At 64.9% G+C, this 230686-nt stretch carries 196 protein-coding genes, 5 tRNA genes, 4 rRNA genes, 14 pseudogenes and 3 riboswitches (2 of these 222 cut by a window edge); of the genes and pseudogenes, 75 read left to right on the forward strand and 144 right to left on the reverse strand.

The window, feature by feature from the left end; all coding sequences use genetic code 11:
* Positions 1–199 carry the beginning of a hypothetical protein gene (locus KY499_RS08455; RefSeq protein WP_219886813.1) on the reverse strand. Its footprint begins 671 nt before the window's first position, so the window shows 199 of its 870 coding nt (coding positions 1–199); its start codon is at positions 197–199; its stop codon lies beyond the left edge, outside the window.
* Between the two features lie 22 nt (positions 200–221).
* Positions 222–353 (reverse strand): hypothetical protein, encoded by a 132-nt coding sequence (locus KY499_RS18185; protein WP_258191035.1) that lies wholly within the window; start codon positions 351–353, stop codon positions 222–224.
* Positions 354–549: 196 nt separating this feature from the next.
* Between KY499_RS18185 and KY499_RS08460 the strand changes: the two genes are divergently transcribed.
* Positions 550–699, forward strand: coding sequence for a hypothetical protein (locus tag KY499_RS08460; RefSeq protein ID WP_183164524.1), 150 nt, complete (start codon positions 550–552; stop codon positions 697–699).
* A 160-nt stretch (positions 700–859) separates the two neighbouring features.
* On the opposite strand, the gene KY499_RS08465 is transcribed toward KY499_RS08460, so the two are convergent.
* From KY499_RS08465 to KY499_RS08475, 3 genes are read right to left on the reverse strand one after another with little or no spacing between them, the layout of a single operon-like run.
* Entirely contained in the window at positions 860–2395 is a 1536-nt protein-coding gene (locus KY499_RS08465; protein ID WP_219886814.1) for a bifunctional diguanylate cyclase/phosphodiesterase, read from the reverse strand.
* Positions 2385–2837, reverse strand: a complete 453-nt coding sequence (locus KY499_RS08470) for a hypothetical protein (protein ID WP_219886815.1) — start codon at positions 2835–2837, stop codon at positions 2385–2387. The genes KY499_RS08465 and KY499_RS08470 overlap by 11 nt, the downstream gene beginning before the upstream one ends.
* A complete protein-coding gene (locus KY499_RS08475) occupies positions 2834–5224 on the reverse strand; it encodes a glycosyltransferase family 2 protein (protein WP_219886816.1) in 2391 nt (796 codons plus the stop codon). The genes KY499_RS08470 and KY499_RS08475 overlap by 4 nt, the downstream gene beginning before the upstream one ends.
* 204 nt (positions 5225–5428) lie before the next feature.
* Between KY499_RS08475 and KY499_RS18560 the strand changes: the two genes are divergently transcribed.
* Complete coding sequence (locus KY499_RS18560) at positions 5429–7036, forward strand: carbohydrate-binding protein (RefSeq protein ID WP_308813090.1); 1608 nt, start codon at positions 5429–5431, stop codon at positions 7034–7036.
* 37 nt (positions 7037–7073) lie between these two features.
* Here the strand turns inward: KY499_RS18560 and KY499_RS08485 are convergent, their stop codons facing one another.
* The gene (locus tag KY499_RS08485; protein WP_219886817.1) at positions 7074–7856 is read right to left on the reverse strand and encodes a DUF998 domain-containing protein; all 783 of its coding nucleotides are present in this window, start codon (positions 7854–7856) and stop codon (positions 7074–7076) included.
* Positions 7857–7949: 93 nt separating this feature from the next.
* On the opposite strand from KY499_RS08485, the gene KY499_RS08490 reads away from it, so the two are divergent.
* From KY499_RS08490 to KY499_RS08500, 3 genes and pseudogenes are all read left to right on the forward strand, one after another.
* Positions 7950–8022: transfer RNA gene (locus KY499_RS08490), tRNA-Arg, on the forward strand.
* Position 8023: 1 nt separating this feature from the next.
* Positions 8024–8545 (forward strand): DUF6314 family protein, encoded by a 522-nt coding sequence (locus KY499_RS08495; protein WP_258191036.1) that lies wholly within the window; start codon positions 8024–8026, stop codon positions 8543–8545.
* Positions 8542–8940 (forward strand): annotated as a pseudogene (locus KY499_RS08500) (NUDIX domain-containing protein); the annotation flags it as partial. The gene KY499_RS08495 and the pseudogene KY499_RS08500, both read left to right, overlap by 4 nt.
* Positions 8941–8946: 6 nt before the next feature.
* On the opposite strand, the gene KY499_RS08505 reads toward KY499_RS08500, so the two are convergent.
* From KY499_RS08505 to KY499_RS08520, 4 genes are all read right to left on the reverse strand, one after another.
* Positions 8947–10767 carry a glycoside hydrolase family 15 protein gene (locus KY499_RS08505; protein WP_219886819.1) on the reverse strand — a complete coding sequence of 607 codons (1821 nt, stop codon included), beginning with the start codon at positions 10765–10767 and terminating at the stop codon, positions 8947–8949.
* A 123-nt stretch (positions 10768–10890) separates the two neighbouring features.
* Entirely contained in the window at positions 10891–11514 is a 624-nt protein-coding gene (locus KY499_RS08510) for a TetR/AcrR family transcriptional regulator (RefSeq protein ID WP_183164523.1), read from the reverse strand.
* Positions 11515–12207: 693 nt separating this feature from the next.
* A complete protein-coding gene (locus KY499_RS08515; protein WP_219886820.1) occupies positions 12208–14121 on the reverse strand; it encodes an ABC transporter ATP-binding protein in 1914 nt (637 codons plus the stop codon).
* The gene (locus KY499_RS08520) at positions 14118–15812 is read right to left on the reverse strand and encodes an ABC-F family ATP-binding cassette domain-containing protein (RefSeq protein ID WP_123255542.1); all 1695 of its coding nucleotides are present in this window, start codon (positions 15810–15812) and stop codon (positions 14118–14120) included. The genes KY499_RS08515 and KY499_RS08520 overlap by 4 nt, the downstream gene beginning before the upstream one ends.
* Positions 15813–16033: 221 nt before the next feature.
* Here KY499_RS08520 and KY499_RS08525 point away from each other — a divergent pair, with 221 nt between their 5' ends.
* From KY499_RS08525 to KY499_RS08550, 6 genes are all read left to right on the forward strand, one after another.
* Positions 16034–16780, forward strand: a complete 747-nt coding sequence (locus KY499_RS08525; RefSeq protein WP_219886821.1) for a hypothetical protein — start codon at positions 16034–16036, stop codon at positions 16778–16780.
* On the forward strand, positions 16762–17514 hold the full coding sequence (locus KY499_RS08530) for a hypothetical protein (protein ID WP_308813091.1): 753 nt from the start codon (positions 16762–16764) through the stop codon (positions 17512–17514). Before KY499_RS08525 ends, KY499_RS08530 begins: the two co-directional genes overlap by 19 nt.
* 126 nt (positions 17515–17640) lie before the next feature.
* On the forward strand, positions 17641–18276 hold the full coding sequence (locus KY499_RS08535; protein WP_219886822.1) for a hypothetical protein: 636 nt from the start codon (positions 17641–17643) through the stop codon (positions 18274–18276).
* Positions 18277–18618: 342 nt separating this feature from the next.
* Positions 18619–19440 (forward strand): amino acid ABC transporter substrate-binding protein, encoded by an 822-nt coding sequence (locus KY499_RS08540; RefSeq protein WP_219886823.1) that lies wholly within the window; start codon positions 18619–18621, stop codon positions 19438–19440.
* Positions 19441–20106: an amino acid ABC transporter permease gene (locus KY499_RS08545; protein ID WP_123255537.1), complete on the forward strand. Its 666-nt coding sequence runs from the start codon at positions 19441–19443 to the stop codon at positions 20104–20106.
* Positions 20093–20890 carry an amino acid ABC transporter ATP-binding protein gene (locus KY499_RS08550; protein WP_308813092.1) on the forward strand — a complete coding sequence of 266 codons (798 nt, stop codon included), beginning with the start codon at positions 20093–20095 and terminating at the stop codon, positions 20888–20890. The genes KY499_RS08545 and KY499_RS08550 overlap by 14 nt, the downstream gene beginning before the upstream one ends.
* Positions 20891–20982: 92 nt before the next feature.
* Here KY499_RS08550 and KY499_RS08555 read toward each other — a convergent pair whose 3' ends face one another.
* From KY499_RS08555 to KY499_RS08595, 10 genes and pseudogenes are all read right to left on the reverse strand, one after another.
* Positions 20983–24009 (reverse strand): glycoside hydrolase family 38 C-terminal domain-containing protein, encoded by a 3027-nt coding sequence (locus KY499_RS08555; protein ID WP_219886824.1) that lies wholly within the window; start codon positions 24007–24009, stop codon positions 20983–20985.
* Between the two features lie 111 nt (positions 24010–24120).
* Positions 24121–25002, reverse strand: coding sequence for a formate dehydrogenase accessory sulfurtransferase FdhD (gene fdhD, locus KY499_RS08560; RefSeq protein ID WP_219886825.1), 882 nt, complete (start codon positions 25000–25002; stop codon positions 24121–24123).
* Positions 25003–25174: 172 nt separating this feature from the next.
* On the reverse strand, positions 25175–26632 hold the full coding sequence (locus KY499_RS08565) for a molybdopterin molybdotransferase MoeA (RefSeq protein WP_219886826.1): 1458 nt from the start codon (positions 26630–26632) through the stop codon (positions 25175–25177).
* Positions 26629–26916 (reverse strand): DUF6457 domain-containing protein, encoded by a 288-nt coding sequence (locus KY499_RS08570; RefSeq protein ID WP_183164522.1) that lies wholly within the window; start codon positions 26914–26916, stop codon positions 26629–26631. Before KY499_RS08570 ends, KY499_RS08565 begins: the two co-directional genes overlap by 4 nt.
* 2 nt (positions 26917–26918) lie before the next feature.
* Positions 26919–27317 (reverse strand): hypothetical protein, encoded by a 399-nt coding sequence (locus KY499_RS18565; RefSeq protein ID WP_308813093.1) that lies wholly within the window; start codon positions 27315–27317, stop codon positions 26919–26921.
* 20 nt (positions 27318–27337) lie between these two features.
* The gene (locus tag KY499_RS18570; RefSeq protein ID WP_308813095.1) at positions 27338–27682 is read right to left on the reverse strand and encodes an NTP transferase domain-containing protein; all 345 of its coding nucleotides are present in this window, start codon (positions 27680–27682) and stop codon (positions 27338–27340) included.
* Positions 27683–27761: 79 nt separating this feature from the next.
* Complete coding sequence (locus tag KY499_RS08580) at positions 27762–28262, reverse strand: HNH endonuclease (protein ID WP_219886827.1); 501 nt, start codon at positions 28260–28262, stop codon at positions 27762–27764.
* A 223-nt stretch (positions 28263–28485) separates the two neighbouring features.
* Positions 28486–29244 (reverse strand): NlpC/P60 family protein, encoded by a 759-nt coding sequence (locus KY499_RS08585; protein WP_123255532.1) that lies wholly within the window; start codon positions 29242–29244, stop codon positions 28486–28488.
* Between the two features lie 261 nt (positions 29245–29505).
* Positions 29506–29665, reverse strand: a riboswitch (cyclic di-AMP (ydaO/yuaA leader).
* Between the two features lie 149 nt (positions 29666–29814).
* Positions 29815–30627: a M23 family metallopeptidase gene (locus KY499_RS08590; protein ID WP_123255531.1), complete on the reverse strand. Its 813-nt coding sequence runs from the start codon at positions 30625–30627 to the stop codon at positions 29815–29817.
* A gap of 4 nt (positions 30628–30631) precedes the next feature.
* A riboswitch (cyclic di-AMP (ydaO/yuaA leader) is annotated at positions 30632–30869 on the reverse strand.
* Between the two features lie 119 nt (positions 30870–30988).
* A pseudogene (locus KY499_RS08595) lies at positions 30989–31685 on the reverse strand (metal-dependent transcriptional regulator).
* A 310-nt stretch (positions 31686–31995) separates the two neighbouring features.
* Between KY499_RS08595 and serC the strand changes: the two are divergent.
* The gene (gene serC / locus KY499_RS08600) at positions 31996–33126 is read left to right on the forward strand and encodes a phosphoserine transaminase (RefSeq protein WP_219886828.1); all 1131 of its coding nucleotides are present in this window, start codon (positions 31996–31998) and stop codon (positions 33124–33126) included.
* Between the two features lie 21 nt (positions 33127–33147).
* Here the strand turns inward: serC and KY499_RS08605 are convergent, their stop codons facing one another.
* The 3 genes from KY499_RS08605 to KY499_RS08615 are packed head-to-tail and all read right to left on the reverse strand — an operon-like array spanning position 33148 to position 35511.
* Positions 33148–34479: an MFS transporter gene (locus KY499_RS08605; protein WP_219886964.1), complete on the reverse strand. Its 1332-nt coding sequence runs from the start codon at positions 34477–34479 to the stop codon at positions 33148–33150.
* Between the two features lie 43 nt (positions 34480–34522).
* Entirely contained in the window at positions 34523–35119 is a 597-nt protein-coding gene (locus KY499_RS08610) for a DUF3027 domain-containing protein (protein WP_219886829.1), read from the reverse strand.
* Between the two features lie 8 nt (positions 35120–35127).
* The gene (locus KY499_RS08615; protein WP_056347308.1) at positions 35128–35511 is read right to left on the reverse strand and encodes a cold-shock protein; all 384 of its coding nucleotides are present in this window, start codon (positions 35509–35511) and stop codon (positions 35128–35130) included.
* 177 nt (positions 35512–35688) lie between these two features.
* Between KY499_RS08615 and KY499_RS08620 the strand changes: the two genes are divergently transcribed.
* The 3 genes from KY499_RS08620 to KY499_RS08630 are packed head-to-tail and all read left to right on the forward strand — an operon-like array spanning position 35689 to position 40075.
* Positions 35689–35922 carry a hypothetical protein gene (locus KY499_RS08620; protein ID WP_123255527.1) on the forward strand — a complete coding sequence of 78 codons (234 nt, stop codon included), beginning with the start codon at positions 35689–35691 and terminating at the stop codon, positions 35920–35922.
* Between the two features lie 11 nt (positions 35923–35933).
* Complete coding sequence (locus tag KY499_RS08625) at positions 35934–38432, forward strand: helicase-associated domain-containing protein (protein ID WP_219886830.1); 2499 nt, start codon at positions 35934–35936, stop codon at positions 38430–38432.
* Positions 38429–40075, forward strand: a complete 1647-nt coding sequence (locus KY499_RS08630) for a DNA repair helicase XPB (RefSeq protein ID WP_123255525.1) — start codon at positions 38429–38431, stop codon at positions 40073–40075. Before KY499_RS08625 ends, KY499_RS08630 begins: the two co-directional genes overlap by 4 nt.
* A gap of 52 nt (positions 40076–40127) precedes the next feature.
* Here the strand turns inward: KY499_RS08630 and KY499_RS08635 are convergent, their stop codons facing one another.
* Together KY499_RS08635 and KY499_RS08640 are read right to left on the reverse strand one after the other, a co-directional pair.
* A complete protein-coding gene (locus tag KY499_RS08635) occupies positions 40128–41003 on the reverse strand; it encodes an FHA domain-containing protein (protein ID WP_219886831.1) in 876 nt (291 codons plus the stop codon).
* Positions 41004–41006: 3 nt separating this feature from the next.
* A complete protein-coding gene (locus KY499_RS08640; RefSeq protein WP_183164520.1) occupies positions 41007–41267 on the reverse strand; it encodes a hypothetical protein in 261 nt (86 codons plus the stop codon).
* 178 nt (positions 41268–41445) lie between these two features.
* On the opposite strand from KY499_RS08640, the gene KY499_RS08645 reads away from it, so the two are divergent.
* The 3 genes from KY499_RS08645 to KY499_RS08655 all read left to right on the forward strand — a co-directional run bounded on the left by KY499_RS08645 (position 41446) and on the right by KY499_RS08655 (position 44156).
* Entirely contained in the window at positions 41446–42156 is a 711-nt protein-coding gene (locus tag KY499_RS08645) for a response regulator transcription factor (RefSeq protein WP_123255522.1), read from the forward strand.
* 2 nt (positions 42157–42158) lie between these two features.
* Positions 42159–43685: an ATP-binding protein gene (locus tag KY499_RS08650; RefSeq protein WP_219886832.1), complete on the forward strand. Its 1527-nt coding sequence runs from the start codon at positions 42159–42161 to the stop codon at positions 43683–43685.
* Between the two features lie 183 nt (positions 43686–43868).
* Complete coding sequence (locus KY499_RS08655; protein WP_123255520.1) at positions 43869–44156, forward strand: WXG100 family type VII secretion target; 288 nt, start codon at positions 43869–43871, stop codon at positions 44154–44156.
* A gap of 17 nt (positions 44157–44173) precedes the next feature.
* On the opposite strand, the gene KY499_RS08660 is transcribed toward KY499_RS08655, so the two are convergent.
* The 5 genes from KY499_RS08660 to KY499_RS08680 form a co-directional block, all read right to left on the reverse strand.
* Positions 44174–45226, reverse strand: a complete 1053-nt coding sequence (locus KY499_RS08660) for a ribonuclease HI family protein (RefSeq protein ID WP_219886833.1) — start codon at positions 45224–45226, stop codon at positions 44174–44176.
* Between the two features lie 256 nt (positions 45227–45482).
* On the reverse strand, positions 45483–47120 hold the full coding sequence (gene groL, locus KY499_RS08665; protein ID WP_123255518.1) for a chaperonin GroEL: 1638 nt from the start codon (positions 47118–47120) through the stop codon (positions 45483–45485).
* Positions 47121–47436: 316 nt separating this feature from the next.
* On the reverse strand, positions 47437–47643 hold the full coding sequence (locus tag KY499_RS08670) for a cold-shock protein (protein ID WP_123255576.1): 207 nt from the start codon (positions 47641–47643) through the stop codon (positions 47437–47439).
* 170 nt (positions 47644–47813) lie between these two features.
* On the reverse strand, positions 47814–48437 hold the full coding sequence (locus KY499_RS08675) for a LytR C-terminal domain-containing protein (protein ID WP_123255517.1): 624 nt from the start codon (positions 48435–48437) through the stop codon (positions 47814–47816).
* A gap of 84 nt (positions 48438–48521) precedes the next feature.
* Positions 48522–48803, reverse strand: a complete 282-nt coding sequence (locus KY499_RS08680) for a DUF3263 domain-containing protein (RefSeq protein WP_375141141.1) — start codon at positions 48801–48803, stop codon at positions 48522–48524.
* A 189-nt stretch (positions 48804–48992) separates the two neighbouring features.
* Here KY499_RS08680 and KY499_RS08685 point away from each other — a divergent pair, with 189 nt between their 5' ends.
* Together KY499_RS08685 and KY499_RS08690 are read left to right on the forward strand one after the other, a co-directional pair.
* Positions 48993–49772 carry a uracil-DNA glycosylase gene (locus KY499_RS08685; protein WP_258191037.1) on the forward strand — a complete coding sequence of 260 codons (780 nt, stop codon included), beginning with the start codon at positions 48993–48995 and terminating at the stop codon, positions 49770–49772.
* A gap of 26 nt (positions 49773–49798) precedes the next feature.
* Positions 49799–50638: a siderophore-interacting protein gene (locus KY499_RS08690; protein WP_219886835.1), complete on the forward strand. Its 840-nt coding sequence runs from the start codon at positions 49799–49801 to the stop codon at positions 50636–50638.
* 32 nt (positions 50639–50670) lie between these two features.
* On the opposite strand, the gene KY499_RS08695 is transcribed toward KY499_RS08690, so the two are convergent.
* Both KY499_RS08695 and KY499_RS08700 read right to left on the reverse strand, forming a co-directional pair.
* A complete protein-coding gene (locus KY499_RS08695) occupies positions 50671–52167 on the reverse strand; it encodes a threonine/serine exporter ThrE family protein (RefSeq protein WP_219886836.1) in 1497 nt (498 codons plus the stop codon).
* A 31-nt stretch (positions 52168–52198) separates the two neighbouring features.
* Complete coding sequence (locus tag KY499_RS08700) at positions 52199–53272, reverse strand: peptidoglycan bridge formation glycyltransferase FemA/FemB family protein (protein ID WP_219886837.1); 1074 nt, start codon at positions 53270–53272, stop codon at positions 52199–52201.
* Between the two features lie 121 nt (positions 53273–53393).
* Between KY499_RS08700 and KY499_RS08705 the strand changes: the two genes are divergently transcribed.
* The gene (locus KY499_RS08705; RefSeq protein WP_219886838.1) at positions 53394–53948 is read left to right on the forward strand and encodes a TspO/MBR family protein; all 555 of its coding nucleotides are present in this window, start codon (positions 53394–53396) and stop codon (positions 53946–53948) included.
* A 54-nt stretch (positions 53949–54002) separates the two neighbouring features.
* Here KY499_RS08705 and KY499_RS08710 read toward each other — a convergent pair whose 3' ends face one another.
* The 6 genes from KY499_RS08710 to KY499_RS08735 all read right to left on the reverse strand — a co-directional run bounded on the left by KY499_RS08710 (position 54003) and on the right by KY499_RS08735 (position 62352).
* Positions 54003–55415, reverse strand: a complete 1413-nt coding sequence (locus KY499_RS08710) for an L-serine ammonia-lyase (protein WP_219886839.1) — start codon at positions 55413–55415, stop codon at positions 54003–54005.
* Between the two features lie 160 nt (positions 55416–55575).
* A complete protein-coding gene (glyA, locus tag KY499_RS08715) occupies positions 55576–56895 on the reverse strand; it encodes a serine hydroxymethyltransferase (protein ID WP_308813096.1) in 1320 nt (439 codons plus the stop codon).
* A complete protein-coding gene (gene gcvH / locus KY499_RS08720) occupies positions 56892–57275 on the reverse strand; it encodes a glycine cleavage system protein GcvH (RefSeq protein WP_123255508.1) in 384 nt (127 codons plus the stop codon). The genes glyA and gcvH overlap by 4 nt, the downstream gene beginning before the upstream one ends.
* A gap of 130 nt (positions 57276–57405) precedes the next feature.
* A complete protein-coding gene (gene gcvT / locus KY499_RS08725; protein ID WP_219886840.1) occupies positions 57406–58569 on the reverse strand; it encodes a glycine cleavage system aminomethyltransferase GcvT in 1164 nt (387 codons plus the stop codon).
* A gap of 11 nt (positions 58570–58580) precedes the next feature.
* The gene (gcvP, locus tag KY499_RS08730) at positions 58581–61463 is read right to left on the reverse strand and encodes an aminomethyl-transferring glycine dehydrogenase (RefSeq protein ID WP_375141128.1); all 2883 of its coding nucleotides are present in this window, start codon (positions 61461–61463) and stop codon (positions 58581–58583) included.
* 156 nt (positions 61464–61619) lie between these two features.
* Positions 61620–61719, reverse strand: a riboswitch (glycine riboswitch).
* Between the two features lie 93 nt (positions 61720–61812).
* Positions 61813–62352: a TetR/AcrR family transcriptional regulator gene (locus tag KY499_RS08735; protein ID WP_219886842.1), complete on the reverse strand. Its 540-nt coding sequence runs from the start codon at positions 62350–62352 to the stop codon at positions 61813–61815.
* Positions 62353–62420: 68 nt separating this feature from the next.
* Here KY499_RS08735 and KY499_RS08740 point away from each other — a divergent pair, with 68 nt between their 5' ends.
* Positions 62421–63992, forward strand: coding sequence for an MFS transporter (locus tag KY499_RS08740; protein ID WP_219886843.1), 1572 nt, complete (start codon positions 62421–62423; stop codon positions 63990–63992).
* A 74-nt stretch (positions 63993–64066) separates the two neighbouring features.
* Here the strand turns inward: KY499_RS08740 and KY499_RS08745 are convergent, their stop codons facing one another.
* Together KY499_RS08745 and KY499_RS08750 are read right to left on the reverse strand one after the other, a co-directional pair.
* Complete coding sequence (locus tag KY499_RS08745) at positions 64067–64546, reverse strand: Dps family protein (protein ID WP_123253686.1); 480 nt, start codon at positions 64544–64546, stop codon at positions 64067–64069.
* Between the two features lie 132 nt (positions 64547–64678).
* Positions 64679–65488 (reverse strand): sigma-70 family RNA polymerase sigma factor, encoded by an 810-nt coding sequence (locus KY499_RS08750; protein WP_219886844.1) that lies wholly within the window; start codon positions 65486–65488, stop codon positions 64679–64681.
* 240 nt (positions 65489–65728) lie between these two features.
* Between KY499_RS08750 and KY499_RS08755 the strand changes: the two genes are divergently transcribed.
* Positions 65729–66250 (forward strand): flagellar protein FlgN, encoded by a 522-nt coding sequence (locus KY499_RS08755; RefSeq protein ID WP_219886845.1) that lies wholly within the window; start codon positions 65729–65731, stop codon positions 66248–66250.
* A gap of 29 nt (positions 66251–66279) precedes the next feature.
* Here KY499_RS08755 and KY499_RS08760 read toward each other — a convergent pair whose 3' ends face one another.
* The 30 genes and pseudogenes from KY499_RS08760 to KY499_RS08905 all read right to left on the reverse strand — a co-directional run bounded on the left by KY499_RS08760 (position 66280) and on the right by KY499_RS08905 (position 92749).
* Positions 66280–66525 carry a carbon storage regulator gene (locus tag KY499_RS08760; protein WP_219886846.1) on the reverse strand — a complete coding sequence of 82 codons (246 nt, stop codon included), beginning with the start codon at positions 66523–66525 and terminating at the stop codon, positions 66280–66282.
* A gap of 59 nt (positions 66526–66584) precedes the next feature.
* Positions 66585–67838 carry a hypothetical protein gene (locus tag KY499_RS08765; protein WP_219886847.1) on the reverse strand — a complete coding sequence of 418 codons (1254 nt, stop codon included), beginning with the start codon at positions 67836–67838 and terminating at the stop codon, positions 66585–66587.
* Complete coding sequence (locus tag KY499_RS08770) at positions 67816–69864, reverse strand: flagellar biosynthesis protein FlhA (RefSeq protein ID WP_123253691.1); 2049 nt, start codon at positions 69862–69864, stop codon at positions 67816–67818. The genes KY499_RS08765 and KY499_RS08770 overlap by 23 nt, the downstream gene beginning before the upstream one ends.
* A gap of 79 nt (positions 69865–69943) precedes the next feature.
* Complete coding sequence (locus KY499_RS08775) at positions 69944–71026, reverse strand: flagellar biosynthesis protein FlhB (protein WP_123253692.1); 1083 nt, start codon at positions 71024–71026, stop codon at positions 69944–69946.
* A pseudogene (locus KY499_RS08780) lies at positions 71026–71785 on the reverse strand (flagellar biosynthetic protein FliR). Before KY499_RS08780 ends, KY499_RS08775 begins: the two are co-directional and overlap by 1 nt.
* Before the next feature lies 1 nt (position 71786).
* Entirely contained in the window at positions 71787–72062 is a 276-nt protein-coding gene (gene fliQ / locus KY499_RS08785; protein WP_123253694.1) for a flagellar biosynthesis protein FliQ, read from the reverse strand.
* A complete protein-coding gene (gene fliP, locus KY499_RS08790) occupies positions 72059–72907 on the reverse strand; it encodes a flagellar type III secretion system pore protein FliP (protein ID WP_219886848.1) in 849 nt (282 codons plus the stop codon). The genes fliQ and fliP overlap by 4 nt, the downstream gene beginning before the upstream one ends.
* Positions 72904–73533: a flagellar biosynthetic protein FliO gene (gene fliO / locus KY499_RS08795; protein ID WP_219886849.1), complete on the reverse strand. Its 630-nt coding sequence runs from the start codon at positions 73531–73533 to the stop codon at positions 72904–72906. The genes fliP and fliO overlap by 4 nt, the downstream gene beginning before the upstream one ends.
* Positions 73534–74256, reverse strand: a complete 723-nt coding sequence (gene fliN / locus KY499_RS08800) for a flagellar motor switch protein FliN (RefSeq protein WP_219886850.1) — start codon at positions 74254–74256, stop codon at positions 73534–73536. It lies immediately after the preceding gene.
* Positions 74253–75149: a flagellar motor switch protein FliM gene (locus KY499_RS08805; RefSeq protein ID WP_258191039.1), complete on the reverse strand. Its 897-nt coding sequence runs from the start codon at positions 75147–75149 to the stop codon at positions 74253–74255. Before KY499_RS08805 ends, fliN begins: the two co-directional genes overlap by 4 nt.
* A 47-nt stretch (positions 75150–75196) precedes the next feature.
* Positions 75197–76075, reverse strand: coding sequence for a flagellar motor protein MotB (locus KY499_RS08810; RefSeq protein WP_219886851.1), 879 nt, complete (start codon positions 76073–76075; stop codon positions 75197–75199).
* The gene (locus KY499_RS08815) at positions 76072–76902 is read right to left on the reverse strand and encodes a motility protein A (protein ID WP_219886852.1); all 831 of its coding nucleotides are present in this window, start codon (positions 76900–76902) and stop codon (positions 76072–76074) included. The genes KY499_RS08810 and KY499_RS08815 overlap by 4 nt, the downstream gene beginning before the upstream one ends.
* 43 nt (positions 76903–76945) lie before the next feature.
* Positions 76946–77218, reverse strand: coding sequence for a flagellar FlbD family protein (locus KY499_RS08820; RefSeq protein ID WP_123253700.1), 273 nt, complete (start codon positions 77216–77218; stop codon positions 76946–76948).
* A gap of 197 nt (positions 77219–77415) precedes the next feature.
* Complete coding sequence (locus tag KY499_RS08825; protein WP_219886853.1) at positions 77416–78606, reverse strand: flagellar hook protein FlgE; 1191 nt, start codon at positions 78604–78606, stop codon at positions 77416–77418.
* A gap of 31 nt (positions 78607–78637) precedes the next feature.
* Complete coding sequence (locus tag KY499_RS08830; RefSeq protein WP_219886854.1) at positions 78638–79087, reverse strand: flagellar hook assembly protein FlgD; 450 nt, start codon at positions 79085–79087, stop codon at positions 78638–78640.
* A gap of 18 nt (positions 79088–79105) precedes the next feature.
* Positions 79106–81211: a flagellar hook-length control protein FliK gene (locus tag KY499_RS08835; protein WP_219886855.1), complete on the reverse strand. Its 2106-nt coding sequence runs from the start codon at positions 81209–81211 to the stop codon at positions 79106–79108.
* On the reverse strand, positions 81208–81885 hold the full coding sequence (locus KY499_RS08840; RefSeq protein WP_219886856.1) for a C40 family peptidase: 678 nt from the start codon (positions 81883–81885) through the stop codon (positions 81208–81210). Before KY499_RS08840 ends, KY499_RS08835 begins: the two co-directional genes overlap by 4 nt.
* Positions 81882–82316 carry a flagellar export protein FliJ gene (locus KY499_RS08845; protein ID WP_123253706.1) on the reverse strand — a complete coding sequence of 145 codons (435 nt, stop codon included), beginning with the start codon at positions 82314–82316 and terminating at the stop codon, positions 81882–81884. The genes KY499_RS08840 and KY499_RS08845 overlap by 4 nt, the downstream gene beginning before the upstream one ends.
* Positions 82313–83641: a FliI/YscN family ATPase gene (locus KY499_RS08850; RefSeq protein ID WP_123253707.1), complete on the reverse strand. Its 1329-nt coding sequence runs from the start codon at positions 83639–83641 to the stop codon at positions 82313–82315. Before KY499_RS08850 ends, KY499_RS08845 begins: the two co-directional genes overlap by 4 nt.
* Complete coding sequence (locus KY499_RS08855) at positions 83638–84276, reverse strand: FliH/SctL family protein (protein ID WP_219886857.1); 639 nt, start codon at positions 84274–84276, stop codon at positions 83638–83640. Before KY499_RS08855 ends, KY499_RS08850 begins: the two co-directional genes overlap by 4 nt.
* On the reverse strand, positions 84266–85282 hold the full coding sequence (gene fliG / locus KY499_RS08860) for a flagellar motor switch protein FliG (protein WP_123253709.1): 1017 nt from the start codon (positions 85280–85282) through the stop codon (positions 84266–84268). The genes KY499_RS08855 and fliG overlap by 11 nt, the downstream gene beginning before the upstream one ends.
* A complete protein-coding gene (fliF, locus tag KY499_RS08865; RefSeq protein WP_219886858.1) occupies positions 85279–86886 on the reverse strand; it encodes a flagellar basal-body MS-ring/collar protein FliF in 1608 nt (535 codons plus the stop codon). The genes fliG and fliF overlap by 4 nt, the downstream gene beginning before the upstream one ends.
* Positions 86886–87191 carry a flagellar hook-basal body complex protein FliE gene (gene fliE, locus KY499_RS08870; protein WP_123253711.1) on the reverse strand — a complete coding sequence of 102 codons (306 nt, stop codon included), beginning with the start codon at positions 87189–87191 and terminating at the stop codon, positions 86886–86888. Before fliE ends, fliF begins: the two co-directional genes overlap by 1 nt.
* Positions 87191–87583 carry a flagellar basal body rod protein FlgC gene (locus KY499_RS08875; protein WP_219886859.1) on the reverse strand — a complete coding sequence of 131 codons (393 nt, stop codon included), beginning with the start codon at positions 87581–87583 and terminating at the stop codon, positions 87191–87193. The genes fliE and KY499_RS08875 overlap by 1 nt, the downstream gene beginning before the upstream one ends.
* A complete protein-coding gene (locus KY499_RS08880; RefSeq protein ID WP_123253713.1) occupies positions 87583–87924 on the reverse strand; it encodes a flagellar basal body protein in 342 nt (113 codons plus the stop codon). The genes KY499_RS08875 and KY499_RS08880 overlap by 1 nt, the downstream gene beginning before the upstream one ends.
* 145 nt (positions 87925–88069) lie before the next feature.
* Positions 88070–88405 carry a hypothetical protein gene (locus tag KY499_RS08885; protein WP_219886860.1) on the reverse strand — a complete coding sequence of 112 codons (336 nt, stop codon included), beginning with the start codon at positions 88403–88405 and terminating at the stop codon, positions 88070–88072.
* A gap of 25 nt (positions 88406–88430) precedes the next feature.
* Complete coding sequence (fliS, locus tag KY499_RS08890) at positions 88431–88940, reverse strand: flagellar export chaperone FliS (RefSeq protein ID WP_219886861.1); 510 nt, start codon at positions 88938–88940, stop codon at positions 88431–88433.
* Positions 88937–90262 carry a flagellar filament capping protein FliD gene (gene fliD, locus KY499_RS08895; protein ID WP_219886862.1) on the reverse strand — a complete coding sequence of 442 codons (1326 nt, stop codon included), beginning with the start codon at positions 90260–90262 and terminating at the stop codon, positions 88937–88939. Before fliD ends, fliS begins: the two co-directional genes overlap by 4 nt.
* Positions 90263–90413: 151 nt before the next feature.
* Complete coding sequence (locus KY499_RS08900; protein ID WP_219886863.1) at positions 90414–91643, reverse strand: flagellin; 1230 nt, start codon at positions 91641–91643, stop codon at positions 90414–90416.
* A 139-nt stretch (positions 91644–91782) separates the two neighbouring features.
* Positions 91783–92749: pseudogene (locus tag KY499_RS08905) on the reverse strand (FAD-dependent oxidoreductase).
* Positions 92750–92949: 200 nt separating this feature from the next.
* On the opposite strand from KY499_RS08905, the gene KY499_RS08910 reads away from it, so the two are divergent.
* Genes KY499_RS08910 through KY499_RS08925 form a run of 4 tightly spaced genes read left to right on the forward strand, consistent with a single transcriptional unit; the run spans position 92950 to position 96164 of the window.
* Entirely contained in the window at positions 92950–93435 is a 486-nt protein-coding gene (locus KY499_RS08910) for a flagellar protein FlgN (protein ID WP_219886864.1), read from the forward strand.
* A 10-nt stretch (positions 93436–93445) separates the two neighbouring features.
* The gene (flgK, locus tag KY499_RS08915) at positions 93446–94849 is read left to right on the forward strand and encodes a flagellar hook-associated protein FlgK (protein ID WP_219886865.1); all 1404 of its coding nucleotides are present in this window, start codon (positions 93446–93448) and stop codon (positions 94847–94849) included.
* A 2-nt stretch (positions 94850–94851) separates the two neighbouring features.
* On the forward strand, positions 94852–95775 hold the full coding sequence (flgL, locus tag KY499_RS08920; RefSeq protein ID WP_123253720.1) for a flagellar hook-associated protein FlgL: 924 nt from the start codon (positions 94852–94854) through the stop codon (positions 95773–95775).
* A gap of 11 nt (positions 95776–95786) precedes the next feature.
* The gene (locus KY499_RS08925) at positions 95787–96164 is read left to right on the forward strand and encodes a flagellar assembly protein FliW (RefSeq protein WP_258191040.1); all 378 of its coding nucleotides are present in this window, start codon (positions 95787–95789) and stop codon (positions 96162–96164) included.
* A 73-nt stretch (positions 96165–96237) separates the two neighbouring features.
* On the opposite strand, the gene KY499_RS08930 is transcribed toward KY499_RS08925, so the two are convergent.
* Positions 96238–96804, reverse strand: a complete 567-nt coding sequence (locus KY499_RS08930; RefSeq protein WP_219886866.1) for a hypothetical protein — start codon at positions 96802–96804, stop codon at positions 96238–96240.
* A gap of 140 nt (positions 96805–96944) precedes the next feature.
* Positions 96945–97247: a DUF4193 domain-containing protein gene (locus tag KY499_RS08935; RefSeq protein ID WP_219886867.1), complete on the reverse strand. Its 303-nt coding sequence runs from the start codon at positions 97245–97247 to the stop codon at positions 96945–96947.
* A 279-nt stretch (positions 97248–97526) separates the two neighbouring features.
* On the opposite strand from KY499_RS08935, the gene KY499_RS08940 reads away from it, so the two are divergent.
* The gene (locus KY499_RS08940; protein WP_219886868.1) at positions 97527–97904 is read left to right on the forward strand and encodes a hypothetical protein; all 378 of its coding nucleotides are present in this window, start codon (positions 97527–97529) and stop codon (positions 97902–97904) included.
* Between the two features lie 101 nt (positions 97905–98005).
* Here the strand turns inward: KY499_RS08940 and KY499_RS08945 are convergent.
* Together KY499_RS08945 and KY499_RS08950 are read right to left on the reverse strand one after the other, a co-directional pair.
* Positions 98006–98079 (reverse strand) — tRNA-Thr (locus KY499_RS08945).
* Between the two features lie 172 nt (positions 98080–98251).
* Positions 98252–99142 (reverse strand): DsbA family protein, encoded by an 891-nt coding sequence (locus KY499_RS08950; RefSeq protein ID WP_123256880.1) that lies wholly within the window; start codon positions 99140–99142, stop codon positions 98252–98254.
* Positions 99143–99321: 179 nt separating this feature from the next.
* Between KY499_RS08950 and KY499_RS08955 the strand changes: the two genes are divergently transcribed.
* From KY499_RS08955 to KY499_RS08970, 4 genes and pseudogenes are all read left to right on the forward strand, one after another.
* A complete protein-coding gene (locus KY499_RS08955) occupies positions 99322–100800 on the forward strand; it encodes a trehalose-6-phosphate synthase (protein WP_123256881.1) in 1479 nt (492 codons plus the stop codon).
* A gap of 142 nt (positions 100801–100942) precedes the next feature.
* A pseudogene (otsB, locus tag KY499_RS08960) lies at positions 100943–101705 on the forward strand (trehalose-phosphatase).
* Between the two features lie 237 nt (positions 101706–101942).
* Positions 101943–103025, forward strand: a complete 1083-nt coding sequence (locus tag KY499_RS08965; RefSeq protein WP_123256883.1) for an ABC transporter ATP-binding protein — start codon at positions 101943–101945, stop codon at positions 103023–103025.
* Positions 103026–103160: 135 nt separating this feature from the next.
* Positions 103161–104576, forward strand: coding sequence for a DUF4032 domain-containing protein (locus tag KY499_RS08970; protein WP_123256884.1), 1416 nt, complete (start codon positions 103161–103163; stop codon positions 104574–104576).
* 54 nt (positions 104577–104630) lie between these two features.
* Here the strand turns inward: KY499_RS08970 and KY499_RS08975 are convergent, their stop codons facing one another.
* Positions 104631–105998: an FAD-binding oxidoreductase gene (locus KY499_RS08975; protein ID WP_219886869.1), complete on the reverse strand. Its 1368-nt coding sequence runs from the start codon at positions 105996–105998 to the stop codon at positions 104631–104633.
* Positions 105999–106267: 269 nt separating this feature from the next.
* Here KY499_RS08975 and KY499_RS08980 point away from each other — a divergent pair.
* Positions 106268–108050 (forward strand): annotated as a pseudogene (locus tag KY499_RS08980) (glycoside hydrolase family 13 protein).
* Positions 108050–109081 (forward strand): LacI family DNA-binding transcriptional regulator, encoded by a 1032-nt coding sequence (locus KY499_RS08985; RefSeq protein ID WP_219885198.1) that lies wholly within the window; start codon positions 108050–108052, stop codon positions 109079–109081. The pseudogene KY499_RS08980 and the gene KY499_RS08985 overlap by 1 nt, the downstream one beginning before the upstream one ends.
* A 27-nt stretch (positions 109082–109108) precedes the next feature.
* Here the strand turns inward: KY499_RS08985 and KY499_RS08990 are convergent, their stop codons facing one another.
* The 8 genes and pseudogenes from KY499_RS08990 to KY499_RS09025 all read right to left on the reverse strand — a co-directional run bounded on the left by KY499_RS08990 (position 109109) and on the right by KY499_RS09025 (position 123803).
* Entirely contained in the window at positions 109109–109600 is a 492-nt protein-coding gene (locus KY499_RS08990; protein WP_219885199.1) for an SRPBCC domain-containing protein, read from the reverse strand.
* A gap of 218 nt (positions 109601–109818) precedes the next feature.
* Positions 109819–109935, reverse strand: a 5S ribosomal RNA gene (rrf, locus tag KY499_RS08995).
* Positions 109936–110047: 112 nt separating this feature from the next.
* Positions 110048–110164 (reverse strand): 5S ribosomal RNA (rrf, locus tag KY499_RS09000).
* Between the two features lie 242 nt (positions 110165–110406).
* Positions 110407–113543: ribosomal RNA gene (locus tag KY499_RS09005) — 23S ribosomal RNA — on the reverse strand.
* 541 nt (positions 113544–114084) lie between these two features.
* A 16S ribosomal RNA gene (locus tag KY499_RS09010) occupies positions 114085–115611 on the reverse strand.
* Together the 16S, 23S and 5S rRNA genes form the textbook arrangement of a ribosomal RNA operon.
* Positions 115612–116088: 477 nt before the next feature.
* Positions 116089–119930: pseudogene (locus KY499_RS09015) on the reverse strand (1,4-alpha-glucan branching enzyme).
* A gap of 1 nt (position 119931) precedes the next feature.
* A complete protein-coding gene (treS, locus tag KY499_RS09020; protein ID WP_219885201.1) occupies positions 119932–121725 on the reverse strand; it encodes a maltose alpha-D-glucosyltransferase in 1794 nt (597 codons plus the stop codon).
* A 5-nt stretch (positions 121726–121730) separates the two neighbouring features.
* Positions 121731–123803, reverse strand: a complete 2073-nt coding sequence (locus KY499_RS09025; RefSeq protein ID WP_308813028.1) for an alpha-1,4-glucan--maltose-1-phosphate maltosyltransferase — start codon at positions 123801–123803, stop codon at positions 121731–121733.
* Positions 123804–123943: 140 nt separating this feature from the next.
* Between KY499_RS09025 and glgP the strand changes: the two are divergent.
* A pseudogene (gene glgP, locus KY499_RS09030) lies at positions 123944–126563 on the forward strand (alpha-glucan family phosphorylase).
* A 116-nt stretch (positions 126564–126679) separates the two neighbouring features.
* On the opposite strand, the gene KY499_RS09035 reads toward glgP, so the two are convergent.
* Both KY499_RS09035 and glgX read right to left on the reverse strand, forming a co-directional pair.
* The gene (locus tag KY499_RS09035; RefSeq protein ID WP_123256841.1) at positions 126680–127036 is read right to left on the reverse strand and encodes a barnase inhibitor; all 357 of its coding nucleotides are present in this window, start codon (positions 127034–127036) and stop codon (positions 126680–126682) included.
* Positions 127037–127067: 31 nt separating this feature from the next.
* Positions 127068–129201 (reverse strand): annotated as a pseudogene (gene glgX / locus KY499_RS09040) (glycogen debranching protein GlgX).
* Positions 129202–129331: 130 nt separating this feature from the next.
* Here glgX and KY499_RS09045 point away from each other — a divergent pair.
* A complete protein-coding gene (locus tag KY499_RS09045) occupies positions 129332–130147 on the forward strand; it encodes a carbon-nitrogen hydrolase family protein (RefSeq protein WP_219885202.1) in 816 nt (271 codons plus the stop codon).
* Between the two features lie 247 nt (positions 130148–130394).
* Here KY499_RS09045 and rlmB read toward each other — a convergent pair whose 3' ends face one another.
* From rlmB to KY499_RS09075, 6 genes are all read right to left on the reverse strand, one after another.
* Positions 130395–131387 (reverse strand): 23S rRNA (guanosine(2251)-2'-O)-methyltransferase RlmB, encoded by a 993-nt coding sequence (rlmB, locus tag KY499_RS09050; protein WP_123256875.1) that lies wholly within the window; start codon positions 131385–131387, stop codon positions 130395–130397.
* Positions 131388–131520: 133 nt separating this feature from the next.
* Entirely contained in the window at positions 131521–132978 is a 1458-nt protein-coding gene (gene cysS, locus KY499_RS09055; RefSeq protein ID WP_219885203.1) for a cysteine--tRNA ligase, read from the reverse strand.
* 99 nt (positions 132979–133077) lie between these two features.
* On the reverse strand, positions 133078–133413 hold the full coding sequence (locus KY499_RS09060) for a hypothetical protein (protein WP_123256837.1): 336 nt from the start codon (positions 133411–133413) through the stop codon (positions 133078–133080).
* 48 nt (positions 133414–133461) lie between these two features.
* A complete protein-coding gene (ispF, locus tag KY499_RS09065) occupies positions 133462–134034 on the reverse strand; it encodes a 2-C-methyl-D-erythritol 2,4-cyclodiphosphate synthase (RefSeq protein WP_258190678.1) in 573 nt (190 codons plus the stop codon).
* A 2-nt stretch (positions 134035–134036) separates the two neighbouring features.
* The gene (gene ispD / locus KY499_RS09070; protein ID WP_219885205.1) at positions 134037–134849 is read right to left on the reverse strand and encodes a 2-C-methyl-D-erythritol 4-phosphate cytidylyltransferase; all 813 of its coding nucleotides are present in this window, start codon (positions 134847–134849) and stop codon (positions 134037–134039) included.
* Positions 134850–134956: 107 nt separating this feature from the next.
* The gene (locus KY499_RS09075) at positions 134957–135439 is read right to left on the reverse strand and encodes a CarD family transcriptional regulator (RefSeq protein ID WP_024367191.1); all 483 of its coding nucleotides are present in this window, start codon (positions 135437–135439) and stop codon (positions 134957–134959) included.
* Positions 135440–135739: 300 nt separating this feature from the next.
* Here KY499_RS09075 and KY499_RS09080 point away from each other — a divergent pair, with 300 nt between their 5' ends.
* Positions 135740–136291: a hypothetical protein gene (locus KY499_RS09080; protein ID WP_375141084.1), complete on the forward strand. Its 552-nt coding sequence runs from the start codon at positions 135740–135742 to the stop codon at positions 136289–136291.
* A 75-nt stretch (positions 136292–136366) separates the two neighbouring features.
* Here KY499_RS09080 and KY499_RS09085 read toward each other — a convergent pair whose 3' ends face one another.
* Entirely contained in the window at positions 136367–137047 is a 681-nt protein-coding gene (locus KY499_RS09085; protein WP_123256834.1) for a response regulator transcription factor, read from the reverse strand.
* Positions 137044–138265: pseudogene (locus KY499_RS09090) on the reverse strand (sensor histidine kinase). The gene KY499_RS09085 and the pseudogene KY499_RS09090 overlap by 4 nt, the downstream one beginning before the upstream one ends.
* 205 nt (positions 138266–138470) lie before the next feature.
* On the opposite strand from KY499_RS09090, the gene phoU reads away from it, so the two are divergent.
* A complete protein-coding gene (phoU, locus tag KY499_RS09095) occupies positions 138471–139133 on the forward strand; it encodes a phosphate signaling complex protein PhoU (protein WP_123256832.1) in 663 nt (220 codons plus the stop codon).
* Between the two features lie 100 nt (positions 139134–139233).
* On the opposite strand, the gene KY499_RS09100 is transcribed toward phoU, so the two are convergent.
* Positions 139234–139980 (reverse strand): phosphoglyceromutase, encoded by a 747-nt coding sequence (locus KY499_RS09100; protein WP_123256831.1) that lies wholly within the window; start codon positions 139978–139980, stop codon positions 139234–139236.
* Between the two features lie 137 nt (positions 139981–140117).
* On the opposite strand from KY499_RS09100, the gene KY499_RS09105 reads away from it, so the two are divergent.
* The gene (locus tag KY499_RS09105) at positions 140118–140942 is read left to right on the forward strand and encodes a class I SAM-dependent methyltransferase (RefSeq protein ID WP_219885207.1); all 825 of its coding nucleotides are present in this window, start codon (positions 140118–140120) and stop codon (positions 140940–140942) included.
* Positions 140943–140967: 25 nt separating this feature from the next.
* On the opposite strand, the gene KY499_RS09110 is transcribed toward KY499_RS09105, so the two are convergent.
* Positions 140968–141324 carry a DUF2516 family protein gene (locus KY499_RS09110; protein WP_123256829.1) on the reverse strand — a complete coding sequence of 119 codons (357 nt, stop codon included), beginning with the start codon at positions 141322–141324 and terminating at the stop codon, positions 140968–140970.
* Between the two features lie 9 nt (positions 141325–141333).
* Complete coding sequence (locus tag KY499_RS09115) at positions 141334–142518, reverse strand: PLP-dependent aspartate aminotransferase family protein (RefSeq protein WP_123256828.1); 1185 nt, start codon at positions 142516–142518, stop codon at positions 141334–141336.
* An 88-nt stretch (positions 142519–142606) separates the two neighbouring features.
* Here KY499_RS09115 and tmk point away from each other — a divergent pair, with 88 nt between their 5' ends.
* The 4 genes from tmk to KY499_RS09135 all read left to right on the forward strand — a co-directional run bounded on the left by tmk (position 142607) and on the right by KY499_RS09135 (position 146214).
* Positions 142607–143290: a dTMP kinase gene (gene tmk / locus KY499_RS09120; protein ID WP_219885208.1), complete on the forward strand. Its 684-nt coding sequence runs from the start codon at positions 142607–142609 to the stop codon at positions 143288–143290.
* Positions 143287–144429 (forward strand): DNA polymerase III subunit delta', encoded by a 1143-nt coding sequence (locus KY499_RS09125; protein WP_123256826.1) that lies wholly within the window; start codon positions 143287–143289, stop codon positions 144427–144429. The genes tmk and KY499_RS09125 overlap by 4 nt, the downstream gene beginning before the upstream one ends.
* Before the next feature lie 51 nt (positions 144430–144480).
* Positions 144481–146061 carry an alpha/beta hydrolase gene (locus KY499_RS09130; protein WP_123256825.1) on the forward strand — a complete coding sequence of 527 codons (1581 nt, stop codon included), beginning with the start codon at positions 144481–144483 and terminating at the stop codon, positions 146059–146061.
* Positions 146062–146141: 80 nt separating this feature from the next.
* A tRNA-Thr gene (locus KY499_RS09135) sits at positions 146142–146214 on the forward strand.
* Positions 146215–146976: 762 nt separating this feature from the next.
* Here the strand turns inward: KY499_RS09135 and KY499_RS09140 are convergent.
* Positions 146977–147594, reverse strand: a complete 618-nt coding sequence (locus KY499_RS09140) for a hypothetical protein (protein WP_219885209.1) — start codon at positions 147592–147594, stop codon at positions 146977–146979.
* A gap of 379 nt (positions 147595–147973) precedes the next feature.
* Positions 147974–148189, reverse strand: coding sequence for a hypothetical protein (locus tag KY499_RS09145; RefSeq protein ID WP_219885211.1), 216 nt, complete (start codon positions 148187–148189; stop codon positions 147974–147976).
* A gap of 85 nt (positions 148190–148274) precedes the next feature.
* On the opposite strand from KY499_RS09145, the gene KY499_RS09150 reads away from it, so the two are divergent.
* Complete coding sequence (locus tag KY499_RS09150) at positions 148275–148466, forward strand: SHOCT domain-containing protein (RefSeq protein ID WP_219885213.1); 192 nt, start codon at positions 148275–148277, stop codon at positions 148464–148466.
* A gap of 134 nt (positions 148467–148600) precedes the next feature.
* On the opposite strand, the gene KY499_RS09155 is transcribed toward KY499_RS09150, so the two are convergent.
* The 3 genes from KY499_RS09155 to KY499_RS09165 all read right to left on the reverse strand — a co-directional run bounded on the left by KY499_RS09155 (position 148601) and on the right by KY499_RS09165 (position 151653).
* Entirely contained in the window at positions 148601–149866 is a 1266-nt protein-coding gene (locus tag KY499_RS09155) for a hypothetical protein (RefSeq protein WP_219885214.1), read from the reverse strand.
* A 16-nt stretch (positions 149867–149882) separates the two neighbouring features.
* Positions 149883–150653, reverse strand: coding sequence for a hypothetical protein (locus KY499_RS09160; protein WP_219885216.1), 771 nt, complete (start codon positions 150651–150653; stop codon positions 149883–149885).
* 430 nt (positions 150654–151083) lie between these two features.
* Positions 151084–151653: a hypothetical protein gene (locus tag KY499_RS09165; protein WP_219885217.1), complete on the reverse strand. Its 570-nt coding sequence runs from the start codon at positions 151651–151653 to the stop codon at positions 151084–151086.
* A 644-nt stretch (positions 151654–152297) separates the two neighbouring features.
* On the opposite strand from KY499_RS09165, the gene KY499_RS09170 reads away from it, so the two are divergent.
* The 3 genes from KY499_RS09170 (at position 152298) to KY499_RS09180 (ending at position 154543) form a co-directional block, all read left to right on the forward strand.
* Positions 152298–153005, forward strand: coding sequence for a hypothetical protein (locus KY499_RS09170; protein WP_219885219.1), 708 nt, complete (start codon positions 152298–152300; stop codon positions 153003–153005).
* 672 nt (positions 153006–153677) lie between these two features.
* Positions 153678–154106: a hypothetical protein gene (locus KY499_RS09175; protein WP_219885221.1), complete on the forward strand. Its 429-nt coding sequence runs from the start codon at positions 153678–153680 to the stop codon at positions 154104–154106.
* A 68-nt stretch (positions 154107–154174) separates the two neighbouring features.
* Positions 154175–154543, forward strand: a complete 369-nt coding sequence (locus KY499_RS09180; protein ID WP_219885222.1) for a cytotoxic translational repressor of toxin-antitoxin stability system — start codon at positions 154175–154177, stop codon at positions 154541–154543.
* A gap of 178 nt (positions 154544–154721) precedes the next feature.
* Here KY499_RS09180 and KY499_RS09185 read toward each other — a convergent pair whose 3' ends face one another.
* On the reverse strand, positions 154722–155354 hold the full coding sequence (locus tag KY499_RS09185; RefSeq protein ID WP_219885223.1) for an Ltp family lipoprotein: 633 nt from the start codon (positions 155352–155354) through the stop codon (positions 154722–154724).
* A 198-nt stretch (positions 155355–155552) separates the two neighbouring features.
* Here KY499_RS09185 and KY499_RS09190 point away from each other — a divergent pair, with 198 nt between their 5' ends.
* Positions 155553–155876 carry a hypothetical protein gene (locus KY499_RS09190; RefSeq protein ID WP_219885224.1) on the forward strand — a complete coding sequence of 108 codons (324 nt, stop codon included), beginning with the start codon at positions 155553–155555 and terminating at the stop codon, positions 155874–155876.
* Here KY499_RS09190 and KY499_RS18195 read toward each other — a convergent pair.
* The 4 genes from KY499_RS18195 to KY499_RS09210 are packed head-to-tail and all read right to left on the reverse strand — an operon-like array spanning position 155873 to position 157015.
* On the reverse strand, positions 155873–156082 hold the full coding sequence (locus KY499_RS18195) for a Txe/YoeB family addiction module toxin (protein WP_375141142.1): 210 nt from the start codon (positions 156080–156082) through the stop codon (positions 155873–155875). The genes KY499_RS09190 and KY499_RS18195 overlap by 4 nt on opposite strands.
* The gene (locus KY499_RS09200) at positions 156075–156320 is read right to left on the reverse strand and encodes a type II toxin-antitoxin system Phd/YefM family antitoxin (protein WP_219885226.1); all 246 of its coding nucleotides are present in this window, start codon (positions 156318–156320) and stop codon (positions 156075–156077) included. The genes KY499_RS18195 and KY499_RS09200 overlap by 8 nt, the downstream gene beginning before the upstream one ends.
* Positions 156321–156356: 36 nt before the next feature.
* A complete protein-coding gene (locus tag KY499_RS09205) occupies positions 156357–156563 on the reverse strand; it encodes a hypothetical protein (protein WP_219885228.1) in 207 nt (68 codons plus the stop codon).
* Positions 156551–157015 carry a DUF6884 domain-containing protein gene (locus tag KY499_RS09210; protein ID WP_219885229.1) on the reverse strand — a complete coding sequence of 155 codons (465 nt, stop codon included), beginning with the start codon at positions 157013–157015 and terminating at the stop codon, positions 156551–156553. The genes KY499_RS09205 and KY499_RS09210 overlap by 13 nt, the downstream gene beginning before the upstream one ends.
* 195 nt (positions 157016–157210) lie before the next feature.
* Between KY499_RS09210 and KY499_RS09215 the strand changes: the two genes are divergently transcribed.
* A complete protein-coding gene (locus tag KY499_RS09215; RefSeq protein WP_219885231.1) occupies positions 157211–157618 on the forward strand; it encodes a hypothetical protein in 408 nt (135 codons plus the stop codon).
* 98 nt (positions 157619–157716) lie between these two features.
* On the opposite strand, the gene KY499_RS09220 is transcribed toward KY499_RS09215, so the two are convergent.
* Positions 157717–158865 carry a hypothetical protein gene (locus tag KY499_RS09220; protein ID WP_219885233.1) on the reverse strand — a complete coding sequence of 383 codons (1149 nt, stop codon included), beginning with the start codon at positions 158863–158865 and terminating at the stop codon, positions 157717–157719.
* A 397-nt stretch (positions 158866–159262) separates the two neighbouring features.
* Between KY499_RS09220 and KY499_RS09225 the strand changes: the two genes are divergently transcribed.
* Complete coding sequence (locus KY499_RS09225) at positions 159263–159484, forward strand: hypothetical protein (protein ID WP_219885234.1); 222 nt, start codon at positions 159263–159265, stop codon at positions 159482–159484.
* A 7-nt stretch (positions 159485–159491) separates the two neighbouring features.
* On the opposite strand, the gene KY499_RS09230 is transcribed toward KY499_RS09225, so the two are convergent.
* On the reverse strand, positions 159492–159911 hold the full coding sequence (locus KY499_RS09230) for a hypothetical protein (protein WP_219885236.1): 420 nt from the start codon (positions 159909–159911) through the stop codon (positions 159492–159494).
* 188 nt (positions 159912–160099) lie between these two features.
* Here KY499_RS09230 and KY499_RS09235 point away from each other — a divergent pair, with 188 nt between their 5' ends.
* The 4 genes from KY499_RS09235 (at position 160100) to KY499_RS09250 (ending at position 164899) form a co-directional block, all read left to right on the forward strand.
* Entirely contained in the window at positions 160100–161155 is a 1056-nt protein-coding gene (locus KY499_RS09235) for a DNA methyltransferase (protein WP_219885237.1), read from the forward strand.
* Positions 161156–161327: 172 nt separating this feature from the next.
* Positions 161328–161570 (forward strand): hypothetical protein, encoded by a 243-nt coding sequence (locus tag KY499_RS09240; protein ID WP_219885238.1) that lies wholly within the window; start codon positions 161328–161330, stop codon positions 161568–161570.
* 828 nt (positions 161571–162398) lie between these two features.
* Positions 162399–162584, forward strand: a complete 186-nt coding sequence (locus KY499_RS09245; RefSeq protein WP_219885240.1) for a hypothetical protein — start codon at positions 162399–162401, stop codon at positions 162582–162584.
* Between the two features lie 785 nt (positions 162585–163369).
* On the forward strand, positions 163370–164899 hold the full coding sequence (locus KY499_RS09250) for a hypothetical protein (RefSeq protein ID WP_258190680.1): 1530 nt from the start codon (positions 163370–163372) through the stop codon (positions 164897–164899).
* Between the two features lie 118 nt (positions 164900–165017).
* Here the strand turns inward: KY499_RS09250 and KY499_RS09255 are convergent, their stop codons facing one another.
* Together KY499_RS09255 and KY499_RS09260 are read right to left on the reverse strand one after the other, a co-directional pair.
* A complete protein-coding gene (locus KY499_RS09255) occupies positions 165018–165551 on the reverse strand; it encodes an HAD domain-containing protein (protein ID WP_219885242.1) in 534 nt (177 codons plus the stop codon).
* A complete protein-coding gene (locus KY499_RS09260) occupies positions 165548–166015 on the reverse strand; it encodes a hypothetical protein (RefSeq protein WP_219885243.1) in 468 nt (155 codons plus the stop codon). Before KY499_RS09260 ends, KY499_RS09255 begins: the two co-directional genes overlap by 4 nt.
* A 102-nt stretch (positions 166016–166117) precedes the next feature.
* Here KY499_RS09260 and KY499_RS09265 point away from each other — a divergent pair, with 102 nt between their 5' ends.
* Positions 166118–166909 (forward strand): metallophosphoesterase, encoded by a 792-nt coding sequence (locus tag KY499_RS09265; protein WP_219885244.1) that lies wholly within the window; start codon positions 166118–166120, stop codon positions 166907–166909.
* 58 nt (positions 166910–166967) lie between these two features.
* Positions 166968–167255, forward strand: a complete 288-nt coding sequence (locus tag KY499_RS09270) for a hypothetical protein (protein ID WP_219885246.1) — start codon at positions 166968–166970, stop codon at positions 167253–167255.
* Positions 167256–167339: 84 nt separating this feature from the next.
* On the opposite strand, the gene KY499_RS09275 is transcribed toward KY499_RS09270, so the two are convergent.
* Both KY499_RS09275 and KY499_RS09280 read right to left on the reverse strand, forming a co-directional pair.
* Positions 167340–167927, reverse strand: a complete 588-nt coding sequence (locus tag KY499_RS09275; protein WP_258190681.1) for a DNA-binding protein — start codon at positions 167925–167927, stop codon at positions 167340–167342.
* A gap of 103 nt (positions 167928–168030) precedes the next feature.
* Positions 168031–168345: a hypothetical protein gene (locus tag KY499_RS09280; RefSeq protein WP_219885248.1), complete on the reverse strand. Its 315-nt coding sequence runs from the start codon at positions 168343–168345 to the stop codon at positions 168031–168033.
* Between the two features lie 727 nt (positions 168346–169072).
* Between KY499_RS09280 and KY499_RS09285 the strand changes: the two genes are divergently transcribed.
* The 4 genes from KY499_RS09285 to KY499_RS09300 all read left to right on the forward strand — a co-directional run bounded on the left by KY499_RS09285 (position 169073) and on the right by KY499_RS09300 (position 171840).
* On the forward strand, positions 169073–169315 hold the full coding sequence (locus KY499_RS09285; RefSeq protein ID WP_219885250.1) for a hypothetical protein: 243 nt from the start codon (positions 169073–169075) through the stop codon (positions 169313–169315).
* A gap of 349 nt (positions 169316–169664) precedes the next feature.
* Positions 169665–170336 carry a DUF4839 domain-containing protein gene (locus KY499_RS09290; protein ID WP_219885252.1) on the forward strand — a complete coding sequence of 224 codons (672 nt, stop codon included), beginning with the start codon at positions 169665–169667 and terminating at the stop codon, positions 170334–170336.
* A complete protein-coding gene (locus tag KY499_RS18760; RefSeq protein ID WP_375141085.1) occupies positions 170308–170454 on the forward strand; it encodes a DUF4839 domain-containing protein in 147 nt (48 codons plus the stop codon). The genes KY499_RS09290 and KY499_RS18760 overlap by 29 nt, the downstream gene beginning before the upstream one ends.
* Positions 170455–170692: 238 nt before the next feature.
* Positions 170693–171840 (forward strand): IS3 family transposase gene (locus KY499_RS09300; protein WP_219885253.1). Its coding sequence is split into 2 segments (ribosomal slippage): positions 170693–170957 and positions 170957–171840, totalling 1149 coding nucleotides; the frame shifts between segments, so codons are not numbered across the junction.
* Between the two features lie 201 nt (positions 171841–172041).
* On the opposite strand, the gene brxL is transcribed toward KY499_RS09300, so the two are convergent.
* From brxL to KY499_RS09345, 8 genes are all read right to left on the reverse strand, one after another.
* Positions 172042–174156, reverse strand: coding sequence for a BREX system Lon protease-like protein BrxL (gene brxL / locus KY499_RS09305; protein ID WP_258191087.1), 2115 nt, complete (start codon positions 174154–174156; stop codon positions 172042–172044).
* Positions 174157–174201: 45 nt separating this feature from the next.
* Positions 174202–176694 (reverse strand): BREX-1 system phosphatase PglZ type A, encoded by a 2493-nt coding sequence (gene pglZ, locus KY499_RS09310; RefSeq protein ID WP_258190682.1) that lies wholly within the window; start codon positions 176692–176694, stop codon positions 174202–174204.
* A gap of 2 nt (positions 176695–176696) precedes the next feature.
* The gene (pglX, locus tag KY499_RS09315) at positions 176697–180137 is read right to left on the reverse strand and encodes a BREX-1 system adenine-specific DNA-methyltransferase PglX (protein ID WP_219885257.1); all 3441 of its coding nucleotides are present in this window, start codon (positions 180135–180137) and stop codon (positions 176697–176699) included.
* A 12-nt stretch (positions 180138–180149) separates the two neighbouring features.
* Positions 180150–183662 carry a BREX system P-loop protein BrxC gene (brxC, locus tag KY499_RS09320; RefSeq protein WP_258190683.1) on the reverse strand — a complete coding sequence of 1171 codons (3513 nt, stop codon included), beginning with the start codon at positions 183660–183662 and terminating at the stop codon, positions 180150–180152.
* Between the two features lie 2 nt (positions 183663–183664).
* Positions 183665–184894, reverse strand: a complete 1230-nt coding sequence (locus KY499_RS18200) for a BrxA family protein (protein WP_258190684.1) — start codon at positions 184892–184894, stop codon at positions 183665–183667.
* Between the two features lie 74 nt (positions 184895–184968).
* Positions 184969–185169, reverse strand: coding sequence for a helix-turn-helix domain-containing protein (locus tag KY499_RS09335; RefSeq protein WP_219885261.1), 201 nt, complete (start codon positions 185167–185169; stop codon positions 184969–184971).
* 270 nt (positions 185170–185439) lie between these two features.
* A complete protein-coding gene (locus KY499_RS09340; protein WP_219885262.1) occupies positions 185440–187641 on the reverse strand; it encodes a hypothetical protein in 2202 nt (733 codons plus the stop codon).
* Between the two features lie 1039 nt (positions 187642–188680).
* Complete coding sequence (locus KY499_RS09345; RefSeq protein ID WP_219885263.1) at positions 188681–189028, reverse strand: hypothetical protein; 348 nt, start codon at positions 189026–189028, stop codon at positions 188681–188683.
* 130 nt (positions 189029–189158) lie between these two features.
* Here KY499_RS09345 and KY499_RS18765 point away from each other — a divergent pair, with 130 nt between their 5' ends.
* The 5 genes from KY499_RS18765 to KY499_RS09370 all read left to right on the forward strand — a co-directional run bounded on the left by KY499_RS18765 (position 189159) and on the right by KY499_RS09370 (position 194152).
* Positions 189159–189401, forward strand: coding sequence for a helix-turn-helix domain-containing protein (locus tag KY499_RS18765; protein ID WP_375141143.1), 243 nt, complete (start codon positions 189159–189161; stop codon positions 189399–189401).
* Positions 189398–189787 (forward strand): hypothetical protein, encoded by a 390-nt coding sequence (locus KY499_RS09355; protein ID WP_219885265.1) that lies wholly within the window; start codon positions 189398–189400, stop codon positions 189785–189787. Before KY499_RS18765 ends, KY499_RS09355 begins: the two co-directional genes overlap by 4 nt.
* Positions 189788–190301: 514 nt before the next feature.
* Positions 190302–190796, forward strand: coding sequence for an HNH endonuclease (locus tag KY499_RS09360; protein WP_219885266.1), 495 nt, complete (start codon positions 190302–190304; stop codon positions 190794–190796).
* A gap of 322 nt (positions 190797–191118) precedes the next feature.
* Positions 191119–192990, forward strand: a complete 1872-nt coding sequence (locus tag KY499_RS09365; RefSeq protein ID WP_219885267.1) for a hypothetical protein — start codon at positions 191119–191121, stop codon at positions 192988–192990.
* Between the two features lie 505 nt (positions 192991–193495).
* On the forward strand, positions 193496–194152 hold the full coding sequence (locus KY499_RS09370; protein ID WP_219885268.1) for a helicase associated domain-containing protein: 657 nt from the start codon (positions 193496–193498) through the stop codon (positions 194150–194152).
* 1308 nt (positions 194153–195460) lie between these two features.
* Here the strand turns inward: KY499_RS09370 and KY499_RS09375 are convergent.
* Both KY499_RS09375 and KY499_RS09380 read right to left on the reverse strand, forming a co-directional pair.
* Positions 195461–195712 carry a hypothetical protein gene (locus tag KY499_RS09375; protein WP_219885269.1) on the reverse strand — a complete coding sequence of 84 codons (252 nt, stop codon included), beginning with the start codon at positions 195710–195712 and terminating at the stop codon, positions 195461–195463.
* A 162-nt stretch (positions 195713–195874) separates the two neighbouring features.
* A complete protein-coding gene (locus KY499_RS09380) occupies positions 195875–196237 on the reverse strand; it encodes a DUF4190 domain-containing protein (protein ID WP_219885270.1) in 363 nt (120 codons plus the stop codon).
* Positions 196238–196713: 476 nt separating this feature from the next.
* Here KY499_RS09380 and KY499_RS09385 point away from each other — a divergent pair, with 476 nt between their 5' ends.
* Positions 196714–197157 carry an SHOCT domain-containing protein gene (locus tag KY499_RS09385; RefSeq protein WP_219885271.1) on the forward strand — a complete coding sequence of 148 codons (444 nt, stop codon included), beginning with the start codon at positions 196714–196716 and terminating at the stop codon, positions 197155–197157.
* Positions 197158–197217: 60 nt separating this feature from the next.
* On the opposite strand, the gene KY499_RS09390 is transcribed toward KY499_RS09385, so the two are convergent.
* The 12 genes and pseudogenes from KY499_RS09390 to KY499_RS09440 form a co-directional block, all read right to left on the reverse strand.
* Positions 197218–197793, reverse strand: coding sequence for a hypothetical protein (locus KY499_RS09390; RefSeq protein WP_219885272.1), 576 nt, complete (start codon positions 197791–197793; stop codon positions 197218–197220).
* 69 nt (positions 197794–197862) lie between these two features.
* A complete protein-coding gene (locus KY499_RS09395; RefSeq protein WP_219885273.1) occupies positions 197863–198159 on the reverse strand; it encodes a hypothetical protein in 297 nt (98 codons plus the stop codon).
* A gap of 75 nt (positions 198160–198234) precedes the next feature.
* On the reverse strand, positions 198235–198735 hold the full coding sequence (locus tag KY499_RS09400) for a hypothetical protein (RefSeq protein WP_219885274.1): 501 nt from the start codon (positions 198733–198735) through the stop codon (positions 198235–198237).
* Positions 198728–199273 (reverse strand): site-specific integrase, encoded by a 546-nt coding sequence (locus tag KY499_RS09405; protein ID WP_219885275.1) that lies wholly within the window; start codon positions 199271–199273, stop codon positions 198728–198730. The genes KY499_RS09400 and KY499_RS09405 overlap by 8 nt, the downstream gene beginning before the upstream one ends.
* A gap of 186 nt (positions 199274–199459) precedes the next feature.
* Positions 199460–199987 (reverse strand): annotated as a pseudogene (locus KY499_RS18770) (hypothetical protein); the annotation flags it as partial.
* Positions 199987–200187: an AlpA family transcriptional regulator gene (locus KY499_RS09410; RefSeq protein ID WP_219887065.1), complete on the reverse strand. Its 201-nt coding sequence runs from the start codon at positions 200185–200187 to the stop codon at positions 199987–199989. The pseudogene KY499_RS18770 and the gene KY499_RS09410, both read right to left, overlap by 1 nt.
* Before the next feature lie 983 nt (positions 200188–201170).
* The gene (locus KY499_RS09415) at positions 201171–201629 is read right to left on the reverse strand and encodes a hypothetical protein (protein WP_219885276.1); all 459 of its coding nucleotides are present in this window, start codon (positions 201627–201629) and stop codon (positions 201171–201173) included.
* A gap of 23 nt (positions 201630–201652) precedes the next feature.
* Entirely contained in the window at positions 201653–201979 is a 327-nt protein-coding gene (locus tag KY499_RS09420; protein WP_219885277.1) for a hypothetical protein, read from the reverse strand.
* 137 nt (positions 201980–202116) lie between these two features.
* Positions 202117–202563: a hypothetical protein gene (locus tag KY499_RS09425; RefSeq protein ID WP_219885278.1), complete on the reverse strand. Its 447-nt coding sequence runs from the start codon at positions 202561–202563 to the stop codon at positions 202117–202119.
* 1 nt (position 202564) lies between these two features.
* On the reverse strand, positions 202565–202726 hold the full coding sequence (locus tag KY499_RS09430; RefSeq protein ID WP_219885279.1) for a hypothetical protein: 162 nt from the start codon (positions 202724–202726) through the stop codon (positions 202565–202567).
* Positions 202727–202804: 78 nt separating this feature from the next.
* A complete protein-coding gene (locus KY499_RS09435; RefSeq protein WP_219886971.1) occupies positions 202805–203161 on the reverse strand; it encodes an N-6 DNA methylase in 357 nt (118 codons plus the stop codon).
* Positions 203162–203291: 130 nt separating this feature from the next.
* Positions 203292–204944: a cellulase family glycosylhydrolase gene (locus KY499_RS09440; RefSeq protein ID WP_258190685.1), complete on the reverse strand. Its 1653-nt coding sequence runs from the start codon at positions 204942–204944 to the stop codon at positions 203292–203294.
* Positions 204945–205311: 367 nt separating this feature from the next.
* On the opposite strand from KY499_RS09440, the gene KY499_RS09445 reads away from it, so the two are divergent.
* The 3 genes from KY499_RS09445 (at position 205312) to KY499_RS09455 (ending at position 207878) form a co-directional block, all read left to right on the forward strand.
* On the forward strand, positions 205312–206535 hold the full coding sequence (locus KY499_RS09445) for an MFS transporter (protein ID WP_258190686.1): 1224 nt from the start codon (positions 205312–205314) through the stop codon (positions 206533–206535).
* 125 nt (positions 206536–206660) lie between these two features.
* Positions 206661–207587: a hypothetical protein gene (locus KY499_RS09450; RefSeq protein ID WP_219885281.1), complete on the forward strand. Its 927-nt coding sequence runs from the start codon at positions 206661–206663 to the stop codon at positions 207585–207587.
* A gap of 36 nt (positions 207588–207623) precedes the next feature.
* The gene (locus tag KY499_RS09455) at positions 207624–207878 is read left to right on the forward strand and encodes a hypothetical protein (protein ID WP_219887066.1); all 255 of its coding nucleotides are present in this window, start codon (positions 207624–207626) and stop codon (positions 207876–207878) included.
* 148 nt (positions 207879–208026) lie between these two features.
* On the opposite strand, the pseudogene KY499_RS09460 reads toward KY499_RS09455, so the two are convergent.
* The 7 genes and pseudogenes from KY499_RS09460 to KY499_RS09490 form a co-directional block, all read right to left on the reverse strand.
* Positions 208027–208873, reverse strand: a pseudogene (locus KY499_RS09460) (aldo/keto reductase).
* Positions 208874–208998: 125 nt separating this feature from the next.
* Positions 208999–209466 carry a hypothetical protein gene (locus KY499_RS09465; RefSeq protein WP_123256809.1) on the reverse strand — a complete coding sequence of 156 codons (468 nt, stop codon included), beginning with the start codon at positions 209464–209466 and terminating at the stop codon, positions 208999–209001.
* A 7-nt stretch (positions 209467–209473) separates the two neighbouring features.
* Complete coding sequence (locus KY499_RS09470; protein ID WP_123256808.1) at positions 209474–210115, reverse strand: bacterial proteasome activator family protein; 642 nt, start codon at positions 210113–210115, stop codon at positions 209474–209476.
* Positions 210116–210285: 170 nt separating this feature from the next.
* Positions 210286–210477 (reverse strand): YbdD/YjiX family protein, encoded by a 192-nt coding sequence (locus tag KY499_RS09475; RefSeq protein WP_123256807.1) that lies wholly within the window; start codon positions 210475–210477, stop codon positions 210286–210288.
* Positions 210477–212777: a carbon starvation CstA family protein gene (locus tag KY499_RS09480; protein WP_123256806.1), complete on the reverse strand. Its 2301-nt coding sequence runs from the start codon at positions 212775–212777 to the stop codon at positions 210477–210479. Before KY499_RS09480 ends, KY499_RS09475 begins: the two co-directional genes overlap by 1 nt.
* Positions 212778–212944: 167 nt before the next feature.
* Positions 212945–213481, reverse strand: a complete 537-nt coding sequence (locus KY499_RS09485) for a PadR family transcriptional regulator (protein ID WP_219885282.1) — start codon at positions 213479–213481, stop codon at positions 212945–212947.
* A 113-nt stretch (positions 213482–213594) separates the two neighbouring features.
* Positions 213595–214578 carry an NAD(P)H-quinone oxidoreductase gene (locus tag KY499_RS09490; protein WP_123256804.1) on the reverse strand — a complete coding sequence of 328 codons (984 nt, stop codon included), beginning with the start codon at positions 214576–214578 and terminating at the stop codon, positions 213595–213597.
* A 166-nt stretch (positions 214579–214744) separates the two neighbouring features.
* Between KY499_RS09490 and KY499_RS09495 the strand changes: the two genes are divergently transcribed.
* Positions 214745–214832, forward strand: a tRNA-Ser gene (locus KY499_RS09495).
* Positions 214833–215008: 176 nt separating this feature from the next.
* Here KY499_RS09495 and KY499_RS18205 read toward each other — a convergent pair.
* Positions 215009–215956, reverse strand: a complete 948-nt coding sequence (locus KY499_RS18205) for an endonuclease domain-containing protein (RefSeq protein WP_258190688.1) — start codon at positions 215954–215956, stop codon at positions 215009–215011.
* A 327-nt stretch (positions 215957–216283) separates the two neighbouring features.
* Between KY499_RS18205 and KY499_RS09505 the strand changes: the two genes are divergently transcribed.
* A complete protein-coding gene (locus KY499_RS09505; protein WP_219885283.1) occupies positions 216284–217051 on the forward strand; it encodes a VOC family protein in 768 nt (255 codons plus the stop codon).
* Positions 217052–217363: 312 nt separating this feature from the next.
* On the forward strand, positions 217364–221902 hold the full coding sequence (locus KY499_RS09510; RefSeq protein ID WP_219885284.1) for an ExeM/NucH family extracellular endonuclease: 4539 nt from the start codon (positions 217364–217366) through the stop codon (positions 221900–221902).
* A gap of 124 nt (positions 221903–222026) precedes the next feature.
* Here KY499_RS09510 and KY499_RS09515 read toward each other — a convergent pair whose 3' ends face one another.
* Positions 222027–224102, reverse strand: coding sequence for an FAD/NAD(P)-binding domain-containing protein (locus tag KY499_RS09515; protein ID WP_123256802.1), 2076 nt, complete (start codon positions 224100–224102; stop codon positions 222027–222029).
* Between the two features lie 85 nt (positions 224103–224187).
* Here KY499_RS09515 and KY499_RS09520 point away from each other — a divergent pair.
* The 3 genes and pseudogenes from KY499_RS09520 to KY499_RS09530 all read left to right on the forward strand — a co-directional run bounded on the left by KY499_RS09520 (position 224188) and on the right by KY499_RS09530 (position 228520).
* Positions 224188–226501, forward strand: a pseudogene (locus KY499_RS09520) (prolyl oligopeptidase family protein).
* A 138-nt stretch (positions 226502–226639) separates the two neighbouring features.
* Positions 226640–226727, forward strand: a tRNA-Ser gene (locus tag KY499_RS09525).
* Positions 226728–227037: 310 nt separating this feature from the next.
* A pseudogene (locus KY499_RS09530) lies at positions 227038–228520 on the forward strand (MFS transporter).
* Here KY499_RS09530 and KY499_RS09535 read toward each other — a convergent pair.
* Positions 228465–230686 carry the 3' portion of an ATP-dependent DNA helicase RecQ gene (locus KY499_RS09535; RefSeq protein WP_219885285.1) on the reverse strand. It continues 13 nt past the right edge of the window, so 2222 of the gene's 2235 nt are visible here — the last part of the coding sequence; the start codon falls outside the window, past its right edge — the gene reads right to left on this strand; it ends in the stop codon at positions 228465–228467. The pseudogene KY499_RS09530 and the gene KY499_RS09535 sit on opposite strands and share 56 nt — an antisense overlap.

The following is a 230686-nucleotide window of genomic DNA, read 5'->3' on the forward strand; positions in this document are numbered from 1 at the left end:
GCTCAGCCGCTGCCCGGGCCTCGTCTGCCGACTCGTCAAGCAGCCCCGACCCTTGCAGCGCCTTGGCCATCAGAATGTGTGCCTGCGCGCGCAGTTGCGGTGCCAGGATGCCGTCCCCGCCAAGGAGATCGCGGACGACGGCGGCGCACCCCTCGAAATCGCCCGCTGCCAGCAGGCTTTCGGCCTGGAGGATCGTCATGCTACGCCATGAGTCGCAATCCTCATCCTGCCGTGCGATGTCCGCCGCAGCCCGGGGCCTTGTTCGCAGCCTCGCCGAATTCGTGATTGGACCAGCGCCGGCGCGCTTCCAATTCAGCGGCGACGTAGAGCGGCGAAACTGCCATTTGCTGCATACCTCAAATATCCGGTGTTTTATTAGTGAACTTTAACCGGATGTTCAAGAAAGATCCGGTCAGGGTTCGGCGAAGGTTCCCGCAGTCGCCGCAATTATCCCATGCTCAGGACAATTCCCCCTAAAGGCATCTGATCTGCACATATACTAATTTTGCACATGTGTCACATCAGCCCCCCGATTATCAGGAGTCACCCATGAAGAAGACCCTCGCAACCCTCCTCGTCGCCGGCGCCCTTGCGGCTGCCGGACTCTCGGCTTCCGCTGCCATCTCCGCAAGCAGCGACAACTCAGGCCAGAGCTCCGTGGCCGTCGGCTGGTGGCCGAACGACACGAAGAAGAAGTAACTTCCTCGGAAGCAACGCGGCGGGCACCGGTCTTCGGTGCCCGCCGTCGCGGTTTCCGGAGGACATTCCGTCGAACGTCGGGACGAACGTCCCGGCGGAGACCGGGCCGTCGCGCCGCTGACACACCGGAGGACCGTACGCCAGGCGCCCGGCCCTCCTGCTACCGGCCTCTCGGTTTCCAGTTGCCAACCATGGCTGCAATCGCGTCCGGCGGCGAAGGCCGGCCGAAATAGTAGCCCTGGCCGCTGGTACAGCCCATCCGGGTCAGGATCTCCGCCTGCTCCGCAGTCTCGATCCCTTCGGCCAGGGCTTTGAGGCCGCACGCATGGATCAGGTGCAGCACAGCTTCGACAAAGTTGGTGTCTTTTTCATCGCCGCCAAGGTCGCTGATCAGGCTCCGGTCAATCTTCACCACATTGACGGGCAGCGTGCGCAAATAGCTGATCGAGGAGTAGCCGGTGCCGAAATCGTCGATCTCGAGCTGGATACCGAGTCGCCGCAGACCGGTCATCGAATACTGGTCAAGGTCTCCGCCGTTTACCGCCATCGACTCTGTCAGCTCAATGATCAGGTTGGCGGCATCCACGCCTGTCTCCCTCAGGATGTCCCGGACGTGTTCGATGAGCTCGAGGTTCTGGAGTTCCGTCGATGAGATGTTGACGCGGACGTTGAAGGAGTCGTCGACCTGCGATGCAAGCTGCCAGTTCCTCAGCTGGCGCACTGCATGACGCAGCACCCAGTGGCCTAAATCGACAATCATGCCGGTTTCTTCGGCCAGCTGGATGAACTGGTCCGGGTAAAGGAGACCGCGTTCGGGATGGTTCCAGCGCACCAGCGCCTCCACGCCCTCGATCCTGCCGTTGGTCAGTTCGATGATGGGCTGGTAGTGCAGGACCAGCTGGTCCTGCCGGATGGCTTCGCGCAGTTCCGTTACGAGGACGCTCTGCAGCCTGCGTGCATACAAAAGCGCCGGTTCGAACACCTTGATGCTGCCATGCGGCTGGGCCTTGGCTGCATACATGGCGGTATCGGCTTCCATCACGAGGTCCTCAACGGACTGCCCGGCATCCGCGATCCGCAGGCCGATGCTGGCGCCGCAGGTGATCCGCAGATCTCCGACTTCCAGGCTCTCGGTGAGCGCCTTGAGGATCCGGTTGGCAACCCGGCGGGCGCGGACGAGGTTGGTCTTCGGCAGCAAGACCGCGAACTCGTCGCCGCCCAGGCGCGCCACGGTATCGTTCTCGCGGACTGCCTCCTGCAATCGCTGGGCGATCAGCCGCAGCACGTCATCACCGGCGCTGTGCCCTAGGGAGTCGTTGATGCCCTTAAAGGAGTCCAGATCGAGGAGCAGGAGGGCCGGCGGCATCTCGCCACGGGCCGACTCATCGAGCTCATGGCCCAGGACCGCGTTCAGCGCGGTCCGGTTCGCCAACTGGGTCAGCGGGTCCGTCAGGGCCGTCCGTTCGAGCTCAACCTGCGCTGCGCGCAGCATGGCCGTGCGGCTCTCAACCCGTTCCTCGAGTTCCTGGTAGATCGTCTGCAGGTCATCGGCCATCAAGTTGATGCCCGCGATGACCGCCGCGACGTCGTCGCGGTCCATCGAGGGCGGAATCCTGGTCGACAGGTCTCCCCCGGCGATCCGGACGATGCCCTCTACGAGGGCGTGAAGCCGGGGGTCCTGGGGTTCAGTCGTCATTGGCGCACTGCCCCAACCACTCAGCGGCTTCGGACCAGGCGGTGAAGAACCGAGCGGGCACCATCCCGGTTTTCGGCCGCAGCACGTAGTGGGCGATTACCCGGTCGACCGGGCTTTCGCCGACGACGGCGAACGCCGATGCCACTGCCGTAACCGAGCCCGTCAGGATCTGGCGTGCCTCGCCGCTGAGGCTGGGCACCCCGCGGATGACCAGCAGCACGGGAAGGCGCCGCCCGCCGGCCAATGTAAGGGCCGTGGCACCTGCCGTCCGGGCTTCGTCGCCGTCAATTTCCCGGTTGGGCGGCAACTGGATCTCAAGAATGCCGTTGCTGTTCAGGCGCACGTCAATGGGGCGTTGACGTCCCGCAGCGGGAGCGCCCGCACCGGGCAAGTCGCCACTGGGCAAGTCGTCGCAGGCCAAGACCACGGCTTCGGTGCTCACCGGACGGCGACCCGGCGTCGGCGGTCGGTTGATCCGCGGAGGTCGCGGTTCAACCGGCGGTCGCCATGATAGAGTATCGTCTCCCAGTCGACCTCGTCGACTGTTTTCTCCACCACAGGGCTTTCCTTCACGGCCTTTGACCGGGGAGCCACGTAAAGCCAGCTGAGCATCCCAAGGAACATGTCGACTGCGGAGTTGATTACCCCGATGTAGGCCCTGATCGCGCCGGCGGCCAGGATCGCATTGACCGAGGCGAACGCCACGTTCCCCCAGTTCCCCAGCTGGGCATCACGCCAGACGGTCACGAGTGAGAAGACCACGATTGCGTAGGGCGTCAGCACGTAGATGGCCGGGGCCGCCGTGCGGTCCTTCACCTTGGGGGTCCGGGCGAAGGGGATCTTATCCCCCGTCAGGGCCTGCTGGAGCGATTTCAGCACACCGGCCAGGTTGACCGGCAACAGCACAAGGTTGAAGCCGTAGATCCGCAGGATATCGCTGAAGCGGTGTCCGCAGTCCCGCAGGTCGCTGCCCATGGCCAGAAAGTACGGCAAGGCGGCCAGAAACACAATGGGACTCAGCAGCCGGCTGTCGTACGGGTAGGCGAGCAGAAAAAGGAGCCCGAAACTGGCCCAGGCGATGGAGGCCATGTAGTTCACCCGGAGCAGTACTTCGCGGAACAGGATCGCCCGCCGGTCGGCACGGCGCCGACGGAGCTGGACCCACAGCTTGGGCAGGATCAGCAGTCCGCCGTTGGCCCAGCGGCGGCGCTGGACCACGAGCGAGCCGAAGTCCGGCGGCGTGGCGCTGTAGCTAAGGCGCTCCGGATAGTTGACCAGGGTCCAGCCATGCTGGCCGAGGTCGATGCTGGATTCGGTGTCTTCGATAACGGTGCGGTCCTGGATGTAGGTCCGGATCTCAAAGCCGCCGCTATTTTCGACTTCCACAATGTCCTCAAGGGCACGTTTGCGGATCACCGCGTTGGCGCCGACCCAGAACGTCGCCCCGTAGTACGTCATGCCCTGGTGCAGGATGTGCTGAATGTCCGTCGTGGCCCCGGCCACGCGTTCGATCCGGGTGGGGGCGCCGCGGAAGGAGGAATAGGGTGTCTGGGTGACGGCGACACGCTCGTTGCCGGCGGACTCGAGGAAATACACGAGCCGGAGGCAGTAATCGCGCAGCAGCAGCGAATCGGCGTCGAGGGTCAGCAAGTATTCGGTGTCGCGAACGGACAGCACGGCGTCCGGTTCACCGGCAGGCTCCGGGACGTCAGTCGCATCCACGACGCCGGGCCCGCCCCCGTCGCTTACCTTCCGCAGGATCACGCCGTCGGCGGTGGTCTCCTTGCGCCAGGAGTGCCCCATCAGGCCGATGTAGGCGTTGAGGTTCATCGCCTTGTTGGCCTCGTGGGAAAGGCTCGCGTATTTCTTCCGCTCAAAGGTTTCCGTAGATGCATTGAAAATCCAGGTCAGACGAAGATACAGCTCTTCGATCCGGTCCAGCGGCGGGGACGCGTGCTGCGCCGCTGCTGCGTCGAGTCCGAGCAAAACCAGCCGCAGTTCGCGGGCCAGGCCCATCAGGACCAGGTCAACAAAGAACTCATCCACATGGTCATCGACTTGTTCACCGGCGGCCATCGTCTCGAGCCAGCGGGCGGCAGCCTCATACTCGGCAATCAGGGTGGACAGCTCGTCTTTACTGCCGGAGCCGGTGCGTTTGCCGCGGCGGAACCGTTCCAGTGCGGCATTAAACCGCGCCGCGGGCACACTGAGTGCGGCGGCGATTTCGGAGGTCAGTGCCCGGGTGGCGTCCAGCCTGGCACGGTCCGCGGGGTCCGCGGGATGGGGCGGGTCGTCCAGCAACAACACGACCTTCAGGTCCGGAAACTCCTGCAGAGCCGCGGACCACAGCGTGGCGCGCACCACCTGCGGCTCCTCGGCGTAGGACGGCACCAGGACCGTGATTCCCTCGGAGTGCCCGGCGAAGTGACGGTCCAGTTCGCCCCGGGGCACCCGGGAGTGGTCGCGGAAACGGTAGAGCGCGCCTTGCCGGGCCAGCAGGTACATCAGCGCCGAAAACGTCAGAAATGTTACGACGACAAGGTACGAGATCGTCTCGATCTGGAAGCGGAACCCTGCATTCGGGTTATTCGCCAGCTCGCGCAGGATGGTCGAAATGACGTAACTCGTCCACGCCGCCACCGTGACAAGAATGGCCACCCGGCCAAGAATGATCTTCCGCCTCGACGGCCTCGGATGGACGATCGAAAGGGGTTCGGAACGTTTCTCGGCGCCCCATTGCCGGCGTCGCACCGCGCCCTTCTGGTCACCGGAGACGTCGCCGGAGACACTGTCCGCATCCGAACGTGGCAAGACAAGCTGATCAGACATGAGTCCCTAGGGCTGCGGGCGGCGTTTCGGCATGCGCTAATGTCGGATTTGCGCACGATGCACCGGAACGATTTGGTGAGTGCCCTTATGATAATCCAAGCTCAGGCTATTTCCGGACACCAAACACCCCGGATGTCACTTGCGCTGATTCCAACGGCTGACGTATGAACGGCAGTCCCATTCAATGACCCAAAGGGGGCCCCTGTGTCCGCAAGATTCCCAGGCCGCAAGTTATCGCTGGTTCGACTGGGCCTGCTCACCGGCGTCGTCGTGGCCATCAGCGCCGGTGGCGTGGCCGCATGGGGGAACTTCCAGGACGTCCGGACCGCCGGGGCCATCCCTTCGATCTTCTCCGGGTACGTCGACGTTACCGCGACGCCCCGGCACGCCTTCGAGGCCCCGGTGTCCAAGGAAGCGGCAAACGTCGCACTGTCCTTCATTGTCGCGGACCCGCAGGAGCCCTGCACTCCGTCATGGGGCGCCGCCTACGGGTTGTCCGAGGCGTCCTCGGACCTGGACCTGGACCGGCGCGTGGCGCGGCTCCAGCAGCTTGGCGGCACCGTGTCGGTCTCCTTCGGCGGGCAAGCCAACAAGGAACTCGCCACCACCTGCCTGGATCAGGAGAAGCTGACCGCTGCCTACCGGACGGTCATCGACCGCTACAACGTGGACAGCATCGATCTGGACATCGAGGGTGACGCCCTCTCCGACGTCGCCGCTCTGGACCGGCGCTCCGTCGCCATCGCCGCGATTCAGCAGGACCGCCAGAAAGAGGGCAAGTCCCTGAGTACCTGGCTGACGCTGCCGGTTGACCCGAACGGACTTACTGCGGTGGGTACTGAGGCGGTGCGCCGGACGGTCGCGGCCGGAACCGACCTTGCGGGGGTGAACATCATGACGATGGACTACGGCGGGAGCAGGCTGACGGACCTTTCCATGGCGCAAAACGCCGTGTCCGCAGCCGAAGCCACGCACCGTCAACTCTCTGAGATCTACCGCGCCGCCGGGAACGAGCTCGGCACCGAAACGGTGTGGCGGAAGATCGGGCTGACCCCGATGATCGGCCAGAACGACATCATCGGAGAAATTTTCACACTCAAGGACGCACAGGAACTCAGTACCTACGCCCGGGAGAAGGGAATTGGCCGCGTCTCCATGTGGTCCCTCAACCGGGACCGGACGTGCAGCCCGAACTACCCGGATGTCAAGCAGGTTTCGGACAGTTGCAGCGGCGTCGACCAGGCCGGATCGAGCTTCGCCGCGATCCTCGCTGCCGGTGTCGCCGGCAGCCCCGTCCCGGACGCAACCGCCCCGGCCCAACGCGACGGGAATGCCGCAGGCGGCCAGCAGAGCCCTGCTCCGGCCGTGACCGATGATCCGGCCACGAGCCCTTACCCGGTGTGGTCCGAAGGCTCCGCCTATGCGGCTAATGACCGGGTCGTCTGGCACGCGAATGTGTACGAAGCTAAATGGTGGACCCGCGGCGAGACCCCGGACAACCCGATCCTGCAGGGCTCCGCCACGCCGTGGCGCATCCTCGGACCGGTGCTCCCGGGCGACCGGCCCGCCCCTCAGCTCACGGCACCGGCAGGCACGGCACCGGCCTGGGATCCGGCCACGACTTACCGGAAGGGAGACCGGGTGCTCTTTGACGGCAGGGTCTTCGAAGCCAAGTGGTGGACGCAGACGGACAGCCCGGAGGCCCGGTTGCAGGGCGCTCCGGATTCCCCGTGGACGAAGTTGAGCGACGCGCAACTGCTGGAGCTGATGCCGGCTGTCCCGGCAACGCCGGCAACGACGGCGGCGCCCTAGAACGAATTCCCTGACGGTCCGCGCCGCTTCGGAGCGCCTAGGCTTTTGCCGCGGCACCCCGGGCCCGGGCAAGCTTCCGGGCCGTCCGTTCCTGCCGGACCCGCTGGGCCAGCACGAGTCCGGCGGCGGCAAAGCCGATCGTGATGGGGTAGCCCATCAGCCGTTCGAGCGTGCCGGGCTCGGGCACCTCCATCCCGGTCACACCCCCGGCGACAAGGGCCGTCAGGGACACCGCTCCGCCGAGCAGAATGAACGCGCCCAGCGGTGACTGCCGGAGCCAGAGCCCGCCCAGCAGCACCAACGACGCCCCACCGGCTGCGAAGTACAGCACCGCACCCGCGAGGTGCAGGCCCGATCCGGCGTCCTCCGGCACCAGCCCGACGATGACCGTGCCGGAACCGGCCGCGAAGGCCAGCAACCGCGACGTGTCGGCGACGGCCCGGGGCAGCCGGCGTCCAGGCGACCGGACCAGCAGCGCCCCCGGCCGCGCCGCCGTGCCCAGCAGCGCCGTACTCAAGAGCAACGCGCCAACCATCATCCCCAGTCCCTGCACCACAAACGAGGCGTTCATCAGCAGCCGGGCGGGCGAACACACGTCCCGGCCGTTGAAGACCCCGCAATACAGCGCCCCGAGATCGCTGATGTACCCGGTGCGGCGGCTGTAGGGCTCAGGCCCGGCCCAGGCGCCAATCACGGCCGACTCGGCGATGAAATACTGCAGGACGCTCAGCAGCGCGAGGGCCCCGAGATAGAACCTGGTGGAAGCCACGTCCGGCAGATAGACGAGCCTGTCCGTGTCGTTCATTGCAGATGCGGTCATGCCAAGAGCGTAGTACGCGCCCTGACCTTGTATGCTTGTATCCGTGTCCGGACGGACGGACCGGCCTTCGCGCCGGCCGCGGCCCGGACGCCCGCCCTCGTAGCTCAGTGGATAGAGCACGGCTCTCCTAAAGCCGGTGTCGTTGGTTCGATTCCAATCGAGGGCACTTGAATCCCGCAGCCCCGGGCGCCGGCCCGCTCACCGATCTCCGTGCCTTCCTGCTGGGGTCCTGGAGCGTGCACCGGACCATGCTGGACCGCAGCACCGGCAGCCTCGGACACTTCACCGGCGTCGCCCTCTACACCGGAACCAGCGACACCGGAACCAACGACGGCGGCCTCCACTACCGCGAACACGGCACCGTATCCTGGGCTACCGCCGGCGCCCGGCCCTTCACCGGCTCCGCGAGCCGGGAGTACGTGCTCCGGCCTGCGGCCGAGCCAGCGGACGAACCGGGGATGATGGACATGTTCTTCCCCGACGGCCGCCCCTTCCACCGGATGGGCTTCGCCGACCTCAGCCACCAGGACAGGCACTGGTGCGACCCGGATACCTACCGGGTGGACTACACGCTGATTGGGCCGGACGAGTTCCGCTACAGCTGGGATGTCACCGGACCGGCCAAAAACTTGTTGCTCGAATCTGTGGTCCGCCGCTTTCCGGTATCTTCCGAAGGACTGCCTGCTTGAACCCGCGCATTGTGGTCTCCGCTGTCTGCGTCTTCGACGCTGCCGGACGGCTGCTGACTGTCCGGAAGCGCGGCACAGACAAATTCATGCACCCCGGAGGAAAGCCCGAGGCCGGCGAATCCGCGGCGGAGACCGCGGCCCGCGAGCTCGAGGAAGAGGTTGGGATCGTTGTGGCACCGGGCCGGCTCGAACTGCTGGGCGTCTGGCTCGCTGCAGCCGCCAACGAGACCGCGACCCAGATTGAGGCCACGGTCTTCACTGCCCCCGGGGTGTGGAGCGCGCGGCCGGCGGCCGAAATCGCCGAGATCCGGTGGCTGGATCTGTCCGAAGCGCTGCCAGGCGACCTGGCCCCGCTGCTCACGGACCATGTCCTGCCGGCCCTGGCCAACGCGCCCCGCGCTCTATGCGGCAGAGTCGACAGCCAGACTGAGGCGGTCGACCCCATGCATGGCGTCGGCGGCCCTGACCAGGGTCAAGTGTGAGAATGCTTGGGGAAAGTTGCCGGCCATCCGTCGTTCGTCCGTTGCGTACTCTTCGCTAAGCAGACCGAGCTCGTTGCTAAGCCCAACGAGTTTGTCCATCAGGACCCTTGCCTCGGCCAGTCGACCTGTCCGCGCATATTGCTCCACGAGCCAGAATGAGCATGCGAGGAAGGGGTGTTCACCCGGCGCCAGGCCGTCAACGCCGCTCTCTGTTCGATAGCGCAGCAATAGGCCGTCGTCGGTGAGGAGCTCTTCTTCCAGCCGGGCGACTGTGCCGAGCATGTGCTCGTCGTCGTAGGCGAGAAAACCGACCTGTGGCATGACCAGTAACGCTGCGTCTGTTTGACCTCCGCCATAGGTCTGCGTAAAGGAGTCAATCTTCCGGTCGAATCCCTCGCGCATTATCTCTTCACGCAACCGCTCTCGGAGATGCTCCCACTTCTTGGTGTCTCCGGGTAATCCGTGGATCCGTACCGCCCGGATCCCGCTGTTGAAGGCGGCCCACATCATCACTCGGGAATGGGTGAAGTACTGCGCCTCGCCGCGCATCTCCCAAAGGCCGAAGTCCCTGTCATCGAAGTGTTTTTCGACGAATCCCAAGAGCGCCCGCTGAAGGGCCCAGGAGAAATGGTCTTCCTTGCCTCCGGCCATACGCAGTCTTTCCAATGCCACCATCACTTCGCCGACGACATCCGCCTGGAACTGCGAAACGGCCGCATTTCCAATGCGCACAGGCTTGGAGTCCGCATAACCAGCGAGGTGGTTGAGCTCGCGTTCAGGGAGTTCCCGTTCTCCCCCAACGCCGTACATGATCTGCATTTGCTCAGGATCGCCGGCCAGCGCCCGAAGGAGCCAGTTGCGCCATTGAAGTGCCTCTGTTTCATAGCCGTGGGTCAGCATCGACTCCAGTGTCAGGGCTGCATCGCGCAGCCAGCAGTATCGGTAGTCCCAGTTCCGGGGTCCGCCGAAATCCTCAGGGAGGGAAGTCGTGGGCGCTGCGACAATGCCGCCCGTTTCAAAATGCGTGAGGGCCCGCAGTACTAACAATGAACGCTTTACCGCGCCTCCATAGGCGCCGTCCTGCCGGCAGTGGCTTCCCCAGCGGCTCCAATACTCAGTGGCTTGTTCAAGGGCGACTTCGACGTCAACCGCTGGTGGCAAGGGGCGGTGCGAGGGGAACCAGTTTAGCTCAAAATCCACCTTCTCGCCCTTTGAAATGAGGAATTTTCCCTCGTGCCCGTGTGCATGGGCTTGTGGAAGATGAGGTCCTCGCAGTGCGAGAGCATCCGGACCGGCCATGGCCAACAGGACCGGTGCCGCCGTCGGCGCATTGTCGCGGATACGACGCATCCAAGGCAAGACTGTTGAATATCCTGGGCGGATCCGAAGTTCCTGGCGCATTTCGACGCTGCCGTCCAACCCGGTAACGCGGCGGACGAGGGACGAACCGTTATCGCCCACCGGCATGAAATCGGTAACCAGGACGTTTCCGCCACTGGTCTTCCAGATGGTTTGGAGCACGAATGTCGAGTCAATATAGTGTCGATCGACAACGACAGCGCCTGGGTCGCTGGGAGCTAACAACCAGCGGCCGTTCTCTTCGGTGCCTACGATTCGGCTAAACACGGACGGTGAGTCAAAGCGCGGGAAACAGAGCCAGTCCACGCTGCCGTCCCGGGATATGAGCGGCCCGGTCTGGAGATCCGATAACAACGCATAGTCCTCTATGGGTGCATCCATGCTCCACTAAATCACACCTTTTTCACATTAGGTTAGCCCCGCAGTATGTCCCGGTCGGCGCAGAACCGCCAGGCGTTACATGCTTCATCCGCGTTCCGGTTGAGCCCGGAAGCGGAGAAGGAACTACCTCCGGGCGGCCAGGCCGGGTGAGTATTTCATCGTCGGGAGGGCGCTCTGCAGCATTCTTACCGACTCTTCCGCCAAGATGCCTTCTGGTGAATCATCCAGCGACAGCCACTGCAGCATGAGACCGTCCAAGATGCCAATGAGCAGGCGGGAAAGGGTCTCAATATCAAAATCAAACTCCTCTCCTGTCCTGACTTCGCGAAGGAGCTGCGTGCAACCATCCAGGTACCGGCGGTAGACGCGCCTGGCCAGGTGTTGGGAGTCTGAACTTCGCATAGACCACAGCATGAGCTCGTAGGTGGCGAGCTGCATTTCGCGACTGCTCTCAAACCACTTCGCGAAGGATCGCGTGATGTCGGCGAGGCCCTGATGGAGTCCCACTCCCTGCCTTACCCCGACACTGACCTCCGCCAGGCCTGTCGCCGTAATGGCCTCGTAGACGGCATGGAAGAGATCCTCCTTCGTCGCGAAGCAATAGTGAAGACTCGCGGTGGGCAGCTGAGCCATTTCGGCGATTCTGCGGGTAGTCGCTCTAGCCACACCTTCCCGGCTGATCACGGCAATTGCCGCGTCCACGAATTGTGTCCGGCGATAACTGACGGGCTGATGATCCTGCGACACACTGCCTCCTCGCCGTTGGCTTCGTCGTGAAGGCCAGCGTCCCGGGTACGTCCTTTGATTCTTCAACCTTACTTGGCCACCTGGCTATTTGGGCGGGCAACCAAGTACGAACCGAAAACTGGATCTGTCCATGTCACCCGCATGCTGCCCAACCCAGCTGCTCGTAGCGTCGTTTCAGACTCTTGACCACTTGGCCAAGTTGTCCGTAGACTTGGCCATGTGATCAACTTCACTACGTAGCCAGAAAGGCAGGTCGACATGACACGGGAAGAAGCCTACGCAGGATGCCCCTCGGATTCGTACGTGGAATTTTATGGCGGCCAATGGCTCGTAGTCCCATTTGCGCCCGTCGAGCAGCCTGCCTTTTTTACGTGTCTGCCCGGCAACCGCCGGGTCGCCGGGCATTGATCGCTTAGTCGACGAACCGCGATCCCGCCGTCACCTGATGAGCCCCCTGGGCCATCCGGCCAGGGTTTCGCTCGCTCCGGTACTGCGGATCGCTTCCATCAGGGTCCGTCTGCGGGCTCCCGTTATCCGGGTCTGCGTGTCGCCCTGACCGGCCTCAACCTTCGGACAGCTTTCCGCCTTCCCGGCGGTGTTTCCCGAAGCCACCTCGCAGGCGGGAGTGCCCGGATGGGCGGTTGTGGTGCCCACAACCGCCCCAATTCGCCCGGCTTAGCCTCAACTGCGCGCCTACAACTCCGGCACGGCTTCCTCAGCCACGGCACTGGCCTCGGCGAACTGGGTCCGGTACAGCTCGGCATAGCGTCCGTCGGCGGCCAGGAGTTCGTTGTGCGTGCCGCGTTCGACAATCGCTCCGTCCTCCACCACCAGGATGGCGTCGGCTGCACGGATCGTGGAGAGCCGGTGGGCGATCACGACGGCGGTGCGGCCCTCGAGCGCGGCGCCAAGGGCCTCCTGCACTGCCGCTTCATTGGTGGAGTCCAGGGCCGCCGTCGCCTCATCGAGGATCACGACGCGCGGTCCGGCGATGAGCAGCCTGGCGATGGTGAGCCGCTGGCGTTCGCCGCCGGAGAGCCGGTAGCCGCGCTCCCCCACGACTGTGTCCAGTCCGTCCGGCAGGGACCGGATCATCTCTTCGAGCCGGGCCTGCCGCAGCACGTCCCACATCTGCTCCGCAGTGGCACCGGGGCGGGCCAGACGCAGGTTGGAGGCGATGCTCTCGTGGAACAGGTGCCCGTCCTGGGTCACCATCCCAAGGGTTTCCCGCATCGAATCGAACGTGAGGTCACGGACGTCAACGCCGGTGCCCGGCCCGGTTCCACCGAACCGGACGGCACCTGAATCGACGTCGTACAGCCGCGAAATCAACTGGGCAATTGTGGACTTGCCGGCGCCGGATGAGCCCACGAGGGCCACCGTCTGGCCGGGCTCGACCCGGAAGCTGAGGCCGTGGAGAACTTCTTCACCGCCACGGGTGTCGAGGGTGGAGACGTCCTCCAGCGAGGCGAGCGAGACCTTGTCCGCTGCCGGGTAGGCGAAGCGGACATCGTCGAACTCCACCGCGAGCGGGCCGGCCGGGGAAGTGACGGCGTCGGGCTTCTGGGCAATGAGAGGTTTGAGGTCGAGGATTTCAAAGACCCGTTCGAAGCTGACGAGCGCGCTCATAATCTCGACGCGGGCGTTGGAGAGCGCCGTAAGCGGTGCATAGAGACGGGTGAGCAGCAGCGCCAGGACAACGACGTCGCCCGCCGCGAGCTGCCCGGAGAGAGCCAGCACCCCGCCGAGGCCGTAGACCAGGGCGAGGGCCAGTGCGGAGACGAGCGTCAGAGCCGTGACGAAAGTGAACTGCAGCATCGCGGTGCGCACGCCGATGTCCCGGACCCTGCCGGCCCGCACAGCGAACTCCCGGGACTCCTCGTCCGGGCGGCCGAAAAGTTTCACCAGGGTGGCGCCGGGGGCGGAGAAACGCTCGGTCATCTGGGTGCCCATAGCGGCGTTGTGTTCGGCGGCTTCGCGGCGCAGATCGGCGAGTTTCGAGCCCATCCGGCGGGCTGGAATCAGGAAGATCGGCAGCAGGACCATGGAGAGCACGGTGACGAGCCAGGACTTGTCGAGCATCACCACGAGGGTCAGCGCCAGCGCCACGACGTTGCTGACCACCCCGGAGAGCGTTCCCGCGAACGCCGACTGGGCGCCGATGACGTCGTTGTTCAGCCGGCTGACCAGCGCACCGGTCCGGGTGCGGGTAAAGAAGGCGATCGGCATTTTCTGGACATGGTCGAAGACCTTGGTGCGCAGGTCAACGATCACGCCTTCGCCGATGGTGGAGGACATCCACCGGGTGACGAGGCCGATCCCGGCTTCGGCGACGGCCACGATGGCAATCAGCACGGCCAGCCAGATCACGACGCTCGGGGCGGAACTGGCGATGATCTCATCGACTACCTGGCCGGCGAGAACCGGGGTCGCCACGGCCAGGACGGCCATCACGATCGAGAGCAGCACAAAGGCGATCAGCCGGGTGCGGTACGGCCGGGCGAAGCCAAACACCCGCTTGAGGGTCTCCTTCGAGAACGGTTTGGAACCGCTGGAGGCGCGGGTGATGTTGTACAGGGAGCTCCAGGCGACCCGGTCCATGCTCATTTTTTGTTGCCTTTCGTGGCGTGTCCGCCGGCTGATGACGCACCGGCGCCGCCGGCGAGTTCGGTCACGATGCCGTTCTCCACGTTCCAGCGCACGTCCAGCCGCACATTTTCCAGGAGACGGCGGTCGTGGGTAACGAGCAGCAGCGCGCCGTCGTAGCCCTCGAGGGCTTCCTCCAGCTGTTCGATCGCGGGCAGGTCCAGGTGGTTGGTGGGTTCGTCGAGCACCAGCAGGTTAACCCCGCGGGCCTGCAACAGGGCCAGGGCGGCCCGGGTCCGCTCTCCGGGGGAGAGGGAGTCCACCGAGCGGCCCGTGTGGTCTGCTTTGAGGCCGAATTTGGCCAGCAGGGTCCGCACTTCGGCCGGTGTCTGCTCCGTCAGCACGGCTTCGACGGCGTCCCCGAGCATCAGGTGCCCGGCCAGCAGTCCGCGGGCCTGGTCGATTTCCCCGACTGCCACCGAAGCGCCCATGGAGGCGTCCCCCGCGTCGGGCGCCTGCACACCGAGCAGGAGCCGCAGCAGGGTCGATTTGCCGGCACCGTTGGGGCCGGTGATGCCAATCCGCTCACCCGCGTTGAGCTGGAGGTTTACCGGCCCGAGGGTGAAATCGCCTTGGCGGACGACGGCGTCGCGGAGGGTGGCGACGACGGCGCTGGAGCGCGGCGCCGTGCCGATGCTGAATTGGAGTTGCCATTCCTTGCGGGGTTCCTCGACGACGTCCAGGCGCGCGATCCGGGATTCCATCTGGCGGACCTTTTGGGCTTGTTTTTCCGAAGACTCGGTGCTCGCGGCCCGGCGGATCTTGTCATTGTCCGGGCTCTTCTTCATAGCGTTCCGCACCCCCTGGGAACTCCATTCGCGCTGGGTGCGGGCGCGCGAGACAAGGTCCGCCTTGGTGGACGCGAAGTCTTCGTACCGCTCGCGGGCGTGGCGCCGGGCGACGGCGCGTTCCTCGAGGAAGGCCTCGTAGCCGCCGTCGTACACGGCCACGGAGTTCTGTGCGAGGTCGAGCTCCACAATGGTGGTCACGCAGCGGGCCAGGAACTCCCGGTCATGCGAGACCAGGACCACGCCGCCGCGCAGGCCCTGAACGAACGCCTCGAGCCGGGCGAGCCCGTTCAGGTCCAGATCGTTCGTTGGCTCGTCCAGCAGGACGATGTCGAAGCGGCTCAGCAGCAGCGCCGCGAGCGCGGCACGGGCCGCCTGCCCACCGGAAAGCCCCGTCATGTGCGCGTCCGGACCGATTTCCAGGCCGAGGTCGGCCAGAACCGGCGGAATCCGCTCTTCAAGGTCCGCGGCGCCGGAGGCCATCCAGCGGTCGAACGCCAAGGAGTAGGCATCGTCGGAGCCGGCGGCACCGGATCCCAGCGCCTCGGCCGTGGCTTCCATCTCCGCGGTGGCCTGGGCGCAGCCGGTCCGGCGGGCGATGTAGCCGGCGACGCTCTCGCCGTGGACCCGATCGTGTTCCTGCGGCAGCCAGCCGACGAAGGCGTCTGACGGGGCGAGGCTGACGGTGCCCTCCTGCGGGGCGTCGACGCCGGCCAGGAGTCGCAGCAGGGTGGATTTTCCGGCGCCGTTGGCACCCACCACTCCCACGACGTCGCCGGGGGCGACGGTCAGGGAGAGCTTGGAGAAGAGTGTGCGGTGGTCGTGGCCACCGGAAAGATCTTTGGCAACAAGGGTTGCAGTCATTGGTTAATCCTCTCACCATGGCCCAAACCCGCGGCCCGCGGGGCCTGCGGCGGCAACCGGAATCTGCCGGGCGCAAGAGAACCCGCCGGTCCGGACTTGGGGGGTGTACGGACCAACGGGTTCAAGGATCTAGCATAGTCTGAGTCAGACTTAGTCGTGAAATCGCCGCCAGGCCAAACACCGCGGCTCCCCGCCCCAATCGACGCTCCAGGAAGCCCTCGATGCCGTTACCCGCCAAGGCGTTCCAGCACTGGCTCAACCGCGCCGCGCCGGGATTCAGCACGGCCGAGATCTGCCGGGTCTCCGGGATCAAGCGAAGCACGTTGGCACAGCAGCTGGTCCGGGGAAAAGTCGCCGCAGCAACCGTGGTGGGCATCAGCCGCGGCCTCGGCCGGAGCCCGCTGGACGATCTGGCCTCGTTCGAGAAGTATGCCGACCTCAAAGGGAAGCGCCCCCCGACCCCGGCGGAGCTGGTCAGCCAGGTCGCCACCATGGATCTGCTGCGCGCGGTCGTGGCGCGGTCCGGCCCGGCGCACCGCAGCAGCCGCGCCGTTGACGCGCCCGAGGCACCGGATGTGTTCAGTCCGGCCCCGCATCCCACGTCGGTCCGGAACTGGGTGGACGCGGTCGACGACGGCGAACTGCGGCACCGCGTCGCCGCTGCCACCGGGATCGCACCGCAGAATTTTTCCGCGCAACTCACGGCCAACAGGTTGTCACCGGAGCTCACCCTCGCAACCGCGCGCGCCGCCGGCGTGGGCTTCACCGGCGGCCTCGTCGCCACCGGACTTATTACTGAGGCCGAGGCCGGCTGGGATCCGGCGGCGAAACAGTCCGCGGTGGCTTCGCTGTCCGACGGGGAGCTGGTGACGCTGGCCGGCGAACGGCTGCAAACCCTGGGCAAGGCGCTCCATCGGCAGGAGCAGGAACTCGCGCAAACACAGAAGATATGGGAAAACCTGGGATGATCGCGATTCTGCAATGGACCACCCTGGCGGTGGGCGGCGGCCTGGCCCTTGCCCGCATTCCCAGCGTGCTGCGGGGCGAGAACAGGTCGCTGTTCTCCCTCTACGCGCTGATGACCCTGGCAGTCCTGCTCAGCATCGATGGCCCATACCTGGCCATCGACCAGGCCCTGGGCGGCCTGAACATCGCCAATCTGATACTCCGCTTCCTGATCTTCGGCACCGTCTTCTTCCTTGGTATCAGGATCGCCCGGGGCTTCGGCGCCGGGGATGCCCTGCGGCGCATCACGGGACCGGTCGGGATCGCGGTGGCGGCAGCCGCGTCACTGGCCGTGATAGTGCTCTTCGCCATGATGGATACCGCCGGCTCGTCGGCGGGACTCGTCGCCGTCTTCGCCAAGGACCCCGGCCATGCAGCCCTTGTCGAGTACTACGGGGCGGCCGGACGCCTGTACCCCGCCTACGTCATGCTGGCCCTGCTGCCCGCCATGTTGCAGACCCTCCCCAGCCGGCTGCCCATCCTGGTGCGCTCGAGCGCGGCGCTTCTTGCCGCCGCTTCCGTGGCAATCACCCTGAGCCTGCTGTCCCCCGTCATTCCGCAGTCGCTGGAATTCCTGAGGTATCTCCTCAATTACTCCGCCATCTTGTGCCTCCTGACCGGGCTTGCCCTGATCTGGCTCTCGAAGTCCCTGGCGAAGCGGCTCAAGCAGACTGAACCCGCCGAGCTACCAGCATGAACGCGGCGGAGCACACTCCCGGCGGAGAAGCCCGGCGATGATCATCATGCTGCAGTGGGCTGTTTTGGCCGTGTGCGGGCGGTCGTCCTGCTGCGTGTTCCGGACGTTCTTAGGGGCCGCAACCGGATGACCTTCGGGATACTGGTCCTGGCCGCGCTGTGCATTCTGCTCACCATTCAGGGTCCTTATGTAGGCATTGACCGCCTCCTCGGGGGCTGGAATGTCACGAATTTGATCCTGCGCTACCTGATCACTGCCACTGTCCTGCTGGTCGGGATCCGGACCGCCAAGGGTCTGGGCAGCGCCCGGACGTATGCGCTGATCACCGGCCGGACGGGGCGCTGGGTACTCCTGGCCACCTGTGTGGCACAGACAGTGATCTTCGGGTTGCTGGACACCAGGGGGTCATCGGCGGGGCTGATGACCCTCGCAGACCAGGGCGGACGCAACGCCGCGCTGGGCCCGTTCTACGCCGCGGCCGGGCGGGTCTACCCTGCCTTCGTCTCGATATGCCTCATGCCTGCGCTCCTGAAGACCGCGCGCAGCCGGCTGCCCCGGCTCGTTCGGGCCGGGGCAGCGCTTGTGCTCATCGGTGCGCTCGGCGCCGCGGTGAGCGTCCCGTTTTCCTTCCTGCCCGCCGATGACTCACCGGGCAGATATCTGGTCATCTACACGGCCGTGCTCGGGTTCGTTTTGGGCCTGATGTTCTTCTGGCTGTCAGGAATGAGGGCAAAGGGTCCACGTAATGTTTCGCATCAATAAAACTAAACAATGGACAAATGTTCACAAAATCATTAGACCGTGCGATAATCATGATTGTGTGAAAACGGCCGCCGCACTGCGACGGGGAATCAATTCTTAGCCGTCGAAGCGCCATTGGGGGGATGAGTGGTAACGGTTGCTGGGACCGTTCCCACTCATCTGATTTAAGGCCGGGCCCGTACATCGGGCTCTTCGGCCAGTGGCCGCAATCACGATGGCCAAGGCTTTCGTTACTTGGCGAAATATTTGCTCGTCAGTTTGGCGTTGTGCAGAGTAACGTCACGGGGTACTTCGCGCCGCAGGCGTGACCTGCCCACCGCCATCTGACAAAGGAATGCCCCCATGTACCGCAGCCCCCTCCGCCGCTCAGTCCTCGCCGCCGCCGTCGCGGCAGCCGCTTTGGCCTTGTCAGCCTGCGGTACTTCCCCCTCCGCATCGCCGTCCGGTTCCGCGGCGGACACGTCGCTCAGCAAGGTTGTGAGCAAGGGCGAACTGATCATTGCCACGGAGGGCACCTACAAGCCCTTCAGCTTCCACGAGGACGGAACGGGCGCGCTCACGGGATTCGACGTTGAGATCGCGGACGCAGTGGCGAAGAAACTCGGAGTGAAGGCCAACTTCCAGGAAACCCAGTGGGATGGCATCTTCGCCGGACTCGAGGCCGGGCGCTTCGATGCCATCGCCAACCAGGTTTCCATTAATCCCGAGCGCCAGGCGAAATACGATTTCTCGGCTCCGTACACTGTCTCCCAAGGTGTCATTGTCACCAAGTCGGACAACAACGACATCACCAGCTTCGAAAGCCTCAAGGGCAAGACCGCGGCGCAGTCCCTCACCAGCAACTGGTACAAGCTGGCAACCGAGAGTGGCGCCAATGTGGAAGCAGTGGAGGGCTGGGCCCAGGGAGTCGCCCTCGTCCGTCAGGGGCGGGTGGACGCGATTGTCAATGACAAGCTGACCTATCTCGACTACGCAAAGTCCACCCCTGACGCCGGGCTGAAGATTGCTGCCGAAACGACGGAGGACTCCCAGAGCGCCTTTGCCTTCCGCAAGGGCTCGACGGAACTGAGCACCGCGGTCGACAAGGCCCTGGCCGAACTGCGCGCCGACGGAACGCTGGCCGGCATCTCCGACAAGTACTTCGGCGCAGACGTCACCAAGTAGATGCCGTTCAACTGGGACCTGGTCTGGAGCTCCCTGGGGCCCCTGCTGGTCGGTGCCGTCGCCGGCACCATTCCGCTGGCGCTGTCCTCCTTTGTGCTCGGACTGGCCCTGGCGCTGCTGGTCGCGCTGATGCGGCTGGGCAAGAACCGGCTGGTCTCGGGGGTGGCCCGGTTCTATGTCTCGGTTATCCGGGGCACTCCCCTGTTGGTCCAGCTGTTTGTGATCTTCTATGGTCTTCCCAGCCTGGGCATCAGGCTGGACCCGTGGCCCAGTGCCATCATCGCGTTCTCCCTCAACGTGGGCGGCTACGCGGCCGAGGTGATCCGGGCCGCGATCCTCTCCGTGCCGAAGGGCCAGTGGGAGGCCGGACACACCATCGGCATGTCCCGGGGGCAGGCGCTCGTGCGGATCATCCTGCCCCAGGCCGCCCGGGTCTCCGTGCCTCCGCTGTCCAACACCTTCATTTCACTGGTCAAGGACACATCACTGGCCTCGCTGATCCTGGTCACTGAGTTGTTCCGCAACGCCCAGCAAATCGCGGCTTTCAGCCAGGAATTTATGACCCTCTATCTGGAGGCGGCCCTCGTCTACTGGCTCATTTGCCTGGTGCTGTCGTCCGGTCAGTCCTCACTGGAAAAGAAGTTGGACCGCTATGTCGCCCACTAATGTCCCGGCCGCCAGCTCCGTGCTCTCGGTCCGAAACCTTGCCAAAGCGTTTGGCGACACGGTCGTCCTGCGCGATATTGACCTCGATGTCCGGCGCGGCAACGTTGTGGCCCTGATTGGCCCGTCCGGGTCCGGGAAGACCACGGTTCTGCGCTCACTCAACGGTCTGGAAACACCCGATGCCGGCACCGTCCGCTTTGGTGCTCCGGCCGGCGGCACCGCAACCCTGAGCCTTGATTTCTCGGCCAAGGTCGGCAAGAAGGACGTCGCGGCAATGCGGGACCGCAGCGCCATGGTGTTCCAGCACTACAACCTGTTCCCGCACATGACCGTCTTGCAAAACGTCATCGAGGGCCCGGTCCAGGTCCACAAACAAAAAAAGAGCGACGCGATCGCCGAGGCCAGGCGCCTCCTGGCCCAGGTCGGGCTGGCGGACAAAGCCGACGCCTACCCGTTCGAGCTTTCGGGTGGGCAGCAGCAACGGGTCGGAATCGTCCGGGCACTGGCGTTGAAGCCGCAACTGCTGCTCTTCGACGAGCCGACGTCGGCCCTCGACCCGGAGCTCGTGGGCGATGTGCTGGCCGTCATCAAGGAACTCGCCGACGATGGCTGGACCATGATCATCGTCACGCACGAACTCGCCTTTGCGCGCCAGGTGGCCGATGAGGTCATCTTTATGGACGAGGGCGTGGTGGTGGAGCGCGGCCCGGCCGCCGAAGTCCTCCGGGCGCCGCGGCATGAACGGACCCGGCAGTTCGTCAGACGCCTGCTGCACGAGCCCTAGGTGTAATGCCCCCACACCGGCAGACCTGGGCCTGGCCAGGCCCGCAGCCCGGGCCGGGGCGCAGCCGCCAACGGCCCCGCCCCGGCCCGTTATCAGCGGGTGAACCTGAGTGTCACGAGCTGGAACGGCCGGAGCACGAGCCCGGCGGTGTCACGGCCGGCTGTGACTCCCGGAGCGTCCACCGGCCGCTCCAAAAGATCCACGGCGTAGACACTGCCTGCCTCGAAGTTGGCACTGACCCGCCCCGCGGACCGCTCCCCGAGGGATTCGTACAGGCGCACCACAACGTCGCCGGAGCCGTCCTCGGCCAGCTTGACCGCCTCGATGACCAGTGCCGGGTTGGAGACGGCCACGAGCGGATCCGCGCCGTGGGCGCCCTTGACCAGCCGGGGTGCGAGATTGGTCCGATAGCCTTCCGCGACGGCGTCCGCAATGCTGGCACCGGGCCGGATGGTGACCGTGAGCTCATGGGTTCCGCGGTCGGCGCCGGGGTCCGGGAACTTGGGCGCGCGCAGCAGCGAGATCCGCACCGTGGTGGTGGTCCCGCCGTCGTCCGCACGGACATCCCGGGTGACGTCATGACCGTAACTGGAGGCGTTGCTGACCGCCACGCCGTAGCCCGGCTCCGCAATATGGATCCAGCGGTGCGCGCAAATTTCGAATTTGGCCGCTTCCCAGGAGGTATTCAGGTGGGTGGGGCGGAAGACGTGACCGAACTGCGTCTCGGCAGCGGAGCGGTCCGCCTTGACATCGAGCGGGAAGCCGAGCTTGAGCAGCTTCTCGCGTTCCTGCCAGTCGACCACCGTCGAGATGGACAGGGAATCCGCCCCGGCGGCCAGCGAGATCCGTTGGGTCACCGGCGATGATCCGGCCAGCCGCTCCACGACAACGACGGCGGCGTCCGGGCCGCCGTACTCCAGCGCCACCGAGCGGGCCTCGGTCAGGCGGACCACGTTGCGGCGGTAGAAAGCGTCGATGTCCCAGGCGTCCCATTCATTGGGTGTGTCACGGTGCAGCTCCAGCAGGTTTCCGTGCTGGCCGGGCGCGATCGCCTCGCGCCCACTGGCGTAGTCGGTCAAGGATGCCAACAGTCCGTCGGCGTCCAGCACGGCCCGGATGATGCCGTTGTCCAGGATGTAGCCGCCGTCGGTGGCGCTGATGGTGACCTCCGGCCCGATGCGGACCGGTGCGGCGATGGCCAGGGACGGCACGCCGAGTCGCTGGTGCGGGGCTGCGTTGAGCAGGAATTCCGTCTCGCCCGTGCCGAGCACCGCTGCCGCGGCGTCCGCGATGAGTGCCTCGAGCCCGCGGGCGACGGCCGCGTAGTTGCGTTCGGCGTCCTGGTGGACCCAGGCGATGGAGCTTCCCGGCAGGATGTCGTGGAACTGCTGGAGCAGGACCAGGCGCCAGAGGCGTTTGAGCTCGGCCGCCGGGTAGGGCTGCCCGGCACGGACGGCGGCTGTCGCGCACCACAGCTCGGCCTCCCGAAGCAGGTGCTCGCTGCGCCGGTTCCCCCGTTTGGTTTTGGCCTGGCTGGTATAGGTTCCGCGATGGAGTTCCAGATACATTTCGCCCACCCAGACCGGCAGCGGCCCGGCGTCCGCCTGCGCCCGGGCAAAGAAGCCGGCCGAGGAGCCGAGCTGCACCTTCGTTGAGCCCTCAAGATCCGCGGCGCGGCGGGCGGCCGCGAGCATCTCCCGGGTGGGGCCGCCGCCGCCGTCGCCGTACCCGAAGGGAACCAGCGACGTCGTTCCGTTGCCGTGATCGCGATAGTTCCGCTCGGCGTGGGCCAGGTCTCTGGCGCTGAGGTCTGAATTGTAGGTATCCACCGGCGGGAAGTGGGTGAAGATCCGGGTTCCGTCGATCCCTTCCCAGTCGAAGGTGTGGTGGGGCATCCGATTGATCTGGTTCCAGGAGATCTTTTGGGTCAGGAAGTACTGGCTGCCGGCGGCCTTGACGATCTGCGGGAGCGCCGCGGAATAACCGAAAGAGTCCGGGAGCCACGCCTCCTGGCAGTCCACGCCGAACTCGTCCAGGAAAAAGCTCTTGCCCTCCAGGAACTGCCGGGCCATGGCCTCCCCGCCGGGCATGTTGGTGTCAGACTCCACCCACATGCCGCCGACCGGAATGAACTGGCCCGTCCGGACTTTTTCGCGGATGCGACCGAACAGCTCCGGGTACGCTTCCTTGATCCAGGCGAGCTGCTGGGCCGAGGAGCAGGAAAACACAAATTCCGGGTCTTCATCCATGAGAGCCACGACGTTGGAGAACGTCCGGGCGCACTTGCGGACGGTTTCCCGGACGGGCCACAACCAGGCGGAATCGATGTGGGCGTGTCCGGTGGCCACGAGCTGGTGCGCCGAGGCGTACGCCGGCTGGGCCAAAGCCTCTGCCAGTGCCGCGCGGCCTGCGGACGCGGTGCCGGGGACGTCGTCGGGGTCCAGGATGTCCAGCGTCCGTTCCAGCGCGCGCAGGATATTGTGGCGTCGCGGCAGCTCCATCGGGAGTTCGTGCATCAGCCCGTTGAGGGTGTCGATGTCCTGCTGCAGCTCCCACACGGTCTGGTTGCGCTCCGCGATAACGATGCTGCCGAGCCGGTACTTCGGTTCGTTGCCCGACGTCGCTTTGTCCCCGTAGGGGGTGGCCGCGAAGGTCCAGCCTTGGGCAACGTCGGGGTTGGCGGCAGCCTCGACGTAGAAGTCGACCGCCATGCCGCTGCCCAGGAGTTTCAGCGGAATGTACTGGTTCCGGGGTGAGATGGCCTTGATGATGGTGCCGTCCGGGCGCCAGGCGATGCCCTCGCACTGAAACCCCGGGATCTCGGCGGTAAAGCCCAGATCCACTACGACTTCCACCGAGGTGTCAGCCGAGGTACCCCAGGAGTCCGGGACATCGCCCTGGAGCCTGAGCCACAGTGTGCTCCACGGCCGCCCCCAGGCAGCGCCGTGCTCCTGCGGTGCGAAGTCCTGCCGCAGGGCCTCCATAGCCGGCACCGGCTCGTCCGGGACCACCCAGCTGCTCAGTGCGAGCGGGATCGTGCGGGGGTAAATCGCGGGGGTGATACGTTCCCGCAGAAAACGCTCAAGCCGGACTTCCGTGAGACGGCGGTCGTCGTGCAATGTGATCCTCTTTTGGCTGATGTTCGACGCCGGGTTGCATCCAATCGCTGGACAAAAACCTACTGTGATCCGGCGGCTTTGGCCAACGCAGCCCACCCGGCCAAGTGGCAGCTAGCCGGTGGCCGGCCCCACCGGCGCCGGCACGGAGACGCGTTCGTGGCCGGCGTAGACGTTCAGGGAGGTACCGCGGCTGAACCCGGCCAGAGTCATTCCGCTGGATTCGGCCAGCTCGACGGCCAGGCTGGAGGGGGCGCTCACGGCGGCCAGCACAGGAATACCGGCCAACGCCGCCTTCTGGACGAGCTCGAAGGACGCCCGCCCGGAAACCTGAAGCACCGTTCCGGACAGCGGCAACAGTCCCTCCCGCAGCGCCCAGCCAATGACTTTGTCGACGGCGTTGTGCCGGCCCACGTCTTCACGCAGGCACAGCAGTTCCGGGGTGCCGTCCGGTCCAACCCGGAAGAGTCCGGCTGCGTGCACCCCGCCGGTGACGTCGAAGACCGCCTGGGCCTCGCGCAGCCGGTCCGGCAGGGACGCCAGCGTCTGCACCGGGACCGTGAGCGGGTCGGCGGCGGGGCTGTAGTGCGAGGACTTGTGCACGGCGTCGATGGAGTCCGTGCCGCAGATTCCACAGGAACTGGAGGTGAAGACATTCCGCCCGGTGGCGGGACGGACAACGTCGGGCCGGAGCTGGGCTTCCACCACGTTAAAGGTCTGCACTCCGTCTTCGTCCTCGCCGGAGCAGAAGCGCAGGGAGACGAGTTGTGCGGCGTCCCAGATAACACCCTCGGAAACCAGGAAACCGGCCACCAGGTCGAAGTCGCTGCCGGGGGTCCGCATCGTCACAGAGAAGGACAGCCCGTCGATCCGGATTTCCAGTGGCTCCTCAACGGCCAGCACGTCTTCCCGGTGCCGGACCGGAAACTCCAGGGCCTGGGGTGATCCGTCGAGCACAATTTTATGCACCTTGCGGCGCTGCGTCACGCGACCCATACGGTACTCCTTAACTTTTTCGTCTCCGCACCGAAGTCTCAATAGCCTCGTGCGGCTCCCGCTCTGATTCCATCATGGCAACGAGCACGCCGCGAAACCAGCACGGGCTGGACGCACGGCGCCACGGGAGGGGACGTGCCGGGATGCCGTCCACGGGGCAGCCGTGGAAGTCTCAGTCGAGGAGCGCGCTCCAGTCCACCGGCCCGCTGTCCGCCGGCGGTTTTCGGGCCGGCTTCTTCGGGGTTGCCTGGGCCTTGGCCGCGGCTGCGCCGGCATCCGGGATTGGTGCGCCCCAGGGCAGGGCGATAGCGGGGACCAGCGACCCCAGTTGCACGCCGTGCGGCGGGACCACCAGGACGCCGTCGGCCGCGGCCAGTCCACGCATCATGCCCGGGCCTGTGTGCCGGGCGGGCGATGCCATCCCGTACAGCAGCCGGAAGGGCATCAGCCGGGTTCGCCCGGGTTCGGCTTCGAGCGTCGCTCCACACGGCACCTCAACGACGGGCGGCCGTGCGGAGTGTCCCAGGGCCGCCAGAAGCGGCGCCCCGATCGTGGACAGTGCCATCATGGCCGCCAGGGGGTTCCCGGGCAGGCCAACGATGAATCGGCCGTCCGGCAGTTCCGCGAGGACGGCAGGGTGGCCCGGGCGCATGGCAATGCCGTCGATCAGCAACCGCCCGCCGAGCTCGGCGACGGCACGCCGCAGGTGGTCGGTTCCGGACACCCCTGTCCCACCCGTGGTGATGACGACGTCGGCGGGCAGGTTGTCGACGTCTTCCGCGGAGCCGCCGTCCGGGCCCGCCGGGTGGCCGCCGGCTCCGCCCGGTTCCGTGTCTTCGAGTGCGGCGAGCCATTCGGCATAGCTGTCACCGATCTTTACTTCTTCTGTGCAGATCCCGCCGAGCAGGCGCACGACGGCGGCCAACTGGGGTCCGAAGGTGTCGCGAACCTCGCCCGGTCCCGGCAGGCCCGAGGCCACCACTTCGGAGCCGGTGAGCACCAGGCGCACCACAGCCTTGCCCAGCACCGGGACGGTGTCGTGGCCGGCGAGGGCGGCGAGGGCCAGATGAGCGGGGTTGAGCACGGTACCGGCGGAGATCAGCGGCTCTCCGGCTGTGGCTTCCTGTGCGGCTTTGCGGATGTGGTCACCGTTGCGCGGTTCGCCGGGCTTGGCGCTGCCGCCGGTCCTGAGGATCGGCAGCCCGTCCTCGTCTGCGGCGATCGTTCCGCTCTCGCTCCGGAGCACGGCTTTCGCCCCGGCCGGGATCAGCCCGCCGGTGGCGATTGGGCTGGCTTGGTGCGGGGCGAGCCGTTGATGGGCTTCGGCCAGGATCCAGGGCCCGCCACCATTAACGGCCCAGCCGTCCATGGCGGAGGAGGCATAATGCGGGATGTCCTGAAGAGCCGTGACGTCCGCCGCCAGGGTCCGGCCGAGGGCCCGCCGGAGAGACGCCGGCGTGGCCGGGATGGGAGAGGCGCAGTCAAAGGCTAGCTGCCGGGCCTCCTGCCAGGTATGGTCCAGATGGTGGTGGGCGTCCGGACCGGCGTCGGCTTCGACCGCAGTCACCGGGCCGGAGGCGTCGTCGTCCGCGGCATCGGTGCCGCTGCCGCGCGCCGGCGCTGCCGTCATGCGTCGGAGGTTTCAGTGGCCGCGTAGTCCTTCGCGAGCCGGCGAGCCACACCCATCGCCGCGCGCATGGATTCATCCTCGGTAGCCTGGCCCGAGCCGGCGGCAAGCCCGGCCGCGTACCCGGCAATAAAGGTGGTCAGCGGCGCGGCGGGGCGCACCACGGAGTGCGCGGCGACCCCGGCGAGGGAGAGGATCTCGGTTACATCGATCTCAACGCCCTCCAGCTCCAGCGCCTGGAGCAGCGCACGGCACCAGTCTTCCAGCGTTTCATCCTGGCTCTTCACCGTTAGCCTCCAAAATCGTGGTCAGGAGCGGACGCCTGACCGGTTGTTTCGGGCGCGGCCGGACCCCGGGTGGAAACGCCGAGGGCGGACGCGTCGTCCCACGTATCCACATCGTCGGTGGAACCGGCCGGGACACGGACTTCCCGCACTTCAAGACTAGCAAGAAGTGCGAAGACGGAAGCGTTTTCCAGAGCGCCCCGCCGGGCGGCATCGGCGACGGATCGTTGTAGCGCAGCCGTGTCATAAAGGGCCACGAGCGGCTGCCGGCGGCCATCGGCGGAGACCGCCATAACGCTCCCGGCTTCGGCCCGGCTCCCGCCGGCCGGCGCCGCGGAACCGGCCACGCCCTCCCCCGCCGCCGCGGCGAGGAGGACCCCGACGGCGGCGGCCGCGCGCGGCATGTCACAGGCGAGGACGAGGGTCAGGGGTGCGGGCCCCCGTCCGGCGTCGTCAGGGTCGGCGGCAGGACCGCCGGCCGCGGACTCATCGTCCCGCGCAGGGTCGGCGGCATTTTCCGCCAGTTTGGCAAGCCCGGCAGCGATGGCTGCAGCGGGGCCCCTGCGAAGGGAGGCTCTTCCCGGCAGTTCAGGACGGAGTCGGGCAGGGTGCCGGGGTCCGGGCCAACGACGACGACCCTCCGGGCGCCGCGGGCTGCGCGCAGTGCGAGAGCCAGCAGGGTGCTGCCGTCCACGAGAAGACCGGCTTTGGGCACCCCGGAAAGCCGGGCGGACCTGCCCCCGGCCAGAATCACTGCATCGAACTCCACCCGATCAGCCTAGCGCGGTGCCGGCCGGGAGAGGCGACGCCGCGGCGGCCGGCAATCCCGGCTCCGGAGCGGGAAAAGATCAGGCCGCGGATTCGGGCAACAGGAACGGGTCCCAGTCCGGCGCGGGTTTTTCGAGCTCTTTAATCTGCCAGATTGCACCCCTCGGCGGTGCGGGGACAAAACCGAGTTTCCAGCCCATTTCCGCCGGCGTGTGGTCACCCTTGACGTTGTTGCAGCGCAGGCACGCGGCCACCAGATTTTCCCAGGATGAGGCTCCGCCGCGGGACTTGGGCTGGACGTGGTCGATGGTGTGCGCCGCCTTGCCGCAGTAGGCGCAGTGGTGGCCGTCCCGGCGGAGGACGCCACGCCGGCTGACGGCCGTGATGGTGTTGTATCGGGGCCTGATGTAGCGGTGCAGGAGGATAACAGTCGGGCGCCCGAGGACATCCTGGGGCCCGACGACGGGATCCTCACCTTCGGCCACGACGCTGGCTTTTCCGGTGAGCACGAGGACAAGAGCCCGGCGGAAGGTCACTACCGCGAGCGGTTCATATCCTGCATTCAGAACGAGAGTGCGCATCCGCATACCTCTTCACGGCCGCACCCGCCAGCGGCACGAGGGCCGGCTGCCCTCTGCATGGTCGGGCTATGGATCGACACCATAAGAGTAAACACTCAAGTGCCCGATCACCGAATTCTTCTGCGGACGTTCAATCCATATCCGGCGTGGCTGCCGCGCGGGAAAACCAAAGAACCCCTGCCCGGGAAGGGCAGGGGTTCTTTGAGAAACCGGTACTTGCAGCCTAGCCGCCGACGCGGATGAAGACCGGGCCGGAGCCGACGTTGACGCTGAACAGCGCGGTGGTTCCGCCGTTCCAGCCGCCGTGGACAGCCATGCCGTTGCCGACGTAGACAGCGATGTGAGCGAGGCCCATACCGCCATTGGCGTAGTAGGCGAGGTCGCCCGGCTTGGCCTCAGCAGCGCTGACGGTGCGGCCCAGGGACAGGTAGCCTGCCGGCCAGCCGCGGTAGTTGATGCCGGCTGCCGCAAGTGCGTTGGACGCGAGGGCCGTGCAGTCCTGCGACACGCCAATCTGTGCGTAGGCAGCAGCGGCAATGCTTGCGCCGTTGCCGCTGCCGATACCTGCAGGCACGCTGGCGGAGGCGGATCCTGCAGTGGCAGATCCTGCGGTGGCAGTCTGCGCGCCGCCGGTGTTGGAGTTCTGCACCTTGACAACAGGCTTGGCCACAACGGGGGCCGCCGTCGTGGACACGGCCGGCTTTTCATAGGAAATCGCAATGGTTGAAGCAGCCGAGATCGTTGCCGGGGCAACAGAGGACTGGACTTCGAGTGTCGAAGCAGACGTGGATTCACGCTGAACGTTGGTCTCAGCAGCGTTGGCTGCGATACCGCTGGTCAGGACCATGCCGGATGCTGCAGCGATGACTGCGGCCTGGCGGCCCATGCCGCCGGCGTTGTCGCCGACAGCTTTGGCAATGACGGCGAGCGAGTTGGTCTTGGTGACCTCGGCGCGGTGACGTGCGGTTGCACGAGTAGTCATTCAGTTCTCTCTTTCGTGATCCTTGGGCCGCGCGCATTTGGGCGCAGGCTGAGGACGCTCCGGCATCTTGGGGGTACGCCGGATCGCCCCGAATGGGTTAGTTAGCGAAGGGTGTACTGCGAAGACGCGCCAAAAGCGGAAACTGCATTGAGGAAACTGTTCCGGGCGCCGGTAAGGGCAACAGCGGAACTTGGTTTCAGCGGGCTCCGAAGAGCCGCGCCAGCGCGATAGCGCGCAGTTTTGTGGCGTGTAGACACGAAAGTAGCCTCTCCCAATGCCTGCGAGGTGAGCTGTCGGATTCGGATGGGAGTCACCCGGCCGCGCAGCTTCCTGGGAAGCTTTTGCGACTTAACCCCAAGGCCTTCTTTCGAAAGCCAAAATTGGTTCCCCCGCCCCTGCCAGACGATGTCATGCGAACGGACCTTGAGCGGTGGCAGAGCTAGGCAATCCACTCAAGAGCGCCAACTTCGGAGAACTTGGCGCATGCCCGACTTTACAGGAGTGCGGATTCAATGTCACATTCAGATCACGGCGTGTCAGATGAATGCGAGAGCGACCGATCAGCTTGGCCTAGAGCCAGCCGAGCGGATCCACAACATCGCCGTTGACCATGACCTCAAAGTGGAGGTGGCACCCGGTGGAGGCGCCGGTGGTCCCGGTCAAGGCGATCAGCTCGCCTCGGGAAACTTTCTGGCCGACCTGGACCGAGGAGGACGACAGGTGGTTGTACGTCGTCTCGAGGCCGTTGCCGTGATCTACCACAACCCGGTTCCCGCCCCCGAAGGGGTGCCAGGCCGCGAAGGTTACCGTGCCGCTGGCCGCAGCGCGAACGGCTGCTCCGCACTGGATCGTGTAGTCCTGCCCGCGATGGAATTCCCCCGGGCCGCCCGTGATCGGGCTGACGCGGAAGCCAAACGGGGACGTGGCCGTCAGGAGATCCAGGGGCGCGCCAAGGCTACCGGCCGATGCCGCGGCCGTGATGCTGCCGACAGACTGGGCACTCAACAGCTGCTTCAGCTTCGAGTCCGGGTCGCCCTTAGTGGTGACGGCGGTGCGGCTGAAATCGATCTTTGCGGCGGCCTCAGCCGTAACGGCCTGGGATTCCGAAGCGGTAACGGCGGCCCCGGGGCTGGCCACCACGGGACTGGTCACCGGCACGGTCACCGTAAGAATCAGGCCGGTAGCGGCCAGGGCGATGCCGGCCTTCTGCCCAACCCCACTGGCGGCGGCAAACTCTGTTACCTGCCGGAACGGACTGCGCCGGCCCCGGCGCTCATCACGATGGGCATCACGCGGGCGGATGTCCGAAACGGCGACAGCCTGACGCGGAGCCGGGGCGGGGCCAGTCGCACGGCGGCGGCCCCTGGCGGTCTGGATGGTCAAGAAGGGTTCCTCTCTGGATGGCCTGCGGAGTTAGCTGTCGGATTCGGGTCAGAGATCAAAGACCCGGTCCGCCGTGGCACGCTTCCGGCGACCGGGAATCCGTGGATTCCGCGGTTCGGGGAGCTTGCTGCTGGCGGACTTCACCCCAAGGCCGCAAAAAGCAGCCAATAAGTGGGTCCCCCGCCCCTGCCAGAGGGAGATTCTGCGACTGATCCGCTGGCAGGGTTCGGCTTCGGATCAGGTAACGCTTTGGTATCGGTAGTAGCCACCAACTATAGGCGATTAAGCGGTTTGGTAATAAATCCGTGATATCGGCCACAAACTCAGTAGCGGGGCCGGAAGGTTCGGCAAGCGGACAGGATTAGCCGATGGCCACGAAGACATGGGCAGCCACCTCGGGCGGAAGCTCCAACGCTCCGGTGATGCCGGGAACCCGGACGGAAATGTACTCCCCGACGCGTTCCAGCGAAACAAGGGCGCCGGGACGAATCCCCCCCTCATCAAGCTGGAGCAGCAGCTCGGGTTCCACTTGAATCGGTTCGGCAAGGCGGCTGATGGTCACCCGGGAGTCCGACTGGTAACCGGCCATGGCGTCCAGCAGGTTCACGACGCCGTCGGCGCCGTCCTGCTGCGGCAGCCCGCCGAGCTCTACCAGCCCAGGGATCGGATTTCCGTAAGGCGAAACGGTCGGGTGGCTGAGCATCTCGAAGATCCGGCGCTCAACGCGCTCGCTCATCACGTGCTCCCAGCGGCAGGCTTCCTCATGGACATAGGGCCCAGTCGAGTCCGATCACATCCGCGAGCAGCCGTTCGGCGAGGCGGTGCTTGCGCATAACGCTGATGGCGCGTTTGCGGCCGGTTTCGGTCAGTTCAAGGTGACGGTCGCGTGAAACAACAACCAACCCGTCCCGCTCCATCCGGCCGATGGTCTGGGATACAGTCGGGCCCGAATGACGCAGCCGCTCGGCGATGCGGGCGCGGAGAGCCACGATGTTTTCTTCTTCGAGTTCCAAAATGGTCCGAAGATACATCTCCGTCGTATCGATCAGATCCGTCATCCTGCTCAGCTCCTCGAGCGCCGTCTTTGCATCCTACCCACCGTATCGCGGGCAGGCCGCTCCCGGCGGAATCCGCCGTACATCCGCAGCACATCCTAGTCTATTTTGAATTAGTCCGGATAATCATGTTCCCGTGGTTGCCCCGTCCGCCGCACTCCTGGCACCTGTTGGCCTCAATGACCGGACTGTGACGAACCCTTTCCGTGCTGGCTGCGGCGGTCAGGCAGAATATAGGGAGCCTTCGTTGCAGCTACGCCTGCCGAGCCACGTCCCAAGCCACGCTATGCATCAGCCGAAAATTGGAGCCACTGTGAGCGATACCAGCATCACGATTCCCGCGAACCTCCTGCCGAAGGATGGACGGTTCGGCGCCGGACCGTCCAAGGTCCGTCCGGAACAGATGGATGCCCTGGCCGCGGCATCCTCGACGCTCTTGGGCACTTCGCACCGCCAGGCCCCCGTCAAGAACTTGGTTGGTTCTGTCCGGACAGGTCTCAGCGAGTTCTTCCGCGCCCCGGACGGTTACGAAGTCGTCCTCGGCGTCGGCGGTTCCACGGCGTTCTGGGATATTGCCAGCTTCGGTCTGGTGGAGAACAAGGCACAGCACCTGTCCTTCGGCGAATTCGGTTCGAAGTTCGCCGCAGCCACCGACAAGGCTCCGTTCCTGGCGGCTTCGTCGATCATCACGTCCGAGCCCGGCACCCGTCCGTCTGCGCAGGCCGAGGCCGGCGTGGACGTCTATGCATGGCCGCAGAACGAGACGTCCACCGGCGTTGCGGCCCCGGTCCAGCGCGTTTCCGGTGCTGACGCAGGATCGCTCATGCTGGTCGATGCGACGTCGGCGGCCGGTGGCCTCGCCGTTGATGTCGCCGAAACCGATGTGTACTACTTCGCTCCGCAAAAGAACTTCGCGTCCGACGGCGGCTTGTGGCTCGGCCTGTTCTCCCCCGCCGCTCTGGAGCGGGCCGCCCGGATCAAGGCGAGCGACCGCTGGATTCCCGACTTCCTGGACCTCCAGACGGCCATTGACAACTCGCGGCTGAACCAGACCTACAACACGCCGTCGCTGGCCACCCTGGTCACCCTGGATGCCCAGGTGCAGTGGCTCAACGCCAACGGCGGTCTGGACTTCGCCGCGGCCCGGACGGCCGACTCCGCCGGGCGGATCTACCGCTGGGCCGAAGCATCCGGCTACGCGACGCCGTTCGTGGCTGCTGCCGAAGAGCGCTCCAACGTCATTGCGACCATCGACTTCGATGAATCGGTGGATGCCTCGGCCATCGCCAAGGTGCTCCGCGCCAATGGCATCGTGGACACCGAGCCCTACCGCAAACTGGGACGCAACCAGCTCCGTATCGCCACCTTCGTGGCGATCGACCCCAACGATGTGTCGGCGCTGCTGGACTGCATCGACTTCGTCGTGGGTGAGCTCAGGAAGTAGCATCCGCCGGACGCTGAAGCGTCACTGTTCGACGGCGTCGTCCGGGCCTTCTGCCCGGGCGGCGCCGTCGGGATTCTGGCCGGCACCTGTGCTGCGGCCCGATTCGACGCGGAAGCGGCGGCGCCCGCGGGCGCGGGCGTCGAACCGGATGCGCAGTCGCTTGGCCCTGATGATCCACAGCAGACCGATCAGGGCCGCGATCAGGCCTGACGCCGCCGCGACGGTCATGGACCAGCGCGCACCGGACACGTTAGCCACCCAGCCCACGAACGGCGCCCCGATCGGCGTACCACCCATAAAAATGGCCATGTAGAGGGCCATCACCCGGCCGCGCATCACGGGATCCGTCGTCGTTTGGACATACCCGTTGGCGCTGGTCATCATGGTGATCGCAAAGAACCCCACCGGAACCAGCGCCACACCGAACCAGAAGTAATTCGTCGCCAGGGCTGCGATGCCCGAAGCCACGCCGAAGGCTCCTGCGGCGCCAAAAATGAACCGCAGGCGCGGCCTCTTGCGGCCGGCGGACAGCAGCGCACCGGCGAGCGAGCCGATGGCCATAATCGAATTCATCAGCCCGAAAGCTTTTGCGTCGAGACCGAACTCCGAACCGACCATGGCCGCAATGAACAGCACGAAGTTCAGACCCAGGGTTCCCACAATGAAAACCGCGACGAGCACCACAACGATGTCCGGCCGGAACCGCACATAGCGCAGCCCTTCCCGGATCCGGCCCTTGCCGGGCGCCGCCCGGGGCAACTGGCGCAGCGTAGTGGCCGGAATCCGCCACAGACTCAGCAGCAGCGCCACGAAAGTCAGCGTGTTGATCAGGAAAACCCCGCCGGGGCCTACTGCGACTGTCAGGACGCCGGCCACTGCCGGGCCAATCATCCGGGCCACATTAAAGGAGGCGCTGTTGAGCGCCACCGCGTTGGGCACATAGTCGTCGGAGACCAGGTCGGAGACGAAGGCCTGGCGGACCGGGGCATCGAGAGCAGAGACCAGGCCGAGCAGCAGGGCGAAGCCGTAAACATGCCAGAGCTGCGCTGCCCCGGAGAGCACCAGGATGCCGAGGCCGGCGCTCAGCAGGGCCATCGCGGACTGGGTCAGGACGAGCAGGTGTCTGCGGTTGAAGCGGTCGGCCACCAGCCCGGCCACTGGGGCGAGGAACAGCTGGGGTCCGAGTTGCAGGGCCATCGTGATACCCATGGCCCCGGCGTCGTGCTCCGTCAAGTGGTCAAAAACGAACCAGTCCTGGGCGGTGCGCTGCATCCATGTTCCGATGTTGGAGATCAGCGCCCCAATGAACCACAGCCGATAGTTCAGGATTTGCAGGGACCTGAAGGTGGACATCATGTCCGGTCCTCAGGCTTCAGCACCCCGCGCGGCGTCAACGTTAGTCAGCCTTGGGCGCGGCTTCACGCTCGTCAACGGGTTCGTCGTCTGAGTTGCTGTCAACATCGTCGGTATCGTGCCCGGCGGCACCGCCGCCGCCTGCGGCGTTCGCCGTCAGCTCCCCCTCGGGTTCGTCGCGGGGTTCACCAGCGGTGACGGCCCCGGTGTCCGCTTCGGCGGGCTCTTCGTCCTGGGCGTCTTCCGGGCGTACGCGTTCGGCCCAGGGGATCCAGGCCGGAGCCAGAATGGAGTCCTCCGAGGGCAGCAGGCCGAGCTCGTCGACAGTCATCACCTTGGACCGCGAGTTGCGGTTCAGCACGGCATACCACTGCCACCCCAGGTAGCCGGGCAGCGTGCACTCAAAAAGATGCGTCACGAGGCGGTCGCCTTCGCTGCGGGCGGCCAGATGCCGGCCGACCCGCCCGTCCGGGGCAATGCCTTCCACGGCGTTGCGGGCAACGTCGACGGCGGCCGCCAGGACGGCGTCGGGCTTTCCTGTGCGCCACACCGGCACACCGGCCTTCGGCCGGGCTCCTGCGGCGCCGGATCCGGCGGTATCCGTGGTCCGTGGCGGCAACTGCTCAGATTCCGAAGTCATAGGAGCCCTTAGACGTCCAGCTCGTCGGCAACTTTGCGGAGCGCAGCGGCGATGGCCTTGCCCTTGTTGCCTTCCGGGTACTTGCCCGCGGACAGCGTCCCGGACAGGTTGTCCAGCACCGAGACCAGGTCCTGTACCAGCGGTGCAAGGTCCCTCGCGCTGGGCCGTTTGGCCTTGGCGATGGACGGTGTCTTGTCCAGCACGCGCAGGCCAAGGGCCTGGGCGCCCTTGCGGCCATCGGCCACCCCGAATTCAACACGGGTTCCGGCCTTCAACTCCGTAATGCCCTCAGGCAGCGAGGACTTGGGCAGAAACACTTCCTGGCCGTCTTCTCCGGCGAGGAATCCGAAGCCTTTTTCCTTGTCATACCACTTGACCTTGCCGGTGGGCACGTAATCAACCTTCTTCGTTCTGCTGGGTACACGGCGGGCTTTCACCGCATCCGCATGGATATGCGGGTTAAGGAGGTGACTGCCCCGTCCGTGTGGGTCTGTACCCCAAGGTTATCCTGCCTTGCCTACTTTGCCGCCCTGAGGCGCGGGCGACCACGTGCTGTTAGCGTTGCCCCTATGACAGCTCATCGTTTTCGGCGGCCTCTACTGATCATCGCTGCCTCGATTGCCGTCTTTTCCCTGACATCGGTCGGCACCGTTATGGCCATGGCCGCCCACGATGCCGTCGCGCCAGGCTGGATCACGTCCACCGCCTTGTACGGGTTACCCCTGGCTTTCCTCCTGATGCTTTTCCTCGTCATTATGGACGTCGTGGCCCGCCGTCGCCCGCCCGAGCCACAGGAAAGGTAACGTAGGCACTGATGTCACTTATCCGTGCGCTCAGCAAGGAACTGCAGGCACGCAACGACGAATCGTTGCGTGCACTGTTCTCCGCGCGGCCGGACCTCATAACCCCCGGAGTGCCGGACTTCCCGGCGCTGGCCGCCCGGGCCAGCGGCCGCGTCAGCGTGCAGCGGGCACTGGAACGGCTTAACCGTCCGGAAATGCAGGTCTTGGAGACACTGCACCTGTGCACCAACGCAGACACCGGACACAGCGCCTCGGCCGCAATGCTGAAACGCCTGATCAAGGGCTCCACCCTCACAGCCCTGGAACGTTTGCTGCACTCGTTACAGGAACTGGCCCTCGTCCACCGGGCTGATCCGCCGCACGGCGTGAGCGTTCCGGCCGGGACAAAACAACGCTACTTCCTTCCCGCCGGCAGCCTCAAGGACGTCATCGGCGTCTATCCTGCCGGCCTGGGCCGCAGCTATACCGAACTTGTGCGGCTCCAGCCGGGCTTCGCCCAGCGGGTTGTGCAACTCGTGGCCGAACTCCACCACAGCGGCGCCGCCATCTCCCCCGCAACGACGCCGATGGACGCCGCGCTGGCACTCCAGCACTGGACGGCCACGCCGGAGGCGCTGGACCAAATCCTTGCTGCGGCCCCGCCCCGCACGGCGGCGCTGCTGGCCAGATTCGGCAGTTGGGCCATGGGAGCTGTCCCGCAGGCACAGCGGCGGGCGTCGGTGCTGCACGAGAGTCACGACGCCGGCCCGGTGGACTGGCTGCTGGCGCGGGGACTGCTGGTTCCGCTGGATGCCGCCCACGTTGAACTGCCGCACAGCGTGGGGTTATCGCTTCGTGGCGGTCACGTCATCGAGAATTTCACGCTCTCCCCGCCGGTTCCCCGGCTGGGCCAGACCAACGCGTCGCTGCGCCGCAACGCGGCCCTGGGCGCAATCGCCGAAACCCTGAGGCTTGTGGGCGAATTGCTCAACGCTGTGCGGGAACAACCCCTCAGCACGCTGCGCAGCGGCGGCGTCGGGGTCCGTGAACTGAAGCGCCTGGCCGATTCGCTGAGGATCGGGCTGCCCGAGGCGGGACTGTATGCGGAACTGTGCGCCCTGGCCGGGCTGATCAGGCTCGAGGTGGACAGTTCATCATGGGTCCAGCCCCCGCAGCTGGAGTGGTTGACGCTGCCCCGGCAGGAACAATGGCTTTGGCTGGTCAACGCATGGCTCGCCAGCGAGCGGGTCCCTTCCCTGGTGGGTCAGCCGGTCAGCGGGGTGGCCTCCGGGCCGGCAGCAACCCGAGGCACTGCGGGCAGCACCATCAATGCGCTCTCGGCCGAAGCGCAGCGGCCCGACGCCCCGGTGGTCCGCAAGAGAATCCTGGAAATCCTGCGGGAACTAAGCGTCGAAGCCGCGACCGTCGACGGCCAGGCACCTGTGCTGGACGCCGCTGCGGTCCTCGAACGCGCGGACTGGGCACAGCCCCGGATGGCCCGGCGTTTCAGCTCGCTGATCCGCGGCGTCCTGGCCGAAGCCGGGATGCTGGGCCTCATTGGCTCCGGGGCGCTGAGTCAGCTCGGTGCCGCCATCGCAGACGAACGCCCCGATGATGCCTTGGGCATCCTCGGCGAGCACCTGCCTGCACCACTGAACCACGTCCTGCTGCAGGCCGACCTGACGGCCGTCGCACCCGGTTACCTGCAGCCGGAACTCGCCGAGAAGCTCCTCACCATGTCCACGGCCGAAGGCCAGGGGCCGGCCACCATCTACCGCTTCTCCGAATCCTCGATCCGGCGCGCCCTCGACGCCGGCCAGGATGCCCCGGCCATGCTGGCCTTCCTGTGCGAGCACTCGGCCACCGCCGTCCCGCAGCCACTGCAGTACCTCATCGAGGACACCTCGGCGCGCCACTCCCGGCTCCGGGTGGGCACCGCCGCGAGTTTCATCCAGAGCGAGGATGAAGATGCGCTGATGGAGTTGCTGCACGCTCCCGCCGCATCACCTTTGGGACTCGTGCGCATCGCTCCGACCGTGCTGGTCTCACCGTCCCCGGCACGGGAGACCGCCCAACTCCTCCGCGGATTGGGCTTGTCCCCGGTCGTGCAGGAGCCGGAGTCCGCCATCGTGCGGCTGCGCCGCCACACCGCGGTCTCGGGCAACGGGCGGCCGGTCTACACCGCACCCCGCACGGCTCCTTCGGACGCCGACGTCGACGCCCAGCTCGCGGTGCTCCGCAGTAACGGCACCCATGCGGCCGCTGGAGCCGACAGCCGGCCTGCGCCGGCTCCCGGCAGCGAGGAAGCCACCCAGCTTGGGCTGGAGACACTGCAGAAGGCGATCAGGCTACGGCAGCGGGTCGTGATGAACGTGGTGGACAGCCAGGGCAATGCCAGCCGTGAGTCAGTGGTGCCAGTTGCGGTAAGCGGCGGCCGGGTCCGGGTTTTCGATCCGGAGAAGGAGACGGAACGGGTCCTGTCCATTCACCGGATTATTGATGTGGAAGCTGTGGAGGAACTGTTCCAGTGACTGACGGACCCCTCATCGTCCAAAGCGATAAAACGATCCTCCTGGAAGTGGACCATGAACTCGCCACGGAGGCCCGGCATGCCATCGCCGCGTTCGCCGAACTGGAGCGGGCCCCCGAGCACGTGCACAGCTACCGGCTGACGCCGCTGGGCCTCTGGAACGCCCGGGCCGCCGGGCTGGATGCCGAACAAGTACTGGACACTCTGCTGAAGTACTCCCGTTTCCCGGTTCCGCATTCGCTGCTCATCGACGTCGAAGAGACCATGTCCCGGTACGGCCGGCTGCGGCTGGAGAAAGATCCCCAGCACGGCCTCGTGATGCGCACGAGCGACTACCCCGTGCTGGAGGAAGTCAGCCGCGCCAAGAAGATCCAGCCGCTGCTGGGCCCGCGGATCGACGGCGAAACGGTCGTGGTTCATTCCTCCCAGCGCGGGCAACTGAAGCAGCTCCTGCTCAAGATCGGCTGGCCGGCTGAGGACCTCGCCGGCTACGTGGACGGTGCGCCGCACCCCATCATGCTGAACGAGACAGGGTGGACACTTCGGCCATACCAGCGGCTGGCCACGGAGAACTTCTGGGCCGGCGGCAGCGGCGTCGTCGTCCTCCCTTGCGGCGCGGGCAAGACCCTCGTGGGGGCCGCCGCGATGGCCATGAGTTCCACCACCACCCTGATCCTGGTGACCAACACGGTGTCCGCGCGGCAGTGGAAAGACGAACTCCTCAAACGGACGTCCCTCACGGCGGAGGAGATTGGCGAATATTCGGGCTCCGTCAAGGAGGTCCGTCCCGTCACGATTGCCACTTACCAGGTCCTCACCACCAAGCGGGGCGGTCTCTACCCGCACCTGGAACTGGTGGACGGAAACGACTGGGGACTCATCATTTACGACGAGGTGCATTTGCTGCCTGCGCCGATCTTCCGCATGACCGCCGACCTACAGGCCCGGCGCCGGCTCGGACTCACCGCCACCCTGGTCCGGGAGGACGGGCGGGAGGGCGAGGTGTTCAGCCTGATCGGCCCCAAGCGCTACGACGCACCGTGGAAGGACATCGAGACCCAGGGGTACATTGCCCCGGCCGACTGTGTGGAGGTCCGCGTGGATCTGCCCCGCGACGAGCGGATGGCGTACGCGATGGCCGAGGACGCCGACAAGTACCGGCTGTGTGCCACCTCCGAAACGAAAACGCGCGTCGTCGAGCAGCTCGTGGCCGAGCATGCCGGCGAACAGTTGTTGGTGATCGGCCAGTACATCGACCAGCTGGACGAGATCGGCGAGCGCCTGAACGCCCCGGTGATCAAGGGCGAGACGTCGGTGAAAGAACGCCAGCGGCTTTTTGCCGCCTTCCGCGCCGGGGAAGTTCAAACGCTCGTCGTCTCCAAGGTCGCCAACTTTTCCATTGACCTTCCGGAGGCCTCGGTCGCGATCCAAGTCTCCGGTTCCTTCGGTTCCCGCCAGGAGGAGGCCCAACGTCTGGGACGGCTGCTGCGCCCGAAGAAGGATGGCCGCGCGGCGCGTTTCTACTCCCTCGTGGCACGGGACACCCTGGATCAGGAATTCGCCGCGAAACGGCAGCGGTTCCTGGCCGAGCAAGGCTATGCCTACCGCATCATGGACGCCAAGGACGCCGGAACCGCCAGCTAAGCCCCGCTGCCGGTCCCGCCCGCCCATCAGGACGCGGACCGGCGACGGGGAGCTAGCTGACCCCGGTGGAACCATCCCGCTCGATGGCTCCGGTCCGGGGATCAATCTGGGGCCGCTGATAGGCGAATTCGCCACCGCTCCGTCCCCCGAACGGCCGGCCGTGGTCCGCGAACTCCTCGCGGAAGTAGGCCAACCGCCACGGTCCCATCTGGAGCCTCGCTCCCGTGCGGAGCACCGCACTGCCGGACGGTCCGAAACTCCCGGTCACCTCGCCATGCCGGACGAGGACGTATTCATCCGCCTCGTTATGCAGGATTTCAGCGTGGAGTTCGTCGAGCCCGGACAGCTTCAGGTCGCAGGACGCCCCGCTGCCGATCGTTACCCGCTCGGCGGCCAGATTGAACTCGCGGGGTACCTGACCGTTCCAGGACGACGAATCCTGAACGAAGATCAGCCGGGGCCGGCCGCTGCCGCGGGTGTGATGAGTTGTCGTGATTCGTCGCACAATTCTGCGCTGTACCGTCGGCATCGGCGGCCACGGAGTTTCCGGTGGCAACAACGACTGCCCGCGGGAGCGGCTTCTCCTGGCGGATTTCAGCAGCGGCGCGAGCACGCCGAGCTTGCCCAGTCGGATGTGCCGCGAGCCGGTCAGCAACCGTTGCGCGCGGGCCGGAGCCACGGCTCCCAGGCTGATGATCGGACCATCCGGCCCCTCCAGGACAAGAGTCAGGCCCTGCTCTGCGATGGACTTGGCCAGCGGCCGCACCTGTTCGAGTCCCGGCAGCTGCTGGGTGGCCACCGAGTCAAGACTGTCCACCCGGATCCGTACTTCTGTACCGTCGGCAGTCAGCGTCCCGGTGGTTTCCCCGCCTGCTGGCTCCGTCAGCGAAAAGGCCAGGTCAGCGTGGACCCGCACCTGAACTGTCACCGGTCAGCTTCTGTTCTCGTCTGACCCCGCCGCGTCCTTATCGCTCGTCGTTACCCGGAGGCTGCCGTTGAGCTTCCACGTCGCGCGGGGAGCATCCGGGCCGATGTCGCGGGGAACTTCGATGGTCATGTCGATGAAGTTGTAATTAATCGCGGCTCCCTTGCCGGTGAGGTAGGACCACATTTCCTCGGCAAGGTCTGCCCAGTCGCGGATGGGGTGGTCTGCCGCCGTGGAGCCAGCTGCGGGCGTAGTCATATCAGTCATCGTGGGTCTTACCTCCGTGTGAGGGAAATCATGCCGGGCTGAGAGTAACGATGGGCCAACTGTAGTGCGAACCATGCACGAGCGGAATCCCTTCTTCGCCCCCCCGTCCAAAGAGCGCACACGCCGCACACAACTTTCCTCCAGACAACTCCCAGAGTCTGGGAGCATCATGGGAACTATGAAAAAGAACGGTCCCGAAGCCAAGCTCCTCGTCGTCGATGATGAACCGAATATCCGCGAGCTGCTTTCCACCTCGCTCCGCTTCGCCGGCTTTGAAGTTGTCTCCGCCGGCAACGGACGGGATGCCCTGGCTGCCGCGGAACTTCACGCCCCGGATCTGGCCGTGCTGGACGTGATGCTGCCGGATATGGACGGCTTCACGGTCACCCGCCGCCTTCGCGCCGCCGGAAAGCACTTCCCCGTCCTGTTCCTTACCGCCAAGGACGACACCGAGGACAAGGTCACCGGGCTGACGGTTGGCGGAGACGACTACGTCACCAAGCCCTTCAGCCTTGACGAAGTGGTCGCCCGCATCCGTGCGGTTCTCCGCCGCACCCAGCCCCAAACCGATGATGACGCTGTCATCCGGGTCGATGACCTGCAGCTCGACGACGACGCCCACGAGGTTCGCCGCGGCGGAACCGTCATTGAGCTCTCGCCCACCGAATTCAAACTGTTGCGATACCTGATGCTCAACCCGAACCGGGTCCTGTCCAAAGCCCAGATCCTGGACCATGTGTGGGAATACGACTTCAACGGCGACGCGTCGATCGTGGAGTCCTACATCTCCTATCTGCGCCGCAAAGTTGATATCGATCCCGATGCCCCGGCGCTGATCCAGACCAAGCGGGGCGTAGGCTACGTGCTCCGGACAGCCGAGAAGCGCTGACCTTGCTGCACCGCTGGAATTCGGCTTCGCTTCGATCGCAGCTCGTCGCGATCATGATGGCGCTGATGTTGCTTGCCCTCATCGCTACCGGCGCCGGCACCCTGACCCTGCTGCACAGCTTCCTGCAGGGTCAGGTGGACGACAAACTCAAGGCCGCGGTCGCATCCGTCAATCAGCAACAGTCGTTTCGCCAGTTGCAGGCTGCCAGCCCCAACGTTCCTACCGACTATTCCCTGATGGTATTCAGCCCGGGACTGAAACCGGCCCTCTTCGGCGACGAGAACTCCCATCCGGCCATCAGCGACATCTCCGCAGCCGAGGCTGAGAGTCTGGACGGGGCTCCTTTCCAGGTTCGCGGCAGCGCGGGCGACCACTGGCGGGTGGTGGCCCTCACCGGGGTGGACTCCAACCAGCGCATCGCCGTGGTGATCATCGGCCTCCCGCTGGGCCCGGTCGACTCCGTGATGGAGCATGCCACGCTGGTCGTCGTCGGCGTCGGGTTCCTCACGATCGTGCTCGCGCTCTTTATCGCTACCTGGACCGTCTCCCGGTCGTTCCGTCCCCTGGCGAGGGTGGAGAAGACCGCCGCGGCGATCGCAGCCGGCGACCTGTCCCGGCGTGTGGAAGTGGAGAACCCGGGCACGGAGGTCGGCAGGCTGGGCAGCTCCCTGAACGCCATGCTGGCGCACATCGAATCGGCGTTTTCAGCCCGGATGGCATCCGAGGCCCGGATGCGCCGCTTCGCCGCCGACGCGTCCCATGAGCTACGCACCCCGCTTGTCACGATTCGTGGTTTCTCGGAACTGTACCGGCACGGCGCGCTTTCCACGCCCGAGGACGTGGCGACGGCGATGGGCCGGATCGAGAGTGAAGCGAAGCGGATGGGGGCCATGGTCGAGGACCTGCTGTTGCTTGCCCGGATCGATGAGCAACGCCCGCTCCAGCAGAAACCAGCGGATCTGCTGCTGTTGGCCAATGATGCAGTTGTCGACACCCAAGCCAGCGACCGCAGCCGAAGCATCACTCTGACGGGGCTCGACGGCGCCGCACCCGCCCCTGCACCGGTGCTGGGCGACGAGGCCAAGCTGCGTCAGGTGCTGGGAAATCTCGTCGGCAATGCCCTGCGCTACACACCGGAAGACAGCCCGATCGAACTGGCCGTGGGAGTCCGGCCCGCCCCGGACGGCGCCCGGCAGTCTGTTATTGAGGTCCAGGACCATGGGCCCGGCGTCACCGACGAGGAGGCCGAGAGGATTTTCGAGCGGTTCTACCGGGCTGACACGTCACGGACCCGGGAATCCGGCGGCAGCGGGCTCGGGCTCGCCATCGTCTCCGCGATCGTAGGAGCACACGGCGGATCAGTCAGTGTCCGAACGACAGACGGCGGCGGCGCTACCCTTGTGGTCAGTCTGCCGTTCCTTGATGAAGGGCCATCGGATTTCGGCCCGTCGGATTCCGAAGGACAGGCCGGCTCTGACGGACTGGCGGAGGACGAGCCGGACGCTCCGCCTGCCGGGACGACGTCGTGACGGGCTGATCCTGTACCCCGTGTCCGCCGGGGCGATATCCACATAGACACAGATCTGTCGGCCAATGCGACGACCCCCTGCCTATTCTCGAGGTGTCCGGAAAACCCGGACACGGCGGACGCTCCGCCAGTGCCGCCACAGGCCCCGCCTGCCGCCGCAGGCCGCTGTCGAGAGGATATCCACATGAGCATCATCTCCGTCGATACCGAGCTGCTCCAGCTCAAGTCCGCGAACGTCAAAGCCACAGTCGACCGCATCAGCGCCGATGTCCAGTCGATGAAACGCGGCCTCGACGAACTTCAGGCCAGCTGGCGAGGCTCGGCAGCCACCAATTTCCACGGCATCGTGGCCGAGTGGAGCGTCACCCAGGGCCGGGTTGAGGCCTCACTGGCCGCCATCAACCTCGCACTGAGCTCGGCTGCCGCCAGCTATGACCAGACGGAGCTCCACAATGCCCAGCGCTTCGGCTAAACCCCGCTGTAACGGCCTCAGACCTCGGCCGTGCCCTGGTGGAACCGAAGGCGCCACTGTGGGCCGTCGAGGACCCACAGGGAGCTGCGCAGGACAGTACCGGTGCGGGTGTGGCTGCGATACGTCAGGAGAATCGTGTCGCCGCCCAGCCGGTCCGCTCCCAGGAGTTCCAGTTCCGCCGTCCCGCCCGGGCTCTCCTCGAGCGCCATCATCATGGCGTCGCGGGTCCAGATCCGGCCGCTGCTGCCGATCTCCGTGAAGTCCGGGTGCAGCAGCACGGCCGCGCGTCCCAGGTCCGCCCGGGTTTCAGGCTGCAGCAACTCGCGTTCAAGTGACTCGACGACCTTTTCCGGGCTCACCCCGTCCGAGGGCGCAGTCGCTGGCGCCGCCTCGTCGAGTTCGCTGAAAAGGTCGGGCTGGCCGAACCGTCCGGCTTCGCCGAACAACTGCTCCGGCCGGGTCCGCGCAGGCCCAGCCCCGGCGGGCGACGGCGTCGCGGGCCGCGCGGAGGCGCCCTGGACGGCTTCGCGGCCTCCCAGGGCTGCGGCACCGCGGGCGTCTGGGGCTGCGGTTGACGTCCCTGCCATCCCTGCATCCCCTGCCGTCGGGCCGAATCCGGGGCCTTGCCGGACGGCGACGCCCTGCTGGTAGGACGTGGCCGCGCCGCGCGCGCGTTCGTCCGCCGCTTCGTTGAGGTCGTGCCCGGCGTGGCCGCGTACCCATTCAAAGGTATATTTGCGGCCCACCAGCGCCTGGTCGATGTCCTTGAGCAGGTCGACGTTCAGGACCGGCTTACCGTCAGCCTTGCGCCAGCCCTTGCGCTTCCAGCCCGGCATCCATTTGGTCACGGCATTGATGACGTACTGGCTGTCGCAGAGGATGTGCAAATCTTCGCCCGGCAGGTGTGCGGTGGCCCGGAACAGGTCCAGAACCGCCATCAACTCACCCTGGTTGTTCGTGCCGTGGGGCCATCCTCCGGCCCGCCAGCAATTATCGTCAACGTACCATGCCCATCCGGCCGGTCCGGGATTTCCTAGTGCTGAGCCGTCGGCCGCTGCTGTAATTGTCACCCCACTATCCTGCCAGACCCTTGGGGCAGCCCGGGCCCCACCTTGGCCTGCCGACGCGTAGAATCCCTGGCGCTGCGCAAAATCCCCGGCGCTGCCGGAAGTCGGCAGCGCCAGTAATTTTCCGGGTCGCGGACGGTTGTGCGCACCGCCAGCGGCCGAAGTTGCCAGCACCGGCCCTTAACGCCGACGGCGGGCCCCACCCATGGGTGGAACCGCCGTCGTACTACAGCGTGTGCAGTGGCAGGAAAGCAGGGGGCTAGAAGCCGCCCATACCGCCCATGCCGCCCATGTCGTCGCCGCCACCCATAGCCGGAGCGTGCTTCTCCGGCTTGTCAGCCACAACGGCTTCGGTGGTGAGGAACAGGCCGGCGATGGAGGCCGCGTTCTGCAGGGCAGAGCGGGTGACCTTGACCGGATCGTTGATGCCGGCAGCCAGCAGGTCGACGTACTCGCCGGTTGCAGCGTTCAGGCCGTGGCCTGCGGGCAGGCCGCGGACCTTGTCAACCACAACGCCGGGCTCGAGGCCGGCGTTGAAGGCGATCTGCTTCAGCGGGGCGTCGATGGCAACGCGGACGATGTTCGCGCCCGTTGCCTCGTCGCCGGAGAGCTGAAGGTTTGCGAAGGCCTTGGCGCCGGCCTGGATCAGGGCAACGCCACCGCCGGCAACGATGCCCTCTTCAACAGCAGCCTTGGCGTTGCGGACGGCGTCCTCAATGCGGTGCTTGCGTTCCTTGAGTTCAACTTCGGTTGCGGCACCGGCCTTGATGACTGCAACGCCGCCGGCCAGCTTGGCCAGGCGCTCCTGCAGCTTCTCACGGTCGTAGTCCGAATCGGAGTTCTCGATTTCGGCGCGGATCTGGGACACGCGGCCGGCGATCTGGTCGGCGTCGCCGGCACCTTCGACGATGGTGGTCTCGTCCTTGGTGACGACAACCTTGCGGGCCTTGCCAAGCAGTTCGAGGCCTGCGGTCTCAAGCTTGAGTCCGACTTCCTCGGAGATGACCTGGCCACCGGTGAGGATGGCGATGTCGGCGAGCTGCGCCTTGCGGCGGTCGCCGAAGCCCGGAGCCTTGACGGCAACAGACTTGAAGGTGCCGCGGATCTTGTTGACGATCAGGGTGGCCAGGGCCTCGCCCTCGATGTCTTCGGCAATGATCAGCAGCGGCTTGGAAGACTGCATGACCTTTTCGAGGACAGCAACCAGTTCCTTGACGTTGGAGATCTTGGAGTTGACGATCAGGATGTACGGGTCCTCAAGGACCGTTTCCTGGCGCTCGGCGTCGGTGACGAAGTAAGCGGAGATGTAGCCCTTGTCGAAGCGCATGCCTTCGGTGAGCTCCAGCTCGAGGCCGAAGGTGTTCGACTCCTCAACGGTGATGACGCCTTCCTTGCCGACCTTGTCCAGGGCTTCGGCAATCAGGGCGCCAATCTCGTTGTCGCCGGCAGAGATCGAGGCGGTGGCGGCGATCTCTTCCTTGGTCTCGATTTCCTTGGCGGAGGCCAGGAGTTCGCGGGTCACGGCCTCAACGGCCTTCTCGATGCCGCGCTTGAGGGACAGCGGGTCAGCGCCGGCCGCGACGTTGCGCAGGCCTTCCTTGACGAGGGCCTGGGCAAGGACGGTGGCGGTGGTGGTTCCGTCGCCAGCGACGTCGTCGGTCTTCTTGGCAACTTCCTTGACCAGCTCGGCGCCGATCTTCTCGTAGGGATCGTCCAGCTCGATCTCCTTGGCGATGGAAACACCATCGTTGGTGATCGTGGGGGCGCCCCACTTCTTTTCGAGGACGACGTTGCGTCCACGCGGGCCGAGGGTGACCTTGACGGCGTCGGCGAGGATGTTCAGTCCCCGCTCAAGGCCGCGGCGTGCCTCTTCATCAAATGCAATGATCTTGGCCATAACGGCAGTAGTCCTTTCGGGACAGTCGTTAAGAATGAACCTTGCTGCGGTGCCCGCGACGGACGATCGTTCTCCAGCGGCCTCTGTACGCCACCGAATCCGGATCTCACCCCAGCCAGATATTTCTTTCGCTCCTGCTCCGGCTGCCGCGTCTGCTGACCGGCCGAACCGGGCGCAGAGTTAGCAGTCAATACGCAGGAGTGCTAGATCAATAATTAGCACTCCCCCGGGGAGAGTGCAAGCAGTGAACGGCTCGTGCCCGGCCCTGCGGCGGTGCAATTCGCTACGAGCGATCAGCCGCCGGTTCCGCGCGGGCCTACTGGAGCGGACGGACGTTTTCCGCCTGCGGACCCTTTTCGCCTTCGCCGATTTCCAGTTCCACGCGCTGTCCCTCGTTCAGCGCACGGTCCCCCGGCCCCTCGATCGCGGACCAGTGCACGAAGACGTCGTTATCGGCGCCCTCCACCGTAATAAAGCCGTAGCCCTTGCCGACGTTAAACCATTTGACGGTGCCTACTGCCATGGGGTCCACCACTTTCTAGCCGGCGCGGCGCACCTCGTTGTGTGCCGCTGCTGTGAAACGGAGTCTGCGGCAACTCTACCGACGGCAACGGGCGCCGGCTCAGCCGCCCCGTGGGCGGATAAGTGAGTTATTCAGCCGTGACCGGGCCCCGTCACCGTCACCGTGCAAAGTTACTGGAAACCGGGACCCAGGACGACAACGAGCGGTACGTTGAAGTCGGCTGACTCCAGGGTTTCGGGGATGCCGAGGAGGTCGCTCAAGGCCTCGGCATTATCCTTCTGGTCCGGTCCGTTGTAGAAGATGACGGAAGTCGACTGTGGCACGCCGGGCCAGTTCCCGAGCGTACCGAGTGTCCAGCCGCCACCGGCCACCGTGGCGCCGGCCCTGCTGGCTAGTCCGGCGGTGGTGGTCCCGTTGTAGATGGTCACCGGCTGGGTCTTGTCCACGGCCGGGGCATTCGACTCGGCGCCCGGGACCGATGCCGACGGCGTCGGATCGGACGGTGCGGCGGGCGGGACCGCGCCCGGCGTCTCGGTTGCACTTGCGGTTGGTGCCTGCGAGGCAGAAGCGCTGGCGCCGGACTGGGCTGCTGCCACAGCGGCGTCCCCGGCCGGGGCGAATCCGAGCTTCGGCAGGAACACGAAAGCCAGGATCCCAATCACCAGCGCGATGCCGCCGAGGCTCAGGATGGGCACGAGGCTGCGCCTGCGCGCTTCAGTGACGGCCCGGTGGACACCCTGGCGCGTGGAGGTCTCCGGTACCCGATCGAATTCATCCCGAGCATATTTGGTCATGATAGAAACGTTGTCCTTGCTGATTTCTTGCGGGGTGTCCGTGGTGGGCAGAATTTCGTCCGCACGGCCGTGCTTCTCGCGGATTTACGCGCCCGGACCCAAGCGGCGGGCGGTGCGGGCACGTTGACGTGACGTACGTAGTCTACGCAGTCTCTTCACCAGCATAGGATCCTGGGCCAGCGCAGCCTCGGTGTCAATGAGGGCGTTAAGCATTTGGTAGTAATGCGTGGCGGACACATCGAACTGCTCCCGGATGGCCTGTTCCTTGGCCCCGGCATACTTCCACCACTGCCGTTCCAAGGCCAGCATCTGCCGGTCGCGGGCGTTCAATTCAGACTCCCGCGCCGCCTCCGACGGGGCCTCGATTGCCGTGGCTGCGTCTTCCGACGAAAAGTGGTCTTCCGACGAAAAGTGGTCTTCCGACGAAAGGTGGTCTTCCAACGGAAGGTGCTTCTGCGCTGCTTCGGCCACGTCACGCTCCCTGGTTCGGCCCGATAAAAGTCCCCCTCCATGGTACGGGCGCAGCATCGGCTTGTCATTTGCGCGCCTGCGAGAATGGGTCCTGTGTTTGATCCCGATGCATTGTTTGAGCTGGAGCCTCCGCAGGGCGACGCTGTCGGCTTCGCCGAAATGTCCCGGCTGCCCTTGGCCGACCTTGTGGCGCCGGATTGGGTGGAGGCCTTGGCGCCGGTCGAGGGGCCGTTGCGCGCCGTTCTGGCGTTCCTGGCCGGCGAAGTCGCCGCCGGGCACGAGGTCCTGCCGTCGCCGTCGAACATGCTCCGGGTGTTCCGGCAGCCGCTGGCGGGCGTCCGGGTCCTGGTGGTGGGTCAGGACCCCTACCCGACGCCCGGACACGCGGTCGGGCTCTCGTTCGCCGTCAGCGGCACCACCCGTCCTGTTCCGCGCAGCCTCGCCAATATCTATAAGGAACTTGAGGCCGACCTTGGGCTGACGCCGCGCACCCACGGGAACCTCAGCCGGTGGTCGGAGCAGGGCGTGCTGCTGCTGAACAGGGTTTTGAGCGTCCGGGCCGGCGCAGCCGGTTCGCACCGCAACAAGGGCTGGGAGGCCATCACGGCCGCCGCCATCAGCGCAGTGGCGCACCGCCGCACCCCGGCAGGCGGCGACGTGCCCCTTGTCGCTATTTTGTGGGGCAAGGACGCGGAATCAGTCCAGCCTTTGCTCGGCTCGGCAGCAGTGATCAGCAGCGCGCACCCGAGTCCGCTCTCGGCATCCCGGGGGTTCTTCGGGTCTCGGCCGTTCAGCCGGACCAACACGCTGCTCCAGGAACTGGGCGACGGCACCGTCAACTGGGAACTCCCGCCCCTCCCCTGACCTGGCAGTTGGCTAGGCTTGGCCGTATGAACTCAGTCCCCGCAGCCACCACAGCCACCCGGAAATCGCGCCCGCAGACGAACCTTACGGTCCTGCGGCGTGAGCAGCTCTCACCCCACATGGTGCGGATCGTTGCCGGCGGCCCGGGGTTTGCCGGTTACCTCAATAACGACTTTGTGGACCGCTACGTCAAAATCGTGTTCCCCCAGCCCGGCGTCGACTACCCGGAGCCACTGGACCTCTGGCAGGTCCGCGAGTCCATGCCGCGCGACCTGTGGCCGCACACGAGGACCTACACGGTGCGTTGGGTCGACCAGGCCGCCAGTGAACTCGCCATCGACTTCGTCCTCCACGGCGACGAAGGCCTCGCCGGCCCGTGGGCCGCCGCCGCGAGGCCCGGGGACAGCCTGATTTTCACCGGCCCCGGTGGCGGCTACAACCCTGACCCGGATGCCGACTGGCATCTTTTCGCCGGCGATGAATCCGCCCTGCCTGCGATCAGCGCAGCCATCGAGTCGCTACCCCGGAATGCCCGTGGGCTCGCCTTCCTGGAAGTGGACAGCGACGCGGAGATCCAGGCCATTGATGCCCCGGCCGGCATCGAACTGCGCTGGCTCCCCCGCGGCGGCGTTTCGGCCGGAGCCGGCACGCTGCTTGTTGCGGCCGTGGGCGGCGCCGTCTGGCCCGAGGGCCGGGTGCAGGTCTTTGCCCACGGCGAGCGAGGCTACATGAAGAGCCTTCGGGAGGTGTTCTACGTCCAGCGCGGGCTGGAGCGTGCCCAGGTGTCACTCTCCGGTTACTGGGCCAAGGGCAGGGTGGAGGACGATTTCCAGGCGGAGAAGAAGCTTCCGATCGGGAAGGTCTAGCCGCACCCGCGGCCGGGCGCCGGCGGTTCCGATTAGCGCCGGCGCGCCCTCTTTCGTTCGTTGCTGGCCAGGTTCCTGGTCAGCGGCCGCGCCAGAACGTCGCCGAGCACGATGCCTGCGGCAACTCCGAGCACGATGGCCCCGGCGCTCAGCATCCCGCCGAACCCCAGAATGATTTCCGACTCCTCCAGCGTCAACACATACATGGACCGGAATATAGTGAGGCCAGGCAAGAGGATCAGCGCTGCCGGGACGGCCACCACCAGCTGCGGGGCCCCCATCCGCAGCGCCACGACCCGGGCGAGCAGGCCGATCACGACGGCGGCCAGGGCCGGGGCGAATCTCGGCCCGACGCCCACTGCCGTTGCCCCAATCAGGACAAGGTGCCCCACGACGCCGACTGCGGCCGTGGGAAGCAACAGCGGCCAGGCCGTCTGCTCGGCGATGGCGATGGCCACTACGGCGACTGCCACCATGAGAACCAACAACCACAAGTCGTACCTCGGAGGGAATGTTTCGGTGACGTCGATTGTCTCCATCCCGGTCATGGCGCCCACCACGAAGGCAATCGCGATGCCCGCCACGAGGGCGCCAAAGGTCAGCATGGTGGACAGGAACCGCCCGGCCGCGGTGACGGGGAAGCCGTTAATCGCATCCTGGACCGAGGACACGAGGCGTCCGGTCGGCAGCAACAGCAGGATGCCGCCGACTACGACGATGGCAGGGGCGATCTGGAATCCTACGGGAGTTCCATACCGCCACAGCAGCAGTGCCACGAGCGTGACAACGAAGGAGCAGGCGGCTGTCACGAAGAAGTCCGGGGTGCGCCACTTGCCGAGCTGACGGGCAAGCATGCTGATGAGCAGGCTGGACGCAAAGGCGACGGCGGATGCCCGGATACCCCCGCCCAGGACACCGACGAAGGCCGCGGAGAAGATTCCTGACGCTGCGGTGACCATCCAGCGGGGAAACGGCTTGGGGCTGTGGGTGATGTCATCCAGCCGGCGCACGGCCTCCTCGCGGCCGACGCCGCCGGTCACAATGTCCGTAACCAACTGGTGCACCTGGGCCAGACCGGCGTAGTTGTTGGTCCAGGACCGCACCACGCGCAGCAGCGTGATGGGAGTCTGGTCCCTGGGCGCGTAGTTGATTGCGACCGACTGGTTGGTGATGTCCACCTCGATGTGCTTCAGCCCGAGAGCCGCCGTGATGGCGATGATACTGGTCTCTACCTCGAGGGCGCCGGCACCGTACCGGAACATGGACTCGGCGAGGTGCAGCGCGAAATCGATGGTCTTGCGGGCAGAAGTGTCCACCCCGCCCACCTGGATCATGGGGTTGGCGTAGGGGCTGCCGGCCAGCCGGTCCACAATGCTCATCGGGGCTGTGGGCGGGTGCTCACCCTGGACGAGCCGGCGGAGCATGCGTTTACCGGCGGCCTGCTGGCCCATCTGCAGTGGGGACATGGGTTCGGTCCGCGGCAGGCCCGCGCTGGGCGGCCTGCGGCGGCCGTCGGATGGTTCAGTCATAACGGCTACCTCGATCTTCGTTGCCGCAGGCTCAGTAGAACTGCTGGCCGGTACGCCGGGTGTAGAGCTGTCGCGCGATACGCTCGCCGGCCGCCATCCAGGCGCGGTATTTCAGCGGGGAAAGCACCTGGTCGTAGCAGCCTACGAAGTCGGTGACGGTCTTGCTGAAGCTGGTTTTGAACAGGCCCAGCCCGTGGAAGGGGTTGGCCGTGTCCTTGAGCTGGTTGCTCGGGGGCGTGCCGCAGAAGTCGTACTCTGTGCAGCCGTGCTTTTTGAGCTGGTTGATGGCGGTCCATTGAACGAGGTGGGAATCGCCGTACTGGCTGCGCTTTTGCAGCGAGCCGCCGTCCTTGTAGGTTGCCTTGCGGCCGTAATTGATCACAAAGGCACCGACCGAGGGCACGCCGTTCTCGTACACGAACAGCAGCCGGCCTTGGCCGCGGGCCAGGAAGTTGTTCCAGAACTGCCGGTAGTACCCGTACTCGCGGACCCGGACCTGGGATTTGGCCTCCACAGTGGTCGTCATGAGCGAATACATCGCCCGGAAGTTCTCTTCCGTGGGCTCGACGTTGCGGACCTCTACGCCCTCACGGATGGCGCGGCGCACCGCGTTGCGGCCGCGGGAGTGCAGGTTGCGCAGCAGCTGGTTTTCGTCCGGCGAGATGTCCAGCAGCGCGGTCGAGTCATTGGGCTGCAGGTTGTGGGTCTTGACGAGCCCGGCCCCCTCGAGGACCTCCCTGGCATCGTCGGAAAGCACAATGTCGGGTTCGATCTTGATCGCGAACACGCCGAGCTTCGCCCGCTTCACGAACTCCGCGTTGGCCCGGACAATACCGGGAATGTCCTCGATGCCGGCAACATCCGGGCCCTTGATCAGGTACCAGAGTTTGCCCAGCACCGGAAAGGACTTTTCGAGGACCAGGTTATAACTCGAATAGTCCGCGGTTTCGTACACCAAGTGCAAGGGTTTCCAGCCGAAGTGCTGCTTGACTTCGGCAAACGCCTCAGACTGCAGGAGGTTGCCGCCGTTGGGATTCGCGGTGACGTGGGAATCCCATTTGGTGATCTCGTCGGTCGTGGCAAAGCGGGCAGTGAACTCACGCAAGTGTGCGGTATCCAATCATTGCGGGTGGAGCCTGGGCGGCATGCGGGCATGCATCCCAAGTCTAACGGCCCCGTGCCTTCGGGCCCTGCCGCGGTTCAGCCGAAAAGGCTAGGCTGGATTGATGGAAGCGCATTCAGAATCCTTCAGCCGGACCGGCGCGTCCGGGTCCTCCAAGCGCGGCACCCCGGGGACCGGCGCCCAGATTCTCGGTCTCCTCGTCCTCTTGGGCGCCTCTTTCGCAGTTGCCGCGATCGGCGGGCTGTCATCGGCCTCGAACGTCGACGGCTGGTATGTCACGGCGGACAAAGCGCCGTGGTCGCCGCCGAACTGGCTGTTCGGACCGGCCTGGACTTTCCTGTACACCGCGATGGCGGTGGCCGCATGGCTTGTGTGGCGGACCCGGGACCGGCGGGCGCCCAAAGCCTTGAAGGTTTACGCCGTCCAACTGACGCTGAACTTCCTTTGGACGCCGGTGTTTTTCGGGCTCTACCCGTTCCTGGGCAGCGCGGCCCTGTGGATTGCGCTGCTCATCATCGTGTCGATGATCGGGGCGATCATCTGGACCATTGCGCTGTTCCGCCCGATCAGCGGCTGGGCAGGGATCCTGCTGGTGCCCTATCTGGCCTGGGTCCTGTTCGCCACCACGCTCAACGCCTGGATGGCGTTCAACAACTGATGGCGTTCAACAACTAACGCCGCACGCCGGCACCCGGCCCCGCTAGCCGCGGGGCTAGCACTCCACGACGTTCACGGCGAGGCCGCCCATGGCGGTTTCCTTGTACTTCGAACTCATGTCCCGGCCGGTTTCCCGCATGGTCACAATGACCTCATCGAGGGACACCCGGTGGGTGCCGTCGCCCCACAGCGCCATTTTGGCCGCGTTGATGGCTTTGGCCGCCGCGATCGCGTTGCGTTCGATGCACGGGATCTGGACGAGCCCGCCAATTGGATCACAGGTCAGCCCCAGGTTGTGCTCCATCGCAATCTCCGCCGCATTTTCCACCTGCGCCGGGGTGCCGCCCATGACCTCCGCGAGACCCGCAGCCGCCATCGACGACGCCGATCCCACTTCGCCCTGGCAGCCGACCTCGGCCCCGGAGATGGAGGCCTGCTCCTTGTACAGAACCCCGACGGCCGCTGCCGTCAGCAGGAATTTCACAACAACGTCGTCGCGGTCTTTCTGGGTGGCTTTGTCCATGCCGGGGGCGAAATGCAGCGCGTAGTACAGCACGGCGGGGATGATCCCGGCGGCGCCATTGGTGGGGGCGGTGACCACCCGGCCGCCCGAGGCGTTTTCCTCGTTGACGGCGAGCGCGATCAGGTTGACCCATTCCTGCCAGTACTTCGGGTCCCGGTCCTTGTCCTCCTTCATCAGCCGTTCGTGCCAGTCGGGGGCACGGCGGCGGACCTTCAGCCCGCCGGGCAGCAGCCCCTCACGCTTCAGGCTGACCTCGACGCAGCCCTCCATTACCGAGTAGATATGCAGGAGCCCGTCCCGGATCTCCTGTTCGGTCCTGGACTCGCGCTCGTTGACGAACATCACCTCGCCCATGGACAGGCCCTTGGACTGGCAGCGGCCCAGCAGCTCCGCGGCGGTGCGGAACGGGAGGGGAAGTTCCTTCTTGGACTCGGCAAGTTCCTCCAACGCTGCGTCTTCTTCGCCCTCGCGGACAATGAAGCCGCCGCCGACCGAGAAGAACGTCGCTTGATGCAGGACCTCGCCGTCGGCGTCGAATACCGTGAACGTCATGCCGTTGGTATGCCGGGGCAGGATGGTCAGGGGGCGCAGGACCATGTCCTGAACTCCGTACGGCAGCGGCACGCCTTGGCCCTGTCCGGCGCCGGCCAGCTGCAGGGTGCCGGTTCCGGCAATCGCGGCAAGCCGCTCCTCGACTTCCTCGGGAAGGATCTGGTCCGGGTGGAAGCCTTCGAGTCCGAGCAGAATCGCGGTCATAGTGCCGTGGCCGTGGCCCGTGGCGGCGAGGGAACCGTAAAGGTCAACGCGCAGCGACGCCACCCGGTCCAGGACGGCTTCGGTCCGGAGCTCTTCGGCGAACACGGCGGCGGCCCGCATGGGCCCCACAGTGTGCGAACTCGACGGTCCTATTCCGATGGAAAAGAGGTCAAAAACTCCAACGGCCATGATGCGGTTCCTTACTAGGTCTTGCGGTTGCCCGGCAGGGGCTCCTGCCGGAGGCGGTGCGGCCGCCGGTTGGCGGCTGCAACGCCGGATGCTCGACGCCGGGCGGCGGCTGGTGGCCGCGGCCCGCCCGGCGTCGTGCTTTCTTTCAGTGGGACGGGCTTTAGCCGAGGTTTTCCACTGAGGGGTAGAGCGGGTGGGCGGCGGCGAGTGCCGCAACCCGGGAGCGCAGACCGGAGAGGTCAGTGCCGGCATCGGCGATCAGGGCCTCGGCGATGATATCGGCGACTTCGCCGAAAGCATCCTTGCCGAAGCCGCGCGTGGCCAGGGCCGGGGTGCCGATCCGAAGTCCGGAGGTGACCATCGGCGGGCGGGGGTCGAACGGGACGGCGTTGCGGTTGACGGTGATGTCGATTTCCGCGAGCCGGTCTTCGGCTTCCTGGCCATTGAGTTCGCAATGGCGCAGGTCCACCAGGACCAGGTGCACGTCGGTGCCGCCGGAGATCACCGAGATGCCCTTGGCGGTGACGTCGGGCTGCATCAGCCGGTCGGCCAGGATCCCGGCGCCGGCGAGGACCCGTTCCTGGCGCTCCTTGAACTCGGGCGACGCGGCGATCTTGAAGGCCACTGCCTTGCCGGCGATCACGTGTTCCAGCGGGCCGCCCTGCTGGCCGGGGAACACGGCCGAGTTGATCTTCTTGGCGATGTCGGCGTCGTTGGTCAGGATGATGCCGCCGCGCGGACCGGCGAGGGTCTTGTGCGTGGTGGAGGTGGTGACGTGGGCATGCGGGACCGGCGAGGGGTGCAGGCCGGCGGCCACCAGCCCGGCGAAGTGCGCCATGTCCACCATGAGGTAGGCGCCCACGGAGTCGGCGATCCGCCGGAATTCGGCGAAGTCCAGCTGCCGTGCGTAAGCGGACCAGCCGGCCACAATGAGCTTCGGCTGGTGCTCGTGTGCGAGGCGCTCCACCTCGGCCATGTCGATCCTGTGGTCGTCCTCACGGACCTGGTACGGGATGACCTTGTACAGCCGGCCGGAGAAGTTGATCTTCATGCCGTGCGTCAGGTGTCCGCCGTGGGCCAGGTTCAGGCCCATGATGGTGTCACCCGGACGGATCAGGGCGTGCATCACGGAGGCGTTGGCCTGGGCCCCGGAGTGCGGCTGGACGTTGGCGAACTCGGCGCCGAACAGGGCCTTCACCCGGTCGATGGCGAGCTGTTCGACAACGTCCACGTGCTCGCAGCCACCGTAGTAGCGCTTGCCCGGGTAACCCTCGGCGTATTTGTTCGTCAGCACGGAGCCCTGGGCCTGCATCACGGCACGCGCGGTGTGGTTTTCCGAGGCGATCATTTCCAGGCCGTCGCGCTGGCGGGTCAGCTCGTCGTCGATCTTCGCGGCGATCTCCGGATCCAGGGCGGACAGGTCCGCGTCCAGGCTGGCCGAGACTACCTGCTCGTACGATGTTGTCTGGGCCTCGCTCACAGTTCGCCGCCGTTCTTGGAGGCGTACTCCTGCGCCGACAGCAGCGGTCCGTGGGACTCGGCCGCGACCTTGAACAGCCAGCCGGCACCGTACGGATCGTTATTGATCAGGGCCGGGTCATCAACGACGGCCGGGTTCACTTCGGTGACCTCGCCTGTGACGGGGGCGTACAGGTCGGAGACGGACTTGGTGGACTCCACCTCGCCGCAGGTCTCCCCCGCGGTGACCGCTGCCCCGACCTCGGGCAGATCAACGTAGACAATGTCGCCCAAGGCATCCGTGGCGACGGCGGAAATGCCGATGGACACGACGTTCCCGGCCTCCTTCGCAACCCATTCGTGCTCTTCGGAGTACTGCAGTTCGGGGGCTACTTTTGCCATTTGTTTTTCCTAAGTCTCGGTTGGTCGTTGTGCTGAGTCTGTGGTGGTGGGGCTGGCTGGCCGCGGTTTTCGAAAGCGTGCGTCTAAGCGAGGAACGAGCGAGCACGCGTGAAAACTGGGACCTGCCGGCTTACTTTTGGCGCTTGTAGAACGGCAGTGCGACGACTTCGAACGGCTCTGCCTTGCCGCGCAGGTCGATGTCCAGTGCCGTGCCGGGCTCGGTGTGCTCGACGTCGACGTAGGCCATCGCCACCGGGTAGCCCAGGCTGGGACTGGGCTGGCCGGACGTGACCTCGCCGACGGTGACGCCGTCCTTGAGGACCGGGTAGTGGCCGCGGCCTGCGCGGCGGCCCAGTCCTTTGAGCCCGACGAGCTTGCGTCCGGCGGTGATGCCAGCCCCGGTGGCCTTCGTGGCGGCGAGGGCTTCCTTGCCGACGAAGTCGCCTTCCTTGGACAGGGCGACGATGGCTCCCAGTCCGGCGGAGAACGGGTCTCCGTCGAGGGAAAGCTCATTGCCGTAGAGCGGCATGCCCGCCTCGAGCCGGAGCGAATCGCGGGACGCGAGACCGGCAGGCGTCAGCTCGCCGTCGTCGGCAATGGCGACGAGCGCCTGCCAAAGTGCGGCGGCGGCGTCGTTGGCGACGAAGATCTCGAAGCCGTCCTCACCGGTGTAGCCGGTGCGGGCGAGCAGCAGCTCCTGGCTGGCGCCGCCGACGAGGAAGGGGACCTCCACGGCGGCGTAGTACTTGAGCCCGGTAACGAGTTCGTGCTGCGCGGCCGGGACGAGACGGAGCAGGATTTCCTCCGCTTTCGGACCCTGCACGGCGATCAGCGAGGTCTCGGCCGAGGCGTCCTCGACGACGACGTCGAAGCCTCCCGCCTTGCCGGAAACGGCCCGTTCGGCGAGGGCCGCGGCGACCACCTTGGCGTTGCCGGCATTGGGAACAACGAGGAACGTGTCGGCCCCCTCCGCCTCCGACGGGCGCCGGTAGGTGATGAGGTCATCGATGATGCCGCCGGCATTGTTGCAAATCAGCGAGTATTTGGCCTTGCCGACCGACATCGCGGAGATCTTACCGACGAGCGCGTAGTCCAGGAACGCGGCGGCTTCCGGGCCGGTGACCCAGACTTCGCCCATGTGGGAGAGGTCGAACAGGCCGGCGGACTTCCGCACAGCGTGGTGTTCTGCCAGTTCGGAGCTGTACTTGAGCGGCATCTGCCAGCCGCCGAAGTCCGTGAAGGAGGCGCCGAGCTTCTTGTGCTCTTCGTAAAGGGCCGTGTAGTTCTCAGTCATTCGGGCTGTCCTTAGTTCGCGGAATCGGCGGAGTGGTCCTCGAAAGCTTCGAGGGGAGGGCACGAGCAGATCAGGTTGCGGTCCCCGGCGGCGCCGTCGACCCGTCCGACCGGCGGGAAGTACTTGTCCTGTTTCGGCGTGTGGCCCGGGAAAACCGCCTGTTCCCGCGGGTATTCGCGGGTCCATTCGCTGCTGACAACGGCGGCGGCGGTGTGCGGGGCGTTGCGCAGCGGGCTGTGCTCGACGCTGAAGTCGCCGCCGGCGACCTGGTCGATTTCGGCGCGGATGGCGATCATTGCCTCGACGAAGCGGTCGATCTCGCCGAGATCCTCGGACTCGGTGGGTTCGACCATCAGGGTCCCGGCGACCGGGAACGAGAGGGTGGGTGCGTGGAAGCCGTAGTCGATCAGGCGCTTCGCAACGTCTTCCGCGGTCACCCCGGTCTTGGCGGTGAGCTCGCGCAGGTCCAGGATGCATTCGTGGGCCACGAGGCCGCCCTCGCCTGTGTACAGCACCGGGAAGTAGTCATTCAGCCGTGCTGCGACGTAGTTTGCCGCCAGCAGCGCCGACCGGGTCGCTTCCGTCAGCCCGTTGCCGCCCATGAGCTTCACGTAGGCCCAGGAGATCGGCAGGACGCCGGCGGAGCCGTAGCGTGAGGCGGAGATCGGGGTGCCGCCGGCGCCGTTGGCCGGGTCCGCGGCGTTGCCTGGCATGAACGGGGCCAGGTGCGCCCGGGCGGCAACCGGGCCGACGCCGGGGCCGCCGCCGCCGTGCGGGATGCAGAAGGTCTTGTGCAGGTTCAGGTGCGAGACGTCGCCGCCGAACTGGCCGGGCTGGGCGAGGCCGACGAGGGCATTGAGGTTGGCCCCGTCAATGTAGACCTGGCCGCCCGCCGCGTGCACGGCGTCGCAGACCTCACGGACGTCGGCGTCGAAGACGCCGTGCGTGGACGGGTAGGTGATCATGATGGCCGAGAGGGTGTCCTTGTTGGCCTCGATCTTGGCGGTCAGGTCGGCGTGATCGATCGTGCCGTCGGATGCGGTGGCAACAACCACGACCTTCATGCCGGCGAGCACGGCCGAGGCGGCGTTGGTGCCGTGGGCAGAGGACGGGATGAGGCAGACGGTGCGCTGGTCATCGCCGCGGGACAGGTGGTAGCCGCGGATCGCCAGCAGGCCGGCGAGCTCGCCCTGGGACCCGGCGTTCGGCTGGATGGAGACCTGGTCGTAGCCGGTGATCTCGGTCAGCTGGGCTTCGAGGTCCTCGATGAGTTCGCGCCAGCCGGCGGTCTGGGAGTCGGGAGCGAAGGGGTGGATGGACGCGAATTCCGGCCAGGAGATGGCTTCCATCTCGGCCGTGGCGTTGAGCTTCATGGTGCAGGAGCCCAGCGGGATCATGGTGCGGTCCAGCGCGAGGTCGCGGTCCGAGAGCCGGCGGATGTAGCGCAGCAGCTGGGTCTCGGAGCGGTGGGTGTTGAAGACGGGGTGCTGGAGGTACTCCGAGGTGCGTCCGACGGCGTGGTCGAGGCCGAAGTGGCCGGTTCCGTCGGCGGCGCCGGCGCCGAAGGCTGCGATGACGTCGGCGACGACGGCCGCCGTCGTCGCCTCATCGGCGGAAATCCCGAGGGTGTCCGCGTCGATGGACCGAAGGTTGATGCCCTTGGCCTCGGCGGCGGCGATGATCGCGGCCGCCTTGCCGGGGACGGAGACGGTGACGGTGTCGAAGAAGGACGTGTGCTGGACGTCGAAGCCGGCGGCGCTGAGCGAGGCGGCGATGGTCCGGGCATGTCCGTGGACGGTTTCGGCGATGGCCTTCAGCCCGTCCGGGCCGTGGTAGACGGCGTAAAAGGAGGACACGATCGCGAGCAGCGCCTGGGCGGTGCAGATGTTGGACGTGGCTTTTTCGCGGCGGATGTGCTGCTCACGGGTCTGCAGGGCCAGGCGGTAGGCCGGGATTCCGGCGGAGTCTTTGGAGACGCCGACGAGGCGGCCGGGCATGGACCGCTCAAGGCCCTTTTGCACGGCCATGTAGGCGGCGTGCGGACCGCCGAAGAACAGCGGGACGCCAAAGCGCTGCGCGGAGCCGACGGCGATGTCGGCACCCTGCTCCCCCGGGGGTGTGATGAGCGTCAGTGCCAGCAGGTCGGCCGCGACAGTGACGAGGGCACCGCGTTCCTTGGCGTCGGCGATCACGGCGGAGTGGTCAAACACCCGGCCGGAGACACCGGGCTGCTGGAGCACCACACCGTTGATGACGCCGTCGGGCAGTCCCTTGGAGAGGTCCGCGACCTCGACCTCGAAGCCGAGCGCTTCGGCGCGGCCCTTCACGACGGCGATGGTCTGCGGCAGGCAATCGGCGTCGAGGACAGTCTTGCCCTCGTGCGCGGACTTGTTCTTGTTCGCGCGGCGCATCATCAGTACGGCCTCCGCGACGGCCGTGGCTTCATCCAGCAGGGAGGCGTTGGCGATCGGCAGCCCGACCAGGTCCTGGACCATGGTCTGGAAGTTCAGCAGCGCCTCGAGCCGGCCCTGGGAGATTTCCGGCTGGTAGGGGGTGTAGGCGGTGTACCAGGCGGGAGATTCGAGGATGTTCCGGCGGATGACGGGCGGCGTTACGGTGTCGTAGTACCCCTGGCCGATCATCTGGACAGCGGTCTTGTTTTTGCCGGCCAGCGCGCGCAGCTCGGCGAGGACTTCCACTTCGCTGAGGGCTTCGGTGAGCTTGAGCGGCACATCCTGGCGGATGACTTTGGGAACGGCGGTGTCCACCAGCGCGTCGAGGGTGTCGTATCCGACAGCCTGCAGCATAACGTCGACGTCGGCCTGGCGCCTGGCGCCGATATGCCGGTCTACAAAGGACGTGGGCGCTGGGGTAACAGTCACAAGGAACTCCATAAATCAGGCGGCGCAGGGTACGCCACAGGGATTGGGTTCCTCCCCGCTCTGTATTGGACCTGAGAGTTTCCGCACAGCCCTGCGTTTACAGGACTCCGCTTGCACCGTCGGTGAGCACAGCATGTCCGAGGACAGCCTGCTGCTTTCCAGAGGCGCCTTGCCGCGGCGGTACGTGGGCCTGAGAGATTCCTGGGGAGGATTTGCTCCTACGGCGCCTGCTTGTACCTTACTGGCAGAACTCTCCCGCCGCAGATCGAAGGCATATTTAATTAGCCGTGACCACAGTCACAGCCTCCATTGTCCTACGTGCGGGCCGCGTCCGCAAGCCGTGACGGCTGCGCCGGCGGAGCTAGCCGCGCAGCCGGGCGACGGCGACCAGCAGGCCCTCGAGGTCCGCGCCGAACCCGGGCCCCGGCCCGCCCGGTCCCCGGGCGAGCATGGCATTGAAATACAGCCCGTCCCCCATGTAGAGGACAGCTTTGGCCATCGCGGGACCGACGTCAGCAGCAAGCAGTTCCAGCCAGCGCGCCTGGGCGGCAGAAAAACGGCGCCGGGATTCCTCGTGCGCCACCTCCGCCAGCCGGGTGGCGGCAACAAAGGACCGGTCCATCGGGGTGTCGGCCCAGAGCGAGGACCTGATGAAGTAGGCCGCTGCACCTTCCGGGGCCGCCGCCATGGCCTCGAGATCCTGGGCCAGATGCTCATCCAGCCGCTCCAGCAGCGCCGCGATCATCGCCTCCTTGTTGGGAAAGTGATACAGCAGCCCGCCTTTGGAAACGCCGGCCCGCCTCGCGACAGCCTCCAGCGTCGCGGCACGTTCACCTTCTTCAATAAGCAGCGAAATGAAGCCATCGAGGACGGCTTCCCGGGCGACTGGTTTTCTGGGCATGGCTTCCATCTTGCCCGCAATGACCCGAATTTCTTAAATACACCGTCCAGACGGTACAGTTTCAATTCATGAGCAACCTCTTCGCGGCCCGGCACACCGGCACCATGCCCGAAACACGGCAGCAGCCGTGGCGGGACTGGCTGGCGCTGGCCCTGCTGATGTTTCCGGTCCTGCTGGTGGCGGTGGACAACACTGCCCTGACGTTCGCCCTTCCGGCCATCGCGCGCAGCCTGGACGCTACGGGGATCCAGTTGCTCTGGATTGTGGACGCCTATCCCCTCGTCCTTGCCGGGCTTCTCGTCGCGATGGGCAGCCTGGGCGATCGGATTGGCCGGCGCAGGCTCCTCCTGGTCGGCAGTGCAGGGTTCGCCGCAGTGTCAGCGGCGACCGCCTTCGCCGCCAGCGCCGAATGGCTGATTGCCGGGCGCGCCGGGCTGGGTTTCTTCGGCGCGATGCTGATGCCCTCCACCCTGTCCCTGATCCGCAACATCTTCCCGGAACCCAACCGTCGCCGGCTGGCGGTAGCCATCTGGGCTGCCGGTTTCTCCGGCGGCGCGGCGCTGGGCCCGATCGCCGGCGGCTGGCTGGTGGAGCACTTCTGGTGGGGCGCCGTACTGCTCGTGGCGGTGCCGACCATCCTGCCGCTGCTGGTGCTTGGCCCGGTCCTGCTCCCGGAATCCCGCGATCCGCACCCGGGCCGGGTGGATCTGCCCAGCATTGCGTTTTCCCTGCTGGCCATGGTGCCGACCGTATACGGCATCAAGGAACTTGCGACCCACGGCCCGGGACTGGTGGCCTTCACCGGCATCGGCTGTGGACTGCTGATGGGCTATGTCTTCATCCGCAGGCAGCGGATGCTGGGACGCGGCGGCCTGACCGCTCCGCTGCTGGATGTCAGCCTGTTTGGCAACCGCGTCTTCAGCACCGCCATCATCGCCAATGTACTGGCGTTGTTCTCCTACAACGGCTTCATCCTGTTCCTCGCCCAGCACCTGCAGTTGATTGAGGGGCAGTCGCCGTCGGCGTCGGGTGTCACGATGGTTCCGGCCCTTATTGCGATGATTGTCGCCGGCCTGCTTGTAGTACCGCTCGTGAAGCGGGTGCGGCCGGGCTTTGTGGTCGCCGGCGGGCTCCTGCTCAGCACCGTTGCATACTCCCTCGTGGCCTTCGGCGACCACAGCACGGGCCCGGCCGTGTTGTTGGCGGCCCTCCTGGTTCTGTGCCTGGGGGTTGGTGCCGCCGAGACGATCTCCAACGATCTGATCCTCGGAGCGGCACCGGCCGAGAAGTCCGGGGCGGCCTCGGCCATTTCGGAGACCGGCTACGAGGTGGGCTCCCTGCTCGGCACGGCGATCCTGGGCTCCATCCTGACCGCGTCCTACCAGCGCAACCTCCGGCTGCCGGAGGCGGTGTCCGGTCTGGCCCCTGGCGCTGCCGTCAACCAGGCCGGGGAGACCCTCGCCGGCGCCGCGGAACTCGCGCAGGGACTTCCCGGCCCGCTGGCCGGGACTGTGATGGCCGCTGCGCGCACCGCCTTCGACTCAGGGGTGCACATCACAGCCGCGATCGCCCTCGTGCTGATGGCGGGGGCAGCGGTCCTGGCCGCCGTCGTGCTCCGAAAAGTCCCGACCGCGAACTAGGCACCGCCATGGCAGCACCGACAGGAAGGCGCCGGGCGCCGGGATGATCCCGGCGCCCGGCGCCTTCTCTCGTGCTACTTCTTCGAAGGCGTGGCGACCTTGGCCGTGGGCTTCATCGTCTCTGCATTAACGAGCCATGCGAACTGCTCCAACCGGGCGATGAACTCGTGCAGCAGGTCAGCCGAGGTGGGATCTTCTTCGTCAACCTCGTCGTGGACCTTGCGCATGGTGCCAACCGCGGCCTCCAGCGCTGCCACAACACGCTCAATCGCGTCGTGGGTATCAATGAGCCCGGCAGGGAATTCGGCCAGCGACGTGGACTTGGCGACCGTGGATGTGCGGCCGTCCGGGAGCGCGTGGAGCGCCCGCATGCGTTCCGCGGTATCGTCCGCGAATTGTCGGGCGGCATCGATAATCTCGTCCAACTGGAGGTGGAGATCCCGGAAGTTCGTCCCCACAATGTTCCAGTGCGCCTGCTTGCCCTGGACATGGAGTTCGATCAGGTCTACCAGCACTGTCTGCAGGTTGCCCGTCAAGGTCGGTGAAGCTTTCATGCGTCCTCCTCAGTAGGTCAGGTCATTCCGACGCTACCTCAGAGTCCTGCGGCCCGCGAGAGTCTCCCAGCAATTTCGCAGTTGGCTTACTAATTGTCCCTGGGGGGCGGCGGGCGGGGCGGACTGCCTGGCTCAGACGGCCCTGTTCAGGGCCGGATCCAGGCGAAAGACGGACCGGGTGATGCCACCGGACGTGGCCTCGGACAACTGCGCCAAATAGTCGTTGCGGCGCCGCGGCGTGATGCGGGACTGGACTTCGACGTGCTGGTCCGGATCGTCCGCGTAGTGCGTGGACAGCCCGTCGCGCATCAGCCGGATGGCTTCGGAACGCTGTTGGGATACCGCGGCATGCGTGGAACCGAGTTCGGCCGCTAGTTCCTTGACGGTCCGGTCGCCGAAGTAGATCTCCTCGACGATGTAGCGCATGCGCTCCGGGAGGCTCTTCACGGCGGCCCGGAGATAGTCGAGGCGTTCGTCCGCGAGGATGGAGTGTTCCGGAGTAAGAGTCTCCGCGGCCAGGGTGTCGATCACGGCTTCATCGAGGGGCGTCAGCGTCCGCGAGGCGTCCGCGAGGGCGGCCTCCACAACGCTTTGCTGGACTCCCAGGGCGGAGGCGATTTCTTCGACCGACGGTGCCCGTCCCAGTGCTGCAGCCAGGGTTTCCTGGACAGACATGGTTTCCTTGATCCTGCGCCGCGCCGAGCGGGTGGCCCAATCGCTGGCACGCATCTCATCGGCGAAGGCGCCCAGGATACGGCGGCGCGCAAACGCACCAAATGGCACGCCCAGGTCCGGGTCAAAGGAGTCGGCCGACGTGATCAGCGCAATGGCACCGGCCGAAGCGAGGTCATCGCGGGAAAGGTGCGAGGCTTTTGAGCACAGGTCAGAGACCAGGTAACCCACCAGCGGGAGATGCTGGATCACCATCTCATTGCGTTCCATGCGGTTCAAGAGCGTGCTTCCCCCCAGGAGACCAAACTACGGACAAAAAACAACAAAATCAGCACCTTGGAAGACCTTCCGGCCCCCGCCGGAGATGGCATTCCAATGAGGTGATGCTGACCGTCACCCTGAAACTTACCACCGGAGTGGTGGCGTGCTTATACTCACTGTCAAAGCTTGACTGAAAATGCGGTAACGGTGTGACGCCGTTGCGGTTTGAGCAGGCATGGAACGGGGCCTATGGGTGCAGGTGATCTGTCGGCGGCACTGTGGCAGGAGCGCCGACAGCTGGAGGTGCTCCTTTTCCGGCTCGAAACGCAGCAGCTGCACGTCGAGGCCGGAAATCTCCGCTGGCTGGGCTTTACCGCCGCCGAGGTGGCGGATGTCCTGGACAGGCTTCGCTTTGAAGCCCTGGCCCGCAGCGTCGAGTCGGCCGGCGTTGCCGTCGAATGGGGGCTGCCGCCCGAGACGCCCCTGCCCGGGCTGATCGGGGTGGCCCCGCCGGGTCCGTGGGCCGAAATCCTCAGTGAACACCGCACCGGCCTCCAGGATTTGCTCGGGCGGCTGGGGAACGCGGTCCGCGCCGGCCGCAACAGCCTGGAGGCCGTACGGCTGACTGTGGCGGCCGGGGCGCCGCCAGCCGGGACTTTCAGCGAACTGGATCAGCTGACCTTGACCGGAACCGTCGAACACGCCCTTGCGGTGATCGGACAAACGGGTCAGCCGCACCTCGCCGAGTATCTCGGCAATAGCCCCGGCTGACTCAGGCGTTTTGCCTCAGGCGACCTGACTCAGGCGTCGCGGACGGGGGCTTGCGGCATCAGGCCGCGGAGTGCATCCTCCGTGCCGGGTCCGGCGTTCGCCGCGGCAAGGTTGGCTGCGGCAATGGCCTCAATGACTTCCCGGCGCTGGATCGATACCCCGCGCGGGGCTTCAATGCCTATCCGAACACCGTCCCCGCGGCCTTCCAGAACCGTGATGACGATCCCATCGCCAATCATGATCTGTTCGCCCGGCTTGCGTGTAAGTACCAGCATGCTCTAAATCTACCCTTCGTTGCCGGCAATGCAGGACCGGGCCTGCACGCCCCGCCGTGTCACAGTTGTCCGGCGCGGGCGCGACGGTTATCAATCCAGCCCAACGGAATACCGAGCCCGTTGACGCTTTCCGGCGTCCCGGTTTCGGCCGCGCCGACAACGGCGATGGCCGTGACCGTGAGTTGCGCGGCCAACTCGTTGACCCACCGCGCCGTATCGTCGTGCTTCCTTCCGGCGTCGACCACCAGCCAGATCTGATCGGCCGCGAGCGCCGCCAGCGCCTGAGGTATCGCCGCCGCCTCCCGGGCCCGGTTCAGCCCGTAGGCGACCAGGACGGTCCGGTCTGTCATCACGGCATGTGCCCGGGCCGCCGTCGCGCCCTGGCGTCCGTCCACGTGCAGGTGGCCGTAGGCGGACAGCGCTCCCCCGGTCCGGACGTCCGCGCCGCCTGCAGCCGTCGACATGGCAAGGGCCGTATCCAGGGCGTCCTCCCCGAGTCCGACGAGGAGCACCAGGTCCCCGATGCCCGTGAGGGGAGCCGGTGCCGGGACACCGGGCGGGGCCGCGGCGGTTCGGGGATCGGCCCCGGCCCCCGGGTCCACCGGGGCCATCGGGGCCACCGGATCCGCGCCGGCTTTCGTTCCGGCGGGGGTGTCGCCGGTGACGGGCGTGGCAGCGGGTTCGGGTGCTGGTTTCAGCCCGGCGCCGAGCTGTTCCAGGAGTTCAGCGAAATCCGGAGACTCGGTGGAAACACCCGAGGGACCCTGATCGTGCAGGCCGCGTTCAGCGGCGTCGGCTTCTTCCAAAAGCGCAGCGATCGCCGCGCCCTGCAACTGGTGCGATCGCGCCGCGGGAACTTCGGGGGTATCCCGCACAGCACTGGCTGACGCTGTGCGGGCGCCGGCCAGGTCCAGCGGATGCTTTTGTGCGGAGGCTGGCCGGGCCGGCTTCTTCCCTGCCGGCGCCGTCCGGACCGGCACCGGCTGCGCCGGACCCGCCGTCCGTATGCTCTCCCGGGCGGCACGCGAAAAGCGGGCGGGCGGGCGGAACGACCTCACGGGGCCGTCGATGGTGCCGGCCTGCCCGGCGTCGGCCAGCAGCCCGGAGTCGGGGACGACTTCTCCCGTGATCGTTTCGTCGGGCGGCCCCACCGCGACCATCGCTTCGTAGTGGTCGCCGGCAAACAGCCCGGCGATTCCCGGGCTAATGACCCGTTCCGCAGAGACGATCCGGGCCGACGGGCCGTACTGCAGCTCCGCCTTCTGCCGGATCTCCTCCAGCGTTGACCCCTTAAGCCGATAACGGTTCGGCATGGCGTACGACTCCTACGGTTTCGATTTGGACGTTGGAGGAAGTCACTTCCCGGTAGGACAGCACCGGCAGTGACCCGGGCTGGACCCCGATGAGCCGGCGCACCGCGGGCCGGAGGGCTGGAGCGCAGACCAGGACGGCCTGCCGGTTCGCGGCCGCGGCGGCGTCGGCGGCGGATCGGACCGAGCGCAGGACGCTGTCGAGCTTGTCCTGGCCCATCATGATCTGGCTGCCGCCTTCGGCCGGGCGCATATCTTCGAGCATGGATTGTTCCAGGACAGGGTCGATCATAATGACGTTCAGGACGGGCCCGTCCATGAATTTCGCCGTCAACGCCGGGCCGAGCGCCTGCCGTGCCGATTCCACCAGCGATTCAGGGTCCGTGGAGATCTTGGCCCGGAGGGTAAGGGCCTCGTAGATGCGGGCCAGATCGTTGATGGGGACCTGTTCGTCCAGGAGGCCCTGCAGGACGCGCTGGACCTCCGCGAGGGACAGCAGCGCGGGTGTGAGTTCGTCGACGGCGGCCGGGCTCTGCTTGCGCACGCCTTCGGTGAGCACGCGGACGTCCTCGCGGGAGAGCAGGCGGGCCGCATTGGCGCTGACGATCGAGGACAGGTGTGTCACGAGGACGGACACTCGGTCGATCACGGTCGACCCCGTCATTTCGGCGTTGTGGCGCATCTCCGCCGGAATCCACTTCCCGGCCAGGCCGAAGACCGGCTCGATCATCGCGGTGCCGGGGAGCGAGTCGAGGCTGTCGCCGAGGGCCAGCATCTGGCCGCCCGGCGCAGTGCCGCGGCCGGCCTCCACCCCGGCGATCCGGATCGAGTAGGTGGCGGGCGGAAGGTCCACGCTGTCCCGGGTGCGGACCGGCGGGATGACCAGTCCCAGTTCCATGGCGATCTTGTGCCGCAGGGACCGGACCCGGGCGAGCAGGTCATCGGACGCCCCGGAGACCATGTCCACGAGGTCCGGGGCCAGGAGAATCTCGACCGGATGGATACGCATGTCCTCGAGCAGTTTTTCGTTCGGATCCATCTCGGGGAAGTTCAGCGCCGTCTCTTCGTCCTCGAGGACCTTTTCGTCGGCCTTCTGCTGCGCGGTAATCCGCCGGGAGGCCAACAGCATCCCGGCACCGACCAGCACGAACGGTATCGGGGGCATACCGGGGATCAGCGCCATGGCGATTGCCGCGACTCCGGCGATCGCAAGGGCGTTGGGGGACTGCATGAGCTGGGAGGACGCCGTCCGCCCCATGTCCGATTCGGCATTCGAGCGGGTGACGATCATACCGGTGGCAACTGCCATCAGCAGGGCCGGAATCTGCGAGACGAGACCGTCGCCCATGGTGAGCAGGCCGTAGGTGTTCAGCGCATCGCCGATCGGCATACCGCCCTGCAGCATGCCGATGGCGATGCCGCCGATGAAGTTGATGATGATGATGATGATGCCGGCAATCGCGTCGCCCTTGACGAACTTGGACGCACCATCCATGGCGCCGTAGAAGTCGGCTTCGGCCGACACTTCGGCGCGCCGGTCCCGGGCCTGGGTATCCGTGAGAAGGCCCGCGTTCAGGTCCGCATCGATGGCCATCTGCTTGCCGGGCATGGCATCGAGGGTGAACCTCGCGCCGACCTCGGCCACCCGCTCCGCGCCTTTGGTGACCACCACGAACTGGATGACCACGAGGATCAGGAACACGACGGCGCCGATGACGATGGAACCGCCCACTGTCACCTGGCCGAAGGCCTCGATGACCTGGCCGGCGTAGCCCTCCCCCAGCACCAGCCGGGTGGACGCGACGTTGAGGCCGAGCCGGAACAAGGTGATCACGAGCAGCAGCGAGGGAAAGACCGAGAAGTCCAGTGGTTTTTTCACGAACATGCTGGTCAGCAGCACCAACAGCGCCAGCAGGATGTTGCAGACGATGAGGAAGTCCATCAGCGGCGCCGGGACGGGCACCACCAACAGCAGCACGATGCCGACGATGCCGATCGGCACTGCCAGGCGGGCGAGCCTGTTGTTCATGATTCGGTCCTTTCACAGACGCTGTTTCCCGGAGTCAGGGTGGTGCCGCTCCCCCGGCGTTGCCGGGATTCCCTGCTCATCATGCGTGGGCCGCGGCCATACGGTGCGTCCCAGCGGCGGCGCCGCGGGCCTTGAGCGACATCACAAAAGCGAGGACTCCAGCCACGGCCCGGTAAAAGTCCACCGGGATCTCCTGGCCCAGCTCGCAGGCGGAATGGAGCGCCCGGGCCAGGGGAATGTCCTGGACCATAGGGACGTTTTTCGCCTCCGCCTCCGCCCTGATTCTGGCAGCCACATGCCCCGAACCCTTGGCCACCACGCGGGGCGCCGCTTTGCCTGGCTCATATTTCAGCGCCACAGCCACGTGCGTCGGGTTGACCAGTACGACGTCGGCGTCCCCGATCGCAGCGATCATGCGGTTCCGGCTCATTGCCATCTGGCGTGCCCGGCGCTGCGAGCGGATCAGCGGATCACCCTCGGCGTTCTTGTTCTCGTCCTTGACTTCCTTCTTCGACATCCGCGTCTTTTTCCGGTTGCGGCGCATCACCACAAAGAAGTCAGCCGCGGCGAGGACAATTCCGGCGGCGACCGCGAACTGGATGAGCAGCGCGATCCCGTCGGCCCCGGCAGACACGACGCCGGCGACCGGCAGCCCGCCGGCAGTGAGCAGCACGGGGACGAGGCCCTGGACCACGCTGTAGAGCACCAGCCCGACGACGCCGACCTTAAGCAGCGCCTTCGCGCCGCCCCAGAGCGCCTGGGTGCCAAACATCCTTTTGAGGCCGGGAAGCGGTTTGAAGTGCTCGAAGTCTGCCTTGAATTTCTTGAAGTGCACGCCGCCTTGCAGGGCGGCGCCGGCCAGAACCACCACGAAGACGACCACCAGCATCGGCGTTATGACTCCGGCGATGGATGCCAGCCCGTGTTCAAGGGCCTGGAGCGCCATAGCGGGATCAGGCGCCGCAATGATGCCGCGGACGTTGAAGAGCTGGTCCGTGGCGGCGCTCGCAGCCCGCTCCACCGTGGACGGCATCATGATCGCCGCCGCTCCGATCCCCACCCACGCGGTGAGGTCCTGGGAGCGCGAAAGCTGGCCCTTGGAACGGACTTCCTTCATCCGTTTGTCGGTGGCTTGCTCTGTCTTTTCACCGGAATCTGACATCAGTTCACCCCCAGCACTGTCTTGGCCGCCTGGTTGGCGAGGCTGGAGACGATCCGCGGCAGGGCCAGGAACATAAACCCGGCCAGGGTCAGGGTCAGCAGGATCTTCAGCGGGAAACCGAGCGCGAACGCGTTCAGCGCGGGCGCCACCCTGGTCAGGAGGCCAAGTCCCACGTCGGCAAGAAACAGCACCACAATGAGCGGTCCGGCAATCTGCACGGCGGCGAGGAACATACCGGTGGCGGCAGCGACGATGGCCTGGACCGGCTGTGCCAGGTCGATGCCGCCCGCCAGGGGCAGCGCCGTGAAGCTGCCGGTGAGGCCGGTGATGACCAGCTGGTAGCCGTCTGAGGAGAACAGCAGCGCGATCGCGGCCATCTGCATCAGGCGGGTGAACTGGGCCCCGTTGATGTTCATCTGCGGGTCAAAGCCCTGGGCGAGCTGGAAACCGCCGGCCAGATCGATCAGGCTGCCGGCGGACTGGACCGCGGCGAAGATCACCAGCACGATGAACCCCAGGACCAGGCCCCGTGGCGAGTTCCAGGACCACCCCGGTGACGAAGCCCGCCGTGTCCCGTGCCGCATAGTCGACGGAGACCCGCTGCGACACGGCCAGCCCGAGCCCCAGCCCGAGCGTCGCCTTGACCCGCGCGGGAAAAGCGCGGAAAGAAAACGGCGGCGCCACGATCAGGAAGGCCGTCATCCGGACCGTGGCCAGCAGCAAGGCTTCCAGCCAGGTCGGGTCGATCGGGACGGACACCTCACACGCCTCCGAGCAGGCCCGGGATCCGGGCGAACAGTTCGTGCGTGAAGGAGACCATTTCCGTAATCATCCAGTGCCCGCAGACAACGAGGGCAATGGCGACGGCCACGGCCTTCGGCACGAACGAGAGCGTCGCTTCCTGCAGTTGGGTGATGGACTGCACGAGGGACACGGCGAGGCCTACCACCAGTGCCGTCACCAGGACCGGTGCCGAGAGTTTGGCGCCGACGATCAGCGCCTGAAGGCAGATGTCGAGGACGGCATTGGCGTTCATCCGGTGCCTGCGTAACTCTGGATCAGGGCGGTGATGATCAATCCCCAGCCGTCCACGAGGACAAACAGCAGGATCTTGAACGGCAGCGAAATCATGACCGGCGGCAGCATCATCATGCCCATGGACATCAGCGCCGCCGAGACCACGAGGTCGATCACGAGGAACGGAATAAAGATCACGAACCCGATGATGAACGCCGCACGCAGCTCGGAAATCATAAACGCCGGGATGAGGGTCGGCATGGGCACGGTTTCGGGGGTTTCGGGGTTTTCCATTCCCGCTGCCCGCGTCATCAGCGCGATGTCCTCGTCACGGGTGTGGGCCAGCATAAACTGCTGCAGCGGACCCGAGGCGGCGCCGACGGCACCGTTAAAGTCCAGTGTTCCGTTCAGGTACGGCTGCACCCCGATGGTGTTCATCTCGTTGACGACGGGCCACATCACGAAGATCGAGAGGAACAGGGCCAGGCCGGCCAGCACCTGGTTCGGCGGGATGGACGGCAGCGACAGTGCGTTGCGGGTCATGGCCAGGACCACGAAGATTTTGGTGAACGAGGTCATCATCAGCAGCAGGGCGGGAGCCACCGAGAGCAGCGTGATCCCGATAAGGGTCAGGACTGCGGTCGAGGGAGCGCCGTCGACACCGTTGATCTGGATGTTGACGCCTCCGCCCGGGGCGGTCGGATCCGTCGGAGGAACCGGCGGGGTGGGGTCGATCGGGGCGGCGTGCCCCGGGGCGGCGTTCAGCCACAGCAGCAGGACCGCAAACAACAGCGCGGCAAGCCCGAGCGTAAGGACCCTGCGATTACCGGCACGGACGGTGTGGTCGGCGGAAACCCGGCTCAATTGCGGCGTCCGGTCCTGAGCGCGGCGGCGGCCTGCTTCCAGGTCGAGCCGGCCAGGATTGAGCCGTGCAACGGCGGATGCCCGGCGCCCATTCCGGCGGTGCTGCGGGCGTGGGAGCTCCGTTGGGCCGAACTGCGCCGCGAAACCAGTGCGTCCGCCGGGATGTTCCCGGCTTCGTCGACACCCCTGCCCGGGACGCGGGCGTCCTCGGCGTCCTCGTTTGGGGAGTAACTCTCCTTGGCAAAACTATTCAGGACATGGCTGTTCCGTGCGGCGCGGCTGCTCTGTGCGGCGCGGGGGGTGGCCTCGGCGAGCATCCGGGCGAAGTCCCCCAGGGACCGGTTGGCCGCCGGTTCCCGGGCCTCTTCCGGTTCGGGCGGGATATCTCCGGTGTGCAGGACGTTAACGGCGTGGTCGGTCACGCCCAGCAGGAACCGTTGCCCGGCGGCGTCCACAACGACGACGGAGGCCCGCTGCCCGAGGCTCTGCCGGCTGATAACGGTCAGTGCGCGGTCAGCCCGGCGCCGTCCGGTGCCTTTGCCAAGCCGGCGCTGCAGAAACCACATGAGGCCAAGCACCGCGCCCAGGGCCACGACTACCCGCAGCCCGAGGATCAGTGAGTCCATTCAGCTGAGCCCGTCCGCAACATCGAGGATCCGGGTGATCCGGATCGCGTAGTCCTGGTCCAGCACCACAACCTCGCCGTGCGCGATCAGCCGCCCGTTGAGCAGCACATCCGCGGGGGCACCGGCGGACCGGTCCAGTTCGATGATTTTCCCGGGTTCGAGCGAGAGCACATCACGGACGGACATCCGGGTGCGGCCGATTTCCACGGTGAGTGCCATCTCGATGTTGTTGATGCGGCCCAGCCGGCCGGCCACCGCACTCTTGCCGGAAGCGTCGCCGCGGTCCGGGGCGGAACTGTTGTCCCGCAGCCGGACGGCGAACCATGCGGCCGCATTGTTCCCGTCGGAGAGTTCGTAGACGGCGGTGTCCGGATCAGTCAGCAGTCCCGAGGCATCAGATTCGCGCAGGTCCGAGAGCACGCCGGGACCGAAGACAGAGCTGGCGGCTTCCATGGCGGGGCGCAGCACATCGGTGACGGCGACCATTCCCGGCTGGAATCCGGCCATACCGCCGGCTGCCTCGTCCAGGAAGGTCCGGTCGATCAACAGGAGCGCCAGGTCCGCCGTGACGGAGCCGACGAAGGTGGCCGTGACGGCCTGGCGCGCGTACGCGGCAGCGGCCCTGCCCGGGACAAGGGCGAGGACCTTCAGGGCGACCGGGCTCGGCAGCTCCTCGACGAGGCGTTCCGCCGAAGACTCGTGCTTTGTCAGGGTGGTGCTCATCGGTGACTCTCCTCGATTGTGACAATGACAGCGGCCGCGCGGGACCCGTTCCGGGCCGGGGCCGCGGTGGCCAGCCGGGTTCCGTCCAGCGTGACGTCAAACGGCCTGTTCTCCAGGTGGGGCAGGGGCAGAACATCGCCGACGGAAAGCCCGAGCACCTGGCTCGGGGTCACGAACGACGTCGACAGCCGCACGGACAGCTCGACCGGCACCTGCTCAAGTTGCTCCCCGATCCGCGCCGGAGCGTCCCCGCGGCTTTCTGTCTGGTTGACCTTCTTCAGGCGTGCCAGGAGGATGCTGGCCGGCACCGCCAGGGTGGCAGGGGCACTGACGTCGCCGACGGTCATGGTGAAGACGGCGACGATCATCAGGTCGCCGGGGGCCGCGGCCTGGGCGAACTGGGAGTTGTATTGGATGGTGTCGACCCGGACGGCTTCGCTGAGCAGCGGCCCCAACGAGTAGCTGAGGTCCTCCAGTGCTTCGTCCATGAGGCCCCGGACAAGCGCCTGTTCGATCTGGGTGAATTTGCGGTCCGGCATGGGCGAATCGCTAGTGGCGCCGAGCATGCGGTTGACCCACCCGAGGGCCGAGGGACTGGGAAACTGCACCACGAGTTTGGCGTCGCTGCCCTCGACGGCGCACAGGACCATTGTCGTCACCGCGGGCAGGGATGCGGCGTATTCGTCGTAGCTCTGCATAAAGACGTCGTCGAGACGCACGACGGATTTTACCCGGACCTTGGCGGTGAGCTGTGTTCCCCACTGGCGGGCGTACGTTTCAAACGCCAGCTCCAGGACGCGGCTGTGCTCGCGCGCCAGCGTCGCGGGACGTCGGAAATCGTAGACGCTCACACTCCGCTCGCGCACCACTGGCTGCTCATCGATAACACTCACGATGGCCACTATCGGCAAGGGAACCGGCGGGGTAAGCGACCCGGCGGTTATTTCTCCGCGAGTGCCAGCGCTTCCGGAATCAGCGCCCGCACGACGTCGGCCTGGTCGGACAGGACAGCGATGTCCACCCGCCGGTTCAGCTCCATCAGCTCGGGGGTGGAGTCGTCGTTGACTTGCCGGGCGGAGCCGAAGGCGACAGCGCCTATGGTCCCTTGTGGAATGGCCCCTTGCTCGACCATATGGCGCAGCACATTGACCGCCCGCGCGGAGGAAAGCTCCCATGTCGACGGGTAGGCCGTGACCCCGTTTGCCGCATGCCCTTCCACCATGATCTCCATGCCGGCGGGAGCCAGCACCGGCGAGACGATCTTCAGTACCTGGACGGCCCGCGCGGTCAGTTCGGGCCGGTCGGGAGCGAAGAACGTCTGCGATCCGACGAGCTTCACGGTCAGGCCGCGCGAGTCGATCTGGAATTCGACGTTGCTGATGATGCCTTCAGCGGCCAGCCCTGCCTTCATTTGGGCTTCAAGGGCGCGGAGCTGGTCGACTTCCTTTTTGGCCAGCTCCAGCGGAGATGGATCCGGTTTCTGTTCCGGCGGCTCTGCCTGCTGGTCCGTCTGCGAGACCGGGGTCGCCGGGTCCTGTTCCTTCTGCTGCGCGAACGCCTCCAGATCCTTGTCCACGAGTTCCGGTGGCACTATCGTGCCGGAGGCGGTGTCCACGGTCTCGGAGGCCACCGCGCCGAAGCCGGTGGCGAGGGAGTCCCGCAGCTTTGCGAACTTGTTCGCATCCACGGTAGACATCGCGTAAAGGACGATGAACAAACACATCAGGACGGTGACCATGTCGGCGTAGGAAACCAGCCAGCGTTCGTCAACGTGGTGCTCTTCGCTATGGCCCTTCTTGGATTTGCGCCTGGCGCTCATGCAGCGTCGTCCAGGGCTTTATCGCCCTTGGGTGCCTTGCCCGAGCCGTCCTTGGGTGTCTTAGCGGCGCCGCTCTTGAGCTTGTAGGCGGGAACCATGGCGTTGAGCTTTTCCCGCAGCAGGATCGGCTGGGCACCGGACTGCAGGGCAAGTACGCCCTCCATGATGAGAGTCATCCGATCAACCTCCAGCTCGGAGATCTTCGTCATGCGGTCCCCGATCGGCAGCCAGATGAAGTTGGCCGAGAGGACTCCCCACAGCGTGGCAACAAAGGCTGCGGCGATCATGTGCCCGAGTTCGTCGGGCTGGGACAGGTTTTCCAGGACGTGGGTCAGGGACACGACGGTGCCGATGATGCCAATAGTGGGGGCATAGCCGCCGAGCATCTTGAAGAACTTTGCGGCCGTATTGTCGGCCTTCATTTTGGAGCTGATTCCGTCTTCAAGCATGTCCCGGAGGTCTTCACCATCGGTTCCGTCAGCAATGTTTTGCAGCGCATTTTTCAGGAAAGGATCTTTGGTGGCCGCCGCTTCGCCTTCGAGGGCCAGGAGGCCCTCCGTGCGGGCCTTTTCTGCGAAAACGACGATCTCGTCGATGCTCTGCTGCGGGGGCACGGTCTTGCCCTTGAACGCGTTCGGCAGTGCCTTGAATGCGTGCAGGACGTCCTTGAAGGTAGACCCTGCGAGGCCTACGGCGAGGGTCGCCCCGAAAACCAGGATCATTGGGGCCGGAAGCAAAAGGCTCGTGACGTTGGCACCCTCAAGGGCGACCATGGCATAGATAGCGCCGAACGCTAGAACCAGTCCGATTATTGTTGCGGGATCCATGATTGTCTTTCTGGGTGGCACCGTGACCGCGTTGGGGGCGTTCTCAGGGTTTGCAGGTGTGGTCTTCCGGCTCCGGGACGATGCTGAGCGTCCGGCTACCGTAAGTGGTGGAGATGGTGGGGAGGTCCCGTGCCGCGGCAAGAACGCGCGCCCGGTAGGCAGTGATCATATCGATGACATCGTTCATCCGCTCCACAACGACGTGGGTGGAACCGTCCAGCATCACGAGCGTGGTGTCGGGGCTTTCGTGCATCCGCTCAATCATGTCCGGGTTGACCGCCCAGCGCTTCTTGTTGAGCCCAGTAACTACGATCATCGACACGTCCTAGGTTGATATAGCACTGAACGTGCCCTCAAGCCCTACTGTCGGCTGCTAAGGCCACTTCGTTAGCCGGACGCGGGATCTCGGCATGGCGTCCTGGATATTTCCGCTGTGGAACGACCTGAGGCGGGTGCGGTGGCTTGTAATATGCCACGGCACCCGCCTCAGGCGGTACGAGGTTTTCCGGCTGACTAGCGCTTGAGCTGCGTGAGTTCCTGCAGGATTTCATCGGAGGTGGTGATGATGCGGGCGTTCGCCTGGAAGCCGCGCTGCGCGACGATCAGGTTGGTGAATTCCTGGGAGAGGTCCACGTTGGACATTTCCAGGTTGCCGCCGGACAGGGACCCCATACCGGGGTCTCCGGCCGAGCCCAACTGCACGCCACCGGAGTTTCCGGTGGCCACGTAGGAGGATCCACCGGCCTTTTCCAGGCCGGCGGGGTTGGTGAACTTGGCCATGGCGATCTTGGCCAGGACCTGCTTGGCACCGTTGCTGAAAGCGCCGAGCACGGATCCGTCGCTGCCGATCGTGTAGGACTCGAGGCTGCCGGCGGCGTAACCGTCCTGGCCGGTGACGGTCAAAGACTCTGCCTTCGCGTAGCCGGATACCGCGCTCAGATCGACGCTGATCCCACCGACTGTCACGGTGCCTGCGCTCCCGGCGGTCTGCTGACCACCGGCAAACGTCAGCGTTCCTGTGCCCGTTGCGCCGTTTTCGTCGGTCGCATCAACTTGCCAATTTTGGGAGTTCGCGATTTTGGTGAATGTCAGCGAAACCATGCGGTCCGCGCCGGTCGCGTCGTAGACCTTGACAACGCGGTCGACTGTTCCGTCGGCTGTTCCTTCGACTGCGTCGCTGGGGAGGTTGCCGTCAAGGGTCACCTTCTCTGTGATTTTAGCGATCAGGTCGTTCGACTTCAGCGTGATGTCGCCAACGGTGCCGCTGGTGTTGACCGCCCCGCTCACTGCTGTCCAGCCCTGGAGGACTGCCCCGTCCGGGCTGACCAGGTGGTTGGCCGCATCAAACGTAAACGAGCCGGCACGGGAGAACAGTTGCTGTCCGGACTTGCTGGTGACAAAGAATCCTTCGCCGGAGATCATCATGTCAGTGGCACGGCCGGTGCTCTGCGAGGATCCCTGGCTGAAGTTGGTGGTGATGCTGGCGATCTTGACGCCGAGACCGACCTGGGCGGGGTTGCTGCCGCCGGTCTGCGTCTGCGGAGCGGAAGCGCCCTGGGTCATCTGGGACAGGGTGTCCTGGAACTGGACGGTGGAGGATTTGAATCCCGCCGTATTGACGTTGGCGATGTTCGCGCCGGTGACGTCCAGCATGGTCTGGTGGGCACGGAGGCCGGAGATTCCGGAGTACAGCGAGCGGAGCATGGGAACTGCCTTTCTACGGTGGGAAAACTGGTTAGGACGCTGAGGGTGTGGTGAGGCCGGTGACGGAATCCAACGGAACGGCTAGTCCGCCGACCGTCACAGTCGGAACCGGACCATTGAAGGAGACCGCGCTGGCAATGCCGGTGCCTTCCGTGCCGTCAGGCAGGGTGTAGCCGACGGACTGGCCGATCAGCTGAGCCGCCGCCGAACGCATTTGAAGTGAAAACCCTTCTTTGCTGCTGGTGGCGAGTTCCGTCATTTTCTCCATCATGGACAACTGGACGGTCTGGGCCATCATCTCGTTGGTATCCATGGGGGCGCTGGGGTTCTGGTTCTTGAGCTGGGTCACCAGGAGCTGCATAAAGACATTGGAGTCCATGGTCTGCACGGGCGTCCGGACGGCAGCGCCGGCGGCGGACGCGGTCGAGGCGGCAATGGCATCGGCACTCATGGACTGGGAGGCAATCGGCTGGATCGTCATGGTTTGCGTTCCTTAGGGTCAGGCAAGAATGTCGAGGGTGGTCTGGTGTCCGTTGAGGATTCTGGCGGCACGCAGGGCGGTTGCATCGGCCAGGTCATCCCACCGGTGTCCTGCCCGATTGGTGCCGGAGCCGTTACGGCCGCCGGGATCGGAGCCGTCCCGCGCCGGGTCCTTGCCCGTGCCGTTCTGGCGTGCAGCGCCGGCGTCGTTGGCGTCCTGGCGTGAGCTGCCGGGCCCGTCGCGGTCGGAGAGCTGAAGGCTCGCCCCGAAACCGGCGTCGGTGAGCTCCTTTCGGAGTTCGGGCAGGATGCTGCGGACTGCTTCCCGTCCGGCATCGCCCGGGGAGAATAACTCAATCCGGACGCCCGCGGCATCGATATGTGCCCGCACCGTGACAGGCCCGAGATCCTCCGGGCTGACGGTAAGGGTCATCGTGTGCTCGCCGTCGGGTGCATTAACCAGGGTGAAGAGGGGCGCGGCGAGTTGCGGCCGCAGGGCTGCGGCAGTCCCGGGGGCGGGCGGGGCCGCTGGCTGCGGCACGGTTGTGGAGCCCGCAGTGGTCGGTACCTGGCTGACTGGCGCGGCGGCTTGCGTTGCCCCGGCGGGGACGTCCACAGGGGATGAAGCAGCAGCGACGGCGGTATGGACTTTGGCCGGTGCGGCATCTCCCCGGAGCTGCTCGGCGGGGGCCGCGCCGGCACCGGCGAAGGCGGCGGCCTGCGTCGCGGGCCCGGGCGAAGCCTGCGTTTTTGCAGAGGCCAGGGGGCGGGGAGCCTGCGGACCTGCCGGAGCAGCTACGGGCGCACTCGTGCCTGAGGAGGACGCCGGCAACGCCGGAGCAGCACCCGGTGTGGCGACGCCTGCCGGCAAGGGGCTTGCAGTGGCCGCAGGTTCGCGGACGGCACGATCATTGCCTGCCGCGGTCGGTACCCGGGCAGCGACCGGCGCGGAGGCGGCTGCAGCCGCGATGGTTGCCGGCACGGCCGCGACGCCAGCGGCTGGGGCAGGAGTCGCCGGGGCGACGGCCTGCGTATGAGCACTGCTACGAATGGGACCCGCCGTCGCGGACGACGTCGATGCCTGGGCTGCCGTGCGGACCTCGCCCGCCGGTGCTGCCGCCGCAGCCATGGCGACCGGGGAGGCCGCGCTGACCTGGGTGGCCGCGCTGACCGGGGCTGCCGTGTGGACCTCGCCCGCCGGAGCTGCCGCCACAGCCATGGCGACCGGGGAGGCCGCGCTGACCAGGGTGGCCGCGCTGACCGGGGCTGCCGTGTGGACCTCGCCCGCCGGAGCTGCCGCCGCAGCCATGGCGACCGGGGAGGCCATGCTCACGTGGACCGGCCCATCGATGGCCGGAGTCACTGTCATTGGAGTCCGCTCCCCCGACGCCGCGAGGACGGCCGCCGGCACTGCGTTCGTCGGAGCCGAAGCCACCGCCGAAGCCGGTGCCGGTGCCGGTGCCGAAAAACCGGACGGAACCGCCGGGGCCGCCTGGACCGCAGTGTCATCACTCTTCGTCCCGTTGTCACCGGAGTCCAGTCCTGCATCCGGCTCCGCAACGGGCGTTGCCGCCTGCGGCCACGCCAGCAGCGGCTCCGCTGTCGACGAAGTCACGGCACCCGGCGGTGCGGCCAAAGGTGATGCCGTCGGCGCGGCCCCAGGAACCGAAGCCGTCGCCGTCGCCGTCGCCGTCGCCGTGAAAAAAGCACCGTACGTTCCGCCGAAGGCCCAGGCCGATTCGGCAGCATTCGCTGTCGTGGGCTGTCCCCCGGTTAGGGTCGGGCGCGGGGTGGCGTCGTCAGCGGTGAAGCCGGGGCCGTGCCAGCCAGAGGCCGCGGTACCGGCCACGTCGGACGTTTGCGGTGTGGACTCGGCGTCACTCTGACCGTCGGCTGCGGACGGGTCTGCTGCGGACGGGTCTGCTGCGGACGGGTCTGCTCCGGCGGCGCCGGAGTCTGATGAGTCGCGCCGTGCCGTGTCCGGCAGGCTCTGGAGGTCATGGAACAGTGCGGCGAAGGAGTCGGCGCCGGAGAGTGCTCCTTGCGCACGCGAAGCGTCGCGGGCACCGCCGGCCGGGGCCGGACCGGCCAGGACCGCGCCCAGGTCCAGGGAAGCCGCCGTCATGCGCCGGCTCCTGCCGGGACGATGCGACGGATCGAGGTCAGGTTGGACTGTTGCTCCCACGCATCGCGGATTTGAATGGTCTTGCCGGGCACGGGGGCATCGATCGCTTTGCCGTTGCCGAGGTAGATGGAGATGTGGTTGCCGCCGAAGCTCACCAGCAGATCCCCCGGCTTGGCCTCAGCCAGGGATGCGACCGGGGTGCCCTTTTGCATCTGGTCGCTGACGACGCGCGGGATGTCGATGCCCAGGTCTTTGAAGACGCGCTGGGTGAAGCCGGAGCAGTCCATCCCGGTGGCCGGGTTGGTGCCGCCCCAAACGTAGGGCACGCCGATGTATTTCTTCGACACTGAAACGACGTCGTTTCCGGTCGGCGCACCGGGGGTCACCGCGGTCACAGCGGACGTTCGGCCGGCGCCGGTTGATCCGGTAATCCCCGCCACTCCGCCGAGTCCCAGGCTGTTTGTGAAGGAGTTGGGATCCGTTCCGGCGGCAGTCCCGCCCAGCGCAGCGTTGAGCGCCTGCGTGAAGCTTTCTGCGGTGCCGTTCCCCGTGGCGGTCGCGAGGGAGGACGCGGCGGCCTTCACGGAGCTGGTCGGGTCGGCCGCCGGACGGCTCAGTTCCGTAATCATGGACTGGATGCTCTGCATCCGGCCGATTGCCTCAGTCATGCTCATGTGGTCACCTGCTGTTCGTCACGGTGCCAGACGGTCGACGCGATTTCGTCGAGCGCGGCCTGTTCAGCCCGCAGATCGGCGCTGAGGACCTCAGCGTCGTGGCGGGTCTGGAGCTTTTCAAGTCCCACGGACCGTGTCCGGGCCGCGGTGAACTCCTCGCGGGCGGCGTCTTCCGCGCTCTGGGCGTCAGCCGTCAGGCTCTGGAGGTCCGAGAGCATACGGAAGGACGAGAACCGTGCCGCGGCAATGGCATGCAGTGCCTGGGAGGTGTCGACGTCGCCGCTGGCGTCTGAGAGATCGCGGCGGGCCGAGACCTCCCGGGCACGCACCGAGTCGGAGTGTGAACGGGCCCGGGCCAGCCCGGTCGCGGCTTGGTCCTGCTGCATCTGGCGAAGGCGCAGGAGCCCTGCCAGCGAGAATTGACGGTTCATGCCGCTGCTCCCAGGATCGAGGTGAGGTGTCCCAGCCGCTGCCAGGACTCGGTGTGGCCGGTCGATTCCTCCATCTGCTGCTGCAGGAAGGCATTCACGTCCGGTTCGTGGTTCAGTGCGGCGTCAACGAGCGGGTTGGTACCCGCCTGGTAGGCGCCGACGTCGATCAGGTCCTGGGCGGCTTTCCGCGCGGCGAGGACCTTGCGCAGCGATGCTGCGGCATTGAGGTGTTCGCGCGTGTTGACCTTGGAAGCGACCCGAGAGATGGACCCCAGCACGTCGACGGAGGGGAAGTGTCCCGTGACGGCGAGCTTCCGGTCCAGGACCACATGCCCGTCCAGGATGGAGCGGGCAGCGTCGGCGATCGGCTCGTTGTGGTCGTCACCGTCGACGAGCACAGTGTAGATCCCGGTGACCGAGCCGGTCTCGGCGGTGCCGGCGCGTTCCAGCAGCCGGGCCAGGATGGAAAAGGTCGACGGCGGGTAGCCCCGAGTGGCGGGCGGCTCGCCGGCGGACAGGCCGATCTCCCGCTGTGCCATCGCCACGCGGGTGAGTGAGTCCATCATCAGGACCACGTTCTGGCCGGCGTCGCGGAAGGACTCGGCAATCCGGGTGGCCGCGAAGGCTGCGCGCATCCGCATGAGCGCCGGTTCGTCCGAGGTGGCCACCACCACCACCGAGCGGGCCAGGCCGGCGGCGCCGAGGTCATCTTCGAGGAATTCGCGGACTTCACGGCCGCGTTCCCCGACCAGGGCGATCACGGAGATTTCGGCGTCGGTTCCGCGGGCAATCATGGACAGGAGGGAGGATTTCCCGACGCCGGAGCCGGCGAAGAGTCCCATACGCTGGCCTTTTCCGAGCGTGGTCATGGTGTCGAGCACCCGGACGCCTGTCTGCAGGGGGGTGTCGATGCGGGCCCGTTTCATGGCGAGCGGGGCTTCATTGTCGATGGGCACGCGCGGGCCGCTCAGCAGCGGCCCCTTGCCGTCGATCGGGCGGCCGAGGCCGTCAATCACCCGGCCGAAGAGTCCGGGGCCGGTGGGGACCAGCATGGCGTTGCCCTTGGCCCGGACCGGATCCCCGGCTGCCACGCCGGCGAGGCGGCCCAGCGGCATGCAGCGGACGGTGCCGCCCATCGCGGCAACTACTTCAGCGTCCAGGCCGGGGTTCTGGCCGACCGTCACCAGATCACCCAGTGCGCAGTCCAGTCCGGATACTTCCAGTCCGAGTCCCATCACGGAGGTCACGATCCCCACCCGTTGGGGGGCCGCGGCTTTGAGGGCCGCAGTGTAGTACTCCGCCTTCGGGCGCCACTGCGTGATCATGGCTGCATCCCGGCGGCGGTGCCGTCCGGTTCCTGGTCCGCCAGCAGCACGGCGCGGGCGCGGGCCAACGCGGTGCCAAGGCTGGCATCGAGCCAGCCTTGCTGGTATTCGGCTTTCGCGTCGCCGCGGCTGATGCCCGGATCGGCGAGCAGTGGCAGCCCCGCGGTCAGGTCCCCGTCTTCGAGTGCCAGGGTGTTGATGTCCGCGGGGTTCAGCCGGATCGCGACGATGGAGTCGGCGTCGCCGCCGGTGAGGGCGCGTTCGACGGCGGCGCGGGCTGTCCGTGTGCCGTCGGCGAGTTCGTAGCCCAGGATCGCTTCGGCCAATTCCAGGGCGGTGCGGGCCAGGACTGCTTCCGCGTCCCGCAGTTCCTGCACATTGCTGTGCGCGAAGTCAGCGCGGGCGGCGGCCAGCGCCCGCACGGCGCGGTCCAGGTCCTGCTGCCCGGAGGCCAGGGCGGCAGCCTGCTCCGCTGCCATCCGGTCCCGCCAGCGGCGCTGTTCCTTGGCGGCGGCGCGCACGCCGGCGGCGTACCCGGCCGCGTGGCCTTCGGTGTAGCCGGACTGGTCCGAGGCCGGACCGGCCGTGCGCAGCGAGGGGTACACCACCCGGGCGGGGATGCTCTCAGTAGACAATGTCTTCCTCGTCCCCGCGCTGGAGGGTGATCGAGCCCTCGGCCTCGAGATCGCGGATGGACCGGACGACGGCGGCCCGGGCCTCCTCGATTTGCGAGGCACGCAGCGGCCCGAGCGCGGCGATCTCCGATTGCAGGATTTCCTGGTTACGGCCGGACACGTTGGCAGTGATGGCCTCCAGGACCCCTTCCGAGGCACCCTTCATGGCCACGGCCAGCAGCGAAGTGTCCAGACCGCGCAGCACCAGTTGGATGTCCTTGCGCTCGAGCTTGAGGATGTCCTCGAAGGTGACCATCTGAGCCCTGATCTCGGTCGCGAGGTCCGGGTCCAGCACGTCCAGTCCGTCCAGCACGGAGCGTTCCGTGCTGGCGTCGGTGCGGTTAATGATCTCCAGCAGCGGCTGGATTCCGCCAACGACCTTGGACGCCTGCTGGGAGACGGCGGCGCCGCCCCTCAGCTTGAGCGTCTCGGCCACAATGCCGATCGCTTCCGGCGCGCCGGAGCCCATTGTGGCGATGCTGAGGGCGACGTCGGCGCGGAGCGCTCCGGGCAGCCCGGACATCACAGCGGATGCCTTGCGCGGGCTGAGGTGGGCGAGCACAAGGGCGATGGTCTGCGGCAGTTCACCGTCGATCAGGGCCAGGATCTGCACCGCTTCAATATCTTCAAGGAATTCGAACGATTTTCCTGCCATGTTGACGGAAAGCCGGCTGATCAGGCCGGCGGCCTTCTCGGCCCCGAAGGATGCTTCCAGGAGGCCTTCAGCGAGTTCCCGGCCGCCGCGGGTCTGCCTGGGACCGGTGAGCGCCTTTTCATGAAAATCCTTCATGATTTGCTCGGTGGCATCCGGGTCCACTTTGCGTAACCGGACAATCTCCGCGGCGATCTCCTCGGCTTCGGAGTCGGTGAGGTGGGCCATGACCTTGGCGGCGTTGGTGGAGCTCATCTGCATGAGGACGACGGCGGCCCGCTGGGTTCCGGTCAGAGGTGCATCTGCGGTTTTCATACGGGCTGCCGGTCATCCATGAGCGAGCGCAGGTAGTCCGCAGCCTTCTCCGGGTTGGAGGCGACCATGCTGTCGATTTCCATTTGGCGTCGTTCGGCCGCGATTTGGGCGGGCGCCTGTGGCAGCGGCGGCAGGGAGGTGAGCTCAATGGCCGTCGTGGGCGGCGCCGCGCCGAGTGCGGCGACCGCGGGCGCCGCCGGCAGTGCGGTGATGTCCAGGCGTTCGCCAAGGTCCACGGGCTCGCGCTTCTGCCGGCGCCGCAGGACGACCATCAAGACCAGTCCAATAACCAGAAGGCCCAACAGCGTGCTGCCGGCCGTGATGAGCGTTCCAATAAACGCGGCCTGCTGTTCGGCTTCGGCGTTGGCCTGGGCCTCCGCCAGTGACTTCGCGGCGTCGTCGGCGGCGGCGGTGCTGAAGGGCACCACTTCCACCGTGACAACATCGCCGCGTTGCTGGTCGATACCTGCCGCGGCATTGACGAGGGCAGTCAGCGAGGCGATGTTCAGCCCGCCCGCTGCGGCCTGGTTCACTGCCACGGAGATCGTCTGGCGCTTGATCGCTCCCGGCGGGATCACGCGGTCCTCGGTGACCTTGTTCACGGCATTGTTTTTGGTGGAGGTCGAGGAATCGAAGCTGCCATCGCCGCTGGTGCCACCTGGAACGGCGATGTTGTCCGGACCCAGCACGCCCGCGGCCCCGCCCCCGGTTCCCGTGTACTTCTCGGTTTTTGTGGACTCGCTGAGCGGCAGCGCGTCGGCCGCATTGGTGAACGTTTCGCTCCGCTGCTGGGCAGATTCGGCGGTCACGTCCGCGGCGACGGCCACGGTGGAGTTGCCCGGTCCCACGACGCGGTCCATCACGGCCCGGACGGCGTCGGAGGTGCGCTGCTGGTAGTCGTTGGCCTGCTTGGAGGACGAGCCCACGGCCCCGCCACCGACGGCGGAGAGTACGTTGCCTTGGGAATCGACGACGGCAACATTAATCGGTTTGAGGTTTTCGATCGCGGCAGACGTGAGGTGGACGATGGCCTGGACTTTGTCGCCGGAGAGAGTGACGCCCGGCTTCGTTTCCACGAAGACCGAGGCGGTGGTGTCCGGTGTGGTGGACACGAAAACAGTCCGCTCGGGAATCGCAAGCCGCACGGCGGCGGTCTGGACTCCTTCCATGGCGGAGATTGTGCTGGCGAGTTCGCCTTCGAGGGCCCGCTTATACGTGACGGACTGCTGGAACTCCGAGGAAGTGACGCCCATCTTGTCCAACAGGGAGTACCCGGTGGCTGCTGCGCTGGGCAGGCCAGCGGCTGCCGCCTTGAGCCGTTCGTCGTAAACCTTGTCCTGCGGTACGAGGATAGTGGACCCGCCGTCGCTGAGTTCGTACGGCACGTTGTCCTTGCGGAGCAGCTCGACGATCCCGCTGGCATCGCTGCTCTTCAGCCCGGAGAACAACGGGGTGAGTGCCGGTTTGGTCAGCCACGCCGAGAGGGCGATGACACTGACTATCAGGAGCGCGGCGCCAATCGCGGCGATGGTGCGCTGTCCCGCGGTGAACCCTTTCAGGCCCGATCCGAAGCGTTGGACGAATCCGCTGATCTGCGGGGGCATCAGGCCTGCATCCTCATGATTTCATTGAACGCGTCAACGCCCTTGTTCCGGACGGCGGCGACCAGTTCAAGGGTGACCTGGGCCCGGGTGGCGGCAATCGTGGCGTTGTGGATGTCGTCCAGGTTCCCGGTGACAGCCGAGACCGCGAGCTGGTTCGACGTCGACTGCAGCTGTTGGATGTTGTCCACAGCACCCGTGAGGGACGCCGCGAACGCGGATCCGTCCGTTCCGGGTACGGCCGCGGCACCTGCGAGGTAGTTCGTCGGCATAACGCCCTGAACGGGGGCGATCGGGGAAATGGGCATCAGGAACGTCCAATCTCAAGGGCAGCCATATAGGTCTCCCGGGCACGGTCGACGACCTGGGCGTTCGCCTGGTAGCCGCGCTGGGCAATGATGAGGGCGCCCATCTGCTCGGCCATGTCGATATCGGGGTACTTCACATAGCCGCCGTCGTCCGCCAACGGGTGATCAGGCTGGTACACCATCCGGCCGTCGCCGCTGCCCAGCTGGGTGCTCTTGACGTACACGCCGGTGTTCTCGGCGCCCTCGGCGGCTTCGATGTAGCGGGCCTGGAACGCCGGTCCGTTGGTGCGGGAGGCGTTGTTCATGTTGGCGAGGTTGTCGGAGACGGCGTCGAGCCATTTGCGGTGCACGGTCAAAGCAGAGCCGGCGATCCCGATTGCGTCGAAGGTCATTAGTTCGTCCTCATCGCGGATCGGATGGCGGTGAACTCGTGGCCGAGGGCACGGCTGGCGAACTGGAAGCGCAGCACGGTGTCAATGTTGGACAGGGTTTCGGTGTCCAGGTTGACGTTGTTGCCGTTGAGCTCGGTGGGTTCCAAGGAAGCCGCGGTGGTGGCCTGGGCGCGACCGTCCCCGGCGCGCACCGAGGCCGCGAGGGCGTCCTCGAAGGCGACGCGCTTGGCCTGGTAGTTCGGTGTGTTCACATTGGCGATGTTGTTCGCGATGGTGCGCTGGCGCAGCGCAAGACCATCCATGGCGCTGGCCAAGGCTGCGGACGTCACTGATTCGAGCACGGGATCCCACCTGCTGCTGTTGTGCGGTGGCCGATCCGTGGCCGATAAACGAGCTATCCGTGCTCTAAGTGTGGCTATCGGCACACTTCAGCCGCCGGTTAGCAGGAATGAAAAGAAATCTTGCTGTGAATCTACACTCAGCTCCTTAGCCGTTCAGGTCGAGGTAGACCGCGCCGGGCCGTTCCCCGACTCCCGGCACTGATTTCACCGCACTCAGCTGGCGTATGACATCCCGGCGTGCCGCCTCGAGCCGCTCGGATACCCGTTCCTGTGCTGCTGCGAGAGCCACAGCCCGGCGGCTCGCCGCGGCCGGCAGCGGGCCTGATAGCGACGGCGCCGACCAGCGTGCCGCGGCTACCCCGTGGGCGGATGCCAGCGGACCGAGCGGATCGTTGAGGGCACGCTCGGCGGCCTCGACGGCCGCTTCCAGGACATCCAGGACAGCCATCCAGGCCACCAGGGACGAATCGGGGGCTTGCACGGCTGCGGCAGATGCCGTTGCGGGGCTAGCCGAAGCCAAGGCTTCCACCGCCACTGCCGGTGTGGGCGTTCCAGGCTCCTGCCGTGGCGAAGGGCCGGGCCGGTGCTCCGGCGAAGGCCGGAGCTGCGGTTGGTGCTGTGGGCGCAGCCGGTGCAGCCGCGGTTTCCGAGGCCTGGTGCCAGGCCTGGCGGAGCGGTTCGAGCAAGTCGATTCCTTCCCGGATCAGGGCCGGGTCGCGCTGGATGTTGGCGTTGACCAGGGCGGTCGAGACGTAGTTGTAGAGTCCCAGCAGGCCGTCCGCGCCGTCCCAAATGTCAGTCTTGAGCGACGAGGACAGTTCGGCGATGATGGCCTGGGCGTGTAACAGGTTCTCTGAAGCGACTGGCCAGTTGGAAGTTTGCTGGGCAGTTTCGGCCCGGCCCAGGTCCAGGAGCAGGCGGTCATAGAGCATGGTCAGCAGGCGGGCGGGCGACGCGGAGAGCACGGAATCGTTGAGGTACTGGGCGCGCTGGGCGGCGCCGAACGTTACGGTCATGATTGGCTACTTCCTGAGAGGCCGGCCAGTTGGGCGGACAGCCATGCGGATTGTGCTTTCATTCCGCTGAGCGCAACTTCAAGGCCGGAGTAGGTGCGCTGCAGGGTGGTGCGCCGAAGTGCCAGGCGGTCGTCCCAGCTTTCGATCTGGGCAGTGAAGTCCTTGGCCGTGCTTTGCTGGCCGATAATCTTGGAGCTGATCAGGCCGGTCGCCGGGTCGGAGGCCTGTTTGGCGGCGTCGGCGACCCTGCCCGCGATGGTGGTGACGGCGGCCATTGTGGCTGTCGGGTCCTTGGCCAGCGCCTCGCCGAACTTGGTGGCATCGAATTCAAAGGTGCCGGTCTTGGTGATCTTGATCCCGAATTCGGCCGGCGACTTGCCATCGATCGGTTGGGACACGGCCGAGATAATCGAGGCGTTGACGCCGCGGACAGTGCTGTCCCCGGTAAAGATGCCACCAGAGGTCACTGCTGCCCCCGAGGCATTGGTGCTGGCGACCACTGTGCTCTTCGTGGAAATCTGGGCCAGGACGCCGCTGACGGAACTCATCAGGTCCGAGGCGGCCTTGGTGATCTGGGCGTTGTCCTTCGCGACCGTGACCCGAACCGGCGTCTCGGAGACCTCGGACACCGTCAGCGAAACGCCAGTGAGCAAGCCTTCGAACTTGTTGGTTGCAGACGTGATGTTCTGCTCCGCGGCGGTGCCGGCCCAGAGCTTCACTTCGGCGTCCTGCGCGACGGTGATGTCGGCGAGCCCCACGGTGCCATCCGGGTCATCAATGGTGAAGGCGGCAGCCGCACCCGTCGCAGTAGAGGTGAACTGGAGGCGGAATTCCCCGCCGCCCACAGCAACTTTGCTGGCTGTGACGCCGGCACCCGCGGCGTTGAGTGCGGTGACGACGTCGTCCATTGAGCTCGTTGCGGGGGTAACGGTGACGGGTTCGCCGCCACCGCTCGTGATGGTCACCGTGGTGTAGGGCCAGGTCAGCATCTTTTGGGTGACGGAGACCTGGGGTTTCGCCAGTTTGGAAACCGTGAAATCAAGGGACCCCGCGCTGGCGCCGGCGCCCACCGAGGTGGTGACCTTGGCGGAGCTACTGGTGGCGGAGTAGAGGTCCAGCGCTTTGGGCTGGGTAAGTTTTGTGGCCTTGGTGGCAAGGTCCGCGAGGGCGGAATTGAGTCCCTGCAGGGCAGAGATGCGCGACTGGACGGCAGCCGCCCTGCTCTTCAGCAGAGTCTGGGGTGCCGCTTCGATGGTCATCAGCGAGTTAATCAGGGACGTCGTGTCCAAACCGCTGGAGAGGCCGTCGATTGAAAGACCCACGGGGGACAACTCCTTCGAACAGTGTTCCGGCTACAGGAGGCGGAGCGTAGTGGTGGGCGTGGCGTCCGGGGAGATGAATTTCCCTCCGGACGCCACGCGCATTCCCTAGCTATCAGGGGGGCTAGCTGAGCCTAGCCGTCCGGCTTCTGATTTAGCGCAGGAGCTGCAGGACACCCTGGTTGGACTGGTTGGCCTGCGCGAGCATGGCGGTTCCGGCCTGGGACAGGATGTTGTTGCGGGTGTACTTGACCATTTCCTCGGCCATATCCGTGTCGCGGATACGGGAGTTGGAAGCCGTCAGGTTTTCCTTGGCAACGTTGATCGTCTGCACAGCCGACTCGAGACGGTTCTGGGAAGCACCCAGTTCAGCGCGCGCGGTGGACACCTTGGTGATCTGAGTATCCAGCAGGGCGATTGACTTCTGAGCTGCATCAGCGGTTGAGAAGTCGAGCCCCGTCGTTGTGCCGACGACACCGATCTTGTCGGTGTCGGTCTGGGTGTCAAGACCCGCATTGGTGGACGTAGCGTCCACAACTCCGCCGTCCTTGGCCGTCACGACGATACCCGTGCCTGCGCCGTTGGCGTCTCGGACAGTCGACGCCGTGAAGTGTGCAGAGAAGTTCGCATCCTTGTTCAGGGCGCCGACGAATTCATCAACACTCTGGAAGTCGTCTGCATCTTGACCGGTGGGACCCTTGATGTTGTCATCGAGCTTCCCGGTTTCGATTTTGGTGGTGACGCCGTCCTTCACGGATGTGAACGTGTACTTGCCGGTGGTAGCTGCAGCCGACAGATCTGCAAGACCTGTCGATGCTGTCAGATCGAACTGTGTGCCCGAAGAGGCCAGCGACCCATCCTTTAGCGCGGAAGTGATCGTAGAAACATCGGCGTTACCGAGTTCCACAGTAATCCGGCTGGCAGCGTCGCTGTTGGCGCCGACCTGAAAGGCCAGCGACTTCGAGCCGTTCAACAGCTGGGTGCCGTTGAAGTTCGTCGAACCGGCGATGCGGTCGAGTTCCTTAACCAGGCTATCCGATTCGGTCTTGATGGCGCCGCGGGATTCGGCGTTGTTCGTGTCGTTGGCTGCCTGGACACCCAGGTCACGCAGGCGCTGCAGGATGGACTGGGCCTGGTTCAAGCCGCCTTCAGCGGTCTGAACAGCGCCGATGCCGTCCTGGGCGTTGCGAGCGGCAACCGAGAGGCCGCCGATCTGGGACTTCAGGCCCTCGGACAGCGCCAGGCCGGCCGCGTCGTCACCGGCGCGGTTGATCCGCATGCCGCTGGAAAGCTTCTCCAGTGACTTGGACAGGTCGGTCTGGGTGTTGGCCAGGCTGCGGTAGGCGTTGTTCGCAGCCATGTTGGTGTTGATCTGCATTCCCATGATGTTTCCTCCATGATTGGGACGAAGTGCGAGGGCCCATCCTTGGGCCTTCAGGAGTAGTTATCGCCACTTCCCCGTCGCACGTAAGCCAACTCACGGAAAAACTTTTTTTGACCGGCGTGCTAAAAATCCTCCAGGCTCAGGCGCGTCCCCTAAGGATGAGGTGCCAGTACACCCGCGGCAGGATGTTCCGTTCCAGGACCCACGTGCTGCGGTGTTCCTTCACGATCCCCAGCCACGGCACGGACGGCGTCGGCCGACGAAGGTGGTCGAACTCGGCGAACACCACGGTGGACCGGGAGACCGTGAACGGGGTGGTCGAGTAATGGTTGCACTTCTGGCACGGCTCCTTGCCTTGATAGAGGGACCTGAGATTCTTCGCCAGCACCATCGTCTGCTTCCGCAGCGCGGCACCGGACTTGAAGTTCTTCGTCCCCGCGGCGTCTCCCAAGGACCAAATCTCGGGATAGCGGCAGTGCCGCAAAGTCTCGGGGTCCACGTCCACGAAGCCGCCCGCGTCGCCGGCCCGGGTCAGGCCGGTTGCCTGAAGCCAGTCGGGGGCCACCTGCGGCGGGACGGCGTGCAGGAGGTCATAGTGGAGCAGCTCGCCGTCGGCGGTTCCAGCGCCGGCCCCTTCACCGACCGCGACAATCCGCACGGTCTGCGCCGCGCCATCCACCGCGGTGACCTCGGAGCTGGTCCGCAGCTCCACCCCATACTCGGCGATCTTCCGGTTGAGCTCATCGTCCACCACCGCAACGCCGTAGACCGTGGGGGTAGGCACCACCATCACAACGCGGATGTCATCCAGCACGCCCAGTTGCCGCCAGTAGTCGCAGGCGAGATACATGATCTTCTGCGTGGCGGCACGGCCGCATCCCAGATCCAGCGGACACCCTTGGGCATCACGTCTGACTGACGGCGGATAGCCTCCTCGGCCCGGGCGGTGCCGCCCCCGATGTGCGAAAACAACGGCTGGTAGAGGTGCCGTCGCTGGGCTCCACGACGACGATGTCCCGGATTCCGTAGCGCCGCAGCCGGGCCGCGAGCGAAATCCCGGCGTTGCCGCCGCCGATGATCACGACGTCGTGGTGCCTTGTCTGCATGGCGTCCGGACTGGCGGGCTATGACGGGACTGCTGCGGACAAAAGGACCAGGACCTCCCGGAAATGCCTGCAATGTAACTAACCGATCACAATGCAGTGCCGATAGTCCTTGTGAACCCAACTAATGGCGGCGATTTTGGTGGCAGGAATCCCGCTTGCCATTACCGTCTCTACAGTCATCCAAGGGAGTCTTCCGGACCATGGCCATCCACGAACTGTCAGCCCTGCTGTGGCGGGAGCGAGAACTCCTGGACGTTCTCACCTTCAAGCTGGAGGAGGAGCAACTGCTGCTCACCTCTGGTAAATCCCGCTGGCTGCCGCACGGCACTCGCGAAGTCGAACAGGTCCTGGGCCACCTCGCCAAGGCCAGCCTGGCGCGCACCATCGAAGCGGGCGTCGTCGCCGAGGCCTGGGGCCTTCCCACCGACGCGTCCCTGGCCCAGTTGGCCGCCGCCGCCCCCGAAGGTGCGTGGGCCGAGGTCCTGTCCGCCCATCTGGCTGCCCTCATCCGCCAGACGTCGCTGATTAAGGAACTCCGCGACTCCAACGAGCAATACTTGCGCACGGCAGTCCGTTCCACCCAGGAATCCCTGGCCGACCTGCGGCCCGCCGCCGCCGGCACCTACAACTCGCACGGCAAGACCGGGGAATCCGCCGGATCACGCATCTTCGACCGGCAATTCTAAGGAAACAACCGTGAGTACCTTTGGCGCACTGAACACCGCCTACCGTGGCCTGACCGCGGCCCAGCAGGGCATGAACGTGGCCGGCCAGAACATCGCCAACGCCGCCACTGAGGGCTACACCCGGCAGCGCGTCGTGCAGTCCTCCATCGCCGCCCCGGCCCAGGGCCTGAACGGCTCCGGCCGGCCCCTTGTCGGCCAGGGTGTGTCTGTTGATGCGATCGCCCGCCTCGGCAGCGGACTCCTCGACTCCGGCGTTCGCTCGGCCGGCGCACAGGCGGGGTTCGCCAGCGCCCGGTCCTCCGCGCTGCAGGGCATTGAAGGCATCCTGAACGAGCCCGGCGACAACGGTATTTCGGCGGCTCTCCAGCAGTTCTGGGCAGGCTGGCAGGGCGTCGCCAACCAGCCGGGCGAAACCGCACCCTCGGGGCAGTTGCTCTCCGCTGCGAATTCTCTCGCCGCCAAAATCTCGACCGCCCACTCCTCGCTCGAAACGCAATGGCAGAACACCCGCAGCCAGGCCGAAGACGCCGTTAGTTCCGTCAACGCCGCAGCCACGCAGGTCGCTGCCTACAACAAGAGCATCCGCTCCACCCTCGCGGCGGGCGGATCCGCCAATGAATTGATCGATGCACGGGCGAAACTGACAGAGTCCATCGCCCGCCTCGCGGGCGGCACCGTCCGTGAACAGGCCGACGGCACCGTGGACGTCCACGTCGGCGGCAACGCGCTGGTCATGGGAGATTCAGTCCGGACGTTGAAGCTGTCCGGAAGCCAGTCGGGTGATTCGCTCGGGTCCAGTGTTCAGCTGGAGTGGACAGACCGCCCGGGCGCTGTCCCTGCCGGCGGACAAATCGCGGGCGCGCTGTCCGTCCTGGCACCGGCAGACAAAGGCGGCGTGATTGCCGCGGCCGCCGCTTCCTATGACACCTTCGCTACCGACCTCGCCAAGGCCGTGAATGCCGTGCACAGCGCCGGCCAGGCCCCCAACGGGGCCTCTGGGCAGCCGTTCTTCGAGACACCTGGAAGCTCCGCGGCGAAGAGCCTGCGGGTCATCCCGCAGACTGCGGGCGACATCGCCGTCGGGGACCCGGCGTCCGGTCCGAAGGACGGCAGCATCGCGGACAGGATTGCCCAACTTGGTGTCGGCACCAAGTCCCCCGACGCGGCCTGGCAGCGGGTGGTCACTCAGATCGGCGTGGAGTCCCGCGGCGCGCAGCAGCACGAAAGCCTGTCCTCGGCAGCGGAGATCTCCGCATTGAGCGGCCGCGCGTCCCAGGCATCGGTGAGCCTGGACGAGGAGAACCTCAGTCTGCTCACCAACCAGCACGCCTACCAGGCCGCGGCCCGCGTGATGTCCGCTATCGACGAGGCCCTGGACGTCCTCATCAACCGCACCGGAATCGTAGGACGATAACCATGCTGAACCGGGTAACCAACCTGACCATGACCGCGAATGCCCAGCGCACCCTGCAGACCCAGCAGTCCAGACTGGCCGAGCTGCAGGACAAAGCCGTCACGCTGGACAAGATCAAGCGCCCCTCGGACGACCCTGCAGCTACCGGGCAGGCCCTGCAGACCCGCGCCCAGCTGGCGGCCACCGCGCAGTACGGCCGCAATATCGACGACGGCAGCGGCTGGCTCATGGCGGCGGACTCCGCCCTCGGCCAGGCCACCAATGTTCTGAACCGGATCCGGGATCTGACCGTGCAGGCAGGCAACGGCACCCTCAACCAGACAGCCAAGGACGCCATCGCGATCGAATTCGACGGCCTGAACCAGGACCTGATGTCCATCGCGAACACCAAGCACCTGGGCCGGAGCATCTTCGCGGGCAGCTCCGACAAGGCCCAGGCGTTCACGGCCGCCATTCCGCCCAACCCCCTGGTCCCGGGAGACACCGGCACCCCGCCGGTTTTCAACGGTTTTTCCGGGAGCAGCGTCGAACGGCGGGTCAGCGATAACCAGACTGTCCGGGTCGACGCCGACGGCGCCAAGATCTTCGGCAACGGTGCCACCAGCATCTTTTCTGTCGTCAGCGACATGGCGGCGGCCCTGCGCGCCGGCACCGATATCACGCCGCGGCTCACCGATCTGGACACGTCGTTGACGTCAGTGATCGGCGGACGTGCTGAAATAGGAGTACAACAAGTGCGGCTGGAGCGTGCCGGCACCGTGAACACCGAATTGGAGGCCACCTTGGATGCGCAGAAGATGAGCATTGAAAAGGCCGATCTTGGCAGCGTCATTATGGACCTGAAACTTCAGGAGAACACCTACCAGGTGGCCCTGGCCGCCACGGCGCGGGTCCTGCAGCCGACCCTGATGGACTTCCTGCGGTGAGCACCGCCGTGATGAACACACCCGTCACCTTCGCCGTCCCGATGCCGGGCCTCGAGGCCGCGCATGACTTCACGCTGCGCAGCGTCGACGGCGCCGCCGGACTGTTCGCCCTGGAAAGCATGTCGCCGGTCCCTGTCCGGCTGTTCCTCGCCGACGCGGCCGTCTTCGTTCCGGACTATGCACCGGCCGTCCCCGCCCGGGTGCGCGAGGACCTGGAACTCGACCAGGGCGAAACACCGCAACTGCTCGTGGTGGTCAACCACTCCCCCGAAGCGACAACCGTCAACCTGATGGCGCCGGTCCTGCTCAACCCCGGCACCGGACGCTGCGTGCAGTTGGTCCTGGACGGTCGCGATTATCCGCTGCGTGCCGAGCTGAAGTCAGCCTAAACCTGACGGTTAGGCTGTGGCCGGTCAGGACCGGACCGCATCGGCCGCCAGACGCCGGATCCCGCCGCAGTCTTCACCAGAAGTGCGCGACGTCGATCACGAGCCGGGAACCCGTGCCGGGGCCTTCCAAGGTGAATACCCGGAACGGCAGTCGTCCCCGCACGCCCAGCCCCACCGTGGTGTAGCCTTCGTAACTGCCGGCGTCGACCAGTTGCCGGAAGGTCTGGTAGCCGGTGACGTTGGTCAGTTCCTTCTTGTCCGCTGGGTTGTAGGTGGACTGCCCGGCGTCGTCATAGGCGGGAGCGTTGACGGTGACCTGGAGGAACGCCTGGCCGCGCAGCGGGACCGTGAAGCCGGAGCCGTCCTGGACCACCTTATCCACATAGCGCACCGTGTATCCTGCCACGGATCCGCTGTGGTCAATCACCATCCGGTCGAAGCAGTAATGCTGGCCCGTGCGGACGTTGATGACTCTCGGATAGGTCGCCACGGTCCCGGTCGAGTCGTTCGTCTTCATGAGGGATCCCCACACCAGCCCGCAATAGGGCTCGGGCGCCGCAGCCGACGCGGGACCAGGTGCCAGCAACCCCGCCCCTGCCGCCAGCAGGACCGCCATCAACAGCGCTCGGAATTTCTTCATGTGGGCCGCCCCCTCAATGGATGAGATACCTCCAGATTAGGAGTGTTCCCGGGCGGAATCGAGGGCCGAGGCCGGACCGGCGCCTAACCGTTAGGCTGCGCCGTCTCCGGTCACAGGACGGTAATCGACCGGGCTGGATCCTAGCCTTCGCAGTCGCGGCAGAACTTCATGCCGTTCTTTTCCTTGGCCACCTGGGACCGGTGCCGGACCAGGAAGCAGGAAGAACACGTGAACTCGTCGGACTGCTCCGGAACAACAATGACGGTCAGCTCTTCGCCGGACAGATCGGCGCCGGGAAGGTCGATGCCTTCGGCGGTGTCATTTTCGTCGACGTCGATAACGGCCGCCTGGGCTCCGCCGCCGCGGGACGTTTGAAGGGCCTCCAACGATCCTGCGGAAGAGTCGTCTTCTGTCTTGCGGGGGGCGTCGTAATCGGTAGCCATGTGGGGTTCGCTTTCGTTGCTGCATAGCGCCATTTCAGGCACCTCAGTGATGCAGTTTAGGACATTGTGAGCGCAGATCAAGAAAAGTGTGGTGAACCCTACAAATTACGTCGCCGGGGACCGTGAAATGGTGACGACGGGCGCCCTCGGCGCTACCTGACCGCCCGCTTCAGGCGGTCGGCCGGACCACGCGGGTCTGCCATTTGGCGGGGTCCGGTTCGTTCTCCGGATCGGTGAGGTAGAACTCCCACATTGCCTCACCCGTCGTAAGCTGGCCCGATGACCCGCACTCAGCCACCGCCGCTCGTCAGGCTGTTGCTGTGGGCCGCTGTGGCCGCCTCATCGATGGTTCTGACGGTCCTCGGACTGTATCGGACTTCCTTCTTCATCATCGCGCCGGAACCGCCCGAGGCCGGTGCCGGGCGTGCCATGGTCCTTTTCGGTTCCGTGTTGGCCGTCGCGGCCGCCGCCTGGGCGCACCAGCTCCGGCGCCCGGTGTGGGTGAGGCTCTGCGTCGCCGCCCCCGTACTGATCGGCTGGACATCAATGGCGGCACCGGAGAGCCTACTGCCGCAACTGTTGGCCCTGGTCGCGTTGCCTGCCGCGTTTGCCGGGTTCCTCGGCGGAATCTTCGACCGGTCAGGTCTGCCCCGGTAGCATGCCATCGCCCAACTTCTTGTAAGCGTGTAGTGCCCTGTTTTCGCGCACAAAAAACCCCTCCATCCCGGGCAAAATCGCCGGAACAGAGGGGTTCATTGGGCCCCCTGTCGGATTCGAACCGACGACCCCCGCTTTACAAGAGCGGTGCTCTGGCCAACTGAGCTAAGGAGGCATTCCTGCGCTGCAGGCATCCGGCCGCAAAACAGCCGGCGCCTGGGCGCTAGATAAGGTTAGCCCACGGACGCCCGGTGGTAAAAACGCGCGGCGCAGGAAACCTGAAAGCCCGGCCCCGGACGAATTTCCCGGGGCCGGGCTTTCCGCGGCTGGCCGCGGGGTGCGTACGCCTACTGCTTGGCGTCGATCGCGGTCTGCAGGAACTGCTCAAACGGGGTCTGGGCGCTGTCGCCCTTGCCCCACTGCTGACCTTCAACAAATACGCTCGGCGTACCGGTGACGCCGACGGCTGCGGCTTCGAGGGTTGTGTGCTTCACGTAGGGGCGGTAGGTCTTCTCGTCCACGCACGTGTCGATGCTCTTGGCCCCGACGTCCGTGGCCATCTTCTTCAACTCGGTGTCCGGCAGCCCGGCAGTACCCTCAGCCGGCTGCTTCTCGAACAATACGTCGATGAAATCTTTGTACTTCTCCGGGGATTCGTTCACCACGCAGGCAGCGGCGTTGGCCGCACGCGAGGAGTAGTTCGTGGTGGAACGGCTGTCCAGGAAGCCAAGCGGACGGTATTCAACGGTAATTTTGCCGTCATTTCGCTGCTGGGTGAGCAGGTCGTTGTACTGCGCCTCGAAGGATTTACAGACGGGGCAGATGAAGTCGATGTAGATGACCACCTTGACCGGCTTGCCCGCTTCGGCTTCGGCGCCGGGCGCGTTGACCGTGGCCGGCGGTGCAGCCGGGGCGGCGGGGAGATCCGCGATGTTTACCGTCGCCGGGTCGGACTTCACAACCTCGGTATTGGCCAGCAAGGTGACGCCGCCATGGACGTTGCCGTTGGCCGGGGTGGGGCCCTCGTCGGCGATCGGGGCGTTGTTCCTGACGTTCGAGGTCACAACCAGGGCCACAATGGCGAGGATGGCGACAACCGCGACCACAATGCCCCAGCCGATCAGCAGTTTGGAGCGTTTGTCTTTCTTCATCTGGGCTTCGCGGATCTCGCGGGCTTTCTCGCGGGCCGCGGAAGTGCGCTCCGCCTTGGACGGTCGGGGTTCGTTTGCGGGGCTCATCAATTCCTCGTGTCGATCGGCCGTGGATTGTCCACTGGATGGCAACCTCATCATTTTAGGGGAGAAACCGGGGCGTTTGCGCCTTCAAGTTTTATTCCTCCCTGTCAGCGGATGGATAGCAGGGATGATTCCGTCCGGCTAGGGTGGTTCCAGAGCCACGAGCACCCCAGGGGGCACCAATGGAAGCATCCGCACGCGCCGGTCACGCCGGTTCGGAACCGGCGCAGACCGCCGAACTATACGACTTCATGGTGGTCTCCAACCGCCTGCCGGTTGACCGCTGTTCACCGGACGAAAGCGGCTGCGAGGACGGCTGGCGCCGATCCCCGGGAGGACTCGTCACGGCGCTGGCGCCAATGATGACCAAGACCGACGGCGCCTGGGTTGGCTGGCATGGCGCACCGGACGAGACGCTGGCGCCATTCAGCCACGGCGGGATCGACCTCGTGCCGGTACAGCTGAGCACGCAGGACATTGAGTTGTTTTACGAGGGCTTTTCCAACGCGACCATCTGGCCGCTCTATCACGACGTGATTGCCGCACCAGAATTTCACCGGACCTGGTGGGACTCCTACCGGAAGGTCAACAAGCGGTTCGCCGACGCCGTCGCACGCCATGCGGCCCCCCGCGCCACGGTGTGGGTACAGGACTACCAGCTCCAGCTGGTCCCTAAAATGCTCCGCGAGTTGCGCCCCGACCTGAAGATCGGCTTTTTCAACCACATCCCGTTCCCGCCGCCGGAGATTTTCGCGCAGCTCCCTTGGCGTCAGGCGATCATCGACGGGCTGCTGGGCGCCGACCTCGTGGGCTTCCAGCGCAGCAGCGATGCGGGCAACTTCATGCGCTCCGCCCGTCGTTTCCTCGGCGCCAGCGTCAAGCAGCAGCAAATCCACGTCAAAGGCTCGGACGGTCAGACGACCCATATTGCCCGCGCCCAGGCATTCCCGATTTCCATCGACGTCAAGCAAATCAGCGAACTCGCCCAGCAGCCCGAGATCATCGAGCGTGCCCGCCAGATCCGCCAGGACCTCGGCAACCCGAAGACCGTCCTGCTCGGCGTGGACCGCCTCGACTACACGAAGGGCATCCGCCACCGGCTTAAGGCCTACGCGGAACTGCTCGCCGACGGCAAAGTCACAGTCGAAGACGCCGCCCTGATCCAGGTTGCCAGCCCCAGCCGCGAAAGGGTGGAGCAGTACCGCATCCTGCGGGAGGAAGTCGAGGGGACTGTCGGCCACATCAACGGCACCTACGACACGATCCAAAACACGGCCCTCCGCTATCTGCACCACAGCTACCCCGTGCAGGAGATGGTCGCCCTCTACCTGGCCGCCGACGTTATGCTGGTCACCGCTCTGCGCGACGGCATGAACCTCGTCGCCAAGGAATACGTCACCGCCCGCACCAACAACGACGGCGCGCTGGTCCTCAGCGAATTCGCCGGCGCCGCGGACCAGCTCAAGCAGGCCCTGCTGATCAACCCGCACGATATCGATGGCCTCAAGGCCGCCATCATGAAGGCCGTCCACATGCAGCCCGCTGAGGCCGGACGCCGAATGCGGTCGATGCGCAAGCAGATCCTGCACCACGACGTGGACCTCTGGTCCGCTGACTTCCTGGCCGCCCTCGAGGAAAAGGTGATCCGCGATGATTCCTGAGCAAGCGGGTGCCGGCGGCCCCGACAGCAATGATTCAAGCGCCAACGATTCAAGCGCCAACGATTCAAGCGCCAACGATTCAAGCGCCAACGATTCAAGCAGTAGCGACCCGGGCGCCGCACCGCTTTCGCTCTCCCCCGCGCTGCTGGAGGCCGTGCGCCGCGTCGCCGCGACTGACCACCTCCTCGTGGCGATGGATTTCGACGGCACCATGGCGCCCCTCGTGGACCATGCGGCCGATTCCCGTGCCCTCCCCCACTCGGCCGAGGCGTTCGCCGGCCTGGCGGACCTCCCCCGGACGACGACGGCGCTGATCTCGGGACGGGCGCTGGACAGTCTGCGGGCAGTCGCTTTTCCGCCCGAGAACACCCTGCTCATCGGAAGTCACGGCGCCGAAGTCTGGATGGGCCCCCGGCTCCTCCGAATTGATGCTCGACGACGCCCAGCGGGATCTGCTGGCGGCTATCCGCACGGAACTGGAGGGCATTGTGGACCTCGCCCCGGGGACGCTGCTGGAGGACAAGCCTGCCGGCGTCGTCCTGCACACCCGGCTCGCCGACGATGATGTCGCGGAGGACGCAGTGGCCGCCGCCCGCGCGGTACTGCAGGACCGTGCGGGAGTGTTCCTGAAGACCGGCCACCGGGTGCTGGAAACCTCGGTCGTCAACGCCACCAAGGGCGAAGGCCTCGACTTCCTCCGCCAGGCCACCGCCGCCACCGCGGTGGTCTTTGCCGGGGACGACACCACCGATGAGGACGCCCTGGGCCGGCTGCTTCCGGGCGACCTGGGCGTGAAGGTGGGCCTGGACTTCACCCAGGCCGAATTCCGGGTCGAGTCCCCGGTCCACATCGGCGAATTCCTGGCCGCGCTGTTGCGGGAGCGGAATGGGACCGTCGGGCGCTGATCATGCCACGGCACCGCACCGACTGTAAGCAGCCCCACGTGTGATGTCTCTAACATTTTTCACTTTTCTCCAATCATCTGACATACTCTTCTTGTGATGCGGCGCACACATACCGTGCGGCACCACTGGATAGTCCTCGGCTTCGGCCGAGGACTATGCGCATGAGAAAACTGAATACCAAGAACCATTCACAACGGATCGTCCGGCACGTACCTGCCGGTGAAGGGATTGATAACTGTGGCTACAGTTACTTTTGATAACGCAACACGTCTGTACCCGGGCACTGACAAGCCCGCCGTCGATAAGCTCAACATCGACATCGCTGATGGCGAATTCCTCGTTCTCGTCGGCCCCTCCGGCTGCGGCAAGTCGACCTCCCTGCGTATGCTCGCAGGTCTTGAGGACGTAAACTCCGGCCGTATCCTCATCGGCGACCGTGACGTCACGGACGTTCCGCCGAAGGACCGCGACATCGCCATGGTCTTCCAGAACTACGCCCTGTACCCGCACATGACCGTCGCGGACAACATGGGCTTCGCCCTCAAGATCGCAGGCATCGGCAAGGAAGAGCGTGCCGAACGGGTCCGCGAAGCCGCCAAGCTGCTTGACCTCGAGCCGTACCTGGACCGCAAGCCCAAGGCCCTCTCCGGCGGCCAGCGCCAGCGTGTTGCCATGGGCCGTGCCATCGTCCGTAACCCGCAGGTCTTCCTCATGGACGAGCCGTTGTCGAACCTTGACGCCAAGCTCCGAGTCCAGACCCGCACCCAGATCGCATCCCTGACCCGCCGTCTCGGCGTCACCACGGTCTACGTGACCCACGACCAGGTCGAGGCCATGACCATGGGCGACCGCGTTGCGGTCCTCAAGGACGGCCTGCTGATGCAGGTGGACACCCCGCGCAACCTCTACGACAAGCCGAAGAACGTCTTTGTTGCCGGCTTCATCGGCTCCCCCGCCATGAACCTGCTCGAACTGCCGGTCGTCGACGGCGGCGTGCAGTTCGGCGGCACGGTGTTCCCGGTCCCGCAGGACGTCCTCAAGTCCGCACACGGCAAGACCGTGACCCTTGGTTCGCGTCCGGAAGACCTCGAAACCGCGCCCGAGGGCGAAGGTATCCAGGTTGAGGTCGACGTCGTCGAAGAGCTCGGCGCCGACGCCTACGTCTATGGCCACACGGTACTGGACGGCCAGAGCCACGACATGGTGGCACGCGTCGACGGCCGCCGCCCCCCGATGAAGGGCGACACCATCTTCGTCCGTCCGCAGTCCGGCCACGTGCACCTGTTCGACACCCAGACCGGTCTGCGCCTGGGCGACTGAGCCCCCATAACACGCGTCCAACGGCGGTCCTCCCATAGCGGAAGGGCCGCCGTCGGCCGTTAAAGCCGACACTCAGATTTCAAGCCGGGGCCCCGTTCGTTAGGGCCGCCGCCCCTCATACGGAAGAATTGGTTTATGACCGAGGAAAACAACGCCCAGTGGCACGACGAGCCGACCGACTACGGTCAGATCGGCAAGCTGCCGAGGTTTGAAGCCGCCAGCGCCAACGATGACAAGGCCGTCGCTTCAAGTTCGCTGAGCATCACTGCCGCCGCGACGGAACCGGAATTGCTGGACCTGCCGTGGCACATCGCCCTCGAGGACTGGCCGGCGCAGCACCTCGCCGCACTCCCCCGCGGCATCTCCCGGCACATCGTGCGCTTCGCCCACCTGGGCGGGTCTGTGATCGCGATCAAGGAAACCTCGGAGCACGTGGCCCGCCACGAGTACCACATGCTCCGCAAGCTGGCCCGGCTGGACGTCCCCTGCGTGGAGCCAGTCGCCGTTATTACCGGGCGCACGACCCCGGAGGGGCGCCCGCTGAATCCGGTTCTGGTCACCAGGCATCTGAAATTTTCGATGCCGTACCGCGCCCTGTTTTCGCAGATGCTGCGCAAGGACACCCTCACCCGCCTGATCGATGCCCAGGCCCTTCTATTGGTCCGCCTGCACCTGATCGGGTTCTACTGGGGCGACGTGTCACTGTCCAATACCCTGTTCCGCCGCGACGCCGGTGCGTTCGCCGCCTACTTAGTCGATGCCGAGACCGGCGAGCTCTACCCCGATCTCTCGACCGGCCAGCGCGAGTACGATCTGGAAATTGCGCGGGTCAACATCGCCGGTGAACTGATGGATCTCCTGGAGGGCGGCCTGATCGAGGAGAAGGTGGACCCCGTGGCCACGAGTGAGCTGATCATGGACAGCTACCGCCGGCTCTGGACGGAACTCACGGAAAAGGAATCCTTTGAGATCGGTGAGCGCTGGCGCGTGGCCGCCCGGATCCGCAAACTCAACGATCTGGGGTTCGACGTCGAAGAGTATGCGATCAAGACCACCAAGAACGGTTCCACCATCCAGCTCCAGCCCAAGGTGGTGGATGCGGGGCACCACCAGCGCCGGCTCCTGCGCCTGACCGGCCTGGACGCGCAGGAAAACCAGGCCCGCCGCCTTCTCAATGACATGGACTCTTTCCGGGCGGACAACAATCCCGGCATGGACGAGGAATACAGCGCCCATCTCTGGGTCAGCCAGATCTTCGAACCAATCGTTCGCTCCATTCCCCGGGACCTCTCCGGCAAGCTCGAGCCGGCCGAGGCAGTGCACGAAATCCTGGAGCACCGCTGGTACATCTCCGAGCGGGAGAACCGCCATATCCCGCTCGCCGAGGCCGTTCAGTCCTACATTGATTCCGAGCTGCGCCACCGCCGCGACGAGGCCGCGATCATGCTCAACCCGGACACCGGACTGCTCAAGATCCTCGAGGTGGAAACCGAGGAATCACGCTACGGCTCCGAGGAAGACATCGACGAGTACCCGGACTCCGACGACTAAGGCTTCGTCCCGGCCGGTTTTTATGGCACGGACGGGCTTCTTCGTTGCTGCGGGCTAAATCGCTTTCCCCGGGTTGAGGATGCCGGCCGGGTCGAACAGTTCCTTGATCCGGCGCTGCAGTTCGCGTACGGGTTCCTTCTGTTCCAGCCCGAGCCAGCGCAGCTTGTACTGGCCGATGCCATGTTCACCGGTAATGGTGCCACCCATCGCCAAAGCCGCGGTGATGGACTCGTCCAGGACCTTGCCCAGGCGCTCCATGGCGTCGGGGTCCACAGTGTTGTCCACCCTGTCCACCCAGAACGTGGGATGAAGGTTGCCGTCGCCCGCATGCGCGACGATCTTGAGTCGGACGTGGCGCGCCGCGGCCATGGTTTCCAGCGCAGCCACGTAGTCCACCAGCTTCGAACGCGGGACGGCGACGTCCTCACCCACCCGGTACTCATCGTCCACTTCGTCACCGCGGCTGTGGCGCCGCATCTCCACCAGATGCTCGGCCTCCGCGCTGGCCTCCGTGGTCACCACCGCCCCGCCCGCCGCAAGCACCGTGCGGATGGCCGCGGCTTCCGCCGCGGCGCCGAAGCCGTCGGTCTGGATCAGCAGCAGGGAGGCACCCCGCACGGACAGGTTCGAGCCGTGGAGGTCATCGAGCTGGGCGAGCGTTCCGCCGTCGAGCAGTTCCATGATGGCGGGCTGCACGCGCGCCTTACCGACCGCCAGGACTCCCGCGGCGGCACTGCGGAAGTCCGGGTAGAACGCGGCGATCGTGTGGACCTCGCGCGGTAAGTACTTAAGCCGGACCGTCACCGCGACCACGATCCCCAGCGTGCCCTCCGAGCCTACGAAAAGGCCGGTCAGGTCATAGCCGGCGACACCTTTGAAAGTCTGGTGCCCGGTGTGGATCAGCGAGCCGTCCGCGAGGACGACGTCGAGTGCCAGGACTGAGTCCCGCGTCACACCGTATTTGGCGCAGCGCAGCCCGCCCGCGTTGGTGGCCACGTTCCCGCCCACGGTGGAGATCCGGAAGCTGGCCGGATCCGGGGCGAACATGAGCCCGTGCACCGCCGCGGCGGCGTTGAGGTCCCCGTTGATGACGCCGGGTTCGACGACGGCGGTCTCGTCGTCCGGGCTGAGCGCCAGGATGCGGTTCATCCGTTCCAGGCTGAGAACGACGCAGCCTTCGGTGGCGTGCGCTCCGCCGGAAACCCCGGTCCCGGCGCCCCGGGCCACCAGTGCGACCCCGTGGGCGGCGCAGGCCCTGACGGTGGCCTGCACATCCGCCACGGACTCGGCCCGGACGACGGCCTGCGGCAGCCTGAACTCGAGAACCGGCGCCTGGTCCACGGCGTACGTTGCCATCGTGGTCTCATCCACGGCTACCTTGGCTTGGCCAAGGGCGGCCGTGAGCTCGTCAATGATGCTCAAGGTCTCTCACAATCGTTAGATTTCGGCCTTCAGTCTATGTGGCTGGCCCGTGTGGCAGGCCCCGCCTGCAGCGGGTTCACCAGACCCGGAGTGCAAACGTTTCCAGCATCTTTAGAGGGCGGGCAATTTGCTGGTGGACGCCAGCGGAACAACGGCATTCGCCAGCCGCAAAAGAGCCCTTCGCAAGTCCAATCGTTGGCCAAATCAAATGTGACACACGCCACTGGAAGCGCTTTCATTCCCAGAGTTTCGGGCATACCATTACCGGCATGTCCGTTGACTCAGTACTCACCGCCCACGCTGCGCAGGCCAGCGCCCAGACCGGACCATTGACGCCGGTTCACCCCGCAGACAGCACTCCCGGGTGGTGGCGGTCGGCAGTTATCTACCAGATCTACCCGCGCTCTTTCCGGGACCTGAACGGCGACGGCATCGGCGATCTCGCCGGCATCACTGCAGAACTGTCGCAGCTGGCCGAACTGGACGTCGACGCCGTCTGGCTGTCCCCCTTCTACCGGTCCCCGCAGCGCGACGCCGGTTACGACGTCAGCGATTATTGCGACGTCGACCCGCTTTTCGGGACGCTGGCCGATTTCGATGCCATGATCGCCGAAGCAACCCGGTTGGGCCTGCGCATGATCGTAGACCTCGTCCCCAACCACTGCTCAGACCAGCACCAGGCTTTCCAGGCGGCCCTGGCCGCCCCTGCCGGCAGTCCCGAACGGGACCTCTTCATCTTCCGTGACGGTCGCGGGGAGTTCGGCCAGGAAGCGCCGAACAACTGGCAGTCGCACTTCGGCGGTTCGGCCTGGACCCGGATCACTGAGCCCGATGGGGCCCCCGGCCAGTGGTACCTGCACCTGTTTGATTCCTCGCAGCCCGATTTCAACTGGGACAACGACGCCGTCCACGCCGAGTTTGCCCGTGTGCTCCGCTTCTGGCTGGACCGTGGAGTCAGCGGCTTCCGTGTGGATGTTGCCCACGCTCTGGTCAAGGCCAAGGGCCTGCCGGAATGGGGCGGCCGCGCCGACGGGGCCAGCTCCTGGGGCTTCCCCGGCCACGAGGCCCCCGATGTTTGGGCAGCCGGCCGTGCATGAGATCTACCGCGAGTGGCGGAAGATCCTCGCCGAATACGGCCCCGACACGATCCTCTGCGCCGAGGCCAACGTGGAGCCGCTGTCCCGCCTGTCGGACTGGGTCCGCCCTGACGAAATGCACCAGGCGTTCAACTTTCCCTACCTGCACGCCGGCCTGGACCTTGGCCGCCTGCGCTACGTCGTCACCGAATCCTTGACAGCGCTGGATTCGGTTGGTGCACCCACCACCTGGGTCCTGTCCAACCACGACGTCGTCCGGCACGCCACCCGATTCGGGTACCACGGACAGGCGCCGCGCGACGGGGACGGAATCGGCGCCTTTGATCCGCAGCCCAATGAGGAACTCGGACGGACCCGGGCAGCAGCCGCCTCCTTATTTATGCTGGGGCTGCCGGGCGGCGCGTACCTCTACCAGGGCGAGGAGCTCGGGCTGCCGGACGGCATCGACATTCCCGACAGCCGTCGCCAGGACCCCACCTTTGCCCGCACAGGCGGCGAGCGGCTGGGCCGCGACGGGTGCCGTGTGCCTTTGCCGTGGCGTACCGGTGAACTTCATGCGGGCTTCGGCGGCGGCCAGGATCCCTGGCTGCCGCAGCCTGCCAGCTTTGACGCCCTGTCCCGTGATGCGCAGGACGTGTCACCGTCGTCGCACCTGAACCTGTATCGGCGGACGCTGGCCCTGCGGCGTGAGCTCCGGCTCGGCCAGGGTTCCCTGTCCTGGATGGAGGCCTGGTGCACGGACACGTCTCTGGCCTTCCTCAATGGCACCACCGCGATCCTGATAAATACGGGCCACGACGCCATGGAACTGCCTGCAGGACGCGTACTCCTGCGCAGTACCCCGTACGCTGTCTACGGCGATTTCACGGCCGGCGAAAGCGGCGCGGACCGTCACATACGCTCAGGGGAAACTGTTTGGCTGGAAATCAACATTGAGGACACGGAGAACCAGTAATGACCGGCATCAAGGACGTCGCGGAACGGTCCGGCCTCTCCATTGCCACCGTTTCGCGTGCCTTGAGCGGCAAGAATAACGTCTCTGCCCGCAGCCGGGAGTTGGCCCGGCACGCCGCCGCGGAGCTCGGTTTTGTCCTCTCGTACCACGCCTCCAGCCTCGCCTCCGGCCGGACGCACAATATCGGGATTGTCGTTCCCTCGGTCCACCGCTGGTATTTCTCGGCGGTGGTCGAGGGAGCCTCGGCAGCCCTGCTGGACGCCGGATATGACCTGACGCTCTACAACGTCAGTGAAGGCCATAAGCGCCGCCGCAGCGTGCTGAACGACTTCCTTCTGCGCAAACGCGTAGACGCCGTCATCGCAGTATCTTTGGTGCTCAAAGAGTCCGAAATCCAGCAGCTCATGGCTATCCACCGGCCGATCGTGGGCATCGGCGGACCGCTTCCCGGGGCATCGACGATCCGCATCGACGATTCCGGAATTGCCGGGGCTGCGACCCGGCACTTGATCCAACTCGGTCACACCAAGGTTGCACATATGACTGGCTCCTCAGACTATGAGAAGGATTTCGGGCTTCCCGGCATCCGACAGGGCGGCTTCACCAAGGCCATGAAAGAGACAGGAACCGCCGTTCGTCCCGAGTGGCAGGTCTCCGCCGACTTCACCATCCAGGGGGCGTACGCCAGCGCCCGGCAGTTGCTGGGCGGCGCCGCTGAGCGCCCGACAGCCGTGTTTGCGGCCTCTGACGAGATGGCCATCGGCACTATCCTCGCAGCGCGGGACTTCGGCCTCCGCGTCCCGGAAGATCTATCGGTCATCGGGATCGACGGTCACGAGCTCGGCGGAGTATTTGGGCTGACAACCATCGACCAGGACGCCCGCGGTCAGGGTGAGCTGGCAGTGCAGCGGCTCCTGGCCGGCCTCGACCGCGGGACAGCTCCGGAGGCCACGGACACCGAGTACCCGACCCGGTTCGTGATCCGTTCCAGCACCGCGGTGCCCCCAGCCGATGTTGCGCGGCTGCGTTGAGCGCCTGCTCCTACCGGCAGGTACGGGTCAGTCCCCGGCACCGCCCATGAAGCGTACAAACCTCTCCAGCACCACCGGCCAGCCGGCGGCGTGATCCGCCCGCGTGGCAGCAGGATCCTCCGCGCCTTCCCACCCCGAATGAACGAGACGCAACTCGGTGCCGGACTCCACTGCACGGAAGGCCACGCGAAGTTCGGTGGACCACAGCGCAGTGGTTCCGGGGTGCCAGCTGGCGTGGAACGAGAGTGGAGGCTGCCAGTCATCGATGGATCCCCAGATGGCCGTCCTGCCGTCATCAGCCGTTTCCAGGACCAGGTTCTCCTCGAACTCCACGTAGGAACCCACGCCGTAGACGCTGTGGGCCTCCAGCGGCCACCACAAGTGCGTGTGTTCCGTGAACCCCATAAAGGTCCGGGCCACGGCACCTGGCACCACGACGGTGACGACGACGGGCTCCAGTCCGCCGGCCGTCTTCGGTTCCGGGGTCTCGGCGGGTGCATGGCTGAAGAGGTTGTCCATGGGCACCAACTCTACCCGGGGGACGCCACCGTAAGACCTGCAGCACCTGGACCTACGCTCCTGCAGCACGGAACGAGAGGTGCGGGAGGGCTTGGATTAAACCTGCGGGATCTGCGGGACGGTGTATTCCGCGGTGTGGGTTAAAGTACTCCGCGGCGATGGTTAAAGAGGGAGAGCCTCCAACCTGGTGGTTGGAGGCTCTCGACCTGTTAATGGTTGTCCGGCGGCGTCCTACTCTCCCACACCCTCCCGGGTGCAGTACCATCGGCGCTGTGGGTCTTAGCTTCCGGGTTCGGGATGGGACCGGGCGTTTCCCCCACGCTGTGACCGCCGTAACCCTGTATCCGCTCCCCGTCCGCCTGGGCGTTCGAGGGGGAAATCTATAGTTACAACATTTGTGTGGCTCGACCCCCGACAATCGTTGTCGGGGGTCGAGCACTAAATAGTGTCCGGCGGCGTCCTACTCTCCCACACCCTCCCGGGTGCAGTACCATCGGCGCTGTGGGTCTTAGCTTCCGGGTTCGGGATGGGACCGGGCGTTTCCCCCACGCTGTGACCGCCGTAACCTTATGTCCCGCATCCTGGCATGGCCGGGGTGGGGAAAGTTGTGGTTACAACCTGTCCACGTCCGCCCCCGTTGTGTGTGGGGGTGGTGTGGTGTTGTTATTTTGTTGTTGGTTCACCAGGCAACGAAACCCGTGGCGGGTTTGTTGGTTGGGAACCACATAGTGGACGCAAGCGTATCTTGTTTCTTTACTCTTCCCGTGGTGTGAACGTCTTTTGAATCCGTTCACGGGGAGGAGTGTGTGGTGTAAGTTATCGGCCTATTAGTACCGGTCAGCTTCACGAGTCGTTAGTCCTCGCTTCCACATCCGGCCTATCAACCCAGTGGTCTGGCTGGGGGCCTCTCACACACAAGGTGTATGGAAATCTCATCTCGAAGCGAGCTTCCCGCTTAGATGCTTTCAGCGGTTATCCCATCCGAACGTAGCTAATCAGCGGTGCACTTGGCAGTACAACTGACACACCAGAGGTTCGTCCGTCCCGGTCCTCTCGTACTAAGGACAGCCCTTCTCAAATTTCCTGCGCGCGCAGCGGATAGGGACCGAACTGTCTCACGACGTTCTAAACCCAGCTCGCGTACCGCTTTAATGGGCGAACAGCCCAACCCTTGGGACCTACTCCAGCCCCAGGATGCGACGAGCCGACATCGAGGTGCCAAACCATGCCGTCGATATGGACTCTTGGGCAAGATCAGCCTGTTATCCCCGAGGTACCTTTTATCCGTTGAGCGACGGCCATTCCACAATGTACCGCCGGATCACTAGTCCCGACTTTCGTCCCTGCTTGAGATGTCTCTCTCACAGTCAAGCTCCCTTGTGCACTTACACTCGACACCTGATTGCCAACCAGGCTGAGGGAACCTTTGGGCGCCTCCGTTACTTTTTAGGAGGCAACCGCCCCAGTTAAACTACCCATCAGGCACTGTCCCTGACCCGGATTACGGGCCGAAGTTAGATGTCCAAAGTGACCAGAGTGGTATTTCAACGATGACTCCACCCGAACTGGCGTCCGGGTTTCAACGTCTCCCACCTATCCTACACAAGCCACTCCGAACACCAATACCAAACTATAGTAAAGGTCTCGGGGTCTTTCCGTCCTGCTGCGCGTAACGAGCATCTTTACTCGTACTGCAATTTCGCCGAGTTTATGGTTGAGACAGCGGGGAAGTCGTTACTCCATTCGTGCAGGTCGGAACTTACCCGACAAGGAATTTCGCTACCTTAGGATGGTTATAGTTACCACCGCCGTTTACTGGGGCTTAAATTCTCAGCTTCGCCTTGCGGCTAACCGGTCCTCTTAACCTTCCAGCACCGGGCAGGAGTCAGTCCGTATACATCGTCTTGCGACTTCGCACGGACCTGTGTTTTTAGTAAACAGTCGCTTCCCCCTGGTCTCTGCGGCCCCTGCACGCTCCGGACAGCTAGTGTCCATCACGATGGGGGCCCCCCCTTCTCCCGAAGTTACGGGGGCATTTTGCCGAGTTCCTTAACCATAATTCTCTCGATCGCCTTAGTATTCTCTACCTGATCACCTGTGTCGGTTTGGGGTACGGGCGGCTAAAACCTCGCGTCGATGCTTTTCTTGGCAGCATAGGATCACCGAATCCCCCCTTACGGGAGTCCCATCAGATCTCAGGCATCATGAACGGCGGATTTGCCTACCGTTCGCCCTACATCCTTAGACCGGGACAACCATCGCCCGGCTCGGCTACCTTCCTGCGTCACACCTGTTAATACGCTTGCCTCCCAGGATCAGGTCCCGCGCTCCACCAAAACCCTCACACCACAAGGGCGATCGGGCAGGTTTCGGGCGGTTAGTATCCCCTGTTCAGCATGGGCGGTTTTTCGCCGGTACGGGAATATCAACCCGTTGTCCATCGACTACGCCTGTCGGCCTCGCCTTAGGTCCCGACTTACCCAGGGCAGATTAGCTTGACCCTGGAACCCTTGATCATTCGGCGGACGGGTTTCTCACCCGTCTTTCGCTACTCATGCCTGCATTCTCACTCGTGTAGGCTCCACCGCTGGTTTACACCGCGACTTCACTGCCCACACGACGCTCCCCTACCACTCCAGACGCCTGAACCAACCCCACAAGGGAGCGGCTTGGCTATTATCTGAAATCCACAACTTCGGCGGTGTACTTGAGCCCCGCTACATTGTCGGCGCGGAATCACTTGACCAGTGAGCTATTACGCACTCTTTTAAGGATGGCTGCTTCTAAGCCAACCTCCTGGTTGTCTTCGCAACTCCACATCCTTTCCCACTTAGCACACGCTTAGGGGCCTTAGTTGGTGGTCTGGGCTGTTTCCCTCTCGACTATGAAGCTTATCCCCCACAGTCTCACTGCTGCGCTCTCACTTACCGGCATTCGGAGTTTGGCTGACGTCAGTAACCTTGTAGGGCCCATTAGCCATCCAGTAGCTCTACCTCCGGTAAGAAACACGCAACGCTGCACCTAAATGCATTTCGGGGAGAACCAGCTATCACGAAGTTTGATTGGCCTTTCACCCCTACCCACAGCTCATCCCCTCCATTTTCAACTGAAGTGGGTTCGGTCCTCCACGACGTCTTACCGTCGCTTCAACCTGGCCATGGGTAGATCACTTCGCTTCGGGTCTAGATCACGCCACTGCAACGCCCTATTCAGACTCGCTTTCGCTACGGCTTCCCCACACGGGTTAACCTCGCGACGTAACACTAACTCGCAGGCTCATTCTTCAAAAGGCACGCCGTCACAGTAACTAAGACTGCTCCGACGGATTGTAAGCACACGGTTTCAGGTACTGTTTCACTCCCCTCCCGGGGTACTTTTCACCTTTCCCTCACGGTACTGGTCCGCTATCGGTCATTAGGGAGTATTTAGGCTTATCAGGTGGTCCTGACAGATTCACACGGGATTTCTCGGGCCCCGTGCTACTTGGGATACTCTCCAGGCGGTGCACAACATTTCGGTTACGGGGCTCACACCCTCTACGGCCGGCCTTTCAAGACCGTTCACCTATGTCCACACTCTCACCTTCCCAGCCCGGCAGAGCTGGAACGGAAAGTCCCACAACCCCGACCATGCAACGCCCGCCGGCTATCACACATGGAACGGTTTAGCCTGATCCGCGTTCGCTCGCCACTACTGACGGAATCACTATTGTTTTCTCTTCCTGCGGGTACTGAGATGTTTCACTTCCCCGCGTTCCCTCCACGCACCCTATGTGTTCAGATGCGGGTCACCAGATCACTCGCGCGTCTGGCGGGGTTTCCCCATTCGGACACCCTGGGATCACAGTCCGGTTATCGACTCCCCCAGGCTTATCGCAGATTCCTACGTCCTTCTTCGGCTCCTAATGCCAAGGCATCCACCGTGTGCTCTTAAAAACTTGACCACAAAAGATCAATAAAACGCTATTTTCGAGAGAACCACGAAAACCACCCCAAACACCCCGAAAGGCGCCCGGGACAGATCCAGGTTCATATTCTTGGAAATTGCTTCTTATAAAAGATGCTCGCGTCCACTATGTAGTTCTCAAACAACAACCCCGTACCACACACCCCACACACACAAACGTGCATCATCGGTGCAGCCAGGAAACCAGAAACAGAAGTCCCGGACCCCGCAGCCGGCCCGCCCCTCCCCCGAAGGAAAAGAACACACCCGCCACAACATCCGGTCCTGTTGTCTCAGGACCCAACAGTGTGCCAAACACGAAACCACCCATCCATGAGCCGCACCGTTCCAGGCCGGACCCTCCCCAAAGGAAGAGACCCGCCGTACTGGGTGCCGCAGACAAACACGCGGCCGCTACTTGTTGATATTCCACCCGTGAGCACCCGCCGCAGAACTAGCGTCTGCGCAACGGGCATATACTCCTGACAACCCCGCCACACCCACATACATGAGGCACGGTGATTGTAGGTGCTCCTTAGAAAGGAGGTGATCCAGCCGCACCTTCCGGTACGGCTACCTTGTTACGACTTAGTCCCAATCGCCAGTCCCACCTTCGACAGCTCCCTCCCACAAGGGGTTAGGCCACCGGCTTCGGGTGTTACCAACTTTCGTGACTTGACGGGCGGTGTGTACAAGGCCCGGGAACGTATTCACCGCAGCGTTGCTGATCTGCGATTACTAGCGACTCCGACTTCATGGGGTCGAGTTGCAGACCCCAATCCGAACTGAGACCGGCTTTTTGGGATTAGCTCCACCTCACAGTATCGCAACCCTTTGTACCGGCCATTGTAGCATGCGTGAAGCCCAAGACATAAGGGGCATGATGATTTGACGTCGTCCCCACCTTCCTCCGAGTTGACCCCGGCAGTCTCCCATGAGTCCCCGCCATTACGCGCTGGCAACATGGAACGAGGGTTGCGCTCGTTGCGGGACTTAACCCAACATCTCACGACACGAGCTGACGACAACCATGCACCACCTGTGAACCGGCCCCAAAGGGGAAGGACTGTTTCCAGCCCGGTCCGGTCCATGTCAAGCCTTGGTAAGGTTCTTCGCGTTGCATCGAATTAATCCGCATGCTCCGCCGCTTGTGCGGGCCCCCGTCAATTCCTTTGAGTTTTAGCCTTGCGGCCGTACTCCCCAGGCGGGGCACTTAATGCGTTAGCTACGGCGCGGAAAACGTGGAATGTCCCCCACACCTAGTGCCCAACGTTTACGGCATGGACTACCAGGGTATCTAATCCTGTTCGCTCCCCATGCTTTCGCTCCTCAGCGTCAGTTAATGCCCAGAGACCTGCCTTCGCCATCGGTGTTCCTCCTGATATCTGCGCATTTCACCGCTACACCAGGAATTCCAGTCTCCCCTACATCACTCTAGTCTGCCCGTACCCACCGCAGATCCGGAGTTGAGCCCCGGACTTTCACGGCAGACGCGACAAACCGCCTACGAGCTCTTTACGCCCAATAATTCCGGATAACGCTTGCGCCCTACGTATTACCGCGGCTGCTGGCACGTAGTTAGCCGGCGCTTCTTCTGCAGGTACCGTCACTTTCGCTTCTTCCCTACTGAAAGAGGTTTACAACCCGAAGGCCGTCATCCCTCACGCGGCGTCGCTGCATCAGGCTTGCGCCCATTGTGCAATATTCCCCACTGCTGCCTCCCGTAGGAGTCTGGGCCGTGTCTCAGTCCCAGTGTGGCCGGTCACCCTCTCAGGCCGGCTACCCGTCGTCGCCTTGGTGAGCCATTACCTCACCAACAAGCTGATAGGCCGCGAGTCCATCCAAAACCACAATAAAGCTTTCCACCCCCCACCATGCGATGAGGAGTCATATCCGGTATTAGACCCAGTTTCCCAGGCTTATCCCAGAGTTAAGGGCAGGTTACTCACGTGTTACTCACCCGTTCGCCACTAATCCCCCCAGCAAGCTGGAGATCATCGTTCGACTTGCATGTGTTAAGCACGCCGCCAGCGTTCATCCTGAGCCAGGATCAAACTCTCCGTTGAAGTAAAACAAAAACAGACACAACCACACGCCCCCGGGAAAACGGGAACGCCGGCTGCACAAAATTTGAAACCAGCCAAAAACACCAGACCACACCACGGGGTGGCGGATCCAGCACATTCAACCAATTCAATACAATAAATTGGTATCAACAAACTTGGCACACTATTGAGTTCTCAAACAACAGACACACCCGGCACCACCACAACCTCAACCGTGGATCGCTCCGGAGCAACCTGACAAACTTACCCGGCCGCTTCACCCTTGTCAAATCGGCGATCTCCACTCAGTCCGCCGTGAGGCTTCTGTGTGGTTTTTGCCGTCCAACTCCGGGGAGCAGCGCGGAAATAAACTATACCAGCACTTTGCGGTACTGGCAACGCGCCCCCGGTAGCAAGCCCGGAGGGCCCGGAATCACGCGGATTCCGGGCCCTCCGTCCCACCCCGGCCGTAGCCTGGCGTCAGGCTGACCGTCCGGATTACTCCGCGGGCTTCTTCGTGGATTTCTTGGCGGTCTTCGGCGCAGCTTTCGCAGCAACCTTCGCGGCCGTCTTCGGCGCAACCTTCGCGGCAACCTTGGCGGCAACCTTAGGCGCGGCCTTCAATGCGGCCTTCGGAGCTGACTTCATTGCGGATTCCGTCCGCGGCATGAAGAATACCGCGCCCAGTGGGGGCAGCGTGACAGTCAGCGCAGCCGGCTGTCCGTCCAGGCCGTCGTCGGTCGCCGTCAGCGTTCCGGAGTTCACGACACCGGAACCGCCATAGCTGGCTGCGTCGGTGTTCAGGACTTCCGTCCACGCTCCGGCGGACGGCACACCGAGGACGTAGCCCTCGTGGGGACCGCCGGAGAAGTTCATGGCGCAGACAATAGGGTTCCCGGCAGCATCGCGTCGAATGAAGGTCAGTACGTTCCGGTCCGTGTCACCGCCGTTGATCCACTGGAAGCCATCCGGGGTGTTGTCCAGCTCGTACAGCGCCGGCGTGGCGGCGTAGAGCTCGTTGAGGTCCTTGGTCAGAAGCTGCATCCCCTTGTGCGCCGGGATATCGGCGAGCCACCAGTCGAGGCCGTGCTGCTCAGACCATTCCGCTTCCTGGCCGAACTCGGTGCCCATAAAGATCAGCTGCTTACCCGGGTGGGCCCACTGGTAGGCGAAGAAGGACCGCAGGTTGGCGAGCTGCTGCCAGCGGTCACCGGGCATCTTGCGCAGCATTGAGCCCTTGCCGTGCACAACTTCGTCGTGGCTGATCGGCAGGAGGAAGTTCTCCGAGAAGGCGTACACCATTGAGAACGTGATGGTCCCATGGTGCCACTTGCGGTTGTAGGGGTCCTCCGCCATGTACTGCAGCGAGTCGTGCATCCAGCCCATGTTCCATTTCAGGCCAAAGCCCAGGCCGCCGCCGCTGGTCGGGCCGGTAACGCCCGGGAACGCCGTGGATTCCTCGGCGATCATCACGGCGCCGGGGTGGGTCTTATAGACGGTGGCGTTGACTTCCTGGAGGAACGAGATGGCTTCCAGATTTTCGCGTCCGCCGTAACGGTTCGGCGACCACTGGCCTTCCTCGCGCGAATAGTCAAGGTAGAGCATGGAGGCGACGGCGTCGACCCGCAGCCCGTCGATGTGGAATTCCTCGAGCCAATACAGCGCGTTGGCGACGAGGAAGTTGCGCACCTCGGTGCGTCCGTAGTCGAAGATCAGCGTTCCCCAGTCGGGGTGTTCGCCGAGGTTGGGATCGGCGTGCTCGTACAACGGTTCGCCGTCGAACCGGGCAAGTGCCCATTCGTCCTTGGGGAAGTGCGCGGGAACCCAGTCCAGCAGAACGCCGATCCCCGCCTGGTGGAGTTCATCAACCAGGTGCCGGAATTCGTCCGGGTGCCCGAACCGTGACGTCGGGGCGAAGTAGGACGTCACCTGGTAGCCCCACGATCCGCCGAAGGGGTGCTCCGCGACAGGCATGAACTCCACATGCGTGAATCCGAGCCACTTGACGTACTCCACCAGCTCCTTGGCGAGTTCCTTGTAGCCGAGTCCCAACCGCCAGGACCCGAGGTGGACTTCGTAGACGCTCATCGGGGAGTTGTGCGGATCCCGGGCGGCACGGGCTTCCATCCACGCTGCATCCTTGAAAGCGTAGGACGGCTCCACGACCTTCGACGCCGTCAGCGGCGGGACTTCTGTGCCGAAGGCCATCGGATCTGCCTTTTCCACCCAGTAGCCATGCTTGGTCCTGATTTCGAACTTGTAGCATGCGCCGGCCGGAACGCCGGGGATGAACAGTTCCCAGACTCCGCTGGAACCCAGCGACCGCATCGAGAATTCCCGGCCGTCCCAGCCGTTAAAATCGCCCTTGACGCGGACAGCCTGGGCATTCGGGGCCCACACGGCGAACGAGACGCCGTCGATGTCGCCGAGCGCGGACTTGTAGTGCTGGACGTGGGCACCGAGGACGTCCCAAAGGCGCTCGTGCCGGCCCTCGCCGATCAGATGCAGGTCAATTTCGCCGATGGTCGGCATAAAACGGTAGGGATCGTCCGCCGGCTGCGGCAGGAGGCCCTCATAGGTCACCTCGAGCCGGTAGTCCGGCACATGGCCGTGCTCCTGCGGCTCCAGCACCGCGGCCCATACGCCGTGTGCCTCGTGCTCCATCGGAACCGTGCCGCCGGCGGTAACAACCGAGACGGCTTCCGCGAGGTGCTTCAGCGTCCGGATGGTGACATGGCCGTGGTCGTCGAGGTGTGCACCGAGAACCGAGTGCGGCGCGTGGTGTTCACCGGCCGCTACCCTCGCGAGGGTCTCTGCGTCCACGGGGAGTGGGGCGCCGGGCCGTTCGATACGTGCTGAGCCTGTCATTTTTCTATACCTTCCGCTTCGGCTTCGGCAGAGACGCCAAAACCTGTACTACTGAGGAGACGACGTGATGCATCCGCCGGAATGGAGAGCCAGTCCGGCCTGTTTCTTAGTTCATAGATAACTTCATAGAGGGCCTTATCCAGCCACAGGGCCACAAACAGGGGCGAGTTCCGGTCCACGCTGCCCGGTATCACCTCTGAGTAGCCAGCCAGGAATGCCGCGGCACAATCCTCCACCCACGTCGCGGGGACCGCCGCGCCGGGCGACTCCCGAACGGCCGCGCCGGCCGCGTAGTCGAAGGAACGCAACATTCCCACGACATCGCGGAGCGGCACATCCGGAAAGTTTCGTTCAGAGATTGGCCGGAGCGGCTCCCCCTCGAAATCCAGGATCGCCCACCGCGGCGGATGCCCGCCTCGCCCCGGTACCTGCAGGATCTGGCCAAGGTGGAGGTCGCCGTGGATGCGCTGCAGGGTCCCGGCGCCACTTCCGCCCAGTTGCCGCAACAGCGCTTCCAGTTCGTCGTCGTACGGTCCGACGGCGGTGCCGGCCTGGGCCCATGACTCGCGTACCCGCTGGGCGACTCCGGGCGCGATGTCCCGGCCCGGAGCGGATTCCGCCGCGGTGCCGAGTGCCTCGGCGAGCCGCCGGTGCACCGTGGCTGTCGCCGCGCCAAGTGTGTGGGCTTCCGCGGCGAAGCCGGCTCCGGCCTTGGCGGCGTCCACGGCCAGCCGCCAAGCGTCCAGGCCGCCGGCGAGGAACTCGTGGGCGACGGCGAGTTCACCGTGCGCCAGCCGCATATCACCGGCCGGCGTCCCCGTCTCCGGAGCTGCCCATTCGCCCGTGACCCAACCGATGGTTGCCGGCACTTCGGTGGTGCGGCCCGCGGTCAGCGCGGCACCAATTTCGACTTCCGGGTTGTGCCCTTCGGACAGCACCCGAAAGAACTTTACGATGGCGGCGGAACCGCCGTCGTCGACGATCACGGAACTATTGGACTGCTCCCCCGTGAGGACCTTTACCCTGCCGGTCGCGAACGGCAGGCGATAGCCGGAGTCCACACTGTGCCCGGCGGCGTTTCCCGTCGTTGAGCTCCCGCCGGCACGGATCAGGTCCAGCCAGGCGGCGACAAAGGCCGGGTCATGGACGCCGTCGTACACCCAGCGCCGGCCCTCCCCGCCATCCCCGGGGAGTTCGCCGATCAGCGCGGACTCCGCTCCGGCCAGCGGCGCCCCGCGGAGGCTGAGCGGAACCTGGACGACGTCGGTCCTGTTGCCGTCAGCGGTGGGATACGTCACCGCGGCGAGGAGCACCTCGAGCCCTGCCGCGCCGTCGGTTCCGGGATCGGGCAGACGCAGGCCCCCGGCCGGCTCAAGCGTGAACTCTGCGCTCTTCACCGGGAACCAGCGCTGGCGCGGGAGCCAGGCAACGAGCAGTTCGGCGAGAGCGGCGGAAAGTAGGGGGCCGGTCATCTCAACCCTCGATGGACAGGATCGGCATCGCCTGGGTGTGCGGGGACGCCGGGTTTGACGACGCCGAGCGGATCCGCAGCCAGAAAAAGTCGTGGCTGCCCAGGGTCAGGGTCAATGTCCCGTCATCACCGATCCCGGGGAACATCTGGCCGCCAAACACGTCCCGGAGGCCCCTCCCGGCGTACTTCGGCACCCGGAGGGTGGTTGCTACCGGATGCTGGGAGAGGTTGAAGGCGCACAGGATGGTTTCGCCGTCCTCCCCCGCGGAGTTCCCGTCGGGAAGTTCGCGCAGGTAGGCGAGAACGACGTCGTGGTCGGCTTCGACATGTTTGAACGTTCCCAGGCCGAAGGCGGGGTGGTTCTTGCGGATGCTCAGGATCTGGCGCATCCAGCGCAGCAGCGAGCCCGAGTGGGCCGCCTCGGCCTCGACGTTGGCCATGCTGTAGTTGTAGACCAGCGACTGGATCACCGGGAGGTAGAGCTTTCCGGGGTCCGCGCTGGAGAATCCGGCGTTGCGGTCCGGGTTCCACTGCATCGGGGTGCGCACGGCGTCGCGGTCCTCGAGCCAGATGTTATCCCCCATGCCGATCTCGTCCCCGTAGTACAGGAACGGACTGCCCGGCAGGGACAGCAATAGCGCATTGATGAGCTCAATCTCGGACCGGGAGTTATCCAGCAGGGGCGCCAGGCGTCGCCGGATCCCGATGTTGGCGCGCATCCGCGGATCCGGGGCGTACCAGCCGAGCATGGCGGCACGTTCGTCCGAGGTGACCATTTCCAGGGTCAGTTCGTCGTGGTTGCGCAGGAAGGTGCCCCACTGGGCGCCTTCGGGAATGTCCGGGGTGTCCCTCATCGCCTCGATGATGGGCGCTGCTTTCTGGTCGCGCAGCGCGTAATACAGCCGGGGCATGATCGGGAAGTGGAAGGCCATGTGGCATTCCGGTTCCTCTTCGGTGCCGAAGTACTCGACCACTTCCGCAGGCGGCTGGTTGGCTTCGGCGATGATCACCCGGCCCGGGTAATTATCATCGACCATTGTGCGCAGCTTGCGCAGGAATTCGTGCGTCTGAGGCAGGTTCTCGCAGTTCGTGCCTTCTTCTTCGAACAGGTAGGGGATGGCGTCGGCACGGAAACCGTCGATCCCCTGGTCCAGCCAGAACCGCACGACGTCGAAGAGCGCGTCGATGACCTTCGGGTTCTCGAAATTCAGGTCAGGCTGGTGGCTGAAGAAGCGGTGCCAGAAGAATTGCCGCCGGATGGGGTCGAAGGTCCAGTTTGATTCCTCCGTGTCCACGAAGATGATGCGGGCGTCCTCGTACTTCTCGTCCGTGTCGCTCCACACATAGAAATCGCCGAACGGCCCTTCCGGATCCTTGCGTGATTCCTGGAACCAGGGATGCTGGTCCGAGGTGTGGTTCAGCGGAAGGTCGATGATGACCCGGACACCGCGGGCATGCGCCTCCGCCACGAGCCGTTTGAAGTCACTGATAGTGCCGAATTCGTCGAGCACGGAATTGTAGTCCGAGATATCGTAGCCGCCGTCGCGCAGCGGAGACTGGAAGAACGGCGGCAGCCAGAGGCAGTCGACCCCGAGCCACTGCAGATAGTCCAGCTTCTCGATCAGCCCGTGGAAATCCCCGGACCCGTCGCCGTTCCCGTCCGCGAACGCCCGGACCAGCACTTCATAAAACACTGCTTTTCGGTACCAGATTGGATCATGCTGCAGGCCTGGGGCGTTCAGGTCGAAGCTGGAGCTGCCGTAGTGCTGGCTGGGATTTTGCGGACTAAAACTCATTGGCACTACCTCCGGATATTCAGGATGTGGGCGGGTTCGACGTGCGGGTCAAGGCGAACGTAATTCGACTCGCCCCATTCCCAGCTCTCACCGGACAGCAGATCATCGACCATAAATCCGCCGTTGCGGGTCAGGTTCTCCGGGTCCAGTTCCAGTGCAGCCAGGTCCAGGGTGACGGTGCCTTCCCGGGTGCTGTGCGAATCCACGTTGACGACGATGATCAAGGTGTCCTTGGTGCCGTCCGGCAGCGTCTTGTGCTTGGAGTAGACCACGGTGGAACTGTCCGTGCTCTGGTGCACCGTGAGGTTCTGCAGGTCGCCGAGGGCCGGATGCGCACGCCGGATCTCGTTGAGCCTGGTCAGGTACGGCGCCAGTGTACGTCCGGAAGCGGCGGCCGCATCCCAGTTACGGGACTTGTACTCGAACTTTTCGTTGTCGATGTTCTCTTCCGCGCCCGGCCGGGCGACGTGTTCGTAGAGTTCGAAGCCGGCGTAGACGCCCCAGGTCGGGCTTGCCGTGGCGGCCAGCGTGGCCCGGATCCGGAATGCTGCCGGACCGCCGAACTGCAGGTATTCGGTGAGGATGTCCGGGGTGTTCACGAAGAAGTTTGGCCGGAAGTACGCCGGGGAGACGTGGCTGACCTCCTGGAAGTACTCCTCCAGTTCTTCCTTGGTGTTCCGCCAAGTGAAGTAGGTGTAGGACTGCTGGAAGCCGGCCCGGCCCAGGGCGTGCATCATTGCCGGGCGCGTGAATGCCTCGGCAAGGAAGACGACCTCGGGGTGCTGTTCGTTGACCTTGCCGATCAGCCATTCCCAGAACCACACGGGTTTGGTGTGCGGGTTGTCCACCCGGAAGATTTTGACCCCGTGGCCGACCCAGTGCAGCACGATGCGAAGGATCTCGTTGGACAGACCCTCCGGATCGTTGTCGAAGTTGATCGGGAAAATGTCCTGGTATTTCTTCGGCGGATTCTCGGCGTAGGCGATCGTGCCGTCCACACGGGTGGTGAACCACTCCGGGTGGCTCTGCACCCAGGGGTGGTCCGGGGAGGCCTGCAGCGCCAGGTCCAGCGCAACCTCAAGGCCAAGCTCGCCTGCACGCCACACAAACGCGGCGAAATCATCGATGGTGCCAAGATCCGGGTGAATCGCGTCGTGGCCGCCTTCCTTGCCACCGATGGCCCAGGGCGAACCGGGGTCCTGCGGGCCGGCAATCAGGGTGTTGTTGGGGCCTTTGCGGTGCTGGGTGCCGATCGGGTGGATCGGGGGCATGTAAATGATGTCAAATCCCATGGCCGCGACGGCGTCGAGGCGCTTTGCGGCGGTCCGGAACGTCCCGGAGGTCCACTCGCCGGTCGCGGCGTCGTGCACCGCGCCCTCGGAGCGGGGGAAAAATTCATACCACGAGCCCCGGCCGGCCAGAGCCCGCTCGACCAGCAGCGGGTATGGCTCGGAGACCGTGACGAGTTCGCGGATGGGCTGGCGGTCGATAACGGCGGTCACCGCGGGGCTGAACCCGGCGGCCAGGCGTCGTTCCACGGGCAGCGACTCATCAGATAGTCCTGCCACCGCGGCCCGCAGTGTCTCCTGGTCATCCCACGCCCGGGTGGAGTCATCTGCCGCTTCGGAGAGCAGTGCGGCGCCTTCGGCAAGCATCAGGTCGACGTCGACGCCGGCCCCGATCTTCACTTCGGCGTTGTGATGCCATGTCCCGTAGCGGTCATGCCAGGCCTCGATGACGAAAGTCCAGTTGCCCGTGTCAGCCGGCGTCAGCAGGCCTTCCCAACGATCCGTGCCCTGGCCGCGGCTGCCGCGCGGCGGGGCGAGGCGGACGCGCTGCCGCTCAGATCCGCTGGGGTCGAACAGTACGGCGCTGACGCCGAGCTGGTCGTGTCCTTCCCTGAACGACGTCGCCCCTACCACCAGGGTCTCGCCCACCACTGCCTTGGCGGGGAACTTACCGCCCTCCACGACGGGCTGCACGGCAGTGATCGGAAAACGGCCGAATCTAAGGCCCTCCGTAATCAGGGCCTTCGGCTCTTGCTTGGACACGGCGCTGGTTCGCGAGTTATTCGTCACAGGCTCGACGTTATCTAGAAAACGGCCAGAATGCTAAGGCAGCGCGGCATTTGCTGGATTAAGTAAAGGCCCACAGTCATTTACCGGAAAGAAACCCAATCCTGTTCCCGGGTACTGGGTTGTGGGTTAGTGTTTCGCAGGTGAAGGCAATCCGCAGAATTACCGTCCGAACCGTTCTTCCCGAGTCCATCCGGCCGCTGGCCAGGCTGGCCACCAATCTTCGGTGGTCCTGGCACCGGCCCACCCGGGAGCTATTCGAGTGGCTTAATGCCGACATCTGGGCGGAGAGCGACTCGGATCCCGTGACGTTCCTGAGCCTGGTCAGCCGCGAGGAACTTCAGCGGCTCGCGGCGGACCAGGACGTCGTCAAACGCGTCCACGCCGCCGCTGCGGATCTGGACCAGTACCTTGAGCAGCCCCGCTGGTATCAGTCGCTGGGCGACGGCGCACCGTCCTGTATCGCCTACTTCTCACCCGAGTTCGGCATCACTGAGGTGCTGCCGCAATACTCCGGCGGCCTCGGCATCCTTGCCGGCGACCATCTGAAGGCCGCCTCGGATCTTGGCGTACCCCTGATTGGCGTCGGACTCCTCTACCAGGCCGGCTACTTCAAGCAGTCGCTGTCCCGCGACGCCTGGCAGCAGGAGACCTATCCGGTCCTCGACCCGGACGGGCTGCCCCTGACCCTGCTCCGGGAGCCCTCGCCGGACGGCAACGGCACACCCCTCCAGATTGCACTGCCTCTCCCCGACGGACGCCGCCTGCTCGCGCACGTGTGGCGGGCCGACGTCGGACGCGTCCCCCTGCTCCTGCTGGACTCCGATGTCCCGGGCAACGACGACGCCGCCCGCAGCATTACCGACCGGCTCTACGGCGGCGGCGGGGACCACCGCCTGCAGCAGGAACTCCTCCTGGGCATGGGCGGCGTCAAGGCCCTGCGCGCGTTCCAGAAGCTCACCGGCGGGCCGGCGCCCGAGGTGTTCCACACCAACGAGGGCCATGCCGGTTTCCTGGGCGTCGAACGGATCCAGGAAATGATGTCCGCGGCCAATCCCCTGACGTGGGAAGAAGCCCTCGCGGCCGGCCGGGCCCTCGACTGTCTTCACCACCCACACTCCCGTGCCTGCCGGCATTGACCGCTTCGAGACCTCGCAGATCCAGCACTTCTTTGAGGCCGGGCTCGCGCCCGATGTGCCGGTCGCGAAGATCCTGGACCTGGGCCGGGAAGACTTCGTGGACGGCAATCCGTTCGTATTCAACATGGCGGTCATGGGCCTGCGGCTTGCCCAGCGGGCCAACGGCGTCGCCAAGCTGCACGGCGTTGTCTCCCGCGGCATGTTTTCCGCGTTGTGGCCGGGCTTCGACCACTCAGAGGTGCCGATCACCTCGGTCACCAACGGCGTGCACGTCCCCACCTGGGTGGACCCGCGCATCGCCCAGCTGTCCCCGGACCTGTTCGGTGCCGGCGCGGAGGCGAAGGAGGACTGGGACTTCGCCTACAGAATCTCGGATGAAGACCTCTGGGCGCTGCGCCGCGAAATGCGGATGTCCCTCGTGGAGGACGTCCGGCGCCGTCTGCGTTCAGCCTGGAAGAAGCGCGGCGCAGCAGATGCCGAGCTGGCCTGGACTGACTCGGTCCTGGACCCGGACGTCCTGACCATCGGCTTTGCCCGCCGCGTGCCGACCTACAAGCGTCTTACTCTGATGCTGCGTGACCCGGCCCGGCTCAAGGCCCTGCTGCTGCACAAGACCCACCCGATCCAGCTGGTCATCGCGGGCAAGTCGCACCCGGCCGATGACGCGGGCAAGAAAATGATCCAGGACCTGGTCCGCTTCACGGACGACCCCGAGGTGCGTCACCGGATCGCGTTCCTGCCCAATTACGACATCGCCATGGCCCGGACGCTGTTCCCCGGCACCGACGTGTGGCTGAACAACCCGCTGCGCCCGCTGGAGGCCTGCGGCACATCCGGCATGAAAGCTGCCCTGAACGGTTCGCTGAACCTTTCCGTGATGGACGGCTGGTGGGACGAAATGTACGACGGCGAGAACGGCTGGGCGATCCCGACCGCCAACAACGACGCCTCCCCGGAGGAACGCGACGACATCGAGGCGGCGGCGCTCTACGAACTGCTGGAGACCCAGGTGGCACCGAAGTTCTACGGCCTGACTGTCTCCCACGGCGCCGGCGCGGCCGGTCCTTCCCAGCCCGGCGCGCAGAAGGTCCCTACGCACTGGGTCTCGATGATCAAGCACACCATGTCCCACCTGGGCCCGGCCGTCTCGGCGGACCGGATGCTCAAGGACTACGTCAACGTGCTCTACCGGCCCGCCGCCATCGCCGGGCGACAGGCCAATGCCGACAACTACGCCCAGGCCAAGACCCTGGCGGCGTGGACTTCCCGGATCCGGGCCGCGTGGCCGCAGATCCAGGTCGAGAACGTGGACTCGGTCGGCGTTTCCGAGGACCCGCAAATCGGAGACCTGCTCCAGGTCAACGCCTACGTCGCCCTGAACGACCTGACCCCGGAAGATGTCTGCGTCGAGGTTGCCTACGGCCGGGCGGAGGACAATGACGAGCTCGTTGATGTCACAGTCGCCGAGCTCAAAGCCGCGGAGGACCTCGGGAAAGGCCGCCACCTGTTCAGCGGGACCCTGGTGATCGACCGTTCGGGCTCCTTCGGCTACACCGTGCGGATCCTTCCCAAGCACACGGCACTGGCGTCCATGGCCGAACTCGGGCTGATCGTCAACGCCTAGGGACCGGCTTCTTACACAACACAGCAGCCCGGCACCTTAGTGCCGGGCTGCTGTGTTGTCCGTGGCCGGCCTGCGGCCAGGGTTCGCCTCCTGCGCGGATTCGTACGGCCGGATTTCTAGAGGAAGACGGCGACGACGTCCAGGCTCCCGGCGGCATAGCTTTCGGCATCCTGGAGGGTCTCGCAGAAAACGCCGAAGGACCGGTCCGCGCGGAAGCCGGCAGGTACCTGCCAGATGAAGGTGACGGGGGCCTGGTCTTGGTCCGCTACCGCGTCGGCAACATCGTGAAGGGAGTCATGCAGGATGTCCAGATCCACTCCGGAATCCTCCTGCACGTCCAGGATCTCGCTGAACGTCTCCAGGAGCGCCCGCTGGGAGTCCGCGGCCGGGATCACCAGCGCACGGCGGCCGGCGTCGTCAATCTGGTCCTTCAGCTCTTCGATGGTCCAGGTGTCTGCCGAGTAAATCTTCATGGGGCCCTTCGTTGTTGGATCATTGGGGAAACTAGGTGCGGTAGACGTTGATCGAGTTGGCCTGGACCATGTCGAGATCTCCGGAGGACACCCGGGTGCCCTGCCGCCGGTCGTGGAGCTCGGAGGTGGTCAGCCGCAGCTCAAAGGGCCGGTGACCCGGGGCCCGTCTCGCTGGCCAGGGCCGGAAGCGTGACCTCGACGTCCTCGGCGCCGCCGTTGACCACCACGAGGCCGTCCACCTGGCCGTCATCCGAGCCCAGCAGGAGCTGGACTACCCGGTGGCGGGGATCCTGCCAGCTGTCGCCGGACATTGGTTCACCGCTGGCGTCGAACCAATGGAAGTAGGCCTGTTTGTCCCGCGCCGGATAATCATGCGGCTGCAGGGCCAGGAACTCCTTGCGCAGCCGGATGACGCGTTTGGTGTTCCGCAGCATGTCGTGGGATTCCGTGGTGGCGGACCAGTCGATCCAGTTGATCGCGTTGTCCTGGCAGTAAGCGTTGTTGTTGCCCTGCTGGGTCCGGCCGAGCTCGTCTCCGGCCGTGATCATTGGCACGCCGAGGGAGATCATGAGCGAGGCCATCAGGTTGCGGCTGGTCTGCGCGCGCCGGGCCAGGATGGCCCCGTCTTCGGTCCGGCCTTCAAATCCGTGGTTGTAGCTGCGGTTGTCGCCGTGGCCGTCGCGGTTCTGCTCGCCGTTGGCTTCGTTGTGCTTGCGGTCATAGGAGACCAGGTCAGCCAGGGTGAAACCGTCGTGGGCGGTGATGAAATTGACTGAGGCGAGCCGGGAGCGGCCCGATGCCTCGAACAGCCCGGCCGAACCGGAGAGGGCATCTGCCAGGCGTCCCACGGAACCGCCGGTCCCGCCGGCGTCGATCGCGGCGCGGTCGGCGAGCCAGAAAGTCCGGACGGCGTCGCGGAAGTGATCGTTCCAATCCACCCAGCCGGCCGGGAACCGGCCGGTTTGCCAGCCTCCGTAACCGATATCCCATGGTTCAGCGATCAGCTTGGTGGCGGACAGGACCGGGTCGGCCGCGATTGCGACCAGAAAAGGGTGCCGGGGGTCGAACTCATTGGCGGAGTTCCGGCACAGTGTGACCGCGAGGTCGAAGCGGAACCCGTCAATGTGAAACTCGTTGACCCAATAGCGCAGCGAGTCCAGGACCAGTTGGACGACGCGGGGTTCCCCGAAGTTCAGGCTGTTTCCGCAACCGGTGGTGTCCACGTACGTTCCGTGGCCGTCGGTGCGGTAATACGTCGTCTCCCCCAGTCCGCGGAAGCTCAAGGTCCGGCCATCGGCGCCGCCCTCGGCTGTGTGGTTGTACACAACATCGAGGATTACCTCGAGGCCCGCGGCGTGCAGGGACTTGACCATGTCCTTGAATTCGCGCTCAACGGCCTCGGCCCCTGCGGCCTGTGCAGCTTCCGTGGCGTAACCGGGGTGCAGGGCGAAGAACGCCGCGGTGTTGTAGCCCCAGTAGTTCGGCATTCCGAGGTTCTGCAGGTGCGGCTCGTCCAGATGGAAGTGAACCGGCAGGAGTTGGACGGAGGTGATGCCGAGCGCGATCAGGTGCTCGATCATTGCCGGGTGCCCCATCCCCGCGTAGGTTCCCTGCAGTTCTTCCGGGATGTCCGGGTGGAGCCGGGTCTGGCCGCGGACGTGCGCTTCATAGATGATGGTGTTGCGCCACGGCACGCCGGGGCTGCGATCATGGCCCCAGTCAAAGTTGCCGGCAGTGCGGACGCTCGTGATGAACTCGCCGCGTTCGTCCACGGCCCGGCCGTAAGGGTCCAGCAGCAGGGGCTGACCGCCGACAGCGTCGAAGTCCGTGGCCGGCATGGACAGCGGCAGCGCCTCGTGGTCCGGGGACGACCGGAAGCCATAGCGCGTCCCGGGCGGCATTCCCTCGACAATTCCGTGGTGGACGCCGTCGGTGAAATTCGGCAGGGTCTGCACCTGCCATGGGCTGCCCGGTGCCTGATAGGCGATGTCCAGCGTTGCTACGGTGGGCGCGAAGACAGCCACGTTCACGGCCGAATCGATGTGCGCGGCTGGGCCGCGGGAATCGCCTGTGGCGGGCTTTCCGGCACGCGGAGTACTGAGGCCCAGCGGAAACGCCCGCGAGGCGTCTACGGTTGAAGCTGTATCTACTAAAGGCATGCCCATTGGCACAAGTTTAGCGGTGCCGAACCGATGAGAAGTCATTCCGGCGTTCGCGAAGGCAGAGTGTACGCCGATAATGCACTACTCGATAGGGCATTACATACTGAAACGAATCGCCAATCTGGAGGTAACTGTGCGAGTGGCACTGGCTCAAATCATCACCGGCCGCGACCTGGCGGACAATCTGGCGCTCGTCGAGGAGTACGCCCGCGAGGCCAAGGACGGCGGCGCGGCCCTGGTGGTGTTTCCCGAAGCCACGATGCGCGCGTTCGGACATTCGCTGCTGGACATTGCTGAGCCGCTGGACGGTCCGTGGGCCTCCCGGGTGCGCGCCATCGCCGCGGAACTGGATGTCGTCATTGTGGCGGGGATGTTCACGCCGGGGTCCGAGCCGGGCGCCGGCACCGGACCCCGGAAGGTCCGCAACACCCTGCTGGCCACCGGCCCGGGGGTCGATGCAAGCTATGACAAGATCCATCTTTTTGATGCCTACGGTTTCGCGGAGTCAGACACTGTCGACGCCGGCACGGGCCCCGTCACCTTTGAGGCGGCCGGCATCACCTTCGGCTTGGCCACCTGCTATGACATCCGCTTCCCTGACCTGTTCACCGAAAACGCCGACCGCGGCGCCCAGGTGAACATCGTGTGCGCGTCGTGGGGAAGCGGCCCCGGAAAGGTCGAACAGTGGCAGCTTCTGGCCCGTGCGCGCGCCATTGATTCCACCACGGTGGTCCTCGCCTGCGGCCAGGGCAACGCCGCCGGCGAGAGCGGCCCGGCGAAGGGCTCCGCTCCGACCGGAGTTGGGCACTCCGCCGTCGTGTCACCGTTCGGCGAGGTAATCGACGAGCTCGACGGCGGTCCGGGGCTGCTGTTTGCGGAACTGGACCCCGACGTCGTTACGAACGCCCGGGCTGTGCTTCCGGTCCTGGCCAACCGCCACAGGTTTTAGCATCCCGGGCTTAAACCTAAACGCTTCCCCACGTCCTGCGGCCTAAACCCCAACGCTTCCGCACGTCCCGCAACTTAAACCCCAACGCTTCCCCACGTCCCGCGGCTTAACGCCGAACGCTCCCGCAGCACTGTGCGGGAGCGTTCGGCGTTAAACTGCAGAATCTGCGGAAGGGTCTGCGGTACGACTGCGGACCCTGGGGAAGGGTCTGCCGTACAGCTGCGAAAGCTGAGGGAGGATCGGGCTGTTATTTCACGGCGCGCTGGCGGGAGATCTCGTAGAGGGAGATGCCCACCGCCATCGAGGCGTTGAGGGACTCCATCGCGGAATCGATCGGGATGGAAACGATCTGGTCGCAGTTCTCCCGGACCAGACGACTCAGGCCCTTGCCCTCGGATCCGACAACGATGCACACCGGCTCGGTGGCGAGGGCCAGGTCGGGCAGCGAAACGTCGCCGTCGCCATCGAGTCCCAGCACGTAGATGCCCATGTTCTTGAACGCCTTGAGTGCGTTGTTCAGGTTGGCGGCGCGGGCCACGGGGACCCGGACGGCCGCGCCGGCGCTGGTCTTCCAGGCGGAGGCGGTGACGCCGACGGAGCGGCGCTCCGGGACGATAACGCCGTGGCCACTGAACGCGGACACCGAGCGGATAATGGCGCCAAGGTTGCGCGGATCGGTGATGCCGTCGAGGGCGACGAAGAGCGGGGCGTTGGCGACGTGGCCCTTCTTCCAGCTTTCGAGTGTCTCCTCGGCGAGTTCAAACGCGTCCTGGTACTCGTACGGCGGGATCTGCAGCACGAGGCCCTGGTGGATGGCGTCGTCGGTCATCCGGTCCAGCTCAGGCTTGCCGGTTTCCAGCAGCGGGATGCCGCGTTCTGCGGCGAGCTTGAGGGATTCCTTGACCCGGTCATCCATCTCAATACGGATGGCGACGTGCAGGGCCTTGGCGGGGATGCCGGCGCGGAGCGCCTCAACCACGGAGTTGCGTCCGGTGACGACTTCCTCGGTGGCGCGGCCCTTGGGGCCGGAGCGTGCGCCGGGGTTGCGGCCGGTACCGGGACCGGACCGCTTGGCCGCAGAGCGATCGGCAAGCTGTTTGTTCTTGTGTGCCTTGTGGTACGGGCGATCCTCCGCCTTGGGAGTGGGGCCCTTGCCCTCGAGAGCCTTACGGCCGTGACCGCCGGTTCCGACAGTGGGGCCCTTCTTCATTTTGACCGAGCGGCGACCGTTATTGGCCATGAGTTTCACCCTTTAAATACGCGATTCGTTGACAAGTCTGAACTCCAGTCTACTGACTCGAGTTAAATCCTCGACCGCCAGGGACCGCGGAGGCAAGTGCTCCCGCCCGGCCAGGTGAACCGCAGACCGGGTGTCAGTCGCGCTTAAGGCTCCAGTTGGCGCCGTCGGGGCCGTCCTCGACGACGACGCCAGCGGCAGCAAGAGTGTCCCGGATGGCGTCGGAGGCCGCCCAGTCCTTGTTGGCCCGGGCCTGGGCGCGGGCGGCGAGCTGGGCTTCGATGAGAACGCCGAGGGCCGTGTCGGCCTGCTGGTTCGCCGCGGGTGCCGCGGTGGCGCTGAGACCAAGGACACGGAGCATGTCCGTCACGGACCTGAGCGCCTGCCGGGCGTCGTCGAGTTCCCCAGCGGTAAGGGCTGTGTTCCCGGCCCGGACGGTTTCGTGCAGGACCGCAAGGGCCTGCGGCACGTTGAGGTCGTCATCCATGGCCGCGGCGAAAGCATCCGGGACGGCGCCGTAGCTGAAGACGCCGACAGCGCCGTCATCAGTCATGGTGCTTCGAAGTGCCCGGCTGATGAATCCGTCAATCCGTTCGACGGCGGCTGCAGCTTCCTGCAGGGAGGTGGGCTGGTAGTCCAGGACCGAGCGGTACTGCGCCTGCCCCAGGTAGTACCGGACCACGCGCGGCGACGCGAGCTCGAGCATCTGCTCCGGGCTGACCGTGTTGCCGATGGATTTGGACATTTTTTCGCCGGCATAGGTGACCATGCCGTTGTGCATCCAGAAGTTGGCGAAGCCGTGGCCCGCCGCCTGGGACTGCGCCATCTCGTTTTCGTGGTGCGGAAACCGCAGGTCCAGGCCGCCGCCGTGGATGTCGAACTCGGTGCCCAAGTACTTGGTGACCATGGCGGAGCACTCGAGGTGCCAGCCCGGGCGGCCGGTGCCCCAGGGCGAGGCCCAGCTTGCCGTCGCCGGCTCCCCCTCCTTGTGGCCCTTCCACAGCGCGAAGTCCCGCGGATCTTTCTTGCCGCGCGGTCCCGCGTCCGGGGCACCCTGCATGTCATCAATGTTTTGCCGCGTCAGGGAGCCGTACCGGCCCCAGGAACGCACGTCGAAGTACACGTCCCCGGAGTCGTCGAGGGCCGGGTAGGCGTGGCCGCGGTCGATCAGCTGCCGGATCAGGGCATGCATTTCCGGGATATGGCCGGTGGCGCGGGGCTCGTAGGTGGGTCGGGAGACGCCGAGGGTGTCGTAGGCCTTGAGGAACTCCTGCTCGTACCGGTAGGCCAGGGCCCACCACTCCTCGTTCCGGACCGAGCCGGGCTCGTCCTCAAAGTCCGGCCCGAAGGAGGCCTCGGATTTGGCCAGTATTTTGTCGTCGATGTCGGTGACGTTCCGGACGGCAGTGACGCGGAAACCACGGTATTCGAGCCAGCGGGTCAGCTGATCAAAGGCGATGGCTGAGCGGATATGCCCCACATGCGGCATCCCCTGCACGGTGGCGCCGCAGTAGTACAGGCTCACCTGGCCCGGTATCAGGGGGACGAAGTCACGGACTTCGGCGGATGCTGTGTCGTAGAAGCGCAGGGTCACCGCTCCAGATTAGCCGATGGCGCTCCGCGAACCAGCCGCCCGCCCCGGCGCCCTCCCCCGGAGGCAGTGGCGGGCGGCAGCAGCCGGGCACCGGACCCCTTACTTGCAGTACTCCCCGATCTTGTTGAGCTGCTCCGTGAGCCCCGCTGTCTGGTCTGCCGTCTTGGCTCCGGTGGGAGATTCCGCCACCTGTTTCATGATGTCGGCCATCTTCCCGATCGGGGCGCTGATCTCGGGGGCGACTTTGTCCGCGACCTCCTGGTAGTGCTGGCTGATCTGGCCGGCCTGCTCCTGCGGGGATCCGGTAGGCACAAACGTGTCGCCATTGAGGAACGTGCAGCTTTCCTCAACGCTCAGCCTGGTCGTGGTGCCCCCGGCGCAGCCGGTCAACAGCATTCCTGCGGCAAGGACGACGGCGGGTACAAGCTTCTTCATGGGAGGTCTCCTGGTCACTGAAAGAACGTTTGCGGGACGGAGGACGGATTAGCCGGAGGCTTGCGGTGCGGCCGGGACGGCCGGGTAAACCAGCGCGGTGGCCACGGCAGAGATACCCTCGCCCCGGCCGGTGAACCCGAGCCGGTCGCTCGTCGTGGCCGAGACGCTCACCGGCGCCCCTGCTGCCGAACTGAGGACGCGCTGGGATTCCTCCCGCCGCGGTCCGAACTTGGGCCTGTTGGCCACGAACTGCACGGCGATGTTTCCGATCTCAAAACCTCCGGCACGGACAATCCGGGCCGCTTCGGCCAGGAGCGTCACCCCGGAGGCGCCAGCGTATTCCGGCCGGTCCGTGCCGAAGTGCGTGCCAAGGTCCCCGATTCCGCAGGCTGAGAACAGCGCATCGGCAGCGGCGTGCGCCACCGGATCGCCGTCGGAATGCCCGGCCAGCCCCGGCTCACCGTCCCAAAACAGGCCGCCCAGCCACAACGGCTGGGGAGCGTCCCGGGGGGCGTAAGCGTGGACATCAATCCCGATCCCGGTCCGCGGAATAACGGACGCGAAGGTGGCGGTCGGCGCCTTGCCGGCGGTCACGTGAGTGTCGTGCCTCTGGTCCGTCATGGTCAGCCTTCCACCCAGCGGGCGCCCAGCGGGCCTTCCAGAAGGCCCTCGGCGATGATCAGGTCCAGTGGCGTCGTGATCTTCAGCGACTGGCTGGCGCCGCGGACGGCATGGACGGGGACACCCAGGAGTTCAACGAGCATCGCATCGTCTGTCACAGCGGCGGCCTGGGCCGCGTCGAATGCGGCGGCAGCTGTATGGGCACGCTGCAGAGTGGCGAGCGCGAAGCCTTGCGGCGTCTGGACAGCCCGGAGCGTCTCCCGCGGCGCCGTTCCGGTCACCAGTTCGGGGGCAACGGTCGCGCTTTCGCCGGTGGTCGGCTCCACGGTCTTGACGGTGTCAACGACCGGCATCACCGGAATGACGGCTTCGGCTCCGGCGGCGATGGCCGCGACAACGCGGTGGAACACCGATTCAGGGGTGAGGGCGCGGGCGGCGTCATGCACAAGGACTGCCTCAGTGCCGGGCAGCAACGCCGCCAGCGCGGCCCGGACGGAGTCGGCGCGGCTGGTCCCGCCGTCGACGACGGTCACAACCGGCACCTGCCCTCCCCCGCCGGACGCGGCGTGCGGTCCGGAACCGAGGTCACGGGCGAAGGACTCGCAGATCAACTCCAGCTCCTCGTCGCCGGCAGGCACAGCGACGCAGATCTGCCGTGCGATTCCGGCCGCCGCCACGCCCCTCAGGGCGTGCGTCAAAATGCTCTCGCCGCCCAGCGGCACCTTTGCTTTCGGCATGCCGTAGCCCAGGCGCTGGCCCGAGCCGGCAGCCACCACAATAACAGCGGTGGCGGCGGGTCCTGCTGCAGTGTTCATGCGCCTAACACTACGGCGCGGCCGCGGATCCTCCCAGCTGACCGCTGCCGGTATTTGGGCAAAAAGAAGCCCCGGTGGCCGTTGGGCCACCGAGGTTCAAGTCTTGTCTAGGAAGCCAGAACTTCGTCGAGAACGCTTGCGGCCTTCTCTTCGTCGGTCTTTTCAGCAAGTGCCAGTTCTGAAATCAGAATCTGGCGGGCCTTGGCCAGCATGCGCTTCTCCCCTGCGGAGAGACCCCGGTCGTGATCGCGGCGCCACAGGTCGCGGACGACCTCTGCCACTTTGATAACGTCACCGGAAGCAAGCTTTTCCAGGTTTGCCTTGTACCGACGCGACCAGTTGGTGGGTTCTTCAGTGAACTCGGCACGGAGCACTTCAAATACGTGCTCCAGGCCTTCCTTGCCCACTACGTCCCGGACCCCAACAAGGTCAACGTTTTCTGCTGGAACTTCAATGGTCAGATCACCCTGAGCCACCTTGAGCTTGAGATACATCTTCTCTTCGCCCTTGACAGTGCGCATCTTGATTTCTTCAATTTTTGCTGCACCGTGGTGAGGGTAAACTACTGTCTCGCCGACCTCAAAAACCATGTGGACATTCCCCTTTCCCGCTGATCAGTTTATCACGGTTAAGGCATACAACTGGCACGGAACGACCCCGAAAACCGCATGAAACCGCGGAAAATGACCCAAATCCGCCCCCGCCGGACCCTTGACGAATGCGGATAATAGTGCATCAAGGGCCCGCTGCCAAGAGGTTTTAGCCCGCCCGGCCGGACCCGGTTGGCGTCCGGCCGGCCGTCACGGTACGCGTCCGGAGTCCGCGAATGGCACGGATTGCCGCTAGGCTATGGCTGAATAATGTTCCAAGACTCTCGAGGAGTGCGTGACGTGCGTTTCACTGCGATGAACCGGGGCCAGCGCGGCAAGCTGGCAATGGCAACGGCTGCACTTGGCATCGGCCTGCTGTCCGTAACCGGCTGCGCCTACATCAACCCCCAGCAGACCTCGGAGCAGTATTCCGCGTCGGACGGAACGAACACCGATCTCGGCCCGCTGCAGCTGCGCAACATGATGATCATTGCCGGCGCGGAGGACGAGCCCGGCCGGATTATCGGCGCCGTCTACAACACCTCGGCGAGCAATGTCACGCTCACCATCGCCGGAGCCGACGGATCACAGGCCAAGGTCCCGGTGTCGAAGAATTCCTATGTCCTTCTCAACGACCCCGCCGAAGCGCCGGTCCTCTCCAGTGCCGGTGGCCAGCCGGGCTCGCTGGTCGAACTGCAGATCAGCGAAAACGGAACCGGCCTGACGGCTCCGTTCAAGGTTCCGATCCTGGACGGCACGATCGTCGATTACAAGGACTACCTGCCCGTTGAGCAGACCACCTCTTCGCCTTCCGTTACCCCGACGCCCGCCGGCGGGAGCAACGGCCACTAATATTTCCGGTCGAAACCTGATTTCAGACAACAAAGGAGGGGCACCGCCGGCGCCCCTCCTTTGTTGTCTCCTGCGTTACGACTCGAACTTATAGCCCAGTCCGCGGACAGTGATCAGGTACCGCGGCGCCGAGGGATCGGGCTCGATCTTGCTCCGCAGGCGCTTGACGTGAACATCGAGGGTCTTGGTGTCCCCCACGTAGTCCGAACCCCAGACCCGGTCAATCAGCTGCCCCCGGGTCAGGACCCGGCCGGAGTTCCGCAGCAGCATTTCCAGCAGTTCAAATTCCTTGAGCGGCATCGCAACCGGCTGGCCGCCGACGCTGACCACGTGGCGTTCGATGTCCATCCGGACAGGCCCTCCGTGCACGGTGCTGGCAACCAGCTCCTCAGGCTCCGCCTGGCGCCGCAACACCGCCCGGACCCGGGCCACCAACTCGCGGGAGGAGTAGGGCTTGGTGACGTAATCGTCAGCGCCAAGCTCCAGCCCCACCACCTTGTCGATTTCCGAGTCCTTGGCCGTCAGCATGATCACGGGAACACTTGAGCGCTGGCGCAGCTGCCGGCAGACTTCGGTGCCGGATTGTCCCGGCAACTGCAGGTCCAGAAGCACCAGATCGGCACCGTTGCGGTCGAACTCGGTGATGGCGTCCAGACCGTTGTCGACGACCTCCACCTCGAATCCTTCCTTGCCCAGCAAGTAAGACAACGGGTCGCTGAAGGACTCTTCGTCCTCCACAATCAGAATCCTGCTCAAGCGCTAGCTCCTTGTTCCTGGACGCCTGCGGCGTCATTTCGTGATGTTTCGGGAGTCTGCGCCGCGGGCTTGCGTGCTTCGGAGGTGTCGCCGTCGTTCTGGCCTTCCATCTCCGGAAGCCGGATGGTGAAGGTGGAGCCCTGGCCCGGCTTCGACCAGAGCGTCACTTCGCCGCCATGGTTCGAAATGACATGTTTGACGATACTCAGGCCCAGCCCCGTGCCGCCGGTGTGGCGGGAGCGGGCGGCATCCACACGGTAGAAGCGTTCGAAGACGCGTTCCTGGTCCTCGGGGCTGAGCCCCTCGCCCTGATCCGTCACCGATACCGCCACCAGCCCGTCCTTGGACCGGACGCCGATACCGACCCTGGTGTTTTCCGGCGAGTAGCGGATCGCGTTGTCGATCAGGTTGCGCAACGCCGTGACGAGGAGGTCCTGGTCGCCGTAGACCATTGCGCCGCTATGGCCCCCGACGACGAGATCAATGTTTTTACTCTCGGCCGGCAGCTGGGAACGGTCCACTGATTCGGACACTACCGTGTTGATATCCACCGGCCGTCCCTGTTTGGCAACGTTGGCGCCCTGCAGCCGGGAGAGCTCGATGATGTCCTGAACCAGGGCCGCGAGGCGGGCCGATTCCTTATGCATGCGTTTGGCGAAGCGGCGGACGGCTTGTTCGTCGTCGGCCGAGGACTCCAGCGCTTCGGCCAGCAGGGAGATCGCCCCGACGGGGGTCTTGAGCTCGTGCGAGACATTGGCGACGAAGTCGTTCCGGACCTCCTCGGTCCGGGTGAATTCGGTGCGGTCGTCTGCGAGCAGGAGGATATATTCCTCGGCGACCATGGCTGCGCGCACCTGGACGATGATGGTGCCCTGTCCCAGCGGGCCGCGCGGCAGCTCAAGCTGCTTTTCCAGGATGACGCCGTCCCGCCGGACTTCGGCCGTCATCTCCAGCAGTTGCTGGTGCACCACCGTGTGACCGCGGACCAGCCCGTAGGCGTAGGCGGCGGGGCTGGCGCGGACCACCCCGTCGATGGCGTCGACAACGACGAAGGGCCCGGCCGACGACGGCGAGCACCTCCGCGGCACCGTCGGGCAGCGAGGGGTCCTCAATAGCGACGTCGACGAGTTTGCGCTGCTGTTCGCTCAGCCGAAAAGCGATTGCGCCGAAGATGCCGAGCGAGAGGCCGATCAGGCCGGCGATCACGCCGATGAGCATTGGATCCACGGCTCCAGCTTATGCTCTGGGACAGGGCCGGAACCGTAATCTCCCCCAATTCCGGCTTCGGTTCAGCTAACGTTCACCTATTGGGGCGTAACAGTTCACCGGAGAGTGCAAGAGTCAGTAGCTGAAGCGCCGGCAGGCGAACCGAAATAGGCAGTCCCCTGCTGGACAGCAGTATTTCCAAGGAAAGGACGCACGCGTGCGTAAGGTTTTTCAGGAAGAGCTCGCCCGTGTGGGCGACGAGCTCATTGAGATCTCGAAGCTGGTCACGGAGGCCATTGAGAAGGCTACGACGGCGTTCGAGGGCGCGGATATCGATCTGGCCGAGGAAGTTATTGCCGCGGACGCCAAGATCGATTTCCTTCAGAACAGCCTCGACGAGAACGCCATCGATATTCTGGCGCTTCAGGGACCGGTGGCGAGCGACCTGCGGATGGTCGTGGGTTCGCTCCGGATGAGCGCCTCGTTGGAGCGGATGGGCGACCTCGCCCGCCACATCGCGCAGCTGACCCGGCTCCGCTACCCGGCTACCGTCATCCCCGCCCCGCTGCGGGAGACGTTCAAAAGCTTCGCCGAGCACGATCTCCTGATCGCGCAGAAGCTCACGGTGCTGCTGGAAACCCGGGACCTCGAGGTTGCCCGGGAAATCATGAAGGCGAACTCCGCCGTGAACGATCTCCACCTGAGTGTCTTCAAGGCGATCGCCCACAGTGATTGGCAGGAATCCGCGGCCAGCACTGTGGACGTCGCACTGGCGAGCCGCTACTTCGAGCGTTTCTCCGACCACGGCGTCTCAGTAGCCCAGAAGGTCACTTATCTGGTCACTGGAGCCTGGCAGCCGAGCATCATCGAGCACGGCTGACCATTGGCCTGAATAACGACGCCGGCCGGTCACCCTGTGGTGACCGGCCGGCATTGTTATTTAAGGCGTTGTTGAACGGGATTGGTCCCGGTGCTGCCTGCTACTTCTTGCCCTGGGCAGCGACGGCCTTGATCGCCTCGGCGGCGGCCGCGGGATCGAGGTAGGTGCCGCCCGGGTTGACCGGCTTGAAGTCCTCGTCCAGTTCGTACACCAACGGGATACCCGTGGGGATGTTCAGGCCGGCAATGTCCTCGTCGCTGATGCCGTCGAGGTGCTTGACCAGGGCGCGCAGGGAGTTGCCGTGGGCCGTGACCAGGACAGTCTTGCCGGCTTTGAGGTCTTCCTTAATGTCCGATTCCCAGTACGGCAGCAGGCGGATCAGGACATCCTTGAGGCACTCGGTGCGGGGCAAATCGTCGCCGAGGTCCGCATAGCGCGGGTCCCCGGCCTGGGAGAACTCGGAATCGTCAGCGAGGGGCGGCGGCGGGGTGTCGTACGAGCGGCGCCATTCCATGAACTGCTGCTCGCCATACTCGGCCAGGGTCTGCGCCTTGTCCTTGCCCTGCAGGGCGCCGTAGTGGCGTTCGTTCAGGCGCCAGTCGCGCTTGACGTCGATCCAGCCACGGTCGGCCTTCTCCAGGGTCAGGTTCGCCGTGTTGATGGCCCGCTTCAGCCGCGAGGTGTAAAGGACATCCGGGAGGATGTTGTTCTCCACGAGCAGCTCGCCGCCGCGAATCGCCTCTTCACGGCCCTGGTCGTTGAGGTCAACGTCCACCCAGCCGGTGAACAGGTTCTTGGCGTTCCATTCGCTGTGGCCGTGGCGCAGCAGAATCAGCTTGTAAGTCATGATTTGTATCCTAGCGGAGCGGGTGCGGCCCATGCCCAGCGTTACAAAGCAACGCGGAGTCACATCCCGCCCACTAGAAACCGCCCGGCGCGCCACGGGCCGGTAGTGACCCGGCGTTCGAGGATAGGCTTGGAACCGTGGTGCAGAGAGCGGAACAGGTCAGGGACCCCGGACGGCGGAATGGCCGTCCGGTCGGCAACGTAACCCGCGGGACCACCAATCCCAACCGGATGCGGCGCCTGGATCGCTGGCTGACCGGACCGCAGGCGTGGCGGCTGCTGGCCGCGTCCGATCCGTTGGTCGTCGACCTGGGCTACGGCGCGTCCCCTGCCACCGCCGTCGAACTTTACGAGCGGCTGGCCGTGATCCGTCCCGACGTCCGGGTCACCGGCATCGAAATCGAACCCGAACGCGTCCGGCAGGCCCGGGCCCTGGAACGGCTGGGACTGAGCTTTCAGCTGGGCGGTTTCGAGCTTCCGGTCACCGGCCGGCCCGTGCTGGTGCGCGCCTTCAATGTCCTGCGGCAATACGAGGAAGCCGACGTCGGCGGCATCTGGAAGCTCGTGCAGGGCCGGCTCGCCCCGGGCGGGCTGTTCATCGACGGTACGTGCGATGAAATCGGTCGGCGCGTCACGTGGGTGGCACTTGACGCCGAACGGCCGCTCAGCCTCAGCGTGTCCGTCCGTTTCGGTGCCTTCACGCTGCCCTCGGACGTCGCCGAGCGACTCCCGAAGGCGCTCATCCACCGCAACATCCCGGGCGAGAAGATCCATTCCTATCTCCAGGCCATGGACCAGGCGTGGCTGGCGGCGGCTCCGCTTGCGGCGTTCGGCAACCGGCAGCGCTGGGCCGCCATGTGCCGGACACTGCTCGACGGCGGGTGGCCGGTCCAGGACGGGCCGGCACGCTGGCGCCTCGGCGAAGTTACGGTCGCTTGGGACGCGGTGTCGCCGCAGAGCTAAGAGCGCGGAAGGACGGACCGCGCGGTCACCAGGATCCGTAGGGTCCGGTGTTGCGGTTCCCGCCGCGCCCGGCGTCCGTGACTGCGGGGCGGACGTCTGCGAGATACACGGAGGCAGCGGTGACCGCGGCGATGCCGAAGATGCCTACTGCGCCGAGCGGGCTGCCGCCCCGGTAGCTTATGAGTGTCAGAACACCAATCAACAGGGCACCGCCGGTCAGCAGCATCCAGAACAGCTTGGTCCGCTTGGATACCGCCTCAAAAACACTGGCCTTGTGGCGCAGGCAATCGCCGAAGGCCCAGATCTCAAGGCCAAGCGCTACAAGCAAAATAATTATGCTGGCCCCGAAGTCCACCAAGGCAACGAGAAATGTTCCGTCCATCCACCCAGCCTAACTGTCCAAAGCCTTCAACGCCTGCTCCAAATCGGCCCACAGGTCCTCGACATTCTCGATTCCGACGCTCAGCCGGACGAGGTTCTCCGGCACACTGTCCGGCTCGGCAGTGTGCCGACGACGCCGCTCGATAAGCGATTCGACGCCGCCCAGGGACGTCGCCGGCAGCCACAGGTCGAGGCCCTGCACGAGGCGGTCGGCCGCGTCCGCTCCGCTCAGTCCCGCGGCCGGGGCCACCTCAATGCACAGCACCGAGCCGAAACCCTTCATCTGCGACGCGGCCCGCGCGTGGCCCGGGTCCGTGACCAGCCCGGGGAACCGGACGCCGGAGATGTGCCGATGGCCGCTGAGCCGTTCCGCCAGCACGGCCGCCGACGCTTGCGAGCGCTCGATCCGCAGGGCCAGGGTGCGCAGCCCGCGCAGCGCCAGCCAGGCCTCGAACGGTCCGGCGATCCCGCCATGGATGGTGCGGTGGTGCAGCAGCGCGGCGCGGAGCCCGGCGTCGGACGTCACGAGGGCGCCGAGCACAACGTCGGAGTGGCCGGAGAGGTATTTGGTCACCGAGTGCAGGACGACGTCGGAGCCGAGGGCCAACGGTTGCTGCACGAGCGGGGTGGAGAAGGTGTTATCGGTGACGACGATAGCTCCGGCTTCATGCGCGGCCGCTGTCAGCGTCCGGAAATCCGCGATGCCAAGCATCGGGTTGGTGGGGCTTTCGAGCCACAGCATGTTGGCCGGGGTTCCGCCGGCCGGGGCGAGCTGCTCCAGGACCGCCCCGGTGTCTGCGATGTCCACGGTGCGCAGTTCGAGGAAACCCTTTTCGGCCATTTCGGTGGCCATAACCAGGGAACCGGCGTAACTGTGGGACGGCATCACGAGCACGCCCCGGGCCGGTACCAGCGACAGCGCCGAGCTCACGGCGGCGAGGCCTGAGGCATAGAGCAGACCCGGCAGCTCCGCTCCTTCGAGCTGGCCCAGAGCCTCCTCGAAGGGGTCCCATGTTGGGTTTGAATACCGGCCGTAGCCACGGTCGCCGTCACCTAGCGGCCCGGTACCGTAATACGTGGAGGACAGGACCAGCGGCGGGTTGACGGGTGCATCGCGGTCACGCGGCGGGCGGCCGGCCGCCACCACCACTGTTTCCGCGGATAGCGAGGCTGCCTGTGCATCGGTAAGACTCATGGTGACAGGCTACGTCCCCGCCCCGACGAACCGCCAAGCCGTGACGCCCGGACGTCGGAGCGTCAGTGATCGCCGGTAGTCTAGGAGCGTGACTACCCAGGACCCAGCGCCGCAGGACCCGGCACCGCACCCCGGACTGTTTATTGCCTTCGAAGGCGGCGACGGCGCCGGAAAGTCGACGCAGGCAGCGGAGCTGGCCACCGCGCTCGAATCCCGCGGCCTGAGGGTGCTCCGGACCCGCGAACCCGGCGGCACCCTCATCGGCGAGAAGCTCCGCACGCTGGTGCTCGACCACGGCCACGGCCACATCGATTCCCGCACGGAAGCGCTGATCTACGCGGCCTCCCGGGCCGCGCACGCCGAACAGGTCCTCCGGCCGGCGCTCGAACGCGGCGACGTGGTTCTCACGGACCGGTATATTGACTCGTCCGTCGCCTATCAGGGCGCGGGCCGCAGGCTCGGGGCGGATGCCGTCCGGAATCTCAACGACTGGGCCACAGCCGGGCTGCAGCCTGACCTGACCGTGCTGCTCGACGTCGACCCTGCTGTCGGCCGCCGCCGTCGCACAGCCGGCGACGCCGCTGAGGACCGGATCGAATCCGAAGCCGATGACTTCCACGCCAGAGTCCGGACAGCTTTCCTGGAGCTCGCGGAGGCCCGGCCGGAGCTGTACCTCGTCCTGCCGGCCCGTCTGCCCGTCGCTGAACTCGCCGCCCGGATCCTGGACCGGGTCGGAGCATTACTGGCCCCGGTTGCCGGCGGTACCGCATGACCGTCTGGGACGACCTCCGGGGCCAACCCGCCGTCGTTGCCCAGCTGCGCCAGGCAGCCCAGGGCGAAGGTCTCACGCATGCGTGGCTCTTCACCGGCCCGCCCGGGTCCGGCCGCTCGAACGCGGCGAAGGCCTTCGCCGCGGCCCTGAACTGCGATCAGGAGGACGTGTCCCGTCGCGGCTGCGGCGCATGCCCGGCTTGCCGGACCATCCTCGGCGAAACCCACTCGGACGTCACCTTCGTGCGGACCGAAAAAGTCACGATCACCATCGATGAGGCCCGCGAACTTGTCTCCACCGCGGGCAACCGCCCGTCGTCGGGCCGCTGGCGCATCATTGTGGTCGAAGACGCAGACAGGATGGCCGAGCGCACCACCAATGTTCTGCTCAAGGCCATCGAAGAACCCACCCCGCGCACCGTCTGGATGCTCTGCGCTCCGTCTCCGGCCGATGTGCTGGTGACCATACGGTCCCGCTGCCGGCCGGTTGCCCTGCGGCTCCCGCCGGCGGCTGACGTCGCGGCCCTCCTGGTGGAGCGCGACGGCGTCGATCCGGCGGTTGCTGAACGTGCCGCCCGGGCGGCCCAGAGCCATGTGGGCATCGCCCGCCGCCTGGCCCGGGACCCCGAAGCCCGGGAACGGCGGCTTGAGACTGTCCGCTTCCCCCTGACGCTTCGCGGCGTCACGGCCGCTGTCCTGATGGCTGAAAAGCTGGTCAAGATCGCCACCGAGGAGGCCAACAGCTCCAACGACGAACGCGACGCGGCGGAGAAGGTCGCACTTCTAGCCACCCTGGGTGCACCCGAAAGCGGGACGCTGCCGCCGGCCATGCGGGGCCAGGTCAAGCAGCTCGAGGACGACCAGAAGCGCCGGGCCAAGCGCTCCATCACTGATTCACTTGACCGCACACTGACCGACCTGCTGTCCTTTTATAGGGACGTCCTCATCGTCCAGATGGGAAACGCGGTTGAACTCGTCAACGTTGACCTACGGAATGAGCTCGAAGAGTTCGCCTCCCGCTCCGCCCCGGACATCACGCTTGCCCGGATGGACGCGGTCAACAAGGCACGGAAACGGATTACCACCACCAACGTTGCCCCGCTGCTGGCCATCGAGTCCATGGCTGCCAGCCTCATTTAGGCCGTCGGGCGCCACCCGTCCGCTCTGTTTCGATCCTCCGAGGAGAACCGCATGAAGCCAGCTCCACCCCGGCCCGCACCTTTCCGACCCCTGGCGGTTGGTGCCCGGGCTGTCGGTGCCCTGGCCCTGGCCCTGACCCTGGCCTCGTGCGGCATCTTCGGCACCGGCGACAAGGGCGATAACGGATCGACAGCGGAAAAATCCGGCGGGGCCGATCCCGCGATCGCCGCAGCAGCACCGGCCGAGTTGCGCAGCTACTACACCCAGCAGGTCAATTGGACCTCGTGTGAAACCGGCTTCCAGTGCGCCAAGGTGAAGGTACCTCTGGATTACGCCAAGCCGGACGGCGAAAGAATCGAGATCGCGGCCCTTAAGCTGCCCGCCAAGGGCGACAAGAAGGGCAGCCTGCTCATCAACCCCGGCGGCCCCGGCGGTTCCGGCTATGATTTCGTGCGCGACGCGGGCACCACCAACATCTCCGACAAGGTCCAGGCGAATTACGACCTCGTCGGCTTCGATCCGCGCGGAGTCATGCGCTCCGCTCCGGTGACCTGCCTCACCGACGCCGAACGCGATGCGTCCCGTGCCAAGGTTTTTGAGCTCGACACCGACGCCGGGCTGGAGGCGGCCCTCAAGGAGAACAAGGCCATCGCGGACCAGTGCGTGGAGAAGACCGGGCCGGTCCTGGCCCACATCGACACTATCAGCGCTGCAAAAGACCTCGACATCCTGCGCGGGGTGCTCAACGACACCAAGTTGAACTACCTCGGCTATTCGTACGGAACGTTCCTGGGGGCCACTTACGCATCGCTGTACCCGGACAACGTCGGCCGGATGGTCCTGGACGGCGCCCTCGATCCGTCGATCAGCTACGAGGAACTCACCCTCGGACAGGCCAAGGCGTTCGAGAAGGCCATCAGCTCCTACGTTGCCTCCTGCCAGCTGGAACAGGGATGCCCGCTCACGGGCAGCACTGAGAACGGCGTACAGCAGATCCGCGACGCCATCAGGTCAGCAGAGGAAAATCCGCTGCCATCCAAGGACGGCAGGAAGGTCACGGGCTCGCTCTTTGTCAGCGCCCTGATCATTCCGCTCTACAACAACAGCAACTGGCCGGTCCTCACCCGGGCGCTCTCGCAGGCCATGGCCGGAGACGGCACCGCGATGATGGCGCTGGCGGACTTCGGTGCCGACCGCGAACCGAGCGGCAACTACACCTCCAACAGCGGCTTCGCATTCAGCGCCATCAACTGCCTGGACTACCCGATGGCGACGGACGCTGCGTCGCTGCGGGCCGAGGAAAAGGACCTGCGGGAGGCGTCACCAACGCTCGGATACTACTTCGCGTACGGCGGGGCCAACTGCAAGGACTGGCCGTATGAGAATGTCCGCACGCCGGCTCCCGTGGAGTACAACGGCTCGGCGCCGATCGTGGTCATCGGCACCACCGGCGACCCGGCCACCCCCGTGCAGTGGGCCTCCGCGCTGCGCAAGCAGCTCGGAAACGCGTCCCTGCTGACATGGGAGGGCGAGGGCCACACGGCTTATGGCCGTTCCAACAGCTGCATCGGCAATGCGGTCAACGACTACCTGGTCGACGGGAAAGTCCCCGCGGACAACACCGTCTGCTAGCTCATTTTGACCCGGGCGCAGGGACTCCATTACAGTTATCTCTTGCATGAACCGCCCGGTTCACCGGGTTTCATGCGGTTGCTTCCTTAGCTCAGTTGGTAGAGCGTCTCACTCGTAATGAGAAGGTCGCCAGTTCGATTCTGGCAGGAAGCTCGAGAGGAACCCCGTATTTCCACTGTTTCAGCGGGGATGCGGGGTTCTTTATTGGCTGCCGGTTGACCGGTGTGTAGGGCCGGGGCACACCTATGGCACACTTTGGCGTTGGGGCTCGTCCCGGTCATGGACTGATTCTAGAACTCCGAGCATGCGACGCAACTGCTACGTGGCTGACACCGCCCGCTCGCCGACTCACCGGCAATGATCTTCGCCAACTCCCCAGAATCTCTCGGGAGGGTACGCAGCAGCAGAACCGCGCATGTTGGCCGGCCTAGATTCTGCCGTGGGTCCCACCGAGGCTTTCAGAAGCGACGTGCAATATCGTCCCTCTCCGACTGCTTTCTCCCTTGGAGCCTCTGTATAACCGTGTCAGCCGCGCCACCCGTGGGGCTGCCACCAACGACAGGTTGGGTGGCGCCCCCATAGGGAAGGCTGCAGACCCGGACGCGAAAAAGCCGACCGACGCCGGAAAGGCGTACCAGGGTTCCCGACTACCGGCACAGGGCTTTCGGAGACCTAACATCTCAAAGTCCCCAGCCCGACGTCTGCAATCCCGCCCTACGTGGACCGCTGCCCCAACCGATAAGACCTCTTGCGGGTCTTGACAGGCCGACTTGGCGCAGCCGGCCGCTTTGCCGGGGCCGGCGCAAACCGAGGAAGAGCGGCAGGCAAATCCCAGAAGACCCAGGGCCCGCCTAATGGAGCAGCACACTGGCCTGCGGCGTGGTCCGTGTGCACCACGACGCTAGCGTGGCAGAACTAGTTACGCAGGCATCTGACATCGGTCAGGCTGATAGCGTCGGCCTGGCCGGTGGTGTCTGTGAGTTTCACAATGGCGTCTTTCGCTCGCGGCAGTGCCGCGGTGACGTCGTTGGTCCGGCCGATATTCATGGTCCCTTTGTCGACGGTCGCTTCCACATAGAGGCCGCCCGGGCAGCCGTTCTCCGCCAAGGTGGTCACGTGAACCATCGTGCAGCGGAAGTACCCGCACGTGAACTCGGATGTGTCGGCGTACTGGTAGTAGATGTCCCCCGAAAAATGTGTCCAGCCCTGGTCTGCCATCTGCGCCTTGATGTCATCCTGCACGGCGGTTTGTGCCTTGCGGGCCTTGATTTGGGCTTCGGCGTCGGCCAGTAACGCGTCGAGCTCCGCGGCCTCCGCCTTCTTCTTCGCAACCTTGGCCGCCTCCACGGCGTCACGGGCTTCCTGTGCTTGCCGGGCCTCCTGGGCCGGCAGCGCACTGCCGAACCACCAGGTCGCACCTCCGGCGGCGCTCACGGCAAGGACGACGCCGATGACGACGGCGAGAGCCGCGCGACTGGGACGGCGACGTGCAGATGCTTGTTCCGGCGAGCGTTCCGGTGATTGCTCAGACATGATTCCCCCATCAAGCCGGCGCGACGAGGCCGGAGCTTGAACTCGACTATAAGCGATCCGTGACATACCGCCGGCTATGAGCTTGACCCCGGTCGTAACGTTCAAGGATGGCGTCCCGGAGCCGGACACGGGCATTGGCGACCGAGAAGACCGGGGAGTGCCTCATCCATGAGGCGAGGTCGTCCGGGCCGACGACCGGTTCGTAGCACGACTCGCAGCAGGTGATGGCCAGGTTCCCGTCGGAATCCTTGAACGTCGGCCCACTACATCCCTTACTCCCAGACGGACTGGATCACCTCGAAGCTGTAACCGGACTATAAATCCCGCCGGGCCTGCTTTTCGGAGCACCGACGGGCTTCTCTGTGCCCACTTCCCCGGTTCAGGCTGCGATCGGTTTAGTGACCGTGGACACCGAGCGCTCACGGGTGAGGATGTTGACGGCGGCCACCAACCGATATGGCCGCTCCCCGAGGCGTGCCTGCACGCGGTCCATGATCCGGAGGTAGATGGTGTGGGAGCCGGCCAGGGCCAGCGCCAGGGCGAAGGAGGTCACGGCGGCCCTGACAGCGTGGTGCCGGGCGTCTCGTAGCGCCATCCCACCCGGAAAGCAGAACAGCCATACTGAGCGCACGTCAGCGGACACCCTGCTCCAAGCGCTGGTCACGCCGGATCCACTTACTATGGCCATCGACTTCCTGAAACGCGAGATCCCACAAGGCTATGCGGCGCCCATAAAAATTGATGAAGGCTCCGCGCATCGCGGCGCCGTGCTCATCGAGAAACTAAATGAGCTCGCATCCCTTCACGGCCAAGGGGAGCTGAGCGATGAAGAATTCGCCGCAGCGAAGGCAGCAGTCATAGTCTCACTATGAGTCGTGACCACGCCGGTACGGCGGTGACCTGCATTGCTGCCGTGCGCCATAACTCCGACGACGGAATGTCCGTGATTATCCAGAACCAGTGTGCTTGCCGGCCCTGATGGCGCCAGCTGCTCACGCAGCTAGCCCTAGTCCGGATGACCACCTTCTTCATCCCGCAGGTCCGCGAGCCAGAGAACGCTCGGTTCAAACCAAGCTCCAGAAATGGGTTCCCTATCGAGGTTGAACAGGGGGTCCACGGCGACTTGCTCGCCTCGAAGAGCGCGACTGGCGACGAGCGAATCGACCTGGTCGTCGTTGGCAAGGATAGCCGTTCCCAGATCTGGTACTTCGATGCCCGCTGCCTTCCAATTTGCGATCATGTCAGGAAGCCTGAGCGGGTCGGTCAGGACAAAGATGGTGCCTTGGACCATGAACAGCTGGTTGGTGCTCAGCTCCACCAACGCTAAGAGCGGCGCGTAATAGTTGTGGACCCGCCGCTGGTCGAAGAGAGCTGCCCGCGACAATTCTCGCGGCAGCGCTCGAACGATCTCGACCGGTGTCCCTTCGGCGCCGGCCATCTTGACTATGGCCGAGTATGTGCCGAACCTCTGAGTCATCGCGCTGACGCAGTACGGGTCCTTCTTCTCCTTCGCGGCGCGGATACCCTCGTTCATTGTGGAAGCGTCAGCCTGAGCCTGCAACTCAGACAAAGTCTCGACGCCACCCCGCTTGGAGATAAAGTGCTCATTCCCGTCCGCGTGCTCTAGTACGACGCCCCAGGTTCCAGCTGAGAGATGGGCTCGGCCCGGCTCCCACGCTATCGGCGCCAGCCTGCCCTGCAACTTGGGACCCAGACCTTTGAAGACTCCCCGTCCGCCGAGGGCTTCCTTCAGCCATGAGCGGTAATCGAAGTCGCCAAGCATGTCGTGGTGTGCCAACCCCTCAACCGAGACGACGCCGAGAACGCGGTGTAGCGGTCGCAGACAGCGGTGATGAACAAGACCGACTTCCGGAGTTTCGTTGACTTCATCCACCTCAACGAACGGCGCCTGGTTCTCGGACACAGGCCGTGCGCACCGCAAGCAAGAAATTATGTCAGGGTTGTCAGCAAGTAGCTGCCGCGCAACCGCCCGATGTTCCTTCACCCCGGGATCATCCTCACCGGGAGGATCGCCGGGTTGAACGATGAGGATTTCGTCGCCGGCAAGATCGGGAGCAGCCGACAACATGCGCTCCATCCCCATCATGCTGGCGGCCCGCCGGATTACCTCCTGCTCCTCACCGTTCGGCAGGGTGACGCGGCCATTCTTGAACTGCAAATACATAGCGCCGTTCTCTTTGAACCTATGCTGCTCCACAAGCACCGTACGTGCGGCGTCCTTGTAGAGGATGACTTCAAGGCCCGTCGGCATGTAGCCATCGAGAGCACTACGGACAGCGGCCGCCGCGCCGGCTCCTGGGCCAGTGTCGCTTGAAACGGTGAGCACCGGTCCCAGCCTGTTCATCAGTCCAGGGCCTATCGATGCTGAGGCGGTGTTTGGCAAGTGTTAACGCGAGCGTGATGAGCTGCTCCCAAGCGGCCGACGCAGACGGCACCCCCCGCGCAGCAAGGACGCTCAGGACCGCTCGCTCTAGAGGTGCCCCGGCCTCAAGGTCGAGGACCTGGACATGAAGCTTGGCAAGGATCTCGGTTCGCTCGTTTTCGGTGATTTCTTTCTTAGTAAGCGCTTTGAAGTGCCGGTCGATGTGTGTGTAGGTGGTGTCCCGGACGTTCGCCTCAGTCTTGGTGGAAGGATTTGCTGCGTGGCCACGATTGAGCCGCGCGGCGTCGAAGAGTCGCTTCAGCTCGCCAGTGATGCGTGATGAAGCGCCGCTGGTAGTCGCGAGAACGTAAGCGTCGGGGCCAGGATCGTTAACATGCTGGCCAACGACTTGGCCGATGACTGATGAGAACTCCGACTCTGCTTCCGCCGAGAGGTTGATGGTGCGCTTGGCCTGGACGAACGAGCGGCTGTTCCCGGCGGACAGCCTCAGGTCGTCGACGTCATCGCCGGTCTCGAAATGAACTCGTTCGACCGGCAACGGTTCCGGGAGACCGAGAGCGGTAAGTTCGTTGATCTCGGCGAACATCGAGACCATTGCGAGGGCACCGGTCCTTGCCTGGAAGTCGATACCTGAGTTCGTCGCTGCACCACCCATAGAGCCATCCTAGGGACAGGTCGCGGAAAAATTCGCCATAGGGCCACTTGCCCGACGCGCAAGTCGCTTCAACCATGGCCCCAGCCAAATCCACCCTGCCCTTTAGACTTCATATCGCATCATGCAGCAGGTCTGTTGCATGACAGCGCAATAGCCAACGACCTCGTGGGTGTCTATTCGGATGGCAACTCCTTGTTGGACCTGCCAGAGCTTGCCACGGAGTCGGTGGCGCCGCTCGTTCAGCACGTCCTGAGGCCGTTGCTTTACCGTTCAATTGGATTATCGGTCCGCGGCTCAGCCTCTGTCGCTCATTTCCTAGTCGACCCATTCCGAATTCTTGCCGCCCGTCTGAGGCTTAAGTCCACTGGCTTTGCACCACTGACTCAGCCAATCTGTCACCTAGGGGATCAATCAGTCCGTGCCAGGGCCATTAAGAAATGAGTCTCGCCAGTGAGCGGACCGCGTTTGTGAACTGCTCGAAACTCAACCGAATGTGCCCGTTTTGCAGGCCACGGGTGGTACGGATGAGCTCGTTTGCTTTGAGCCCAAGCAATTCATCTGGGACAAAGCGTGGCTTGGTGCGGCTCACCCATGGCCAGCGATCCGCCTCATGACCTCGCTCTTCGACGTAATCCTCGGGCAGCTCTTCCGGCTCTGAGGTCACTTCTACGACGGCGTAGCAATCCCTGTTTTGAGCGCAAATCAGGACCAGGTCCCTAGGCTTAATGCTTGGACGCCCCTTGCCTTTTCCTTTTTGGGGGCTGCCGAAAAACCACTCGCTGCGCCACTGCTCCAATGCCGGGGCGCCGTACTCGGCCTTCAACCAAAGGGTACGTTCACCATCACGAGCGTCCAACAAAAGTTGCTCCACAAGGGCCAGCCCGGAAACAGTGTCCGTACCAGCTGCGGAAGGTCTTGCTGCCCGCGTCAGCTGCTGTGCCTGTGCGTGAAGCTCAGTGAGGTCGTCCGCGGTGATTTCGCGACTCGGCCAACTCTCCATGGCAACCTTGGCGGATTCGACCTGGGGCCGCCCCCAACTCGACACCCAGCTCCACGTTCGGCGCTGCTGAGCTACCCAGTCCGGCGCCGGTCAGGTTTGCTGATCCTAGGAAGCCCCGCCCACCGACAACAAACGTCTTGGCATGCAATCTGTCTACATGACTAAGGTGGACACCACCATGCATGAGTGCCGTCAAGCCATCTGTCCGCAAAAACCCGTTAGCCACGGCGCTGGGGTCTAGGCACGTAAAGAGCTGCCACTTGTACTCCGATCGGCAGGCGACCTGCGCCAACTTCCTGCAGACATCGTAGGACAGGTAGGGACTAGCCAGTAGGACATCTCCGTCGACACGTTCGATGGCTTCATATAGCCAATCAGCAGCTTTCGTGTGAACTGCATCATTAATCACGATGATGACCATACTTTGACGCATCTTTAGGGCAGCCATCGCCACGCCACGCCCTGCACCACATTATCCGCCGCGCTACCGCCCGTAATCGGAAACCGACCGCGCTTGGTCGTGGGCTTGCTCCGCTCGGCACTTGCCCGTTCTCCAAAACCAAGGTCGGATGGCATCCGCGGCAGGACCAAAAACTAAACACGTAAAAAAGTTGCCTCACAGCAAATGATGCAACCATGAGTTCGTGAACAACTCCGCAAATCTGAACTTGGAAGCCTCGTCTTCGGCGTTCCCACCAAATTGGTCGACGATGATTCCGGATCTCATAGTGGCGCTAGTCACTGGTGTTGCAGTAGGTGTAGCGATTCTGATCGTTGAACGGATGTCAGCATCAAAGGCGGAAGAGCGAAAACTCGAGCAACTAGGTACGAGACTTGTGCATCCTCTACTTCTGGTACTCCAGAGACCTGTGTACTTTCCCAGATATGACCGCATCGGTGACCTTCAGAAAAAGCAACGTGAAGCCTTGAAGATTCTTGAAGACCCGGACCTGGACGATTGGCACGAGACGAGTCCTACTCCCCTCACCAAGGCCCTTGTGAAGTATCGCAATGCTCTCAGGGATCAGCGGCATGATCGAGAGGACTTGGCTCAAAGCATTAGAGACTGGGAGCGCATTCACGGCAAGGAACCTAATATTGTGGACTACTCAGAGGCTTGTCTGCTCGACGCGCATGAACAAGCACTTCGGGACCTTTTCCCCGACAAAGCCGAACGTCAGCGTCTTGCGATTGAGTTTCAGAAAGTTCGAGAACACGGCCATGTGAAGTTACATGCGAGGGCCTTCCGGGGTGCCCTCGCTCGCTCAGAGAGAGCGCAGCGGGACGCGCATAACGAATTAGTTGCACGGATAAAAGAAACCGCTTCCACTGCACCGCGGCGTGGCCGATAATCAAACCCCTGAACCTCCCCCTTCACGCGCGAACATAGCGTGCCGTTGTAAGAGATGACAGACAACGTGCCGGCCCGGGGTGCGCCCTCCCGTGTCGCAGCCGTTGGGGAGCAGCCAGCGGCTGACCCGGTATCTCAAACCCGGCACGGTTCACAGCGCTTGCGGTGTAGGAGAACATAGCCAGAGCCTACGCTCCCGGCTCGGACAACGCGCGAAATGAGACACCGGCTAAACCTTCGCAGAACGTGCGCGGAATTACAGTGGGTAGGGTCCTGGCAAGTCTGAGAGCCTCTCGGTGAGAGCCCAAAACTCAGACCATGTCGGGCAACCAATCTCTGGGTCAGGTCAACGAGTCAACAAAACCGGGGCAGTTCCCTGCGGCGCCCTGTATGTTCAGTCCGGAGTTTCCTTGAGGACATAGCGGACGACAATAGGAAACAGACTTAGGGGACACTTTGACCCCCTCCGCCGTGTGAGCGTATCTGTCAGTAAGTGACTGTGTCCTGACCTAGAGTTTGCGAGACTCTACGACACGGGTGGAGATGATGGCTCGGGAACCCGGCGGATGCGCCCTTACCTAGCGCGCGATGGCGGTTCTGGCTGCGGACCTGCAGCAACTCGGGTCCGCGTGACGTACGCGCGGTACTTGACGTACGTGGAATAATTGTGGATATGAACACTCCGACTCGCGACCGCCACTCAATTGGTTTCACCGCGGCCCGCAACCAGCTGAAGTCCATTCTGGATACCAGCGACAAGGGCGGGCTCACCCTCGTGTGCCGCGGCTCCGGGTCGGCTGCCGTAGTGAACAGTGAAATGTTCCGCACCTTCCTCATCTCAACGGTGCGCCCCGAGGTCCGGGTCGTGCATGAGGACGGGGCGTGGGCAGCATTCATGCCAGGTCTGCCGTTCGCGGCCGAGGGCACCACCCTTGACGAAGCCGTGACGGACCTCATCGATGCCCTGCGGGACTACGCGGACGACTGGCAGGACCACCTGCATACGGCATCGAACCACATCGGGAACTGGCCGCTGGTGCAGCTCATTGCCGCCTCCTCGGATGAGCAGCTCACCGACTGGCTCACCGGCGCGGCCACATGAGTGCCGGATCCCCCCGAGGCACCAGGGACGACCATGAGAGGTTCTGTACCCACGAAGACTGGAAGGTAGTGAAGAACGCCCGCGGCAAAGCGGTCACGCACCACGCCACCTACGAACTGGTGCTCCACGACGGGCGGACTCTACGCACACGCATCTCCCGGCCCGTGGACCGGACCACCTACGGTCCGTCCATCTGGGGTGCGATCCTAAAAGATCAGCTGGAAGTGACCGGCGACCAGTTCTGGGCGTGTGTGAACCACAATCAGCTTCCCGACCGGGGGGCACCGGAGATGCCGGATGAGGCGCTGCCGTTGCAACTGGTCCACCAACTAATCCACACGGTCGGGATTCCGGAAGCTCGCGTTGGTGCGATGTCCAAGGAAGAAGCAATCGAATCACTGACAACTTACTGGTCGACCTGGCGGCCGAAAGGCTGAACCGGCAACTCATTCTGCATTTGACAGGAGCCAGCGCCTTCCGGCGTGGGAGTGGTCTAGGACCACGTGTCGACTAGGACGATTTGTGCCAGATGTGGCTCAATTTCCCATTGTGGATCTATGTGCCAGATATGACGCATGGCCCGCGCCGATGGCACGTCCCTGAAATCACCAGCATCTAGAGCCCTGTCTGGCTGACCCCGTACTGGGCCTGCTCCGGGGTGTAGCCCTCATAGATGAGCTGATCGATCAGCCCGGCCCGCGAGAAGCCCATCATGTCGAGGTAGTTCTTGGCGGCCTTGGCAGCCTGCGCGTTCCAGTCGACCGTTACCCGGTCCACCGCCCAGGTCGCGTCCACGGTCGAGTATTTCTCGTACTCCAGCTGCTGGATCAGCCCGGGCCGGGAGAAGGGCATGACGTTGAGGTAGTTTCGTGCGGAGCGGAGGGCGCTCTGCTGGCTGACCGTCCCCGCGGCCGCCTTGGCAGCAGCCTCGGCCTCGGCCTTAGCTTTCGCAGCTGCCTCCGCCTCGGCGGCAGCTTGTGCCGCTGCGGCTGCATCTGCTTCGGCTTTAGCTTTCGCTGCGGCTTCCGCGTCAGCCTTTGCCTTGGCGGAAGCTTCGGCGTCGGCACTGGCTTTCGCGGCGGCTGATGCGGAGGCGCTGGCCCTTGTCGCGGCATCGGCTGCGGAGGAGCGGGGGGACGCGGACGCAGTGGATGATGACGTCCCGGCCGCGGTCGCCGTTTCCGTTGCGGGGGACGAGCAGCCCGCGAGCAGCAGCATCGTGCAGGTCATCAGGGCAATCTTCTTCATCAACAATCCCCCAGCTAGTTGTCAGCAGACACCGGCACGGTTCCGTGGCGCCCGGTCACACGCAGCGCCAAACCCCGCGCGAGTGTGAACACTTTACGCGCCACGAATTCTTCGTCATAGGGCCGCGCCGACGAAACAACGGAAGATTTTGCACCGTAGCCTGGTGTGCTCGACTCTAATGGCCCCTAGACTCGCGCCATGGACACCAGCACTCCGGATTTTGCCGAACTCCGAGAGGCCATCACCCGGCTCCTGAGCGCGTACGACCTGTCCGGCGTCATGGAGCACGGTGCGCCGGCCGACGAATACGACCCCGAGATGGAAGACCTTGCCCGGTTCATGGCTGCCGGCGGGACCGTCACCCCGGACGTCGTCGCCACGGTCTGGCACAAATGGTTCGGCAACCCCGCCGAGGCCCGCCCGGAGCCCACCCCCGCGATGGCAGCCCTGGCCGCGGACCTGCAGGGCATTGAACGAAGCACGGATTGGCCGGCGCCAGGAAATGGGCCGAAGGTCGTCTAGTAGTGGTGGCGTGCGGCGATAATGACGAGCTGGTCCGGTTCGGCGGCATAGACGAGACGGTGCTCATCGTTGATTCGCCGTGACCAGTATCCGGAAAGCTGATGCTTGAGCGCCTCCGGCTTACCGATGCCATCGAAGGGGTCGCGCTGACGGTTCAATAAACGCTGTCCTGCCACGCCTTGTCGGTGAAGAGGATGTTCATTCAGCCAGTTCTCGCACCGTGGCGGTCCCCGCGCGGTGCTGGGCGATGCTTTCGAGCAGGTGGGCTGCATTCGCGGGAGTCCGCAAAAGGTAGGCCGTTTCCTCCAGCGCTTCGTAATCGGCCAGCGACATCAGAACGGCGCTGCCCTTCTTGGACACAATTTCGATGGCTGTGTGGTCGGCATTGACCTGCTCAATGAGCGGGAACAGTTCGGCCCTGGCTTTTGAGGCGGTGATCGCCACGATAACTCCTCGGTTGGTACAACATATCGTACTGCTCTATTTTGGACGTTCATCAGGCCCGGCACCGGCGAGGTTCACGGGCGTCATCTGCGCTGAGCTGCGCGGGGACAGCAGCTCGGCCAGCATGGCGCTCAGCGCTGCGGGAATCAGGAAGAGTCCGGCCAGGTGGGCGTAGAGCCCGTCCGGCATCCCCAGGGACAGGCCTCCCACCACGACGGCGGGCAGGACGGTCAGGACCGACACCCGGAGCCGGCACCCTGTCGGGCGTTGAGTTTCTCGGTGAGCCAGCCCAGCTGCTGCCCGATGCCGAGGCCTTCCATCGGCACCTCGGAAGGCCATGGGCTGCCGTGCAGCACAGTCCGGTACTGCTCCCCCGCCAGGGCAATGAGGGTGACCTCCCCGGCGCCGGCGAGCTCGAGTGCGAGCTGTTCCCGGACCCGGGCTGCCCAGGCGTGGATTGGCGGGGACGAGGCGTGGTTCGTTCCGAGCCGCATGTCGTAGGGCTCAATGACGGTGTCAGGGTGGATGAGCCCGTGCCTGGCGGAAAGCACGTACCAGCGGTCGCACGTGGCCTCGGCGTACGCGGAGGCTTTCTTGAACAGCTGGGAGACGTATAGCTCCCGGGCCGGGGCCGGGCGGGTCAGCTTCTGCGAGGCGCAGCCGACCAGGCCGACGGTAAGGATTGTGCCGCTCACGGGTGCCTCGTGTCCGGAACGGCGGCGCCGGTGACAAGCAGGTCCCCGACCTGGCAGTACAGGGCCTCGGCCACTGGCCAGCTAACCGCAGGTTATTGTCAGCGAACTCCCTGCCTCGGTACACTGGCGCGCGCTGGGGCATACACAGAACCAAGTCCACCAGCCTACGGGCTTTGCCAGTCGAGGAAGCGAACCATGTCGTTGACCGTGTTGTTCCGCCCTGCCACCGAACCGTCACCGGAAGCTGACCGCCCGCCGCTGCGACCCTCCGGCGCCCTGCCCGGAAACCCCCTTGCCCGGATCCTCGCCGTCCTGTCCGTGGCCTGCGGGCTGCTCCTGGGCGGCGTGACCGCAGCCAACGCCGCCGTCTGCCTCACCTGCGACAACACTCCTCCGCCAACCTGCCCCGTCTGCAATCCGGAACCGCCCGGCTCCGGGCCGGTGAAGGACAAGGACAAAGACGACCGGGACCACAAGAAAGCCAACAAGAAATACGATCGGGACGACGACCGGGACCACAAGAAGACCAGCAAGAAATACGATCGGGACGACGACCGGGACCACAAGAAAGCCAACAAGAAATACGATCGGGATGACGATTAGAAGGACCGGAACAGGCCAAGTGCGGCCACCCAGCCACCAACTAACGGGCCTCGTTCGGCTGAGTGGTGCCTGGTCTCGCTGACGGGACCCGAGGCCTGTCAGCTTGTCGTTCCGCGGAACTGGCGCCGGGCGGCCGCCACTCCTTCCGCGCCGTGCAGCTGATCCCAGGGAATTTTGGGGGCGGACTCTTTGACCGGAACGGCCGGCGGTTCGACCCTCACGGTCGGCACGATCATCAGCGCTGGTGGCTGTTTCCCCGTTTTGGGGCGGCGGGCCGGCAAGCTGGCCGGGTCGGGGGCGCTGATGAGCGACCACTTCTCCGGGACGATCCTCGAGATGAAAAACTGGCCGATGACTTCCCTGCATCCCGGGCACACGAAGGTGCTGGATTCTTCGGCACGGGATTTGATCATCCGCCTCTCGATCCGGGCCTTGCCGATACCGGCGCCGGAGGCGGCCAGCCACCGGTCAACGCCTTTGTGGACTTCGGGATGGTTCTCGAACCGCTTAGGACCTACCTTGTCCCTGATCTCAAGCTCCGGGACCGGATCGCCACTGCGCCGGGTCTGCGCGGTCCAGAGCAGCATCGGGGCCGGGCATTTCCAGCAGCCGGTCGCGGTCGCCCACACGTACGGGCCATCCCCGGACTGGACCAGATGGTCTCCGAAAGCCTGGGCGGGCGGCCTGCTGCGGGCGTTGAATTCCTTGATCGCCTTCTCCAGCTTCGCGAGCCGTTCCAGCCGGGTCCGCTCTTCGGTCTCGTACCTGGCCTGGTTACGGGCCTCCGCTGCGGCGCGGGCGTCGCGCTGCATCTGCGGGGACCCAAGCGTCCACCCCGGCCCGGACGTCAGCAGCGTCAGTAGGAACTGTGCCAGCGTCCCGCCGCCGGTGCGGAAATTCTTGGCAACCTCCCGTTCCAGTAGGTCCTCCGGGGTCTCCGGCAGGTCGGAGCTCTTCCCGAAGCCGGTGACGACCGCGGGCACCGTCGGCTGCGCCGGCCAGCCGTAATCGATCAGCCGGGGTACGAGCCAGACCGGGAACAGGCCGCTATCGAAATACCGCTGGCTCCGTTCGGCATACCGCTCCGGCGTCTGGGACGAGAGCTGTACCTCGAACGCCACCCCGCGCCGGCCGTCATCGGTGGCGGCCAGGACGTCGATGATCCACTCCCGCTCCGGGTGCGGGTACTCGATCACGGCATGCCAGCCGGGGACCGCGTTGATCCCGGCCGCCAGGGCCGTCTTCATGGCCAGATGCTGGGGCGACTCCCCGCCGTGGTCGGCTGAACAGCCAGACCCCGGGTAGTGGGCGAAAAACCGGGTCTCGGCACGGCTCTTCGCTACGGCCCTGATCCCGCACAACGGCATAACCAGCCGTACACGGTCCGGGGACGCTTTCAACGCCGTCCACGAGTCGGCAGTGTGGGCTGGAGCTTCAACCCGATTCCCGTCCAGCAACGCCACGAGCGGCATCCGTATCCCCCAATACGTCGATCTCGGCAGGTCATAAGTGCCGCCTGAAGAGATTCAACCACACCGCATCGGGCGCTCAGTAGCCCCGCCCAAGCCGCAGACGGCACCTTCTGGCGCTGGGAGGCCATCCACTGACCGATCTGCAGCTCTTGGCGTCGGCACAGCCGACAAGATGCAGGGCGGACAGTGGCGCGCGGTGGTCGCCATGGTCCCGTTCATCGGCTACACCTCGGCAGGCGCCCACCACCTCTCCGCTGGACGCCTGTGCGTCATGGCGAGCCGAGGGCTCCGCGGCAAGACGAGATTGACCGCCAGGAACTACCCGGCCGTCCTCGCTGCTGCGCTGGCGTGGCTGGCCGACGATCGCGGTCGACGCGTGGGAGCTCGGGGCTGAAGCCGGGTTATTGTCGTTCCTTCGCATGGTCAGCGGTCGTCGTGCAGGCGAGTGCCGTGCAACAGTCTGTGTGGCTGCCTTCACGGTAGTTGCTGCCCCATTCTTCTGCCGTGAGGATAAGGTAGCCACGGAAAAAATTGTGCAAGAGCAAGGTCACGGACTCCTGACGAGCAGACGCGTCGCCGCGGGAAACCTCGAATTTCTGGTGGGCTCCCAACGTGTGACGCGTGCCAACTGTGGCCGAAGCAGCACCCGTCAGGACCTGGTTGAGGCGGATGTCCTCCACGTGACCGGGTCGCTCGTCTTCGACGGTCTGTTTCCAAGCTTCGTAGGAGATGAAGGTAGGCAGTCCCAAGCCTGCTTGCTCGGCCATATTGAAGTCTGCGAGGCAAACGATGGCGTGCACTCGGCGGCAGTTGTTGTTCATGGTTGGTCCAATCAGTAGGCACTATTTTCGTGGTGTTGAGCGTTCCCTACCTATGTGTGCGGAGGCCGGAAAACCTCTCACCAAAATCCGCAAATGTAATCGGTCCCTGCCTATGGATTTGTTCTCGGTCCCGGAATCTGACTGCCTGCCTTGTGAGTGCCCATCTCCCCTTCGTGCAAGATGGGACGATGAGGGAAGAAATAATCTGCGGCGATTCCCGGGAAGTACTCCGCCGATTGGCGGACGAAGGTGTCCTAGGATCGGCGCGCCTGATCTATGCGGACCCACCCTTCAATACACGGCGCACCGACCGTGGACCATTTCGGGACCATAGATCAGATACGGATTGGGCCGATCTTCTGACAGATGTCGCGTCGGGTGCACAGCGTCTTCTGCAGGAGGACGGCAGTTTTTGGCTCCATACCAACGACCGGCAGTCGGGCCTGGCGCGCACGGTCTGCGATCAGGTGTTCGGGTCCCAGTCCTATCTGGGGTCGGTGGTGTGGGAGCGGACTCGTCGTCCGAGCTTCAGGGGCGGCCATCTCGCTTCGACTACAGACCAGATTCTGATCTACGCGAGGGACAGGAAGGCCTGCCGGCCATTCACCGCGGGAGTCTCGCAAGCGGGAAAGAGGATTCCCCTGGCACACCGTGGAAATCCGACCGTCACTATTGAATTTCCGGCAAACTCTGTCCAGTTCGGTTGCGCCGACGGCGCGTATGCCGCCGGGGAACATTCGTCGCCGGGAATCGTCGCCGCACTGCTGCAGGAGGTGACGATCGCGGGCGGACGAAATCTCACCCCGTTCCGATTCAGCCTTCCGAGCCGATATAGCCCGGCAAAGGTGGAGCAGCTTATCGACCAGGGTGTCGAGTGGATTGTGCCGAAGGTGCCCTTCAGGCCGTCCCATATTTCACCGGGCGGACGGCCGAAATTGGTGAACGGACTGTGGTCATGGCAGTTGGATGCTGAAATGCCGACGAATGAGGACGCTTACAAAGAGCAGCTTCGATTTGGGACACCCTTTCCGTTCGCCAAACCCGTCGGACTCATCGCGAGGATCATCGAGATCGCCACGGACCCAGGCGACCTGGTTGTCGACCCATTCGGCGGATCAGGGACTACGGCCGTGGCCGCCATTCAAAAATCGCGAAGCTTTATCGTCGTCGAAGAAGACCGGAACCTGATCGCCGGGTATATAGAGCCCCGTGTCAAGAGGGCGCGCGCGGCTTCTCGGTCCTGAGGAAGGCTCCGCCTGTTGGGTCGGCTGCCCCGGACCTTACCGCAGAAGCGACTCATTCGGGTCTCGATGCCCAGTCCACAGCGGAGTTGAAGCAGCCGCCAGCGCGCAAGTCCTTGCCGCCTGAGCTTCAGCCCGGCCCCGGTGCTGACATCCACCGCACCCGAAGGAAACTATGCTGACCTGCTTTCGTGAACGCACCGAAGTCCGGCACGCCACGCGCGGACGCCGCGTCTACGCATTCATCTCGGCCGCCGTTGTCCTGGGGTTCGCCGCCTGGGTCTTCAACGGCGGGGCGCAGCTCTGGGCCTTCTTTGCTGCCTTCGCCGTCGTGGCCGTCGCCGATGAGCTCCTGATCCGGAGCTGGATCCATGCCGATGCCCCCGCTGCGTCCCGGGCCGGGACCGCCGACGCCTGATCCTTTCCGCGCCGACGTCTGGTGGTGCGGTGTGATGGTCCGGCGGTAGCCGCAGCCCCGGAACCGAACCGAAAGCTGGCCGGACTGGAAATGGTTTGGCGGGTCAGCCGGAGGGGCATAGTTAAGAGGGCCTCGGGGCTGCGCCCCTCGCCCGAGAGGGGCATCGAGTTGTCCCTCGCCCCGTTTACCTTCTTGTTCTTCTCGATGTGTTTCTTCGTTGTGTTGCCCGCCTCGCGCGCTGCGCGCGCTCACCTTCCCGTTCTTCTTCTCGCCACCATGCCCGGCCTTCTTCTTGTTTCCCGTGCTTCACTGCGTTCCGCGTCCGCGCTGCGCGCGTCCTCCTCTTTGTCTCCTTCCCGCTCCCCGGCTTGTCGTTCTTCCTGGTTCCCTGCTTCCACTTCGCGGCAGCACCGTCTTGGCTTTCCGCGCTGCGCGCTCCCCCGCTCTTTGTCCTGCCACCCACGTCGTGGTGTTCTTCCCGGTTCCCGTCGTGGGCCGGATCTCTCTTCTGCTGTCTTTGGCCTCCGGCTTTGTCGGGGCTCCGCCCCTCCCCCTCGATGACCTCCGGCCGGTTGCTGGCCTCCGACGCTGCGCCTGCGGCGGGCGGTTTCCGTCTGGCTGGTCTTCTCGTATGGCTGATCGTTTCTCGCTGTGGTGTTCCTGTCGGGGCTGCGCCCCTTCTGTGTCTGTCTGGCTGGTCTTCGCGCTCAGCTGTCTATTTCTCTGGGGCTGCGCCCCGGTCCGTCTGGCCACCGGCTGTTCGTGTGTCTCGGACGTCTGCGCCTGCGGCGGGCGGTTTCCGTCCTGGTGTCCGTTTCGTGGAGCGGAGTGTTTCCCTTCGTGGTGTTCCTGTCGGGGCTGCGCCCCTTCGTCGTCTTGCTGTCCTTCTCGCTGGGCTGTGTGTTCCTCGAGGGCTGCGCCCCGGTCCGTGGTGGCTTCCGGCTGCTCTTTGTCTCCGACGCATGCGCCTGCGGCGGGCGGTTCCCGGACCGGTGTCCTCTGCGTGGTGCGTGATGATCCTCGTGGGGCTCCGCTCCCGTCACGGGACACGTCCTGTTCTCCCGGACGGGTGAACGTCACGGTTCACGGAACAACCGCCCTCGCTGCTGCGGCGCAGGACCACCCACCGGCCCGTGGCCACACGGGGAAACGATCCGTCCCACGCCGCGGTCAGCGGCCCGGAACAACGTTACGAAAAGACACCCAACCCTGCGTCGCAGACATCACCAGGCTTGAAGCCACCATCACGGCCGGACCACGACGGGCTGCCCGCCGCAGGCGCCCCTGCAGCGCAGCGGAAGGAACGGGAACGGGAGCACCGACAAACGCCATGGACGCAGTCCAGGAAGAGAAGGCCGGGCGGAGCCCCGGACACCCAGCCACAAAGACACCGGCACCAACACTGCAAGCCGGGTGGCACCTGCCGCCCGCCGCAGGCGCGTTGAAGATCCGCATCCGTAGCAGATGGAAGCCACCGGCCAAACGAGAGTAACGATGTCGAAGACACCCTCCAGGAGAAGCCGAGACGGTTGCCCGAACCGCAGCGGCGCCGCGCACCCTGAGGCAGAAGAGCTATCCCGCCAGAACAATCGCGACGATAACCGCAGGCCACGCAGTGTGACCCGAACAAGCCCGGAGCGATACATCAGATCATTGGAGGGAAAGCCGCCGCGGAAATAGGAAACGGCCTTCCCGCGATTCGGGGATTTGTACCGACAATCTCAAGGCCACATAGCCCCTAAATCCGGCACCCCGGGCCCACACGGCCATGAACTGTATCTCTACGCATGTTTCCGGATATGGAACAGTATCCTTCTCGCCGCGCACAGGCTGCCGGCATCGAAATCACCCCGACAACATCCACCCAACAGACCCAAACAACCGCCTCCCCACCGCCCACCAAGCGGACCAGCCGGACCATGGGAAGCCGTCGCCCGAGCCCGAAGCGACGAGCCGTCAGAGACGCCATCCACACCTCGCTGCTCGGGTCCGCCTGCCCGGACGAGTCCCTTGCCACGTACTCGCGCGCCGACCCGTACTGGGATGAGATGTGGGCGCCGGGCTCCCAGTCGCTGTGGTCCACCGGTCACTCCGCACGCCAGCGCCAGCTCAACGGTGCCGGCCGCAAACGCACCCGCCGGATCATGGACCGGGACGAGGCACTGCGCGTCCTGACCGGCAACCGCGGCCGCATCGACCGGCACACCAGCTGGGGCGTCCTGCAGTCATGGCGGACCGTAACGGCCGAACAGCTCGCGGCGTTCACCGGCTCCCGCTACGTCCTGGATCCGGACTACTCCCAGATCGCCGCGTCCTTTGCCCTGGACGTCATCGACATCGGCCGGCTCGCCAACTACATCGACGGAACGCCGGGACTGGGACGCCAGACCCTGTACCGTCCCACCGCCTCGGAGAGCTTCAAGCGCCTCATCGAACCGACCCTGACCAACCCCGAGCACCTCACCATCACCGCCGGCCAGCCCTGGAGCGCCGGCGGCCAGTACGACCGGCACAACGTCCTCGCCGCCGAACTCGCACTCCGCGCCGCCGAATACCTGCCCGTCGGCGCCGTCCTCGGTGAACAGCTCTCCTCCGTGGACCTGCTCGCCGGCGTCGGCCTGGGCAAGAAACTCCCGCGCCCGGACAACCGCCGTGCCGACGGAACCCTGGTCCGCGCTGACGGGATGCGCATCGTCTATGAACTGACCGCCACCACTTCCCAGGCGTTCGAGAACAAGGTCCGCCGCTGGGCAGAGGTGATCGCCGCCCGCCCGCTGGAGACCTCCGGGTTGACCGTCGTGTTCATTGCCGCCCCGCACCCGGACCGGGCCAACCACATCAACGCCAGTGATCCGCGGACGGCGATCTACAAAACCATCGCCCGGGTCCTCAAGGATTTCCCCGGCCGCGGCAAGGACTCCCCCGCCGCGCGGATCGGTGTCGCCCACTGGGAGCAATGGTTCCCGGACCGACACATGGTCAGCGAAGACTTCCTCTCCCTGCGCGCCGACTTCGCCATCAACGACGCCACCGGCCCGGACCGGTGGGCACCCCGGGACCTGCTCGGGGACTACGCGTTCACCCCGTGGCACACGTTCGCCGCGACCGCCGTCAACGAGAACATCAAGCTCATCGCCGCCACCCCGCACTGGATGCGGCGCGGGGACCACACGCACATGATCGGCTCCCCAATGGACCGGGCCGGGGTCGAGGTCCCGCACCCGGCACCGGCCAAACCGCACCTGGTCAAAGGCCGGGCCCTCGGCGCCGGCGTCGGCAACGGCGGTGACGCGAAACTCCCGCCCCGGCTCCGCATCGAATGGGACTGAGCGGTCTCTGAGGCGTCACCCGAGCCCCGGTTGCTTACGTTTGGAGCGACTGGAAGTCAGTTACCCCGTCCTTGCCGCTTGCTTGGCATCGATTGGCTTCGAGGATGCGCGCCGAGGTCTACCGGGACAGGAATTTGTCGACCTTGCGGATCTCCCGATCGGATAGTCCGACTAAGCCGTCCGGTTCGACGAGGAGCAGGTCCGTGATGCCGGGGTGGGCGGCCAGCATGTCCTTCCGGGTCTCACCGCCGCGGTAGTAGAAGAGTTCATCGTCGACCCAGGCGAGCCGGACGGTCTCGGTCTGAGCCGCCAGATAGTCCTCGAGGGCGGGGCGTTTCCACGGCCGCTGGCTTCGACCCCAGAAGAAGACTTCCGCGGGGTCGGGGTCGTAGAAGCCCGGGAGCCGCGGCAGTCCGACCTGGTCGAGCCATTTCGTCCGCCATCCCCACGAGGACAGCCACTGAACATCGGCCGCGGAGTCTGCCCACCGGTCGACCGCCTCGATCACAGCCGGCCGGATCCTTACCCGGAGGGGGGGCCGCGGCGGAATGACTATCCAGTGTTCGACCTCGTCGCCGGCAGGGGTGACGTGAGAGCTCCTCATCGGGGATACGACGCCGTCCACGTCGAGCAGGAGCAGCGTGCGAGTCATGGGCGCCTTTCGGGCGCATCAGCTGGCGGGGCGTGGTTGCCCTCGTCAGAAGGCTGGGTCACGAATTCGGAGCGGCTGAGGAATCCCAAGCCGGGGTGGCGAAGCAGCGCCCTGATCCCCGGGACGGTTCCGACGATGAAGAGGGCGACCGGGTACCCCTTCTGCACCATCAGCTGGAAGAGGGCGGGCACGAGCGAGGCGCCGTGCGGCAACGGCACGTCGACGTCCCGCAGAATCAGGAAGCCCTGCGTGGGCAACTCATACAGGTATTTCGACACGAGTGGGGCGGAGATTTCGTGGATGTGCCACCCCGCGGCGTCGGCGATGCCCCTGGCGGTTTCGAGGATCTTGTCCCGCCCCGCAGTGTCCCGGTAGCGCGCCAGGGTGATCACGGCCAGCCCGTGCCCGTCGTTCGCCAGCGTCTCGGCGAGGTTCTCGGTCCAGTCCTCGTAATCCCGATCCATGGCGGCCTCCTTGACGGCTTATGCCCAGCATAGGCCGCGGGTATGACGGCCGGCGCTGACCGGAAAGCTATCAGGTCTGACCCCGCCGCTACGATGCTGTTCATGAACCCCGACACTGCCGGCACAAGACGCCCCGTTGTGGTGGCCGGAGATCTGCATGGCGACCTGCAATGGGCCCGGCACCTCATCCGGTCAGCCCGTGCGGCGGGCGCCCGGACGATCCTTCAGGTCGGAGACCTGGGCGTCCTCTGGCCGGGGCGGGCCAAAGGACGCTTCGATGCGCGGTTAGACGCTTACCTCGAGGCCTTCGACATGAACCTTGGGTTCGTCGACGGGAACCACGACAACCATACGGAGCTCCGTCTGCTCGACGTTGAGGCTGACGGGCTGGCCCGGGTGCGGCCGCGGATCCTGTACCTCCCCCGCGGCGGGCGGACCGTCGTGGAAGGACTCACCGTCGGCGGCCTCGGCGGTGCCTTTTCCGTGGACTACGAGTGGAGGACCCCGGATAAAAGCTGGTGGCCCGGGATCGAGGAAGTCGAAGCCGGGGACATTGAAAAGCTGATCGCCGGCGGACCGGTCGACGTCCTGCTCACCCATGACGTGCCGGCCTCGGTGCCTATGCGCGGCGAACTCGACCTGCCGGCCGAGATCCAGACCAGGGCCCAGGTCAGCCGCGACCTCCTGCAAAACGCCGTCGAGGCCCTGAAGCCGCCCCTCTTGTTCTCCGGCCACTGGCACACCCGGCTAAAACACACCATTCACCACCCGGACGGCACCGCAACACAGGTGGAAGTCCTGAACATGAACGGCTCCAAAGCCGGCAATGCCGTGCTCATCCACCCGGGCCCGCCGGTACAGATCGAGCCGCTCATCGTTGGCACCGCCGGCTGATCAGGTGGCAGTCGCCCACCTGAGCACCAGCCGCCGAAGAAGAGAATAGGCTGCAGCCATGGACCCAGAACGCCCGCGCCCGGTGTGGCAGTCTGCTCTGGTCGCCACAGCCCGGGCCATCGGGTTCGGTTCCCTCAAGGTGCTGGAGGCTCCGGACGGGACAGTTTTCTACGACGGCACCCCGGGATTGCTGACGGCCTTCGGACCACACTCTTTTGAGGTGCTTGAACGCGAAGCCCGCCTACCGGCGCCCCTGCGCTTGGAACACCGGCCCGGGCTGCAAGGTGAAGAGCTGTTCCGTGAGGACCCGCAGGGCGGGATGATTGCGGCCGACGGGTTGCTCTAGCTGCGGCCGAGACGCGTCACACCGTCCTGAACGGCACACTTCCGTAGCTACCGATGTGTGATGGCAGCGGCGTCGGTCCCGCGATCAGTTGCCGGCGGTCGGTTCCTGCGCTGCGGGAATGCGCGCCAGGAGCGCATCGTAAGCGGACTGGAGGGCTGCTCCGTGGGCCTGGGCGGCGGTCAACAGCGAAGCGGTCTCAGCTGATGCTGCCTGGACAGTGCGTTCCGCGGTCCGGGCCTCCTCCAGATCCGTAGCCAGAGCCGCCACATGCTCCTGCAAAGCGGCAATCTCTGCGGCTGCTTTCTCGCCCGCGGCCTTCTGCTCGCCGGCGGCCCGGTCCAGGTCGTCCACCAGTTCAGCGAATTCGGTGTCCTTGTCGAGGCGTTCCTGCGTCCAGGACGCCTCCACGGCGGCGTGCCGTTCAGCGGCCAAGATGGCGGCTTCGGCCCAGGCGGTGCCGGCCAGCCGGGCTGCTGCCTCAAGCAGGGGCGCCGGTGTTGCGGTAATCTGTCCGGCCGCGGCGCGCTTCTCTTCCGACCATTCCCTCAGGTACCGGGTGGCGTCGGCGTTGCTGACCCCGGCTGCGGCGCGGACGGTGGAGACGGTCGGTCGCCGCTTGGCGCTGATCTGCTCGGCTGCGGCATACACGCGGTCTCTGGTGCTCTGTTTCATGGGCATCCAATCCGGTAGGAGTAGGAGTAATACTCCTACTGGGTCACGACATTCACCTCCGTGTGCGGCAGCGGATACGCCCAGCCCGGCGACTCCCGGCGGATCACTTATGCGCTGGCAGTGGTTCGATGCGGACGACGGGCGACGTCGTTCGCAGCGTCGGGATGTGATCGTCTCGAATCTGCAGCCAAAAACGGGCCGGCTGCCCGACCGCGCAGTGCTCCAGCATGATCAGCTCCAGCGGCTCGTCATCGCGGCGCAACCGGGCAACTCCAACATCCAGAAAAGATGTCAGCGGCACCGTGGCTGCCATCTTCCGGCTAACCGCACGCGCGTCCATATCGAGAACGTATTGGCTGCCTGTGGCTGTCGTGATCAGGAAGCGTCCCGTGCTGTCGTTGGAGATCTCTGGTGGCATGCGGCGAGCATAACGTGGCCAACTGACATCCAACGAAGCTGGGATCAAGCACCTGCCCGCCGGGATTCCTCTCCGTGTCTCGCGCAGATATTGAGTGACCATGAAAGTGATCGGCGGGGCCCGGCAAGCCGTGGCCCGTTGACAGCGAGGTCATCCGCAAGTCCGCACCAGGCTACTCTGCGGCAGAGACGGCGCGCAGAGTCATCGACGCCGTTGGTGCCAGCACAACAGCTTCGCTACTCGGCCTGGGCAAGAACAGCCCCGAACGCTGGGCACCAAGGGAAGAATCGCCTGCTGCCGCTGAGCGTGCCGCCCTAACGGAACTGGACGGCCTGATCAGCCACCTTATTGGAGCATTCACGCCCGGCCAGGCAACACTTTGGCTCGCAGGGCACGATCCCCACCTAGGTGCCCGGCCAATTGACGTGTACCGGGCCGAAGGTGCAGTCCCCGTCATCGCCGCCGGTAGTCATGGGCGGCGGAGAGAGCAGACGCGGACCGCCAAGGGTGCGAGCGAGGCCCCGATCAAAGCGGTCGAGACAGCTTGCGGTCGCGGCCGTCCAATTGTCTGAAGCAGCGCACCAAACCGCATTTCGACGTAATCCTGGTCACAAAAGAAGCTTTATTTGTCCATATTGGAGGCTCGTCGGGGAGCGAAAATCGCCCTGCCGCACTCATTAGAAGTAACGATTCTGGAACCACCGGAATCTCCACGAAAGGCAGCTCAATGAACACCTCTACGAATACCAGCGCCAGTGACCTCTACCGGTTTCACTTTCATCTCCTCACCGACTATGCACTGCCCGCCCCGGGAAGCGGCTGCGCCCACTGCTGGACCGACGTCGTCCTCCTGATGAGTGAGATGGCCACCCCGGCTGAGATCCTTGCCTCGAAGCACGAGTGCAGCTCCGAGCACGCCTATCCGACTATCCTGGCCGAGACGCTCATCGAGCACCCGGAACGCTGGTAGGCGGCTCGACAGGTCACCGAGCCAACAAAAGCCGGGCAGTCCCCTCGAAGCGACTGAACGTATAGTTGGAGAACTGCTGGGCCAGGCCGGCGAACAGCTCTCGACCCAGCGGTGGCCGAAGGCATCAAGTCAGGCGCCCCAGAACGCTTCGGGCTCGATACGTGCCCGAAGTGCCTGCTGGGAACCGCCGTCGCTTTTGGGGTTTCTGGGCCCTGTTAGGCGAGCCCCGGCTCGTGGAGGATGGTCACGCTTTATGCTAATCAAGCTAACCGCGAACCACGCGGTCGGAACCAGATGGCGCGAGTCTCCGTCAGGCCAAGGGCACTTAATTTAGGGGTTGGGGAACCGCATGTCCGGCGACATTAAGTACGAGTACAAATCTGTTCAGGCCGTGCGCGGTATGGAGAACCGCTCGATCACCAAGGCGCAGGAAGAAGGCGGTTGGGAACTCGTCGACCAAGCCCAAGGTATGCTGCGGACGACGCTGAACTTCCGGCGCGCTAGGCCCGAGACATCCTGGTCGAAGACGTGGAAGGCGTTTCGGGGACTTGCGCCCGCAAAGCAGCGAGCTCTAGCGGTAGCAGTGGCCGTTATGCTGCCCATCGCTGCTGTCGGGATCGGATTAGCTGCCGCACAGGACAAGGGCAACACCAACGCCACCCAGTCGACCGAGTCTGCGATTGAGCCGGCGACCGTGAACAAGACGCCCGTCCCGTTGCCTACTCCGACCTCGCCTGAAAAAACAGATCAAGTGATCACCGTCGAGAACAACAATGACTTTGCAGCAATCTTGGTGTCCACTGACTACTGTGCCCCCTCGATGGAGGAATTCGCGACCAAGTACAAGGGCCAGAAAGTCCAGTTCGACGGCTCGATCACGAACATGCAGAACCATGAGAATTACAGGACCCGATACGGCATCCTTATAGGCCCCCGGGGACGCAGGGCCAAAGACGACCGCGGGCCCCGCGTTCAAGTACGAGAACGTGAACATGTCCGACCTCAAATTAGCCGGCAATGATGTTCCGTCCTACGTGGGCGAGGGCGATAAGTTCCGGTTCACTGCCGAAGTCGGCGAGTACAACGCTAAACGTGGCTGCCTGTTTTTCCTCACCCCGGTCTCGACGACAGTTCGATAGACCACGGTCCTCACCGGGAGAGAAGTTGGGACTGCCCGGGTTTGCTTGGCGCCTTGGCCTGCCCCGGGGACTGGTTACCTGCAAGGGATTGAGGTTCGGGCTCGCACTGAAAGGCCGTGCAATATGCCACGACCTTATCCTCCGGTCTTTGATGACCGTGGTTGGGTCCCCCGATAGGAGTCCAGTGTTTGTGTGAGTTTTGTGTCCGAGAATGGACACAGGAGGAAATTCACGAATCATGGCACGCAGACACACCCCCGAGCAGGTCATCGCTAAGGTCCGGCAGGGCCAGAAAATGCTCAACGACGGATGCCCAATGGTCGAGGTCATCAAGGAACTTCAGGTCACTGAGGCGACCTGGTACTGCTGGCTGAACCAGTACGGGTCCGAGAAGAACGCCGAGGCGTCCAAGCGGACCAAGGAGCTGGAGAAGGAGAATGCCCGGCTCAAGCGGCTGCTGGCGGAGAAGGAACTGGCCATCGACATCCTTAACGAGGTCGCGCGGGGAAAATTCTGAGCCCCGAACCCCGCCGCCGTGCCGTGCGCATGGCGGTGGAGAAGTTCGGGGCATCAGAACGCTTCGCCTGCGCGCTTCTTGGCCAGAACCGGTCCGCTTTTCGGAAGAAGAAACCCGACATGGGTTTCGAGGAGGCGCAGCTGCGGACGGAGCTGCGCGCTGTCGCCGGCAAGCACCCTGCGTGGGGCTGGCGGAAGGCCCGCTGGCACCTGCTGGCCCAGCCGGCCTGGGAAGGCGTGGCGCTGAACAGGAAGCGGGTCCGCCGGCTCTGGCGCGACAAAGGGCTCACCTGCAAACCCAAGGCGCGGAAGAAGCGCCGCACTGGGCCCGGCGCCGGGGAACAGAAGCGGCTCACCGCCGAGTACCCGATGCACGTGGTCAGCTTCGACTTCCAGTCCGACGTGACCTCCTGCGGGCGGCACATCCGGTTCTTCAACGTCATCGACGAATACACCCGCGCCGCGCTGGCCGTCATCCCGCGCCGGTCGTTCAAGGCCGCCGACATGGTCGCGGTGCTGGAGAACATCATCGCCGAAACCGGCACCGCCCCGGCCTACGTCCGGTGCGATAACGGGCCCGAATTCACCGCCGAAGCACTGATCGACTGGTGCAACACCGCCGGCGTGGATACCGCGTTCATCGACCCGGGATCACCCTGGCAGAACGGCTTCATCGAATCATTCAACGCCCAGTTCAGAAGGGAACAACTCTCCGGAGAAATCATGGACACCATGGCCGAAGCCAAGTATTTGGCCGAGGAATGGAAAGCTATCTACAATCATGAACGGCCCCACGGATCCCTGGACGGCATGACGCCGAAACGCTACTGGGAAAACTGGACGCAAGAAAACCAATTAGCTATCGCATAGACGCTGGACTGCTAACGGGGGGCCCAACCAACCGGACAGTCGCCCTGGTGCGCACCGGCAAACCCATCAGCCCTGCGGCGGCCGAACTGGGCATCAGAGGGGGCGGCCCCCACGACTGGGTCCGGCAGGACCAGATGGACCGTGGAGAACGCCCCGGTGTGACGACGCCGGGGGCGCCGACGCACGCTGGCCCTGCGGCCTCTAATTTTCCCGGATGTAGGTGACGCCGAACGCTTTGACTTGTCGGTATTCTTGGAGCCTAGTCGCGAGGTCGAAAGCGTCTCCGTTGACGAATTGGAAGACGTCCAGTCCACGGCCGAGCAGGATTCGCCAGCCGGTGTCGGTAACGATCGACCGGTCATGGATGCTGCTTTGGAAGGTGACGTCGAGATTGATGCCGGCGACACCTGCCCCCTGCTTGATCTTCAGCAGGAGTTCCAGTTGCTTGCGCAGCTTGTCGTCGCCCTCTGAGCTCTCGGAGGTGATGAGCTGGATATGGACTTCTTCTGCAGCGTCTTTAACCGCGGCGATGCCTTCAATGAGTTCCATGAGGTTGCGTGCCTGGTGGAACTGCCGGATGTACGGATCCGTGATGGTGATCTGGGTGGCGCCGCGCAGATACGGGACGAGCATCGTGGTGTACGAGACGCCCCGCTGGTTCTCTTGGAAGTCCCGGTGCCCCTCAAACAGCGGCACCCCAGCAGCCGGCAGTGGAATACCCTCCGGAATGGGTTGTGGAGCATCTACGGTGCCGCCCGCTGCCGACGACCCGGAGCCGCCCTCCGCAATGGGGCCCCCGCGGCGCTCACGGCGGTAGTACGCGCCGAACTCGTCTTCTTCGAGAGTAGTAACGGGGTGCCACACCTCGGATTTGTCGCGGTAGCCGAATTTGACGTCGGCCATCGTCGAATCGATGCGCAGAATCTGGTCTTTGACCCGTTTGCGTCCCTCGATCGCGAACCGCAGTATCTCCTCAATCTCGACAGGGGACGCCTCCCCGTGCGGGTACAGGATCTTCATTAAGCCGGAGAAAGTCTTATGGATGCCGTCCCGGTCGCGGGTCGAGATGTCCGGCGACAAGGTGAAGTGCTGTTGGTAGCGGTCTGAGTAGTCCGTCGAGCGCATCGACTTGAGCACCTCGGCGATGTAGTCGACGACGAACCCGTATCCGTCAGAGAACATCTCCCCGCGGATAGTGTCCACCTCCCACCCCGGGATGTAGTGGTGCAGCCGGTCGAGGAACGCCGAGTCGTGGTAACTCTCCGGTAGCTCGTCGAACAGATCGGAGTGTTTGAGCATGTATGGGACGGTGTGTGAGGTGTTGCCGACGAACACCATTGACGCCTCAGCGCCGAGCGTCTCAACGCCGCGGGAGAAGGACTTATTCGCCATGTAGTTTTTCATGATGTCAACGAGCGCCCTGTCGGTGCGCTTTTTCTTTCCGGCGAACTCATCGAAGGCGACGACATCCCAATAGCCGACCAAGCCGAGGCGCCCGTTGGCGTTGTTGACGAACAATTTGGGTACGGTGACTTCGCCGCCGGAGATGAGCATTCCGTGTGGCGAGAACTCCGAGAAGATGTGTGACTTTCCGGTGCCCTTGGGGCCAAGCTCCACGAGGTTGTAGTTGCGCTCCACGAACGGGATGAGCCGAACGAGCTGGATGAGTTTGGCCCGCCGACCGAACAACGTCGGGCTGAATCCAATTGATTGGACCAGCAGGTCGGTCCACTCCTCGGTGCTGAACTCGCGCCGTGCCGTGAGGTACCCATCGAAGTCGAAATTAGACAGTTGGATGGGCTTGATCGACCCAAGAATCCACGGGACAACACGCGCGTCGTCGCTATAGAAGTATTCGATGTCGCAGATGCACCACACACCGCCCACGAGCAATTTGGGGTGGGCTTTGATCGTCGCCGGTTCGACGAGCACGCCTTTGATCCCGAGGTTGGCGAACTCGGCGTGGTAGACATCATCCTTCTCGTTGAGCGTGGCGGTCACCTTGTCGATGATTCTGTGCCGGCCACGCTCACGGATGGTGGACTTTACAAGCTCAGACTCGTTTCGGTGCACGTAGTGGTCGGCCAGAATCTTGCGCACTGTGTCGATGCCAGCCTGGATCGTCGCTTCGTCGTCAGAGGCAGCGTACTGACCGAGCAGGTACTCCAGCACGTAAGAGGGCACAATGGCGTTGCCCTTGACGGCCTTTACCAGGTCTTTGCGCACCACCGCGCCGGGGAAGAACCGGTTGATCTTTCGATCCAGCTCGCTCGGCGCGCCGCCCTCGGAGGTTTCGGTGCCAAAGGTGTCCTCGATGGGCGCTACCTGGGTCAGGTCGATGTTCTCGCTCAAGAGTGCTCCTTAGAAGTCGAAGTCCGTGGTGAAGGAGCGCTTGAGCATGTAGGGCGCGCTCTTGTACTTCTTCCACTCGCCGGTTTCACCGATCGGCTCGGAGAGCCGGAACTCCACGCTCTGGTTGTTGGCCACCTCGGCGTCCCTGCTCAGCAGCAGACGGACACTCTGGAACCGATCACGCCCTTCGGCGCTTTCGGCGTCAAAGAGCAACTCGGACTCGTTGGAGACCAGCTGATCACCGAAGTAGAGACCTGCGCGTAGCTTCCTCGCGGTGCGCTGATCGGTGACCGCGCTCTGCTGGAAGAGCTTGACCACGATCTGGCCTGTGGTGATCTTGTCGGACTCCGGGTGGATGTCGACGTTCACAGGCTCGACGGTGTCGGAGCGTCCCTTGTTGATCGAGATGACCGGCACCACGATCTCCTGCAGCGACGCACCCCCGTGGACAAACTGGAACCCGGCACCCGGCTTGACGATCCGGCAGATCGAGTTTGGGATCTGCACTTCCAGATCGCTCGATAGTCCTAGCTGCTCGGGCAGGAACCGGCGGAATGCATCGTCTTCCTTCAACCCGCGGCCGAGAACATATCGGCGATTCTCGACCACGACCTTATCGCCCTGCGGCTTCACGGTCAGGTTGAACTGCGGCGCGAGCTTCGACTCCTGATACAAAAAGCCGTGGTCCGCGGTGACGAAGATATTCGTCGCGTTCGCACTCGCCAGCTTCTTAACAACGTCGACGAGTTCATCGATCGCATCAGCCGCAGCCTTGAACGTGCGGTGCTCCGACACCGCCTTGTCACCGGTCGCGTCGATGGTGTCGTGATAGACGTACAGCACCTGATGCCCCGCGTAGAGATCACGTCGCTCGGCAGGCTTCATCTTCAGGAACTCGGTGGCTTGGATTGCCGTGCCGCCGACGGAGCTAAGGATTTTGGAGCGGTTCGCCGTGCCGTTGGAGGGTCGGCCGTCGACGAGCACGGGGTCGCCGTTTTCGGAATGCGCGAGTGTCTCGTGCGGGAGCAGCGACGCCATCCCTAGCTGGGTGTAACTGGGCAATACCCCGAGCATCGCCTCGATCTTAGCGTCGTACTTGTTCTCACCGCGGATCCTGGAAGCCAGTTCGTCGGCGACCTCGTAGCGCAGCGCGTCAGAGATGACGACGACGGCCTTCTTGCGTCCACCCCGCACCAGAGGGGCGATGTAGTGGTGGTAGAAAGAACTCTGCGAGGTAATCGCGAGCGACGTCCACGTCTCGACCTGGTCGACCTGTTGTTGCCAGCTGATCCCGAGCTTGGAGAGGAAATCGGTGACGTAGGCGTTCTCCACCTGCTCGTTCAGCGCCTCCAACGGCTGCGTGAACTCGGAGGTCTGCGACGCGAGCGTGTACTGCCGGTAGAGCTGGTCGATGCGGAAGAGATCATCGCGGTAACGGCTGAAGCCATCATCGAAACTCGACACGTCCATCCGTGCAGAACGGATCGCCGGGATCAGCTCGGCCGCCGCGCCGAGCGCCGCATAAAGCGTCGCGTAGTCGTCAAACCAAATGCTGTCACGGCGACGGGTGCGGATCATGTCGGCAATGTCACTCGGTTGGATCGTCTGGGCGGCAATGCCGTCGATCAAGCGGCGGATGATCTCTCTCTCACCCCCGTCGAAAATATCAGTGGCCACGAGTTCAGCAAGCGACGCGTCCTTAGCATGCTCGACGTAGTCCAAATCAATTTCAGTCTGAAGCGCGAGCTTCTTTAGAGCGGCCAGGCTCTGACGGTCATTCCGGAAGCTACGAAAGTCGATCTCAATGTTGCGCGCGGCGTTCGAGGTCGTGACCGCGAACCCGCCCCGGGCTTGCTTGAACATCCATAGCACGAAACCGGCCATGCTCGGCGTCTCAGAGTGGTAACCGTAAATGCTCGCGGCCCCTGCCCAATGAAAGTCGGCAAGCCCTTGTTTCACGAGCGCCTCGTAGCCGGCGCTGTAGCCCGCGGCATGCTGTATCAGCAACGTACGAATCAGCTCGGAGAAGGTGTGTTCCTTCTGGTCGAGGACGACCGCACACATCTTCGCCTGGACCTTGGCGAGATCATCGTTGGTGCTCAGCAATGGCCTAAGCTTCGCAACCAGCTTCGCGTCGGCAAAAAACGTCCCGTGCTCAGCAATAAGTCCTTCGGATCCGGGCGTCGTGAGGCCGAGGTCTGCCCGTATGAGCGCACGATGATCTGCAGTGAACACACCGTACGCGAGTTCCAGATCGAGCAGCCAGTTGCCCGGCCCTTCAGCCACAGGACCGCTGCGATATATCAGAAATTTTGTGCTGGGCTCGTCACGTAGCACGCGATGTTTGATTGAGAACTCGTCGTTCTGGACGAGTAGCACAACCACGCCGTTCGGCGCGTAAGCGTTAACGTCGGTTACGTAACTGCCTTCGGGATCGTGCCACACCACCAGGCGGTGCTGCTCGAAGCGTGCAGCAAGGTGGTTTGAGATCGAAGACGCCATGTTCACTCCGCCGCCTCTAGCCTGGCAATCTTCTTTAGCGCAGGGTAGAACTTGGGGTAGTTCACCTTCACACCTTCGTCAAGGTCTATCGTGAGTTGCTGGGTGGCCAACGGGTAGAGCACGTCGTGTTCGTAGTCACGAAGCTCCGCGAGGACCTTCCGCAGCCGATCGGCTTCCTTCTGGTCCTTCGGGGAGCCGGCGGCAGCAGCCTGCTCGGCGTTGGTGAGCGCGACCTCCAGCTTGGCCCGGTACTCCCGCAGGTACTCGTTCAGCACCGTCGAGACTGTCGACGGGTTGTAACGGTGCATGTAGATCAGCGCGTTGAACGATCCCCTTGGGCTGGAGAACATCCAGTAGATCGGGCGCTTCTTGTACCGCTGCACATGGTCGTCATAAAACTTCGACTTGCCTGCCCTCGTGATGAAGTAATCGCGGAGCGACTTCACTCCAAGCGACTCCTCAACGAAGCGCAAGTTCTCCTCAAAGTACTCGGTACCGAACGCTGCCCGCAGGAACTGACGGAACCGCTCGACAATGTCGTCCTCAAACCAGCCATCATCGACGAATGGGACCACGTTGTCGGTATCGGGACGGAATGTCGGCGACGGAATCCTCGCCAGGTAGTCCTGCAGCGTTGCTCCTTGGTCGGCGAGGATCAGGCCAGCCTCGTCGAGGCTGTAACGGCCGAACATGCAACCAACGGCATAGGAGATGAGTTCCGCGGCGCTGTCGGCACGGTCCAACAACTCATACTCTGCAGAAGTCTTCCCAGGCCCGTAACGGAACTCAACATTTCGTGTCAGCGATACACGATGAATTGGGACGTCTGTCGGAACCTCGCCCGCCAATTCATATCCATCCGCCACGACTCGGTTGTTTTCAGCTTCAATCATCTGTTGGTCGACTGAACGCGCTTTCCAATCAGCCGCCCACTCTTTATAGCGAGTGACCAAGCTCGGTTGAGCCACTCTCATTAGCGATGGCGATTCGAAGTCCCATGAAGTTTCGAAGTCATCCCAGTCCGTGCGCGCTGACTGCACGAGAGCCTCAACGCGCCCCTGAGCAGATTCGTGAAGTTCATTTGAAACCACCAAGGGGACAGCGCCGATGTTTATCGGCTGAAAGTTTAGAGTGGGTGCAATTGCAGCCAAGATTGCATCAGCAGTCGTGGAGTTTAGGACGAGAGCTGCACTGGATAGGTCCTCGTCCGAGAAAAGAGTGCAACCTCCATTATCAAAAGCGGCCCCTTGCGGCGTATACCGCATAGACAAGCCGCCGGATGTGACAGTCCCCCATGTCCATCCGTCCCTGCCGAAGTATCGGCCACCACTCCTGGTTCGCATTTCGGAGCCCTCGCGCCGCCAATCAACGAGATACTCACGGTATCCGTACCAGCGTCGAAAACCACCTCCCTTGTTGTACGGCAACCAGAATCCCGGCTTGAAGTCGTCCAGCGAAGTTGCGCGGCGTGACACTTCCCACCAGCAGCGCAAATAACGAGCGTTGTCGCCGGTATCCATCCCTTTTCGGGGCTCTGCCACCTCCCGCAGAGGTCGACCCCTGCTGAATGCCGACCGCATCTTCTCTGACAGCCAGTACGCAATCGGCGAACCAGGCACTTTGGCCAAGTCGTTGGAAGACGCTGTGAATCGCCACTCACAATCGAGGTCGCTGATCGCCTTTATAAGTCGAAGACGCTTCTCTTGTTCGTTCAGCGGCGTCAAACGAATGAAAGGTGCATGCCGCCCCGGAGAATTGGTCATCGAAAGGACGAAAGCGGCGTTTGCTCCGAAGATGTCTGGGTGATTGGAGACGTCGCGCAAATGAACAAAACTGTTAAAAGAGTGGCCATCGAGAATGCGGGTTCGCAGCTCCTGGAAACTAAAGATCGACATCCATGTATCGCCAATAATCTTGGCAACGAAGCCACCTTCGAGGACGAAGCTCATTGCACGCAAGACGAAACATCCATAGAGGTCTTGCTTTCCCTCCGGGTATGCGTCTTTAAGAAAGTCAGCGAGACGGGCGTCTAGGTTCTTACTGCCCATGTAGGGTGGGTTAGCCGCAGCCACGGCGTACTGACGGCTCAAGGTTTTCGCCTGTGCCACAGTTTTGTGAGCCAGTTCGAGTGTCCGCTCATGGATGATGTCGTTGCCACTATCAATTGCTGCCAGCACGCTTTCCGCATGCTTAGTCCGCTCAGGATCTGACTGAACGAGCGCCCCCAGAGCGTCGGCATAGCAGAACTGGTTCCAGAACGCCTCCTCCGCGTAGCGGTCCCCGTCCTTGGTGACGAGAAATTCAAGTTCGTCCGGTCCGAACCAGATCGGTTCGATCACGCAGACGTTCGGCTCGACCTGCTTGTTGAAGAAGGTCCGCTGCTTGGCCCGCGCTTTCATCGTCAGCGCGAAGGCAGCTAGTGCCCCTGCTCGAGGGTCGATCTCGGTGCCATAGAGGTTGCGAGTGAGGATGAGACCGGGGATGTCCGCTGGCGCGTAGCCCTCTTCTTCGTAGATTGCGTAGAGCAGGTCGAAAGCGTACGTAAGTATGTGCCCTGACCCACATGCCGGGTCGATCACACTCAGCTCTTCGGGGCCAGCGATCTTCAGGAAGTCGTTCTCTTCATCGGCCGGGGCGATGTAGTAGTCCATCTGCTCGACAAGGCGTGAGGTAGGCCGGTTGAGCATCCACAAGCGCCCTAAGGAGTTTTCGACGAGGTAGCGAACGATCCAGTGGGGCGTGAAGAGCTGGGTCGCTGCGGGGATCTCGGCAGCCCCCCGCTTGGCCTTGCTATCGAATATTTCTTGTTTTCTCTCCGAGATGTAGAACTGGTAGAGCCAGCCGATCACTTCAACGTCGTCGCAGACATCATCTGTGAGCACCTCGCGTGCCCGGGACAGGATCGCACCGTCCGCGAGTAACCCGGTGGGTACAAGCAGCTCAGTGTAGTCACCCGCACGTTCGAACATGTAGGGCATCGACTTATACCAGTAGCGGCAGTATTCGGTCAACAGCAGCGCGTAGGCTTCGCCTTCGGCATTGGTGCTGCGGCGTGTGCCGTCAAGCAGCCCGATGATCGCTTCTGCCGTGTTCTTGTTGCTTACAACGTCGGTATTGAGGCTGCCGCGTTTGGCGTCCGCGAGGATCTCTGGCTGGCCGTGCGCCTGGCCCTGCGTGGGCGAGACGACACCGGCGTCGTTGTAGCCGCGGGCGTCCATGAAGCGCAGCGCGATGATGCGGTTGAACCAGGTGTATGCGACCTTGTCGATCACGTGGGTGCGGCCATGTGCGACGATCTCGGCTTCGAGCTTCTTCACCACTTCGCCGCGCTCGGTGCGGGTAACGGATCCTGGGGCGAGCAAGGCTGTGGCCTGCGCGTCGACGGCTGCTAGGAGTTCGCGGCGTGCCTGCGTGGCGAAGCGCTCCAGAGGTTTAGTGTCCATATCGTTGCCGTCCTAGAGCGTGATGCGCTTGTTGTCACTGATGGTCGCGAGCAGCGTTGTGCGGAGCTGATTGAGGTAGCCGTCGACGTCGGCCTCTGTTTCGAGCACCTGCCCTGCGCCGGGCAGCACAAGTTTCGTGATCGAGACGCTTTGCTTGACCGGGGCGGCCACCGGTGTCAGCTCAGAACTCGCGTCGGATCCGGGAACCGGCTCCGACACCGGGAAAACTCGTGCCGCGTCCAGCTCATCGAGTATCTGCGGGTAGATCGAGTCTGCGAACTGAGAGGCGAGATTCTTGATCGCGGGGATCTGAGTTTCGTGCTGGACTCGGTCGAGCACGTCCCGGGCCGTGCGTGTCACCGCATGCTGTGCGGCCTCCGTCGCGTCCCTGTATGCCTGGCTGGCGGGCACCTGATCCCAGCGTGCCTTGATGTCCGCCGTGGCGGCAGCGCGCTGCTCTTCAATCAGGTCGCCGAGCTGGTCCTGCAAGGCCTTGACCGCAACGCCCAACTGGGTAGTCTTGCTGCCCCGGAAGACCTGCGGGTCGTCTAGAGCGAACGTAATCGCGTCCGTGGTGCTGGCAGGCAGGTAGGCGATGTTGGACTGATTCGCTTGCATGAACGCCGCGGCGGTGTCGTAGATGCCGCGCTGGGCACCGTGCAGGAACGCCTTGATCGGGTCGATCACATTGTCTTTCGCCTCGAGAAGAGCGTCGGCGCCGGCAAAGTCGGTGACGAACCACTCGGCCTTGTTGCTGCACAGTTCGGCGAGCATCCGGAGCGCCTCGTCGAGCTGGTCGATGAACGGGTACCGGGATCCGGTGCGGAGAGCTTCCAGTTCGGCAAGTTTCGCGTCGAGATGCTCCTTGCCGGCGCGTGCAAGCTCCAGCGGATCCTTGGTGATCGCGCCGTCGTCGGTGAACTCGATGACGAATTTCCGGAATGCATTTACCACCTTCGCGTCGAATACCCGCTGGAGGGCGATGACCATGTTCGGGTAGCTCTGAGTGTTGCGCAGCGCCGGAGTTATCTCGGTGCGCGCGAGCACCTTGCCGTTGAGCTGGATCTCGATCTTTGATCCACCGGCGAGGTAGCCCACCACAGCCGCAACCGACCACTGGTCCCAGCCGTACGGTTTGGCCGTGTACTTTTCGATGAGATGCTTCATCGTCACCTGCACGTGGCGCTTACCGCTCATCTCCAGATGCGCGAGGACATCATCACCGGGCACTGCCAGGATGCTGGCGGTCTCCCCGAACAGGCCACCCTCGGGCGGGTTTACGAACGTGGACAGCTGCTGCTCATTGAAGCTCATGCCGCCCAGCAGGGTGAGATTCGTGTAGGTCGCCGCGATGACCTTCTGGAAGCCGTCGTTTATGCGAGTCACCGCGTCAGTCGAAGTGACATCAAGGATGCCTGCGTTGTGAATCAGGGTCGAGCGGCCGACCGCGGTGCGGAGGCGTTCGACTATCTCCTTTTCTCTCTCCGCGTTCTGTGTGCCCTTGGTTTGCAGGATTGTCTGCTCGATCGGGGTACGGCTGGCTCCTTGGGCGCGCTTGACGTACTTCTCGGTTTTAAGCAGGAGCCGCAGGTCGGCGAGGATCCGGTCAGTCTCTGACGGCAGCACAACGCACAGCTCATCGCGGCCGGCGCTGTGGGCTTTGATCTGCTCCAGGCTGAATTCGGTCTCGGGGCTGGTGAAGTGCAGGGCGAGCTCATGCTGCTTGCTCATCGCCTGCCCGTCGAGTTTGAACCCGACTGGGAAGTTCTGGCCGTTCTTGCCGTAGACGACCTTGGTCGCCTTGATGACCGAGCCGGTGAGCAGGTCGGAGAGCTTCTTGGAGACCTCGGAACTGTCGATGTCGACGTTCTTGATCTCCTGCTCGATCTTCTGCTCTTCGTTTGTGAGGTAGTCGTAGATGTCGCCATTGCGCTGGATATAGGTCTGCGCTTCCAGCGCGGCGAGGGCCTCGTTGACGTCCTTGCCGAGCTGCGTCAGGTCGGTGCCGAAACGGTCGTAGACCAGCACGGTGAGGTTGCGCGGCGTCGCCTTAAAGGTATCCACGTACTTGACCAGGAAGAGGGCTTTGAGGAGGCGAATCGCGAGCGGCGGCAGCGACGGGCTGCGTTCCGCGTCGTTGATTGCGCGCTGGTTCGCGGATTTCAGCGAGGCCCGGATGCCTTCAAACATCTGGTCGAACGAGGCGAGCTGGCCGAGAGGTTTGTCGGTCAGCGTGCGGGCAACTTCCTGGACGACACCGAGCATGGAACGCTCACCGACCGAGCTGTTGCGCCCCTCAAAGATGTTGTGGTCGCTGATGCCCTCGATCGCGGACTGGAACAGGGGGAACTGGTAGCTCACGAAGGGGTACGCGCCGACGAAATGGGCTTCGTCACGGTAGTTCGGGTAGTGGCGGCCCTCGACGAAGTCGAAGAGGGTCTTGAAGTTCGCGTGCTCAGTCGCGTAGATGGCCGCTACATCGGTTTTCGCAGCCTTTGTTTTGTCGAGCAGACGTTTGCGAATGACCTCTTCAACGTCCTGGCTGGTGAGTTTGAGCCGGTTCTTGAAACGGGCCTGAATCTTGGAAAAGTCGTTGGCCTGCGACTTCGTGCGGTCACCGCCGACCTTCTCCATGTCTTCCTGGGAGGTGACGAAGATCCACGCCCTCCCCTTGCACTTGGTGGCCAGGGATTCGGCGATGGTTTGGAGGTTCAGCATCAGATGGGTGTTCGTGCCGATGAACTGGCCGACCTCATCGACGAAAAAGTTCAGGCGGAACCCGTCGGGTTGCTGGTCCAGCCAGGCCGCGACGTCGCCGGCGAAGTCCTCGATCGAGACCGAATAGCTGGTGCTGTATTGGCGGATGATGCCGGGACTCTCGGTGCCGTTGACTTCAGCGAAGGCCATGTCGATGTGCCCGGCTTCGAGCGCAGCCTGCTCGCGTCCCTGGGTCCAGAGGATGCCGGCGATCCGTTCGAACGCAGCCTTGAAATCGTCGAACTGTCCGCGGGTGTCGAGGTCGCGTTCAAACCGGGCTATGTGGCCCTGGTTGCCGTAGTAACCGCGGGACTCATCGAAGATTTTCACGAACACCTTGAGGAGAGCGTCGTTCTGATCCTTCGAGATCAGCGTGGCTTTCTGGTCGATGTTGAACAGCAGGCTCTTCGCGGCAATGCGGTCAGCCTTTTCGATCAGCGCAGGCAAGAACGCGTCGTCGGCCTTGCCACGGAATTGCTCAGAGACCTTCGCACGAGGGTAGTCGTGGCTGTCGACGTCGCCGAGCAGATGCGCGAGCATCTTCAGCAGGTGTGACTTACCGGAGCCGAAGAAGCCGGAGATCCAGACACCGTTGGCGTTCGTGTAGTTTGTGTAGGCCTCCAGTACGTGTTCGAGGCCCTTGGCGGCCTCGTTCGTGAGGACGTACTCCTCGACCTCGGTGGCGAGGTGTGAGGTGTCATCAGCCTTGATGACCCCCTCGATGGCCCGGTTGATCGGCTTGGTGAAGATTTCGTTGATCGTGGTCACGGTTACGCTTCCTGTTCCAGAATGTCCTTGGCCCGGTAGTAGCTGTCGCGGGCGTTGAGGTTCAGCGCGCTCAGCTGGTGACCACCGGCCTGAGTGAATTCGTACGTCCCCGGGAACCATGCCAGCATGGGACGACCCGTCACGATGCTCTGCAGGTTCTCCAACATCGTGTGAGTGCGGATGAAGGGGAACACCTCGCCGATGCCTGCGAGGAAGACCATGTCGCTCGGCTCTGCGTCGAGCCGGGTGCGGATCGCGGGTGCGAGGTGATCGTGAGGGTCGAGCATGCCCTGCAACGTTTCGCGGAACTCGGCCTTGTCCATGTCCGGCTCCAATGCCAAGACGCGATCCCACACCCCGCGTTCCGTGAGCAGCTGGACGGCAAGGTCATAGAGGTTGATCTCCACGACGCTCAATCCGTCGTCGCTACGGAGTTTCGTGATGACACGGTCGCGGAAGTCGTCAACTTCACGCCCCCACGCGGGCGGGTAATGGTAGATGAAGAACGGTACCTCTTTGGAGAGGCCCTCCATCTTCAAAAACCGCGCACTGCGCAGCACCTCGTAGACATGCTTTTCATCGCTCGTGAGGCTTCGATTGGTGGTGCTCATCGCATCGGCTCCAGGGGCAGAGAGGTGGGGAAGAATCGGATGTCGCTCGGACCGCGTGCAGCAAGGGCTTTGTGGACTCGTTCTGAGAGCATGGCCGGAATGATGACGCCTTGTTCGCTGCGGAGGGCCCGCCTCATGCAGCATCCGGAAGACGCTCTGCCGGAGCTTGGCGCGCGTTGAGGGCTTCAGTTCGTCAAGCTCGGGGTGCCACAAGCTCTTGCCGGTAATAAACCGCTCAAAGTCCTCGGTGCTGAGCGTCGGCTTCATCAGGAGGAACCGTTCGCGAATGACCTCTTCCGCAAAGTCACCAATCAGCTCGTAGCGGCGGCATGCAGCGGCCCACATCAAGTGACAGCGCTCGGTGAGACTCGACTCTGCCAGGAGTTCAAGTTCCGAGTCATTGAAAACGCCCAGCCGTTGGATCGTCTCCCGCGTCACGCGAACACTCGACGAAGTCGTACGCGCCTGCAAGAGGTTCTGCTCAGTAACCGCTTGCCGCACCGCAACCCAGTCGCGCGAGCGTGGGTACTCAGCGACGATCACGTCTGCCTCGCGCACCAGGAGCCCCCCGCTGGTGAACGACAGCGCATAGCGATCGTGTGGGTGGATGCTTGTGGTCAAAGGGGTCTCCTTTCGGGAATGGGGCGGTGGGTCAGGCGACGTTGACATCGAGGCAGTTCGAAGGGGACACCCAATCAGCCGGGACCGAGTTCCGGTCCTGACGCATCGGCGCCGCCACCGCGGACCCAGTCGTCCACTTCGCTGGTCTGGAACTTCCAGAGGCGCCCGACCTTGTGGGCTGGCATCCCCTTCTCGGAGATCCACGCATAGATGGTGTCTTTCGCCACGCCGAGGTGGGTGGCGATGTCGTCGGCGGACAGCCATGACTCAGCCATATTGCACCTCCAGGAGGCAGTTAGCGGGGGCACACCGGAATTCCTTACCCTACCGGACGAAGGCGATCCGAACCGTGTTATTCAGTGTTTAGCCGGATCGGTCAGGATGTAAGCCCAACCCTTCCTTGAGCCGGCCCGGCAAGCGAAGAACTGCAGGGCGGCTCTCCCGGCGCCAAATGCGACACAAGCGGTTCAGGACCCCACGGCCCTGAACCGCTCGTTTGTGCCGCCCGGTATGGATCCGCGCTGACCGTTGAGGAGGCTGCCCTCTCAGGCGGCGGCTTTCCTGTTGAGATCCGAGCATTCCGGGCACAGCTGGACGTCAGTGAACGAGGCGAACATGTGCTCGTCACAGGAGTCGGACGCGATGTCCGTGACCGCGGGCACCTCTGCCAGTTTGACCCGGCCAGTCCGTGCGGGTTCTTCCTGCCAGAAGTCCTCCTGCCAGAAGTCCTCCGGGGAGAAATCTTCCGGGGAGCAGTCCTGCGGTGCCGGGTCGGACCACTCGTCCGGAAAATAACCGGAAATCTCAGTAGTCTCGGAAGGAAAGTAAATATCGCTGTCCGACACGTCGTATTCGTACGCAGTCCCCTGTCCCCCTTCTGACATCTCCGGGTATTTTTCCACGGGAATAGCGTCAGCTTTGACGACATCGGGGTCGATGCCCTCGGCCAGCGTGTACTGCCAGCGGCCGCCATCCGCCCCGTCATAGCGGGATCCCTGGCTCTTTCGCAGCAGACCCTGGAGCGCCAGTTCCTGAAGCATCCGATCGATGGTTGAGCGCGGAATCTGGGTGGCCTCCACTACGTCCACGGTGCTGCTGAACCGCTTGGCTTGAACCGCTTCCAGAACTTGGCGGCGCACCGGGGGGATGCTGTCGTGCGCGACTCGGAGACCGAGCAACAATGCGTTCCGCCGATCCATCCCGATAGCGATCCCGCCGAGGACCACCTGCTGCAACATCTTCACGAAACGCGTGGGCGATTCAGGATCGTTGGCCTCGATCGGGTCGCCCTTGAAGTCCCGCTCGGCGGGAGTTCTGGCCTGGGTGACGTAGTTCGCGGCTTCGAAGAGAACGCCGAGTTCATCGTCATTCAGCGGGCCCGGGGATTTGTTCATACCTGCGATGACCCCCGCGACGGCCTGTCCAAGCTCTTCTCGCATTTGCTTCTCGTGCCCCGTATTCTTCAGCGCCTGGAGGCCTTTGAGCTTGCGGTGGACACGGGAATCCATCCGGATCAGCGCGAAGCGGTCTCCCATGGAGGCGATGACAGCGTGATGTCGGTCATAGGTGGTCGTAGTAGCACCGACAAGAGTGACCCGCCCTGCCCAGTTGAGGTTCTTGCCGCCGTCCGTGCCAACGAGCCGGGTCCACGACCCGTCGTAGATCTCCCTCAGCGCTGCCAGCACGGCACCTCTGGGGTCGCTGCTCATGGACAAGATGGTGGTGAAGTCTTTCAGGATCAGTATTCCTTGGGCGCCGATCTGACGGAGCAAGCCACCAGACGCATCTTTGGTTTTTTCGGAATTGCTGGTGCCGGACAGCAGGGCCCCGGGCGAGGCGATCTCGGAGACCGTGAAGGAGTTGGGCGTGGCGGCCAGAGACTGGATCGCCTCGGTCTTGCCGCTAGCCGATCCGGCGACAACCAGGATCCAGACCGGTTCACCGTCCAGGTCGTGAGCGGCCCTGGCGGCCAGGGCGACATGCACGACGGACAGGTCGAATTCATCACTCATCCACCTGCGGTAGGTTTTGTCGCACTCAGCGAGAGTCACGACGGGCTGGGCCGGCGGTGTCCATTCGGGGTCTGCGCGCCGGCAGAACTCGTCGGTGACATCAATGAGGTCATCCCATCCGAGTCGTGCGTCGAAGTGGTCCGTCAGGTCGGCGCCTTTGTGTTCGAGCGGGGTTCGGACAACCCGGAAAGGAACACGAGCCTCTTTGGCGAGGGCCATCCAGTTCAGTGCGTGCCCGTAGCCCGGATCGTCCATGTCCGGGACGATGGTGAGAAGGTTCAGGCCGCTGATCTGCTTGGCGTACTCTTCGGGCAGGCGCTGTCCCGCCCCCGCGTGACCGCAGATCATCGTCCGCCCGTTTTTCTTCGCCGTATCGCTGTCCTTTTCGCCCTCGCCGGCGTATGCCCCTTCTCCGGCAGCAATGCACCGTTTGAGGTCCGTCAGGTTGTACACAGGAACCGTTCCCCTGGATGTCAGCGCCTTGAGTGCGGCCTGGTCTTTGGCGCTGTAGTAAAAGGACTTGTGCCCGGGTTTGGGCGAGTCCGGGAAATGATTCCTTACCTTGGTGAAGCCGACAGACCCGTCCTCCAGGAAGAAGGTGTAGCGGGCCTGTTCCACCGGCCTGCCGTGGTCGATCTTCGGCTTCTTTCCGGCGGTGCTTTTTCCATTCAGGGAAGACTGCTTGTCAGCGGCTTGCCTTCTCGTGGCAGCAGCGGGAGCGTCTTCATCGTTCAAAGCGGCCTCCAGGGCCTCCTTGATGTCCTCCCATCTGCATCCCGCAAAGCACTTGACAACAACTCTGGTGCTGGAGTTGTCCGAGGGCACGATGTGGCAGCTAGGAGTGGCGTCGTCGTGCGCGGGGCACTGGCAGAGGATTCCGTCGCCGTATGCCTTATAGGAAAGTCCGAGGGCGTCCAGGGGCCTCCTCGGCGATCTCGATGTTTGATACGTATCTGCGCTTCAAGCTGATACTTTCCTTTCGGGATGGGGGCTCGATCCTCGGTGAGGAACGCGCCCCGTGCTATTGGGCTTGCGACGTGACGTTGCAATTGAATGACCGGAGAAGCAGGCGACGGCATGTTGTCGGCGGCCCCCGGTAACCTCTCCTATGCAGTGAGATCGCCGACGGGCAATCGAGCGGCAACGGCACACCGCTACCTGCCCTCCAGAAGCCCCTATGCCGGCTGAAAGCCGACGGGCGCCAACGGTGCAACATCACAGCACCGCCTGCCCTCCAGAAGCCCCTATGCCGGCTGAAAGCCGACGGGCGCCAACGGTGCAACATCACAGCACCGCCTGCCCTCCAGAAGCCCCTATGCCGGCTGAAAGCCGACGGGCGCCAACGGTGCAACATCACAGCACCGCCTGCCCTCCAGAAGCCCCTATGCCGGCTGAAAGCCGACGGGCGCCAACGGTGCAACATCACAGCACCGCCTGCCCTCCAGAAGCCCCTATGCCGGCTGAAAGCCGACGGGCGCCAACGGTGCAACATCACAGCACCGCCTGCCCTCCAGAAGCCCCTATGCCGGCTGAAAGCCGACGGGCGCCAACGGTGCAACATCACAGCACCGCCTGCCCTCCAGAAGCCCCTATGCCGGCTGAAAGCCGACGGGCGCCAACGGTGCAACATCAAGGTGCGTGGTGGAGTCATGCCCTGTGAACAGTTGCGTTACAGCTGCAAAGTTAGCCGTTCTCCACGGTCTATTTGGCGAGCAATGAACGTCGACGGTCGCGGGCGTCCGGCCCCGCGTGACGGAGGGAAGAGGTGTCGGATCTAGGCGTCGGATTGAGTCCTTCGCGACGCCCTGGCCCGGGCAAACCTGCGCTCAATGCCCTGCCTCGTGGTACCAAGGAGGCTGGCGAGCTGCACACGCCCCGAGGTGAGGCCGCCCTCATGGACGGCGTCCTCGGCGTCCAGCACCAATTCCTCCGTAAGGCTCCGGAGAGCCCGGGTTTCGATGACATCCGCGATCGCCGCAGCCGCGAGCAGCTTTGAGACGCCCAATTCTTGGCCTACGTCCTCGGCTACCGATCGGATTGCCGCAAGCAGCGGTCCCTCGACGATGCCGCGGGCCGCGTCCAACAATCGCGGGTCCGGTTCGGATTTTCGAAGAGTTGCCATGAGGGAATCCTAGCCGGAGCAACATCATGTTGACACGCAACATCATGTTGCTTAGACTGTGTTTATGCAAAATGTCACCTCAATCAGCCACCCGCTGGCACCGCTTATTGAAAGCTTGCACGAGGCCACGATGACGACCGCGGAGGCTGCAGACTTTCTGGGCAAACCGGAATCGACCGTGCGCTCCTATCGATGGCGTGGCAGCGGACACGGAAGACTCAGGTCTATCCGTTTGGACCGAGCCGTCCGGATTTACCGTTCTGACGTGGAGCAGTACAAGCAAGATTTGGACGGGCAGACAGCCCGGCGAAACACCAGCACCGCATCCCCTACGATGATCATTCCGACACCAAACGAAAGGACACACGCATGAGCCGCTGGTCCCCGTATGTCACCATCAGCGAAGTTCCAGACGCATCCCGCGAAAGAATCCTTGAGGCTGCGGAGTTTCCGTTGACGATCATGGGGCTGGCGGAGCGCTTTGCCGTCCACTACGGCGACCGTGTCGCCTTCGTCGATGGCGACTGGCGGCTGGCCCTCCACGGAGAGTGGTATCCAAACGCGCGTTCTACTTGTGCCTTGCACGTGTTGGCAGTCGTTCGTTCACTGTCGGTGTCAGAAATCGAGAGCAGAAAGCGTGCCGAAAGCGAATACGTTGATGCGGCCCCAGCGGTTCGAGAACAACCCCGATGTCGTCGAGCAAGTCCTCAATATTGCCCAGTACTTGGTTTGCCAGGAAGAATTCACATCCATAGCTGACGAGTGATGGTGATCGTCTGAGTCAGCGATCACGCCAGAGGCTGGGCGACCCTGGCGTTAGGTTCGGCACACCGCAAAAGGACTTCTCGGCGATCGTGTTCTGGCGCGCCTCCGCGGCTTCAGTGGTTCGCGGTCAGGCAGATGTCGGGTGTCGTACCGGGCGGCTAGCCTGCTCCCATGATTGACAACGTGTCCGAAACGCATCAGGGTGCCTTCCGAATTCGGACGGCAACCGGGCCCTGTAACACGGGGATTTGCTGGCGAGGCGGCTCATACGTTTTGCGGCGGCGGTCGAACCGTGCGCGGACCATTTGGAGGCTGGCTCGGGCGTCCTGCGGAATGACGGGTAATCCCTCAAGGTGTAGGAGATTATCCGGCTCGCCGTGGGGCTTCCCGCGATATTCCGGATGCAGGTCAGGATCGACGATCCGACGGTGATGACATATCGATCGACGAGCAGAGTTATTGAAATTAGTGCCTTGGCTGACCATGACATGGAAGGACCATTTACTCGATGACAACCGCGGAAGAGTTTTACCTCCACTACATCCGGACCGGAACTCCGGGCTGGTATGACCGCCTGGGGATATTGCGGCAGGCCATTATCAAATGCGATGGACCCGCAGTTCTGGACATCCTCCGGTCCCGCTGTGTGATCGATCAGGAAGATCCTGGCGGATGCTGGATGTGGGTTGGCGCCAAGCGGTCGGGATACGGCTTCATCGGCCGCGGTCCTACGAACCGTCTGGCCCACAGGGTCTCGTGGGAAGCGGCACGTTCATTCACACAAGAGCTCGGCGCACTAAGCGTGCACCACAAATGCGGGCGGAGGCTCTGCGTCAACCCGCAGCACCTGGCGGCCGTCACCCACCTTGAGAACAATGCCGAAATGATGCGCCGACAGTTCTACGAAGGCAGGATCGCGGCGCTGGAAGATGCCCTGAGAATGTTTGATCCCAACCATGAACTTTTGACAAGGTTGCCTAAGCCGCTCGAACCGGAGGAATGAATTCAGCCTCCTGTATTCAGCCCCGTAAAAGCCCGCCAGGCAATCTGGCAGGCTTGCGCGGCAGCACACGCTGAGTGACATGTCCGGGCCGCTCAGAACCTTGCTGAGCCTAGGGGAAGCGGGTCTGGCAGTTCGAATCCTAGTCTTGGCCACCGTTCCACATGCCGCTGGTTGCACTGCATTCTCCAGCCGGATCCAGACCGCCCGCCGGCTAAAGATTCCGCTTCTGACATGGAGGCGGCGACTGGCCAGGAAGATGACGTAGGCCGGAAATATTGGGGAATGGCTTCCCGGATGCCTGCCGGGGACTGAGACTGTCCTCATGAAGAGGCCGTTGGGGGTAGCCCTGTCAGTTGTTGCGCTCATGTGCTCACTGGCCGTAGTCCTGGTCATGACCGGAGTGTGGTCGCCTCCCTGGGCCGCCAGTGCCGTGCCGGATGCCAGCGGATCCATGCCCGTATCCCAGGGAAAGGACGTCGTGTTTCCTGGCACCGACGGCGCGCCGGAGGTTTTCATTCCGGGGTCGTCCCTTGGCGGGAGCGGTCTGCTTAGCGTGCGACCGGTCGATCTTCCCGAAGACCTGCACGGGTGGGCTATCGAGCTCACCGGCGCCACCCTGACCGGGCCGGCAACACTGATCTTCCGGAATGCTGTCACCGAGGGTACGCCAGCGCCATTGGTCGGTTTCACCGAAAACCCGGATGATGAGCCGCAATATGTTCTGGACACGGAAGTCTCGGGGCGGGACCTGGTCGTGCGCACCACGCATTTTTCGAACTGGTTCACCCTCGGCTGGGACTGGCTCCTCAACTCATCCCGAGGCGCGATGGACCGGATCTATAAGGCCGCCGGTCACGGGGAGCAGCCGAAGTGTGACCGGGAAACAGAAGCCCGGGCCGGCGACGTGGTGGTTAACAGCGACAGCGGCGGCCGCGTTCAATGGTGCCTCGGTAAAAGCCCTGACGGTTCAAGCGTCCTGAAAGTCAACAATGGCCGCGGTTACGCCGTCGCGGCCGAACGCTCCCCCGGACTCAGTATCGCCACACGTGACACCGATTTCAGCCAGTTGCTCCCCCGTCTCACGAAATACATCACCGCCCCGTCGCAGAAGTCCAACACGATCGACATCATCGGTCCCGGGGAGACCATCGAATACAGGGTAGACCCGGCCGGGACAGTGGGCACCGTCGGAGTCAACCTACAGCCGAACTCAGCCGCGTACCTGGCCACCGCCCTTCTGTTCGGCGCCGATACGGTCGCCATGGTGTACAAGAAAGTCCTAGGAGAAGTGGCCTTGGGAGCCATCAACACGGCAATGGACGCGGCCAACTGCGCCGCCGGATTCCAGTCCATGGCCACCGCTCAGGTGAAGGAACAGAGCCAGGCGGCCAAATACCTCAACGACGCCATGGCCACAGTCATGTCATGCACGGGGGAGGTGTTCATGAAACTCGCCAAGGGAAGCCTGGACGACGTCTTCGCTGTCACCGTCGCGCAGACGTTCTCCTGGCTGTGGGGCGGAATCCAGACGTTCGCCAGCGGCCTGGGCGCGACTGTGGATGCCGTCTTGAACTTCAACGGCTACACCGTGACCATCTGGTACCGCGGGATGTTCACTCAACCAGCACCGGCGCCGGCTGTCGAACCTCTCACCACGCATTCGGGCACGATGGCCGGTGCGGCTTTCAGCTTTCAGCACCCGGCCGACTGGAAGGTCGTCCCGGACCAATGGGGCCGAGTTACAGTTACCAAAGCCGGGAAAAAGATGGCTCTCCTTGAGATTTACGACGTGTGGGATAAGGTCGGACCGATGGTGCCCCGGCCCGCGACGACCCTGGCCCCGACCCAGGGGGTGTCGCCGCTGTCCAAGACCGGACCTTTCGTTGTCCGCAACGTGGTGATGGACCTAAGCCCGTATCCGGAGGATCTGGAAGGTATCGGGTGGAACAAACCCGTAGCACTGTCGATGTCGCTGACCGATCCCGCTCCGCCGGCGCCAACGCTCGTGCCATACATGCTCCAAGGCATGGCCTTCGTAGAGGTCGAGAAGCCCGAGTACGACTGGGACGACATGGACCGTCTGGTGCTTTTCAGTTCGGAGCTGTACTTCGACACAGTGGAGAAGGTACGGGAGTATGAGAAGACCAAGGAGTACCGGCAGATCCAGTCGATGATCGCCTCCTACAAGGGGTAAATCACCGGGAAAAGCAGTCCGCAGCGGTGGCACTCCCCCGGAGCCACCCCACGATTCGCTCATTGCGTCATGAGCAACTGCCGCACCCGGAAAATCTTGGCCCGGCACTGCTAGTTTGCCTCCGGAGTCGACAATCCATGTCCAATCCTGTGTTCACCATCTTCCGATAGCACCACACAGCCCCTAACGTATTGTCAGGATGCACTGATCTCTGAACCGGCAGCGAGGCCACCCTTCGGTCCGGTGGCAACCTTATAGTCGAATCTGGCGCGGCCGGTTCCACCCGTCCTATTTCCACTGCACCTCAACTTTCATTTCCTTGGGTTGTCCAGAATCCACGTTGGGCCCGGCTGTGGTCGACCACCCCAATGCGAACATAGCGATCTGTGGCTCCGGCAGTACCTGCACAAGGGCCCTAAGAAAACGTGGCATGCTGGCTGATTGGACAACAGAGCCGTATCCACAGCACACGGGAACGTCAGCGCATGGCAGGATGGGGTCCATTATGGACAGGCGACTACGCCGCGCACCGGACGCGGAATGGGTGCTGATGTATCGGCGTGGACTGACCAGGGCCCGCATCGCTTCCTTGGTACGCGTCCCGGCGGCCGCCGTCGGATACCATCTTGCCATCGCCCGTCGTCTGGATCCTGGACTCGAAGTCGAGCACCAGACCGCCGCCGGTATCGCGCCGGCACCGCGCCCCTCCCCCATGGATCTCGCCCGCATGGACGAGGTCATTGTCTGGGTTTCCGCCCGGGGACAGTGGCCGAAAAGCAAAGCCCCCGCGCGAGATGAACGCGCTCTGGCTCAGTGGCTGTTCCGCCGGAGGCGCGAGGCCGCTGCAGGCATCCTGCACTCGATCTACTGCGACGGGCTTGCCCAGATTCCCGGGTGGGCCGACAATCGACGGGCGGCTGCGGACGAAGCGCGCTGGCTACATCGTCTCACTCAGCTTGCAGCCTTTCGCGACGACGGCCATGACTGGCCACGCCACGACGACTTCGACTCGGAACAAGAACACATTCTCGGGGTGTGGATCCACACCCAGCGGTACACGCACCGCCGCGGCGAACTCGACCCCGTGAAACTCAAGCTCCTGGACGATACCGCACCCGGGTGGCAGACCGGGAGAAAACGGGGACGCCCGCGCCGACTGTGACCGAAAGGGCCGTTCTCACTCAGGACGAGCCGAGCCTGTCCTTTCTGGCAGCACCAATCGGGAGATGCTCTTCGGGCCGGGTGAGGCTTCATAGGCGACGTCCACCACGGCCGGCCCGGTGCCGACCCGCACAAGATCTCGGTCCTGATCGACGCGGAGCATCTGGACCGCAACCGGAACCGGTAAATCCGCCCCGAGCCGGGCCCTATCGATCGCAGGCTGGCGCTGGTGAAGGTCGGCCAACACGTCGTGGCGCCGGGCTCAAGGATCCGCTCCGACGGACCGCGGCAGCTGGGCGCTTCGCGGACCTGGGTTACCAGCGCACGAGTACTTCACCCAGCATGGTTCTGAAATCCCGGCGATCCCCCTGGCGGCGTCTCAGCTCAAGCGCCGGATCGAGGGCACCATGCGCCAGGCATCTCCTGGAACCAGCGCGCCTGCTACCTCGACGAGTTCACTTTCCGCTTCAACCGCCGCGCTTCCGTCAGCCGCGACCTGCTCGGCTCCTCCGGCCGGCCGCAAAGACCGACCCCGAGCCGCTGAAGAACCTCGTCATCCCACACAGTGGGTGGGATGACCCAAACGCTGGGAGCTTGCCGCCCCGTGGTCCGCAGGCGGAGTCTGGCTTGGTGGGGGGATTCGTTCCTTGATGATCCCCGAGACAAGCGAAAGCGCCTGCTCCGTCACTGTGGGCTATTCCCCCGGAGCTGAATAACCTGGCGCGGTGATGGTTCAGGGGGAGCGCACGCTGATTCTCCAGCACGAGTTCAAGGTGCTTGAACGGTCCGTCAGGCAAGTTGATCATCGACCGCATACCGTCGGCCCTATCGACTCGCACGATATGAGACGGCCCCATGGCACTGAACGTCGCGCCGGCCGCCGCTGAAGCCGCTTTTCCGAGCTGCCCGGGAAGGACAGCTCCGGCTACTGCTCTACTTACGGCGCCCACCGGGTTGCCCTGCCCGTGGGTGATAACTTCGTCCCATTCGGAAACGCTTTCAGGGGTCAATTTTCGGAACTTGAGCCCGGTCTGCACAACGAGCGTGCTACCCACTGGGGTCGACACATTCGCACCCTGTAATCTCCGCCGACGACACGCCCTAACCGACCATGGCCACAGTCTAACCGGAGATAGATCATGACAGAGTCCGGCAGTGCGTCAGTAACAGCGTCGGTTACTCCGGCACCCTGGTGGTACCAAAGTCCGTTACTGACAGAGCCCGGCAGTCCGGCAGTGAGTGTCTTTCACCTCGTTGCCCATCGCGCCCTGCCCTTGCCGTAGTAGACAGTCTCGAGGGACAGGGTTACCTACTCGTCGGGGTATTCGACGCCGAGGTGGGCCCGGAGCTGGCTGTCGAATTCCGGGGAAGGGGACATGGCCCGGACGGTGCTCTCGCTGCCGTCCTCATGTTCAGTTTCGGAGACGACCTGCCCGTACGTCACACTCGAACCCGGAAGGATGACGGTCGGCGCGGCAGCAAGGTAAACACCCGGCTCGGCATAGGTGGTGGGGGCGAACTGGCCGCCGATGGGGATGCCCGCAGGCTGGTGCTTGGTCATACCCGGTGAGTGTGCGGCGAAGTCAGAATCGCACGAGGGACAGCGGAGAAGCCGGATTGCGGTGCTTCCCTCTACCAAGAAAGCCGCCGGCTCAAGATCAGGCCGGCGGCTTTCTGTCGCTATGCACGCCGCCTCCGAAAAGGTGAGGGCTTGCCAGATCGCCTAGCTGGCGAGGAAGAACCCTGCCCCCAGGACTAGGGCGAGCCACCCGTATCCGAGGATCAGTCCGGTCAAAGCCAGCCCGGACCCAGCCTGCCCTGTCTGTTTGATCTGGGCCCTTGCGATGTGACCGAAGATGATGCCCAGCAACCCAATCAGGAGCCCGAAGATCAGCGCAAGGATGGCAAAGGTGTTTGTTCCAGCCGGATGCTGCTGGTGGATCGGTTCGCCGCTCGGCGCGTAGCCGATTGACCCGGCATTCACCTTGGACCCCGCTGCGGACTGTGACCTCTTTACGGCCAGGACAATCGTAAAAGCTGCTACCAGCAACACGATGATAATGACGTGCCACGCCTCTAACCGCATATCAGAATCTCCCCCATTATTGGCCGCCGGCTCGTTCGCCAGCGATCCCAGGCCGACAGGCGCCCAAGGACTGGGCGTTGAGCCAAACCCTACCGTCCGGGGGCGTTGGGCACAGCAATGTTTCGGAGAGGATACTGTCCTGCAGGCTCCGGCATGTCGTGGTCGTTAAGGGGATTTGTCTTCGGGCAGCAGGAAGCCAGCTGTCTGTCATGCAAGGAATTCGCCTTGGCGCGCAGCGTGAGCATTCAGCTGCAGATACGCCCGGGGAGTGGCTACCCCACGCCTGAAGGCCCGAGAGCCAAACAACAGGACTCATCAGATGACCTGGTGGTGACGCGATAATCATCGAGGCACTCAAGGACAACGTGGCGGAACTTCTGAGCAACCGTAGATGCAGCGCTCGGTCGTCCTCGGCGACCGGGCGGGCGGCGGATATGATGCGGTTTGATCTGTTCGTTTATTCCAGGGGGAACCACATGTCCAAAACCGCCGCCGTCCCGTCCCGCTCCAAAGGCTGGATCTGGCTTGTCGTTCTCGGCGCCATTGCCTCGCTCATCGGGATCATCATGGGGTTCCAGAAGGCCGGCGGGCTGTGCGGCAGCGTCTTTCGCCCCGACTCAATGGCCGCCGAGCTTGCCGACACCCTGCGGGGTTCATTCGGGGGATACGGTGCGTCCTGCGACAAGAGCATCGCCTCGATGGCCGTCCCGACCTGGATTCTTATCGTCGTCGGCATTGCCCTGATCCTCACCGGCATCATCGTGCGCGCCATCGGCAGCAGCCGGCCGGCTGTCATGGCGGCCCCGGCGGTTTCGGCCGTGGAATCCGAGATGGACATACTGTCCCGAATCCACGCGAAAGGCCTGCTCAGCGACGAGGAATACGAGGCCAAACGCGCGGAGCTGGTCAACAGGCTCTAAGAGGCCCGGGACCTCGCATGAAAGGGCCCCGGACTTGCCCGGGGCCCTTTGCTGTTCCCTCTACAAGCGGCCGGCCGCCCCCAGCAGGGTGAGCTCGGGGTCAGCCCGCAGATCCCAGTAGCCGTCGTCAGCGCCCGAAAGCACCAGGCCGGCGGCCAGGTGGCCGCGGTGCCAGTCCTCGTTCGGGGTCCGTTTGAGCAGCTTGCGCCAGTGTTCCCGGTCCTCGTAGGAGGCCCGCTTCTTTCCTGAGACTTGCAGGGCATGGTCGGCGACGTAGACGGGGGTGCCGTTGTGCTTGAACCGGTCCAGTCCCGGCTCGTAGTGGCCCATCCGGCGCTCGTACAACGACGCGACCCCGGGCCGCAGCCCCATCGCGAACTCCATGCAGGCCGGGTCCCTGGTTTCCAGATGCCGGGCCAGGGCGAACTCGTGCCAGGCGTTGAAAGCATCCCGGCGGGCGGCGTTCACGACCCCGCGGGAAAGCGGGCCGTCCATGACGGTGCCGACTCCAGCATCGATCGAATCGTCCTGCCCGAACACCCATTCGGCCGGCCGCGGCTCCGGGCACCGGGCGTGCCGGCTCAGGAACCCGTCCTCAGCCAGGATCAGCCGCGATCTGGGCGCGGCGTCGTCCAAGCCGGCTCGGCGTGCAGGCCGGGAGCAAAAAGGCCCCCGGCAGGAATGCCCTTAGGCTGGCGGACCGACTCAGTCATCGGTGTCCTCCTCGTAGACACTGGACTGGTCTGTCTCCAGAATGGCGACGACCCGATTGAAGTGAATGAAATCCTGGCGGCCGTCTAGGTACAGGAAGTCCATGCTGGCGTCATGGCCGGAGAAGACGTTGCGGATCTTCCCGAACACAGGCGCAGGGTCGGAGTATTCGCCGCGGTCCAGATACACGGCGGCCACGCCCTGCAGCAACGGCCGCTCCCCGTCGACAGCGCGCATGAAGCGCAGCGCCATCGCCTCGGGGTTCCGGTCTTTCCTGTCCAGAGCCTGCATCAGGGCGCCCATGTACTCGCAGACAGCTTCCTGGCCGCCACACTTGACGGTGATCTCAGTGGAGGTCTCCCTGGTTCAGCCGGTCCCGTACTCGCTGTAATCCTGGATGATCTCCACGGTCGCATCGTCGGGGGCTTCGAACATGCGCCGCACGGCCGCTTCGAACTTCGCATCCCCGGTCACCTTCGTCGTGGTGTTTTCGGTCTTTGTGTCCCGGTCGTAGTCGCGGGTGAGCTGCTCGCGGGTCAGGTGGTGATGGGACGGCAGGACCAGGATGACACCGCGCGGTGCCGGCAGCGGCTTCGGCTTGGTGCGCGCAGCAGAACCAGTCCAACCCGCGATTGCGGACCAACCGTGGTGAATCGAACAAGCATTCCCATCCTCGGACGGAAACTCCAATTCCGCTGAGTTGCCCTGCTCGGGCTGCAACAGATCAATCCGTTCAACGTCGGCCTGCTCATCCGCTCCCGTTCCCTGGAACCGTTCCGGTCTAGCGTATTGAATACCTGGGCCGCTACTCGATGGATCGAAACCGGTCCCCTGACGCATTGCCGTATCCGGGCTTCTCTCAATCACGCTCGGCCGGAGCCATGTGGGTCAACCCTGATGAGTAGTCGGGTACGAGAGTTGCGCGCTCAATGTAATACTTCCGTGTGGTCTCAGGGGAGGAATGGCCCAACTGCAATGACGACGCCTTTTCAGTGAAGTGATCGGAGATCCCGGTGGCCACTGTCCGCCTGAACGCGTGGGGTGTGATCTTCTCGGTAATACCTGCAGCGCCGAGCGCCCTTCTAAGATCATCGCGAAAATTGGAGGGCCTCACAAACGTCCCGTTTCGCGTGGCAAAGACGGCGTTCGTAGATGTTTCCTGCTGGTTTGCATGGCGACGAAGAACCATCTCGCAGATCCAATCGTCGGTCAGCTGAAAAGTTCGCTTACCTCTTGCGCTCTTCGCGAACCCTTGCCGAAAAAAGGCCCCCGCCTTCTCTACGAGAGTTCCACTGACCGTGACCGTGATGGGTGTCGAGGTGACATCTACGTCCTCCCATCTAATCGCCAGAGCCTCTCCGATACGCATACCGGTAGCAGCGAGGAGGATTACGATGTCCGCCAACCTGCTGCTCGGCTTTGGCCCGCCCACTCCGGGTTCCAACTGACGCGGCCTCACCGCGTCGTGAACCGCCTTGACGGTGCACGTCGACATCGACTTCGGGGTTGCGCGCGGCTGAGGCACTCGGGAGACGGATCGAACCGGGTTGTCGGGCCTGTGGCCCTGACGAACCGCATAGTCCATAACTTGCTGGAGGACCTGCCTTGCCATGGCGGCAGTCCGGTATCCGGTCCCGGTCTCTTTGTCATACAGACTGAGAATCGCCCTTTCACAGGCCGGAGTAGTAAGGCCGGCCACCTGCAGGTCTCCCAGGACCGGCAGCACGTGGCGGCGCAAGTTTTTCGCGTAAGATTCCCAGGTCTGGACCCGCAATCCCTCTGTGGGAGTTGTCCCGGCCTGCGTCGCAGCGTCGTACTTGAGCGGCGCCGGCCGCCGGGATTCCAACCAGGTTTCAGCGAGTCCGCGAACGGTCAAGGCCGGGGCCTCGACAGGCTCCTGCTCCTTTTTGGACAGTTGGTCGGCTTCTTGTTCAAACCGTCTAATGGCCGTCTTGACTGAAAGTGTCGCGCCTCCCGCAGTCCGACCGGATCGTTTGATGTCGTGCCTGTGGGACTGGCCATCGTAGTACCGGCTTCGGGCCGTCCAGACACCTGTCGTCTCATCCCTCGTGCATGAGATCTTAAGCGGCTGCCATGGCGGAGTCTGTGAGCGCGCCATCAGACGGCAGGCCTTGTCTGGAGGGCCATCCAGCTTTCGATGTCTGCCATCTGGTACAGCACTCGGCCTCGGCCAATACGTGTGAACGCGGGCCCGTAGTCGAGACTCGCCCAGTTGGCGAGGGTAGCGGGGCTCAGGCGCATGTGCAGCGCGGCCTCTTTGCGGGTCATCCAGGTCGTGGGTTCGGAGTTCGGTGTCATCACAAACACTTCTTTGCCGGCACATCGCCCACGGGTGTCACTTCGGTGATGGCACACATTGGGGCACACTTTCAAAAGTGACCTGCGTGAATGCCCGGGGACCTTACCGAGAGAAAAAACCCCTAGAACATGAGGGTTTAGGGGGAACAGGGAACCCTTGGGAAGGCCCGGGAACCTCTCACTCGTAATGAGAAGGTCGCCAGTTCGATTCTGGCAGGAAGCTCTAGATTCAAGGTTTCTCCTAGCTCGGTGTCGAACCCGGCACGTTTACGGCACACTTTGACCGGCGTGAAGCCTCCACCGGCCCGTTGATCGGCCGTGGTGGAGTTCACCTAGCGGCGAGTCTACGAGAAGTCCTGGCCAGAGATGAAGAGCTCTCGACCTCCTATCAAGTGGTTGCGGAATTGAGCCACGGAGGCGCGCCAGCAAAAGCCCCGTCTTTACTAACCTCGGGGCTGGCAGATGTTCTTTTTTGTAAGAAGGACGCCTAAGTGTCACTTTGGTTTGGGGACCACCTCGGTACATCCGCTTGCGGGCCAAAACGACCGGCCGAGTAGAGCCTCGGTCTCCGGGCAATATACGGATTCCCTCAGGCATCGATCCCAGACCTGGCACCAGCACCGGCGCGCATATCATGGCGTTCGATTCTACAGTGGCGTTCCTATGGCTACCGGGGCCACCCGGAAGGCATGCTCGAGGACATCGAGGACGAAGAGAACCGTATCCGCCGGCTCAAAGCAGAAGCCAACGCCTAAGGATCGACCAGGAGCCGTTAACTGCCGGTCATGAGTTGAGGAGGCTCCGTTCACGGATGAAGACATTTAGGTCCGTGAGTTCAGCCGGGGTCTGCTCCGCGGTCAGGGTCTTCATCAGGGCTGTCACCGGGCGGTAGGCCTCGTTCGGGAACCAGGGGTGCGGCAGGCGGCCTCGATTAAGCGGCTAAAAGTCGGCCACTACCTTTGGCTTCGCAAATCGTGGCCGGCCTAATGGCTGTGTTCTGGGTCCGTGCCGGGCTCATGGCCCAACCCGCACTTGTCGTGGTTGTATTTCGCAACCACTTCGAACGCTTCTCGTTCTTCGCCTTCGAGATCCATGACCTGTGCTGAAGCAGCGGCAAATATGTACTCCACATCAGCGAAGGATTGCTGTTGGGCCCGCCAACGCTCTTTCAACAGTTTCAGCTCAGCGGCAATCTCATCTGGAGCGGCATCGCTGGTAGCAGCCGTTTCTGCTACCGCTGTGCCCAGAAGTTTCTCCAGTCTTGCCGGCGTCACTTTTTCGGGATCGAAATCAATAAGCTCGGCACTGATCCTGGAGTCGGCGCGCTCAGCCACTTCGCAATACGAGCGTACTGACGTGCCGTCAACATTCGAACCACACGCGGTGGTTGCCGCTATAGCAACCACCGCGAAACCTAGTAGAAGTGTGGAATTGTGCAACATCAGCTTCTCCTCAAAAGGAGGTGTCAGCAGTTGGCTTCGAACATAGTGGTGCCGTGCGTGACGTTGTTGAACCGGACGTGCTTGTGAGTGTGATTTGAGGCGCTCCACCAGTGCCAATGGTTGCTGTATTCGTAGCGGTAAAAGTTGTGGGAGTCGTAGTGGAAGGCAATGGTATGCCAGTCGCGGTGGTTGGCTCCGTCACAGCGAGCGTGTGCGCTTGCGGGCGCGGCAACGCCCACGAGGCCTGTGAGCGACAAGATCGCGACCAGCGCCGCAGTCATTAGACGCCCGCCTCGACGACGGGCGTTGGTGGGAGGATGTAGGGCCGTATTTTCCATGATTTTCTCCATTGGTCAGTTGAAACGATACGAGACCTACATCCGTTGAGATGTGTGGGGAAACATATCAGACCGCTTCCGGCCGATCAATAGGACCATCTTGGCGGTGTATTCCCTGCTCCAGTCCCTTCGTTGTGGCGGCACAGCCGCTAGAGGGCCTTGGTGAAGCGGCGGTCGGCGCTGAGTGCGGTCCGGGTCCGGGTCCGGGTGGCACCGAAGGAGGAGACGAACGTTGCGGTGAACGTGCCGTCCCCGGTGCGCTCAATGGCGGCGACGGTGAAGGTTTCGCGGCCCGGCATGTGGGACCGCCAGGAGGCGTCCGCGAATTCGAGGACGTCACCGACGGCGAGCTCATCGGCGCGGACCGTGTTGACGACCGGGAGCTTCGCGGCGCGGACCGTGTTGACGACCGGGAGCTTCGCGGCGCGGGCGGCCAGAGTTTCGTCGAAGATGCGGCCGACGAGTTCCATCTTCTGCTTCTCGTGGCGTTCCACTCCGGCGCAGAAGAACACACGGTCCAGGTCCGGGACGGCCGCGGCGTATTCGGCCCAGGAGTTCAAGCGCTCGGGAGCGTACATCCCGAAGACCAATTCCACTTCATCGGTGATGCGCTTTGCGGCGACCCTCCGTAGCGAACATGCGGTTGTAGATGAACTGTCCCTCGCGAACTTGGTACAGCGACGTCGCCTTCATGTCAGCGTCCGGCTGCAGTTCTCGGGCGAAGACTCCCTCGGCGTACCACTTCACGCCCAGGTTCACGTAGGTCTCCTCAGAATTGACCTTGAATTTGTCGTCTATTGATGAGTGAGCTCTCCGAGCTTCGCCCGCTTCCAGCCCTCACGCATCGAAGCCCGCCGCCTTCAGCTCGGTAGCCAGCGTTCCCTGTGCTTCGAGGAGACGATCCTGGGCAGCGAACATGGCCGTCAGGGCGCCTTCGACGTCGGCTTCCGCGGCTGCGGCGCCCTTGATGTACCGGCCGATGTTCAGGTCGAAGCCGTTCTCGGCGATTTCGTCGTGGTGGACGAGCCGAAGGCTCAGACCGCCGTCACCGTCAATGTCGAGGCCCTGTTTGTAAGCGGCGTCGATGCCCTCGATGTCCTCATCAGATAGGGTGTTCTGGTTCTTGACGGCCTGGTAGCGGGCTGTCGCGTCGATGAACAGGACGCGGTTTCGGCGTTCCTCGGGCCCCGGCAGCGCCGAGACGGATGATCACGTTTTTCAATTGTTCCCCCAGTAATGAACCAGCCGGTGTGCTTCGGCCCATCTCAGGGCAACTATAACTGGCCGACCGACACCCGAGCCCGCGAACCCCGGGGCGCACCCGCTACCGCACGGTAAGCACCGGATTGACGGGAGGTTTCAGCGAGTCGACCTGCAGGCCCACGGTTGCCTTTTGGCCAGCCGCCAACTTCGTAACCCAGTCGGAGCCGCTGCACGTGACCGACACCTTCGGCACCACCGTGCACTTGAGACCCCAGGAGTTCACGACGCGCGTCACGTTAGGGTCTTTCCAGCTCACGCTCCAGCCTGAAACCGCACGGAGCCCCGTGACGCTGATGTTGGCCACGTAGCCGCCCGTCCAGGAGCTGGACAGTTTCCAGACCGCACTGATCGCCGGGCCCGACGTCGGGATGGGCGCGGCAGTCGCTGTCGGCGAGGCGGTGGGCGTCGGGGTGGGCGTGGCAGTCGCTGTCGGAGCAGGCGCGGCAGTCACTGTCGGCGTGGCGGTCGGCGTCGCTGTCGGAGCGGGTCTTGGCGTCGTGCCGCCCAGGAGCGGGGCGAGAGCAGCCAGTTTGGCCGCCTCGGGGGTGCGCCAGTCCGCCTGGACCAGTCCGCCGGTGTCCCCGCTATTGGGGTTGTAGGACCAGTACGCGAAGCTCATCGAGTTGCTGCCGAGGTAGGAGACGATCTTCTCCATCCACTGCTTGTCCGACGTCGTCTGCAGCATCGTCCCGAATTCGCCGAGCAGGACCGGCGCGATGCCCTGCTTCTGGAGGTAGCCCCAGTTCTTGTCCCAGATGCCCGGGAGGTTGTTGGGGTAGTTCGCGTCGCTGAACCACTTCTGGTTGTAGACAGAAGCCGGGTAGTCGTGCGGGGAATAAACGACGCGGTTCGGCGTCACGAGTGTTACCGGTTTGGCGCCTGCATCGGCGAGTCCGCCGCCCCACCATGTGGATGTGCCGTTCCCCTGGTTTTCAATGCCTTCGACGAGGATCAGCAGGTTCGGGTTGGCCGCCAGGACAGCGTTGCCTGCCCGGGTGGCCGCTGCGTGCCAGTCGGTGGCAGCTGCGCCGCCCCAGGTGGCTGCGCCTGCCGGTTCGTTATGGAGGTCGGCTCCGATCACGGTGGAATCATTCTTGTACCGGGCGGCGAGCATCTTCCAGTCCGAGATCCACCTCGACTCAGGATAGGCGGAGGTATACCAGAGCGCGGACTGGCTGGCGGAGGACGGACGATGCCGGTCCAGGATGATGCTCAGTCCATTGGCTTTGGCGCGGGCGATCACCGTGTCCATCAGGACCAGCGGCGTCTTGCCCTCCAGCCCGTACGCCCGGTTGGCCCAGTAGTTCATGTTGCCCTTGATGGATGTTGCCGCCAGGCACTCGTTCGAAAACGGCAGGCGGACCGTATTGAACCCCATCGCCTTAATGGCAGACAAGGCATCATCAATGGTCAGGGTTCCCCACAGTCCGTGCGGCATGCAGTCTGTCGTCTCCATGCCGAACCAGGAGACGGCTTTGATCGTGAACAGCTCATTGTTGGAGTCCAGAATGCTGCTTCCGGCCGTGTGCAGCCACCCGGTGGGCGGGGTCGAGGATCCGGCGGACACGGCAGCGCCGCGCGGTCCCACGGCATGTGCCACTGCTGCGAACAAGGGCAGGGCGAGTCCTGCGGCGAGCGCGGAGCTGACGAGTCCGGCAGCGATGGCCCGGCGTCGTCGACCGGCATGGCGTGGTGTGTTCGAAAAGAGCTTCACAGTTCCTCCGCGTGGCATTGGTAAAAGGGCCGGGAGGTTGACAGGCCTCCGGGCCTTTAGCATTCGGGTCCCCCCGGCCCGCACAGCGCGGAGCGGCGTACAAAAAGTACCAAACGGGCTGAGGAAAAGATGCACTTTGGCGAATATTTCCTTTTCGGCCCTGTCGTGGCGCCTCACCTCACCGCCGCGAGGTGCTGTTGGGCCGGCCGGTGCATTGCCATTTGCTCCCGGCGTCGGTAAGCCTTGGTGGGTGGAATGGCCACGCCGTAGGATTCCTGCCGGAGAACGGGCGCCCCGGACGGGGGCTCCCGGCAGAACGCCTCGTGCCCTGCGGCGGTTGGCATGGGGTCCGGTCGTCGGTTTTGGAATGGTCAGCCTTGCCGCCGATGTCGTGTCCGATGGCGCGCGGCCGCTTGCGGGCCCGCTTCTGGCCCAGCTCGGCGCGTCCGCGCTCATGGTGGGGCTCGTGACCGGCGGTGCCGAAGCCGCGGCCCAGGGCCTCCGGCTGGTGTTCGGTCCCTGGGCGGACCGGACGAGAAAATACTGGACCTTCACGCTGGCCGGCTATGCGCTGACGGCTGTCTGTGTCCCGCTGCTCGCGGCGGCTCCCGCGGCAGGGGCCGCCGGGCTGGTCCTTGCCGCGGTCCTCATCATCGGAGACCGGGTCGGCAAGGCGGTACGCAGCCCGGCAAAGACCGTCCTGCTGGCCGCCGCCACAAAGCCCGTCGGACGCGGCCGCGGCTTCGCAGTCCACAAGGGACTGGATCTTGCCGGAGCACTGATTGGGCCGCTGATCGTCTCCGCGGTGCTGGCCGCTACCGGCTCCCTGTCGTGGGCCCTTGCCGTGCTGGCTGCCCCCGCGATGGTCGCAATTGTGCTGTTGGTGCGGCTGCGGCGCCGGGTCCCAGGGCCGGACGCGGTCCAGGGCCAGGGCCCGGATCCTTCCGCCCACTCCGATGACGGGTCCGGAATGGCGTCCGCCGGCGAGACAGCGATCCCCCGCCCCGGGACGCCGCCCTTCTTCTCCCGCACTTTCGTCCTGTTCGCCGGCGCCGGATTCTTCTGGAACGCCGGACTGGTGGCCTTCGGCGTCATCTCGTTCCATCTCACCACCGAGGTTGCGGTTGCTGTCTCCGTGATTCCGCTGCTGTATGCGGGGGCGATGGGCGCTGCGGCGCTGGGCGCTTTGATGACCGGCCTCCTCTATGACCGCGCCGGAGCGGCCGTGCTGTTGACTCTGCCCGTGCTGATCGCCGCCATCCCTGTCCTGGCCCTGGCACCGGACGCCGGACTGGTGCTCGCCGGCGTCCTGATCTGGGGAACTGCCACGGGGATCCAGGATTCCACGGTGAAGGCGCTCATCGCCGACCTGGTGCCGTCGCAGCGGCAGGGCACCGCTTACGGCGTCTTCGCGGGACTTGCAGGTGCAGGCGCCTTGGCGGGAGGGGCTCTTTACGGGGTGCTTTTCGACGCCCGGCCCGCTCTCATCGCCGCCGTGGCCACCTTGCAGGCCACGGCCCTGACGCTGCTGATCGTAGCCCCGAGGACAAGCCGGAAAACCGGAATTCCGGGGCGCGGCGGCCCTGCCTGACCGGCCCCGGGCATGGACTCCTGGACAGGCCAGGCAGGGCGGCGAGTCTGCACACCGCCGGTTAGGTCCGTTTACCCACCGGCAGCCGATTCCTTCCGGCACGTACGGACTCCTATGCTTTCTGTATGGGAGAACCGGATCTGCCGGCAGTTGCCGGCCCCCTCTATGCCCTGCCGTTGACCGAATTTGTGGCGGCCAGAGCGGCCGCCGCCAAGGGCGTGCTGGCCGCGGGCCCGGCCACCGATGAGCTGCGCTCCCTTGCGGCGGCAGTGCGTTCCCTCGCCAAGCCCTCCCTGGCGGCGTGGGCCGTCAACATGCTTGCGGCCCACCATCCCGCCATTCTCCAGGAACTGGCATCGCTTGGGGCGTCCATGCGCGCCGCGCAGTCTGCAATGGACGCCGCAGGACTCCGCAGCCTGGGCCAGCAGCGCAGGCGCCTCCTGGCGTCCGCGCTGGAAACGGTCCGCACGGTGACCGAACAGCAGGGCCGCAGGATCAGCGGCCCTGCTGCCGCAGAGGTCGAGCAGACGCTGCGCGCCTTAACTGCCGACCAAGGAGCAGCGGACGCAGTGAGGAGCGGCCTGCTGCTCCGGTCACTGACCGCGGACGGACTCGACGCCGTCGACCTCTTGGGTGCGCTCGCGGTGCCAGGCAGCCCGGCCGCCGGCAGGGAATCGGGCAGACCTGCCGGACAACCGCTGCTGCGGGCCGTACAGCCCGCACCGCGGGCCCATGCACCGGCGGCGCGGGAACGGGCCGCCGCCGGGCTGAAGGCGGCCGAGCAAGCAGCCCGGGCAGCCGCTCAAACGGCCGACCATCGCGGGCAGGACCATGCCGACGCTGCAGCCCGCGTCACCCGTCTGGCCGACGAGGTCCGCACGCTCCAGGAGGCGCTCACGCGGACCGCGGATGAACTGAAGCAGGCCCGGAAGGAGCACGCGCTGGCCGAAGCCGAGGCGGCGCGGTCGATGCGTGCCGCCGGGCTGGCACGGCGCCAGGAGGTCCTGGCCACGGAGCGGGTACTGCGCCTTGGCAACACGCCGGAGCAATGACGCATCACTGTCGGGGGTCGGCCGCAGACTGGATTTATGGAGAACAACCAGGATTTCCAGAGCAACGAAAATTCAGGCACCGCCCGGACAGCGGGAAACCGCACCGCGGGACGTCCGGCTGACGCATGTTTTGAAGTGACGTACCTGGACACCCGCTGCGGACTGATCCGCAGTGAGCTCTTTGACGACGCCGCCGCGGCGGACCGGTTCGCCAGCCGGTGTGTCGCGGACGAGGACGGCTGGGCCGTCGTCGATGCAGTGCACCCCGGGGAGGGCCGCGCCGCCGCCTGACCGGGCCGCGGATCGCAACGCGTACAGCGGCGGCAACGCTTCGGGGACGCGCCGGACCGCAGGAAGGGCCCCACCCGTGACGGGTGGCGGCCCTGCTGCGGTCCCTGGTTCAGCCGCCGGGATTTATCCTGACGGCCGGGCCGTGGGCTTAGGCGAAATCTGAAACCGCCGGGTCGGCTCCGATCCGTCCGGCACCTTCAGCGGAGCGGTCCAGTCCGTCGATGGCCTGGAGGTCGGTCTCGTCGAGGCTGACGTCCAGGGCCGCATAGTTCTCGCGAATCCGGGATTCCGTCACGGACTTCGGGATAACCACGTTGCCGATTGCCAGGTGCCAGGCGATGACCACCTGCGCGGGGGTGGCGTTGTGCTTGGCTGCGATCTGGCCGATGACCGCGCTCTCAAGCAGTTCCCCGCCTTGGCCCAGCGGGGACCAGGGCCTGGGTAAGGATGCCGTGGGCGGCGTCAAATTCGCGCAGCGCGGACTGGTTGAAGAACGGGTGCAGCTCAATCTGGTTGATGGCCGGGACCACGCCGGTCTCATCGATCAGGCGCTGCAGTGCCTCCTTGGTGAAGTTGCAGACACCGATCGTCTTGACCCGGCCCTGCTTCTGCAGCTCAATCAGGGCCTTCCAGGTCTCCACGTACTTGTCCTGCTTCGGCTGCTCCCAGTGGATCAGGTACATGTCGAGCGTTTCAAGGCCCAAGCGTTGCATCGAGGCGTCGAATGCGGCCAGCGTGGAGTCGTAGCCCTGATCCGAGTTCCACACCTTGGTGGTGATGAACAATTCTTCCGGCTTGAGTCCAGACGCCTGGATGGCTCGGCCGACGCCGGCCTCATTTCCGTAAATCCTGGCGGTGTCGATGTGCCTGTACCCTGCCTCGAACGCCTGGATGACGACCTTTTCCGCCACGTCGTCTTCAACCTGCCACACCCCGTAGCCAAGCTGGGGGATGGTGTTTCCGTCATTGAAAGTCAGTTCAGGTGATGAAGTCATACTTGTATCGTGCCGATTCAGGCGTCATTCGGCCAGCGCGTGAGCTGATCTAAGCTAGGCGCGTAACCCCGAATTGCTGCGGCATTACGGGAATAAATACAGGTGTTGCCAGACCCGGACGTCGCTCAGCCGGAGACCCTGTCGTCCCCGGCTGTCTCCGCCAGCCGCCGCTCGGCGTCGCTGACCTGTTCGAGCACCGATTCGGCACGCCGCCGTACGGACGACGCTCCGTTCGGCACCGGACCAACCGCGAGCCGGAGCATCGCTGCGGCCTCTGCTGTTGTCGCCAGCGAGTTGCCCGCCGTGGACAGGCAGCGGTGGACGCCGGCGAGTGCCCCAGGTACATTCATCCCGTCGCTCGGCGCACGCCGTTGGGCTTCAACACAGATCCGCCGTACACGCACGGAGGCCGCGGACAGTTCGTTGGCGACGTCGACGAGCTCGGCGTACAAGGCCTCGTCCTCCACGCCTTCGAGGACCTGGTGATAGCGGTCCAGTCCACGGGTGAAGCGGTCGTGGGCCCTCCGCCAGAGGCCTTTGCCGAGTTCTGCGTCGTCTTTGCGTCCCTGCCGGACGGTACTGAAGAATCCCAAGGCTGCCTTAGAGATACTGTCCGGGGCCGCGGTCAGGATCGGCGCTGTCGGGGTTCGACGACGGCTCCGGACCCGGTCTGGGCGCTGCTGCGCGCTGTGGTTCGCCGTTCTCGCCGATGATGACGCCCGGCGCGATCATGGTCCCGGGCGGCAATTGGCGCAGCTGCAGTTGCGCGGCCGCGTGCTCACGGGCGGCGTGTTGCGCTGCGATGGCGGTCTGGATCCCGTGGAAGAGCCCTTCGAGCCAGCCGACCAGCTGGGCCTGGGCGATACGGAGTTCAGCGTCCGACGGGGTGGCCTCATCGGCAAATGGCAAGTGGATGCGCTCAAGCTCCGCGACCAGCTCCGGAGCTAGCCCGTCTTCGAGTTCCCGGATGGAACGCTGGTGGATCTCAGCCAGACGTGCGCGGGCTGCGTTGTCCAGCGGCGCCGACTTCACCTCATCCAGCAGCTGCTTAAGCATTGTGCCGATCCGCATGACCTTGGCGGGCTCATCGACGAGGTCCTGAAGCTGGCTTCCCTTGGCCCGGCCGGCCGGCGCGGCCGATCCCATTGCCTGGGGATCAGCTGCCACGAATGGGGTGCCCTCCACGGGAGTCCCCTCCACCGGCAGATCTTCAGCTGACTGGGTGTCGTCCTGATCGCGCATGGCTTCATACTCTCATGTAGCAGCGGATGGGGAACGGACGGCGCGGGGGTCCCGCCCGGCCGGCGGTGGCGATACAACGCATCGGAGGTGCCGCCGTCGCGCTTTAACGGGGAACCGCCGGTCACTCTCGTAACCGGCGGCCCCCCAAAAATATGCGCGAAGCCCGGAGGTCAGCAGCAGCGACCCTGCGGGTTGCTGTCCTGACGATCGGTGCGGTCGCGCCAGAACTCGCGTTCAGTCATTGGAGCGTCCGCATGGCCGGTGGCCGTGTGGTGCTCCAAATACTTTGTGTAGGCGTCGGCGCCCATGATCCCCTTGAAGTACGTGGCGAACCCGCGGAAACCACCAGCAACCGCACCCATCAGTGGTGTCCCGCCTTTTCCAGCCGCTGATCGGCCGGCAGTTCATCCCATTCCGCCATCAGCTCCCGTTCCGCCGGCGTCGGGATGAGCCCTGACGGGGCGAAGACGCGGGAGGCCCGCGGCCGGTCCTCGTTGTCCACCATCGGCATACCTGCCGAGTGGTCACGGAAGGCCTTGATGGTGGCCAGGATCGCGGCGATGATCACGATGATGCTCAGCACCACAAAGACGATCGAAAGGATGCCCTGAATCATCGTGTTGCGGACCACTGCTTCCATGGCCGCCTGGGTCTTGGCGGAGCCGAAGGCGGTCTTGCCGTCGGCGAGGGCCTTGCTGAACGCGGCATTGTTGGCGAAGTAGCCCACCGCGGGCGTGGTGGAGAAGATCTTCTGGAAGCTGGCCGTAATGGTCACGACCGCAGCGAACGACAGCGGAACGACGATGATCCACAAGTACTTGAACGAACCCCGCTTGGCCGCGATGGCCATGCACACCGACAGCGCGATGGCGGCGAGCAGCTGGTTCGAAATGCCGAACAGCGGCAGGAGCGTGTTGATGCCGCCGAGGGGATCGGTGACGCCCATCATCAGCACGGCGCCCCACGCAGCCACCATCACGGCAGTTGTGACCCAGGCGCCCAGCCGCCAGGAGTGCTCCTTGAACTTCGGGACGAAGTTGCCAATCGAGTCCTGCAGCATAAACCGCGCGACGCGGGTGCCGGCGTCGACGGCGGTCAGGATGAAGAGCGCTTCGAACATGATGGCGAAGTGGTACCAGAAGGCCATCATGGCCGGACCGCCGATGAACTGCTGCATGATGTGAGCCAGGCCGACGGCGAGGGTCGGGGCGCCGCCGGAGCGGGAGATGATGCTTTGCTCGCCAACGTCCTTCGCGGTCTGCGCCAGCATGTCCGGGGTGAGGTTCACGCCGGACAGCCCCAGCGAGTTGACCCAAACGGCTGCCGTTTCCACGGTGCCGCCGGTCAGTGCTGCGGGGGCGTTCATGGCGAAGTAGATGCCGCGGTCGATAGAGAGGGCCGCAACGAGGGCCATGATGGCGACGAAGGACTCCATCAGCATGCCGCCATAGCCGATGAACCGGGTCTGGCGTTCCTTCTCGATGAGCTTGGGCGTGGTGCCGGAGGCGATCAGGGCGTGGAAGCCGGACAGGGCGCCGCAGGCGATGGTGACGAACAGGAACGGGAAGATCGAACCGGAGAACACCGGGCCGTTGTCCCGGCTGGCGAATTCGCTGAAGGCCGGGACGTTGATTTCCGGGCGGACCACGATGATGGCAACGGCGAGCATGCCGATGACGCCGATCTTCATGAAGGTGGAGAGGTAGTCGCGCGGGGCCAGCAGCAGCCATACGGGCAGGATCGCGGCGATGAAGCCATAGATGATCAGGCCCCAGGCGATGGTGACCTTGTCCAGGTGGAACATGGCGGCGCCCCATTCGGTGCCCGCGACGGCGCCGCCGCCAATGATGGCGGCCATCAGCAGTACGAAGCCGATAATGGAGATTTCCATGACCTTGCCGGGACGCAGGTAGCGCAGGTAGACACCCATAAAGAGGGCAATCGGAATGGTCATGCCGACGGAGAAGACACCCCACGGGCTTTCGCCCAGCGCGTTGACTACAACGAGGGCCAGGATCGCGACGATGATGACCATGATGAGCAGCGTGGCAATCAGGGCCGCGGTGCCGCCGATAACGCCGAGTTCCTCGCGGGCCATCTGCCCCAGGGAACGGCCGCCGCGGCGCATGGAGAAGAACATCACCAGGTAGTCCTGCACGGCGCCGGCGAAGACGACGCCGAGGATGATCCACATGGTGCCCGGCAGGTAGCCCATCTGGGCCGCGATGACCGGGCCGACGAGCGGGCCGGCGCCTGCGATGGCGGCGAAGTGGTGGCCGAAGAGGACGTTGCGGTCGGTGCGGACGTAGTCCTTGCCGTCAGCTTTGTACTCGGCGGGGGTGGCGCGGCGGTCGTTGGGCCGCAGCAGGTGCTTCTCAATGAACTTGGAGTAGAAGCGGTAAGCGATCAGGTAGGTACAGACGGAGGCGAACACAAACCAGATGGCGTTCACGGTCTCGCCGCGGATGATGGCGAGCATAAACCAGGCCACGCCGCCCAGCAGCGCAATGGCGGCCCACAGTGCGATCTTGCCCGGAGTCCAGCGGCGTTCTTCGCCGTCCCGGACGGCATCGTCAACGGCTGTGGCCGGAAGGGACGGATCCGGCGTGATGCCGTCGTCGAGTTGTGCGGTACTTGGCCCGCCGGTGGGTGTCACACCCATGTCTCCTCCTTGAGAAACCCTGCAAAAAGGGCCGACTGTGCAGCGCCGACCCTAAGGGACCTTATCAACATGTTGCAGGTCACATGACCCTGCTGCGACGAGCGGCTGAGTTGGCGCGGTGAGCGGTCGGGCGCACGCCTTGGAGCGGGGTGTGAAGGCGGTTTTTCCTAGCCGGAGAGGCCGGCGAGTTGCACCAGACGCGCTTCACAGAGGTCCAGCCAGCGGATCTCCGCCTCGGTCTGGAAGATGAGCGAGTCGAGGATCAGCATCTTTGCGGTATCGGCTGGCCGCTGGAGGGCGGTGGTGTCGCGCCGGGACTTCGAATACTCCTGCAAAGCGCGGAGGGAGACTGCCCGTTGGGCCTGAATGATGGCGCCGGCGTCGGGCCCGGGGATGGTGAGCGCAAGTGCGAGCTTGATGGCCAGTTCGTTCCGTGGCGGATTCGGGCGGGCCACGGACGAGGTGAACCAGCCTCTGACTTCGATTCGTCCGGCGGGAGTGATGCTGTACATCACGTGGCCGCCGTCGTCTTCGCCGTCTCTGCAGACGAGGCCGTCCCGTTCCAGCCGGTCCAGGGTGGTGTACACCTGGCCGACGTTCAGCGGCCACGACGCACCGGTGCGGTCCTCGAACTCGGTACGGAGTTGGTAGCCGTAGCGTGGACGGTCCTGCAGCAGCGCCAAAAGACTGTGGCGGATGGACATTGGGCTCCCGGATGTCGAGGAACCACACAGCATACACGCGCCCCAAGACGCGTGTATACCGCGTATGAGGTCACCATATCGCTTTTCGGCGGCCGCCATCAAACCGCAGTTGCCTACATGACCAGCAGTACTTTTCCTACGTGATCGCCCGAGTCGAAGTACGTGTGGGCGGCACCGGCCTGGGCCAGGGGGAATGTTTTGGCAACCAGGGGCCGGATCCGCCCGTCGGCGATCAGCGGCCAGACGGCGTCGCGGACGGCGTCCATGATCACGGTCTTTTCTTCCACCGGCCGCGGCCGCAGCGCCGTTGCGATGATTGCGGCCCGTTTCCGCAAGAGCTCGCCCAGATCCAGTTCGGCTTTGATCCCGCCCTGCAGGCCGATCACCACAAGCCGCCCGTAAGCGGCCAGGGCCTCGACGTTCCGGCCAAGATATTTGGCCCCGACGACGTCGAGGATCACGTCCGCGCCTTTGCCTCCGTTCTGCGCCCGGAGGCTCTCCGGGAAGTCCTCCTCGGCGTAGTTAATCGCAATATCCGCTCCGAGGAAGGCCGTCGCCGTGGCGACCTTCTCCGCCGTGCCCGCCGTCGTCGCCACGTGGGCGCCAAGAGCCTTCGCGAGCTGGATGGCCATGGTGCCGATGCCGCCCGTCGCGCCGTGGATCAGCACGGTTTCACCCGGCTGCAGCTGCGCCGTCATGATGAGGTTGGAGTAGACCGTGGCCGCAACCTCGGGCAACGACGCCGCGGTGACCAAATCAACGCCGTCAGGAATACGCAGGACCTGCCCGGCCGGAACCGCCACCTGCTCGGCGTAGCCGCCTCCCGAAAGCAGCGCTACCACCTTGTCCCCCACAGAGAACGGCTTGCTGACGCCGGTGCCGAAGCCTGCGATTCGACCGGAAACCTCCAGTCCCGGGATCTCTGAGGCGCCCGGCGGCGGCGGGTAGTAGCCTTTGCGCTGCTGGACATCCGCACGGTTCAGCCCCGCGGCGACAACGTCGATCAGCACCTCGCCGGGACCGGCGACCGGCGCCGCGACCTCACGAACCTCCAGAACCTCGGGTCCGCCTGGCTCTGAGATGAAGACAGCCTTCATGGGAAACTCCGATTCTTCACTGGCTTAATGCACTCGGTGCCGCGCACGCAGGCACGGCACTACCTCCCCCCAGAATAGGGGGCGGTGCCGCACGAGTCCGCTCTGGACCGCTCTGGACCACGGCGTTTTTGTGGCAGCCGACTGCCTATGAAAGACTACTCGTTAGGGAAGGTTGTCCGAGCGGCCGATGGAGCTGGTCTTGAAAACCAGTGTGCGGTGACCCCGTACCAAGAGTTCGAATCTCTTACCTTCCGCGAATAATGCCCCCGGTGGCTGCGATTGACGCAGAAACCGGGGGTATTTTGCGCCGGTCGCAGGTCCGGGCGGTGGGTTCGGGCGGTGGGTGCCGAGTGGGCAGGTTACGGCGGTTGCGAAGCCTGCATCGGCCCTGATCTGCCCACCCGGTTCCCGCTCGGTGCCTACCGGCGGGTCACCCGGACCAGCCCTGCGCCCGGAGGGCCTGCCGAACACGGACGAGCACCCAGTCCTCGCCATTGCGGACGTCAAAGACGTTGAGGACAAGTTGCCGCCAGCCAGCGTCCGCGGTGCGCTCGTTCCGCACCGCATCTGCATGCTGCTGGGCTGGCGTGAGGTGGTGCCCGCCGTCGTACTCAACTGCCAGCCGATACTCCGGGCACGCCAGATCGACCCATAGTGGTCTGCCCTGGAGATCCAGCACGGCGTGGTTCGGTTCAAAGGCTGGTAGGCCTGAGCGGCCGAACAGCAGCCGAAGACGTGTTTCCGGCGGCGAATCGACACCGTTTCGGGCGAGGTCGAGCGCCTTGCGCAACAACACCAGCCCGGCGACGGGTCGTTTTTGCTGGACAAAACGGACGAGATCCTCGAGCGGAAGGCGGGCGGTCCTGGGATGCATGTAACGGGAATGCTGGCAGATCAGATCATCGGCAATCACAACGATGTCTTCCAGCCTCAGGGTTCCCGTCCCGGCGAGATCCAGCATGGTCCGGGGTATCGAAGTCACAGGGACCCCTTGCAGCACCACGACCTCCGAGGTGTCCAACCGGGCACGGTGGCCGACGACGCCCCTACGACGTGGGGCTGCGGATCCAGTCCTCGTCAGATGCAGCAGACGGGTTGACTCCGGTGCCCGGGGGCCTGCCACAGCGGCGGGAAGTTTGAACGCGTGGATCTCGGCAGCGGAGAAGTGACTCACCGTGTCCGCTGTCCCGAGCCGCGTGTAGGGCCGGGCCCGGGCCAGCAGTGACTGCTCCACACCGGAGGGCACCCTGATGCCGCGGCTGGGCACGTGAAGGTCCTTGGCCCGGGTCCGTCCTTGGGAGAGGCCCAGCAAGCGCCCTTCGTCGATGGTGAACGAGCCCGCCGCAAGCGGTCCGGGCAGGGGCTTTGCTGTCGCCATCCGACCATTAGGCCACATCGCTGCCGGCCGCGCGCAGGGTTATCCACAGGCGGGGTCCCCGCGGTATGGCGGGCCGGCCGGGCCTCTGCGAGACTGAGCAGGCTCCGGGCAGATCAGAGCGGATTCGCACTGAAAATCGGCCCCGATCTGCCTACGCGGCCGCACGTCACCCCATTTCTGGGCCTGTGGTGATGAGTCCGAACCCAATTCTTCCAATCCATTGAAACCGTCGGTGCCTGCGCATAGTGTCGCTTTCGTCTCCATCACACACACGAATGCGGCCGGGGCCCTACCTGTCCCGGCCGCAGAAGAGAGCAGGAGCCCTCAATGCCAACGCCCGCACATCTCAACGGCGCACCATGCTGGATCGACCTGATGACCTCAGACGCCGAAAAAGCCAAATCCTTCTACGGCGAGCTCTTCGGCTGGACATTCGTGGCCGGTGACCAGGAAAAATACGGCGGCTACATTACCGCTTCCAAGAACGGCAAGAGCGTGGCCGGCCTCATGCAGAAGCAGGAAAACCAAGCCGGCATGCCGGACATCTGGTCGACCTACCTGCGTACTGACGACGCCGCGGCCTCCGCGCAGGCAGCAGCCTTACACGGCGGCCAGGTCTACATGGAACCAATGGACGTCCCGGAGCAGGGCCACATGGCCATGTTCGGTGATGCCACCGGCGCCGCCGTCGGCATCTGGCAGCCGCGCGAGATGACTGGCTTCGAACTCACCGCCGAGCCGGGAACCGCGGTATGGCACGAGCTGCTCGCCAAGGAATACGACAAGGCGGTGAAGTTCTACCAGGACGTCTTCGCGTGGGACACGCACGTCCTGAGCGACTCCCCCGAGTTCCGCTACACCACCCTCGGCGAAGAAAACAACGCCAGAGCCGGCATCATGGACGCCGCCGGGATTCTCCCCGAAGGTGCCCCCTCCATCTGGGTCGTCTACTTTGGTGTGGACGATACCGACAACGCCGTGGAACGTGCGGTCTCGATGGGAGCCTCGGTGGTGCATCCGGCCGAAGACAGCCCGCATGGCCGGAACGCAACCCTGACGGACCCGACCGGCGCGCTGTTCAAGATCATCGCCTAGTCCGGGTCGCGTCGACGCAGGATTTCCGCAGGAATGCGGTGTGGTTTCCGCGCGCTCCTACTGGCCGGTAACCTGTGACCTGGAACACTCCTTCCGGCGCCGGTGCTGCACCGCTGCAGGCCTGGCGTCGGCTGCGAGGCGTTCCGCTGGGGCGGTCCCGCCGAGTGCACATGCAATCCATCCTGTGTTCATTCACCCCTGCTTTGCTATGCCGGAAACTGCTCGACCACAGGCAGTGACCGGTCCGCGTGCACCACCCCAGGCACCTCCCACTCCGCCCCTACCGGGGCCACCTAATGAAAGTTAGAGCGGATGAAATACATAAGTTGGAAGACAGCGCTGGGCACAGCGCTGTCGGCAGCGCTCGTAGCAACGCCACTGGCGGCCGCGCCGGCGTTTGCTGTTGACGCCCCACCCGCCGGTTCGTCTCCGGTCGTTATCAGTGAGGCCTACCTGAGCGGCGGCAGTTCCGGGGCCGCCTTCAAGAACAAATTCGTGGAGCTGTACAACTCCTCGGACGCAGCCGTCTCGCTGGAGGGCTGGTCCCTGCAGTACCGCACGGGCACAGGCACCGGAACCCCGACCAGCGTCACGGCGCTCAAGGGCAGCATTCCGGCCAAGGGCTACTACCTGGTCAAGGGCGGGACGAACAGTAATGCTTCCTCTCCCTCCACCGCCCCCGAACTTCCAGCCGCCGATGTCGAGGCCACCGGCTTCAACCCCGCCGGCACCATCGGCACGATCGTTCTCGCCAAGCAGTCCGGGGCGCTCAATCCGCTGGCCAGCGGCTCCGTGATCGAGCCCGCCAACGTCGCGGACCTCCTCGGCTACGGCACCTCCAATACGTTCGAGGCTCAGGCGGCAACGGCGCCGTCGAGCAACACCGACGTTAAGAGCCTGAACCGCAGCAACGGCACCGACAGCAACAACAACAAGACCGACTTCACGCTCAGCGCCAGCGTCACTCCGACGGCGGCCGGCACCCCGGCGCCCGCCCCTGAACCGGACCCCGCTCCGGCTACTCCGCCGGCTGTCAAGGCCATCAACGAAATTCAGGGCAACGGCGCTGCCAGCCCACTCGTCGGCAACTCCGTCACGACGCGCGGCAAGGTCACGGCCGCCTACCCCACCGGCGGCTTCGCCGGTTACTACCTGCAGACCCCCGGCACCGGCGGCGACCTGGCCGGGCACACGGCGTCGGACGGGATCTTCGTCCACTCTCCCGCGACCGTCGGCTCGGTCCAGATCGGCGACTACGTCGAAGTCACCGGCACCGTCAGCGAGTTCTTCGGCCAGACGCAGCTCAGCGTCACCGACGCCGCCGGTATGGCCAAGCTGACCGAGGCCGCCCCCGAGGTCAAGCCCACCACCTTCACGCTGCCCGCCGACGAGACCGTCCGCGAAAGCCTCGAGGGTATGCTCCTGGCACCGCAGGGACCGGCCACCGTCTCGGATAACTACGCCCTCAACCAGTACGGCGAAATCGGTTTGGCCGGCGGCACCACGCCGCTGGAGCAGCCCACCGCCGTCGCGGAATACGGCTCCGCCACCTACACGGCGACTGTGGCGGCCAACGCCGCGCGTGGCATCAAGATCGACGACGGCGCCACGACCAACTTCTTCAGCGCGGCCAACAAGGCTCTGGCCCTGCCGTACCTGACCACCACGGAACACGTCCGCGTGGGCTCGCCGGTGACGTTCAGCACGAACGTGGTCCTGGGCTATGCCAACAACGCCTGGAAGCTGCAGCCGCTCACGGCCCTGACTCCGGATAACGCCGGCAGTGTTCAGCCGGTCAGCTTCGGATCCACGCGCACCGAGGCGCCTGCCGCCGTCGGCGGGAACCTGAAGCTCGCGTCCTTCAACGTGCTCAACTACTTCCCCACCACCGGCGACCAGCTCACCGGTTGCACGTTCAACACTGACCGCGCCGGAAACCCCATCACGGTCAAGGGCGGCTGCAACGTCCGCGGCGCCGCCAACGCGGAAAACTTCGAACGCCAGCAGGCCAAGATCGTCGCCGCCATCTCCGGCTCCGGCGCGGACGTCGTGACGCTCATGGAGGTCGAAAACTCGGCCCAGTTCGGCAAGTACCGCGACGAAGCGCTCGCCAAGCTGGTCGATTCCCTCAACATCGCGACGCCCGGCATTTGGGACTACGTCCGGACTCCCGCCAACGCTCCCCCGCTGGCCGACGAGGACATGATCCGCACCGCGTTCATCTACAAGAAGGCCGCCGCCGAACCGGTGGGCGAGTCGATCATCCACAATGACACCACCGCTTTCGCCTCCGCCCGCAAGCCGCTGGCCCAGGTCTTCAAGCCCGTTGGTGCCGGGGATGACAAGAAATTCATCGCTATCGCCAACCACTTCAAATCCAAGGGCTCCGCCGCCACCCCGAATGACACCGATAAGGGCCAGGGCAACTCGAACCTGGCCCGCACCGCGCAGGCCAAGTCCCTGCTGGCGTTCTCAAATGACCTGCAGGCGTCCAAAGGCACCGACAAGGTCTTCCTGATCGGCGATTTCAACGCCTACGCCAAGGAAGACCCGATCAATGTCTTCACGGCCGCCGGCTACGTCAACCAGGACGAGAAAGCCAAGAACGCCGATGGCTCCGCAAAGCATTCCTACCTCTTCGGCGGCTTGGTAGGCTCGCTGGACCACATCCTGGCCTCCCCCGCCGCCAACGCGGTGGTGACCGGTGCGGATATCTGGAACATCAACTCCGTGGAGTCCGTGGCCCTTGAGTACAGCCGCTTCAACAACAACATCACCAACTACTATGCCGCGGACCCGTTCCGGGCCAGTGACCACGACCCGGTGGTGGTCGGCCTGAACCTGCCCGCCACAGTTGAGCTGAACCTCCTTGGAATCAACGACTTCCACGGCCGGATCGACTCCAACACCGTCTTCTTCGCGGGAACCATCGAGAAGCTGCGGGCCGCTGCCGCACCGGGCGCCACGGCCTTCCTGTCCTCCGGAGACAACATCGGAGCTTCCCTGTTCGCCTCGGCCGTCGCCAACGACCAGCCCTCAATCGACGTGCTGAACGCCCTGGACCTGCGCGCCTCGGCGGTTGGCAATCATGAGTTCGACGGTGGCTTCGCTGACTTGCGGGATCGTGTCATCGCCGGCGGGTCGAACGCCAAATTCCCCTACCTGGGTGCCAACGTCTACAACAAGGGCACCTCGGAACCGGCGCTGCCGGAATACACGGTGTTGGACCTGAACGGCATCAAGGTCGCCGTGATCGGGACCGTCACCCAAGAGGCGCCCTCGCTGGTCACCCCGGCCGGAATCGCGGAGCTTGAGTTCGGCGATCCCGTCGACGCCATCAACCGCGTCGCAGCGAAAATTAAGGCCGGCAGGCTCGCGGACGTGATCATCGCGACCAACCACGACGGCGCCGGTTCCGGTGTGCCCGAGGGATCCACCATTGAGCAGGAAGTCGCCGCCGGTGGCCCGTTCGCCAAAATGGTCACCCAGGTCAGCCCGGATGTCGCTGCGATCTTCAACGGCCACACCCACAAGCAGTACGCGTGGGATGCCCCGGTCCCAGGCGCGCCGGGCAAGACCCGCCCGATCGTGCAGACCGGCAACTACGGCGAATACATTGGCCAGATTCAGCTCACCGTCGACACGGAAACCAAAACCGTGACCGGGTACAAGGTCGGGAACGTCAAGCGCACCACGACGGCGGAACAGCCGGCCGCCGATCTGGTGGCACAGTTTCCGCGGGTAGCGGCAGTCAAGACCATTGTTGACAAGGCCTTGGCCGAAGCGGCCGCCGTCGGCAACCAGCCGGTCGGCAAGGTGACCGCGGACATCACCACCGCCTTCGCGGGTTCCCCGGCCGTGCGCGACGACCGCGCCAGCGAATCCACGCTGGGCAACCTCGTCGCGGATGTGCTCGTCGACACGCTAAAGACACCCGAACTCGGGGGCGCCGAAATCGGCGTCGTCAACCCGGGCGGGCTGCGCAACGAGCTGTACTACGCCCCGGACGGCACCATCACGTACGCCGAGGCCAACGCCGTGCTGCCGTTCGTGAACAACCTCTGGACCACCTCGCTCAATGGCGCCCAGGTCAAGACACTGCTCGAGCAGCAGTGGCAAACCAACCCGGACGGCACGGTCCCCAGCCGCTCCTACCAGCAGCTTGGGCTGTCCAAGAACGTCAACTACACGTACGACGCCGCCCGGGCCGCCGGGGACCGGATCACCTCGATCCGGGTCAACGGCGCACTGATTGACCCGGCGAAGTCCTACCGGATCGGAACGTTCAACTTCCTGGTTTCGGGCGGCGACAACTTCCGGGTCTTCAAAGAAAGCGCCAACGCCAAGGACTCCGGGCTCGTGGACCGGGAGGCCTGGATCGGCTATCTGCAGGGGCATGATCCGGTGGCGCCGGACTTCGCCCGCCGCAGCGTCGCCGTCGTGAACACCACGGCGGCCGAGGTCAAGGGCGGGGACGCCATCACGCTGACCGTCTCCAAGCTCGACCTGACCTCGCTCGGCAGCCCGGCCAACACCGCGCTGCGCGCGTCGTTCACCGATGCCAGGGGCGTTGTCACCGACCTGGGTTCAGTGGCGGTTTCCGGCGGCGCGGCGACGGTTGATCTGAAGGTGCCCGCTGGAGCAGCGGCCGGAGCCGGTGTCCTGGTGCTGACCGGAGTCGAGTCCGGGACCGTGGTCAAGGCCGCCGTCACCGTCGCAGCAAGCGAGCCGGTCCCGCCGACGTGCCAGGCCCCGGTGAAGCCGCAGCGGCCTTCCGATAACGCGGGCCAGGAGAATTACGGCACCGCGATGGCGGCCTACCGCAAATGCCTCAAGGACTCCAAGGACTAGCTACCCCGCCCTCCGCCACTGAGCATGCCCTCCCCTTGGCCGCAGCAATGGACATACTGGCAATTTGTCCATTGCTCAGCCCGGGCGGAGGGCATGCTCATTTCTGGAGGCGCCGGGGAGGGATTCAGCGGCCGAGGATGTGGCGGGCGATCTCGTCGGCGTCGTGCAGTGTGCGCTGGCCGCTGCGGTAGACCGGACCGGACTTCTGTCGGGATTCGGCGGCGATGGCCGTCCCCCATTGCGTGGAGGAAAGCTGGAGTCCGAGCACATAGAGGCCCTCCGTGACCGAACCGTTGGCTGCGAGCGGCCGGTACGGGTGTAGGGCCACATCAAGCCCGGATGTCTCCACCGGAGCACCCTCTACCGTCATCATGAGGCGCGGACGCACCCAGCCCTCGGCGAGCAACTGTGCAAGCAAGGGTGAGGCGTTGACGGCGACCCTGTTCGACGGCGCCAGCGCCTCGATCATGCACGCGGCCGCCAGGACCTCGCCCGCCACGGCGCTGCCCTGGGTTCCATCGCCTGGTCCGCTGCCCACCCAGGGCGACGCGGCCGTGAACATCCCGGCAGCCCGGTCCACGGTGAATTTGGGGTCCGGGCCGACGAAGCGGACGACCCCCGCGCGGACCAAAGCCGCCAGCTGTTCGGCGCGCAGGGCCGGCGGGCCGCTGGCCAGGCCTTCCACGAACGATTCGAACCAGCCGCGCAGTCCGGCAACCCAGGATTCGTCGGTGATCCCGCGGTCCGCCACGGCGGTCTTCAGCACCGCCCGGCCGTGGTGCAAGGCACCAATCGCCATCTTCACCGGGTCGTCCTCGCCGAGCGCCGAGCGCCGGGCGTCATCGACAAGGTAGGCCGCGACCGCGGCGTCCAGCTCGTCACGGGACCCGAACGATCGGCCGGCCAGAGGCGCGGCGAGGCCCAGGAGGTCCAGCCGGAAGCCCGGCCGGACATGTACATCAAGCACCGGATCGGCGGTGTCCTCCCAGCGGACCGTCGAGTGGGCATGCGGGTGCATGGCGTCATCCAACGCCTGAAGGAACTCTTCGGGTCCGGTCACGATGGCTTCCGGCTGCGAGCGCGCGAGCGTTGAGTAGTACGCCCACACGGCGTCGCGGTGCAGGAGCGGCCAGAGATCATGGTCGAAGGACGGCCGGATGCCGATCTCAGCGAACTTCGCGATGGCACGCTCGGTCAGATACCGCAACGAGACCGCGGCGGGATAGTACCCGGAGAGGGTTGCCTTGGTCCGGTACGGAGTGCCGCGGCGCGAGGCGGCCAGGATGAGAGGCTCCCGGCCGGAGGGCAGGTAGCTCAGCCCGCCGTCGTCGCCGGCTACGAACCTGCCGCCGCGCCCCTCCGTCAACTGCCCCATGACGTCAAAGAAGTTCAGGCCCATCCCGCGCACCAGCACCGGTTTGCCGGCCGGAATCCGGGTCCAGTCCACGTCCGCCGGTGCGGCCGGGGGCAGGTATATCAGTCCGAGCTCCGCCGCCGCGGCCTGCAACTTGTGCTGTTCGGCGCTGAGCCGCGCTTCGAGGTGGCCCAGCGCCAGCACCACCGAGTCAACGGTGAGCTGGGTTCCATCGTCGAGCCCGACGTCGAATCCCGCCTTCACTCCGGTTCCGGCCCCGGCCCCGGCCCCGGAGGCGATGGCACCGGATCCCGCAGTGGGAAGGTCCCCGGCGACGCCCGCCCCGCCGGGGATCGCCGGGGCGGTGGTGGGCCGGACGCTCGTCGCCGCCGCCGGGTGGAAGTCCACCGTCACACCGGCTGGAAGGCGGCTGAGCAGCTGCTCCAGCGTGGACCGGAGGTAGCGGCCGTACAGTGCCCGGCTGGGGAAGTCCGCGGCGCTGAGCCGGGCCAGCTCGTCCCGTTCCTCCGCCGTCAGTGCAGCGTCCGGGTGGCGGCGCTGGATTTCACGCCACTGGTCGAAGGTGTATCCGGCGACGGGCCTGGCGAGTTCCTTGTCCTGCGGGACGATCGTGGGATAGAAGGACTGCGTGTTCATCAGGTACAGCCGCGACTGGCCGGGCTGCCACACGTGCCCGGGTCCCGCCGGGTACGGGTCGATCACGTCGATGTGAAGGGTTTGGTCGGAACCGGCCGGTGCCCAGTTGGCCAGCAGCCGCTCCAGCACACTCGTGCCCCGGGGACCGGCGCCGATCACTGCCGTCCGGATGCTTTGCGTTGTGCCCACGGGATCCAGAGTATCGGCAACCTGCCGGACCGCTTGACCGGCCCTGTGACTTGCTAGCGCGGCGTCATGTTGCTTACATGGGCCAATGACGACCACTGATGCTTATCTCCCGCCGGCTTCCGGCCCCGCCGGAACCGGCCCGGGCGCAGCCACCGCTCCCGAGCCCGTCGACGAGAACATCTGGCTCGAAGACATCTACGGCGCGGAACAACTCGCCTGGGTCCGCGGACAGAACGCCCGCACCGAGGAGCTGTTGGAGGGTGCGGAGTACGCGGCACTGGAAAGCAGCATCCTGGAGGTTCTCGACTCCACGGACCGGATCGCAATGGTCGGCAAACACGGCGACTGGTACTACAACTTCTGGAAGGACGGGACGAACCCCCGGGGACTATGGCGGCGGACCCGCTGGGAGAGCTACCGGGCAGGGTCACCCGAGTGGGACGTCCTGCTGGACGTGGACGCGCTGGCCGCCGACGAAGGCCAGGAATGGGTGTTCCACGGCGCCAGCTTCCTCAGGCCGCCCGCTGGAGAACCGCACCGGCGGGCCCTGCTGGCGTTTTCCCCCGATGGCGGCGACGCGAACCGTCACCGCGAGTTCGACGTCGAGTCCCGCGGCTTCGTCGACCCGGCCACGGGCGGCTTCGACCTGCCCGTGGGCAAGGGCAACGCCTCCTGGCTGGACGCTGACACCCTGTTGGTCGCCACCACGGCCGATGGGCTGCCACGCACCACCTCGTCCTATGCCCGGACCGGTGTGAAGCTTCGCCGCGGCGGATCCCTCGCGCAGGCCGAGGTCCTGTTCGACATCCCGCAGGAGCACATGATGGCCATCGTGGCACATGACTCCACCCCGGGCTTCGAGCGGACGTTCGCCGTGGACTGGATCAGCTTTTTCGAGAAGAACACCTCGGTCTTTCTGGACGGGCAGTGGATGCAGTTTGACGTTCCGGCAGAGGTGAACCTGAGCGCGCATCGTGAGTGGCTGCTGTTCCGGCCGCAGAAGGACTGGACTGTCGACGGTGCCACGTACCCTGCCGGTTCCCTGCTGACGGCAGGTTTCGAGGAATTCCTCGCCGGCCGCCGGGAGCTGTCCGTACTGTTCACCCCGGATGCGCACACCTCGCTGCAGTCGTGGTCCTGGACCCGCGATTTCCTGCTGTTGAACCTGCTGCGGGACGTCTCGTCAGAGATCCGGGTCCTGGATCCGCAGCGCGCCGGAACGGACGTCGCCTGGGCCTCCACCACGCTGGACGCCTGCCCGCCGCTGCATGATGTCAATGCATTCGCCGTCGATGACGAGGACGACGCAGGCGACGCGGACGAGGACGGGACGGCCGGCGACGGCCAGGTCGCCGAGGAAGCCGCCCCGGGGGCGGGGAACGACTTCTGGCTCGTAGCCACCGGGTTCACGACGCCGACCACCCTCACGCGGGGCACGTTGCGCCGCGCCCCGACCGACGGAGCCGGCGGTGGCGGTGTGGCCGGCGCCGGCGGTGTGGCCAGCACCCACGAGGTGATCCGTTCCTCGCCGTCGTTCTTCAACGAAGCAGACTACGAGGTCCAGCAACACTTCGCTGAGTCCAAGGACGGCACCCGGGTCCCCTACTTCCAGGTGGCGGCAAAAGACCTCGTACTGGACGGCGAGAACCCCACGCAGCTCTCCGGCTACGGCGGATTCGAGATCTCCCGGACCCCGGCCTACAGCGGTGCGGTCGGCCGGGGCCTGGCTGGAGCGGCGAACGGCGGAGTCCGCCGGTGTCGGCGGAGATGCCGCGCACTCCCGCGGCGGCGTCTACGTGGTGGCCAATATCCGCGGCGGTGGCGAGTACGGGCCGGACTGGCACCGCGCCGCCCTCCAGGAAAACCGGCACCGCGCATACGAGGACTTTGCCGCCGTCGCACAGGACCTGATTTCCCGCGGCGTCACATCACGCCAGCGCCTCGGCTGCGTGGGCGGGTCAAACGGCGGCCTGCTGGTCGGGAACATGCTCACGCAGTACCCGGAACTTTTCGGCGCCGTGTCCTGCGGAGTTCCGCTCCTGGACATGCGCCGCTACACCAAGCTCTCCGCCGGGCACTCCTGGATCGGCGAATATGGCGACCCCGACGCACCCGAGCAGTGGGACTTCATCCGGACATTCTCCCCGTACCACTTGCTGAAGGACGGGGTGGAATACCCGGAGACGTTTATCTGGACCGCTACCTCGGATGACCGCGTCGGACCCGTGCAGGCCCGGAAGATGGCGGCGCGGATGCAGGCGATGGGCATCCCGAACGTCTGGTTCCATGAGGCGTTGGAAGGCGGCCACGCGGGAGCCTCGGACAACCGGCAGGCGGCTGCGCTGCAGAGCCGCAGCCAGCACTTCCTGTGGCGTTCACTGGCGGGCCCCGCAGCCTGAACCTCCCCCTGATGAACCGCGGGGTCACTTTTCGCCCGTCCTGCGGGGCGTGGGACGGGCGAAAAGTGACCCCGCGGTGGCCGTTTTGCGCTGGGTGCCTCCTTCTGCGTATCCTTGGTTGGCTAGTTGCTAGCAATTGGAGACGTGCCAGAGCGGCCGAATGGGCTTCACTGCTAATGAAGTGTGGGGCACAACTCCACCGGGGGTTCAAATCCCCCCGTCTCCGCGTTTGGCCCCGGTCCTGGACCGGGGCCTTTTGCGTATCCCCGGATAGGTGCGGACCCGGACAACCCGGCGGGCCCGTTCGCCGGCTTCAATTACCGCCCCGGCCCTGACCGTTCACGGAACTACCGCGGCTACCGTGCCGACGTCGGCCTGGACCCGGCGATTCCCGGCCCCCGGCCCCCGGACCGTCCGGCTGTCGGACCTCCGGTGCCTGACACTATGTCCTGATGACAGGATGGCTCTATGGATGACACCGCCGCGGGTCACGCGATCGTTGGAGACGGCCGGCTTTTGCCTGCAGGCACCACAGCGTGAGCACAGCTGCAAACTGCGGCGGCCCGGCGCGTGCCGGCTGGAGTCCGCGGCTGGCCCTGCTGGTGGCCGCGACCTTTTTCATGGAGTTTCTGGACGGAACCGTCCTAACCACCGCAATCCCCAGTATCGCTGCGGATTTTTCAGTGGCTTCCGCCGATGTCAACATCACCATGACCGCTTACCTCATGACCGTCGCGATGGGGATTCCGCTCAGCGGCTGGCTGGCCGAGCGGTTCGGGGCACGCCGTGTCTTCTGCCTGGCCATTGCGGTGTTCACGGTCGCCTCGCTGCTGTGCGCTGTCAGCCAGGACCTCACCACGCTGACCATGAGCCGGGTGCTGCAAGGGGCCGGCGGCGCCATGATGGTCCCGGTGGGCACCCTGGTAGTGCTGCGCGGGACGCAGAAAAAGGACCTGCTGCGGGCCACCGCGTTCCTCGTCTGGCCGGGGTTGCTGGCTCCCGTGCTGGCGCCGCTTGTGGGCGGGGCCCTGACGCAGTACCTGTCCTGGCACTGGATCTTTCTGGTGAACCTTCCCTTGGGACTGGCGGCGTTCCTGGCCGCGCTGAGGATGGTCCCGGCCGGCGCCGCGGACAGTACACGCCGTCTGGACTGGCCCGGTCTGGGGCTGACCACCCTTGGAGTCGGATCTCTGGTGATTGGGCTGGAGCTCGCCGGCGGGCCGACGGCCGGGACGCTGGCGGCCCTGGGCCTTGCGGCAGGGCTGCTATTCCTCGCCGCCGCGGTCGCCTGGATGCGGCGGGCCCGCTCCCCGCTGTTCAACCTTTCCGTCTTCCACGCCCGGACGTTCCGTGCCACGGCAGGCGGCGGCTTCATCTACCGCCTGACTATCAGCGCCGTGCCGTTCCTGCTGCCGCTGATGTTCCAGAATGGCTTTGGCTGGGACCCGCTGCACGCCGGAGCGATGGTGGCAGCGGTCTTCATCGGGAACATCGGCATCAAGCCTGCCACGACACCGCTGATCCGGCGCTTCGGCTTCAAAGCGGTCCTCGTCTTCGCTTCGCTGGCCTCGGCGGCCACCTTTGGACTTTGCGCCCTGCTCGACGCCGGAACCCCGGAACCCCTCATCTTCGCGCTGCTCGTGGCCAGCGGGGCCTTCCGGTCCATTGGGTTCTCGGCCTATGCCACCGTCCAGTACGCCGACGTCGAGAGCACCAAGCTGCCGTCCGCCAATGCCGTGTCCGCCACCCTCGTGCAGCTCGCGACCGGCGCGGGGATCGCCGTCGCCGCGCTGCTGCTCCGGCTCTTCGATCCGGCCGGCGGCATTGAGGGAGCCATCGCAGGCACCGGGGGCCGCGGTCGATCCGCTGGCGGCGTACCGCGCAGCGTTCCTGTCCATCGCCGCGCTAATGCTCCTGAGCACTCTGGACAGCTTGTTTCTGCCCCGCCATGCAGGAGCCGAAGTCAGCCGGCCTGGCCCAACACCAGCGGCAGCACCGCCCCTGCACCCGCGAGCCTGAGGGCCCGCCCGGCGACCGTCACGGTCCAGCGGCTGTCGGTCAGATCGTCAATCAGCATCACGCTCTGGCCCTCGATGCCGGCAAGGGCTGCTCCCAGCTCCGGGCCAACGACCAACCGGTCCCAGACACCGGCCAGGCGGTAAGCGCTGTTGCCGCCGCGGCCGCCAGTGGGCCCGCCGTGCTCAAGCTGCAGCTGACCCAGATACGGTATGCGCCCGATCCCGGAAATGCCCCGGGCGAGGGAGTCCACCAGATCCGGCTTGCTCCGCGAGGGGACGCTGACGATCGCGGCGGGACGACCGGCCCCGCTCCAGCCGGGGCTGCGGCCATCCGCGGCGCCCCACTCACGCAGGACCTGGACGCATGCCTGCAGCATGCCCGGGTCCACGGTCCGGTCCGGCGCACCGGCGGCGAAGGCTTCGCGCAGGGATCCGCCCCAGCCCAGATCCGTCAGGCGGGCCAGTACGCGGCCGCTGGCGACACTTTCCTCCGGCTTGATTTTGCCTTTCACGCCCACACCCAGCCGGTCCATACCGCTGGGCCACTGCAGCCGGGGTTCCAGGACCACGCCGGCGCGGCGCAGCGTCTGACCGGCTGCGTCGGCGGCCGTTGCCGCAATGTCAGCCGGGAACCAGCGGCCGGCGCAGTTGTCGCAGCGGCCGCAGGCATGTGCCGTTTCGTCGTCCAGGACCGAGGTGATGTATTCCATCCTGCAGCCCGCGGTGTCCTGGTAGATCACCATGGAATCCTGCTCATCCACCCGGGCTTCGGCGATACGGCCATACCGTTCTGCGTCGTAGTGCCAGGGCCTGCCGGTGGACCGCCAGCCGCCGCCGACGCGTTCGACCGCCCCGTCCACTGCCAGGACCTTGAGCAGCAGCTCGAGCGGGGTCCTGCGCAGGTCCACCCGGGCTTCAAGCGCCACGGTGGACACTGCCCCGCCTGCCTCGGCGAGGGCCGTCAATACAGCGGCGGCCTTTTCCTCGGACGGCATGGATGCGGTGGCGAAGTACTGCCAGATGTCGCGGTCCTCGGAGCCGGGAAGCAGCAGGACGTCGGCGTTCGCGGCGCCACGGCCTGCGCGGCCGACCTGCTGGTAGTACGCCACCGGGGATGAGGGCGCACCGAGGTGCACCACGAAGCCAAGATCCGGTTTGTCGAAGCCCATGCCGAGGGCGGATGTGGCGACGAGTGCCTTGACCTGGTTGTCTTTGAGAAGCTGTTCGGCGCGTTCCCGGTCCGCGGGGTCGGTCCGGCCGGTGTAGGCGAGCACCTCGTGCCCGGCTTCCGCCAGGAGCCGGGCAGTATCTTCGGCCGCGGAAACCGTGAGCGTGTAAATGATGCCGCTGCCGGGAAGGTCCGCCAGGTGCGTTAGGAGCCAGCCCAGGCGTTCGCGCGAATCCGGCAGGTTCAGGACTCCCAGCCGCAGGGATTCCCGGCCAAGTGCGCCCCGGATAGTCAGCACGCCCTTGCCGAGCTGTTCCTCAATATCGTGCACCACCCGGGAGTTTGCCGTAGCGGTCGTGGCGAGCACCGGCACGGTGTCCGGCAGCTGGGTGATCAGGTCCGCGATGCGCCGGTAGTCGGGCCGGAAGTCGTGGCCCCAGTCGGAGATGCAGTGGGCCTCGTCGATGACGAGGAGTCCGGTACGGCGGATGAGCTCGGGAAGCTGGTTTTCGCGGAAGGCTGGATTCGTCAGCCGTTCCGGGGATACGAGGAGGACGTCAACCTCGTCGGCTGCGAGCTGCTCGCGGACCGTGTTCCAGTCCAGTTGGTTGGCGGAATTGATCGCGACGGCGCGTACCCCGGCGCGTGCAGCCGCCGCCACCTGGTCGCGCATCAGGGCCAGGAGCGGAGACACGATCAGCGTGGGTCCGGCCCCGCGGCGGCGCAGCAGCAGTGAGGCGACAAAGTACACGGCAGATTTTCCCCACCCGGTGCGCTGCACGACCAAGGCCCTGCGGCCCCCGTCGACGAGAGCTTCGATTGCCTCAAACTGGCCATCATGGAACTCCGCTTCCGGGTGTCCGACCAGCTCGCGCAGTACATCCTGGGCCTGCTCCCTGGTCCCTGTCCCGGCGGGACCTGCGGCGCCGTCGGCAGTGGCATGGGCGGTGGCTGCGGCAGTGGCGGCTGGGGTGGAAGCGGAAAGGACGTCGGCGTTCT

The sequence above is a fragment of the Arthrobacter sp. PAMC25284 genome (genome assembly GCF_019443425.1).
Classification (GTDB): domain Bacteria; phylum Actinomycetota; class Actinomycetes; order Actinomycetales; family Micrococcaceae; genus Arthrobacter; species Arthrobacter oryzae_A.

Coding starts and splice junctions, on each gene's coding strand:
- KY499_RS09470 (WP_123256808.1), bottom strand. CDS start 210,115: ATGCGCGATCAGGACGACACCCAGTCAGCTGAAGATCTGCCGGTGGAG.
- KY499_RS08775 (WP_123253692.1), bottom strand. CDS start 71,026: ATGTCAGATTCCGGTGAAAAGACAGAGCAAGCCACCGACAAACGGATG.
- KY499_RS08825 (WP_219886853.1), bottom strand. CDS start 78,606: ATGCTCCGCTCGCTGTACTCCGGAATCTCCGGCCTCCGTGCCCACCAG.
- KY499_RS09165 (WP_219885217.1), bottom strand. CDS start 151,653: ATGGAGAGTTGGCCGAGTCGCGAAATCACCGCGGACGACCTCACTGAG.
- KY499_RS08525 (WP_219886821.1), top strand. CDS start 16,034: ATGCCGTTACCCGCCAAGGCGTTCCAGCACTGGCTCAACCGCGCCGCG.
- rlmB (WP_123256875.1), bottom strand. CDS start 131,387: ATGGCCAATAACGGTCGCCGCTCGGTCAAAATGAAGAAGGGCCCCACT.
- KY499_RS18565 (WP_308813093.1), bottom strand. CDS start 27,317: ATGCCGCGCGCGGCCGCCGCCGTCGGGGTCCTCCTCGCCGCGGCGGCG.
- KY499_RS08935 (WP_219886867.1), bottom strand. CDS start 97,247: ATGGCTACCGATTACGACGCCCCCCGCAAGACAGAAGACGACTCTTCC.
- KY499_RS08620 (WP_123255527.1), top strand. CDS start 35,689: ATGACAGCTCATCGTTTTCGGCGGCCTCTACTGATCATCGCTGCCTCG.
- KY499_RS08645 (WP_123255522.1), top strand. CDS start 41,446: ATGAAAAAGAACGGTCCCGAAGCCAAGCTCCTCGTCGTCGATGATGAA.
- pglZ (WP_258190682.1), bottom strand. CDS start 176,694: ATGGCGTCTTCGATCTCAAACCACCTTGCTGCACGCTTCGAGCAGCAC.
- KY499_RS09220 (WP_219885233.1), bottom strand. CDS start 158,865: ATGAAGACGGCCCTGGCGGCCGGGATCAACGCGGTCCCCGGCTGGCAT.
- gcvT (WP_219886840.1), bottom strand. CDS start 58,569: ATGACTGAGAACTACACGGCCCTTTACGAAGAGCACAAGAAGCTCGGC.
- KY499_RS09110 (WP_123256829.1), bottom strand. CDS start 141,324: ATGGACGGAACATTTCTCGTTGCCTTGGTGGACTTCGGGGCCAGCATA.
- KY499_RS09380 (WP_219885270.1), bottom strand. CDS start 196,237: ATGCGGTTAGAGGCGTGGCACGTCATTATCATCGTGTTGCTGGTAGCA.
- KY499_RS09445 (WP_258190686.1), top strand. CDS start 205,312: ATGGTCAGCCTTGCCGCCGATGTCGTGTCCGATGGCGCGCGGCCGCTT.
- KY499_RS18760 (WP_375141085.1), top strand. CDS start 170,308: ATGTCCGACCTCAAATTAGCCGGCAATGATGTTCCGTCCTACGTGGGC.
- KY499_RS09410 (WP_219887065.1), bottom strand. CDS start 200,187: ATGACACCGAACTCCGAACCCACGACCTGGATGACCCGCAAAGAGGCC.
- KY499_RS08770 (WP_123253691.1), bottom strand. CDS start 69,864: ATGAACAACAGGCTCGCCCGCCTGGCAGTGCCGATCGGCATCGTCGGC.
- fdhD (WP_219886825.1), bottom strand. CDS start 25,002: ATGGGTCGCGTGACGCAGCGCCGCAAGGTGCATAAAATTGTGCTCGAC.
- KY499_RS08840 (WP_219886856.1), bottom strand. CDS start 81,885: ATGAGCATGACTGAGGCAATCGGCCGGATGCAGAGCATCCAGTCCATG.
- KY499_RS09230 (WP_219885236.1), bottom strand. CDS start 159,911: ATGAACAACAACTGCCGCCGAGTGCACGCCATCGTTTGCCTCGCAGAC.
- KY499_RS08755 (WP_219886845.1), top strand. CDS start 65,729: ATGGGTGCAGGTGATCTGTCGGCGGCACTGTGGCAGGAGCGCCGACAG.
- fliS (WP_219886861.1), bottom strand. CDS start 88,940: ATGACCGTAACGTTCGGCGCCGCCCAGCGCGCCCAGTACCTCAACGAT.
- KY499_RS08690 (WP_219886835.1), top strand. CDS start 49,799: ATGAACTCAGTCCCCGCAGCCACCACAGCCACCCGGAAATCGCGCCCG.
- KY499_RS08850 (WP_123253707.1), bottom strand. CDS start 83,641: ATGATCACGCAGTGGCGCCCGAAGGCGGAGTACTACACTGCGGCCCTC.
- KY499_RS09345 (WP_219885263.1), bottom strand. CDS start 189,028: ATGGCAACTCTTCGAAAATCCGAACCGGACCCGCGATTGTTGGACGCG.
- KY499_RS09130 (WP_123256825.1), top strand. CDS start 144,481: ATGAAGCCAGCTCCACCCCGGCCCGCACCTTTCCGACCCCTGGCGGTT.
- KY499_RS08670 (WP_123255576.1), bottom strand. CDS start 47,643: ATGGCAGTAGGCACCGTCAAATGGTTTAACGTCGGCAAGGGCTACGGC.
- KY499_RS08845 (WP_123253706.1), bottom strand. CDS start 82,316: ATGAACCGTCAATTCTCGCTGGCAGGGCTCCTGCGCCTTCGCCAGATG.
- fliE (WP_123253711.1), bottom strand. CDS start 87,191: ATGCCCATTTCCCCGATCGCCCCCGTTCAGGGCGTTATGCCGACGAAC.
- KY499_RS08505 (WP_219886819.1), bottom strand. CDS start 10,767: ATGGATGCACCCATAGAGGACTATGCGTTGTTATCGGATCTCCAGACC.
- KY499_RS08535 (WP_219886822.1), top strand. CDS start 17,641: ATGACCTTCGGGATACTGGTCCTGGCCGCGCTGTGCATTCTGCTCACC.
- KY499_RS08460 (WP_183164524.1), top strand. CDS start 550: ATGAAGAAGACCCTCGCAACCCTCCTCGTCGCCGGCGCCCTTGCGGCT.
- fliO (WP_219886849.1), bottom strand. CDS start 73,533: ATGGACTCACTGATCCTCGGGCTGCGGGTAGTCGTGGCCCTGGGCGCG.
- KY499_RS09290 (WP_219885252.1), top strand. CDS start 169,665: ATGTCCGGCGACATTAAGTACGAGTACAAATCTGTTCAGGCCGTGCGC.
- KY499_RS08970 (WP_123256884.1), top strand. CDS start 103,161: ATGACCGAGGAAAACAACGCCCAGTGGCACGACGAGCCGACCGACTAC.
- KY499_RS08640 (WP_183164520.1), bottom strand. CDS start 41,267: ATGACTGATATGACTACGCCCGCAGCTGGCTCCACGGCGGCAGACCAC.
- KY499_RS08940 (WP_219886868.1), top strand. CDS start 97,527: ATGACCCGCACTCAGCCACCGCCGCTCGTCAGGCTGTTGCTGTGGGCC.
- KY499_RS08810 (WP_219886851.1), bottom strand. CDS start 76,075: ATGAGCGCCAGGCGCAAATCCAAGAAGGGCCATAGCGAAGAGCACCAC.
- KY499_RS08760 (WP_219886846.1), bottom strand. CDS start 66,525: ATGCTGGTACTTACACGCAAGCCGGGCGAACAGATCATGATTGGCGAT.
- KY499_RS08930 (WP_219886866.1), bottom strand. CDS start 96,804: ATGAAGAAATTCCGAGCGCTGTTGATGGCGGTCCTGCTGGCGGCAGGG.
- KY499_RS09475 (WP_123256807.1), bottom strand. CDS start 210,477: ATGGGTGCGGTTGCTGGTGGTTTCCGCGGGTTCGCCACGTACTTCAAG.
- groL (WP_123255518.1), bottom strand. CDS start 47,120: ATGGCCAAGATCATTGCATTTGATGAAGAGGCACGCCGCGGCCTTGAG.
- KY499_RS09115 (WP_123256828.1), bottom strand. CDS start 142,518: ATGAGTCTTACCGATGCACAGGCAGCCTCGCTATCCGCGGAAACAGTG.
- KY499_RS09060 (WP_123256837.1), bottom strand. CDS start 133,413: ATGAAGAAGCTTGTACCCGCCGTCGTCCTTGCCGCAGGAATGCTGTTG.
- KY499_RS09450 (WP_219885281.1), top strand. CDS start 206,661: ATGGGAGAACCGGATCTGCCGGCAGTTGCCGGCCCCCTCTATGCCCTG.
- KY499_RS08955 (WP_123256881.1), top strand. CDS start 99,322: ATGGAAGCATCCGCACGCGCCGGTCACGCCGGTTCGGAACCGGCGCAG.
- KY499_RS09510 (WP_219885284.1), top strand. CDS start 217,364: ATGAAATACATAAGTTGGAAGACAGCGCTGGGCACAGCGCTGTCGGCA.
- gcvH (WP_123255508.1), bottom strand. CDS start 57,275: ATGGCAAAAGTAGCCCCCGAACTGCAGTACTCCGAAGAGCACGAATGG.
- KY499_RS09385 (WP_219885271.1), top strand. CDS start 196,714: ATGTCCAAAACCGCCGCCGTCCCGTCCCGCTCCAAAGGCTGGATCTGG.
- KY499_RS08530 (WP_308813091.1), top strand. CDS start 16,762: ATGGGAAAACCTGGGATGATCGCGATTCTGCAATGGACCACCCTGGCG.
- KY499_RS08735 (WP_219886842.1), bottom strand. CDS start 62,352: ATGCCCAGAAAACCAGTCGCCCGGGAAGCCGTCCTCGATGGCTTCATT.
- KY499_RS08820 (WP_123253700.1), bottom strand. CDS start 77,218: ATGATCGTAGTTACTGGGCTCAACAAGAAGCGCTGGGCGGTCAACCCG.
- KY499_RS09185 (WP_219885223.1), bottom strand. CDS start 155,354: ATGAAGAAGATTGCCCTGATGACCTGCACGATGCTGCTGCTCGCGGGC.
- KY499_RS09255 (WP_219885242.1), bottom strand. CDS start 165,551: ATGACTCGCACGCTGCTCCTGCTCGACGTGGACGGCGTCGTATCCCCG.
- KY499_RS09235 (WP_219885237.1), top strand. CDS start 160,100: ATGAGGGAAGAAATAATCTGCGGCGATTCCCGGGAAGTACTCCGCCGA.
- KY499_RS09455 (WP_219887066.1), top strand. CDS start 207,624: ATGGAGAACAACCAGGATTTCCAGAGCAACGAAAATTCAGGCACCGCC.
- KY499_RS08875 (WP_219886859.1), bottom strand. CDS start 87,583: ATGACCTTCGACGCAATCGGGATCGCCGGCTCTGCTTTGACCGTGCAC.
- KY499_RS18185 (WP_258191035.1), bottom strand. CDS start 353: ATGCAGCAAATGGCAGTTTCGCCGCTCTACGTCGCCGCTGAATTGGAA.
- KY499_RS09285 (WP_219885250.1), top strand. CDS start 169,073: ATGAACACCTCTACGAATACCAGCGCCAGTGACCTCTACCGGTTTCAC.
- KY499_RS09150 (WP_219885213.1), top strand. CDS start 148,275: ATGGCCATCGACTTCCTGAAACGCGAGATCCCACAAGGCTATGCGGCG.
- KY499_RS08830 (WP_219886854.1), bottom strand. CDS start 79,087: ATGACGATCCAGCCGATTGCCTCCCAGTCCATGAGTGCCGATGCCATT.
- flgL (WP_123253720.1), top strand. CDS start 94,852: ATGCTGAACCGGGTAACCAACCTGACCATGACCGCGAATGCCCAGCGC.
- KY499_RS09365 (WP_219885267.1), top strand. CDS start 191,119: ATGAAGAGGCCGTTGGGGGTAGCCCTGTCAGTTGTTGCGCTCATGTGC.
- KY499_RS08605 (WP_219886964.1), bottom strand. CDS start 34,479: ATGTCCACCTTCAGGTCCCTGCAAATCCTGAACTATCGGCTGTGGTTC.
- KY499_RS09035 (WP_123256841.1), bottom strand. CDS start 127,036: ATGAAGATTTACTCGGCAGACACCTGGACCATCGAAGAGCTGAAGGAC.
- KY499_RS08545 (WP_123255537.1), top strand. CDS start 19,441: ATGCCGTTCAACTGGGACCTGGTCTGGAGCTCCCTGGGGCCCCTGCTG.
- KY499_RS08710 (WP_219886839.1), bottom strand. CDS start 55,415: ATGGCCGTTGGAGTTTTTGACCTCTTTTCCATCGGAATAGGACCGTCG.
- fliF (WP_219886858.1), bottom strand. CDS start 86,886: ATGCCCCCGCAGATCAGCGGATTCGTCCAACGCTTCGGATCGGGCCTG.
- KY499_RS09505 (WP_219885283.1), top strand. CDS start 216,284: ATGCCAACGCCCGCACATCTCAACGGCGCACCATGCTGGATCGACCTG.
- KY499_RS08675 (WP_123255517.1), bottom strand. CDS start 48,437: ATGACCAAATATGCTCGGGATGAATTCGATCGGGTACCGGAGACCTCC.
- KY499_RS18205 (WP_258190688.1), bottom strand. CDS start 215,956: ATGGCGACAGCAAAGCCCCTGCCCGGACCGCTTGCGGCGGGCTCGTTC.
- KY499_RS09335 (WP_219885261.1), bottom strand. CDS start 185,169: ATGGCTGAGTCATGGCTGTCCGCCGACGACATCGCCACCCACCTCGGC.
- KY499_RS09190 (WP_219885224.1), top strand. CDS start 155,553: ATGGACACCAGCACTCCGGATTTTGCCGAACTCCGAGAGGCCATCACC.
- KY499_RS09375 (WP_219885269.1), bottom strand. CDS start 195,712: ATGACCAAGCACCAGCCTGCGGGCATCCCCATCGGCGGCCAGTTCGCC.
- KY499_RS08990 (WP_219885199.1), bottom strand. CDS start 109,600: ATGGACAACCTCTTCAGCCATGCACCCGCCGAGACCCCGGAACCGAAG.
- KY499_RS09395 (WP_219885273.1), bottom strand. CDS start 198,159: ATGCAGGCTCTGGACAGGAAAGACCGGAACCCCGAGGCGATGGCGCTG.
- KY499_RS08550 (WP_308813092.1), top strand. CDS start 20,093: ATGTCGCCCACTAATGTCCCGGCCGCCAGCTCCGTGCTCTCGGTCCGA.
- KY499_RS08705 (WP_219886838.1), top strand. CDS start 53,394: ATGGAAGCGCATTCAGAATCCTTCAGCCGGACCGGCGCGTCCGGGTCC.
- KY499_RS09370 (WP_219885268.1), top strand. CDS start 193,496: ATGGACAGGCGACTACGCCGCGCACCGGACGCGGAATGGGTGCTGATG.
- pglX (WP_219885257.1), bottom strand. CDS start 180,137: ATGGACACTAAACCTCTGGAGCGCTTCGCCACGCAGGCACGCCGCGAA.
- fliQ (WP_123253694.1), bottom strand. CDS start 72,062: ATGAACGCCAATGCCGTCCTCGACATCTGCCTTCAGGCGCTGATCGTC.
- KY499_RS08950 (WP_123256880.1), bottom strand. CDS start 99,142: ATGAGCCCCGCAAACGAACCCCGACCGTCCAAGGCGGAGCGCACTTCC.
- KY499_RS09355 (WP_219885265.1), top strand. CDS start 189,398: ATGAGCCGCTGGTCCCCGTATGTCACCATCAGCGAAGTTCCAGACGCA.
- KY499_RS09270 (WP_219885246.1), top strand. CDS start 166,968: ATGGACCCAGAACGCCCGCGCCCGGTGTGGCAGTCTGCTCTGGTCGCC.
- KY499_RS09075 (WP_024367191.1), bottom strand. CDS start 135,439: ATGGTTTTTGAGGTCGGCGAGACAGTAGTTTACCCTCACCACGGTGCA.
- KY499_RS08685 (WP_258191037.1), top strand. CDS start 48,993: ATGGGTCCTGTGTTTGATCCCGATGCATTGTTTGAGCTGGAGCCTCCG.
- KY499_RS09125 (WP_123256826.1), top strand. CDS start 143,287: ATGACCGTCTGGGACGACCTCCGGGGCCAACCCGCCGTCGTTGCCCAG.
- KY499_RS08625 (WP_219886830.1), top strand. CDS start 35,934: ATGTCACTTATCCGTGCGCTCAGCAAGGAACTGCAGGCACGCAACGAC.
- fliG (WP_123253709.1), bottom strand. CDS start 85,282: ATGAAAACCGCAGATGCACCTCTGACCGGAACCCAGCGGGCCGCCGTC.
- KY499_RS08740 (WP_219886843.1), top strand. CDS start 62,421: ATGAGCAACCTCTTCGCGGCCCGGCACACCGGCACCATGCCCGAAACA.
- KY499_RS08515 (WP_219886820.1), bottom strand. CDS start 14,121: ATGAGCATGGACCGGGTCGCCTGGAGCTCCCTGTACAACATCACCCGC.
- fliN (WP_219886850.1), bottom strand. CDS start 74,256: ATGAGCACCACCCTGACAAAGCACGAGTCTTCGGCGGAACGCCTCGTC.
- KY499_RS08900 (WP_219886863.1), bottom strand. CDS start 91,643: ATGGGAATGCAGATCAACACCAACATGGCTGCGAACAACGCCTACCGC.
- KY499_RS09490 (WP_123256804.1), bottom strand. CDS start 214,578: ATGAAGGCTGTCTTCATCTCAGAGCCAGGCGGACCCGAGGTTCTGGAG.
- KY499_RS09225 (WP_219885234.1), top strand. CDS start 159,263: ATGCAGGGCGGACAGTGGCGCGCGGTGGTCGCCATGGTCCCGTTCATC.
- KY499_RS09140 (WP_219885209.1), bottom strand. CDS start 147,594: ATGTCTGAGCAATCACCGGAACGCTCGCCGGAACAAGCATCTGCACGT.
- KY499_RS09260 (WP_219885243.1), bottom strand. CDS start 166,015: ATGGATCGGGATTACGAGGACTGGACCGAGAACCTCGCCGAGACGCTG.
- KY499_RS08465 (WP_219886814.1), bottom strand. CDS start 2,395: ATGACGACTGAACCCCAGGACCCCCGGCTTCACGCCCTCGTAGAGGGC.
- KY499_RS09100 (WP_123256831.1), bottom strand. CDS start 139,980: ATGACTTACAAGCTGATTCTGCTGCGCCACGGCCACAGCGAATGGAAC.
- KY499_RS09160 (WP_219885216.1), bottom strand. CDS start 150,653: ATGGGTGGTGCAGCGACGAACTCAGGTATCGACTTCCAGGCAAGGACC.
- KY499_RS09175 (WP_219885221.1), top strand. CDS start 153,678: ATGAACACTCCGACTCGCGACCGCCACTCAATTGGTTTCACCGCGGCC.
- ispD (WP_219885205.1), bottom strand. CDS start 134,849: ATGAACACTGCAGCAGGACCCGCCGCCACCGCTGTTATTGTGGTGGCT.
- gcvP (WP_375141128.1), bottom strand. CDS start 61,463: ATGGAGTTCCTTGTGACTGTTACCCCAGCGCCCACGTCCTTTGTAGAC.
- KY499_RS09275 (WP_258190681.1), bottom strand. CDS start 167,927: ATGAAACAGAGCACCAGAGACCGCGTGTATGCCGCAGCCGAGCAGATC.
- KY499_RS08520 (WP_123255542.1), bottom strand. CDS start 15,812: ATGACTGCAACCCTTGTTGCCAAAGATCTTTCCGGTGGCCACGACCAC.
- KY499_RS08540 (WP_219886823.1), top strand. CDS start 18,619: ATGTACCGCAGCCCCCTCCGCCGCTCAGTCCTCGCCGCCGCCGTCGCG.
- KY499_RS08910 (WP_219886864.1), top strand. CDS start 92,950: ATGGCCATCCACGAACTGTCAGCCCTGCTGTGGCGGGAGCGAGAACTC.
- KY499_RS09240 (WP_219885238.1), top strand. CDS start 161,328: ATGCTGACCTGCTTTCGTGAACGCACCGAAGTCCGGCACGCCACGCGC.
- KY499_RS09265 (WP_219885244.1), top strand. CDS start 166,118: ATGAACCCCGACACTGCCGGCACAAGACGCCCCGTTGTGGTGGCCGGA.
- KY499_RS08765 (WP_219886847.1), bottom strand. CDS start 67,838: ATGCCGAACCGTTATCGGCTTAAGGGGTCAACGCTGGAGGAGATCCGG.
- KY499_RS08695 (WP_219886836.1), bottom strand. CDS start 52,167: ATGACTGAACCATCCGACGGCCGCCGCAGGCCGCCCAGCGCGGGCCTG.
- KY499_RS08655 (WP_123255520.1), top strand. CDS start 43,869: ATGAGCATCATCTCCGTCGATACCGAGCTGCTCCAGCTCAAGTCCGCG.
- KY499_RS09155 (WP_219885214.1), bottom strand. CDS start 149,866: ATGCCGACGGGCCTTGAAGTCATCCTCTACAAGGACGCCGCACGTACG.
- ispF (WP_258190678.1), bottom strand. CDS start 134,034: ATGACGGACCAGAGGCACGACACTCACGTGACCGCCGGCAAGGCGCCG.
- treS (WP_219885201.1), bottom strand. CDS start 121,725: ATGAGTTTTAGTCCGCAAAATCCCAGCCAGCACTACGGCAGCTCCAGC.
- KY499_RS08745 (WP_123253686.1), bottom strand. CDS start 64,546: ATGAAAGCTTCACCGACCTTGACGGGCAACCTGCAGACAGTGCTGGTA.
- KY499_RS09420 (WP_219885277.1), bottom strand. CDS start 201,979: ATGGAGAAAATCATGGAAAATACGGCCCTACATCCTCCCACCAACGCC.
- KY499_RS08485 (WP_219886817.1), bottom strand. CDS start 7,856: ATGACCGCATCTGCAATGAACGACACGGACAGGCTCGTCTATCTGCCG.
- KY499_RS08815 (WP_219886852.1), bottom strand. CDS start 76,902: ATGGATCCCGCAACAATAATCGGACTGGTTCTAGCGTTCGGCGCTATC.
- KY499_RS09280 (WP_219885248.1), bottom strand. CDS start 168,345: ATGCCACCAGAGATCTCCAACGACAGCACGGGACGCTTCCTGATCACG.
- KY499_RS18765 (WP_375141143.1), top strand. CDS start 189,159: ATGACGACCGCGGAGGCTGCAGACTTTCTGGGCAAACCGGAATCGACC.
- KY499_RS09415 (WP_219885276.1), bottom strand. CDS start 201,629: ATGTTGCACAATTCCACACTTCTACTAGGTTTCGCGGTGGTTGCTATA.
- KY499_RS08925 (WP_258191040.1), top strand. CDS start 95,787: ATGAACACACCCGTCACCTTCGCCGTCCCGATGCCGGGCCTCGAGGCC.
- KY499_RS08475 (WP_219886816.1), bottom strand. CDS start 5,224: ATGTCTGATCAGCTTGTCTTGCCACGTTCGGATGCGGACAGTGTCTCC.
- KY499_RS09145 (WP_219885211.1), bottom strand. CDS start 148,189: ATGGCGCTACGAGACGCCCGGCACCACGCTGTCAGGGCCGCCGTGACC.
- KY499_RS08610 (WP_219886829.1), bottom strand. CDS start 35,119: ATGACTTCGGAATCTGAGCAGTTGCCGCCACGGACCACGGATACCGCC.
- KY499_RS09250 (WP_258190680.1), top strand. CDS start 163,370: ATGGAACAGTATCCTTCTCGCCGCGCACAGGCTGCCGGCATCGAAATC.
- KY499_RS09360 (WP_219885266.1), top strand. CDS start 190,302: ATGACAACCGCGGAAGAGTTTTACCTCCACTACATCCGGACCGGAACT.
- KY499_RS09215 (WP_219885231.1), top strand. CDS start 157,211: ATGTCGTTGACCGTGTTGTTCCGCCCTGCCACCGAACCGTCACCGGAA.
- KY499_RS08835 (WP_219886855.1), bottom strand. CDS start 81,211: ATGACGGCGGCTTCCCTGGACCTGGGCGCGGTCCTGGCCGGTCCGGCC.
- KY499_RS08585 (WP_123255532.1), bottom strand. CDS start 29,244: ATGACTACTCGTGCAACCGCACGTCACCGCGCCGAGGTCACCAAGACC.
- KY499_RS08580 (WP_219886827.1), bottom strand. CDS start 28,262: ATGCGCACTCTCGTTCTGAATGCAGGATATGAACCGCTCGCGGTAGTG.
- KY499_RS08750 (WP_219886844.1), bottom strand. CDS start 65,488: ATGGAACGCAATGAGATGGTGATCCAGCATCTCCCGCTGGTGGGTTAC.
- KY499_RS08565 (WP_219886826.1), bottom strand. CDS start 26,632: ATGACGGCAGCGCCGGCGCGCGGCAGCGGCACCGATGCCGCGGACGAC.
- KY499_RS09480 (WP_123256806.1), bottom strand. CDS start 212,777: ATGGGTGTGACACCCACCGGCGGGCCAAGTACCGCACAACTCGACGAC.
- KY499_RS08985 (WP_219885198.1), top strand. CDS start 108,050: ATGACCGGCATCAAGGACGTCGCGGAACGGTCCGGCCTCTCCATTGCC.
- KY499_RS09485 (WP_219885282.1), bottom strand. CDS start 213,481: ATGTCCATCCGCCACAGTCTTTTGGCGCTGCTGCAGGACCGTCCACGC.